Here is a 176,516-nt window from a genome sequence, read left to right as displayed (position 1 = left end):
ACGGGCTGAACTACTCAGCCCCTCCGGCGTTTGAGGAGCGGGGTCTGGGGCGGAGCCCCAGAAGGATGGGACGGGTAGGGGCGGCGGGGGCGAAATCCTCCGGGGCCGCGCCCGACCCCCTCCGAACGACACACAACGAGAGGCTGACCGACGTGCACGACGATCTCATCGCCCGGGCCCAGGCGTGGCTCGCCGAGGACCCGGACCCGGAGACCCGCGACGAGCTCGCCAAGCTCATCGACGCCGCGGACGTCGACGAGCTCGCCACCCGCTTCAGCGGCACCCTCCAGTTCGGCACGGCCGGCCTGCGCGGGGAGATCGGCGCCGGGCCGATGCGCATGAACCGCACCGTCGTGATCCGCGCCGCCGCAGGCCTCGCCGCGTACCTCAGGAAGCAGGGCCACGAACACGGCCTCGTCGTCATCGGCTACGACGCCCGCCACAAGTCGGAGGACTTCGCCCGCGACACGGCGGCCGTGATGACGGGCGCGGGCCTGCGCGCAGCCGTACTCCCCCGCCCGCTCCCCACCCCGGTCCTGGCGTACGCCATAAGGCACCTCGGCGCGGTCGCCGGCGTGGAGGTCACCGCCAGCCACAACCCGCCCCGCGACAACGGCTACAAGGTCTACCTCGGCGACGGCTCCCAGATCGTCCCGCCCGCGGACATCGACATCGCGGCGGAGATCGCCGCCGTCCCGTCCCTCACCGTCGTCCCCCGCCCCACCGAGGGCTGGGAGACCCTCGACGACAGCGTCCTCGACGCCTACCTGGCCCGCACCGACGCCGTCCTCGCCCCAGACTCCCCCCGCACCGCCCGCACCGTCTACACGGCGATGCACGGCGTCGGCAAGGACGTCCTCCTCGCCGCCTTCGACCGCGCAGGCTTCCCCGCTCCCGCGCTCGTCGCCGAGCAGGCCGACCCCGACCCGGACTTCCCCACGGTCGCCTTCCCCAACCCGGAAGAGCCCGGCGCGATGGACCTCGCCTTCGCCAAGGCCCGCGAGACCGCCCCCGACCTCGTCATCGCCAACGACCCCGACGCCGACCGCTGCGCCGTGGCCGTGAAGGACGGCGAGGAGTGGCGGATGCTGCGCGGCGACGAGGTCGGTGCGCTGCTCGCCGCCCATCTGGTCGACCGGGGAGCACAGGGCACGTTCGCGGAGTCCATCGTCTCCTCCTCCCTCCTCGGCCGGATCGCCGAGAAGGCGGGGCTGCCATACGAGGAGACCCTCACCGGCTTCAAGTGGATCGCCCGTGTCGACGGCCTGCGCTACGGCTACGAGGAGGCCCTCGGCTACTGCGTCGACCCCGAGGGCGTACGCGACAAGGACGGCATCACGGCCGCCCTGCTGATCACCGAGCTGGCCTCCGTCCTCAAGGCCGAGGGCCGCACGCTGCTCGACCGGCTCGACGACCTCGCCGTGGAGCACGGTCTGCACGCCACCGACCAGCTCTCGGTCCGCGTCCAGGACCTGTCGGTCATCGCGAGCGCCATGCGGCGGCTGCGCGAGCAGCCGCCGACCGAGCTCGCCGGTCTGGCCATCACCCGCGCCGAGGACCTCACCCAGGGCACCGAGACGCTGCCGCCCACCGACGGCCTGCGCTACACCCTCGACGGCGCCCGCGTCATCGTCCGCCCCAGCGGCACGGAGCCCAAGCTGAAGTGCTACCTGGAGGTCGTCGTCCCGGTCGGGACACACGCCGGCCTTCCGGCGGCCCGGGCCAAGGCGGCCGATCTGCTGGCGACGATCAAGCGGGACCTGTCGTCGGCGGCGGGTATCTGAGGGGTCCGGTATCTGAGCGTTCTCGACGGGGTGCCCCCATCCGGAGGCACCCCGTCGGGTGATTTCCTCACGGCGGTTGACCTGGGCTCCACGCCCGGCCCCGGCCCCCGGGCAACGGTGGACGGAAACGCGTCACCGAGCCGCCAGGAGCCGCCGCCGTGTCCACGACCGCATCCCGGCCGACACCCCGAGCGACCACCGCCCCCGGTTCCCCGCCCCCGTCACCCCCGTCGCCCCCGCGTGTGCTCCACGCTCCGCTGCGCGCCCTGCGCCGCGCGGCCCCCGCCCTCCTCGCCTACCTCGCCGTACGCGGCACGGGCCTCGCGCTCCTCACCGTCTGGGCGCACCGCCGGGGCCACGGTGTCTGGCCGATCCTGGCGACGCAGTGGGACGCCGACTGGTACCTCGGCATCGCCGACCACGGCTACGCGCGCGAACTCGGCACCGCCCCCAGCTCCAACAACCTCGCCTTCTTCCCGCTCTACCCGGTCCTGATCAAGGCGGTCGCGGCGGTCACCCCGGGCACGCGGGCCAGTACCGGCCTCGCCATCGCCGTCATCGCCTCCGTCGTCGCGGCGTGGGGCGTCTTCGCCGTCGGGGACCGGCTGTACGGCCGCCGGGTGGGCGTCCTGCTCACCGTCCTGTGGGCCGCGCTCCCGGTCGGTCTCGTGCAGTGGATGGGCTACACCGAGCCCCTGTTCACGGCGCTCGCGGCCTGGTCCCTGTACGCCGTCCTCACCGGCCGCCTCCTCACCGCGGCCTGGCTCGCGACACTCGCCGGCCTGACCCGCCCGACCGGCATCGCGGTGGCGGCGGCCATCACGGTGGCGGCCCTGCTCGCGCTGCGCCGCCGCTTCTCCGCACGGGCCCTCGCGGCCGCCGCGATCGCGCCGCTGGGCTGGTGCGGATACGTCGGCTGGGTGGGCCTGCGCGTGGGCCGCTGGGACGGCTACTTCGCCGTACAGCGGCTGTGGCACAACGAGTTGGACGGCGGTCGCGAGACCCTGCGTCTGATGCGGCAGTTGCTGGCGCGCGACTCGACTCCCGAGCTGTTCCTGGTGATGGTGACGCTCACGCTGGTCGCGTCGGTGGTGCTGTTCGGGCTGTCGGTGGGGGACCGGCAGCCGGTGCCGCTGCTGGTCTTCACGGCCGTACTGCTGGCGATCGTCCTGGGCAGCGGCGGCGTCTACTTCCCCCGCGCCCGCTTCCTCCTGCCCGCCTTCCCCCTCCTGCTCCCCGTCGCCCTGCACCTGTCCCACGCCTCCCGCCGCTACCGCACGCTGGCCCTCACGACGGCGGTCGTCGGCTCGGCGTACTTCGGTGCGTACATGGCCCTGGTGTGGCCGGCCGCGCCCTGAAGCCCAAGGCGGTTGGGTCCACCGGCACTTGGGGCCTGCGGTACTCCTGGGGCGCCCTACGGCCCAGGACTCACCCCCAGAGCACCAGCGCCGCCCACCCCAGCGCGATGAGCACCGAGAGCGGCCACAGCGGCCGTCCGCGCCGGCGCTCGTCGCTCACGTCGGCCGGCCGCGCGTCCGGGTCCCGCCACATCGCCGTGACCTCGGCGGCGAGCCGGTCGTAGGGGTGGACGAGGCCCACCTTCCGCTCCAGCCGGCGCCAACGGAGCGTGTCCACCGACCACTCCCCGAGGACGCTCCGGCCGCTGCCGATCTTCAGCTCGGGCCCCTTGCTCTCGACGATCCGCACGTCGTCCCACGCGATGTGCCGGGTCCTGCGCAGCCCGTTGAACCACAGCCCCTCGCGGTCGGCCGTGACACTCCAGGCGAGTTGGCGCGGCACCAGCAGGGCCGTGCCGAGTCCCAGCAGCGCGCCGAGGACGTACCGCCAGAACCCACCCTCGGTCACGAAGAGGACCCCCACCCATACGGCGCCCAGCGCCACCGACAGCCAGTCGGCCCACCCGGCCCGCCACCGCCGCACCTCCACGGCCCCCTGCCCGCGCAGCCGCCCGGCGACGTCCTCGATGGCGGCCTGCTGCCGCGCCTCGTCCGCCGCCGCACGCTTCTCCCCCGCGAGCCGACGCCGTACGGCACCCTCGGAGAACGGTCGGACGGGCCCGGTGGACCACTCCACGACCGCCGGCTCGTCGGGTTCCACCGCGGCGATGACGAGCAGCACCTCGGCGCCGTCGTAGGGCAGGCCGTGGAGGACGGCTTCCCGGAGGGGGCCGGGCTGATCGGCGTTGAGGCGGTCCAGGAGTTCCTGGGTCTCCTCGTCGTCGCGCTCGTCGTCGTCATCGGATTCGGCTTCGGCTTCGGCTTCGGCTTCGCCCTTGTGTGCGTCGTCGTCATCGTCGTCGTCATCGTCGTCGTCGAGCTCCGACGTCGCGACGGTGAACAGCGGCCGCACCGCCTCCAGGTCGTCGGCGGCATACACCTCGGCGTCCACCTCGGTGTTCACCCGCATCAGTACCCGCAGCACGGGCACCGGCTCCCGGCGCAGCCCGGCGGCACGCCACCGGCCGAGCGCGGCGGACGCCAGGACCGTGACGCCGAGTCCGACGACGAACCAGCCGACGGCCGGGGTGGTCCGCGGGTCGTCGGTGAGCTCCCACCCGCCGGAGGTGGCGACCAGTACGGCACCGGCCATGAGCGGTACGACCCCGACCCAGGCGAGGAACTTCCCGCGCTCCAGCGGTGCGTCGCCGACCGGCAGGGCGCTGGTCACGCCGCCGGCGGCGGCACGGGCCGCCTCCCGCTGCCGGACCCGCGCGACGAGCCGCAGCACGGCGGTCACCCACAGCAGCACGAGGACGGCGGCCAGGCTCACCGCCCAGGGCAGGGCGGTGCCCTGAAGCAGCACGACAACGACGAGGGCGGGCGCCGACACCCCTACGAACTCGGGCCGCACCACCGCCCAGACGAGTTGGAGGGCCAGGCACGCTGCGGCCCACCCCGGCAGCCCGGCAAACACCGCCAGCGCACCGGCCAGCACACCGGAGGCGGGCACGACGGCCAGGACAACGGACGCCCGCAGCCGCAGCGGCACCCTGCGCGGCGGCAGGGCACCGACCCAGCGGCGGGTCTGCTCACCCTCCCAAGGGAGGCAGCCGTCGGGTAGGGCGGAGGCGGGCAGCGGCAGGGGCTGCCGAGGATTCGTACTCATCGCTTGCCAGACGTTCGGATCGTGGAGGTGGTTGTGCTCCTGGATCCGGTATCTGGGTGGCGGGGGCCGGTCAGGGCATGATCAGCAGGATCAGCAGCAACACCGCACCCGCGAGCGCCGGCCCCACCACCTCGTACGCCCACCGCACGGTCACCTCGCCCTGCGCGGACTCCTCGTTCTCCCGTTGCTCCAGGAGTTCCCGCAGTTCGTCGATGATCTTGTCGGTCTCGGCGCGCACCGGCCCGTCGGCGCCGAGGTCCGCCCGCGACACCCCGGCCCCGAGCCCTGAGAACCCCATTCCGTCGCCCCCGCGGCGCCGCCGCTCACCCCGCGCGGCGGCGTTCCGGTCCGCGGCCGCCTGGGCCGACTGGCGCGCCGCCTTCTTGCGGGCCCGCAGCGAGACCGGGATCGCCCAGAGCTGGAACTTGGTGCCGGACTTGGCGACGACCTCGTTCGAGTAGCCGGAGCGCAGTGAGGCGATCTGTCCCCAGGGCAGCACGATGACGCGGAGCGGGTTGCGGATGCGCAGTCGCTCCTCGTTGGCGTAGACGGCGGGGCGCAGGGTGAACGCGGACACGAGCGGCACGAGGAGGATCAGTGCGGCGAGTGCGAGCCACTGTGTGCGGCCCTCGCCGCGGATCAGGGCGTCGATGCCGAGCCAGAGGACGAGGGCCAGGAGCAGGACGCCTCCGACGATGCCCATGGGTGAGCGGTAGATCCGGTCCCTTGATGTGGGGTCCGGGGTGGAGGGCTGGGGCTCGGGGGTCGTCATGGGGCCGATTGTGCCGCATGCCTGCCGGCGGCTTGGCGGGGCGCCTATTCGCCGGGGGCGGTCTGCTTTGTGCGCGGGTGCGGGTTGTGGTGGGCTGGTCGCGCAGTTCCCCGCGCCCCTGGGTGGGGCAGGTCCCCGGCGTCGTCAGGGTCCGTCCCTGAGATCCGTCCCTGAGATCCGTCCCTGAGATCCGTCCCTGAGATCCGTCCCTGAGATCCGTCCCTGAGATCCGTCCTCCCATCCACCCCACCCAGATCCGTCCACCAGATCCACCCCTCCGGGGTGTACAGCCGCTACGCGCGTAGATATGCTCGTCTGGTGACCATGCCCACCAATGCACCCACCGCAGCTCACACCCTCTCGGACGTCACCTCGTCCGACAGCACGCTGCGCCGCTTCCTTCACGGGCTGCCCGGCGTCGACGCGGTCGGCCTGGAGTCGCGCGCCGCGTCGCTCGGTACCCGTTCCATCAAGACGACCGCCAAGGCGTACGCCATCGACCTCGCGATCTCGATGGTCGACCTGACGACGCTGGAAGGCGCGGACACCCCGGGCAAGGTCCGGGCGCTCGGCGCCAAGGCGGTGCACCCCGACCCCACCGACCGTACGACTCCGGCGACCGCGGCCGTCTGCGTGTATCCCGACATGGTGGCCACCGCCAAGGAGGCCGTCGCCGGGTCCGGCGTGAAGGTCGCCTCCGTCGCCACCGCCTTCCCGGCCGGCCGCGCCGCCCTCGGCGTGAAGCTGGCCGACGTCCGGGACGCCGTCACGGCGGGGGCGGACGAGGTCGACATGGTCATCGACCGCGGGGCGTTCCTCGCGGGGAACTACATGAAGGTGTACGACGAGATCGTCGCCGTGAAGGAGGCCTGCGGGGCGTCCGCCCGGCTCAAGGTCATCTTCGAGACCGGTGAGCTGTCGACGTACGACAACATCCGGCGGGCCAGCTGGCTCGGCATGCTCGCGGGCGCCGACTTCATCAAGACGTCCACCGGCAAGGTCGCCGTCAACGCCACCCCGGCGAACACGCTCCTTATGCTGGAAGCGGTGCGGGACTTCCGCGCCCAGACCGGCATCCAGATCGGCGTGAAGCCGGCCGGCGGGATCCGGACGACCAAGGACGCCGTCAAGTTTCTCGTCCTGGTCAACGAGACCGCGGGCGAGGACTGGCTGGACAACCACTGGTTCCGCTTCGGCGCCTCCTCGCTCCTGAACGATCTGCTGATGCAGCGGCAGAAGCTGGCCACCGGCCGCTACTCCGGCCCTGACTACGTGACGGTGGACTGATCACCATGGCTTCGGTATTCGAATACGCGCCGGCCCCCGAGTCCCGCTCGATCGTCGACATCGCGCCCTCCTACGGCCTGTTCATCGACGGCGAGTTCGTGGAGGCGGCCGACGGCAAGGTCTTCAAGACCGTCTCGCCGTCCACCGAGGAGGTCCTCTCCGAGATCGCCCAGGCCGGCGAGGCGGACGTGGACCGTGCGGTGAAGGCCGCCCGCAAGGCGTTCGTGAAGTGGTCGGCGCTGCCCGGCTCCGAGCGTGCGAAGTACCTGTTCCGCATCGCCCGGATCATCCAGGAGCGGGCCCGTGAGCTCGCCGTTCTCGAAACCCTGGACAACGGCAAGCCGATCAAGGAGACCCGCGACGCCGACCTCCCCCTGGTCGCCGCGCACTTCTTCTACTACGCGGGCTGGGCCGACAAGCTCGACCACGCCGGCTTCGGTGCCGACCCGCGTCCGCTGGGCGTCGCGGGCCAGGTCATCCCGTGGAACTTCCCGCTGCTGATGCTGGCGTGGAAGATCGCCCCGGCGCTGGCCACCGGCAACACGGTGGTGCTCAAGCCCGCCGAGACGACCCCCCTCTCCGCGCTCTTCTTCGCGGACATCTGCCGCCAGGCGGGCCTGCCCAAGGGCGTCGTCAACATCCTTCCCGGGTACGGCGACGCGGGCGCCGCGGTCGTCGCGCACCCGGACGTGAACAAGGTCGCCTTCACGGGCTCCACGGCCGTCGGCAAGGAGATCGCCCGGACCGTCGCCGGCAGCCGCAAGAAGCTCACCCTGGAGCTGGGCGGTAAAGGCGCCAACATCGTCTTCGACGACGCCCCGATCGACCAGGCGGTGGAGGGGATCGTCAACGGCATCTTCTTCAACCAGGGGCAGGTCTGCTGCGCCGGCAGCCGGCTGCTGGTCCAGGAGTCGATCCAGGACGAGCTGCTGGACTCCCTCAAGCGCCGTCTGTCCACGCTCCGCCTCGGCGACCCGCTGGACAAGAACACCGACATCGGCGCGATCAACTCCGAGGAGCAGCTCTCCCGCATCACCTCGCTCGTCGAGCAGGGCGAGGCGGAGGGCGCCGAGCGCTGGTCGCCGGCCTGCGAGATCCCGACCTCCGGCTACTGGTTCGCCCCGACGCTCTTCACGAACGTCACCCAGGCGCACCGGATCGCCCGCGACGAGATCTTCGGCCCGGTGCTGTCGGTCCTGACCTTCCGTACGCCGGACGAGGCCGTCGCCAAGGCCAACAACACGCAGTACGGCCTGTCGGCGGGCATCTGGACCGAGAAGGGCTCGCGGATCCTGGCCGTTGCGGGCAAGCTCCGCGCGGGCGTCGTCTGGTCCAACACGTTCAACAAGTTCGACCCGACCTCGCCGTTCGGCGGCTACAAGGAGTCGGGCTTCGGCCGCGAGGGCGGTCGCCACGGCCTGGAGGCGTACCTCGATGTCTGAGAAGAACGACAAGACCGAGCGCGCCGAGCGGCTCTCCGTCTTCAAGACCTACAAGCTGTACGTGGGCGGGAAGTTCCCGCGTTCCGAGAGCGGCCGGGTGTACGAGGTGAGCGACTCGAAGGGCAACTGGCTGGCGAACGTACCGCTTTCGTCCCGCAAGGACGCCCGTGACGCGGTGGTCGCCGCCCGCAAGGCGTTCGGTGGCTGGTCGGGAGCCACGGCGTACAACCGCGGTCAGATCCTCTACCGCATCGCCGAGATGCTGGAGGGCCGGCGCGAGCAGTACGTCCGCGAGGTCGCCGACGCCGAGGGCCTGTCGAAGTCGAAGGCGGCGGCGCAGGTCGACGCGGCGATCGACCGCTGGGTCTGGTACGCGGGCTGGACCGACAAGATCGCCCAGGTGGTCGGCGGCGGAAACCCGGTCGCGGGCCCGTACTTCAACCTCTCCTCCCCCGAGCCGACGGGCGTGGTGGCCGTCCTGGCCCCGCAGGAGTCGTCGTTCCTGGGCCTGGTGTCGGTGGTGGCCCCGGTGATCGCCACGGGCAACACGGCGATCGTGGTGGCGTCGGAGAAGTCCCCGCTGCCCGCCCTGTCCCTCGGCGAGGTCCTGGCCACCTCGGACCTCCCCGGCGGCGTGGTCAACGTCCTGTCCGGCCGTACGGCGGAGATCGCGACGCCGCTCGCCGCGCACCAGGACGTCAACGCGATCGACCTCGCGGGCGCCGACGACGTCCTGGCGAAGGAGCTGGAGATCGCCGCGGCGGACAACCTCAAGCGCGTCCTGCGTCCACAGCCTGTGGACGAGGCCGACTGGTCGACGACGCCGGGCATCGACCGTATGACGGCGTTCCTGGAGACCAAGACGGTCTGGCACCCGACGGGTTCGCTGGGCGCGTCGGGCTCGTCGTACTGAGAACCGGCGGGCACTGAGACCGGAGAGCCGCGCTTCCCCTCCGTCCGGGGGAGGTGCGGCTCTCTGCCGTGAACCGTCTGCTGCGCAGGGTGCCCAGGTGAACGCGAGATGTAGTCGAGGTGTGACGCGCACTGCAAACTCGGTACGCGGGGTCGTCCCCTGACCGGAACATGCCGCACACTGGTGTCCCGTGAGTTCCCCATCGCCCATACCGACGCGAGTCGTGCTGCTCTGCGGCCCCTCCGGCTCCGGCAAGTCCCTGCTCGCGGCCCGCTCCGGTCTTCCGGTACTGCGGCTCGACGACTTCTACAAAGAGGGCGACGACCCGACTCTGCCGCAGGTCACCGGGAGTTCCGACATCGACTGGGACCACCCCGACTCGTGGGACGCCGACACGGCCGTGGCGGCGATCGTGGAACTGTGCCGCACGGGCCGTACGAACGTTCCGCTGTACGACATCTCGCTCAGCGCCCGCACCGGCGAGGAGAGCGTCGAGATCGGGCGGACCCCCCTGTTCATCGCGGAGGGCATCTTCGCGGCTGAGATCGTGACCCGCTGCCGGGAAATCGGCGTGCTGGCCGACGCGCTGTGCCTGAGCCGCGGCCCGGTGAAGACGTTCCGCCGCCGCTTCCTGCGCGACCTGCGGGAAGGCCGCAAGTCGGTGCCCTTCCTGGTCCGCCGCGGCTGGCGCCTGATGCGCCTGGAGCGGTCGATCATCGCCCGCCAGACGGCCCTCGGCGCCCACGCCTGCGACCGGGACGAGGCCCTGGGCCGCCTCACCGCCGCCGCGGCGGGGCGCTGCCCGGCGGCGACTGCGGCCAGCTGAACGAAGACGGTGCCCGCTCCGTCGTTGGACCGGAAAAAAACGGTCCCGCGGAAAGGAAGCCGATGACCACTGCGCAACGGGCCGGCCGACGGCTGATCGTGCCGGCCCTGCTCCTCTCGGCGGCTGTCGGCTGTACTACGACGGAGTCGGGCGGTGCGGCCGAGGCGTCCTGCGCGCACATGGTGACGTACGGGGGCCGCTCCTATGAGGGTGTCGCGAACATCGACTTCACCGTCGGGGAGAGGCTGGGCACCGCCACGATCCCGGAGTGCGACGACACCCCGAACGATCCGGGGGTCAGCGTCCCCGAGGGCAGGATCACCGCGTACGCGGTCGAGGGGACGGACCCGGCCGTCGCCATCGCCGTAGGCGACACGCCTGCCGAGGCGACGCTCATGAAGGTCCGCTGAGCACACAACAAGAACGGGACTGGATGGACCCCCCGGCCCTCCAGCCCCGCTCTCGTCGTGCTCCCCCGTTTCCCCCGTGGGAGCATCCCCCGTGTTCCCCCCCGGTTGGTCCCCCGTGGGCCCCCCCGGCCCCCGTGGGTCCCCCCACTTACTACCGCTCTCCCGTTACCGCTCCCCCCGGAGCGTCCCCCCGGACCTTCAGGCGACGAGCTCCCCGAAGGCGTCCTCCTCGTCACGGCCGAAGCTGAGGACCTCGTCCTCGCGCAGCCGGCGGAGCGACCGCCAGATGCTGGACTTCACCGTGCCGACACTGATGTCGAGGATCTCCGCGATCTCCGGGTCGGTGCGGCCCTCGTAGTAGCGAAGGACCAGCATCGTGCGCTGGAGCTCGGGGAGCCGGGCGAGCGCCTGCCACAGGACGGCGCGCAGTTCGGTGCCGCGCATCGCGTCCGTGTCGCCGGGCGTCTCCGGCAGTTCCTCGGTCGGGTACTCGTTCAGCTTGCGGCGGCGCCACGCGCTGATGTGCAGGTTCGTCATGGTGCGGCGGAGGTATCCGCCGACCGCGGCCTTGTCGCTGATCCGGTCCCAGGCCTTGTACGTCGAGAACAGCGCGCTCTGGAGCAGGTCCTCGGCCTCGAAGCGGTCACCGGTCAGGTGGTAGGCGGTTGCGTACAGGGAGGCGCGGCGCTCCTGGACGTAGGCGGTGAACTCCGCCTCCGACAGCGAGCGGCGCTGCTCCCCCGAGTCCTCCCTGTACGCGGTTCCCCCGTGCGGTTCCCCCGTGAAACCGTCAACCACCGTCATGTACGCGGTGTGCTGACGTCCGGCGCCGCGAGCGCACCCCCGCCCGCTCACGGCACCGGACTTCTCGGAACCCCGGCCCCCGTTCACGTCGTGCAGACGCGTGATCACTGCGCTGTTGCTGGTGCCGTGCAGCGTGTTCATCTCGCGCCCCCCGTCGTGGACTTCCGGTGTTCTGCCTGGTGCGGCTTGCTGTGTTGCGACTTGCTCTCTTGCCTGTGCCGAGAAGCTTGCCCGGGCACCTTCATGGCCGTGTCCGCCGACTGTCACAGACCTGTCACAGGGCCCTGTGACAGAGGTGGCTGCCAGGCGTGCGACAGCACCGGCACAGACAACAGCGCTACGTGCGCGTAGCCGTACAGCTCGTACAGGTGTCGAAACAGCGCCCCGCATGGGCCAGAATGACCCCCGTGCCTTCCCTGTTGCTGATCGAGGACGACGACGCCATCCGTACGGCCCTGGAGCTCTCACTGACGCGCCAGGGACACCGGGTGGCCACCGCTGCCACCGGCGAGGACGGTCTGAAACTGCTGCGTGAGCAGCGGCCGGACCTGATCGTGCTGGATGTGATGCTGCCCGGTATCGACGGCTTCGAGGTGTGCCGCCGTATCCGGCGCACCGACCAGCTGCCGATCATCCTGCTGACCGCGCGCAGCGACGACATCGACATCGTGGTCGGACTGGAGTCCGGCGCCGACGACTACGTCGTCAAACCCGTGCAGGGACGCGTCCTCGACGCCCGGATCCGGGCCGTCCTGCGACGCGGGGAGCGGGAGTCGAACGACGCCGCGACCTACGGCAGCGTGGTCATCGACCGCGCCGCGATGACCGTGACGAAGAACGGCGAGGACCTCCAGCTCACCCCGACGGAGCTGCGCCTGCTGCTCGAACTGTCGCGCCGCCCGGGCCAGGCCCTGTCCCGCCAGCAGCTGCTGCGTCTGGTCTGGGAGCACGACTACCTCGGCGACTCGCGCCTCGTGGACGCCTGCGTCCAGCGCCTGCGCGCGAAGGTCGAGGACGTACCGTCCTCCCCCACCCTCATCCGCACGGTCCGTGGTGTCGGGTACCGCCTGGACGCGCCTCAGTGACGGACGTGCAAGGGGATTTCCGCGGCTGGGTCGCGGCTCGCAAGGGAGTGTGGTCAAGGCTGCGTTTCACCAGCCTGCGACTACGGCTCGTCGTGGTCTTCGGACTGGTGGCGCTCACCGCCGCCGTGTCCGCGTCCGGCATCGCCTACTGGCTCAACCGCGAGGCGGTGCTCAGGCGCACGCAGGACGCGGTGCTGCGCGACTTCGAGCAGGAGATGCAGAACCGCGCGGGCCTGCTGCCGCAGGAGCCGACGCAGGACGAACTGCAGCACACCGCCGGTCAGATGGCCAACAGCAGCCAGCGCTTCTCCGTCCTGCTGGTCGCCCAGGACGCCGCCGGCAAGCCGGTCTACAGCAGCTCCGGCGGTCTGGACGGCTTCACTCTCACGGACGTGCCCAAGTCGCTGCGTACGGCGGTGAACGAGAAGCAGACCGACTCCGGCGGGAAGTCGGAGTACCACCTGTACTGGCAGCGGATCGTGGAGGACGACACGCCGTACCTGATCGCCGGTACGCGGGTGAACGGCGGCGGCCCGACCGGCTACATGCTCAAGTCCCTTGAGCAGGAGGCCAAGGACCTCAACTCCCTGGCCTGGTCGCTCGGTATCGCCACGGGCCTCGCCCTGATCGGCTCCGCGCTGCTCGCGCAGGCCGCCGCCACGACCGTACTGAAGCCCGTGCAGCGCCTCGGAGTCGCCGCCCGCCGCCTCGGCGAGGGCAAGCTGGACACCCGCCTGCGCGTCTCCGGCACGGACGAACTGGCGGACCTCTCCCGGACGTTCAACAACGCCGCCGAGGCGCTGGAGAAGCGGCTCGCCGACATGGCCTCGCGCGACGACGCCTCCCGCCGCTTCGTCGCGGACATGTCCCACGAACTCCGTACGCCCCTGACGGCGATCACCGCCGTGACCGAGGTGCTGGAGGAGGAGCTGGAGGCGGAGACCGGGTCGATGGACCCGATGATCGAACCCGCCGTGCGCCTGGTCGTCAGCGAGACCCGCCGCCTGAACGACCTGGTCGAGAACCTCATGGAGGTCACCCGCTTCGACGCGGGCACGGCCCGGCTGGTCGTGGACTACGTCGACGTCGTCGACCAGATCACCGCCTGCATCGACGCCCGCGCCTGGCTGGACGCGGTCGACCTGGACGCCGATCGCGGCATCATGGCCCGCCTGGACCCGCGCCGCCTGGACGTCATCCTGGCCAACCTCATCGGCAACGCGCTCAAGCACGGCGGCTCGCCGGTACGCGTCGCGGTCCGTGCGGCGGACGACTCCGTCGTCATCGAGGTCCGGGACCACGGCCCCGGCATCCCCGAGGACGTCCTCCCGCACGTCTTCGACCGGTTCTACAAGGCCAGCGCCTCCCGCCCCCGCTCCGAGGGCAGCGGCCTCGGTCTGTCCATCGCCCTGGAGAACGCCCACATCCACGGCGGCGAGATCACCGCCGCCAACTCCCCCGAGGGCGGTGCGGTGTTCACCCTGCGGCTGCCCCGGGACGCCTCGGAGCTGGCCGAGCAGACGAACGGCAACGGGAGTAACGGGAGCAACGGCAAGGACGCCGACGGCGCGAAGAACTCGAAGAAGGGGGACGTCTGATGAACGTGCGCGACTCTGCGGGCGTTCCAGCTCGCCGCGACGGCCGACGGGCGCGGGTCGCCCGCCTGCTGACGCTGTGCGCCCTCTCCGCAGCGGTCCTGGCCGGTTGCGGCATACGGTCCACGGAGGTACCGACCGACTTCGGCCCGGCCCCCTCGCGCGTGCACTGCTCGCTCTCCGAGCCGGACGTCTCGACGCAGGCCTCGCGCGGCCTTCCGGTCCAGGTGTTCCTGCTGTGCGGCTCGCAACTGGTGGCCGTGGAGCGGACCGTACGGGTCCCGGACGGCACGGCGGACTCCGAGCGCCGCGTACTGGTGGCCCAGGGCCTTCTCGACGAGCTGGAGGCAACTCCGTCGGCCGACGAGAAGGAGGCCGGCTACACCACGGACGTCCGCGGTGCCATGAGCGTGAGCGGCCCCCGCCGCGGCGACCCCGACGAGACACTGCGCCTGAGTACCCCGCCGGGCGACCTCACCTCGTACGCCCTCGCCCAGATCGTCTGCACCTTCTCGGACTCGACGGCGGCCGAGGGCGACGGCTCGGTGATCCTGGGCGGCCCGACCACCGCGGCTCCGCTCCGCTACGAGTGCACGGACGAGGTCCGCACGCGCCCCGGCACCAAGGAGCCTCCGGCGAGCGAGGTATCGGTCGGCTGACGCCCTGTCGGCCAGGAGTCACCCGGCGTCGGCGCGGGCCCCACTGGGGGCTGCCGCCCCCAGACCCCCGCTTCGGCCCCGAAAGGGCCTCGTCCTCAAACGCCGGACGGGCTAAAGACAGCCCCTCCGGCGTTTGAGGAGCGGGGTCTGGGGCGGAGCCCCAGAAGGACGGGACGGGTAGGGGCGGCGGGGGCGAAATCCTCCGGGTCCGCACCACCGAACGAGCACAGGCCGCCGCAGGCATCCCAGCCCAACCGCCGGAGGCACATGTGGCGGACGCCTCACCCCACCCCGGCGTGTCCCGGAACCGATCCCGCCGGGGGGCGCGTCTAGGGGGGCGTGCAGCGTCAAGGCTCCATCGGCGGCAGCGCCGCGATCCGCATCCGTGCGACGGGGGGTGTCCTCCTGGTCGCACACCTCGCGTTCGTCGCCTGGCTCACGCTGCGCCCCCTGGACGTCCCCTGGGTCATGCCGGCCAACCTGCGACCGTTCGCCGGGATAAGAGCCGACCTCGCCCTGGGCTGGCAGCAGGCCGCCCGCCACCTCATCGAGGGCCTCGCCCTGCTCGCCCCGCTGGGCGTCCTCATCCCCACCGCACACGGCAGACTCCACGTCTCCCCCCTCGGCTCCCTGGTCCGCACGGTCGCCGCCGGCGCCCTGATCTCCCTGGGCATCGAGCTCCTCCAGACCGGCGTCCCGGGCCAGGTCGTGGACATCGACTCGCTGCTGCTGAACACGGTCGGCGTGGCCCTCGCACACGCGGCGATCGTCCCCGCCGCCCGCGCCCGGCTCCGCCGCAGGTCCCGGCGCGCACAGCGGACGACGGTCCCCCAGGAGGAGCCCTCTCAGGGTCTGACCCCGACGATTCCCAGGGTCGGGATAGCCCCGTAGAGCGACGCTTTGCCCCCTTCGTCGCCCTAGCGTGGATGTCAGATGAGGCAACCACTCGGAAGGCCCACAGGGGGCCTGAGGCCCACGCTCGCGAAGGAGCCCACCATGACCGCGCTCGCCCGACCCACCCACGGCCGCATGATCGGCGGAGTGTGCGCCGCGCTGGCGCGACGCTTCGGCACCTCCGCGACGACGATGCGCGTGATCTTCCTGGTCTCCTGCCTGCTCCCGGGCCCGCAGTTCCTGCTCTACATAGCCCTCTGGCTCCTGCTCCCCTCTGAGGACAAGGCGAACAAGGCACGCGCAGCCTGGTAACCGCGCAAACAGCCTGGCCTCCGCACAATGCGTGCGCCCCGGACCGCCTCAGCGGCCGGGGCGCACACACGTCAGGTACAAGAAACCCGGTAGAGAGAACCCGGGAAACAGACTCAGGCAGCAGTCGCCAGCCGCGCCCGCTGCAGCCGTGCCGCCCGCGTCCCGAACACCGTGATCGTCACGACGCCGAGCACCGCCAGCAGACCGACCCCGACGGTCCCGCCCCAGCCGCCCGCGTGGAAGGCGAAGGCGCCCACGGTGCTGCCCGCGCTGGAGCCGATGTAGTAGGCGGACTGGTACAGCGCCGAGGCCTGGGCGCGCCCGCTCGTGGCCGTCTTGCTGACCGCCGAGGACGCCACCGCGTGGCCCGCGAAGAAGCCACCGGTGATCAGGACCAGGCCCAGCAGGACCAGCGGCAGCGAGCCCGCGAGGGACAGCAGCAGACCCACGGCCGTGGTCGCGCCCCCGGCGTACAGCGCGCCTCGGCGGCCAAGGCGGCCCACCAGCCGTCCCGCCGTCGACGCCGACACCGTGCCGACCAGGTACACCAGGAAGATCGAGCCGATGACGCCCTGGGGCAGCGAGAACGGCGCCTCCGTCAGGCGGTAGCCGATCACCGTGTACACCCCGCCGAAGACGGTCATGAACAGCGCGCCGATCGCGTACAGCCGGCAGAGCAGCGGGTTGGACAGGTGGTCACGCACCGTCCGGATCAGCACCCGAGGCCGCAGCGAGCCCGGCTTGAAGTGGCGCGGCGCCGGAAGCAGCAGCCGGAAGGCGACCGCGCACGCCACCGCGATCACGCCGATCACGCCGAGCGCGACGCGCCAGCCCCATTCCTGGGCGACCCAGCCGGTGATCACGCGCCCGCTCATGCCGCCGACGCTGTTGCCCGCGACGAACAGCCCGATCGCCGTGACCAGCGCCTTCGGCCGGACCTCCTCGGCGAGATACGCCGTGGCCGAGGCCGGCAGCCCGGCCAGCGCGGCGCCCTGCACCGCCCGCAGCAGGACCAGGGCGGTCAGGTTCGGCGCGAAGGGGACGAGGAGTCCGACCACCACCGCGACCGCCAGGGACGCCGTCATGACCGAGCGGCGTCCGTAGCGCTCCGACAGCGCGCTCATGGGCAGCACGAACAGCGCCAGACCGCCCGTCGCCGCCGCCACCGTCCAGCTCGCCTCGCTCGCCGCCACCCCGAAGTCACCGGAGATCAGCGGCAGAAGGGCCTGCGTGGAGTACAGAAGGGCGAAGGTCGCGACACCGGCGAGGAAGAGGGCGAAGCTCATCCGGCGGTAGCCGGGGCCGCCCGGGGCCATACGGGAGTCGACGACAGGGACAGCGGGTGCGGCGCCCACGATGGTGGACGCCCCGGTACTGGCGGGAGACATGCTTCGAAGCTACGTACACGCATACTCATCCGTCCAATGCATGGATTCGCCATAATCGTTCCCATGACGCATCAACCCAGCTCACAGGCTCGACTGTCACCATCCAGTGACACAGAAGACATGACGATGTTGCTGGCGCCCCGCCTCGCGTACTTCGCCGGCGTCGCCCGCACCGAGCACGTCACCCGGGCCGCCCAGGAGATGCAGGTCCCGCAGTCCACGCTGTCCCGTGCCATGGTGCGCCTGGAACAGGACCTGGGCGTCGACCTGTTCACCCGTCACAGCCGTACGGTCTCCCTGACCCCCGCCGGCCGCACCTTCCTCGCCTCGGCCGAACGCGCCCTCGCCGAGATCCGGCGCGCCGCCGACGAGGTCCGCGCCGACGCCGACCCGGCCACCGGCAAGGTCGCCTTCGGCTTCCTCCACACCATGGGCGCGGAAACCGTCCCCGGCCTCCTGCACGCGTTCCGCGCCAACCACCCGCGCATCCGCTTCAGCCTCGTCCAGAACTACGGCGAGGCGATGATCGAGCGACTGCGGGCCGGCGAACTAGACCTGTGCCTGACCTCCCCGGTGCCGGACGCCCCCGACCTGGTGGCCCGCCGCCTCGACGAACAAAAACTCCGCCTGGTCGTCCCCGCCGACCACAACCTGGCCACCCGCAAACGCATCCGCCTGGCCGAGGCGGCGGACGAGATCTTCGTGACCCTTGAGCCCGGCTACGGCCTCCGCCGCATCACCGACGACCTGTGCAAGGAGGCGGGCTTCAGGCCCCGTATCGCCTTCGAGGGCGAGGAGGCGGAAACCCTGAGGGGCCTGGTGGCGGCGGGCTTGGGGGTCGCCCTCCTCCCTCCACCGGCGGTACCCCGCCCGGGAGTGGCGGAACTGACGGTCACGGCCCCACGAGCGGCCCGCGAAATCGGCGTGGCCTGGCTGGCGGACCGCCCGGACACCCCGCCAGTGGCAGCCTTCAAGAAGTTCCTGCTCTCAAGAAGGGGCAACCTGTTGCCCACCTGAGGGCAACGCCCCAAGGGGCGCGGGGAACTGCGCGAGCAACCACACACAACCCGCACCCCGAAGACGATCTCAACCCCAACGGCGCTACCGTCTCCGCCCGAAGCCGGAGGCCAACGGCATCCGAAGCCCCAAAGGAGGCGGAGCCGCAAACGCATCGGCGACCGGCCGGGAAAACCCCTTCCCGAACAACACCCCCATGACGAAGTCCTCGGCCAGCGCGAGGACTTCATCCCGGTACTGATGCAACCCATGTCCATCGGCATGCACTTCGAACCGGCACACATCCCGATTCGCCTTCTTCGCCCGCGCCGCCAGCCGGAACGACAACTCGGGATCGGTCCGCTCGTCATTCGTGCCGTGCACGATCAGCACCCGCCGCCCGCCGAGCTGCTTCACCGGTTCGGGCGAGGCCGCCACATCCTCCTCCGGCAGCCAAGGTGCCACCGCGAGCACGGAGTTGACGGCCTCATGACCCGCCGCGTGCAGGGCCGCCCGTCCGCCCATGTCCACGCCGGCGAGACACACCGGGACGTCCCCATAGCGCCGTACGACCTCGTCCGCGGCCCACAACGCGTCGCTGGCCTGGTTCGCGGCGCTGCCGTTCCACCCGCGGAAGCGGTAGTGGACGACATGCGCGGCGAGCCCCTCCCCGCGCCCCGCCCGCGCCAGACGGCGCCCCAACGACCGTACGTACGAGGTCGCCAACAACGTCGCCGGTCTGCGATGTGAGACTTCGTCACCACCGGGAAGCAGGAGCACCACCCCGCTCACCGCTGTCGGCTCCGGCCCGATCGCCCTGCCCAGCCGGGCCCTGCGAACCGGCGTCGCTTGTTGTGCCATGACAGAACAGTGTCAGAAGTGCGGGTGTACGCGACCCGTCTGTGGGGTCACCGTTACGTATCGACGGATGCGTAAAGCGCAAAACCGGACGGGCGATGAAACGCTCCCTCTACGCGCGTAGGCGTTACAGTGCGAAAATGACGAGCGAGACTGCCCAGAAGGCGACCACCCCGAGCTCGGACCAGATCCGCCGGGCGCCGAAGGTTCTGCTGCACGACCACCTCGACGGCGGGCTCCGCCCCGGCACGATCGTCGAGCTCGCCCGCGAGTCGGGCTACACCCAGCTCCCCGAGACCGACCCGGCCAAACTCGGCGTCTGGTTCCACGCCGCCGCCGACTCCGGCTCACTGGAGCGGTATCTGGAGACCTTCTCCCACACGGTCGGCGTGATGCAGACCCGCGAATCCCTCGTCCGGGTGGCGCGGGAGTGCGCCGAGGACCTCGCCGAGGACGGCGTCGTCTACGCCGAGGTGCGGTACGCGCCCGAACAGCACCTGGAAGGCGGACTCAGCCTCGAAGAGGTCGTCGAGGCCGTCAACGAGGGCTTCCGGGAGGGCGAGCGGATCGCGCGGGAGAACGGCCACCGCATCCGCGTGGGAGCCCTGCTCACCGCCATGCGGCACGCCGCCCGCTCACTGGAGATCGCCGAACTCGCCAACCGCTACCGCGACCTGGGCGTCGTCGGCTTCGACATCGCGGGCGCCGAGGCCGGCCACCCGCCCACCCGGCATCTCGACGCCTTCGAGTACCTCAAGCGCGAGAACAACCACTTCACCATCCACGCGGGCGAGGCCTTCGGCCTGCCGTCCATCTGGCAGGCCCTGCAGTGGTGCGGCGCCGACCGGCTCGGACACGGGGTGCGCATCATCGACGACATCCAGGTGCACGCCGACGGCTCGGTGAAGCTCGGCCGGCTCGCCTCCTACGTACGGGACAAGCGCATCCCGCTGGAGCTGTGCCCGAGCTCCAACCTCCAGACGGGCGCCGCCGACTCCTACGCCGCCCACCCCATCGGCCTGCTGCGCCGCCTGCACTTCCGCGCCACCGTGAACACCGACAACCGCCTGATGTCCCACACCAGCATGAGCCGGGAATTCGAGCATCTTGTCGATGCATTCGGTTACACGCTCGATGACATGCAGTGGTTCTCCGTCAATGCGATGAAATCATCGTTCATTCCTTTCGATGAACGCCTCGCCATGATCAATGACGTGATCAAGCCCGGATATGCCGAACTGAAGTCCGAGTGGCTGTTCCGGCAGACCACGTCTACCAGCGACTCTGCCACCGAAGGCGAGTGACCGGCGACCCTTCCCGTGCACGGCATGCGAACGCCATTCACAATCCGTCCTCATTTCGATGTTTGCGGTGGCATGCGGGGCGTGTTTACGGTCGAGAACCGCTCACAACCCCGTAACGAATTTCGAGGACGCATTTCATGAAGCAGTCTGCTGCCAAGACCCTCGGTGTCGCCGCTCTCGGTGCCGCCTTCGCCGCCGCCGGTGCCGGCGCCGCGAACGCCGCGCCGGCCGCCCCGGACGCCGTGGGCACGGCGCTGGGCGTTGCCCAGACGCTGCCGGCCGAGAACCTCGCGGCCCAGGCCACCCCGGCCGCCACCTCGGGGCTGGCCCAGGGCCAGGAGGCGGCCACCACCGGCGTGGCCGCCGCGCAGCCGGCTGCCCAGGAGGCGCTGGCGGGTGCCCCGACCGGTGTCGCCGGGCTGCTCGGCGGTCTGCCGGTGCAGGGCCTGACCACGGCTCTGCCCACCCAGGGTCTGCCCCTCCAGGGCCTGCCGGTGAACGGCGTTCCGCTCGGCTGAGCCCGCCCTACCGGAGAACCACATCGCCGGGGCGCACTCCCACCAGGGGTGCGCCCCGGCGGCGTGTCGTCGGCAGGGCATTCGACCTGCGCCTTTGTCCACTCCGGGGGCCATTGTCAGTGGGCTGCGGTAGCTTCCGAAGGGTGGGCGCGACGAGGCGCACCACGGGTTACGGCCACAGGGGTGGGTGGACGATGAGCGACGGCACGGCGACGACGACAACGGACCTGGACGTCAGACTGGAGAAACACCGCGTCGAACTGACCGGGTACTGCTACCGCATGCTCGGCTCGTCCTTCGAGGCCGAGGACGCGGTGCAGGACACGATGGTCCGCGCGTGGCGGAGTTACGACAAGTTCGAGGGCCGCTCCAGCCTCCGGTCGTGGCTGTACCGCATCGCGACGAACGTGTGCCTGGACATGCTGACCGCCGGCAACAAGCGGGCCCGGCCGATGGACCTGACGGAGTCGACACCGCTCGCCCAGGCGGCGCTCTCGCCCCGGCCGGACAACACCTGGCTGGAGCCCATGCCGGACAGCCGGGTGCTGCCCACGACCGACGACCCGGCCGAGGCGGCCGTCGCCAAGGAGTCGGTGCGGCTCGCCTTCATGGCCGCCCTGCAGCAACTGCCGCCCAAGCAGCGGGCGGTGCTGATCCTGCGCGAGGTGCTGGCCTGGAAGGCGAGCGAGGTCGCCGAGCTGCTCGGCACCACGGTCGCGTCGGTCAACAGCGCGCTGCAGCGGGCCCGCGCGACGCTCGCCGAGCGGGAGCAGCCGGGAGCCGAGGCGACCGTCTCCGACCCGCTGGACGAGGAGCAGCAAAAGCTCCTGGAGCGGTATGTCGCGGCCTTCGAGGGCTACGACATGACGACGCTCACGGCCCTGCTGCACGAGGACGCCATCATGACGATGCCGCCGTTCGACCTGTGGCTGACCGGCGTCGGGGACATCACCGGCTTCATGACGACGCTCGGCGCCCCGTGCGCGGGCTCGCGTCTGGTGCCCGTCCGGGTCAACGGGCTGCCGGGGTTCGCGCAGTACAAACCGGATCCGGAGAAGGGCGGCTTCATCCCCTGGGCGGTCCAGGTCCTGGAGCTCTCAGACGGGCGGATCACCGGGTTCCACTGCTTCCTCGACACCCAGCGCTGGTTCCCGCTGTTCGGGCTGCCCCTCCGCCTCGAAGCGGAGCCCGACAAGGTCGAGGAGGGCGTGTAGCGCGGGGTCCGCGTCCCGCAGCCGGATGCGCCCTCCGGCCCGCCGCGCGGCCAGCTGCAGACGCGCCAGCAGATCCACGACGCCGAGCCCCGGCGGCCCGAGCCCACCGACATCGCACACCAGCACCCCCACCCCACTGGCCTCAAGCCGCCCTTGCACCTGGTCACACAGTCCCGCAACCTCGTCGCGGGTGACGGGGCCGGCCAGTACGAGTACAGCGGGTGTCATGGCGTCCACGATCGGTAGACCGGGCGGGGGGACAGAACTCATCGGGCCGGGCGCCGGTCGGCGATTTCCGCTGCTCACGGCCCGTGCGGTGTCCGCCGACCGAGATCACGTTGACCCGCTCCCCTCCTTCCCCGGAGGGTTAGCTGCATGTCCCACGTATCAGCGCGTCCCCGAATACCCTGCGTCTCCATCCCTGCCAAGGAGGTGCCGTGCAGGGGGTGTTGACCGGGTTCGCGGTGATCGCGGTCGTCATCGGGGTGGGCTATGTGATCGGCCGGCGCGGTTACCTCGGCGACCAGGGCCGTGAGGTCCTCACCAAGCTGGCCTTCCACGTGGCGTCCCCGGCCCTGCTGTTCACCACGCTCGCGCAGACCGACCTCTCGGTGATCTTCTCCAGCCGACTGCTGGTCACGGCGCTGAGCACGGCCGCCGTGGCCGGAGTCTTCGTCGCGGTCGGCGTCATACGGGGCTGGGGCGTGGGCCGTACGACGATCGGCGCCCTGTGCTCCAGCTACGTCAACTCCGGCAACCTCGGCATCCCCATCGCGGTGTACGTCCTGGGCGACGCCTCGCTCGTGGCGCCGGTCCTGCTCTTCCAGCTGGTCGGCGTGACCCCCATCGCCCTGACCGTCCTCGACCTGTCCGGCAAGGGCGCGAAGGGCCCGCTGTGGCGTCGGCTCCTGACACCGTTGCGCAACCCGATCGCGGTCGGCTCACTGGCGGGCGTCGCGGTGTCGGCGGCGGGGGTGAAGGTCCCGGCGCCCGTCCTGGACCCGCTGACCCTGATCGGCGGGATGTCGGTCCCGGCGGTCCTGCTGGCCTTCGGCATCTCCCTGTGCGGCAGCACGATGCCGGGCCGGGGCCCGGACCGGCATCCGGTGTTTCTCTCGGTCGCGCTGAAGTCGGTGGGCCAGCCGGCGGTGGCGTGGGCACTGGCGGTGGGGGTGTTCGGGCTGCGGGGCGCTCAACTGCTGGACGTGGTGGTGACGTCGGCCCTGCCCGCCGCGCAGAACCTGTTCACCTACGCGTCCAGTTACCGCGTCGGCGAACGGCTGGCGCGGGACTCGATCCTGCTGTCGACGGTGATTTCGGTGCCGGTTTTGGTGGTCATCGCCGCGCTCCTGGGCTGAGCCGGGCCGGAGCCGGGCAAGCACGACGGGCCGGGACCCGAAGGCCCCGGCCCGTCGCACGTTCACTCGCCTCGGGCGATACGCACCGACTCGCCTCAGGCGATGCGCTCCAGCACCACCGGCGAGGCCGTGAATTCCGTGCCCGCCGCCGCGATGTCGTAGGAACCCTCCACCGCCTGCAGCGCGTACTCGAACCGCTCCGGCGTGTCCGTGTGCAGGGTCAGCAGGGGCTGGCCCTCGGTGACCGTGTCGCCGGGCTTGGCGTGCAGTTCGATGCCCGCGCCCGCCTGCACCGGGTCCTCCTTGCGGGCGCGCCCGGCGCCCAGACGCCAGGCGCCGACGCCGATGTCGTAGGCGTCGAGGCGGGTGAGGACGCCGGAGGACGGGGCCTTGATGACGTGCTGCTCGCGGGCCACCGGCAGCTCCGCGTCCGGGTCGCCGCCCTGGGCCGCGATCATGCGCCGCCAGACGTCCATCGCCGAGCCGTCGGCCAGGGCCTTCGCGGGGTCGGCGTCCTTCACTCCGGCGGCGTCCAGCATTTCGCGGGCCAGGGCGATGGTCAGCTCCACGACGTCCGCGGGGCCGCCGCCCGCCAGGACCTCCACCGACTCGCGGACCTCCAGGGCGTTGCCCGCGGTGAGGCCGAGCGGGGTGGACATGTCCGTGAGGAGCGCGACCGTCTTCACGCCGTGGTCGGTGCCGAGGCCCACCATCGTGGACGCCAGCTCACGCGCGTCCTCGATCGTCTTCATGAAGGCGCCCGTGCCGACCTTCACGTCCAGGACCAGGGAGCCGGTGCCCTCCGCGATCTTCTTCGACATGATCGAGGAGGCGATCAGGGGGATCGCCTCGACCGTGCCGGTCACGTCCCGGAGCGCGTACAGCTTCTTGTCCGCGGGGGCCAGTCCGTCGCCCGCCGCGCAGATCACCGCGCCGGTGCCGTCCAGCACGGAGAGCATCTCCTCGTTCGACAGGAGCGCGCGCCAGCCCGGGATCGACTCCAGCTTGTCCAGCGTGCCGCCCGTGTGGCCGAGGCCCCGGCCGGACAGCTGGGGGACGGCCGCGCCGCAGGCCGCGACCAGGGGCGCCAGCGGGAGGGTGATCTTGTCGCCGACGCCGCCCGTGGAGTGCTTGTCGGCCGTCGGGCGGGACAGGGACGAGAAGTCCATGCGCTCGCCGGAGGCGATCATCGCGGCGGTCCAGCGGGCGATCTCGCGGCGGTTCATGCCGTTGAGCAGGATCGCCATGGCGAGCGCGGACATCTGCTCGTCGGCGACCTCCCCGCGGGTGTACGCGTCGATGACCCAGTCGATCTGCTCGTCGCTGAGCTCACCGCGGTCCCGCTTGGTGCGGATGACAGAGATTACGTCCATGGCCACGTCTTTCCTTCCGGCCGAACATTCTTGAAACGGCGCGGCCCCTCCGAGCGGCTCGCGGGAGCAACTCGGAAGGGCCGCACGGGAGTTACTTGCTGAGGTGGCCCGGCCCGAAGGCCTGGGGCAGCATCTGCGAGAGCGGCAGGATCCCCGCCGGGGTCTCCAGCAGCAGATCCGAGCCGCCGAACTCGTACAGCAGCTGACGGCAGCGTCCGCACGGGACAAGGACGTCGCCCTTGCCGTCGACGCAGGTGAAGTGCGTCAGCCTGCCGCCCCCCGAGTTCTGCAGCTCCGAGACCAGCCCGCACTCGGCGCACAGGGCGAGACCGTACGACGCGTTCTCGACGTTGCAGCCGGTGATCGTACGGCCGTCGTCGACCAGGGCCGCGACGCCGACCGGGTAGCCGGAGTACGGGGCGTAGGCGCGGGACATGGCGTCCCGGGCCGCCGCGCGCAGCTTGTCCCAGTCGACGTCGTGGGAGGCGGCCGGGGTCACTTGCCCTGGCCCTTCCGGTACGGCAGGCCGTCCGCCTTGGGCATCCGCAGGCGTTGCGCGGACAGGGTGAGGACGATGAGCGTGATGACGTACGGCGTGGCGGAGACGACCTGGTTCGGGACCTCGTTGGTGGTGGCGTACCAGGCGAAGACCAGGGCGCCGATGACGGCGGTGATCATCGACGAGGCGTACTTCTTGGTGATCACGAGCCAGATGGCGCCGATGATCAGCAGGAGCGCACCGAGCAGCAGCAGTGCGTGGACGTTCTGCGAGCCGCCGCGCAGGTTGAGGCTGTCGGTGTAGCCGAACAGGCCGGCGCCGAGGGCGAGACCGCCCGGCATCCAGTTACCGAAGATCATCGCGGCGAGACCGATGTAACCGCGGCCGCTGACCTGGCCCTCCAGATAGAAGGGGTTGGCCACGATGGAGAGGAACACGCCACCGAGGCCCGCCAGGCCGCCGGAGATGACCACGGCGATGTACTTGTACTTGTAGACGTTCACGCCGAGGGACTCGGCCGCGACCGGGTTCTCACCGCAGGAGCGCAGGCGCAGACCGAAGGCGGTGCGCCACAGGATCCACCAGGTGGCGGGGATCAGCGCCACGGCGATCACGGTCAGCCAGGACACGTTGGTGACCAGGCCGCCGAGGAGGCCGGCGATGTCCGAGATGAAGAACCAGCCCTGGTTGTTGAGGTCCCTGAGCCCGTCGGACAGGCCCGGCACCGTGAAGTTGCCGAGGGACTCCACCGCCGGGGACTGCTTGGCGGAGCCGCCCGCGTGGCCCTCGAAGGCGAGGGGCGCGAGGTAGCGGGTGGCGCCGAGGGCGAGGATGTTGATCGCCACACCGGAGACGATGTGGTTCACGTTGAAGGTGACGGTGACGAAGGCGTGCAGCAGACCGCCGAGCGCGCCGCCGAGGATGCCGACCAGGACACCGGTCCACGGGCCCCACTGGAAGCCGGCCCAGGCGCCGAACCAGGTGCCGAGGATCATCATGCCTTCGAGGCCGATGTTGACGACGCCCGCGCGCTCGGCCCACAGACCGCCGAGACCGGCGAGGCCGATCGGCACGGCGAGCTGGAGGGCGGTGGACATCTGGCTGACGTTGGTGATGCCGTCGGCGCCTGTGATGATGCGGACGATCGAGGTCAGCGCCAGGGCGCCGGCGATGACCAGCAGCAGGACGGGCCACGACAGGCGGCGCCCGGTCGGCGCGGCGGGCTGCAGCGTGGGCTGGTTGACGTCGGTGGCGGTGGTCATCGGCCAGCCACCTCCTTCGTGTTGTTGTCGGCGCCGAGCACGTGGCCGGCGGCGAGTTCCGCGCCGACCCGGCGCTGCTGGCGGCGCAGGCCCCACTCGCGTACGGCCTCGTAGGAGACGACGACGGAGAGCACGATCAGGCCCTGCATGATGACCGCGATCTCCTTGTCGTAGTCGTGGAAGTCCAGCTCGGGCGACGCCTTGTCGAGCCAGGCCCACAGCAGGGCGGCAAACGCGATGCCGACCGGGCTGTTACGGCCGAGCAGGGCGATGCCGATACCGAGGAAGCCGATGCCGGTGGGGAAGTTCAGGCTGTACGTGTGGGTGTCGCCGAGCAGGATCGGCAGACCGGCGAGGCCCGCGATGCCGCCGGAGAGCAGCATGGCGGTGAGCACCATGCGCTTGGGGTCGACACCGCTGGCCGCGGCGGCCGACTCCGAGGCGCCGGAGGCGCGCAGGTCGAAGCCGAAGCGGGTGCGGTTGAGGACGACCCAGTAGGCGATACCGAGCAGCACGGCGAGGAAGACCAGGCCGTAGATCTCGCCCGCGTCGCCCATGTCGATGCCGGGGACCCAGCCGGACTCGTGCATCTCGCCGGTGGTGTTGTTGTTGCCGACCTTGACGCCGAAGACGTTCGGCAGCCACAGGTAGGCGATGACCGACGTGGCGATCGCGTTCAGCATGATCGTGGCGACGACCTCGCTGACACCGCGGGTGACCTTGAGGACACCGGCGATGCCGGACCAGAAGGCGCCGGTGCAGACCGCGGTGAGGATCAGCAGCGGGATCTGCAGAGCCGCCGGCAGGTTCGCGTGGGCGCCGACGATGGCGGCCATCATGGCGGCGAGCTGGTACTGGCCGTCGACACCGATGTTGAACAGGTTCATCCGGAAGCCGATGGCCACCGCGAGGGCCGCGATGTAGTACATCGAGGCCTGGTTGATGATCAGGACCTGGATGTCGGAGAACGAGGCCTGCTCGAACATCAGGGTGTACGGCTCGATCGGGCTCTTGCCCGAGGCGATCAGCACGATCGCGCTGAGCACGAAGGCCACGGCGAGCGCGATGACCGGTCCGGCCACCGCGAGGAGCACGCGCTCCTTGTCGAACTTCTTCATCAGCGGGCCTCGTCTTCCGGAGCCTCGGGAGACTTACGGATCTCGGGGGTGTCTGCGCCGGGCTCGGCACTCTCGTCGTGTTCCAGGTGGCCGGTCGCGGCACCGGTCATGGCCGAGCCGAGCTCCTCCGGCGTGATGGTGGCCGGGTCGGCGTCGGCGACCAGCTTGCCGTTGTAGATCACGCGGAGGGTGTCGGACAGGCCGATCAGCTCGTCCAGGTCGGCGGAGATCAGCAGCACGGCCAGGCCCTCGCGGCGGGCCTCGCGGATGTGGTCCCAGATCGCGGCCTGCGCGCCGACGTCCACACCGCGGGTGGGGTGCGCGGCGATGAGGAAGCGCGGCTTGTGGCTCATCTCGCGGCCGACGATCAGCTTCTGCTGGTTGCCGCCGGACAGGGAGGCGGCGGTGACGTCGATGCCGGGGGTGCGGACGTCGTACGCCTCGACGATGCGGCGCGTGTCCGCCTGCGCGGCCTTCGGGTCGAGCCATACGCCCTTGGCGAGGGGCTTCTCGGTGACGTGGCCGAGGATGCGGTTCTCCCAGAGGGGGGCCTCCAGGAGCAGGCCGTGGCGGTGGCGGTCCTCGGGGATGTAGCCGACGCCCTGCTCGCGGCGCTTGCGGGTGGTCCAGCCGGTGATCTCCTCGTCGATCATCGTGATCGTGCCGGAGTCGGCGTGCTTGAGGCCGATGAGCGCGTCGACCAGCTCGGTCTGGCCGTTGCCCTCGACGCCGGCGATGCCCAGGACCTCGCCCGCGTGGATGGTGAAGGTGATGTCGTCCAGCAGGGCCTTGCCGCCGGCCGCCTCCAGGCGCAGCTTGTCGACGGTGATGACCGGGCGGTCGGTGACCGTGGACTCGGCCGTCTCCGGCGTGGGCAGCTCGCTGCCGACCATCATCTCGGCGAGCTGACGCGGGGTGGTCTCGGCGGGAACGGCGGTACCGACGGTCGTACCACGGCGGATGACGGTGATCTCGTCGGCGACGGACAGCACCTCGCCCAGCTTGTGGGAGATGAAGATGACCGACAGGCCCTCGGCCTTCAGCTCGCGCAGGTTGTCGAAGAGCGCGTCGACCTCCTGCGGCACCAGGACGGCCGTCGGCTCGTCGAGGATCAGCGTGGTGGCGCCGCGGTAGAGGACCTTGAGGATCTCCACGCGCTGGCGGGCGGCGACACCGAGCTCCTCGACGAGGCGGTCGGGCTGCACGCCGAGGCCGTAGCGCTCGGAGATCTCCTTGATCTTGCGGCGGGCCTTGGCGCCGATGCCGTACAGCTTCTCGCTGCCCAGGACGACGTTCTCCAGGACGGTGAGGTTGTCGGCGAGCATGAAGTGCTGGTGCACCATGCCGATGCCGCGCACGATGGCGTCGGCCGGCGAGGAGAAGCTCACCTGCTCGCCGTCGATCGCGATGGTGCCCTCGTCCGGCTTCTGCATGCCGTAGAGGATCTTCATCAACGTCGACTTGCCGGCGCCGTTCTCGCCGACGAGGGCGTGGACGGTGCCCTTGCGGACGGTGAGGTGGATGTCGTGGTTGGCCACGACGCCCGGGAACCGCTTGGTGATCCCGGCGAGCTGGACGGCGGTCACCTGACCGTTGACCGCCGCTCCGGCCGGAGGGCTGCTGGACGCGTTGATGGCGCACTCTCCTGGGGACGGGGGTCGTCTACGCGCGTAGCGCCCCTATGGCCTGAAAGGGGCCGACGCACCGCGGACAACGGGGTACGGGGAAAGCCCTTGGAAAGCCTCCCCGTACCCCGTTGAGCGGACGTAACCCCGGGGTTACCGCTGCTCAGGGTTTTGGGAGGTGTCTCATGGATCCTGTCGGCGTCGCGGGCCCTGGCACGCACATCTGCGCACCAGACCCCGCTCGGGTTGGCTACAAGCGAGCCGTCACCCGTAGCCGACCTGATCCATGAGACACCTCCCGCTGCAATCAGCTGGACTTGACCTTGATCTCGCCGCTGATGATCTTCTCCTTGGCCGTCTTGATGGCGTCCTGCAGCTCGGTGTTGTCCGCGAACTTCGGGTTGGAGTTCGACAGGCTCACCTCGCCGGTCTTCAGATCGCCACGAACGATACCGGTCTCCGGCTTACCGCCCTCGACCGACTGCGCCAGGTTGTACACCGCCTTGGCGACGTCCTTCATCGCCGAGGTCAGGATGGAGTCCTTGTACTTGGCGAGGGCTGCCTGCTTGTACTGGTCCGAGTCGACACCGATCGCCCACACCTTGTTGGCGGCGGCGGCCTCGATGACACCCTGGCCGGACAGACCGGCGGCCGCGTAGACGACGTCGGCCTTCTTCTCGATCTGGCCCTCGGCGGCCGACTTGCCCTTGTCCGGGCTGGAGAAGCCGCCCTCCTCCGCGGTCTGCGTGAGGTACTGGGAGAGGACCTTGACCTTCGAGTCGGTGTCCTTGACGCCCTGCTCGAAGCCGGCCTGGAACTTGTGGATCAGCGGGATGTCCACGCCGCCCACGAAGCCGACCGTGTTCGTCTTGGTGCTCTTGGCGGCGGCGACACCGGCGAGGTAGGACGCCTGCTCCTCGGAGAAGACCAGGTCGGCCACGTTCTTCGACTCGACCGTGGAGTCGTCCACGATGCCGAAGGTGGTGTCGGGGAACTTCTCCGCGGCACCCTTCACGGCGGCGGCGTACGCGTAGCCGACACCGATGACCGGGTTGTAGCCCTGCTTGGCCAGCGACACCAGTCGCTGCTCCTTGTCGGCGTCCGTCTCGCCCTCGGTGGGCTCGACGTCCTGGGTGTCGTACCCGAACTCCTTCTTCGCCTGCTCCAGACCCGCGTACGCGGCGTCGTTGAAGGACTGGTCGCCCTTGCCGCCGACGTCGTACGCGATGGCGAGCCCCTTGTTGGCGTCCTTCGACTCGGACGAGGCCGAGGTCGAGGTGCCGCCGCAGGCGGAGAGCGCGAGGGCCAGAGAGGCGGTCGCTGCGCCTGCGACCGTGATCCGGGAAATCCGGCGCATGTGTCGATGCTCCTGTCGTACGAGCGCCGGGACGGGTACTGCTTCACAGGTACTGCTTCACAGATACAGGTTCACAGCTACGGCGCTGGGCTTTCGCCGCAGATTAACGCGCGTAGACCTGCCTGAAAACCCCTTCTGTCCACCTTGTTATCCGCCCGTGGCCAAGTCCACGCGAGGCCTTGACCAACGTCCACGGATGTCCGGGTACGACGAAGCGGGCGGGCACCCCCCGGATGCCCGCCCGCTCTGTGTGTGTACGACCGCTACTACTCGGTCTTGACCTTGATGGAGCCGTCGATGATGCCCGCCTTGGCCTTCGCCACGGCGTCGGAGAGACCCGCGATCTTGGCGAACTCCGGGTTGGACTCGGACAGGCCGACGCCGTTGACCTTCAGGTCGAAGGTCTGGGTGCCGGTCAGCGGCTTGTCGTCCTCGACGGACTTGGCCAGCGCGTAGACCGCGCCGCCGACGTCCTTGAGGGCGGAGGTGAGGATGTAGCTCTTGTAGTTGGCGAGAGCCGCCTGCTGGTACTGGTCGGAGTCGACGCCGATCGCCCAGACCTTGGCCTTCGCGGCGGCCTCGATGACGCCCTGGCCGGACAGACCGGCCGCCTGGTAGACGACGTCGGCCTTCTTCTCGATCTGGCCCTCGGCGGCGGCCTTGCCCTTGTCGGGGCTGGAGAAGCCGCCCTCCTCGGCGGTCTGGGTCAGGTACTGCGAGACGACCTTGACCTTGCCGCCGCTGGTGTCCTGGACGCCCTGCTTGTAACCAGCCTCGAACTTGTGGATCAGCGGGATGTCCACGCCGCCCACGAAGCCGACCGTGTTCGTCTTGGTGGCCTTGGCCGCGGCGACGCCGGCCAGGTACGAGGCCTGCTCCTCGGCGAAGACGAGGGAGGCGACGTTGTCGCCCTCGACCACCGAGTCGACGATGCCGAAGGTGGTCTTCGGGTACTTCTTGGCCACGGCCTCCATCGCGGGACCGTAGGCGAAGCCGACGCCGATCACCGGGTTGTAGCCCTGCTTCGCCAGGGAGGCGAGGCGCTGCTCCTTGTCGGCGTCCGTCTCGCCCTCGGTGGGCTCGATGTCGGCGGTCTTGTAGCCGAACTCCTTCTGGGCCTTCTGGAGTCCCGCGTACGCGGCGTCGTTGAAGGACTGGTCGCCCTTGCCGCCGATGTCGTACGCGATGGCGAGACCCTTGGTGTCGCCGCTGGCGTCGCTGTCGCTGCCGCTGTCACTGCTGGTACCGCCACACGCCGTGGCAGCGAGCGCGATCGACGCGACCCCCACCGCGACACGGGTCAGTTTGGAAATCCGACGCATCGTGAAGTCCCCATTCTCCAAGCCCCGCAGTGGGTGCTGAGTTCGGCGCACATTAACGCGCGTAGACACTCCTGGGAACGGGGTTTCGCCGTGCCGTTATCCATTCGTGCCGATGGCCGGTTACGTCCTTGTGAACCATCGGATCGAAAGGCACGCATGGGACGACTGCACCGGAGGTGCCTCCGCTGCGATGGCGCTCAGGACGGCCCGCCATGGGCCAAGACTCTCCCGGCTGTGCGTTGGCCGCAAGCGGACAGGAGGGTCCGGTCGGCGATCACACTCAACGCCGCGCAGGGCAGCGTCCCTCAGGGGCGCGGGGCGGTATTGACATGCGGCTCCGCCGCGCGGGCGCGACCAGCCACGACGGCCCCGCAGCCGCCACACGACCGCACCCCCTACGGCGAAGGCGCGCCACCCCGCCTAACCCGCGGAGTCGAGAAGCGCAGCCGCCGTGAACAGCTCCACCCCCACCGTGATGGCGGACTCATCGACGTCGAAGTCACCCTGGTGCAGATCCCGGCCGACCCGATCACCCGGCAGACGCACACCCAGCCGAGCCATGGCGCCGGGGACATGCTCCAGGTACCAGGAGAAGTCCTCACCCCCGAGGCTCTGCTCGGTCCCCTCGACGGAGTCGGCCCCACGGCGAGCGGCCATGGCGGCGCGCATGAGCTCCGTCGCGTCGGGGTCGTTGACGACGGGCGGGACCCCGCGGACGTAGTTGATCTCCGACTTGGCGCGGTGCAGGTTGGCGACCTCGTCGATGGCGGCGACGACGAGGTCGGGCGCCTGCCGCCAGGTGTCGAGGTCGAGGCAGCGCACGGTCCCGGAGAGCTCGGCGTGCTGCGGGATGACGTTGGGCGCGTGGCCGGACTCGACGCGCCCCCAGGTCACGGCGAGCCCGCTGCGGGCGTCGGCGCGCCGGGCGACGATGGCGGGTACGTCGGTGACGACCCGGGCGGCCGCGGTGACGAGGTCGGTCGTCAGGTGGGGGCGAGCGGTGTGCCCGCCGGGCCCGTCGAGGGCGATTTCCAGCCGGTCGCAGGCGGACGTGATGGCGCCCTCCCGCAGCCCGATCTTCCCCGCGTCCACCTTGGGGTCGCAGTGCACGGCGAGCATCCGCCCCACACCCTCCAGCACCCCGCACTCGACGACGTCGGCGGCACCTCCGGGGAGCACCTCCTCGGCGGGCTGGAAGACCAGCCGGACGGGACGGGGCAGCTGCCCGCGCTTGAGCAGCTCGGCCAGGACCAGCCCGGCGCCCAGCACGACGGTCGTGTGGACGTCGTGGCCGCAGGCGTGTGCCCGGTCGGGAACCTTCGACCGATACGGGCACTCACTCTTCGTGTCCGGGATGGGCAGGCCGTCGATGTCGGCGCGCAGGGCGAGCATGGGCCGCCCGCCGTCCCACTCCCCGATGTCGCAGATGAGCCCGGTTCCGATGGCGAGCACGCGGGGCTTCAGGCCGGCCTTCTCCAGGCGGGCCTTGATCGCGGCGGTCGTACGGAACTCCTGGTTGCCGAGCTCAGGGTGCATGTGCAAGTCGCGCCGGAACTCGATGAGTTCGGCACGGAGCGCCTCCGGCAGGGTGCCGGGAAGGGCGGCTTCCCCTGGGTGATCGGCCTCGGACTCTGGGGACATCAGTTGGTTCACCCTCTGAAGGGTAGGACGCCGAGGTGGCCAACTGACCCTCGATCAACAAAAGTTCAACCCGTTTGGGGAAGAAAATCTGGCCGCCCGACGCGTAGGTATCGATTTGGGTGGGTAAACTCGCCCGCCTTTCCGCCGAGTCGATCATGGAACCGACGGAGACGGAGAGTGACGATGCCAGCCATCCACACCTCAACGCATACCACGATGCGGACAGAACCGTCGGTTGTGTTCGTCTGTCGGGATCGCGGACCCGGGGTGAACACCCGAACGTCCGCCCAGTCGCCGCACGGCCGGCCCCGGCGGCGCGTGGAGGCCTCTTCGACTTACCGGGCTGCGGGCATGTTGCCGTCGCGCCAGTCGTTCACGCGCTTGCGAAGGGAGGGCCCGGTTATTCCAGCTGCCCTACGTCGACGACGTCTTCAGATGATGGGGCGGTCGCCGAAACGGGCTGGCCGTAGTCGGTCAGCGTGAGATCGCCGGGCTCGTCCCCACCCTGCGTGACGATCCTGAGGATGTAGGGCTTGTTCTCCGTGGCGACGTAGGTATCCGTGGTGGCCCCGTCCTCTTCCTTGGTCAACGTGATCGCTGGTCTGCCGTCGACCTCGGTTTCCCTCCCCTTGCTCACCCCGTCCCTGACGTACGGCTCGAGCTCCTGGACCAGGGCATTGATGTCGCAGAACTCGGCCGCATCACCAGCACCCTCTGCTCCAGGAGGCACCTTGAGCCAACGGCCATCGAGCAAATTGATCAGCTCTTGCGCGTCGACCCCTTCCTCTTCCGCGATCTTGGTCCAGAAGGCGTCGTCACCGTTCACGTACGTGATATCCCCGGTGATGATGAGCCGACCAGTTCCACCGTTGATGCCCATCGTGCCTGCGCAGTCACCTTCCTTGTCCACGGCGAAATCGATGCGGATCTCCTCCTGGTGGCTGCGCCCCGAGCCCTTTATCCGGAGGGAGTCCGCGCCCTTGGTGGCGTCGATCGCTTTTTCCGCGATCTCTTCAGGGGGGAGATCCTCGACGTTGTTCGGGTCCTGCTGGGTGCTGACGGCCGTGAGTCCAGCCATCACAAGCACGGTGCTGCAGGCTGCTGCCGCGACTCTCGACAGACGCCGATGCTGGGGAGCCATGGCTGTCTCCTGTCGTCGATCTGCCCCTTACTCCACGATGTGACCGGCCTCCGTACGGGTGCAACAGGAGGTGTGGAAGGTACCGAAGGAGCGGCAGCGGCGAGCGTCGGGTGTGAGGTGTCGAGCACCGGCCGTTACAGGTGGCCGAGAGTTTGAGCTGCGCAAGTGGCGGATCCTGCCGGTCATCTCCCGCAAGGGCGCCCCGGAGATCCATCGGCCGGGAACTCCTGACACACCCCTGGTGAACTCCCGGACGCCTCTCCACTCGCCGCACTAGGGTGCGGCGGGTGACCGCCGAGAACCCCCAGACCCCCCAGATCCCCGCGACCACCGAGTACGCCGACTTCCTCGCCGCCACCCGTACCTCGTACGACGCCATCGCACCCGCCTACGCGGAGGCCTTCTCCGACTGGCCGGCCGACAGCCACCCCCTGGACCGCTCCCTGGTGACCGCCTTCGCCGACCTCGCCCGCGACCACTTCCCCGCGCCCGTCGCCGACCTCGGCAGCGGGCCCGGGTCCGTCACCGCCCACCTCCACGCCCTCGGCATACCGGTCTTCGGCGTCGACCTCTCGCCGCGGATGGTGGCTCTTGCCCGCCGTGCACACCCCGAACTCCGGTTCCACGTGGGCTCGATGACCTCCCTCGACCTCCCGGACGACACGCTCGGCGGAATCCTCGCCCTCTACTCGATCATCCACATCCCGACCGAGCACCTCGCCGCCACGTTCGCCGAGTTCCACCGCGTCCTGGTCCCCGGCGGTCATGTACTCCTCGCGTTCCAGGCCGGCCGGCCCGACGACGGCGACGAGGAACATCTCCACCTCGCCGAACGCTTCGGTCACGAGATCTCGCTCGACTACTTCTGGCGCACCCCGGACACGGTCGCCGCCCATCTGGCCAAGGCGGACCTCCAGCTCCAGGCTCGTGTCCTTCGCGAACCGGTCGACGCAGAGAAGTACGCACGGGCGTTCGTCCTGGCTCGCAAGCGGCCGTGACCTACGTGGCCAGTTCGCACCACACGTACTTGCCACAGTTGCCGTGCCGGGACAGCGGCTGCCACCCCCACAGGTCGGCGCAGGCCCGGACGAGTGCGAGGCCGCGCCCGTCCTCCAGCTCAGCCGCCTCCTGATCCAACGGCCTTGGCGCTTCCGGCGGTTCGGGATCCGCATCCCAGGCACCGATCCGCAGTACGCCCGCCGCCCAGCGCACCCTCAGGGCGGCGGGCCCCTTCGTGTGGCGTACGGCGTTGGAGACCAGCTCCGTGGCGAGCAGTTCGGCGACGTCGACGAGGTTGATCAGGCCGTGCATGGTGAGGATCAGGCGGAGGGTGCGGCGGCTTACGGTGACGGCGCGTACGTCGTTCGGGATGTACAGGGAGTACTCCCAGGGCTCGGACTCGGGCTTGGACTCGGCTTCGGGCATGGCTCAACTCCTGTTCGGTGGAGTGGGGGTGCGGTCAGCGGGCGGTGGCAGTGCCGCAGCCGTCATGGCAGGACGGAGTGGTGCGCTTCCGGGGATCCCGGCGTTCCGCAGCGTGTGCGTCGCATCACCGACGGTAGACCTTAGATTTAAGAAACGGCAAGCCGATCGCGTAACCTGGCCCCCGAACGAGTCCCGCTTGCAAGCGCGTTGAACCAAGGAGCAGTCGATGGGCACCAAGCGCGAGCCCACAGCGCGACAGATGCGGCTGGCGGTCGAATTGCGCAGACTCCGCGAAGCAGCGGGGCTCAGTGCCCGTGAGGCAGCAGCACTGCTCGGCGTGAACTCCGTCCAGATCAGCCAGATCGAGCTGGGCACGTCAGGCGTGAGCGAGCAGCGGCTGCGTCGACTCGCAGCGCACTACGCCTGCACGAACGAGGAGTTCATCGAGGCCCTGACCGCGATGGCGACCGACCGGACGCGCGGCTGGTGGGAGGAGTACCGGGGTCTGCTGCCCACGTCGTTTCTGGACCTCTCCGAGCTGGAGCACCACGCCACCTACCGCTGGGATGTCGACTTCCTGCACGTCCCCGGCCTTCTCCAGAGCGAGGACTACGCACGAGCGCTCTTCTCGCGCCGAGTTCCCGAACTCCCGCAGAGTGAACTGGAGTTGCGTGTCCGCCATCGCATGCAGCGCCGCGTCATCATCGGGGAGGCACAACCGATCCCGTACGAAGCCCTGGTCCACGAGGCCGCGTTGCGCATCAGAGTCGGCGGTCGCGCCACCTCGCGTGCTCAGCTCGCCCGCATCCTGGAGCTCTCCGAGGCAGACCACATCACTGTGCGCGTCATCCCCTTCGAGCTTGACGAATTCGCCGACGTCACCGCCGACATGGTGTACGCCGGCGGCACCGTTCCGAGGCTGGACACCGTGGTACGTGACGGCCCTCACGGCACGCTCTTCATCGACTCCGAAGCCCAGCTCGGCGTCTTCCGAACACTCTTCCGTAGAGTGGAGGCGGTGTCGCTCGAACCCGAGCGGTCGCGTGACCTCATCCACGGGCTGGCGAAAGAGCTGTGAGGCAACACATGGGCACCCCCGACGTCTGGCGGAAGTCGTCCTACTCCGGCAGTGGCGACGGCAACGCCTGCGTGGAAATCTCAAACCGCCGCACCCACATAGCCATCCGCGACTCAAAGGCCCCGGCCTACGGAACCCTCACCGTCCCGGCCGCGGCCTTCGCCCCCTTCGTCGAAGCCCTGAAGACGCTCACACGGCCGTAACGGCCGACAGCCGGGTCACATCCCGAGCCGTCCCCGTAACCCCCGACAAAAACCCCTGCGCCCGAGGCGAAGCGTTCTCCGTCAGCCACGCCGGGTCGATGTCACACACCGCGACCCGCACCTCCGTGCCGGACAGCGCCAGCGGCAACGTGTGCACGACCGTCGACGGGAAGCTCAGGATCGTCCGGCCGATGGGACCGCGCCGCGCGATCAGCTCCAGCGGCAGGTCCGGCCGTACGACCTCCAGGCCCGTCTCCACCGCCAGCCGGTGCAGCTTCTCCGCGCTCTCGCGGCGGTGGGCGAAGTAGCGGGTGGCGCCGTGGGTCTTGGCGAGGGAGCTGACGGCCTCCAGGTAGCGGTCGCCGTCCACGACGCCCGTCTCGACCAGCGACGTGCCGACCATGTCCGCGCCCTTGGTGATGCGGGGCGGGCCGAAGCGGTCGCGGGTCCAGGCGAAGGTGTTGGCGGTGACCGTGACGCCGTCCGGGGTCTGCTCCATCGGCATGGACGAGAAGATCTCGACCGTCCGCCGCTCGCTCGGCGTGAGGCGCTTGCGGGCCGCCGACGACACCGGCGCGAAGACCAGGTCGCGAGGGCCGGGGCGGCCGCCCTTGCGGTGCCAGCGGACCAGGCGTTCGCCGCGGGCGAGTTGGGCGACGAACTCCATGGTGGCCGTGCCGTCGTCGACCACGACCAGGTCGCGGGCCTTGGTGATGGTCAGGAGGAGTTGTACGTAGCGGGAGAAGGGGTCGCCCAGGACTATCCGGGCGGCACGGCGGAGCAGGCCCGCGAGGCCGCCGATCGTCTGGAACGGGGCCGCCGCGCCGCCCCGCGCCTCCTCCCAGCGGACCTCGTGGCCGTCGTCGCGCGCCAGCTCGGCCATCCGGCGCAGCTGGCCGCGGGTCATGGGGTCGATCGGGGACAGGACGACGAGGGTGAGTCCCGCACCGACGGTGTGCTGGTGGGTGTGCGCCCACTCCAGCACGTTCAGGAGCTGTACCGGGCTCTCGACGAAGGCGAGAGTGTGGGGGCCGGTGTTCCCGGCGCGGGTGCTCATCGACGTACGACCGTCCCGTCGTAAGGCGCTCATGCGGCGCTCGTATTCAGAAGTCGCTGGAACCGGCTCCGAGTCCGAGCGCCCGCACTGGGAGCACTCGGACCCGGATTCAGCAAGGTCTGTCAGGTCTGTCTCAGACCGAGACCGGCTCGCCCGCCGCCGCGGCGATCTCCGCCTCGGCGACCACACCGGCGACGCGGCGCAGCTTCTTCATCGGGCCGAGCTCCGAGTCGTAGACCTGCTTGACGCCGTCACCGAGGGAGGCCTCGATGGTGCGGATGTCGCGGACGAGGCGCGTCAGGCCCTGCGGCTCGACCGAGGCGGCCTGGTCCGAACCCCACATCGCGCGGTCCAGGGTGATGTGACGCTCGACGAAGGTCGCCCCGAGCGCGACCGCGGCGAGGGTGGTCTGCAGGCCCGTCTCGTGGCCGGAGTAGCCGATCGGGACGTTCGGGAACTCCTTCTCCAGCGTGTTGATCACGCGGAGGTTGAGCTCCTCGGCCTTCGCGGGGTACGTCGAGGTGGCGTGGCACATGAGGATGTTGTCCGAGCCGAGGACCTCGACCGCGTGGCGGATCTGCTTCGGCGTCGACATGCCGGTCGACAGGATCACGGCCCGACCCGTCGCACGCAGGGCGCGCAGCAGCTCGTCGTCGGTGAGGGAGGCGGAGGCGACCTTGTGGGCGGGGACGTCGAACTTCTCCAGGAAGGCGACGGCCTCGGTGTCCCACGGGGAGGCGAACCAGTCGATGTTCTTGCTCTTGCAGTACTCGTCGATCTGGCGGTACTCGTCCTCACCGAACTCCACACGGTGGCGGTAGTCGATGTAGGTCATCCGGCCCCAGGGGGTGTCGCGCTCGATGTCCCACTGGTCGCGCGGGGTGCAGATCTCGGGGGTGCGCTTCTGGAACTTGACGGCGTCACAGCCGGCCTCGGCGGCCGCGTCGATGAGCTTGAAGGCGTTCTCCAGCTCACCGTTGTGGTTGATGCCGATCTCGCCGCAGATGTAGACGGGCTTGCCGGGGCCGACTTCACGTGAACCGAAGTTGCGCAGGCGGGAGTAGGTGCTCATGGCAGAGATGTCCTTACTTGGTGAGGGAGTCGAGAGAGGGGCCGAGGATCCAGCTGGCGATCTCTCGGATCGCGCCGTCGCCACCGGGGGTGGCGGTGACCGCGCGTGCGGCGCCGCGCACGACGTCGTGGGCGCTCGCGACCGCCACGGGCCAGCCCACGAGGGCGAAGCACGGGAGGTCGTTGACGTCGTTGCCGACGTAGAGCACGCGCTCAGGCGCGATGCCCTGCTCCTCGCACCACTGCTTGAGTGCGAGGTCCTTGCGGTCGATGCCGTGCAGCACGGGAATCTGCAGCTTCCGCGCGCGGGCGGCGACGACCGGGTTCTGCTCCGTGGACAGGATCAGCATCTTGAGCCCGCTCTTGCGCAGGGCCGCGATGCCGAGGCCGTCTCCGCGGTGCACGGAGACGAACTCCTTTCCATCGGCATCGATCAGCACCCGGTCATCGGTCTGGGTGCCGTCGAAGTCCAGTACGACCGCGTCGATGTCGTCGACGGTCGGGAGTGCGCCGGGTCGGTCCGCGTCGAACAGCGGCGCCAGCGCGCGGGCGCGGGCCAGGTCGTGCGGATCGTCGATCTCCAGGACCCGGGCGGGGTCGGTGCGCACCAGTTCGGTGCGGCCGAAGAAGCGGTGCTTGTGCTCGCGGAAGCCGCCGGCGGCCATCGCGTAGGCGGCGCCGGTCTCCAGGAAGTCCTGGGGGCGGTCCTGGCGGCGCGGGCGGAAGGTCTTGTCGTGGTTGACGCCGTAGCCGCCGGTGGTGGCCGCGCGCTCGGACTCCGCGGCGGTCGCGTCGTCGTCGCCGTGGCGCCACACGAAGCCGTGGAAGGGCGCGACGGTCAGGGAGGTGTCGGCGCCGTTGGCGACGATGGCCTTGACGACGGCGTCGATGTCCTCGCGGACGATGAACGGGCTGGTGCACTGCACGAGCAGGACCACGTCCACCGGCGCGCCGTGCAGCGCCTCGTGGGCGTCCATGGCGTGCAGCACGGCCGCCTCGGAGGTGGCGGTGTCACCGGCGATGGCGGCGGGGCGCAGCACGACCTCGGCGCCGGCCTGCCGGGCCGCGGCGGCGATGCCCTGGTCGTCGGTGGAGACGACGACGTCCGTGACGAGTCTGGAAGCCCGGCACTCACGGACCGCCCGCGCCACCAGCGGCACGCCGCCGACGGGCATGAGGTTCTTCGCGGGCACGCCCTTGGAGCCGCCGCGCGCGGGGATCACGGCGAGCACGCGGGGCACCGAAGTGCCTTGACCTGCTTCCGGGTTGGACATGGGCATTACTCCTTGGGCTCCTTGGAAAGGCTTCGGGGCGCGTCCCGGCGCCCCGGTCGGGTCGCTCACAGCTCCCCCATCCGCCGGATGACCGGGGCCACGCGCTGCACGCCGTGGCGGTAGGCGCCGCGTGCCGCCCGGCGCACTATCTGGCGGACCGGGCCGGGCTCCTTGTCATGGGCGGGGGCGCCGGGCAGCGGGCTGCCGTCCGGGCCGAGGTGGTGGCGGGCGAGGATGCCGGGCAGATAGCCGGGCGCGGTGGCCGGCGTGTAGTACGGCGTGAGGGCGGGCCGCCCGCCGGGCCGGTCCAGCAGCTTGGCGATGCGCTGGCGTGCCGCGTCGAAGGCGGTGGCGTAGGAGCCGTCGGCGCAGACGCCCTGCCGGGACACCCACTCCTCGTCGGCCGTCGGGCTGTGCCCCTCGTCGAGCTGGTCCCAGGAGGCGAGGCAGCCGGAGCCCACGAAGTGGTGGTTGCCGAGCACCTCGCGCACGCCGAGGTCGCTGAGGACGACGGTGGGGATACGGCGGTGCAGCGACTCGAGGGCCGCCGTGGAGCTGATGGTGACCAGCAGGTCGGTGCGGTCGAGGACCTCGCCCATGTTCCCGTAGACCAGCTTGAAGTTGGCCGGCGGGTCGAGCGACTGCACCAGCTTCTGGTACGGCAGCTCCTCGATGTGCGTGGTGTGCTCGCCCGGCTTGGAGCGCAGCTTGAGCAGGACCTCGCGCTCGGGGTGCTTACGGGCGTGCTGGATCAGCCGGTTCAGCAGGTACGTACGGTCCTTGCGGCTGTCCGGCACGGAGGGCTGGGCGGCGAAGACGACCGTGTACGGGTCGTGCTCGCCGGCGTAGGGCTCCCCGCCGAGGAACGGCAGCGCCACCTCGGTCACCGAGGAGGCGTCGGCGCCGACCCCCTCGTACACCGCGCGGAATCGCTCGGCGTCCTGACGGGAGTTGGCGAGGACGAGGTCCGCGCCGTGCCGCAGCAGCAGGCCGTCCGCGAGCTTCTCGTAGACGACACCGACATAGCCGGTGACGACGACGGGCCGCTCCGGGCGCTCTTCCCAGACCCGTTTCAGGCCGTGCAGCATGGCCTGCACTCCCCCGCCGACGAGCGAGAGGACCAGGACGTCGTACGACTCCTGCGCCATGGTCCGCAGGAACTCGACGGCGGTCACCTCACGGAGGGAGTCGGCGTGGACGCCGACTTCCTGGAGCTGACGGGCTGTGGGGGTGGCCCGGCCACGCAGGAGATAGCCGTCCAGACGGATGTCCGAATTCTCCGGAGCGATACGGTTCGCGGTGAGCGCGCCCCATTTCCACCGGGTGTCGGAATCCGCGAGTACGGCCACTCGCCGGGTCTTCGTCACACTTGCTGGCACGTCGACGACGCTAGGAAGCGATTTCAAGGTTCCGCCCAACCAGAATGCAACAAACGGTTAACAGCACATCGACTAACGACGAATCGAGGCCAGAAGTCGTTGAAAAACAGCCTGGTTCACTGCATCGCCACGCGTCGTTCACCTGACATCAAGCTGCGAGTAAAGACGGATGCCGGACCGAGCCCTAACGTCCCTCACGTGGTCAAGCTCTCCGTCATCGTGCCGTTCTACAACGTGCAGCAATACGCGCCAGACACCCTGAAGAGCCTGCGTGCGAACACACGTGGGGATTTCGAGTTCATCCTCGTCGACGACTGCTCGACGGACGGGACTCCGGACATCCTCGCGCGCGCGGAGCGCGAGCTGCCGGGCGCGGTGCTCGTCAGACACGAGCAGAACGGAGGGCTGGCCACCGCGCGGAACACGGGCATCGACAAGGCGCGTGGCGAGTACCTGACGTTCCTGGACGGCGACGACTGGCTGGCGCCCGGGTACTTCCCGCAACTCCTGGCCGCCATCGAGGAGTTGGGCTGCGATTTCGTCCGTACGGACCATGTGCAGTGCACGGGTCGGGCGCGCAGCATCCACCGGGTGCCGCACGGCCGGCGCTGGACGGTGATGAACCCGCGCGAGGCGATCCTGCCCGCCGACCGGTCGACGTCCGTGGACTACGCGTACGCATGGGCCGGCATCTACCACCGCCGTCTGGTCGACCGCGGGATCCTGCACTTCACGCACGGGTTGCGCACCGCCGAGGACCGGCCGTGGATCTGGAAGCTGCACCGGGAGGCGGAATCCTTCGCCGCGGTGGGGCTGCTCGGCGTCTACTACCGGCGCGGCGTGGCGTCCTCACTCACCCAGATCGGTGACGTACGGCAGCTGGATTTCATTCGCGCGTTCGACCAGGTAATCGAGGAAACTGCGGCTGACCCCCAGGCCGATAAACTGCTTCCGAAAGCCGTGCGTACCTATTGCGCGATCATGGCTCATCATCTCGGACAAATCGAGAGGTTCGAACCCGCCGTGGCTCGAAAACTGCGCTCAATGAGCGCCGCCGCCCTGAAGAGAATGCCGCAGGACGTGCTCGCGGAGGTCATGGACTCGATGGACGCGCAGCGAGCGGGCCGGCTGCGGCGGGTGCGCCGCAGGGCGGTCGGGGCCCGGACGGTGGCCGCCTGATGCCTCGCACCACCCAGATCTTCTGCGCCTCGACGCTGTACGGCGCCGCGACCCTGGCCGCCGCGCTGGACGCCGGGCTCTTCGAACCGGCCGACCGCCGGCTGCTGCTGGTCACCAACAACGCGACCAACCCGGAGATCACCCCGTCCGTCGACGCGATGCCGGGCTTCGCCCAACTGCGCGAACGCTTCGACGAGGTGCTGTCCTGGAACGAGACCATCTCCCCGTTCCATCCCAGCGGCTGGTCCCCGCGCGAGAACGACATCCCCATGTGGGAGCGGTACGTACGGCTGCTGTGGAACCTCGGCGACGACGAGATCCAGCTGGCCGTCGAGTCCGTCCAGGTCAACCCGGCCCTCGCGCTGTGCCAGCTGTTCACCGGCGCTCCCATCGACGTCTACGCGGACGGCCTCATAAGCTATGGCCCCACGCGCGACAAGATCGACCCGCTGGTCGGCACCCGTGTCGGCCGCCTGCTGCACCTCGATCTCGTCCCGGGCCTCACCCCGCTGCTGCTCACCGAGTTCGGCGTCCCCTCCGAACTGGTGCCGTCCGAGGCGTTCCTGAAGGTGCTCGGCGAACTCTCCGAGGCGGAGACCGGGTTGCCCGCCACCACCGCGGACGCCGACGACCGGCCCGCCCTGCTGCTCGGCCAGTACCTCTCCGCGCTCGGCATCCTCACCGACGCCGAGGAGGAGGACCTGCACCTCAAGATGGTGCGCGGCGCCGTCGCGCTCGGCCATCGCCGGCTCGTGTTCAAGCCGCACCCCGTCGCGCCGGCCCGCTGGTCGAAGCTGCTGGAGGACGAGGCGAGCAAGCTGGGCGCCGAACTCACCCTCCTCGACCGGCCCGTACTCGCCGAGGTCGCCTTCCAGCGGCTGCGGCCCGCGCTGGTCGTCGGCTGCTTCTCGACCGGGCTGTTCACGGCCGCCGGTCTGTACGGCCTCCCGGTCGCGCGGGTCGGCACCGACACCGTGCTGGCCCACCTCACGCCGTACCAGAACAGCAACCGCGTGCCGCTGACCATCGTCGACGCGCTGCTGCCGGACATCGTGGACGCCGCCGCGGTGAACGCCTGGGCGATGCCCTCGCGCGCGCGGGTGGACGAACTGGCCGCGCTGCTGCGGGCGGTCGGCTTCGCGATGCAGCCCAAGATCTACCCGGGGCTGCGCGGCCCGGCCGAGGCCTACCTCACCAAGCACCTGAACCCGCACACCTGGCGCTACTTCAAGCGCAAGCGCCTGACCTCGCTGGCCCTGCCCGGCGCCGTACCCGCCCAGCTCTCCTTCATCCCGCGTAACGCGACCGTACGCCGACTGGCGCGCCGGGCGCGGGCGTTGAAGCAGGTCGCCGGCCGAAAGTAACCAGAAACAAGGGGTGGTTGTTCATCCGTGTGACACCTTTGCGCTCCCTGAGCGTCAGCCGTCACTCACCTTTCACCCGTCCGAGGGACTTAGCGTTCAGTCATCGTATGAAATGGCAACAGCCGTCACGTACGACTGAACGCACCTCGAGACCCCCAGTGGAAGGGCCCCACGATGAGCGCGGCTGACCAGGCCACGGCCGAACAAGCCATGGCCGACCAGGCCACGGCACCGCCGGTACCGGCGAAACCCCGGCTGAACCAGGTCCTTGCCGCGCGGCAGCCCGTCCGGCCGCGCAGAGAGAACCGGCTGCGCGCCCTGGACGGTCTGCGGCTCATGGCCGCGCTGATGGTGTGCATGTACCACTTCACCGGCAAGAACGGTGAGGTCGAGTCCTCCTGGCACCAGTCCCCCGGGGTCATGTTCCCGACGCTGTCGCAGTTCTCCACCTACGGCAGCCTGGGTGTGCAGTTCTTCTTCGTCATCAGCGGGTTCGTGATCTGCATGAGCAGCTGGGGCCGCAGCCTCGGCGACTTCTTCCGCTCCCGGATCTCCCGCCTGTACCCGGCGTACTGGGTGGCCATCGTCATGGTCACCGGCGCCGCTGTGCTGTTGCCGGTCGTCGTCCACCCGGTCCGGCCGGACGAGCTCCTGGTCAACCTCACGATGATGCAGCAGCCGCTGGGCGTGCCGCGGGTCCTGGGCGTGTGCTGGACGCTCTGGGTGGAGCTGAAGTTCTACGTCCTCTTCGCGCTGTTCGTCATCTGGAAGGGCGTCACCTACAAGCGGGTCGTCACCTTCTGCATCCTGTGGACGCTGGCCGGTGCCTTCGCCCGGGTCGCCGACAACCCGCTCACCGACGAGCTGGTGATGCGCGACCACGCCCCGTTCTTCATCGGCGGTCTCGCGCTGTACCTGATCCACCGCTTCGGCAGCGACCTGCTGCTGTGGGGGATCGTCGGCATGTCCTTCCTGCTGGGCCAGCGCTACTCGGTCACGGCGCTGTGGCACCCCGGCGCGCAGGGCGACTTCCACCGCTCGCCGTACGTCATCCAGGCCATCGTCTTCCTCGCCTTCGCCGCCGTCGCGGTGGTGGCGCTGGGCTGGGCAAGCTGGGCCAACTGGCGCTGGCTGACGGTGGCGGGGGCGCTGACGTACCCCTTCTACCTGATCCACGAGCACCTGGGCTGGTTCTTCATCCGGGTGCTGCACCGGGGCCTCGGGCTGGGCTCCTACACGACGCTCGCCCTGTCCGTGCTGAGCCTGCTGGGGCTGGCCTATCTGATGAACCGGTTCGTGGAGAAGCCGTTCGGGCCACGGCTGAAGAAGGCGTTGCCCGCCGTGCCGCTCCGTTAGGAGGGCCGTAGTTCGGCTGCGGGCCGGTGGGGGCTGGTCGCGCAGTTCCCCGCGCCCCTGACGCGTTCGGCGCGTCTCCCCGGTGGGGAGACGCGCCGAACGCGCTTTTCGGAACTGTCCGCTACTTCCGCGTCGTCTGCCGCAGCTGCCGCACGGCCTTCCGTACCGCCGGGTGCCTGCGCAGGGCCTCCGCGCGGACCGCGCTGCCGCCGGGGAGGCGGAGGCTGGTGAGGCGGCGGCGCTTGAAGTAGCCCTGGTACTGGGCCAGGTTGGCGCCGAGCCAGGCGGTCACCTCGTCGCGCAGGGCGTGGTGCTTGCGGGACTGCATGCAGTAGCCGACGCTGCGCACCAGCGGGGCGAGGTCCTCGGCCATCCCGGCGAGTTCGAGCGGGGAGCCGAGCTCGGCGTTCTCCGCGTCGGGCAGCGCCGCGTCGATGATGGTCAGCGGGATGCGGTTGCTGTTCTCGTACGGGGTGATGCGTTCGAGGAGCAGGTCGGTGCCGACGCGGGCGACCGGGATGCCGTAGAAGGCGGCGGCCGTCATCAGGGCCGTCGAGAAGCAGCCGATGACGAGCTTCGGCTTCAGGAAGGCGAAGACGGTCTCGGCGAGGACGGGCTCGTTGAGCACCGTGAGCCGCACGTCGAGTTCCTCGGCCACCGCCTCAAGGGACTCGTTGAAGACGGCCGGTGCGCTGGGGTGCGGCTTGAACAGGACATCCCGGTGGCCGGCCCTGGCTGCGGCCCGCAGGAAGCGGATGTGGAGCTGCTCCTCCTCGTCCTGGGTGATCAGGTCGATGGCCGAGAGGTACTGGCCGAGGAGGACGGCGGTGGGCGGGTTGTCGGCCGGGAGGCGCTCGGTGAGGATTCCGGCGCCGGACTCGCCGATCTGCGCGAGGACGTCGACGATCTCCTCGTTCGGAACGGCCTCGGGCGGGACGCCGTACTCGGCCAGGAGCATGGGCTCAAGGCCCCGCACCAGGTCGAGGTGCAGGACGCGCTTGATGCGGCTGCTCATGCCGTGCGGGATGCGGTTGCGGGTGGGGCCGTAGCTCATCAGGCCGTCCGCGTACACATGGATCGGGCTGTCCGCGAAGATGTCCGCGACCGCGCGGGAGGGGTTGGCCTGGATGGACTCGCAGGCGATCTCGACGGGCTCGTCGCCCAGGTTCCAGGCGAGGCGTACGGCCTTCTCCCACAGCAGGGTGTCCTGGCCCCGGGGGGACCAGCCGGCCGGGTGGTGCGGGGAGATGAACTCGTTCCAGGAGCGCACCTCGTCGAACTCGGGGCGCAGCTTCTCGAAGCCGGCCATCCGGTCCAGCGGGGTGCCGACCTCGGGGATGGCGGCGGTGTTGCTGACGACGAGGATGCGGCGGACGCCCTCGCGGGGGCCGAACTGGCCGGCCCGGATGGCGGCGGTGACGGTCGCGGCCGCGTACTGCGTGGCCGAGAAGAAGAGCTGGATCATGCCGCCACTCCCTTCATGCCGCCCCGTATCCGGCGCAGCATGTACACGCGCTCCTCGCCCATCCCGACGAGGGCCTCTTCCAGTTCGTCCTCCGACATCCTGCCCAGCGCCTCGGCGGCCATCTGCTTCAGCCTGGCGGCGATGCTGCGTTCGAACCGGCCCCGGCTGAGCAGCTGGTGGGCGATGACGACGCAGTAGTTGCGCAGCGCCTTCTTGCGCAGCCTGCCCACCTCGGGGTCGTCGGCGAGCTCGGCGAGGACGAGGTCGAAGGAGCGGAAGAAGTCCAGCTGGCGGACGTCACCGATCTGAGTGAGCGAGCTGGCCACGCCCCGGCGGTAGAAGACGCCGCGCAGGCTGGCGACGGCGTAGGACTCGGCCTTGCGGTGCAGGTCCCAGATCCAGGGGCGGTCCTCGGCGGTCTTCAGTCCGTCGTGGAAGCGCAGCATGCCCTTGTCGAGGAGGCGACGGTGGTAGACGCCGGCCCAGGCGTAGGGGTAGTCGACCATGGTCGTGTCGTCGACCGGGAGGATCGAGGTGCGCGGGTCGAGGGGGGTGTGGCGACGGCCCTCGGGGGCCCGGTGCACGGCACGTTCGATGCCGGTCACCTGCACGTGGTCGGTGCGTACGAAGTCGACGTCGAACCGCTCGATGGCGTCCACCAGATCCGCGAGATAGCCCGGGGCCAGCCAGTCGTCGCCGTCGAGGAAGGTGAGGTAGCGGCCCTCCGAGGCGTCGATGCCGGTGTTGCGCGCGGTGGCAAGGCCGCCGTTCTGCTCGTGCCGTATCACCCGGCTGTTCTTGAGTCTCTTCGTCAGCGTCAGCAGCGCTTCGTACGTCTTGTCCTTGGTGGACCGGTCCTCGACGAAGATGAACTCGAAGTCGTCCCGTTCGTTGTTGACCAGGCTGGTCACGGTCTCGGGCACATACGACTCGATGTTGTAGCACGGGACGATCACGGACAGTGTCGGGGGGCGGTTGGTCACGCGTACACCTGGGCTCTCTCCGGGGCGGATCCCTGCGACCGTAGGAGATGTTCGACGCCGGATCTCAACTCCCTGCCAACTACCAGGTGAACGAAAGGTAACCGGACGGCGCCCCCTTTCTCGCGGCCACCCGACCGCCATCTGAAGCGCTTATGATCCCCGATCGGGTGTTCGATACGACTCGACGAACCCGGGGGGAATGTGTGCACACGACCGTTTTCCACAGCGCGGACCTGCCGCAGAGCGAGCGACTGGCCCGCTTCGACGACTTCCTGCTCCACAGCGACCATCCGATGCGGATCACGGACCCGGACCCGGACCCCTTCCAGGCCACGGCACGGGCGCTCGACCTCGGTCCGGTGAACATCGTGGAGCTGACCTGCTCGCCGTCCCTCGTGCGGCGCACCCCGGCGATGATCCGGCAGGCGGACCCGGACCTGTGCTCGGTCGTCTTCCCACGGCAGGGGGCGCTGGTGGTGGCCCAGGCCGGGCGCGAGGCCCTGCTGGGCGAGCGGGATCTCGCGCTCTACGACAGCTCGCGGCCGTTCAGCGTACGGATGACCGGCCGGGGACCGGTCACCCTGGTGCGCGCGCACGTACCCCGCGCACTGCTGCCGCTGTCCGCCCGCCACACCGACCGGCTGCTCGGGACCCGCTTACCCGGCCAGGAGGGCGTGGGCGCGCTGCTCACCCACTTCCTCGGCGACCTGGCCGCCGACCGGATCCCCCGCACCGGCGCCGACATCGACCGCCTGAGCACGGTGACCCTGGACCTGCTGGCCGCCACGCTCGCCCACCACCTGGACACCCGCCCGCCGCTGCCGGACGAGTCCCGCCGAAGAACCCTGCTGCTGAGCATCGAGACGTTCGTCCGGGACCACCTGTCCGACCCGGACCTCTCACCCCGGGCCATCGCCGCCGCCCACCACATCTCCGTCAGCTATCTGCACCGCCTCTTCCGGAGCCGGGACACCACCGTCACGGAGCTGATCCGCCAGCGGCGCCTGGAGCGGGCCCGCAGTGCGCTCACCGACCCCGGGCTGCGGGATGTGCCACTGCACCGCATCGCGGCCGACTGCGGATTCCGGGAGCACGCGGCGTTCACCCGCGCCTTCAACGCCGCGTACGGCATGCCGCCACGGGACTGGCGCCGCCAGGCACTCCGGGCGTCTCGTGGCTGAGGTCCGGGACACCGTGGGAGGACTCACCCGGGGCTACGGCCGACCTGCCGTCTCCATCCGGCAACACGTCCGGCTCGTCGAACTCGGGCCGGCATCGGTGTGGTCCGTGACCTGCCCGCCACTGTTCTCCCGGGCCCTCGCGCCGGTCCGGCGGACCGCCACCCGCCAGTTCCACCTGGTCCTGCTCCTGGAGGGCGAGGCCGCGATCGTCCGCGACGGGCGCGAAACGCCCCTGCGCGCGGGCGACTTCCACTTCGACGACCACTTACGACCGCTGCGGCTGCGCTCCGGCCCGATCCGGGCCGTCGGCGTCGGGATCCCCGAGGCGCTGCTCCCCCTGCCCCCTGGCGAGGCGGACCGGATGCCGGGCCGCCTGATCACGGGCCGTACGGGGGCGGGCGCCCTCCTGGCCCGGCTGCTCACCCAGCTGACGGAGGACACCGGCACGTTCCGGCCCGCGGACGGACCGCGTCTGGGAACGGTCCTGGGCAACATGGTGGCGGCACTGCTGGCCCCCTCCCCCGGCGACGGCCTCTGCGCCCCGCCGCAGACCCCGAGCCGGACGCTGACCCCACGCATCCGGGCGTTCATCCAACGCCGCCTCGCCGACCCGGAGTTGACGCCGCGCGCCGTCGCCGCCGCGCACGGCATCTCGCTCAGCTATCTGCACCGCCTCTTCGAGGACGAGAGCGAGACCGTCGCCGCGTACATCCGCCGCCGACGCCTGGAACGCGCCCGCTTCGACCTCGCCGACCCGGCCCAGGCGGCCACCCCGGTCCATGCCATCGCCGCGCGCTGGGGCTTCGCCCGCGCCACCGACTTCACCCGGGCCTTCCGGGCGGCGTACGGCATCCCGCCGACGGACTTCCGGCGGCAGGCCGGTGTCCTGAGTGGACGGAATGCCACATGAGTGTGTTCTGAGCGCCAATGCCTCAACTGCCCCAGCCAGCAATGCTGTTGCTCGGTTCACTTCCCGCTCCTGAGAGAGAGGTTTGTAGTGAAGAAGCTGCGACTCGCCACCGTCACCGCGCTCAGCACGCTGGCTGTGGGCGCGGGCATGATTCTCCCGTCGTCCGCGCAGGCGGCGCCCACCTACTGGCAGTTCCAGAACGAGCGGTTCGGCACCTGCCTGACCGGCGGAGCCGGGTCCGCGTTCGCGACTACCTGCAACGGAGGCGACCGCCAGGACTGGGACTGGGTGGGCAGCGGCACCTGGAAGCAACTCAAGAACCGGGAGACCGGGCTCTGTCTGATGACCGACAACAAGACGGACGTCAACGCCGTCTGGACGAGTACCTGCAACAGCGGCGAGAACGGCCAGCTGTTCTACTACACCGCCGACATCAAGAGGCTCCAGGGCCTGCTGGGCACCGGGAGCGAGTCGATCCTGAGGACGAGCGACGTCAGGGACGCCGTCTACTCCACAGACGCCGGCCAGGTCGCCGCCTCCTACTACCGGTGGACAGGCACCCAGACCTGATCCGCGAGCCTCACCTGACCCCGTACCGCACCCCGATCCCGGCGATCACCACCGCCAGGCCCTCTTCGAAGTGCCGGTCGTAGTCAGCGAAGATCTCCGCGCCCGCCTGAGCCGACAAGGGAAAGTCGGCCATCAGGCGGGCGCGTTCGTGTACGTCGTACCCTTCCCGGCGCTCGCCCGCCACGGGCTCGACGCCCTGTTCCTCGGTGACGAAGCCGAGGGTGTAGAAGTACGTCGTCGAGGTCGCGCGGACCGCGTCCGCGAGGGTGAAGCCGGCGGCCGTGAAGAGGCGCAGGTTGGCCTCCATCTGCTCGGCGTGCTCGATGCCGGTGAAGCGTGAGCCGCTGAAGACCTTCGCGCCGTCGCGGTAGCCGAGCAGCGCCGCGCGCAGCCCGCGGTTGGACGTGAGCAGCCGCTCCTGCCAGGTGTCGCCGGGGTCGAGGGGCGTCCCGGCGACCATCCGGCGGTACATCTCGGTCGCCATCTCGTCGAGCAGCGCCTGTTTGTCCTTGAAGTGCCAGTACAAGGCCGGCGCCTTGACGTCCAGTTCCTTGGCGATGGCGCGCAGCGTCAGGCCGTCCAGGCCGACCTCGTTCAGCAGCTTGAGGGCGGTGTCGGCGACCCGGTTGCGGTCGAGGGGCGCTCGGCGTTCCGTGTTCACGCTTGACAGCTTAACGGCGTTAAGGGCACTCTCGTAGCCATCGGAACTTAACAACGTTAAGGAGTATCGCCCGATGCATCGCCTACACGCCGATCACACGGATCGCACCGATATCGACGTCCTCATCGTGGGCGCGGGCCCGACCGGCCTCGCCCTCGGTGTCGACCTGGCCCGGCGCGGAGTGGACGCGCTGGTCGTGGAGCGGGCCGAGGGGCTGTTCCCGGGCTCTCGCGGCAAGGGCATCCAGCCGCGCACGATGGAGGTATTCGACGACCTGGGCGTACTGGACGCGATCCGCGCGGCCGGGGGCAGCTACCCGGTCGGCATGATCTGGCAGGACGGCGAGCGGGCGGGCGCGCACCAGATGTTCGACCCGGCCGAGGCGACGGACGACTCGCCGTACACCGAGCCGTGGATGGTGCCGCAGTGGCGGACCCAGCAGATCCTGTTCGCGCGGCTGACCGAGCTGGGCGGCAAGGTCGCCTTCGGCCGGGAGGCGGTGGGGATCACCCAGGACGAGGCCGGAGTGACGGTGAGCTTCGCGGCCGGCGAGAGCACCCACGCTCAGTACGTGGTCGCGGCCGACGGGGGCCGTTCGGCGGTACGGCGAGGTCTCGGCATCGGCATGACCGGGGAGACGGTCGACCCGCACCCGATGCTGGTCGCGGACGTACGCCTGACCGGCCTGGACCGCGACCACTGGCACGTCTTCCCGCCGCACGGTGAGACCGACGGCTTCATGGCGATCTGCCCGCTCGCGGGCACGCGGGACTTCCAGATCGCCGCCCAGTTCCCGGAGGGCACGGCGGTGGATCTGTCCCTGGACGGCATCCGCAAGGTCGTCGCCGCCCGCTCGCACCTCGATGCCGACGCCGTGACCGAGGTCAGCTGGGCCTCGGACTTCCGCCCCCGGGCGGCCCTGGCGGACCGGTTCCGGGACGGGCGGGTCTTCCTCGCCGGGGACGCGGCGCATGTCCACTCACCGGCCGGGGGCCAGGGGCTGAACACCAGCGTCCAGGACGCGTACAACCTGGGCTGGAAGCTGGGGTCGGTGCTGACGGGCGGCGCACCGGCGGCGCTCCTCGACACCTACGAGGAGGAACGGCGCCCGATCGCCGCCGACATGCTCGGCCTGTCGACCAGCGTCCACCGCGGGGAAACCCGGCGCGGCGAGGCGACGCGCCAACTGGGCCTGGGATACCGGGAGTCGTCCCTCACGGAGGAGACGCGTTCGACGCCGGGTCCGGTACGAGCGGGCGACCGCGCACCTGACGGGACGCTGGGCGAGGTACGGCTGTTCGACGCGTTCCGGGGGCCGCACTGGACGCTGGTGGCGGTGGAGGTGGAGGCGCCCGAGGTGCCGGAGACGGTAGGGGTGGTCCGAGGGCGGGCGCAGGAGTCGTACGGCTCCGGGCTGTTCCTGGTACGACCGGACGGCTACGTGGGGTGGGCCGCGGACCGGGCAACCGGGCTCATGGACTACCTGGGCCGGTTCGGACTTCGCTAGTCGTCGCCGTCGAGGAGGGTGTCGACGGAGAGGTCGAGGGTGACGCCGACGGATTCGGGGACGGGGACGGTCTGGCCTCGCTTGAAGCGGGCGGGGTCGGGGTATTTGCCGTCGGCGGGGTCGGTGTAGAGGAGGACCTCATCGTGGCGGCGGTCGGCCACAAGGTAGACGGGGATGCCGGCCTCGGCATAGACCTCGACCTTGAGGGCCGTGTCGTCTGCCCAGTTGTAAGAAGTCACCTCCAACACCATGCGAAAGACACGCGGGGCGTAGCAGTTCTTCTGCACGAGTGCGTCGGCGATATCGGCCTCGACAACGGCCAGGTCCGGAATCGCATAGTCCGCCGAACCAGTCGTCAGCCACAGGCCGATGCCAGGACGAACCTTGAGCCCGGCCTCCCTGGCCCCGGCCCGCCGGATCTCGTAACCGACTTCGAACACCGTTCCCTGATGCTGCTCATCCAGCGGAGGCGACACGATAAGGCTCCCTCGAAGAATCTCCGCGCGGTGTCTGGGCAGCCAGCTGGAGACACGGTCGGCGGCTTCGGCGATCGTCATCTTGCGCTCTGTCACAGCCACGGCAACCTCCTTTTCGGGAGGACTCTTCAGGAGGACAACCGAGAACGGGCCGGTTCCGCCCGTGATCACTCGTACGAAGTAATCGCCCAGCTCAGAAGGCATCCGACGGCACGTAAGTCCCCCAAACCTCCCGCAACGCGCCGCACACCTCCCCCACCGTCGCCCGAGCCCGCAGCGCCTCCCTCATCGGGTACAGGACGTTGTCCTCCCCCTCGGCGGCCTTCCGCAGGGCGGCCAGGGACGCGTCCACCGCCGGTTGGTCGCGGCCGGCGCGGAGCTCGGCCAGCCGCTCCGCCTGCCGGGCCTCGATCGCCGGGTCCACCCGCAGCGGCTCGTACGGCTCCTCCTCGTCCAGCTGGAAGCGGTTGACGCCGACCACGACCCGCTCGCCGGAGTCGGTCTCCTGGGCGATCCGGTACGCGCTGCGCTCGATCTCGCCCTTCTGGAAGCCGTGCTCGATGGCCGACACCGCGCCGCCGAGGTCCTCGACCCGCCGCATCAGCGCGACAGCCGCCGCCTCGACGTCGTCGGTCATCCTCTCGATGACGTAGGAGCCCGCGAAGGGGTCGACCGTCGCGGTCACGTCCGTCTCGTACGCCAGCACCTGCTGGGTGCGCAACGCCAGCCGCGCGCTCTTGTCGGTCGGGAGCGCGATCGCCTCGTCGAAGGAGTTGGTGTGCAGGGACTGGGTGCCGCCGAGCACCGCCGCCAGGCCCTGGACGGCGACCCGGACCAGGTTCACCTCCGGCTGCTGGGCGGTCAGCTGGACGCCGGCCGTCTGGGTGTGGAAGCGGAGCATCAGGGACTTGGGGTTCTGCGCGCCGAACTCGTCCCGCATCACCCGGGCCCAGATCCTGCGCGCCGCACGGAACTTGGCGACCTCCTCCAGGAGTGTCGTACGGGCCACGAAGAAGAAGGAGAGGCGGGGCGCGAAGTCGTCGACGTCCATGCCCGCCGCCACCGCCGTACGGACGTACTCGATGCCGTCGGCGAGGGTGAAGGCGATCTCCTGCGCGGGGGACGCGCCCGCTTCGGCCATGTGGTAGCCGGAGATCGAGATCGTGTTCCACTTCGGGATCTCGGTCCGGCAGTACTTGAAGATGTCGGCGATGAGACGGAGCGAGGGCTTGGGCGGGAAGATGTACGTCCCGCGCGCGATGTACTCCTTCAGCACGTCGTTCTGGATCGTGCCGGTGAGCCGGTCGGCGCTGACGCCCTGCTCCTCCGCGACCAGCTGGTAGAGGAGCAGGAGCAGGGCCGCGGGGGCGTTGATCGTCATCGACGTCGAGACCTTGTCGAGCGGGATCCCGTCGAACAGCACCCTCATGTCGTCGATCGAGTCGATGGCCACGCCCACCTTGCCGACCTCGCCGTGCGCGATCGGTGCGTCGGAGTCGTGGCCCATCTGGGTGGGCAGGTCGAAGGCGACGGAGAGGCCCGTCGTGCCGTGGGCGATGAGCTGCCGGTAGCGGGCGTTGGACTCCGTCGCCGTGCCGAAGCCGGCGTACTGGCGCATGGTCCAGGGGCGGCCGGTGTACATCGTGGGGTAGACGCCGCGGGTGAAGGGGTACGAGCCGGGCTCGCCCAGCTGCTCGGAGGCGTCCCAGCCGGTCAGCGCGTCCGGCCCGTAGACCGGCTCGATGGGCAGTCCGGACTCCGACTCGCGCGTCATGGTGTGTGCCTCCGCATGGTGTGCCTCCGCGGTGCTGTGCTTGCCGCCCGCCTGATGTGCCCTCGCCTCCAACCATGCCCCGTGGTTCGCAACCGGTCACGCGCGGGGAAACATCTCAGGTGATGTCCGTGCGGTCGGGGGGCCGCGATGAGACGACGGGGGTCAGGATGCGTACCAAGGGCATGCGGAGATCAGCTGCGGTACTCGCCTCGGGCGCCGTGCTGGCGGTGCTGTGCGGGTGCACCGTGCAGGCCTCGGGCGAGGAGCAGCGCTCACCCGTGCGGATAGAGCTGCCGAGCGGCACGCCGTCCGCGAAGTCCGCCCCGCCCGACGACAAGCCGAGCACCGAGCCTACGCCTGCGGCGCCCGCCGTGCTGTGGCAGCGGGGCGACGAGGGCCGGGACATACGCGAGCTGCAGGCCCGCCTGCGGCAGATCGCCTGGCTCTTCGACGGGCCGACCGGGACGTACGACGATCTCACCGAGCAGGCGGTCCGGGGCTTCCAGGGCAAGCGAGGGCTGCCGAAGACCGGGAAGACCGACGAGGTCACCTGGCAGCGGCTGCTGAAGATGACGCGCGAGCCCGGCAAGTGGGACCTGTACCTGATGGGCGGGCAGCCGGCCGACCAGCCAGACGCGCGGTGCCTGACCGGCCGCGCGCTGTGCATCAGCAAGTCGAGCCGGACGCTGCGCTGGATGATCGACGGGCGGTCGGTCCTGACGGTGCCGGTGCGGTTCGGATCGCAGTACACACCGACGCGGGAAGGTGTGTTCAGCGTCTACTGGAAGTCACGGCACCATGTGTCGACCCTCTATGACTCGCCGATGCCGTACGCGATGTTCTTCAGCGGCGGCCAGGCGGTGCACTACTCGTCCGACTTCGCGGCCACGGGTTACGCGGGGGCCTCGCACGGCTGCGTCAACGTGGCGGACGAGCGGGCGATCGCGGAGATGTTCGCCCAGGTGAGGACCGGCGACAAGGTCGTCGTCCACTGGTGAGGGCCTCTGGCCCGAGGTGCGGAAGTGGGGCGCGGGCGGGACCGGGGGAACGTGTCCCGCCCGCGCCGATGCACGAGCCGCAGGTACGGGGGGAACCCCGGCTCTGTGCGACGGCCGATGACCAGTCGGCTCACTCAGTTCAGCGCCACGACGGCCGAAAACGTCACTCGTAGCGCCAAGAATTTCTGCGCGATTTTCTCCGGGGTGCAAAACCGCAGGTCAGAGGCGTGGTCGCGGCGTGTGACAGGAGTGAAGAGGCTGGGCCGCGGGTCCGCTCAGAGCGCGCTGAACGCGGGGCTCGGCAGCAGGGGCGTGGGGAGCTGGACGCGGTCCGGCAGGAGGCCGGCCACGACGGTGGACGGGGCTTGGGTGGCGCCGTTCGTGCGGTGGCCGTCGTCGCGGCTCCTGTCGCGCGAGCGGTCCTTGTCGTCCTGGCCCTTGTCTCTGCCGTTGTCTCTGTCCTGGCCGCCGTCCTGGCCGTCGTCGTCGCCCTGGCTTCGGCCCTGGCCGTCGTCCTCGTCCTGGCCGTCGTCGCCCTTGCGCTCGTCCGTCTGGGCACGGGTGCTCTCGCCGGCGCCGGTCAGCACGGTCTTGCAGTACTTCCACAGGCGTTTGGAACTGCCCGCCGCGCCCTCCAGGGCTCGGCGACGGTCGCGGGACAGCTCCTGGCCGTCGCGCAGGTCGCGGCAGGCCCTGACGACCTTCCGCAAGCGGTCGGCCGGCCTGTCCCGGTCCGCACCGGCGGTCTCGCGGTCAGCGGCGGGGCCACCGGGTGCGGTGTCCTGGGTGGTGCCGGGGGCCGTGGGGGCCTTCGAGGTGCCGTCGGGGCTGGGCCGGTCCTTCGCACCGATCTCCGGTGAGGGCGAGACGAGGGGACGCTCCGGTGGCCCCGCCTCCGAGACCGTGGCGGCGGGGCGGCCCGGCTCGTCCGAGCCGAACGGCGTCCGCAGCACTCCGGTTCCGGCCGCGACCGCGACGCCGCCGACCATGCCGACGGCCAGCGCGGCGGCGAGGCCGAGCCGCAGGGGACGGCCCCAGCGGGGGCGCCGGGCGGCGTGGCCGGGGACGCCGATCCGGACCAGCCCGGCGTCGGTGACCTGGGCGGCAGCGGCAGCGGAGCCTTCGCCGACGGTCGCGCAGGCGTCGCCCCGGTTCGCGCGCGCCGCGCGGAACGCCGCCAACGCGGCGTCTTCTCCGGGGAGTTCCGCGCTGGTCAGCGGGGGTTCGGCGGTCAGCGCCTCAAGTGTCTTGGCGAGCTGTTCGGCCTGGTCGCGATGGGCCGCGTCGACAGCTTCGAGTGACTCTCCGCGCAGCAATCGCTCCGCCGTTTCGCGGTCCAGCCACCTGTACTGCTCGTCGGCCATCACACATCCTTCTGCGTCCGCGAACGCATATGCGTCACACTCGCGGACGTCACCGCACGGTCGCGGGGGTCTCGCTGGGGAGGCAGGGCGTCGAGCACCCCGGCCGATTCCGGATCGTCGCCGAGCAGCTCGGCGAGCCGCTTCAGACCCCGGTGCGCGGCGGTCCGTACGGCACCCGGCCGCTTGCCGAGCGTCTCCGCGGCCGTCTTGGCGTCGAGCCCCACCACCACACGCAGGACGACCGCCTCGGCCTGGTCCTGCGGCAGCCGTGCGATGAGGGAGAGGGTGCCGTCCGTGGCCAGGGCCTCCATGGCCTCGCCCGCGGTGTCGGACTCGGCGGCCTTCCCGGTCAGCTCCGTCTCGTCGCCGCCGATCGCGGGGCGGCGGCCGCGCATGCGTATGTGGTCCAGGGCACGGTTGCGGGCTATCCGGGCGGCCCAGCCGCGGAAGCGGTCCGCGTCCCCGCTGAACCGCTCCAGGTCACGCGCTATCTGCAGCCACGCCTCCGAGGCGACGTCCTCGGCGTCGGGATCACCGACCAGCGTCCGTACGTACCCGAGCAGCCGCGGGTGCACGGAGCGGTACACAGTCCGGAACGCGGTCTCGTCCCCGTCCTGTGCAGCAAGCACCGCGGCGGTCAGCTCCGCGTCGTCCCCCAGCACTGGATGCCCCTTTTTGCGCCTAAACCGGCGCCGCTCTCGCGGACCGGGTGCTCGCCGTCGTGGTTCCTCAATTGATGGTTGCGGCTTCGAGGCCGCTGGTCATTGCGGTGGTCTCGTCTCCTCCGCCGTCGGCGCGAAAGGCACGTTACGGCCTGAAACCGCTGCTCGTCCATGTCCGTACAACATGCAACTACCCGGGAATCCGCCAAGTGTCCGCCCGGGTGTGACAGAAAACGCAGTCATGACGCTGTAGAAAGTACGGGCCGCCGCGCGACCCGTGCCGCGCGACGGCCGAGGCCTCTCCTGTGGGGGGTGGCGGCCTCGGCCGTCTCCGCGGTTCACCATTCCTGCCGCCTCGGCGCCCCCGCACGCAACCCGTCCATGACGATGTCCAGAAGCCGGGTGGCCCTGGCGCGCCAGTCCCCCGCGGGGTCGAGCTGGAAGAGGCCGGCGATGGCGAGGATGAAGTCGTCGGCGGTCACCCCCGGGCGGATGGCGCCGGCCTCATGGTTGGCGTCGAGCAGCAGCTCGATCGCGCCGACGACGAGCGAGTAGCCCGGTTTGGCCGGGCCGCCCGTCGCGCCGGTGGCCTGGCGCAGCGCGTCCGCCAGGCCGACGTTGGTGGCGGCGTAACGGGCCACGCTGTCCATCCACGCGCGCAGGGCGTCGTCGGGCTCCCGGGTCTTGAGCAGCTCCTCCGCACTGTCCACGAGTTGCCGCACCTCGTGGCGGTGCACCTCCAGGACCAGCGCCTCACGGTCGGGAAAGTTGCGGTAGAAGGTGCCCTGCCCGACACCCGCCTTCTTCGCGATCGCGCTGAGCGGGACGTCCGGGGAGCGCGAGAGTTCGGCCAGCGCGACCTCCAGGATGCGTTCGCGGTTGCGCTGGGCGTCCGAGCGCTGCGGCGCGCCACCGCCCGGCCCTACGCGCCCTCCTGCCCAGCCCATGCCCGCACCTCCATGGCGGATCGGACAGCCGACCGCCGCATTTCGGCAGCACCGCAGTACCGGACTACTGTCCGTTTGGCCACTCACCCTACCGGGCGCGTACGGCTGGAGTGAGAGGCCGATGGCGCCGAGCCGATGACCCGGTCGGCATCAGGGCATCGCGTCTCGGGCCGTCGCCTCGGTGCGGAGGCGGTGGCCGTTGCCTCAGTTCTTCTTCTCGGTGTTCCCGGCGTTGTCGGTGTTCCCGGCGTTCTCGGTGTTCCCGGCGTTGTCGGTGTCCTCGGTGTTCTCGGCGCCCTTGCCAGACCCGCTCTTGCCGCTCCGGTCCTGACCGTTCTCGGCCGGACCGCTCTCGGCCGGACCGTTCTCGGCCACACCCTCCTCGACCGCCCCGCTCCCGTCGGCCTTCCCGTCCGGTCCGCTCTTCGCCTCCGCCAGCCGCCCGGCGCAGTACGCGGCCACCTTGTCGGCACCGCCCGCCTCCGTGACCAGCCGCTGCCAGGCCGTCGAGTCCAGCGCCTGGCCGCTGCCTGCCACCTGGTCGTAGGCGCGGCACTTGGCCTCGGTGTCCTGGGCGGTCGCCGGGTGGCCGGGCTTCCCGGATGGGGCGCCGGACACTCCGGCGGAGGGGTCGGTGGCCGGTCGGCCGGTGGTGCCGGCCGTCGGGGTGGGCCTGTCCTTGTCGTCGCGGGAGGCGTCCGGCGTGTCCGACGAGCCGATCGCCGCGTACGCCACGCCGCCCAGCGTGAGGCTCGCAACGAACAGGGAGAGCGCCGTCTTCACGGAGTGGGACGGTCGCCGTCGCCCACGGGGTCGCCAGTCGTCCCGGCGCCGGGTGCGCGCCCGGTGCGCCCCGGCGTCCCGGGCGGCCCTGAACGCCGCCACGGCACGCTGCTCGCCCTCGGTGTCCACGGGGTGCCCGCGCAGCACGGCGGCGGATAGCAGCTCCTCCAGCCCACCACCGCTCCGCTGTTCACCCATGTCCGTTTCCCGCTCCTGTCCGACCTGATCTTTGATCTGTATGGGGGCTTTGATCTGTATGAGGCTTGCGTGATGCACATGTCGTACGTGATCTACGTAACCCGCGTGACGGCTGCGCCCGCTTCGGCTCGCCTGCTCGTAGAGCCTGTACGTCTCTCAGGCCCCGTATGACTCACCGCTCACACCGCCTCGCCTCATCGAGGCGCCGATGTGCCGCCCTCGCCGCCCTCGCCGCCGCCGTCGCCGCCCTCGCCCGCACTGTTCATTTCGATTCCCCCAGCGTCCGGGGGCCGTTATCCGTCACACCAGGGACGCCCAGCTGCTTGGCCAGCCGCTTCAGTCCCCGGTGCGCGGCCGTCCGCACCGCGCCCGGGCGCTTGCCCAGGACACGTGCCGCGGTGGGGCCGTCGAGGCCGACGACCACCCGGAGCAGCACGGCCTCGGCCTGGTCCGGCGGCAGTCCGCGGACCAGTTCCAGGGCCTGCTCGGTGGACATCGACTCCAGCGCCTGGTCGTGCGTGCTGTGCGGGCCGGGCAGCTCAAGTACGTCCTGTTCCAGCGCCGACGACCGGGGCCGTACCCGCTGCCGGCGCAGATGGTCCAGCGCCCGGTGCCGGGCGATGGTCGCGGTCCAGCCCCGGAACCCGGCGCCGTCGCCCTTGAACCGGCCGAGGTCCCGGGCGATCTCCAGCCAGGCGTCGGACGCCACGTCCTCCGCGTCGTCCCCGACCAGCCCGCGCAGGTATCCGAGCAGTCCCGGTTGCACCAGCCGGTACGCGGTCGCGAAGGCGGCCTCGTCACCTTCCTGGGCCCGCGCGACGGCCGCGCCCAGTTCCCCGTCGTACGCGTGCGCGCGACGGGGCTCCCCTCCGTGACCCAAGAACTGTCCTCGTCCGTACCGGTTCGTGACGAATCCGCACCTTGCGGCACGCCCACCCTTGCCGACATCCCTCCACGCTCAACAGCGCCCGGCCTCACAGAAGTGTCACAGCGAGGGCCGTACGACACCCGGACCCCGGCCCGCACCGGCACCGGCACCGGGGCGCACCCGCGGCGACCGCCTACAACCATTGCGCCCCATCGGGAGTCATCGAGGGTCAGAAGCGCCGCGACCTGCGCACAGCCCCGCCACAGGAATGGCATACGATGCGCGCGTTCCGCATAAAGTTTGCATAAGGGGATGTACACGTCATGTCTAATGGCAGCCCATACCGCTCTGTTCGCGGCATATCCACCGTCGTCGCCCTGCTCGCGATCGGCGCGGTCGGGTGCTCGGATGTCACTGACGCCGTCGACAGCGCCGCGGACGGTGCGAAGAAGGTGGCCCGCCAGCGTTCGGTGTTCTCGCTGGCCATCGGGGACTGCTACAACCCGAACAACAAGGGCGAGGGCACGGAGATCACCGTCGAGATCGTGCCCTGCGCCGAGGCGCACACGGGTCAGGTCGTCGGCGAGTTCAAGATCGACGAGGGGTCCAAGTACCCCGGCGACGACGCGATTTCGGCCATCGCCGACGAGCGCTGCCCGGCCGAGGCGGAGAAGCTCGCCCCGGACACCTGGGCGCTCCCCAAGGGCGTCGCCGTCTTCTACTACACCCCGACCCAGGAGAGCTGGGCGACCGGCGACCGCGCCGTGAGCTGCACCTACACCAAGGAATCGGGCACGTTCACCGGCGAGTTGAACGCGAAGTCCTTCAAGGCCGAGCAGACCGCGTACCTGGAGGGATCGAACGCCGTCTACGAGGCGCTGTGGGTGAACCAGCCCGAGAAGGACACCGTCGAGGACGACCTGCCCGGCTACAAGGCACAGGCCAAGGCCGTCGCCGCCGCCCTCGACACGCACCTCAAGGGCCTGAAGGGCATCGAGGGCGCGGAGGTCGGCAAGCTCCGCGACCAGCTGACGAAGACGGCCGGGCACTGGAAGACGGCCGCGAACGCCGCCGACGCCGACGCGTTCTACATCGCCTACGACTCTGCCTTCACCGGCATCGACCCGAACAAGACGGTCGCCGCCCGCAAGGAACTGGGCCTGGCCACCACCGTCCCGGCGGACGAGGCCGAGGTCTGGGCGGGCTGACGCCCTCCGGCCCCGCGGGGCCACGCTCCTTCCGGCAGGTGGGGCCGGGTCCGCCAAGGACCCGGCCCCACCGCCTTGTTGGGTGACAGTGCCCGGCACTTGTGCGCTGTCTGTAGGTGCCACCTGTGTGACAGGTGATGCGACCGTGACCATTTCCTAGGGGTGGGACAGTTGAGTCCTCGCAGGACCCATGCGTACAAACCGCTCGGCCTCAAGAGACGTGCGTGGCTGACCGTCGGCGCCGTCGTGCTGAGCGCCGCGGGCGTCGTGACGTACGCCATCGCGGACCCGTCCGCACCGGCCGACGCCGAGCCGGACGGCCGCAAGCCGTCGATCCACACGCTCAAACTGAAGGACCGCGGCTCCGGCCGCAGGGGCCTGACCAGGCAGGAGACAAATCGTTTCAGCGCGGTCGTGCTGACCTGGAACGATCCCGAGGCGAAGGCCAAGGGCACGCCCGAGGTGCGCACCCGGGACATCGAGACCGGCGAGTGGTCCGGCTGGCATGAGGTGACGGTCGAGCCGAGCCAGGCGGACGGCGCCGAGGGCGAACGGGCGGCCCTGCGCGGCGGTACGGAGTCGGTGTGGACCGGCGACTCCGACGGCATCGAGGTGCGCGTCGTGAACGCGGACGGCACCGAAGTGGGCGGCCAGCCGGCCGGCATGGACGTCAAGCTGCTCGACCCGGGCACGGACCCGGAGGGCGCGATACGCCCGGCCGCGTTCGTGGCGGAGGAGACCACGACGCCGGCCACGGAGCCCCCGGTACCGACGGAGACCGGCACGCCGACGGAGACGGTCACACCGACCGACACGTCCGCACCGACCGACTCCCCGACGCCCACGGACACCCCGACGGTCACCGGGACGCCCACCGCGTCCACGTCCCCGACCGCCTCGCCGACCACCTCCCCCACCCCGACCCCCACGGTCCCCGCACCCCGGCCCTCGACGGTCGTCAAGCCGCCGGTCATCACGCAGGCCGAGTGGGGCGCGTCCACTGACTACGACGGCACCCCGGAGTACGGCACCGAGATCAAGGCCGCCGTCGTCCACCACACCGGCGTCGACAGCGACAACGGCCTGTCCTGCGCCGAGTCCGCGGCCCGGCTGCGCACCATCCAGCAAGCGCACATCAGCCAGGGCTACTTCGACATCGGCTACAACTTCGTCGTAGACCGGTGCGGCCAGATCTTCGAGGGCCGCAGCGGCGGCACGGACCTGCCGGTGATCGGCGCCCATGACGCCGGGTTCAACACCAACACGGTCGGCATCTCGTACATCGGCAACTTCGAGAAGGCCACGCCCAGCCGCGCCGGCCTGGACGCCATCGCGCGGATCGTGGCCTGGAAGTTCGGGATGTACGGCGTCGACCCGACCGGCAAGGTCACGCTGACCTCCGGCGTGGACCAGGGCTACAGCGGCAACAAGATCCCCAAGGGCACGTCCGTCACGCTGCCCCGGGTCTTCGGCCACCGGGACACCAACTCCACGGCCTGCCCCGGCGCGAGCCTCTACACCAAGCTCAGCCGGATCGCCCAGGTCGCCAAGACCCCGGGCATCTCGCACGCGCTGGCCACCTCGGACGTCAACCGGGACGGCATCACCGACCTGGTCACCGGCACGCCCCGCGCGCTGAGCAACGGCGGCACCGTCACCGTCGTCCCGGGCGGTATCGACGGCCCGGTCACCGCCTCGAAGCGGACGCTCACCCAGAACAGCACCGGCGTCCCCGGCTCCCACGAGTCCGGCGACAACTTCGGCGCGGCCACGGCGTGGGGCGACGTCAACGGCGACGGCTACGCCGACCTCGCGATCGGCGCGCCCGGCGAGGACGACACCAGCGGCAACGCCGACCGCGGCTCGGTCACGGTGCTGTACGGCCCGGGGCTCGACTCCGGCTTCTCGTACACCACTTCGGGCAGCGTCACGGCGGCCGGCGCGGGGCTCGGCTCCACGGTCGCCGTCGGCGACTTCAACGGCGACGGCAAGGCGGACGTGTTCGCGGCCGGCACCGGCAAGGGCGGCAGCTGGAACGCCCGGCTGACCGGCGGCGCCACGGCCACCGGCACGCTCACCACGGCCACCGGCTCGGTCGCCTACCTGGACGCCGCGACCGGCGACTTCAACCGGGACGGCTACGCGGACGTCGCCCTCAACTACCGCGACACGGGCGGCATCGGCCGCGTGCTCCGCTTCGCGGGCTCGGCGACCGGCCTCACCAAGGCCGGGGTCATCTCCGTCAAGGGCGGCCGCTCCATCGCCGCGGGCGACGTCAACGGCAACGGCTACGACGACATCGTCATCGGCCAGCCGGTCGCGTCCGAGTCGGGCGGTCTCTCCGGCGGTCAGATCACCATGGTCCCCGGCACATCGACGGGCTTCACCACCACCGGCATGACGACGATCCACCAGGACACGGCGAATGTCGCCGGCGGCAACGAGTCCGGCGACCTGTTCGGCGCCTCCGTCTCGGTGGGTGACTACAACGCCGACGGTTTCGCCGACGCCCTGACCGGCGTCCCCGGCGAGGACTTCCCGCGCTCCGGCGTGAACCAGTCCAACGCGGGTGACGCACTCCTGGCCAGGGGCACGTCGACCGGCCTGACCGGCACCGGCTCCATCCGCCTCTCGCAGGACACGTCCGGTGTCCCCGGCGCCGCGGAGACCGGCGACCTGTTCGGCTCCGCCGTCTCGCTGACCGACCTGTCGGGCTACGGCCGCGCGGACCTGACGTTCGGCGCGGAGGGCGAGGACGGCACGGACGGCATCGTCCTGTACCTCCCGAGCAACAGCACGGGCCTCGGCTACACCCAGGCGGTCATCTACAGCAAGACCACGCTGGGCACCCCGACCGACGCCCACCTGGGCCAGACGCTGACGCCGTAATCCGGCGGAGCACACCTGACCCGGCCGGGACCCCGCCCATTCACAGGGTCCCGGCCGGATCATGTCTCCTGCGGCGCCCCACCGGCACGCCCTAGCGCCACGACTGTCCGTGCGTCGCGTCCCGGCACAGCAACCGCATCGATCCGTCGCCCGCGAAAGTCCGCCGCGCCTCGTCGATCGGGTCCCACAGCCGGCCGTCGGGCGTACGGATCCAGTGGTCGCCGCCCGACGCCCACCACTCGGCGCCGGCCTGACGGACGATCACCTCACCGGCGTACGCACCGAGACCGCGCAGGGTGGCCTCCACGGCGGCGTACGGCGTTCCCTCGCCGCGCAGACTCTCGATCATCCGGTCGACCCGCCACAGGCTCTGCGCCGAGTAGTCGAGCCGCAGCCGCGCTCCCTCGCGCATCATCGCCACCGCGTCCGCCGCCCACCTCACCGGCTTCGCCGCAGCTGAGGGCCTGGTCTCCGCTTGAGTCGTCACACCCTGGAGAGCGTGGGCGAACGGCTTTTCGTCACCCGGAATCGGCGGCTCCCCGGGACCGGTGCAGGACCACCCCACCTCGCCCCCACGACAGTCACAGGACTCCCGCAGGAACCAGGTTTACGCGGCAGCCCAGGTTGACGCGGGGGTGACACTTCGCCGCTCCCGTGCGCTCCAGTCACTGATGAGCACGTACTTCCATCTCCGCGCGGTGCCGCCCTCGGCACTGCGCAACAGCGCGACCTGGTTCCAGCGCCTGTTCGAGGACGACTGGGACACCGTGCGGGAACGGATCGGCCGGCATCGCGAGGAGGTACTGGACCAGCGGTATGGCGAGGTCGAGCTCCTCTACTGCGGCATCCCCCCGAACCAAGCACCGGACGGCCCCCGCAGCCACGTGGTCCGCGGCGGCCGCCCGGTGATCCACACCGACTCCTCCCGACCCCCGTTCCTGCTGCTCACCGCGTCCCAGGTGACCGGGGTCGCCGGGTTCCTCGGGGCGGCCGACTTCGACGACCTGTGGCGGCACGCGCGCGTGCGGCTGCTCCAGCCGTACGACGTGCCGGACGCGGAACCCGAGGTCCGCGGCCTCTTCGCGGCGACGCACCGCGACCTGACCGCCTTCTACACGCGAACGGCCGAGTACGGCGACGCGGTGGTGAAGTGGCCGGTGCCATGACAGCGAGAGAAGCGCGGGGAGGAGCCCGGGCGTCACGGATGGAGATCCGGGCGTCACGGAAGCAGATCCGCGCGTCACGGAAGCAGATCCGGCCGTCAGCCCTTCCCCCGGGCCCGCCGCGACACCACCGCCCGCAGCACCCGCCGCCCCTCCGTCGACACCTCCAGCGCCCGGCGCAGCCCGCCCACGCCATGTCCGGCGAGGATTTCCAGCACGCTGACCTGGCGGCGCAGTTCGGCGGCGACGAGCGGCGACATGCCCTCCGCACGGCCCGCGACGGGCGCCCCGGCCGCTCGCACGGAGTTGAGCGCCTGGGTCGGTGCGCCCGCCGAGGACGCGTCGCCTTCCGCGGGGTCGAGCAGCCGGTGTATCTGTAGCGAGGCGACCGAGCAGGCGTCGGCCCAGATCCGAGCCTCGGCGGCCGAACGGACGGCCGGGGCGGCGGCCAGCATCCGCCGGGCGAGCAGCGCGGCCTCGTCCTCGATGTCCTCGTCGTCCATGATCTCCGCGATGCCCAGCTTCGAGCGCGCCTGCTCCAGCAGCCCGCCCCAGGCGGCCGGGTCGCCGCCCGCCGCGAGGTTCGCCCACAGCGGCCGCAGCACCTCGTCGTCACCGCCCAGCAGGGGCACACAGCGATCCAAACAAGCCAACCCGCTGGTGGCCAGTCCGCGTTCGTCGGCCTGAGCGATCAGTTCCACCAGGCTCATCCACGCCTCCCCAATCGGGTCATTCACGAGGGTCGGGGTCCCCGCACAGGCCCCTGGCGGGCACCTTCCTAACGGAGCCCGCACTTCCCCTTACTGCGTGCGACGGCCCGTGAGTGTCACAGGGGCACGACTCCGAGCCGGTCGAGCAGCCGGAAGAAGAGGTTTTCGGCCAATGGGTCCGCATCAGCGGTGAGTACGTCGACGACCGACTCAACGTTCACCTCGTGCCCGGCCTCGGCGGCCCAGGCGACGGCCCGCGCGGCGGCGTCAGGGGGTTCGAGGAAGTAGTCCTCCAGCGTGAGCCCCTCGTCCCCGGCGCCGAGGTATCCGGCCATCGCGGCCCGCGCCAGACAGGTCGTCCACGCCCCGCTCTCCGGCGCCGCCGCCTCCACGACCACCGAGGCGCTGTCCATGACGTACCCGAAGAGCGCGGGCGCCCCGGTCTCGCGCGCCAGGTCGTTCATGTTGCCGACCTCGCCGTCCCCGCTCGGGTACTCCCACACCTGCCAGCCGCCCGGCGCGGAGTCGCGCAGGGCCATGCCCTCGGCGCCGGCCAGCGCGTCCAGCTCCGCCAGCGGCCGCTCGGCGCGGCCCACGACGAAGTACCCCCAGTAGCCCATCCCGGTTCCCCCTGGCTGTTCGGTTCGGCTCGGGCCGAATACACCACAGTCGTACGGGGGTTCGCAGCCGTATGGGCCAATCCACAGCCCGGTCCCCGGCTCAGCCCAGCTTGTCCGCGAGTGTCCTGAACTGCGCCCAGGACAGTTCCGGTGTCCCCGGATCCCACAGCTTCTGGGTCAGCGCCCGCAGCGGCATCCGGATGCCCGCCGCGACCTGCGCCTGCGTCTGCGAGTTCGCGAGATCGCACCACACCGCGAAGGACCCGCCCAGGATCTGGTCGTCGTAGGTCGCCGACACGGCCGTCGTCCCGCGGATGACCCGCGGCGTCCACTGCTCGTAGATCCGCTGACCCGTCGGGTAGACGAAGGTCTGCGGCTGCCCGAGCACGTAGTAGAGGAACTCGTCGTTGTAGTTGATCAGCTGCCGCCCCGCGCGCAGGTACTCCACCGGCACCCGGGCGCCGATCTCCTTGCCCGTCCAGTACGCCACCCGGATGTCCTTGTCCGGCTGGACGGACGTGTTCCGGAAGAACCCGTCGTTCCACGCCCGCGGCGTGCGGTCGTGGGCGCGGACGGTGGCGGCGCGGTCGTTGAGCCATCCGGTGGCGAGGTCGGCGACCGTGCCGCCGGAGCCGTAGGCCGCCCGGGCGGCGGTGGCGAGCTGCGGGTAGGAGGCCTCGGGGTTCGAGACGACCAGGGCCTGGTACTCGTCGCCGCCGAGGTGCCACTGGCTCCCCGGGAAGAGGCCGGCGTACTCGTTCAGCAGATCGTCGACGATCTCGGCGGACTCGGCCTTGGAGATGTCGATGGCACCCCGCGTCGCGGCCCCGTTCACGTTGCGCAGCTGCAGATCGGGGTGCGCGGCGATGACCGCCCCCAGATGGCCGGGCGAGTCGATCTCGGGCACGACGGTGATGTGCCGGCTCTCGGCCAGCTGGACGATCTTCCTGACCTGCGCCTTGGTCAGATGCTGCTGCGAGACGATCTCGGGATGCGAGGTGGACTCGATCCGGAACCCCTGGTCATCCGAGAAGTGCAGCCCCAGCTCGTTGAACTTCAGGTCCCCCAGCTCCCGCACCCGGTCCTCGATCCAGTCCGCGGTGAAGTGCTTGCGCGCGATGTCGAGCATGAACCCGCGCACCGGCTTGGCGGGCTCGTCCCGCACGACGCCCTCCGGCGCCGCACCCGCGCCCTGCACCTCCTGCTTCAGCGTCCGCGTCCCGTAGAAGACCCCCGCCTCACCCGGCCCACTGATGGCCACCCGCCCGTCGCGCACGGTCATGGTGTACGACTCCGGGTCCGCGCCCTTGGCGCCGCCCAGGGCCAGCCGCACGTCCCCGGCGCGCGAGTCCTTCTTCTCGCCGGCATACGTCAGCCCCAGCTCACCGGCGATGAGCCGCCCCTCGTCGGCGAGCTTCGCGTCGCTCACGACGACCCGCTCCCCGCTCGCGGGACGCCAGCCGGGCCCACGGGCGGCGGTGTGGGAGCTCACGGCCGGGATCGTCTGGGGAGCCTTTGAGAGCGGATACGACCGAGTGGGTGACGGGGTCGGTGCGACCGGCTCTTTCCGGACGGGCGACGAGGCGGCCTCGGAGGTCCCCGGGGCCGACCGCCGCTGCTCGCTTCCGCCCGCCCCACCGTTGTCGCCGGTGGCCAGGAGACCAAGGCTCACCCCGGCCCCGACAGTGACGACGACCACCGCGATGATCAGGACCCACGTCTGCGTCAGGGCCCGCTTCACCGGTGCCCGGCGCCTGTGCTTGTGCTGGATCACCTCGCCAACGTAACTCCGTTGCCACGTTCGGGCGTCCACAGCATGTTCCGAAACTCTCCCGTTCGGCTGAAATTCGGGCATCCGTCGGACACGTCACGTCCACTCTCGATAACGTGAGCACCACTCCTCTCCCAAAATCCCCTGCCGAAACCCACGTGACGCCCACACACCTTCCTGGCCGAGTCGCCATACCGTCGCTCCCGGAGCAGACGCGCACTCCACCGCCCCCGAACGCGCTGGAGTCCTTCAACACCGCCCCCACCGCCGAGGTCCACCAGACCCTCCTGACCTGCCTGCACAGCCCCCGCTGGGCCACCCGCATCGCGGACCACCGCCCATACCCGGACCTGGACGCCCTCCTGGCGGCCTCGGACGAGGCGGCGTACGACCTGGCTCCCGGGGATCTCGCGGAGGCGCTGGCAGCAGAAACGTTGCCGGTACTGCCGGAGGGGCTCTACGGGGCAGCTCACACCGCCCTGAACGCGGCGAACGCCGCATACGAGGCCAAGTTCGGCCACGCCTTCGTCATCTACGTGGCCGACCTCCCACCGGCAGAGGCCCTGGACCAGGTCCTGCACGCCATCCGATCTCGATTGGCGAACGATCCGGACGAGGAACGCGTGGTCACGGCAGAGGAACTCCGCCGCCTGGCAAAGGGACGATTGACGCACGCCGTAAGGGGCGCGGGGCTGTAGTCGATTTGCGGCTCCGCCGCGCGGGCGCGACCAGCCCAAACGGCGCCGCACCCGGCAACCAACAGGACACCTCACCCCATTAGCCGCCAATCACCCATCCGCGTGCCAGTTTGATCACACCGACCGCCCCCCGCTCAGCCCAGCGGCAGCGCATCGCTACGATGCTGGGGGCCGGTGGACCGTACCCGGCCGGGCCCGACCGACAGCACAAGCCGGCGCGGCCCCAATCCCCGCTCCCGGAGGAACTTCCGTGCCGGCTGGAACGCTGTACCGCGGCCGGGAAGGAATGTGGTCCTGGGTGGCTCACCGAGTCACCGGCGTCCTCATTTTCTTCTTTCTGTTCGTTCACGTGCTGGACACCGCACTCGTCCGCGTCTCTCCCGAGGACTACGACAAGGTCGTAGCCACCTACAAGACGCCGATCGTCGCGTTGCTGGAGTACGGCCTCGTCGCCGCCATCCTCTTCCACGCACTCAACGGGCTCCGCGTCATCGCCGTCGACTTCTGGTCGAAGGGCCCGCGCTATCAGAAGCAGATGCTCTGGTCCGTCGTCGGCCTGTGGGTCGTGCTGATGCTCGGGGCGATCTACCCCGTCCTCGGCCACGCCGCTCGTGAAGTGTTCGGGAGCTGACGCGCATGTCCACCACTGAATCCACCGCGACCGGTATCGGCCCCGTCGAGGGCGAGTCCCTCTACAACGTCGACAACCCGGCCCCCCTCATCGAGGCCCCGCGCAAGCGCACCAAGAAGACCCCCCGGTCCACCCGGGGCAACTTCGAGATGGCCGCCTGGCTGTTCATGCGCCTGTCCGGCATCGTGCTCGTCGTCCTGGTCATCGGCCACCTGCTGATCCAGCTGGTGCTGGACGGCGGCGTGTCGAAGATCGGCTTCGCCTTCGTGGCCGGCCGCTGGGCGAGCCCGTTCTGGCAGGTCTGGGACCTGCTCATGCTGTGGCTCGCGATGCTGCACGGCGCCAACGGCCTGCGCACGGTCATCAACGACTACGCGGAGCGCGCGAACACCCGGCTGTGGCTGAAGGGCCTGCTCTACACCGCCACGGTGTTCACCATCCTGCTGGGCACGCTGGTGATCTTCACCTTCGACCCGAACATCCGCTAGGCACGGGGCTGAGGTACTACTGATGAAGATCCACAAGTACGACACCGTCATCGTCGGCGCCGGTGGCGCGGGCATGCGCGCGGCCATCGAGTCGACGAAGCGCAGCCGCACCGCCGTGCTGACCAAGCTGTACCCCACCCGCTCCCACACGGGCGCCGCGCAGGGCGGCATGGCCGCAGCGCTGGCCAACGTGGAGGAGGACAACTGGGAGTGGCACACCTTCGACACGGTCAAGGGCGGTGACTACCTGGTCGACCAGGATGCCGCCGAGATCCTGGCGAAGGAGGCCATCGACTCCGTTCTCGACCTGGAGAAGATGGGCCTGCCGTTCAACCGCACCCCGAACGGCACGATCGACCAGCGCCGCTTCGGCGGTCACAGCCGTAACCACGGCGAGGCCCCGGTCCGCCGGTCCTGCTACGCCGCGGACCGCACCGGCCACATGATCCTCCAGACGCTGTACCAGAACTGCGTCAAGGAGGGCGTGGAGTTCTTCAACGAGTTCTACGTCCTCGACCAGCTGATCACCGAGGTCGACGGCGTCAAGAAGTCGGCCGGTGTCGTGGCGTACGAGCTCGCGACCGGTGAGATCCACGTCTTCCAGGCGAAGGCCGTGATCTACGCGTCCGGCGGCTGCGGCAAGTTCTTCAAGGTGACGTCGAACGCGCACACGCTGACCGGTGACGGCCAGGCGGCGGTCTACCGTCGCGGGCTGCCGCTTGAGGACATGGAGTTCTTCCAGTTCCACCCGACCGGCATCTGGCGCATGGGCATCCTGCTGACGGAGGGCGCCCGTGGTGAGGGCGGCATCCTCCGCAACAAGGACGGCGAGCGCTTCATGGAGAAGTACGCGCCGGTCATGAAGGACCTCGCGTCCCGTGACGTCGTCTCGCGCTCCATCTACACGGAGATCCGCGAGGGCCGTGGCTGCGGTCCCGAGGGCGACCACGTCTTCCTGGACCTCACGCACCTCCCGCCGGAGCAGCTGGACGCCAAGCTCCCGGACATCACCGAGTTCGCGCGCACCTACCTCGGTATCGAGCCCTACACGGACCCGATCCCGATCCAGCCCACCGCGCACTACGCGATGGGCGGCATCCCGACGAACGTCGAGGGTGAGGTCCTCAGCGACAACACCACGGTCGTCCCGGGCCTGTACGCGGCCGGCGAGGTCGCCTGTGTCTCGGTCCACGGCGCGAACCGTCTCGGCACCAACTCGCTGCTGGACATCAACGTGTTCGGCCGCCGGGCCGGCATCGCGGCGGCGGAGTACAGCCAGAAGGCCGACTACGTGGAGCTGCCGGAGAACCCGGCGGAGCTGGTGATCGACCAGGTGGAGCACCTGCGCTCCTCCACCGGCACCGAGCGCGTGGCGACGCTCCGCAAAGAGCTGCAGGAGACCATGGACGCGAACGTCATGGTGTTCCGCACGGAGCAGACGATCAAGACGGCGGTCGAGAAGATCGCGGAGCTGCGCGAGCGCTACAAGAACGTCTCGATCCAGGACAAGGGCAAGCGGTTCAACACGGACCTGCTGGAGGCCATCGAGCTGGGCAACCTGCTCGACCTGGCCGAGGTCATGGCCGTCTCCGCGCTGGCCCGCAAGGAGTCCCGCGGCGGTCACTACCGCGAGGACTACCCGAACCGCGACGACGTCAACTTCATGCGCCACACCATGGCGTACCGCGAGGTGGGCGACGACGGCACCGAGTCCGTCCGTCTCGACTACAAGCCGGTCGTCCAGACCCGCTACCAGCCGATGGAGCGTAAGTACTGATGGCAACCCCCGTTCTGGACAAGGTGGAGGCCGAGTCCGCCGCGTCTCCGTACATCACGGTCACCTTCCGGGTCCGCCGCTTCAACCCGGAGGTCTCGGCCGAGGCGACCTGGGAAGACTTCCAGCTGGAGATCGACCCGAAGGAGCGCGTCCTCGACGGCCTCCACAAGATCAAGTGGGACGTCGACGGCACGCTGACCTTCCGCCGTTCCTGCGCCCACGGCATCTGCGGCTCGGACGCGATGCGGATCAACGGCAAGAACCGCCTCGCCTGCAAGACGCTGATCAAGGACATCAACCCCGAGAAGCCGATCACGGTCGAGCCCATCAAGGGCCTCACGGTCCTGAAGGACCTCGTGGTCGACATGGAGCCGTTCTTCCAGGCGTACCGGGACGTCATGCCCTTCCTCATCACGAAGGACACGAACGAGCCGACGCGCGAGCGCTTCCAGACCGCCGAGGACCGTGAGCGCTTCGACGACACGACGAAGTGCATCCTCTGCGCCGCCTGCACCTCCTCGTGCCCGGTCTTCTGGAACGACGGCCAGTACTTCGGCCCGGCCGCCATCGTCAACGCGCACCGCTTCATCTTCGACTCGCGCGACGAGGCCGGCGAGCAGCGCCTGGAGATCCTCAACGAGAAGGACGGCGTCTGGCGCTGCCGCACGACCTTCAACTGCACGGACGCCTGCCCGCGCGGTATCGAGGTCACGAAGGCGATCGCCGAGGTCAAGAAGGCGCTGATCACGCGTCGCTTCTGAGGTCGTGTTCGGTACGGCTGTGAGGGCCCCGTTTCCGGTGGAGACGGGGCCCTTTGGCGTGCGGGCACACGTTCGAGTGAACGTGATCGTGAAGGACGGGCGGGTGTTGTCCGGCCTACGATGATGGTCTCGACACCAGCCCACGGGAGGCACGTGATGTCCGCTGCAGCCGTCGAGCGGCCTTATGGAGACCGTCCTCTGATCGCGGAAGCCAACCGGCTCATGGAGCGCAACCCGGGCTACCGCGTTGAGATCATCGGAGGCCAGATCCTCGTGTCCCCGCCGCCGGACGCCGCCCATGCCCGCGCTCTGAGCAGGCTCATGACCCCCTTCATGGCAGCCGGTCTCGCCGATGGCGAGACAGAGGTGCTCCAGGGAGTAGGCCTCTGGCTCCCCAGCGGCACCGAGGATTACGCCATCCCGGATCTGGTGGTCGTCGACGCCGACATCGAGGAACACCTCGTCGAGAACAACTGCTACGACCCCGTCTGTTTCCGCCTGGTCCTGGAAGTCACCTCCAGCAACTATCGGACCGACCTGCGAGACAAGGTGAAGGCGTACGCCGCCGCCAAGATCCCGGTCTACGTGATCATCGACCGCAAGCATCAGCGCCTCCACGTCCTGACCAACCCAGCCGGGGACGATTACGAGAGCCACCGCCCGCACTACCCAGGCGAGATGGTCACCCTGCCCCAATCCATCGGCGCCGAAGTCACCCTGGACGTCGCGGAGATCCTTAAGGCGGGCCGGCGCGCTACAACTGACTCAGGATCGTCGGGTCCGTGATCTTCAAGTCGTCGGCCAGCATCATCGCCTTGCTGAGGATCACCGCCAGCATCCGGTCACCCTCGTACGGCAGGTAACCCGCTTGTGGGGCCGCGGGGTTGGACTTGGGGACGATGCACAGGTACTGGTCGTTCGGGGTCATGAGGATGTTGCCCGAGCCGAGGTGGATCTTGTACGTGTGGCGTGTGCCCTTCACGTGCAGGAAGCGGCCCTCGATCGTGCAGCGGTCGGCGATCGCCAGCCTCGGTATGAGGCGTTCGAGGAGGGCTCGGCGCGTCTCCGCGCTCGCGCCGAGCTCACCGAAGCCGTACGACGTCCAGTACTCGCGGAAGCGGCCACCGGGGCCGCCGTCCTGCCAGGTCGGGTCGTTGCCGACGCTCGCCACGCCGACGAACAGGTCCACGTCGCGCAGGACTTCGGACAGCACCAGGGGCGGGACGTCCGTCAGGGGCAGCGGGTCGACCGGGTCGACTCCGTCGCGCAGCCACATGCGGTACTCACCGCCGCAGCAGTGTGCCGAGTTCTGCGGGGCGTCGAGCGGGTAGAAGCGGACCTGGTCGGTGCGCAGCCGCAGGAAGCTGCCGGAGTCGGTGATGTCCTCGTAGTTCTCGCCGTCGTCGCCCCCGATCCAGTACTCGGCGCGCAGGCCCCACTGGGGCAACTCCCGGACGGCGGGCGGCGCCTCGTCGTCCACGGCCAGGCGCAGCTTGTTGTGCCAGCCACGCATCGCGGCCAGGGAGTGGAACTGGTGCTGGCGCAGCACGTGCGCCGCGAAGCGGTTGGAGTACGTCGCCGTCGTGCGCTCGGCGTCCGTCAGCAGGTACACCTCGCGGTGGGCCTGCTTGAAGGGCTGGGTGATGCCGTGTCGCTCCAGCCAGTCGCGCCACGCGACGATCTGGGCGGGTTCGTGGCCGACCGGGTGCCAGAGTTCGACGTGCGTGCCCTCCGTCACCGGTGCGTCGGCCAGGGTCCGCAGCTCGCCGTCCGTGTACCCCACCGGCGTACCGTCGACCGTCCAGAGCAGGCGGCGGGCGAGGGTGCCGACCAGCGGGTGGTCGAGGTAGCGCTCGCGCCAGGCGGCGTACGGCCAGGTGCGGCGGGCCAGGAACTGGCGGTCCAGGCGCTCGCTCTGCGCCGAGAGCATCTTGTCGATGTCCTTGACCGCGCCCTTGAACTCCTTGAGCTCGTCGGCGTGATCGCGTCGTACGGCGGCGGGCACGCTCTTCACCGCCTTGCCGCTCGCGTTGCGCCAGCTCAACACGGCCTTGGGGCCGCGGACTTCGAGCAACGCCGTGACCTCGCCGAGCCGGTGCTCCACGCGGCCGGCCTCCGTCAGGCCGTACGCCGGCACGGCCAGCTCCTCGATCTCCTCGCGGCTCAGGCCCATCGCCTCCGCCCTGGCGTCCAGGCCGGTGTTCAGCAGCTTGAGCGTGCCCTTGAAGGTGACGCGGGTGGCGAGGCGGGCCAGTTCGGCGAGGGCGGCCTCACCGTCGATACGGGCCAGGGCGTTGACGGCGGCGTTGGCGACCTTGGGGTTCACCGGGCCGAGGCCCGCGACCTTGCGCAGGGCGGTCTCGACGAGGGCGCCCAGGGTGCGGGCGGTCTCGGGGTGCGGGGGAAGGAGGGAGAGCAGCCAGGTGAGGCCGCGTAGCGCGTCGGCGTTGTACGGGTCGAGGGTGGCGTTGGGGTCGGGTCCGTAGCGCGGTTCGAGCAGCGGGCGGGTGCGCGGCCTGCCCACCAGTCGCAGCCAGGGCAGCAGCCGCTCCCGTACCTCGTCGGCGCCGAGCGGCTCGATCAGCGCGCGGCCGGTCTTGTCCCACTTCGCGGATGGTCGGGCGGCGGTCGCGGTGGCCGCGTGGGCGAGCAGCCGCCGCCATTCGTCGCCGAGCTCGGCCACCTCGGCGAGGGCCTGGTCGGACCATGCCTCGCCCGGGTTCACCGCGGGGCCGTCGAGCTGGGCCACCAGTGCTCCCAGCGTCTTCTTGCCGTTCCACAGCGTCAGATACGAGCGGCGGACCACGGCGACGAACTCGCCGGGCAGCTCCCGCCCGTCGGCCTGTTCCAGTTCGGCGAGCCGGATGAGCTGACCGGTGTCGTAGTGCACGTCCTGCTCCGCGGCCAGGTCGATCAACGCGGCCCGGGTGTCGAGCGACTGACCCTCGGTGGCGGGTCGCATCGTCCGAAGGCAGGCGAACACGCTCACGATGTGGCGGCGCGGGTGGGTGCCGGGCTCCAGTGCGTGGTAGCGGGCGGCCAGCCGGTGTACGAGCTCCGTCTGGAACCGGTCGCTCGCGGCGAGGATGGCGTGGAAGACGCTCTGGCGGTCCCCGCTCCAGTGGCCGTCGGTCATCTCGGCGAGCCTGAGCAGTTCCGGGACGAGCTGTTCGATGTCTTCGGCGGCGACGAGGTCGACGACCGCACGGACCTGTTCGGCGCGCTCGGACTTCGAGTAGGGCATCAGCCACCCACCAGCGCCACGAGCTTGAGAAACGTGATCTCGGTGCCGAGCGCGAGTTCGATCTCGTCGTCGAGGTCGGTGACCTGACGGTCCCCCACGAGCACCAGGAAGCCGTTGCCCGCGAAGGCCTTGAGCGCGAGCTCGGTCTGCGCCTCGGGGTCCATCCGGCGGGCCGTGCGCATCGCGTACCCGTTGAGCACGCGCTCGGCGTCCTGCGGCTGCACGAGGCCCTGGAAGACCTCCGGCGTGCGCGCGTTGTACTCGGCGACCTCCTGGAACACCCGGCGCCGGATCAACTCGCACACGGTGAGCCGCTCCTCGGCGATCTCCAGCCCCCAGCCTTCGCTGCGACTCCCGCTTGTCGTCTCGTCGACGAACCTCACGATTCCCATGCCGACGACAGTACGAGCCACCACTGACAATCACCGGATCCGGCCGATCATCCCCTTACCCTGACGGTATGTCAGATGATGAGTCGTACGAGCTGCTCGGGTTCGACAACCTGCTGCTGCCGGTCGGCGACCTCGGCGAGGCCGTCCGGTTCTACGAGCTCGCCGGGTTCGTGGTCGGGTTCCGGCTCGACGAGGCCGGGATCGCGGGGCTGAAGGTCGGGGGCGAGACGCCCGGGATTCTGCTGCGGCACGAGGAGACGCTGGGGCACCGGCCGCCTCCCTGGCTCTGCCCACGGGTCTGGCTGGAGGTGCCGGACGCGCGAGCGGCGGCGCGGGCGTTGGCCGAGGTGGGCATCACGCCGCTCGACGAGCCCTTCTCCATGGCCACCGGATGGACCGTCGAGATCGCCGATCCCTGGGGGAACGTCATCGGACTCACGGACTACTCCAAGCGGCCGGAGCTCGGGCGCAGGCCGTGACGGGGGCCGCGGCAGAGGCGTAAGAGGGGCCGGGACAGAGGCGTGACGGAGGCCTCACCCGATTGAGTTGAACACGTTCAAAGTCAGGGTCTACAGTCATCCCTGTCAGAGTTTTGAACGTGTTCAAGAAGGGGGAGGCCATGGACCGCACGGTCATCGCCTACGTCATCTACCTGGTCGTCAGCATCGCCCTCACCGTCTGGGTGGCCCGCACACTCAGCCGCAACGGACGGATCTTCCTCGCCGACGTGCTGCGCGGGAACGAGAAGCTCGCCGACGCCGTGAACCACCTTCTGGTGGTCGGTTTCTACCTCGTCAACCTCGGCTTCGTCTCGCTGTACCTGAGCGACGACGACACCGTCCTCGACACCCGCGGGGTCTTCGAGGCCCTGTCGACCAAGCTCGGTGTGGTGCTGCTGGTGCTCGGCGTGATGCACCTGGGCAACGTCTACGTACTCAACAAGATCCGCCGGCGCGGCGTGATGGAGCGCGAGCAGGTGCCTCCGGTCGCCCCGCAGGACTGGGTCGCTCCGTCGGCCGGGGCGTGACCCGATGGCCGGCAAGACGGACGCCGCCCCGGTCCGCCGGCTGACGGTCTTCTACGACGCCGGGTGCTCCCTGTGCACCTTCGTGCGCGACTGGCTGGCGAAGCAGCCCCAGTTGGTGCCGCTGGAGCTGGTGCCGGCCGGGTCCGAGGAGGCCCGGCGGCGCCACCCCGGCCTCGACCACGGCGCCACGCTCGACGACATCACCGTCGTCGGCGACGCCGGGCAGGTCTACCGGGGCTCCGCCGCCTGGATCGTCACGCTGTGGGCCCTGCGCGAACACCGGCCGCTCGCCCACCGGCTCAGCACTCCGTCGGGGGCGCGGCTCGCCAAGGGGGCCGCGCTCGCCGCCGCCAAGTGGCGCGGGGCACAAGGGGGCGGGCCGCAGGGGGGATGGCCGCAAGGGGGCGGGCAGGTCTATCGGAGCGCGGACGGGTGGTCGTACGAGCCGAGTCGGGGCTGGACGTACAACCCGCCCGGTTGCGACGGCGGCACCTGTGCCAATCCATCCTGAACAGCCCCGTTTCGGACTCCGTTTCGGTAGGCGCCCTTCCAAAACCGGGCTCGGGTTGGCACGCTGCCTCCCGGTTCTCCACTCCGCACTCGCACCGACTGTCCGTCAGCCGGGCGGCCCATCCGGTCGCCCGGTCCCCCCATCGCAGAAGGAGTACGCGTGAGAGGCATACCCGGCGTCACCCGCATACCCCGTCCCCTCCTCGGCGCCCTCGTCGGCGTCACCGCGCTGCTCACCGCAGGCGCCCTGGCCACTCCCGCGGGCGCCGCGCCGAAGCCCGGCGGCTCGACCGGCATCAGCTCGGTCTCGGCCGGCGCGCAGCAACAGGCCCGTGACTTCTGGACGTCGGAACGGATGCGCGAGGCGACCCCCCTCGACCTCGTGAGCGTCAACGGCCACTACGACGGCGGCTCGGCGCCCCTCAAGGGCACGGCGACCACCGTCGCGCCCACCTCCCCGGCCGAGAAGGTCGGCAAGGCCGTCTCCGACATCGGCCTGCTGGCCTTCCCGAACAGCGGCGGTCAGTGGACCGGCGGCGGCTCGGTCGTGTCCACGGCGGGGCGGGTGTTCTTCAGCTACCAGGGCCGTACGGCGTCCTGTTCCGGCAACGCCGTCACCAGCGCCAACAAGAGCACCGTCATCACGGCGGGCCACTGCGTGAAGCTGGAGGGCGCCTGGCACACCAACTGGGTCTTCGTGCCCGGCTACCACGACGGGCAGGCCCCGTACGGCCGGTGGACCGCGTCGAAGACGCTCTCCACACCGCAGTGGACGGCGAGCGAGGACATCAACTACGACGTCGGCGCCGCCGTCGTCGCCCCGCTGGACGGCAAGCTGCTGACGGACGTAGTCGGCGGGCAGGGGCTGGCCTTCAACACCGGCTACAACCTGCGCATGTACGCGTTCGGCTTCCCGGCCGCCGCCCCGTACGACGGCGAGAAGTTCATCTACTGCAGCGGCACCACCGACCGCGACTTCCTGCTGTCGAACGACCACGGCATGAACTGCAACATGACGGGCGGCTCCAGCGGCGGCCCCTGGTTCACGCAGTTCGACGAGGCCAAGGGCACCGGCCTGCTGTCCTCGGTGAACAGCTTCAAGTACAACTTCCTGCCGAACCGGATGTACGGCCCGTACTTCGGTGCCGACGCCCAGAACCTGTACCAGTCGGCACAGGCCTCCTGACGTTCGGCGCAAACGCCACTCGTTAGGCTCTCTTTCCGTGCCCTCGAAGAACGACAGCCCTGAACAGGGCGATGCCCCCAGCAAGTCCGAGCAGACCCGTGCGCTGATCCTGGAGACCGCCATGCGGCTGTTCCAGGAGCGGGGCTACGACAAGACGACGATGCGGGCGATCGCCCAGGAGGCCGGGGTCTCCGTCGGCAACGCGTACTACTACTTCGAGGGCAAGGAACACCTGATCCAGGGCTTCTACGACCGGATCGCCACCGAGCACAGGGCGGCGATCCGGGACGTCCTGGCCCGGGAGACCGACCTGGAGGTACGGCTCGCGGGTGTGCTGAGGGCGTGGCTGGACATCGCCACGCCGTACCACGAGTTCGCCGTGCAGTTCTTCAAGAACGCCGCGGATCCCGCGAGCCCGCTCAGTCCCTTCTCCGCCGAGTCGGAGCACGCGCGCGTGGAGGCCATCAACATCCACCGGCAGGTCCTGGCGGGCGCGACGAAGACCAAGGTGCCCGAGGAACTCCGGGATGTGCTGCCCGAGATGATGTGGCTCGGCCAGATGGGGCTCGTCCTGTACTGGGTCTACGACCGGACCGAGGGGCGCGAGCGCAGCTACCGGCTCGCCGAGCGAAGCGCCCGGCTGACCGCGCGGGGCGTCTCGCTCGCGCGGTTCCGGGTGCTGCGGCCGCTGGTGCGCGAGGTGCACGACCTGTTCACGGACTTCCTGCCGGGGATGACGAACGCCATTCCGGATCCGGCCAAGCAGAAGGAGAAGGCCGACGGCCAGGGGGCGCCCGCCAAGGACGAGCGCCACTGAAACCGCCTTCGACGGGCGTCAGTTGACCGCGTCCACCTCACCCTCGGCCAGCTCCACGTCGTACACCAGCGGCCCCTCCGTCACGACCACCTGCCCCGCCCGGGAGCCGTACGACTCGGCGCTCGTCGCCAGCAGATACGCCCCCGGCGCCGGCACCGAGACGATGTACGAGCCGTCGGCCAGCGACGTCACCCGGTCCAGCTGGCGCCCGCCCTTCGTCAGCAGTGTCACCGCCGCGCCGTCGATCGGATCGCCGTCGGCGGTGCGGACGAAGCCGTGGACGACCGAGGACCTGCCCGCCACGGCGACCGGCTCCTCCTCGGCCACCGCCGCCACCGGCTCCTCCTTCGGCTCGACCGCCAGATGCGGCACCCGCTTCTCCAGCCAGTCCGGCAGCCACCAGTTGGAGTTGCCGAGCATGTGCATCGCGGCCGGCACCAGGGCCGTACGCAGGATGAAGGCGTCCAGGGCGACGGCCGCCGCGAGGCCGATGCCCGCCATCGCGCCCTCCATGTCACCGCTCAGCACGAACGCGCTGAACACGCAGATCATGATCAGGGCGGCGGAGTTGATGACCCGGCTGGTCTCCGCGAGGCCGACGCGCACCGCGCGCGCGTTGTCCTTCGTGTGCACCCACTCCTCGTGCATCCGGCTCACCAGGAACACCTGGTAGTCCATGGAGAGGCCGAACAGCAGGGACAGCATGATGACCGGCAGGAAGGACGTGATCGGGCCCTCCTTGCCGACACCGATCAGCTCGGTGCCCCAGCCCCACTGGAAGATCGCCACCAGGACGCCGAAGGACGCGGCCGCCGCGATGAGGTTCATCAGGGCGGCCGTCAGCGGCACCACCAGCGAGCGGAAGGCCACCAGCAGGAGCAGGAAGCCGAGCGCGATGATCGTCGCGATGAAGTACGGCAGTCGCTCGCCGGTGACGGAGGCGAAGTCCTTGAAGACCGCCGTCACGCCGCCCACATGGGCCTCGGCGCCCGACTGCGGGATCACGTCGTCGCGCAGGCGGTCGATCAGTTGGTCCGTCTGCTCGGACTGCGGTGATGTCGTCGGTACGACCTGGATGACGGTGACGTCGTTCGCGGGCGGCGCGGCGGCCACCTGGGCGACGCCTTCGGTCGAGCGGATCGTGTCGACCAGGCCGGCGGGGGCGTCGCCCTCGACGACCACCTGGAGCGGGCCGTTGAAGCCGGGGCCGAAGCCCTCGGCGAGCAGGTCGTAAGCCTGGCGGGTGGTCTGCGACTCCTGGTGGTTGCCCTGGTCGGTGGCGCCGAGGCGCAGCGACAGCACGGGGATCGCGAGGAGCGCCATGACGACGACGGCCAGCGCGGCGACCGGGCGCGGGCGCCTTTGGACGTACGACGACCAGCGCGCCGCGAGTCCGCTCTCCTCCGCCGGCTCCGGTCCCGTCGCGGCGAGCCGGCGCCGCTGCCGGCGGCTGAGCACCCGCATGCCGAGCAGACCCAGGAGGGCGGGCAGCAGGGTGATCGCGGCCAGCACGCTCAGGACGACGGTGAGCGAGGTCGCGACGACCACGCCATCCAGGAACCGCATGTTCATCACCAGCATTCCGGCGAGCGCGATGCACACCGTGCCGCCCGCGAACAGCACCGCGCGGCCTGAGGTGTTGAGGGCCGTCACCGCCGACTCCTCCGGCTTCATGCCGCGCAGGATGCCGCGCCGGTGCCGGGTGACGATGAACAGGGCGTAGTCGATGCCGACGCCGAGGCCGATCAGCGAGCCGAGCAGCGGGGCGACCTCGGGCACGTCGGTGACATGGCTGAGCAGCATCGTGCCGATCAGGCCGGTGCCGACGCCGGCGATCGCCACGATGATCGGCAGCAGCATCGCGAACAGCGAGCCGAACGCCAGGAACAGCACGACCGCGGCCGCCAGGATGCCGACCGCCTCCGCCGTGCCCTGCGGCGGCTCCTGGGTGCGGGCGATGGCCTGGCCGCCCAGCTCGACCTGGAGTCCGTCGCGTTCGGCGGCCTGGGCCGTGTCGACGACGTCCTCGATCAGCTCCTTGGGGATGCCGTTCGCCTGCTCCGTGAAGGTGATCTGGGCGTACGCGATCCGCCCGTCCCGGCTGATCTGCGCGGCCCCTTGTTCCGCGTACGGGTCGGTGACCTCGCCGACCCCCTTCATCCGCCCGATCTCCTCAAGCGCGGGTTCGATCCGGGACCGTACGGACTCGTCCCGCACGCTCCCCTCGTCGGCCTTCCACACCACCGTGTCGGTGTCGCCCGCGCGCTCCGGGAAGGCCTTCTCCATCAGGTCGTACGCGGTCGTGGAGTCCGTGTTCGGGAGGGAGAAGACGTTCGCGTAGTTCGTGCCGGCGGCCGAACTCGCCGCGCCCAGGCCGAACAGCGCCCCCACCCACAGCAACAGGACCACCAGCCGGTGCCGATAGCACCACCGTGCCAATGCCGCCACGCTCAACACTCCTTATGCGGTTCGGTTGGTCCCCCAGGTCCTGGGCAACAGGATTGGCGGCGCCGCGCGCGCGTGGCAGTCGACGGCCATGACTCTCAAGGAACTCCAATGCGGACTCTCAAGGAACTCCAAAGCTGCCGGCCCACCCGGCTGTCAGTGGCCCCGCCGATACTGGGGGCATGACGACGGCTTCTGGCACCGTGCTGGTCGTGGAGGACGAGGAGAGCATCGCGGACGTCCTCGCGATCGCCCTGCGCTACCACCGCTTCGAGGTCATGATCGCGGGCACGGTCCGCGAGGCGCTCACCCTCGCCGAGCGCACCCGACCCGACGTGGCGCTGCTCGACGTCATGCTCCCGGACGGCGACGGCCGCGCCCTCGGACGTGAACTGCGCGAGCGGCGCCCCGACCTGGCGCTCGTGTTCCTCACCGCTCGCGACGCGCCCGCCGAGATCGTCGGCGCCCTCGGCTTCGGCGACGACTACATCACCAAGCCGTTCGACGTCGACGTGGTCATCGCCCGGATCACGGCCGTACTGCGCCGCACCCTCCCGGCCGACGTCCTGCCGCAGCGCCCGCCGCTCAGATACGGCGATCTGGAGCTGGACGACACGACGTACTCGGTGCGCCGCGCGGGCCGCACCGTCGAACTCACCCCGACCGAGTACGCGTTGCTGCGCTTCCTGGTGCGCAACGGCGGCCGGATCGTGCCCAAGGAGCAACTCCTGCGCCACGTCTGGCAGTACGAGCACACCCCGCCCGAGTCGACGGTCGTCGAGACCTACATCAGCTATCTGCGGCGCAAGCTGGACGCCCTGGGCCCGCCGGTGATCACCACGCGGCGTGGCGTCGGATACGGGCTGGCATGAGGGCAGCGAGGATCTTCGACATCCGCCGTCGGCGCGGCATCCACTCGCTGCGCGGCAAGCTGACGCTGGCGAACGTGGCGCTGCTGGCGGTCGGCATCGTCGTCGCGACCGCGGTCAGTCTGATGACCGCGCGGTTCTACCTGCTCGACAAGGTCGACAGCGAACTGAAGAGCGCGCGCACCACGCTGGGGAACGCCGGGTTCACGCTGCGGCAGATCGAGTCGCTGAGCGAACTGGGCGTCGCGATGGACAAGTTCACCGGCGGCGGCGCCACGGACACGGATCCGCTGCCGAGCCCTTCCATGGTCTACGTCGCGGTCGACTCCGCCGGGCGTCCGGTGGCCCTGGGCCCGCTGGAGCCGACGGCCCGCCAGCACGCGCTCGCCGCCGCCGCGCAGGACCCACAAGCCCTCGCCTCCGCCGAGGAGCCACGGGACATACGGGTCGAGGGCGACCGCTACCGGACGGTCGGCGCCCGGCTGTCGGACGGCACCATCGTGCTGATCGCCGTCCCCACCGAGGGCCTGCACGAGGGCATGGGCAAGGCACTGAGGATGGACCTGGCCGTCGGAACCCTGCTGCTGGCGCTGCTCGGCTGTCTGACCATGCTGAGCGTGCGCCGCCGGATGCGGCCGCTGGAGGACATGGTGGAGACGTCGTCGGCGATCGCCGAGGGCGATCTGACCCGGCGCGTCCCCTCCAGCCGCGACCCCACCCTGGAGGTCGAACAGCTCCGGGTCGCCCTCAACTCCATGCTCCACCAGGTGGAGTCGGCATATCGCACGCGCGAGCGCAGCGCGGCCCAGCTGCGCCGCTTCGTCGGCGACGCCTCGCACGAGCTGCGCACCCCGCTGTCCGCGATACGCGGCTACCTCCAGCTGTACGACAAGGGGATGCTGACGGAACCGGCCGAGCGCAAGCGGGCCTGGGACCGGATGAACGGCGAGGTCGACCGCATGGGCCGCCTCGTCGACGAGCTGCTCACCCTCGCCCGTCTCGACCAGCGGCCCGAACTGCGCTTCCGCAACGTCGACTTGAGCCGTCTGGTGCGGGACGCCGCCGAGGACCTGCGGGTGCAGCAGCCGGAGCGGCCCCTAACGGTCGGCGCGGAGGGCACGCTGCTCGTGCGGGCCGACGAGTCGGGGCTGCGCCAGGTGCTGGGCAACCTGCTGAGCAACGTCCGCACCCACACACCCGCCGATGTGCCGGTGCGGCTGGGGGTGGAGCGGGCGGACGGCGTCGTACGGCTGTGTGTCGAGGACAAGGGGCCGGGTCTGTGCGAGGAGGACGCGGCACGCGTCTTCGACCGGTTCTTCCGGGCGGGCGGGGGTGCGGGCAGCGGGCTGGGGATGGCGATCGTGCAGGGGGTGGTGGAGGCGCACGGCGGGGAGGTGGCGGTGCGGACGGCGCCGGGCGAGGGCTTGCAGGTGACGGTCACACTGCCCATCTGAGGGGCGCGAGGCCGTATCGATGTGCGGCTCCGCCGCGTGGGCGCGATCAACCACACACGACTCGCAGTCGCGAACCCGGAGATCCGCCCTCCCCGGAGCGTCACGGCCCCCCTGGCGGAGCGACGAGCACCCACACCGTCTTCCCGTGCCGCCCCCGGCTCCACACCCCCCACGCCGCGGCCAGGTGCTCCACCAGGTGCAGGCCGCGGCCGGTCTCCTCCCACTCCTCCACCGCCCGTAATCGCGGCTCGAGTCGGCCCTCGTCCGACACCTCGATCAGGCAGGATCCGTCGGCGAGCGCGGTCACGGCGACCTCGAACTCGTGCTCCAGGAGGGGGCCGTGGCGTACGACGTTGGTGGCCAGCTCCGAGACGAGCAGCACGGCGTCCTCCAGCGCCGGCTCCCGTGGCCCGTGCCCCCAGTCGGCCAAGTGGTCCCGGACTCGGCGCCGGGCGAGACCGACGGACGCCGGGTGCCGGGGCAGCCGAAAAGCGTTGCGTCTCAACACGTTTGCTCCTCACCCCGCGCACACCTTCGTCACATGGTGCAGCGCCGGGCGGCACCCTGGCATCACCGCATGGAATGTCCAGGCCGCGAGATCACGTCAGATCCAGGCCAGGCGCCAGAGCCGGAAGACGCCGGTGCCGTCGGACAGATACTGGCCACCGCCGACGTCCTCACTGGCGACGACGTACTCCTTGGCCTGCCACAGCGGGATGACCGGGACATCGCCTGCGACCGTCTCCTGCACCGAGCGGAAGTCCCGCGTGGCCTCGCTGCGGTCGGCATACTGCTGGCTGGCCGTGATCAGTTGGTCCACGGTCTTGTTGCTGTAGCCGGTGTTCATGGTGCTGCCGGTGCCGACGAGCGGGCCGCCGTAGGTGTCCGGGTCCGGGAAGTCGGCGACCCAGCCGACGGCGTACGCGTCGAGCCTGCCGCCTGCCCAGCGCTGCTGGAAGTCGGTCCACTCGTAGCCCTTGACCGTCACCTTGAACAGTCCGCCCGCCTCCAACTGCCGCTTGAGCTCCGTGGCTTCCTCGGCGCTCGCGGCACCGCGACCTGTTGCGTAGCCGTAGGTGAAGCGGACGGGCAGGCTCACGCCGGCCTTGGTGAGCAGGGCGCGCGCCTTGGCGGTGCTGAGCTTGGGATAGGCGTCGAAGAACGACGTCGTGTGGCCGGTGATGCCGGTCGGGATCAGCGAGTACAACGGGTCGACCGTGCCCTTGTACACCGTGGCCGCCAGCCGCTCGCGGTCGATCAGCCAGGCCGTGGCCCGCCGGACCCGGACGTCGTGCAGGGGCGAGCCCTTACGGGTGTTGAAGTACAGGTTGCGGATCTCGGAGCTGTCGGCCTCGGAGACACGCTGGCCGGGGTCGGCGGCGTTCAGGCCGGCGAGAACCTCGGGCGGCAGCGTGCGGGTGGCGACGTCGACCCGCTTCGCCTTCCAGGCGCTGTCGAGGGCGTCGGCGTCCGAGTAGTAGCGCAGTTCGACGGGGCGGCCGGTGCCGCCGAGGGCGCCCTTGTAGTGCGCGTTGGGGGCGAGAACGGCCTTCTGGTCCTTCGTGTACGTGGTGAGGGTGTACGGGCCGGTGCCGTCGACAGCGTTGTCGGTGCGCAGCCGATTGGCCGGATACTTCTCGCGGTCGACGATGGACCCCGCCCCGGTGGCCACCTTGAGCGGGAACGTGGCGTCGGGCGACGCCAGATGGAAGGTGACCGCACGCCCGCTCACGCTCACCGACCGGAGCGTGTCCAGCAGGGAGGACGGGCCGACCTCCGACTTGATCCGCTTGACCCGGTCGAAGGAGTACTTGACGTCCTGCGCGGTCATGGCGCGCCCGCTCGGGAAGGTGAGCCCGTCGCGCAGCTCGCATCGATAGGTTCTCAGGTCGGTGCCGGAGAAGCCGCAGCTCTTGGCCGCGTCCGGCACGGGCGTGACGCCGCCCGGCTCGAAGGTCAGCAGCGACTGGAAGACGTTGTTGAACAGCGCCCAGGAGCCGGCGTCATAGGCGCCGGCCGGATCGAGCGAGGTGACGGCGTCCGTCGAACCGACCGTGATGGTCCTGTCCTGGTCGTCCCGCGACGGCAACAACTGCCAGCCGCCCACTCCCACGGCCGCCAGGACGAGCAGCGTCGCGAGAATCCGCATGCGAACCGAACGCACGGGTGCCCTCTCCCCAGGCCCTCGAAGGGCCCCCGCATGAGCAATGGATTGCGCCACTCCCCTTAGTGGCGCGCACACCTAATCACACGCGTTTCAGCAGGGGGAAGAGGATTCTGGGGACATGGGAAAGAACTTACCTACGGGCGTTTCCGGCAGGTTTCACAGGTTGTCCACAGCGAGGGCGAGACCTGTACCGGGCCCGTATCGGCGCCTGTCCCGTCAGGCCTGACGGGACGCCAGCTCGATCACCGTGATGTCCGACTCGGCGCCCACGCGCGTCGGCGGGCCCCAGGCGCCCGCGCCCCGGCTGACGTACAACTGGGTGTCGCCGTAGCGCTCCAGCCCGGCCAGGGTCGGGTTCGCCAGGTCCGCGATGAAGTTGCCCGGCCAGAGCTGGCCGCCGTGGGTGTGGCCGGAGAGCTGGAGGTCGACGCCGTGGTCGACGGCGTCATGGATCTGGACCGGCTGGTGGGCGAGGAGCACGCACGCGCGTGCCCTGTCCCGGTCGCCGAGGGCCTTGGCGAAGTCGGGGCCCTGACCCTGGCTCTCACCCGCGACGTCGTTGACACCGGCCAGGTCGAAGTGGGGCAGTTCGGTGCGGGCGTTCTCCAGCGGGCGCAGGCCCAGGCGGCGTACCTCCTCGACCCACTGCTCGGCTCCCGAGAAGTACTCGTGGTTGCCGGTGACGAAGAACGCCCCATGTCTCGCCCGGAGGCCGGCGAGCGGGGCGGCCGCCGGGCCGAGGTCCTTCACACTGCCGTCCACCAGGTCGCCGACCACCGCGATGAGGTCGGGCTGGGTGCCGTTGATCGTGTCGACGACCTTCTGGGCGAAGCCCCGGCCCAGGACCGGGCCCAGGTGGACGTCGCTGACGACCGCGATCCGGTAACCGTGCGCCGCGCGCGGGAGCTTGGCCAGCGGGACGGTGACCCGCTTCACCTTCGGACCGCGCAACACGCCGTACGTGCCGTAGCCGACCGTGCCGACGGCGGCCGCGGCTGCGGCACCGGCGACGACTCGGGAGACGAAGAGGCGGCGGGTGGGGGTGGCGAGGGGGCGGGAGGGGTCGGTGGAGTCAGGGGTGGGGGTGGTGGCGGGCGCCTCTTCGGGTGCGGACGCCGGGGGCGGGTCGGTGGTGAGCGCGGTGGATGAGCCGCCGGTGCGCACCGGGTCCGCGCCCGAGTCGGCCGTACGCGCCGGAGCCGAGCCGAAGGCGGACGGGAGCGTCTGGTGCTCGGCCGACTTGGTGACGGACGTCGTCGGGGTCGAGGCGAGGGATGCCGCAGCGGGGGACGGGCCCGCGGTCACTCCCGCCGGCACCGACTCGTTCACAGCTTCCGCCGCACGTGCCCGCCGTTCGAGCCACCGCCGCAGCAGGGGTCGTACGACCTCGCCCGCCGCCACACCCAGCAGCAGGTATATCGACAGGGCCAGCCACATGAAGCCCGGCCAGGCGAGGACCTGCTGGAGCCAGAAGGGCGCGCCCCCTCGCTCGGCGACCAAGGCCCCGATCGTCAGCGCCCAGCCGCCGGCGATCACCGCCACGCCCGCGCGGCGCCCGAACCCGGGACCACGGGTCGTGTCGCGGAACAGCCGACGCCACAGCCACCAGTTGCCCGCCACCAGCACGGACAGCACGAGCAGTGCGACAAGCACGAAGACGATGACCACGCCGACGTTCCCTTTCCTTTGCGTGCTGAGTGAACGCCCGGCGCCCTGGCCGAGTTCCTATGTCGTCCGGCGCAATGCGCGCACTCCACGCAACCCGATGACCCCGACGACCGTCCCCAATACGAAGGAGACGACAGCCAGCAGCAGGTGCACCCAGAAGTACGCCGTCGGATGCCCGTCGTCGAACGCGAGCCCGCTGCTGTCCTTGATCAGGTTTTTGACGAAAGTGACCCAGATGACCCAGCTCCACACCCCGAAGGCGAGCAGGAACCAGGAGACGGGGCGGCTGAGCTTCATAGGTTCAGTATCACCGTCGCGTCTCCGGTTCTCCGAGCGGGGTGGGGGCGGAAGCGGGACTTCCATGGGAACGGCATGTACGTTCTCGCTCGTGCTCGCACCCAAGAAGACCGCAGGGCGATCCCTGCTGGTCACTTCCGCCGTCCTGTCGTCCCTCGCGCTGACCGCGCCCGTCTCCCACGCGGCCCCCAAGCCGTCACCGAGTACGAGCCCCTCGGCCACTCCCCCGGCGAACATGTCGACCGTGGGCGGCGAGCGGCTCGGGCAGCCCGGTACGCAGGTGAATCTGGCGAGCGGCGTCCCCGTCCTGCCCAAGGACGTGACCGCCCGCTCCTGGGTCGTCGCCGACGCCGAGTCCGGCGAGGTGCTCGCCGCGCACAACGCACACTGGCGGCTGGCGCCCGCGAGCACCATGAAGATGCTGTTCGCCGACACGGTGCTGCCGAAGTTCCCGAAGACCATGGAGCACGAGGTCACCCCCTCCGACCTGGCGGACATCGGTTCCGGCTCCAGCATGGTCGGGATAAAGGAGGGCGAGACGTACTCCGTCCACGACCTGTGGCTCGGGGTCTTCCTGCGCTCCGGCAACGACGCCGTGCACGTCCTGTCGAAGATGAACAAGGGCATCGACAACACCGTCAAGGAGATGAACGAGCACGCCGAGGAGCTCCAGGCGCTCGACACGCACGCGGTGTCCCCCGACGGTTACGACGAACCGGGCCAGGTCTCGTCGGCGTACGACCTCACCCTGATCGCCCGTTCCGGGCTGCAGAAGAAGGACTTCCGCGAGTACTGCTCGACCGTCAGCGCCAAGTTCCCGGGCGAGACGAAGAAGAACAAGAAGGGCAAGTCGGTCCGCGAGACCTTCGAGATCCAGAACACCAACCGGCTACTGGCCGGCGACAGCGACATCCCCGTCTACCAGGGCATCGCGGGCGTCAAGAACGGCAACACCACGAACGCCGGCGCCACCTTCACCGGCGTGGCCGAGCGGGGCGGCAAGGTGCTGCTCGTCACGGTCATGAACCCGGAGAAGAGCGAGCACAACGAGGTCTACAAGGAGACCGCGAAGCTCTTCGACTGGGGCTTCAAGGCAGCCGGCAAGGTCAAGCCGGTGGGTGAGCTGGTCCCGCCGAAGAGCGCGGCGCAGTCCAGCGCACAGCCGGGTGCGAACGACGCCGGGGAGGCCGGTGGCACCGGGGACGGCGACGGGTCCTCGAAGTCGGCGGTGGGTGCCTCGGCCGCGGGCGGTTCGAGCGGCATCGGGGTCGCGCTCGGGATCACCGGCGGGGTGCTGGTGCTGCTCGCGGCGGGCGCGTTCCTGATCAACCGCCGCTGGCCGCTGCCCGACCTGGTGCGTCGTCGGGGCCGTTCCTGACGCCGGGTTTCCCGGAGTCGCCGGTTGACCCTCCGGAGTCGCCGGCCGATTCCCCGGATTCGTCGGCCGAGTCCTCGCCGTCGTCAGCCGATTCCCCGGATTCGTCGGCGAGTTCGGTCTCCTTGCTCTGCGTCGCCGTCCAGGCGGCGCAGAACACCACCAGCTTCGCGGTGAAGTTGATCCACAGCAGCAGGGCGACCGGCACGCCGAACGCGCCGTACATGCTCTTCGTGGCCACGCCCTGCATATAGCCGCTGAGCAGCAGCTTCAGCAGTTCGAACCCGACCGCCCCGATCAGCGCGGCGACCACCAGCCGACGGCGCGGCGGCTCGACGCCGGGCAGCAGGGTCAGGACGTACAGCAGGAGCAGGAAGTCGGCGAGTACGGCGACGAGGAACGCGGCGACGCGCAGCAGGATCCCGCCCCAGCCGCCCTCGTCGATGCCGAGCTGCCGGGTGATCCAGCCGACCATGGCGGAGGCGACCGTGGAGGCCGCGAACGTCACGAGCACGGCGCCACCGAAGCCGACCAGGATGCCCGCGTCCTTGGCCTTGCGCAGGACGGGGTTCTCCTCCTCGTCGGGCAGCTCCCACACGGCGCGCAGACACTCGCGCATGTTGCCGACCCAGCTGACGCCGGTGAACAGCAGGGTGACGCCGGCGATGAGGCCGACGGTGCCGGCGTTCTGGACCAGGGCGTCGATGTTGAGTTGGTCGGCGATGCCGGGTACCTGGTCGGTGAGCTTGTCCTCCAGCTTGTTCTGCTGCTCCTGGCTGAGCGTCGCGGCGGCGATCGAGGCGGCCAGCGTCAGCAGCGGGAAGAGCGCGATGAAGCTGATGAAGGTCATCGCGGCGGCCAGCCGTGTCCACTTCACCCGGTCCGAGCGCTCGTACGACCGCCACGCGTGCGTGGCCATCAGCCGGGTCACCATGGGCCCGACACCGGGGAGTTTTTTCAGCCAGTCCATGATCCGACTCTGCCCTCCGTCCGGAAGACCAATGTCCGAGTGCCCCAAAACCTCAGGACAGTAGCCAGCGCCATACCGATTCCGGCTCCGGAGACGGTGTCCGCGCGCTGGGAGGTGAGGCCGAGCCCGTAGTGACTCACGGTGAGACACAGCAGCTGTACGGCCGCCCCGGCGACGTTCACCGCGAGGAAGACGGCACAGGGGCGCAGGCCCCTCGGGTGCGTGTGGCGATAGGTGCCGAGGGCGTTGCCGGCGTAGGCGACCGCGCACCCGGCGACGAAGGAGAGGGCCTTCGCGGTGAGGGGGTCGAGGGCGGCGGGGCCGCGCAGACAGGTGAAGAGGGCGAGGTCCACGGCGTAGGCGAGCAGACCGACGGCGGCGAAGCCGAGGAGTTCGCGGCGGGTCGTTGTCGGGCCGGTGGATGTCGGGCCCGTGGTTGTCGGGCCCGTGGTTGTCGGGCCGGTGGATGTCGGGCAACTGCTCCCCCGGCTCCGCCACGCGCGCGTGCCGACCCCCTTCCCCCGGCTCCGCCACACGGGCGCGCCTACCAATTGGCCACCGCCAACCCGTACATCGCCAGCCACACCACCCCGATGAGGGCGAGCGCGCGGTCGCGCAGGATGACGTCCTCCGGTTCGCCCGCCGTGCCGCGGTCGGCGAAGACGGCGTAGCGCAGGATCGCGAGGATGAAGGCGACCATGGACAGCTGGCGCCAGGGCAGCACGCCGGTGTGCGGGACTCCGCCCTCCTCCATGGCCCACAGGCAGTACCCGAGGACGGCGACCCCGGCCGCCAGCTGCCAGACGAAGCGCAGGTAGCCGGTGGTGTACTCGGTGAGCAACGCGCGCGTGGCGCCCGCCTTCCCGGCCATCTGCACGGCCTCGGAGTAGCGCTTGGCCGACACCATGAACAGCGCCCCGAACCCGGTCGTGATCAGGAACCAGCGCGACAGCGGGATACCGAGGGCGAACCCGCCGACCATCGCGCGCATCATGAATCCGGTCGTGACGACGGCGAGGTCGACGACCAGGACGTGCTTGAGGCTGACGCAGTACGCCAGTTGCATGCCGATGTACGCCGCGAGCAGGGCCGCGACGGCGGGCGAGGTCAGCCAGGCCGCGGCGGCCGGCGCGAGGACGGCGAGAGCGCCTCCGACGACGTACGCGACGGACACGGGGACCTGTCCGGCGGCGACCGGGCGGCGGCGCTTGGTGGGGTGGGCGCGGTCGGCCTCGGCGTCGCGGGCGTCGTTGATCAGATAGACGGCGGCGGCACAGGCCGTGAAGAGGGCGAAGACGAGCCCGAGTTGGGTCAGGGCGTGGATCGAGAGGAGCCGGCCGGCGGCGGCGGGGGCGGCGATGACCAGGACGTTCTTGACCCACTGCTTGGGGCGCGCCGTCCTGAGGAGGCCCTTCAGAAGTGCGGGGAGGCCGCCTTTGCGGGGTGGTGGCGCGGCCTGCCGTGGAGGCGTGCGCTGCTCGCGGAGCGCAGCCGGCCCGGGGTGTCCGGCACTCGTGAGGGGCGCGATCTCAGGCATGGGCGCCCCCTCTCCTCATCCAGCCCGCCCCTGTGCACGCCGTGAGCGCCCCCAGGGCCGCGCCCGCCGCCACGTCCGAGGGGTAGTGCACGCCGACGACCAGGCGCGACACGCACATCGCGGCGGCGAGCGGCGGGATCGCGTACGCGCCGAGCGCGCCGTAGGCGACGGCCGCCGCTGCGGCGGAGGTCGCGTGGGAGCTCGGGAAGGAGTGTCGGCCGGCGGTGCGCACAAGGGGCTCGACATGCGCCGGGCGTGGGCGGCGCACCACCCTCTTCACCCCCATGCTGACGAGGTGCGCACCCGCGGTGAGCGCCGTGCCCCGCAACCAGGCGCCGCGCCGCCCACCGTCCACGGCGGCCCCCGCGAGCCCCGCCGCCAGCCACAGCGCGCCGTGCTCGCCGGCCCAGGAGAGGGCTCGCGCGGCGGAGGCGACGCGTGGGTCACGGCCGCGGGCATGGAACGCCGAGAGGATGCGGCGGTCCGCGCCCCGAAGGCTTCGGTGGTCCTTGTCGTCGAGGTGGTCCATGTGGACTCACTGTTCACGTCACCGACGCAAGAACTACGGCAATATTGAACGACATCCCATTAATCACCCATTTCGGGGAGAGCGGGGATGTTTCATAACTAACCATCCGTAAATGGGCGCTACGGTCGCCGACATGCCTGCCGACACCGCCTCCGTCACGGGATGGGGCCGCACCGCCCCGACCACCGCCCGCCTGATCCGCCCACGGACGTACGAGGAGGCCGCCGCCGCCGTCCGGGGCTGCGGGGCCCGCGGAGGCATCCCCAGGGGCCTGGGGCGGGCGTACGGGGACGCGGCGCAGAACGCCGGGGGCGCGGTGTTCGACATGACGGGCCTGGACCGCATCCACGCGATCGACGCCGACGGCGGCACCGTGCTGTGCGACGCCGGGGTCTCGCTGCACCGGCTGATGGAGGTGCTGCTCCCGCTCGGCTGGTTCGTGCCGGTGACGCCCGGCACCCGCTATGTGACGGTCGGCGGCGCGATCGGAGCCGACATCCACGGCAAGAACCACCACGTCTCGGGTTCCTTCTCCCGCCATGTCCTGTCGCTGGAACTCCTGACCGCCGACGGCGAGATCCGCAGGGTCCGGCGGGGCACGCCCCTGTTCGACGCGACGACCGGCGGCATGGGCCTGACCGGCGTGATCCTGACCGCGACGGTCCAACTCCAGCCGGTGGAGACCTCGCTGATGTCGGTCGACACGGAGCGCGCGCGGGATCTCGACGACCTGATGGCCCGTCTGGTCGCCACCGACGACCACTACCGCTACTCGGTCGCGTGGATCGACCTGCTGGCGCAGGGCGCGGCGACGGGGCGGGCGGTGCTCACCCGCGGCGACCACGCGCCCCTGGATGCGCTGCGCGAAGGCACGCTCGCGCGTAGAGACCCGCTCGCCTTCCGCCCCTCCCACCTGCCGGCCGCACCCACCTTCCTCCCGGAAGGCCTGCTGAGCCGCCGTACCGTGAGCTGGTTCAACGAGCTCTGGTATCGCAAGGCCCCACGCGCGCGTACCGGCGAACTGCAGAAGCTCGCCACCTTCTTCCACCCGCTGGACGGCGTGCCCCACTGGAACCGGATCTACGGCCGGAGCGGCTTCGTGCAGTACCAGTTCGTCGTCGGACGCGGCCAGGAGGAGACGCTGCGCCGGATCGTGCTGCGCATCTCCGAGCACCGTTGCCCGTCCTTCCTGGCCGTCCTCAAGCGCTTCGGTGACGCCGACCCCGGCTGGCTCTCCTTCCCCGTGCCCGGCTGGACGCTGGCCCTGGACATCCCGGCCGCCCTGCCCGGCCTCGCCGCCCTCCTCGACGTGCTGGACGAGGAGGTGGCCGCGGCGGGCGGACGCGTCTACCTCGCCAAGGACTCCCGGCTGCGGCCCGAGCTGCTCACCGCGATGTACCCGCGCCTGACCGACTTCCGCGCCCTGCGCGCCGAGATCGACCCGCGCGAGGTCTTCGTGTCGGACCTGGCCCGCCGCCTCGGCGTGTAGAACCCAGCCACCTGGCCCCGTAAACCCCAGCCGCCCAGCCCTTAGCCCCCGCCATCAGATTTCTCGGACTCTCAGATCTCCGGACTCTCAGATCTCTAGGAGCTGTCGTGAAGGACGCCTTCGGCATCCCCCAGTCCCTGCTCGTCCTCGGCGGTACGTCCGAGATCGCGCTGGCCACCGCGCGCCGCCTGATCGCGCGCCGTACCCGCACGGTCTGGCTGGCGGGCCGCCCGTCACCCGCCCTGGAGCGGTCCGCGGCCGATCTGCGCGCCCTGGGAGCCGATGTGCGCACCGTGGCGTTCGACGCGCTGGACCCCGAGACCCACGAGACGGTGCTCGGCAAGGTCTTCGCGGAGGGCGACATCGACATGGTGCTGCTCGCCTTCGGAGTCCTCGGCGACCAGGCACGCGACGAGCGCCAGCCGCTGAACGCCGTGCGGGTCGCGCAGACCAACTACACGGGCGCCGTGTCGGCGAGCCTGGTCAGCGCGAGCGCCCTCCAGTCCCAGGGCCACGGCTCGCTCGTCGTCCTCTCCTCCGTCGCCGGCGAGCGGGCCCGCCGCGCCAACTTCATCTACGGCTCCAGCAAGGCAGGCCTCGACGCCTTCTGCCAGGGCCTGGGCGACGCGCTGCACGGCACCGGCGTCCACGTCATGGTCGTACGCCCCGGATTCGTACGGTCGAAGATGACCGTCGGCCTGGAGGAGACCCCACTCGCGACCACCCCCGAGGCGGTCGCGACGGCGATCGAACTGGGCCTGCGACGACGCTCGGAGACGGTGTGGGTGCCGGGCGCACTCAGGCTGGTGATGTCGGCGCTACGGCACGTACCGAGGACGGCGTTCCGCCGCCTACCGATCTAGGCCTGGCGTTGCGGTAGCGCCCCAAAGGGGCGCGGGGAACTGCGCGACCAGCCACAACGGCGCAGCAGACGACGGACCACACCCAGCCGCACCCCCGTAGTCGCCCCCCTCAACAGCGGAGCTAACTCGCAGGGATCGACCCACGCTCCACACGCCCCGGCTGCGGCGGCACCACCGACCCCCCGAAAGCGAAGTCCCTCAGCTTGCGCCACACGCCGTCGGCGCCCTGTTCGTAAAGGGCGAACCCGGTGCAGGGCCAGCCGGCCTCGTAGTCGGCGAGCTCCTCGAAGGCGCGGTCCATCGACGCGTCGTCGATGCCGTGCGCGACCGTGACGTGCGGGTGGTACGGGAACTGCAGTTCGCGCGCCACGGGCCCGGACGCGTCACGGACCTGCTTCTGCAACCAGGTGCAGGCTTCGGCGCCCTCGACGACCTGGACGAAGACGACCGGCGAGAGGGGCCGGAAGGTTCCGGTGCCGGACAGCCGCATCGGGAAGGGGCGGCCGGCCGCCGCGACCTCGACGAGATGCACCTCGATCGCGGGCAGCGACGAGGAGTCGACCTCTGTCGGCGGCAGCAGCGTGACATGCGTGGGAATGCCGTGAGCAGCGGCGTCGCCGAAGCCCGCGCGCCGCTCCTGGAGCAGGCTGCCGTGAGGCTCCGGGACCGCGATCGACACACCGATCGTTACGGTCCCCACGTCGTCTCCTGTCGTCATGTCGGTGAGCTCGTTCTGTGGTGAGCTCGTGCCCGGTTGGTGAGCGTGAGTGACCGCTGATGCGGCCACTCGGCTATCGACTGTACGGCCACGGCCGTGCTGCGGGCAGGCGCAACCGTAGTGATGTGCAGCGCTATGCGGTGGTACGGCCGTTTCCAGCCGTGTGCCGTGGTGCGGGCTCAGTGCTTGGCGGGCAGGAAGCCCACCTTGCCGTACGTCTGGGAGAGCGTCTCCGCGGCGACGGCGCGCGCCTTCTCCGCGCCCTTGGCCAGGATCGAGTCCAGCGTCTCCGGGTCGTCCAGATACTGCTGGGTGCGCTCCCGGAAGGGCGTCACGAACTCGACCACGGCCTCGGCGAGGTCCGTCTTGAGCGCACCGTAGCCCTTGCCCTCGTACTTCTGCTCCAGTTCCGCGATTCCCGTCCCGGTGAGGGTCGAGTAGATGGCGAGCAGGTTGCTGACCCCGGGCTTGTTCTCGACGTCGTAGCGGATGACGGTGTCGGTGTCGGTGACCGCGCTCTTGACCTTCTTGGCGGTGGCCTTGGGCTCGTCGAGCAGGTTGATGAGGCCCTTCGGCGTGGACGCCGACTTGCTCATCTTGATCGACGGGTCCTGGAGGTCGTAGATCTTCGCCGTCTCCTTGAGGATGTACGGCTTCGGGATGGTGAAGGTCTGGCCGAAACGACCGTTGAAGCGCTCGGCGAGATCGCGGGTGAGCTCGATGTGCTGACGTTGGTCCCCGCCGACCGGGACCTCGTTGGCCTGGTACAGCAGGATGTCCGCCACCTGCAGGATCGGGTACGTGAACAGGCCGACCGACGCCCGCTCCGCGCCTTGCTTGGCGGACTTGTCCTTGAACTGGGTCATGCGGGACGCCTCGCCGAAGCCGGTGAGGCAGTTCATGATCCAGGCGAGCTGGGCGTGCTCGGGGACATGGCTCTGGACGAAGAGCGTGCAGCGCTCGGGGTCGAGTCCGGCCGCGAGGAGCTGGGCGGCGGCCAGGCGAGTGTTGGCACGCAGGTCCGCCGGGTCCTGCGGGAGCGTGATCGCGTGCAGGTCGACGACCATGTAGAACGCGTCGTGGGTCTCCTGCAGAGCCACCCACTGGCGGACGGCGCCGAGGTAGTTGCCGAGGTGGAACGAGCCTGCGGTGGGCTGGATTCCGGAGAGCACGCGGGGTCGGTCAGAGGCCATGCCCACCATTCTCTCAGGTCCCGGGGGCCGGTCCGGAACTGGTGGGAAACAGATGGGAACCGATCCGTCTCCGGCGGTGTAACAAAGGTGTGAGGACGCGGGAGGGGGGCCGCATCGTCGATGAGGCCGCGGTGATCGCACGCGTACGCGCCGGAGAGCCGGAGGCGTACGCGCAGCTGGTGCGAGCCCATACGGGCATCGCGCTCAGGGCGGCCGCGGCGCTCGGGGCGGGTGCGGACGCGGAGGACGTGGTGCAGCAGGCCTTCGTCAAGGCGTACTGCTCGCTGGGCCGGTTCAAGGACGGCGCGGCGTTCAAGCCATGGCTGCTGGCCATCGTCGCCAATGAGACGAGGAACACAGTGCGCACGGCGGCCCGCCAGCGCACGCTCGCCGGGCGCGAGGCGGCGTTGGTGGAGGCGGAGCCGCTGATACCGGAATCGGCGGACCCGGCGGTGGCCGCTCTGGAGATAGAGCGCCGCGCCGCACTCCAGGCCGCCCTGGGGAAGCTGAGCGAGGAGCACCGCCTGGTCGTCACCTACCGCTATCTCCTGGAGATGGACGAGTCCGAGACGGCCCAGGCCCTGGGCTGGCCCCGGGGCACGGTGAAGTCCCGGCTGAACCGCGCGCTGCGGAAGCTGGGGCGCTTGCTGCCGGACTTTGAGCCTCGGGAGGGAGGTGAGATGAGCGATGAGCGTGGGTGATGAAGGGATGCCGTACGAGGGCGACGGACACGCGCCGTACGAGGGCGACGGGCTCGGGGCGTACGACGGCGGTGACGGACGGCGTGCATACGAGCGGGACGCCACCGGGGGCGGAGGCGGGACCGGCGATCGCCGTCGGCGTGGAGACGCATCGCGGCTGCCCGAGGAGCTGCGGGCACTCGGCCGCTCGCTGGACACGCCGGGTGCGGTGGACGGCGCCGAGACGATGGTCGAGCGGGTGCTCGGGCAGATACTCGCCGAGCACGCGACGGTTCCGGTGGCCGAGCCGCCGGGCGCCGTGGAGCGGCTGCGGGCGGTGCGGCGCTGGACGCGCCTGCGGTGGCGGTCGCTGACCGCGGCGCTGTGCGGCCTGCTGACCGTGCTCGTGCTCACGCCCCCAGTGCGGGCGGCGGTCTTCGACTGGTTCGGCTTCGCCGGAGTCGAGGTGCGGTACGACCCGTCGGCGGTCCCCTCGCCCGGCGCCGAGGTGCCCGGCTGCGGCCACTCGGTGTCGCTCGCGCAGGCCGAGCGCCGGGCCGGGTTCGAACCGCTGGTGCCGGAGGAACTCGGCATGCCGGACACGGCTGCGGTGACGGGTGAGCCACGGGGCCGGTTCGCGGTGAGCCTGTGCTGGCGCGAGGACGGGCGGACGATACGGCTGGACGAGCGGCAGGCGAGCCTGGACATCGGCTTCGCCAAGACCGTGCGCGAACCGCCGGAATGGATCTCCCTGGGCGCGGACACGGCGGACGGCGGCTCACCCGACCCGGCCCTGTGGTTCGCCCGGCCGCACCTGCTGACGTTCTGGCTGGTTGACGCGAGCGGGGAGCGCTACACGCGTGAGGAGCGCACCGCCGGGCCGACGTTGCTGTGGACCAGCAGGGCCGGGGCCGGGGGCGGGACCGTGACGCTGAGGCTGGAAGGGGTGGCGTCGGAGGAGCGGGCGGTGGAGATCGCGCGGTCGCTTGAGAGGGCGTCCGAGGTGTCATCGGGGTAGTGGGGAGACCCGCGAGATGGTCGGGAGGGGCCTTCGGAACTGCGGGTCTGAATCCCTCGGAACAGCCGGTCCGAACGCCTCCGAAGGGCCGGCCCGGAAGGCCGTCCCAGCAGCCGGCCAGGCGCCCGCCAAGCAGCCGTTCCGGGCCCGCCGAGCAGCCGGCCCGAGGTCCCCGAACAGCCGGTCCGGAAATAGTGGCGCCGGGGTGGGAACCCAGGCGGGTCGGGCGGTGTACCAGAAGTGACACGCGGCTCGGGGACGGGCCGCACGGGGATCGCTCGGCTGGGGGGTGCGGATGGGCGGACATGGGGGTTGGCCCGGGTAGGGCGCGCCGAGTTGCTCGTGGCCGTGGCCGCCGGGACTCGGTGAGCGGGAGGTCGAGGAGGTGGATGGGGGCTGATGAGACGTGGAGGGGGACTGATGGGGACACGAGGCCGAGGGCGGAGCAGTGGCCGGAAGGCACGGCCCACACTGCTCGTGCCGATGTCGACTGCGCTGGTCCTGTGCGGGCTGTCCGGGGTGGTGACAACCGCGGAGGCGGCACCGCCCCAGGGCAGGGACGTCCCGGACGTGGCCGTGATCGTCGCGGGCGGCACGGGACGGACGACGGCGTTGCACTCCGGCGAGCCGGCGTTCGCCCGGCTGTGGCAGCTGTTGCAGCCGACGTACGTCGGGACGGAGCGGGTGTCTGAAAACTGGGTCGAGGGGCGTCATCCGCCGATGCGGATCACGGTGGTCTGGGGGCTGACAGGAGTCGGTGGCTGGCCGCAGACGGACCGGCCTCCGGGAGGGGACGTGGCCATCCAGCGGCAGGACCAGCTGTTCGTGGCCCAGGACGGCACCCCATGGGTGCGGTCGGATCTCGCGCCGGAGGTGGAGGACGACGACATCCGCTGGCACCGGGCGCCGCGCTCGGTCTTCGAGCGGCTGGACCTGGGCGGGCTGCTCGGTGAGACGGAGGACGAGGTCGTCGAGAACGCTGCCACCGGGGCCTGGCCCGGCCTGGCTCTGGATGACGCCGGGTGGGCGATGGCGGGGTTGGCCGCCGGGTTCGCGACAGGCATCGGCGGCACGCTGCTGATACGCCGCGCGGCGGCCCGGCAGGGAGCCGGACCGCCGCGGGAGGAGCCACGACAGGTGTTGATCGACCTGGACCGGTGAGGGCTGCGGGGGCGTCGGCCGGGGTCAGGACCGTCGCTGCGGGGGCGTCGGCCGAGGTCGGAGACCGTCGCTCCAGGGCCCACGGCCGAAAGCCGCGCCCGTCGGCGTCGGGCCCTGGCCTCAGCCTCGGTGTCTGGCCTGAGCCTCGGCGTCTGACCTCAGCCCCGGCGTCTGACCTCAGCCTCGGCGGGCGGGCTCTGGGACCCGGCGGACACCTAGGCGTCAGCCCCCTGACCGAAGCCTCGGCGTCTGACCTCAGCCCCGGCGGCGGGCCTTAGCCTCGGCGGCGGGCCATAGCCTCGGCGGCGGGCCCTAGGCGTCAGTCCCTTGACCGGAGCCTCGGCGTCGGCCCTGCCCCCGGCGCAGACCTGGGTGTCGGCCCTGGCGTCGGCCTCGGCCTCAGCCCAGGTTGACCTCCGGGTACAGCGGGAAGCCGGCCACGAGGTCGGTGGCGCGGTGGGAGATCTCGTCGGCGATCTTCGGGTCGAGGACGTGAGCGGCCTTGGAGGGGGCGCCCGACTTGGTCGTGCCCGCCTCGGTGGTGGTGAGGACGCGGTCGATGAGGGCGGCGACCTCGTCCATCTCGGCGGTGCCCAGGCCACGGGTGGTCAGGGCGGGGGTGCCGATGCGGATGCCGGAGGTGTACCACGCGCCGTTGGGGTCGGCGGGGATGGAGTTGCGGTTGGTGACGATGCCGGAGTCGAGGAGCGCGGCCTCTGCCTGGCGGCCGGTGAGGCCGTAGGAGGAGGCGACGTCGATGAGGTTCAGGTGGTTGTCGGTGCCGCCGGTCACGAGGGTCGCGCCCCGGCGCATCAGGCCCTCGGCCAGCGCGCGGGAGTTGTCGACGATGCGCTGGGCGTAGTCCTGGAAGGAGGGCTGACGGGCCTCGGCCAGGGCGACGGCCTTGGCGGCCATGACGTGCGGGAGCGGGCCGCCGAGGACCATCGGGCAGCCGCGGTCGACCTGATCCTTGAGGGAGTCGTCGCACAGGACCATGCCGCCGCGCGGGCCGCGCAGCGACTTGTGGGTGGTGGTGGTGACGATCTGGGCGTGCGGGACCGGGTCGAAGTCGCCGGTGAGGACCTTGCCGGCGACGAGACCCGCGAAGTGGGCCATGTCGACCATGAGCGTGGCGCCGACCTCGTCGGCGATCTCGCGCATGATCCGGAAGTTCACGAGACGGGGGTATGCGGAGTAGCCGGCGACGATGATGAGCGGCTTGAACTCGCGGGCGGAGGCACGCAGGGCGTCGTAGTCGATGAGGCCGGTGGCCGGGTCGGTGCCGTAGGAGCGCTGGTCGAACATCTTGCCGGAGATGTTCGGGCGGAAGCCGTGGGTGAGGTGGCCACCGGCGTCCAGGGACATGCCGAGCATGCGCTGGTTGCCGAAGGCGCGGCGCAGTTCCGCCCAGTCGGCCTCGGAGAGGTCGTTGACCTGGCGGACGCCCGCCTTCTCCAGGGCGGGGGTCTCGACGCGGGCGGCGAGGACGGCCCAGAAGGCGACGAGGTTGGCGTCGATGCCGGAGTGCGGCTGGACGTAGGCGTGGCGGGCGCCGAAGAGCTCCTTGGCGTGCTCGGCGGCGAGGGACTCGACGGTGTCGACGTTGCGACAGCCGGCGTAGAAGCGGCGACCGACGGTGCCCTCGGCGTACTTGTCGCTGAACCAGTTGCCCATCGCCAGGAGGGTGGCCGGGGAGGCGTAGTTCTCGGAGGCGATCAGCTTGAGCATCTCGCGCTGGTCGGCGACCTCCTGGCCGATGGCGTCGGCCACGCGCGGCTCGACGGCGCGGATCACGTCGAGGGCGGCACGGAAGGCGGTGGACTCGGTGGAGAGGGGCTCGGCAGACATGGGGACCTCCGGACGTGGTGTGCAGCGTTCACGGTACGGCCCAGGCGCACGGCACTCGGTGCTGGACAACAGGGTCCAGTGGGCCGCTCCCCGATGGTCGGTCCCATCCCAGCGCGCCAGTCACGGCCCGTCGATCAGCCTACCGGGCGCGCCGACGGAGCACGGTCCCGCGTCCACCATCCGAGCAACGATAGGAAGGGGCCGCGAAACACTCGATAAGCCAGAAAATGGACAGTGGCCACGAGCCTCGTGACCGGCGGAGCGCGAGCCCTCGTGGTGGCGGAAACGGAGAGCCCCGTGAGTACGTCGAGCACCACCGAATCCCTGATCGCCGCGGCCGACGCGCACAGCGCGCACACCTATCACCCGTTGCCGGTCGTGGTGGCGACGGCGGACGGGGCGTGGATGACGGATGTGGAAGGGCGGCGGTATCTGGATCTGCTGGCCGGGTATTCGGCGCTCAATTTCGGGCACGGCAACCGGCGGATCGTGGAGGCGGCGAAGGCGCAGTTGGAGCGGGTGACGCTGACGTCGCGGGCGTTTCATCACGACCGGTTCGCGGCGTTCTGCGAGCAGCTCGCCGAGCTGTGCGGGATGGAGATGGTGCTGCCGATGAACACGGGGACGGAGGCCGTGGAGACGGCGGTGAAGACCGCGCGGAAGTGGGGGTACCGGGTCAAGGGGGTGCCGGCGGAGATGGCGAAGGTCGTGGTCGCGGGGAACAACTTCCACGGCCGTACGACGACGGTCATCAGCTTCTCCACCGACCCGGAGGCGCGGGCGGACTTCGGGCCGTACACGCCGGGATTCGAGATCGTGCCGTACGGGGACCTGACGGCGATGCGGGAGGCGTTGACGGAGAACACGGTGGCCGTGTTGCTGGAGCCGATCCAGGGCGAGGCGGGGGTTCTCGTCCCTCCGGCGGGCTATCTGCCGGCGGTGCGGGAACTGACGCGGGAGCGGAACGTGCTGTTCGTGGCGGACGAGATCCAGTCGGGTCTTGGGCGCACGGGGCGTACCTTCGCGTGCGAGCACGAGGGTGTGGTGCCGGATGTGTATGTCCTTGGGAAGGCGCTCGGGGGCGGGATCGTGCCGGTGTCGGCGGTGGTGTCCAGCGCCTCGGTGCTCGGCGTGTTCCGGCCCGGGGAGCACGGGTCGACGTTCGGCGGGAATCCACTGGCCTGTGCGGTGGCGCTGGAGGTGATCGCGATGCTGCGGACGGGCGAGTTCCAGGCGCGGGCGGCGGAGCTGGGCGGGCATCTGCACCGGGAGCTGGGGGCGTTGACCGGGACCGGGAGGGTGACGGCGGTGCGCGGGCGTGGGCTGTGGGCGGGGATCGACATCGCCCGGGCGTACGGCACCGGACGGGAGGTGTCCGAGAAGCTGATGGAGCGGGGTGTGCTGGTGAAGGACACCCGTGGGCAAACCATCCGTATCGCGCCGCCCTTGGTGATCGGGAAGGAGGATCTGGACTGGGGGCTCGCCCAGTTGCGGGACGTACTCGGGGTGTGAGCCGGCCGGGAGTGCGTGACCCATGCCGGGGATGTCGACGACCTGGGCGCCATGGATTGCCTGGACCAGATGGTGGACGGGCGGAAGGGTGCGCCTTCCCTGTACGGCCGTTACAGGATCACGTGGGGCAGGAAGCGGGCGTACTCGTCCGTGATCAGGCCGGACGACTCTCGGATGCCGAGGCCCGCCGCCTCGTCCTCGACGACCCACGCGCCGAGGACGACGTGGTTGCCGTCGAAGGCGGGGAGGGGCGCCAACTGCTGGTAGCAGCAGGGCTCTTCGCGCACGGTCGGCTCGGCGCCGGGTTCGTGGATCGTCACGCCGGCGCCCTCCCGGCCCAGCAGGGGCTTGGCGACGTAGCCGGTCGTGCTCGCCAGCTCCCGGGGTCCGTCGAGGTAGGCGGGGAGGAGGTTCGGGTGGTCCGGGTAGAGCTCCCAGAGGATGGCGAGGAGGGCCTTGTTGCTGAGGAGCATCTTCCAGGCCGGTTCGATCCAGAGGGTCGTGCCCGTGCCGCCGCCGTTGTCGAGGGTGTCCAGGACATGGTCGGAGAAGCGGTCGGTGGTGAGCCACTCCCACGGGTAGAGCTTGAAGCAGCTGCGGATGAAGCGGAGTTGGGTGTCGACGAAGCGGCCGGAGAGGCGGTCGTAGCCGATCTCCTCCATGGAGATCCAGCCGGTGTCCAGGCCGGCCTGTTCCGCGGTCTCCTTGAGATAGGCGACCGTCATCATGTCCTCGCCGAGTTCGTCGGCGGAGGAGTACGCGAAGTAGAGGGGGCTGCCGGGCGGGAGCAGGGCGGACTGCTTCTTCCAGGCTGCGATGAGGCGTTCGTGGAGGGAGTTCCACTGGTCGGCGCCGGGGAAGAGTTCCTCCATCCAGAACCACTGAGGGGAGGCGGCCTCGACCAGTGAGGTGGGGGTGTCGGCGTTGTACTCCAGGAGCTTGGCCGGGCCGGTGCCGTCGTAGCGGAGGTCGAAGCGGCCGTAGAGGGAGGGGAGTTCGGCGCGGCGGCGCCAGGCCTCGGCGACCGCGTCCGCGACGCGCGGGTCGGTGATGCCGAGGTCGGCGAAGCGGTTCTCGGCGACGATGTGCCCGGCCGCCGTCAGGCACATGGCGTGGAGTTCCTCGACGACCTCCTCCAGCGACTCGACCTCCGCCAGGGAGAAGACGTAGTGGGCGCTCTCGTCCCAGTACGGGCGCAGGGAGTTGTCGGGGTGGCGGGTGAGGGGGTAGATGAGCCCCTGTTCCTCGACGGTCTGCTGCCAGCCGGGGCGGGGCTCGATCGTGCGGCGCTCCATATGCGGTGTCCTGCGTCCTGCTCAGCCGCCGCTGCTGCCCGAACCCGAGCAGCCGAAGCCGCCTCGGTCGACGGCCTCGCTGCGGCTGAAGGTGCCGTAGTCGGCGCGGCCGTCGTCGATGTCGGCGTCGTAGTACCAGGAGGCGTCGGAGCTGCTGCCGGAGCCGGTCTTCTTGCGGCTCTTGCCGTAGGAGGAGCTGGAGGTGCTGGAGCCGGAACTGCAGTTCTTGTCGGCGATGACCTTGTAGCCCTCGTAGGTGTAGCTGTCGCGGTCCACGCAGCGGCGGTCGGGGTCCGAGCCGCAGGAGGTGAGGGCCGCGGCGATGACTCCCATACCGCCGAGTACGACCGTGCTGGAGCGCAGCCGCCGTCGCGTTTCCGCCATGTGTGTCTCCCCCGATGAGCCGGCTGTCGCCGGTGATCCCGTTCTTGTCCGGCGGACAGCCTAGAGATCGTTGCGAGTGCGGCTGTCGGCGGGGCTGATCTTCTACCCCTCACCTACAGTCGCTTTGTGCTCATTGGGATGGTGTGTGCGCTTGGTGCGGCGGTCTGTTTCGGTACGGCCACCGTCCTGCAGGCGATGGCCGCGCGGGCGGCGAGCGCGCAGGGCGGTCGGGGCGGCGAGGCGGGGGTGTTGCTGCGGGCGCTGCGGCAGTGGCGGTATCTGGCAGGGCTCGCCCTGGACGGGCTCGGCTTTCTGCTGCAGGTCGTAGCCCTGCGGTCGCTGCCCATCTACGCCGTCGGGGCGGCGTTGGCGTCCGCTCTCGCGGTGACCGCGGTGGTCTCGGCGCGGTTGCTGCATGTGCGGTTGCGGCGGGGTGAGTGGGGCGCGGTCGGGGTGGTGTGTGCCGGGCTGGCGATGCTCGGGCTCGCCTCCGGGCCGGAGGGGGATCTGGGCGGGTCGGACGCGCTGAAGTTCTCGATGCTCGGGGTGGCTCTGGTGGTGCTGGGCGTGGGGCTGGCGGGTGGGCGGCTGCCGGAGCGGGGGCGGGGGCTGGTGCTCGGGCTGGCGGCCGGGTTCGGGTTCGGGGTGGTGGAGGTGGCGGTACGGCTGATCGACTCGCTCGCGGTGTCGGAGCTGGTGGCGAATCCGGCGACGTATGCGCTGCTGTTGGGGGGTGGGGCGGCGTTTCTGGCGCTGACGTCGGCGTTGCAGCGGGGGTCGGTGACCACGGCTACGGCGGGGCTGGTGATCGGGGAGACGGTCGGGCCGGCGGTGGTGGGGGTGGTGTGGCTGGGGGATCGCACGCGGGAGGGGTTGGGGTGGTTGGCGGTGATGGGGTTCGGGGTGGCGGTGGCGGGGGCGTTGGCGTTGGCGCGGTTCGGGGAGGCGCCGGTTGCCTCCGGCGGTGAGGGGGGTGGGCGGAGGGCTGCTGTGCGGTGACCGTTGCGTTGTGGTTGCCGGTGGGGCGGGGTTCGCCCCCGCCGGCCCTACCCGTCCCGTCCTCCAGGGGCTCCGCCCCTTCGACCCCGGAGCCTTCCGGGGGCTCCGCCCCCTCAGTGAAGCAGCGGTGCACCGACTGCCACGAGGCGGTGTACGCCTCTGGACGGAAGACCGTGGTGCCGCCGACGCACATCCGCTGCTGCTGATCATGGGCGCGCAAGCATCCGGCCTGGGCTGGCCGGACGAACTGGTGGACATGCTCGCCTCCCGCCATCGCGTGATCCGCTACGACCACCGCGACACCGGGCGCTCCACCTGGGCGTTCGACCAGCGCCCCTATCCCCTCGGTGAACTCGCGGAAGACGCCCTCGCCGTACTGGACGCCCTCGACGTCCAACGCGCCCACATTGTGGGCATGTCCATGGGCGGCATGCTCGCGCAACTCCTCATCGCCGACCATCCCGACCGGTTGCTCAGCGCGACCCTGCTCGGCACGAGCGCGCTCAGCACCATCCCGTACATCCAGCCGGACGAAACCCGGACCCCGCCCGAGGAACTCCCGGGTATCGCACCCCGCCTGCTGGAGATGTGGTCCCGCCCCGTGGTGGACCTCGGACTGGAAGCAGATCCCTACCACCTCGCCCAGGCGATCCAGGGCGCACGCATCGTCGGTATCCCCGGCATGGGGCACGCACTCCCACCTGAGGTGCACGCGCCGCTCGCCGCCGCAGTCCTGGACCACACCACCAGACGCTGATGCGCAGCAGGAACGGGGGACCGCAGGAACCATGGCTCCGTCAATCCGACTGAGACGACTTCTGAGGGGCCCTCACGGCAGCACCCTGCACAACGCCTCCAACGCCCCCGCCCACGCATGATCCGGCGGCGTCCCGTACCCGACCACCAGGGCATCCATGCGCTCCGCCGTCGCGGACTCGTGGCGGAAGGTGCTGAGGCCGTGGAGGGCCAGGCCTTGCCAGGTGGCCGCCTGGACCACGGACTGTTCCGTGCCGGGCGGGAGGCGCAGGAGGACGTGGAGGCCGGCCGCGATGCCGGTGACGTTGAGGTGGGGGGCATGGGTGGCCAGGGCGCGGACCAGGGCGTCGCGTCGGCGGCGGTAGCGCAGGCGGGCGGCGCGGACGTGGCGGTCGTAGGCGCCGGACGTGAGGAACTCCGCCAGCGTCAGCTGATCCAGCGCACCGCACGTGTCCACGTGGCCCTTCTCCGCCGTCACTTCCTCCACCAGCGTCGGCGGCAGCACCATCCAGGCCAGGCGCAGAGCGGGGGCGAGGGACTTGCTGGCCGTGCCCAGGTAGACGACGTGGTCGGGATCCAGGCCCTGGAGCGCGCCGACGGGCTGACGGTCGTAGCGGAACTCGCCGTCGTAGTCGTCCTCCAGGACCAGGCCGCCGGTGCGGCTCGCCCAGTCCACCACCGTCGCCCGGCGGTCACGGTGCAGGGGCATGCCCATGGGGAACTGGTGGGCGGGGGTGAGGAGGACCGCCGATTCGTCCGTCAACTCCCCTGGGTTCGTGCCGAGTTCGTCGAAGGGGAGGGGGGTGGTGGTCAGGTCCGCCGCCGTCAGTTGGTTCCAGTGCGGCGGGAGGCCGTACGACTCCACCGCCACCGTCTGCGCCCCGCGCGCCCGCAGCACCCTGCCGAGCAGTTGCAGACCGTGCCCGAACCCCGCGCACACCACGATCCGCTCGGGGTCGGCGCGCACGCCCCGCGCGCGGGAGAGGTAGCCGGCGAGGGCGGCGCGCAGTTCGGCACGGCCGCGCGGGTCGCCGTAGCCGAGGACCTCGTGCGGGGCGGCGAGGAGGGCGCGGCGCGCCGCCTTGAGCCACTCCGTGCGGGGGAAGGAGGCGAGGTCCGGGGTGCCGGGGAGCAGGTCGTAGGCGGGGCGGGGGCGGGGCCGGGGGTGGTGCGGGCGGGGTGGGGCGGTGACGTAGGGGGTGGCGGAGACAGTGGTGGAGGTGCGGGGTGAGCCGCCGCCTCCGCCCGTCCCCCTCTCCGCCACCCGCGTCCCCGACCCCGGGCGCGCCGTGAGCCAGCCCTCGGCGACCAGGTCGGTGTAGGCCTCGGCGACCGTGTTGCGGGCGATGCCCAGGTCGGTGGCGAGGGAGCGGGAGGACGGGAGTCGGGTGCCGGGGGCGAGGCGGCCGGTGCGGACCGCGTCGCGCAGGGCGTCGGTCAGGCCCCGGCGCAGGCCCGGACCGGCCGGTTCCAGGTGGAGGTCGATGCCCAAAGTGGCCCAAGGTTTCGGCATGAAAGTGGACCATACTCCTGGGCTGCTTCACTCCTAGGGTCGGGATCATGACGACTACAGAGACCACCACCGCAGTGGAGTACGCCCCCGAACACCCCGCCCGGCTGAACTGGGCCGCGCACGCCCCCGAGGTCTACCGGGCGATGATCCGGCTCGACGCGGCCGCCCGGAAGGGGCTGGAGCCCAAGCTGTACGAGCTGGTGAAGATCCGTGCCTCGCAGCTCAACCACTGCGCGTTCTGCCTCGACATGCACACCAAGGACGCGCTCGCGGCGGGCGAGAGCGTCGAGCGGATCGTGCAGCTCAGCGCCTGGGAGGAGTCCGCGCACTTCTACACCCCCAAGGAGCTCGCGGCGATCGAGCTGACGGAGGCCGTGACCGTGCTGACGGACGGGTTCGTGCCCGACGAGGTGTACGCGAAGGCAGCCAAGCACTTCGAGGAGGCCGAGCTGGCGCAGCTCATCGCCGCGATCACGGTGATCAACGCGTGGAACCGGTTCGGTGTGACCTGCCGTATGGCACCGGGCCACTACCAGCCGGGGCAGCACGCGTGACGGTCCGCACCCGGCGGCTCGACCCGGCGGTCGCGCGGGCCATGTCCGCGCTCAGCGCGACCGCCAAGCAGGGCCTCGGCGACCCGGCCCTCGCCGAGCTCGTGGTGATCCGGGCCTCGCAGCTCAACCACTGCGCGTTCTGCCTCGACATGCATCTCGCCCTCGCCCGCGAGCACGGCGTCAGCGAGGAGCAGCTCGACCTGGTGGCCGCCTGGGAGGAGGCCGAGGACCGCTTCGACGAGCGGGAACGGGCCGCGCTCGCGCTGACCGAAGCGGTTACCGTGCTCACGGACGGGTTCGTGCCCGACGAGGTGTACGCGCATGCCGCCGCGCACTTCGGCGCCGCCCGACTCGCCCATCTCATCGGGCTGATCGTCGCCATCAACAGCTGGAATCGGGTGATGGTCAGCCGCCGTATTCCACCAGGGGGACATACCGCGTGACCGAGAACGGGACCAAGAGCGGGGCCAGGAGCGGGGCCAAGAACGGGGACAAGGTCGAGATCCTCCGCTCACTCCACCGGCGCCGCTCCCCCGCCGACCCGCTCGTCCTCCCCGGACCCTGGGACGCCGCCAGCGCCCGCGTCTTCGTCGAGGCCGGGTTCCCGGCGCTCGCCACGCCCAGCGCGGGGGTCGCGGCCTGTCTCGGGTACGAGGACGGGCAGACCCCGGCCGACGAGATGTTCGCGGCGGTCACGCGGATCGTACGGGCCGTCGACGTGCCGGTGTCCGCGGACATCGAGGGCGGGTACGGGATCGCGCCCAAGGAGCTCGTGGAGCGGCTGCTGGAGACGGGCGCCGTGGGGTGCAATCTCGAAGACTCCGAGGGCGGGGTCCTCAAGGAGCCGCGCGGGCACGCCGAGTGGCTGGCCGAGGTGCGTCAGGCCGCCGGTGACCGGCTCGTCGTCAACGCCCGTATCGACACCTTCGTCCGGGACGGCTCCGCACCCAAGCGGGCCGCCGAACAGGCCATCGAGCGGGCCGCGTTGTACGTCGCCGCGGGCGCCGACTGCGTGTACCCGATCGGCGCCCCCGTCGACGTACTGCCGCTGCTGCGGTCCGGGATCCAGGGGCCGATCAATGTGCACGGCACGGTCGCGGGCGGCCCCTCGCCCACCGAACTCGGTGAACTCGGGGCCACCCGGGTCACGTTCGGGCCGCAGCTCCAGCGCGGCGCCGCTCAGGCGCTACGGGAGATCGCGGCCGACCTCGCGAAGTGACCGTCAGGACAGCCACGCCTTCCATGTGGACTCGTGGCTGTCCACCCACTTCTTCGCCGCCTCGTCGGGCGACAGCTTCTGCTCGGCGATCATCAAGGAGACCTCGTTCTGGTCCTCGGTCGTCCACTTGAAGTTCTTCAGCAGGGCCGCCGCCTCGCCGCCGTTCTTGGCGAAGTCCGCGTTGAGGTACTTCTGCAGCGGGGTGTGCGGGTAGGCGCAGGCGACCTTCTCGGGGTCGGCGTCGCAGCCCTCCTTGTACTCCGGCAGCTTCACCTCGGTCATCGGGACCTTCTTGAACAGCCACTGCGGCTCGTACCAGTACGTCAGGAAGGGCTTCTGCTCCTTGGCGAACTGCTTGATCTGCGTGATCTGCGCCGCCTCCGAACCGGCGAACACCACCTGGTAGTTCAGGTCCAGGTTGCTCACCAGCGCCTTGTCGTTGGTGACGTAGGAGGGCGAGCCGTCCATCAGCTGGCCCTTGCCGCCGCTCTCCGCGGTGCGCATCTGGTCGGCGTACTTGTTGAGGTTCTTCCAGTCGGTGACGTCCGGGTGCTTCTTGGCGAAGTACGTCGGGACGAACCAGCCGATGTGCCCGGTGACCCCGAGGTCACCGCCGGGCACGATCGTCTTCTTGTCCTTGACGTACCGCTGCTCCTCCTCCGGGTGGCCCCAGTCCTCCAGGAGAGCGTCGACACGGCCCTGACTGAGCGCGTCCCAGGCGGGCACCTCGTCGATCTGGACGGTGTCGACGCGGTAGCCGAGCTCCTTCTCCAGCAGGTACTGGGTGACGGCCACGTTGGCCTGCGCGCCGACCCAGGACTGCACGGACAGGGTCACGGTCTTGGCGCCCTGGGCGTTCGCGAACGGCGAGGCCTGCTTGGTCATGTCGGCGGCGCCGCAGCCGGTCAGCGCCAGCAGGGCCAGCGAGGACACGCCGGCCACTACGGCAGTCGTACGGACACGGGTACGCATGCGCATACGAACTCGCATGTCACGCTCCCTTCTTCGCGCGGCGTTCCGTCGGTTGCGTCACCCGGTCCAGCATCAGGCCCAGGCAGACGATCGCGGCGCCGGCCACCAGACCGGTAGCCAGGTCGCCCTGCGCGAGGCCGAAGACGACCTCGTAGCCGAGCGCGCCGCCGCCGACCAGGCCGCCGATGATGACGACGGCGAGGACCAGGACCACGCCCTGGTTGACCGCGAGCAGCAACGCCGGGCGGGCGAGCGGGAGTTGGACCTGGCGCAGCTGCTGGGCGGGGGTCGCGCCGAGCGAGCGGGACGACTCCAGGGCGGCCGGGTCGACCTGGCGCAGGCCCTGGGTGGTGATGCGGACGACGGCGGGCAGCGCGTAGACGACGGCCGCGGCGACCGCGGGCGCGCGGCCCACGCCGAACAGGGCCACCACCGGGATCAGGTACACGAACTGCGGCATCGTCTGGAAGACGTCCAGGACGGGGCGCAGCAGGCGTTCGCAGCGGTCGCTGCGGGCGGCGGCGATGCCGATCGCGAGGCCCAGGACCAGGGTGACGGCCACGGCCGCCAGGACCTGGGAGAGCGTGTCGAGCGACGGGTTCCACACGCCGAGTACGCCGATCGCGGCCATGGCGAGGACGGCGGTCAGGGCCGTGCGCCAGGTGCCGATCAGCCAGGCGAGCGTGGCGACGATCAGCAGCACCGACCACCAGGGAAGCCACTGCAGGCCGTCGCGCACGGGGTCGAGGACCCAGGTGGTGAAGTGGCCCGCCCAGTCGGCGGTGCCGCCGATGACGGGGACACCGGAGTAGAGGTGGGCGGTCATCCAGTCGACGGCGCTGTTCACCGGCTCGGCGATGTTCAGCGCCAAGGCGTCGGGCCAGTCGAGGCGGCCCGCGAGGCGCGCGGCGACGGCGACGGCCACGGTGGCGGCCAGGGCGTACAGCCAGCGCGCCCGGCCGTTGGGATGCGGCTCCTCGCCGAGGCCTTCGCCGGCCGCGCCGGTCACGCGGTCCAGGACGACGGCGAGCAGCACGATCGGGATGCCGGCCGCGAGCGCGGCGCCCACGTCGACCGAGGCCAGGGCCTGGTAGACGCGGTCACCGAGGCCGCCCGCGCCGATCACCGACGCGATGACCGCCATCGACAGCGCCATCATGATCGTCTGGTTGAGGCCGAGGAGGAGTTCCTTGCTGGCCAGGGGGATACGGGCGGTCAGCAGGCGCTGGCGCGCGGTGGTGCCGAGCGACTCGACGGCCTCCAGCACCTCCTTGTCGGCGCCGCGCAGGCCGAGGGCGGTGAGGCGGGCCATCGGCGGGGCGGCGTAGACGACGGTGGCCAGGACGGCGGCGGGGACGCCGATGCCGAAGACCAGGACGACCGGGAGCAGGTAGGCGAAGGCCGGGAGCACCTGCATGGTGTCCAGGACGGGGCGCAGCATCCGGTCCATACGGTCGGACAGCCCGGCGGCGAGGCCCAGCACCGCGCCCACGACGACCGAGGCGAGGACCGCCACGATCATCAGCGCGAGGGTCTGCATGGTCGGGATCCACATGCCGAGGAACCCGCAGGCCAGGAACGCGGCGGCCGTACCGGCGGCGAGCCGCCAGCCGGCGACGCGCCAGGCGATCAGGGACGCGGCCGCGGTGACGCCGGCCCATCCGGCCGCGAGCAGCACCAGGTAGACGGCGCGTACGGAGATCACGACCGCGTTGCTGATGTGGCCGAAGAAGTAGAGGAACAGCGGGTGGCTGTCCCGGTTGTCGATGATCCAGGTGCTGACGTTGGTGAGCGGCTCGGAGACGTCGACGGTCAGCGCGGCCGGCCAGGTGCCGCTCGCCCAGCGGGCGTTGGCCAGCGGGACGAGGATCGCGGCGACGAGGGCGAGCAGCAGGAGCTTGCGGGCGGCCGGGCGCTTGAGGAAGCCGGGCAGGGCGACGCGCGGGGCGGCTGCGGTGACGGTGGCCATCACGCGACCTCCTTGGGCTGCTCCGTCCCCGCTATGACTGGCTGCTCCGTCCCCGCCACGACGCCGAGCAGCCGCTCGTGGTCGACCACCCCGAGACAGCGCCCGCCCTCCATGACCCGGGCCGGGGCCCCGGTACGCGCCACGGCCTCGATCGCCTCGGACACCGTCGCGTCCGGCGCGAGCGCGGGGCCGCTGCCCGCCTCCTCCGCCGACGCGGCGCGCATCGCCGTACGCACCGTCATGACCTGCTCACGCGGCACGTCCCGGACGAACTCGCGGACGTAGTCGTCGGCCGGGGAGCCCACGATCTCCTCCGGGGTGCCCAGCTGGACCACGGCGCCGTCGCGCATCAGGGCGATGCGGTCGCCGAGCTTGAGGGCCTCGCTGAGGTCATGGGTGATGAAGACCATCGTGCGGCCCTCCTCGCGGTGCAGGCGGACGACCTCCTCCTGCATGTCGCGCCGGATCAGCGGGTCGAGCGCGCTGAACGGCTCGTCGAAGAGCAGGACCTCGGGGTCCACCGCCAGCGCCCGCGCGAGGCCGACGCGCTGGCGCTGACCGCCGGACAGCTGGCCGGGCCTGCGGTGCTCCATGCCCTCCAGGCCGACCTTGGCGACGACCTTGGCTGCCCGCTCACGGCGCTCCGCCTTGCCGACGCCCTGGATCTCCAGGCCGTACGCCACGTTGTCGAGGACCGTGCGGTGCGGGAGCAGGCCGAAGTGCTGGAAGACCATCGCGGCGCGGTGGCGGCGCAGTTCGCGCAGGCGGGTCTTGTCCATGGCGCGGACGTCCTCGCCGTCGATGGCGATGGTGCCCGCCGTCGGCTCGATCAGCCGGGTCAGACAGCGCACCAGCGTGGACTTGCCGGAGCCGGACAGGCCCATCACGACGAAGACCTCGCCCTTGCGGACGTCGAAGGACACGTCACGGACGGCCGCCGTGCAGCCGGTGCGGGTGCGCAGTTCGGCGGGGGTGAGCGCGGTCAGCTCGGGGTCGGCGGGTATGCGGTCCGCCTTGGGGCCGAAGACCTTCCACAGGCCCTCGACGGAGAAGACCGGGGCGGTCGGGGGCTTGCGGGTCTCGGGCGTAGTGCTGTCGGTCGTCGTGCTGTCGTTCTTCGTGCTGTCGGTCGTCATGGTCTTGGGGGTCGTACTCATCACGCCTCACCTCCGATCAGTTCGACGGCCTTCTCCCCGACCATGAGCACCCCGATCATCGGGTTCACTGCGGTCATCGTCGGGAAGACGGAGGCGTCGGCTATGCGTATGCCGTCCAGTCCGCGGATCCGCAACTGCGGGTCCACGACGGCCATTTGGTCGTCGGCGGCGCCCATACGACAGGTGCCCGCCGGGTGGTACACGGTGTGCGCGACCTTGCGCGCGTACTCGCTCAGCTCCTCGTCGCCGGTGACTTCCGGACCTGGGCACACCTCGCGCTTCAGCCAGCTCGCCAACGGTTCGGTCGCGGCGATCTCGCGGGCGATCCTGATCCCGTCGACGAGGGTGCGGCCGTCGTAGTCGTCCTCGTCGGTGAAGTACCGGAAGTCGAGCGCGGGCTTCACGGACGGGTCGGCGCTGGTCAGGTACAGGCGGCCGCGGCTCTTCGGCTTGGGGATGTTCGGGGTCATCGAGACGCCGAACTCCGGCCGCTGGTAGCCCAGTCGCTCCGGGTTGTCCGTGAACGGGATCTGGTAGAAGTGGAACATCAGGTCGGGGCCCTGGTGTTCGGGGTCGCGGCGGACGAACAGGCCCGCGTCGGAGTCCATCGCGGAGTTCTCGGGGATCGGGCCGTGGGTCTCCCAGACGATCACCGACTCCGGGTGGTCGAGGAGGTTCTCGCCGACGCCCGGCAGGTCGTGCACGACGGGGATGCCGAGCGCTTCGAGGTCGGCGCTGGGGCCGATGCCGGAGTGCAGCAGCAGACGGGGCGAGTCGACGGCGCCCGCGCACAGGACCACCTCGCGCCGGGCGCGGATCAGCTGTTCCTCGCCGTCCTTGGTGCGCACGTGCACGCCCTCGGCGTGCGTGCCGTTCAGCTCCAGCCGGTACGCCCAGGTCTCCAGCAGGATCGTGAGGTTCTCGCGCTCGTCCATCACGGGGTGCAGATACGCCACCGACGCCGAGGAGCGCTTGTTGTTCTCGGGGTGGTAGGCGAGGTCGAAGAAGCCGACGCCCTCGGTGAAGGGCTGCTTGTTGAAGCCCTCGACGCGCGGGACGTCGAGCGCGCTCTGTGCCGCGTCGACGAAGTCACGGGCGATGGCGTTCCGGTCCTGCTCGTCGACGGGGACGACGTTGTTCTTCAGCCGGGCGTAGTACGCCTCCATCGGCACCGCACCCCAGCCCTTGGCGCCGGCCTCCTCCCACTCGTCCCAGTCGGACGGCAGCGGCTTGAAGGCGATCAGGGTGTTGTGCGAGGAGCAGCCGCCCAGGACGCGGGCGCGGCTGTGCCGGATGTGCGAGTTGCCGCGTGGCTGCTCGGTCGTCGGGTAGTCGTAGTCCAGCTCACCGCCGAGCAGGCCCATCCAGCGGCGCAGGGTCAGCACGTCGTCGCGGCCCACATCGCTCGGGCCGCCCTCGATGACGGCGACGGTGACGTCGGGGTTCTCGGTGAGACGGGAGGCGATGACGGAGCCTGCGGTGCCGCCGCCTATGACGACGTAGTCGTACTCGTGGGTCTTCTCGGGCATGGGTGAGGTACTCCAAGGGGGGGTGATCTGGGCTGACTTGGGCGGACGGGGCCCGGTGGTCGGTGGGGTCAGCCCGCGAACCAACGCACCGGCTGCGGCGCGAGGTTCTGGTAGACGTGCTTGGTCTCGCGGTACTCGGCGAGTCCGGCGGGGCCGAGTTCGCGGCCCACTCCGCTCTTGCCGAAACCGCCCCACTCCGCCTGCGGGAGGTAGGGGTGGAAGTCGTTGATCCAGACGGTGCCGTGCCGCAGGCGGCCGGCGACCCGGCGGGCCCGGCCCGCGTCGGCGGTCCAGACGGCGCCCGCGAGGCCGTACTCGGTGTCGTTGGCGAGGGCGATCGCCTCGTCCTCGGTGCGGAAGGTCTCGACCGTGAGGACCGGGCCGAAGACCTCCTCGCGTACGACCCTCATCTCGCGGTGGCAGCGGTCGAGGAGGGTCGGCTCGTAGAAGTAGCCGCTCTCCGGTCGGTCCTCGGACGGCTCGGGGCGCTTGCCGCCGGAGCGCAGCACCGCGCCCTCCTGGAGCGCGGATTCGACGTACGCCTCGACCTTCGCGCGCTGCTGCTCGGAGACGAGGGGGCCGCACTCGACGCCGTCGGCGGTGCCGCGGCCGAGGCGGATCTTCTGGGCCCGGCGGGCGAGTTCGGAGACGAAGCGGTCCCGGACCGACTCCTCGATGATGAGGCGGGCGCCCGCCGAGCAGACCTGGCCGCTGTGGATGAAGGCGGCATTGAGGGCCTGGTCGACGGCGGTGTCGAAGGCCTCGTCGGTGGAGCAGGCGTCGGCGAAGACGACGTTGGGGTTCTTACCGCCGAGTTCGAGCGCGACCTTCTTGACGCCGGGCGCGGCCGCCTGGGCCACCTTGGTGCCGCTGACCAGGCCGCCGGTGAAGGAGACGAGGTCGACGTCGGGGTGCTCGGAGAGGCGGGCGCCGACGGAGTGGCCGGGGCCGGTGACGATGTTGGCGACGCCGGCCGGGAGGCCCGCCTCGACGAGCAGCTCGATCAGGGCGACGGTCGTCAGCGGGGTGATCTCGCTCGGCTTGACGACGAAGGTGTTCCCGGCGGCGAGGGCCGGGGCGATCTTCCAACTGGCCTGGAGGAGCGGGTAGTTCCAGGGCGTGATCAGCGCGCACACGCCGACCGGCTCATGGACGACGACGCTGTGGATGTCGGTCGAGCCCGCGTCGACGACCCGGCCCGGGCCCTCGGCGGCGACGAGGTCGGCGAAGTAGCGGAAGGCGTCCGCGACGCAGTCGATGTCGACCCGGCCCTCCTCCACGGTCTTGCCGGCGTCGCGGCTCTCCAGCAGACCGAGCGGCTCGCGGTCGCGCACGAGCAGGTCGGCGACACGGCGCAGCAGGGCGGCGCGCTCGGCGACGGGCGTCAGGGGCCACTCGCCCTGGCCGCCGTCGAAGGCGCGGCGGGCGGCCGCCACGGCCAGATCGGTGTCCTTCTCGTCACCCTCCGCGATCACGGCGAAGGGCAGGGCGTCCGCGGGATCGAGGATCTCGCGCGTGGCGCCGGAGACGGCCGTGCGCCACTCTCCGCCCGCGTGAATCGTCTGCTCTGCCTGCCTTGCCTGCTGTCCGGTCATGATCGGTGTTGCCTTCCGTTCCTGTTCAGCGCCCCTGAGTCACACAGGTGTCACTCATGAGGACCGTCACCGCCTGCCCCGGCCTCCGGATTGCATGCGCGTTCACTGCCGGAAAGTGCGGTGCGTCACTGAAAATCTGGCCAAACAGTAACAAAAGGGGCACCCAACGCCGGTCGGTGGCGGATCCGCCCCCTTGACTAAAGCGAGTGGCGAACCTTTGACTAAAGTCAAAGAAATATGGAGCCCGCATCAACGGAGCACGTGATGGAGCCAGTGTCGACGGAGCACGTGACGGCCTTGCGCCGCTTCAACCGCTACTTCACGCGCCGTATCGGCGTACTGGACGACCACTACCTCGGCCAGAACCGCCCGCTCGGAGAGGCCCGGCTGCTGTTCGAGATCGGGGACGGTGCGTCCCTGCGCGAGCTCAGGAGCCGGCTCGGCCTGGACGCCGGGTATCTGAGCCGGATGGCGAAGGCGCTCGAAGCGCAGGGCATGGTCCGGCTGACCGCGCACCCTCGGGACAGCCGACTGCGCATGATCGAGTTGACCACCGCCGGGCGGGCCGAGGTGAAGGAGCAGAACCTGCGGTCGAGCGCCGTCGCCACCGGGCTCCTCGAAGGCCTCAGCGAACCGCAGCGCGCCCGGCTGACCGAGGCCCTGGCCACCACCCAGCGCCTGCTGCGCCTCGCGGTCATCACCGTCGACCTCGTCGACGGCGCCGCACCGGACGCCCGTCACTGCCTGGACGCGTACGCGGCCGACATCGACGAGCGGTTCCCCGAGGGGTTCGACAAGAGCGACCTCGTACGGCCGCAGGAGGTGTCCGGCGACTCCGGCGCGTTCTTCGTCGCCCGTGAGGAGGGCCGCCCCGTGGGCTGCGGGGCGCTACGGCGCCTGGAACCCGGCGTCGGGGAGATCCGCCACGTCTGGGTGCACCCCGACGCCCGCCGCCTGGGCCTCGCACGGCGCCTCCTCGACGCCCTCGAAGGCGAGGCCGCCGCACGGGGACTGACCGTCGTACGCCTCGACACCCACGCCGCGCTCACCGAGGCGCAGTCGATGTACCGGGCCTGCGGATACACGGAGATCCCCCGGTACGACGACAACGTCTACGCCGCGCACTGGTTCGAGAAGCGACTGCCCCCGGCCTCCTGAAGCGCGCCCGGCCGGTGCGCCCCCGCTCTCAGCCCGTCCCCGTACCCGTCCCCATCCCCTTCCCCGTCCCCTTCCGCTTCTTGCGCCGCTCCCACTCGGCCTCCCAGAGCCGCTGCAGCTCCAGCGTCCGTTCGTCGAGCTCGATCGGCTCGTCCTCGTCCTCGTCCTCCTTCCACAGTCCCTGTTCCTTCAGTTGGCGGGTCTGGACGTCGATCGGCGGTTCGGGGTCCCAGTCGGAGGGACGGGGGCCCTCGGGGCCGTCGGGGCCGATGCGGACGAGGCGTTCGACGCGGGTGACGCGGTAACGGACACCCGCGACCGTGGTGACGTTGGAGCGGGTCTCGTCGAGGCGGTCGGCGATACGGGCGTACTCCGCGCGCTTGTCGTCGTCGAGGCGGAGGGTGAACGGGGCCATCACCCGCAGCCAGGAGGCCAGGGAGTCACGGGCCGCCTGGGGGGTGCTGTGGTTGGCGCCCGGGTCGAAGGCCCGCCATCTGCCGTCCACGCGCTCGGAGATCATGAAGACCGCCGGGAGCAGCACCCCGCCCGGATACTCCAGCCGGGCCCGCCGCGCGTCCTCGGTGACCTCCGGCGGCGAGTCGGGCGTCACTCCGACGAAGTCCACCAGCTCCAGCTTCAGGATGCCGTTGGACAGTCCGGTGCCGGTGAACGGGTCGACCACGAAGCCCTTCGCGGTCGGGCCGAGCCGGTAGGCCTCGCCCACCTCCGCCGTGTCGGGGTCGGACGGGCGGGGCGGCTCGGGGCCGTTGGGGCCCATGCGGACGAAGCGCCCGGCGCGGATGATCCGGAAGCGTTCGCCGCGCACCCGGACGTCGTCGACCACCTCCCGGTCCATCCGCCGCGCCGCCGCCATCCACTTGCGCCGGGCCGTCTCGTCACCCGCGTCCTCGGCGTTCTTCGCCGCCAGCCGGAAGTGCGATCCGAGCGAGTCCCGGGAGCCCTGCGGAGCATCGGTGCCGGTGCCCAGCAACTCCCAGCCGCCCGTCTCGCATTCGCGCGCGTGGAAGAACTCCGGGAGACCCACCCCCATCAGCTCCGGGTACCGCGTCGTCGCCTCCCACGCCTCCTGTTCGGCGAAGGCCGCGATCGGCCCCTCCTGCTGAGTGACGCGGATCGTCAGATAGGCAGGTGTCTCATCTCGGTAGTCACTCACACACCGAGAGTGCCCATCGATCACCGGTCGGCACACGGGATTTGACATATTCGATTCCGGCGGAACGGGTGTCCTGTAGGGCTGCCTCCCTGAACGCACCGGTCCCCGGCCGCTGTTGCAGCGACCGGGGACCGGGAAGTGGATGCGGGTCGGCTCAGATGAGGCCGAGGGCGCGGACCGCCTCGCGCTCCTCCTCGAGCTCCTTGACGGAGGCGTCGATACGGGCGCGGGAGAACTCGTTGATCTCCAGGCCCTGGACGATGTCGTACGTGCCGTCCTTCGTGGTGACCGGGAAGGAGGAGATGAGCCCCTCCGGGACGCCGTACGAACCGTCGGACGGGATGCCCATGGAGACCCAGTCGCCGTCGGCGGTGCCGTTGACCCAGGTGTGGACGTGGTCGATGGCGGCGTTGGCGGCCGAGGCGGCCGAGGAGGCGCCGCGGGCCTCGATGATCGCCGCACCGCGCTTGGCGACGGTCGGGATGAAGTCCTCCGCGAGCCACTTCTCGTCGTTCACGACCTCGGCGGCGTTCTTGCCGGCGACGCTGGCGTGGAAGATGTCCGGGTACTGGGTGGCGGAGTGGTTGCCCCAGATGGTGAGCCGCTTGATGTCGGCGACCGTGGAGCCTGTCTTCTTCGCGAGCTGGGTGAGCGCGCGGTTGTGGTCGAGGCGGGTCATAGCGGTGAACCGCTCGGCCGGTACGTCGGGGGCGGCGGCCTGCGCGATGAGCGCGTTGGTGTTGGCCGGGTTACCGACGACCAGGACCTTGATGTCGTCCGCGGCGTGGGCGTTGATGGCCTGGCCCTGCGGCTTGAAGATGCCGCCGTTGGCCTCCAGGAGGTCACCGCGCTCCATGCCCTTGGTGCGGGGGCGGGCGCCGACGAGGAGGGCGACGTTGGTGCCGTCGAAGGCGACGTTCGGGTCGTCGGAGATGTCGATGCCCTGGAGCAGCGGGAACGCGCAGTCGTCCAGCTCCATGGCCGTGCCCTCGGCGGCCTTCAGCGCGGGGGTGATCTCAAGGAGCCGCAGCTTGACCGGCACGTCCGCGCCGAGCAGCTGGCCGGAGGCGATGCGGAAGAGCAGGGCGTAACCGATCTGGCCGGCCGCGCCGGTGACGGTGACGTTCACGGGAGTGCGGGTCATGGCGTTCTCCGTAGGACAGCTGGCGGTGAGGCATCCCTGCCCCGGGGTGCGGGGCGAAGAGATGATCGATCTCTTGGCGTCGAGAGATCCACCGGTCAGGCTATCGCGCATCCGGGATCTCGCACGGCCGGGTCCATGTGGCCCGGCCCACAGAATGTCGATCAACGGGGGAAACGGGCGGAAAAGAGCGGCCGCCCGGTCCGGGAGAGGGGGACGCGGGCGGCCGCTTGGTGGGGGTACCGGTTGCCGGACTCCCGTGGGGGTACGGTGCGCGTGCCCACTTTGCCGACGGGCATTCCTGCCCCACCGAATTCTTTTCCTACTGCGTGCACCCCTCCTGCCCGACCGCCAGCGTCGCGCACGCCGTCGCGTCGCCCGCGTCCTTCACGGCCACCATCGGGGTGTACGCGATCGTGTCCCCGGCGACGGTGATCGTGCCGGTCTGCTTCGTCTTGCCGACCGTCACCGCCACCTCGTCTCCCTGCGCGGCCTGCGTGATGCGTCCCCACGCCGCGCCGCACGTCTCGCTGTAGCGCACCTCGACCACGGCCGCGCCGACGGTCGCGGTCTTGGCGGTGGTCACGAGGTCGCCGCTGCAGCCCATGCTCTCCGCGTCCTTGCCGGTGCAGGAGTCACCGCTGCACTTCACCCCGGCCGGCAGATCGGGATCGGTCGTCACGGACGGCGAGGGCGACTTGCCGGCCTCGTCGTTCTTGTTCTTGTCGCCGCCGTCGGTCAGGAAGAACACCGCGGCGATCACGACCAGCACACCGACGACCCCCGCGAGGAACATCGTCAGCCGCCGCTTGCCACCCCCGCCCCCGGTGGACCCGCCTCCCGGACGAGGCCCCTGCGGAGGCTCGCCGTAGGGATTGGGCGTCGCCGGGGACCACCCCGACGCCGCGCCGGACGTTCCGGAGGCCTCGGATGCGGCCGACACCGGGGAACCCGGAGATGCCGAGGATCCCCCCGACGGCGGCGGAGCAGCCGTACGGCCGCCACCCGTCGGCGCCGGACCTCGATAGCCCGCCAGGCCCCACGAGTTGGCCCCGGAGGAACCGTCCTCCCGGACGTCACCCCCGCTGCCGCCCCGTACGGGCGAGTCCTGGACCGGGGCGTCCCGAACCGCCGAGTCCCGCACCTCCGGTGCCGTGGGCTGCGCCGGCACCGTGGGCGGAACGGTCGGGGCCACCCCCGCCGGCCCCGCCACTCCGGGCGTGGGCGCGGCCGTGGCGCTCCCGCCCCTGCGTGCGGTCTTCCCGGCCTTCGCGCCCCCCTTGGCGTTCGGCGGCGGCGCCCCGAACTCGCTCAGCGCGGCGCGCGCCTGAGAGATCCGGATCGCTTCCATGGTCATGTCGTGGCGCATCTCCGAACGGCTCCACGCCCGTTCGGCCAGCTCCCACATCGTGGTCAGGTGGATCGGATTGGTGCCGGTGACTTCGGCGAGCGCCACGATCGCGCCCTTGGGCGCGAGCAGCCGCCCGTTCAGATACCGCTCCCAGGACGTCTTGCTGTATCCCGTGCGGTCGGCCAGCGCCGCGATGCTCAGACCGCTGCGGTCCACGAGCCGCCGCAACTGGCTCGCGAACTCCCTGACCTGCGGATCGAGTTCATCCGGCAAGGCCCTCCAACGAGGCATTGCTTCCCCCCTCTTCCCCCCGGTTGTGCTGGTGTTTCTCGCGTTTCCCCCGCGCGTGGTGCCCTCTGCCGAGTCCCCGTTCTGGCTACCCACAGGGATGCGCCCAGTAAGGATCTCAGTTCCCGGGGTGGGGGCGCACGGGAGCATTGCGGCCGTGGGCATGCACCGTTGCACGCCCTCCGGACGGGGTCCAGTGTTCCACCGGCTTCCCTCCCCGGCGACGCAACCCTGGTAGTAAGCCCTTGCGACATACGGGACGCCCCGGACCCGTCCCGATCGCCCACGCTAGCCCGCTTACCGAACGACTTCCTTGCAAATCCGCGAACTTGTCAACACATCGCCACACAGAAAGCACATAAACGATCACGCACGTCACATGCGATGCATTCGGACAAGTCCGGCGCAGTCGTCCCGTCCGGCTCAGCCCAGCGCAACGGCCCCGATCACCGCGGTCACCGCCAGAGCCACGACGAGCACCACCGCGATCACCAGCAACCGACGCGAGGGCGGCTCCGGTTCCTTCGGCGGTGCGTCCCACCAGGGCAGGGTGGGGTCGTCCTCGTACCCCTCGGCCCCCTCGGCCCGCTCAGAACCTTCGGACTCCCCATGCGCCTCGTCCGCGCCGCCCGGATGCCCCGGCGACTGCACCGCCACCGGCTTCGGCCACGCCTGCACGGCCAGTTCCCACCGCGCCCCGAAGCGTTCCGCCTCCTCCTTGCCGGTCTCCGCCACCCGGCACAGCGCGATGACCGCCTGTCGGGGCGGGGGCTGGGTGGCGTTGAGGTAGCGCTGCCAGGAGGACTTGCTGTACGCGGTGCGCGCGCCCAGCGCGACCAGGCTCAGGCCCGTGCGGTCCTTGAGCTGCCGCAAGTGCTCCACGAAGTGCCGCACCTCCGGCGGCAGATCGTCGGGCAGCGGCTGCCAGAAACCCATCGCTCACCTCCGAACCAGAACCCGATCGGGTGACGACACGGAACGGCGCCTTGGTTCCCCGCCGGACCCGACGTAGCGGAACGGTCACCTCCGTGCCACAGCGCGCTGACAGGCGTTGAACAGCCCCTTCGCCGTACCCGAGGGTGGACGCAGACGGCGGTCCGTCCTCGCCCGGGGGAAAGGACGGACCGCCGTCCCGCACAGGGCGTCAGCTGTCCACGGTGAAGTGCAGCGCGTCCTTCAGGAACGGCACCTTCAGCAACGGATCCGGCTGCGCCATCAGCGCCAGCAGCACGATCACGAGGCCCAGCACGCCGTACGTCGCGATGTCCGTGAAGCGGGACCGTACGGCGAGCATGCCGACACTCGGCAGGAACCACCGCAGCACCGCGCCGGCCAGCAGGGCGCCGCCGATCACCAGCGTTCCGACGCGGAACACGTCGAGCGCGGTGATCAGCAGGCCGACCCCGACCAGGCCGAGGACGAGCAGGACGGGCCACTGCCGGGCGGGTGCCGGCGCGTCACCGCCGGCGGCCCGGCCGCCGCCCTCGGGGCGGGCCGTGTCCCGGGTGAACAGCGGGAAGCGGCGGGTGGTGCGCCGGGGCACGCCCTGCGCGTCCGGGGCGCTCACCGGGTCCCGGACCTCGATCTCCTCCGCCTGGGCGGCGTCCTCGGCCTTGGCGGTGTCCTCGGCCTGGGCAGCGTCATCCGCGCCGGCTGTGGTCTCTGCCGTGGCCGTGTCCTCTGCCCTGGCGGTGGTCTCCGCCCTGGCCATGTCCTCCGCCCTTCCGGCGGCTCCCTCAACCGACACTGCGCTCCGCCGCCTCGACCACGTTGACGAGCAGCTGCGCCCGGGTCATCGGGCCCACGCCGCCGGGGTTCGGGGAGATCCAGCCGGCCACCTCGGCGACTCCAGGGTGGACGTCGCCCACGATCTTGCCCTCGGCGTTGCGCGAGACACCGACGTCGAGGACGGCCGCGCCCGGCTTCACGTCCTCGGGGCGGACCAGGTGGGCGGAGCCCGCGGCCGCGACGATGATGTCCGCGCGGCGCAGGTGGGACGCCAGGTCACGGGTGCCGGTGTGGCACTGGGTCACGGTGGCGTTCTCGCTGCGCCGGGTCAGCAGCAGCGGCATCGGGCGGCCGATGGTGACGCCACGGCCGACGACCACGACCTCGGCCCCCTTGATCTCGACGCCGTGCTGCCGGAGCAGGGTGAGAACGCCGTTGGGGGTGCAGGGCAGCGGAGCCGGCTCGTTCAGGACCAGGCGGCCCAGGTTCATCGGGTGCAGGCCGTCCGCGTCCTTGGCCGGGTCCATCAGCTCCAGGATGCGGTTCTCGTCGATGCCCTTGGGCAGCGGCAGCTGGACGATGTAGCCGGTGCAGGCCGGGTCCTCGTTCAGCTCGCGGACGACCGCCTCGATCTCCTCCTGGGTCGCCGTGGCCGGCAGCTCGCGCTGGATGGAGGAGATGCCGACCTGGGCGCAGTCGCGGTGCTTGCCGGCGACGTACTTCTGGCTGCCGGGGTCGTCCCCGACCAGGATCGTGCCGAGGCCGGGCGTGACGCCCTTCTCCTTCAGCACCGCCACGCGGGCGGTCAGATCGGACTTGATCGCGGCTGCGGTGGCCTTGCCATCGAGAATCTGGGCGGTCATGGTCCCCATCCTCCTTGATGACGCCCTCTCGGTTCCAATCCGGGTCCGCTCTGGGTCATCCGTGACCTCGGCGGCCGTATCTCCACCCGTATCCACTCATGATCAATGATGTTGCACTTGCACAACACATACGGAATGCGGCTGGACAAGTAAGAGCAGACTAAAGAACGATGTGACGGCAGTACCGCGGGCAGTACCGGGGGGACGACCGCATCCGAAGACCTTCCTCCGAACACAGTGCCGCGCGTCCCCGCACTCGGACAACGGAGGAAAGACCGCCATGAGTTTCGGCGACCCGAACAACCCTTACGGCCCGCCTCCCCAGGGCCAGCCCGGCTACCCGCCGCAGCAGCCGCAGCAGCAGCCCCAGGGCCAGCCCGGTTACGGCTACCCGCAGCAGCAGCCCCAGGCCCCCGGTTACGGCTACCCGCAGGGCGCTCCGCAGCAGCCCGCCTACCCCGGCTACCCGGGCGGCAACATGATGCCGGTGGAGATGCCCGGCCTGATGAAGACGGCCCGTGTGCTGCTCTTCATTCTCTCCGGCTTCCAGCTCCTGTTCGGCATCATCGCCGGCATCGCCATCGGCGCCGCCCAGGACGTCTCCAACGGCGTCGGCTCCGGTGACGACACCGACGCGCTGGCCGGCCTCGGCTTCCTGTTCGCCGCCCTCCTGGTGGGCCTCGGCGCTCTCTCCATCTTCCTGGGCGTCAAGTTCAAGAACGGCGGCAGCGGCATCCGCATCACGACGATCGTGTACGCGTCGCTGATGATCCTCGGCGGCATCGTCAACATCGTGAACGGAGCGAACGGCTCCGCCACCTTCGGCGGGCTCATCTCCCTCGCCATCGCGGGCGTCATCCTCGCCTCGATGGTGAACAGCGCCGCCACGGCCTGGTTCAGCCGCCCGCGCTACTGAGCGCCTACGGAAATCTCCGTAGCCAGGGCTCAGTTCACGCCAATAGCAGCCGAGGGCCGTGTCTCACCCGTATGAGGGGGGGCACGGCCCGGCTGCGTCGCCCTACTCTGACGTGGGTAGCCGTCAGGCACGGGGAGACGCACCTTGTACAGCATCATCGTGGTACCTCCGCCGACCCCGGAGGACGACAACCACCGCACCCAGATCCGTATGGCGCCCGGCGAGCGGCTGAGCTTCGGGCGTTCCGACTCCGACAACGACCTCACCATCGCGCACGACGGCGTGTCCCGCAGAGCGGGTCAGATCACCGCCCAGGGCGCCTTCTGGATACTCAGCAACCTCAGCCGGGAGCAGACGTACGTCGTCGAGAACCCGGAGGGCGCGGGCGAGCACATCAAGGTCGGGCCGGGGCGGCTTGACGCACCGGTCCCCTTCGAGTTCTCGCGGATCGTGCTGCCCGCGGCCGGCGATCTGCTGCCGATCGAGGTGTGGGCGCCGCGGCACGACTACCGCAGCGAGGACGGCCTGGACGGCGCCACCACCGCGCCCGCCTTCTCCGTCGACCGCACCAAGCGGTACTTCGCGGTCCTGGCCGCCCTGTGCGAGCCCCGTCTGCGCGGCGAACCGCACGCCGCGCTGCCCACCGTCGACCAGGTCGTCGACCGGCTGCGCCCCGCCTGGCCGGCCGCGTCGCGCACCTCGGTGCAGTGGAACATCGACTACCTCGCCGTGAAACTGCGCCTCAAGCCCGCCCCGGAGACGGCGGACACGGGCCCGCGGCTCAACGGCAAGAAGGAGTCGCTGGTGTCACTGGCGCTGCGGTTCGATCTCGTACGGGAGGACGATCTCGTCGTGCTGACGGATGCGGCGCCGGGCCGGGTGGCGCGGTGACCGAGCCCTACGCCGTGCCGGTGCCGAAGGGGTACCGGGCGGGCGTGTGGGAGGTGCGGGAGCCGATCGCCACGGGGGCGTTCGGGAGTGTGTACGAGGCACGGCGCGTCGCGGCCGGCGAGGGCCGCCCGGCGGACGAGGACCTCCCTAAGTCGGCGGCACTGAAGTTCCTGCCCACCGGCACCGGAACCCCCCGCCAACTCACCCACCTGCGCGAACTCGTCGACCGCGAGGTCGAGTTGCACCGCCGGCTGAAGCAGCCGCGGCTGATCCGGATGTACGACACCCTCGTCGTCGACGACCCGGCCCACCCCGCTCTCGACGGCGCCACCGTCCTCGTACTGGAGAAGGCCGAGGGCTCCCTGTCCGCGCTCGTCGCGGCCGAGCCGCGCCCCGCCGCCGCGCCCGCCCTGCTCGCGCAGATCTGCGAGGGGCTGGCGCAGCTGCACCACGCCGGCTGGGTGCACGGTGACCTGAAACCGGCCAACGTGCTGCTGATGGCGGACGGTTCGGCCCGGCTCGCCGACTTCAACATGGCGGCGGAGCTGGAGGGCACGCACGCGTACACGCCCGCCTTCTCCACGCCCGACTACACACCGCCGGAGCTGCTCTGGTCGGAGATCGGCGAGCGGGGCCGCCGGATCCGCCCCTCGGCGGACGTCTGGGCCTTCGGTGTCCTGGCGCATCTGCTGCTCACCGACTCCTTCCCGCTGCCCGGCGCCACCCCGACGGCCCGCCGTGACGCCGCCGCCGCGTACGCCCGCGGCACCGACGAGCTGCGTCTGTCGCCCCAACTCCCGGACGCCTGGCGGGAGATCGTGCGGGACTGCCTGACCCGCACGCACGCCGACCGGATCGGCACCCAGGACCTGCTGCGCCGGGTGGAGGCGACGGCCGGCACCGGCCGCTCCCCGCGTCTGCCACGGGCCCTCCTCCCGCGTCGCCGCTCCCGCCGTACGACGGTGCTGGCCACCGTGACCGCCGTGGTGGCGGTGGCCTCGCTCGGCTACGGCGTCAACAACTGGACGGACACCGGCAAAGACGGGGGTGGGAGCGGGGTCGGGGCCTCGGGCGCCGAGACCGCGAAGGTCAGGGCCGCCGACTACGGCGCCTCCGAACTCCGCACGGACAAGGGCGTGCCCGTGGCCTACCGCCGGCTGATCGTCGATGCGGCCCACGACTGCGTCCGGCCTGAGGTCACGCCCGCGCTGATCGCCGCCCTGCTGAAGGCGGAGAGCGACTTCGACCCGGACCTGTCCGATCCGGGCGCGGGGCGCGAGGGCGAGTACGGCATCGCCCGCTGGACGCCGAGCCTGCTGCGCTGGTGGATTCGCGCGGACGGCGTCCCCGCGACGGAAACTCCCAAGCCGCCCCTCTCCCCCGCCGATTCCATCCCGGCCGTGGGCCGCTACCTCTGCTACATGGAACCTCTCCTCGATCGGACCGGCCTGTCCGGCGACCGCCAGGTGCTGCTGGCGGCCGCGTACCGAACGTCGACCAAGGTGGTGAACAACGCGGGCGGCGTTCCCCCGAAGTACCGCGACTACGCCACCCGCGTCGGCCACTACCTCAAGGAGTACACGGCGCCGGGCGAGAAGTGACCCTGAGAGGTCTGAGGTACCGGCCGGCGGGCGCCACTGGGACGTTGGACACCGCTCCACCACAGCGAAGTGACCACCAGCGTTCACACCATTCTTGGGGGAACAAGAGTGAACATCGCCAAGCCCGCCGCGCTGCTCGTCGCGGCCACCGCTCTGATCGCCGGCCCCACGGTCACGGCATCCGCCGCCACCGCCCCGGACGGCACACGGGTGACCAGCACCCAGCAGGTCGCCGAGGAGGTTCTCGCCGGTGACCCGAAGCCGCTCCGGGTCACCGACGGCAAGGTCACGTACGACGGCCTGACCGTCACCGCCGCGCCCAAGGGCCAGATCGGCACCCGGGACCTGGCCTGTGGCTACGGCCACCTGTGCATGATCGTCAAGGGTCAGAAGTTCGACTTCTACAAGTGCCAGACCTGGACGCTCAGCAACTGGACCGGCGACGGCCCGTTCACCAACAACCAGACGCCCGGCACGGTCGCCAAGTTCTACAACAAGGACGGCAGCGTCCGCTGGACGTCCACGGCGTACCAGGCCGGCACGGCGACGTGGGACCCGATCTGGTCGCTGCGTCCCTGCTGACGGGCCTGCACACCCGCGGCCTCCGGTCCCCTCGGGGGAGGGCCGGAGGCCGCCCTTGCGTACGCACAGCCCCCGGTCGACCGGGTGTCGACCGGGGGCGCGTCACTCGACTGCGGTCGGCTAGCGGAGCCCGTTCGGTCCGGCGACACCGGCACCGGCCGCGGCGGAGAACTTCTTGAACGAGGCCCGTGTGTTCGCTCCGGCGTCACCGTCGATGTCGTCGGCGTAGCCGTAGCCCTTCTTCAGCAGGCGCTGCAGGGCCTTCACCGTGTCGGTGCCGGGGTCTCCGTCGATCGCGCCGGTGTAGCCCCAGTGCTTCTTGAGGCAATCCTGGAAGGCCTTCCAGCTGTTGGTACCGAGCAGCCCGTCGGGCGAGCCGTCGTAGCCCCAGTACTTCGCCAGCCAGCGCTGGACGTACCTGGCCTGCACCCCGCTCAGGCCGAAGTTGTTCGTCGCGAGCGTGGAGATCTCCCCGGAACCCCCGGCCGGCTTCGTGACCGTCTCGGACGCCGCGAAGCCGGTACCCGCGGTCGCCAGGCTCCCGGCGGCGATACCGACGACGGTGACGGCGCTGACCAGCGTCCTTGCCAGAATGCGCGAGCGCATGCGCTTCCCCCTTCAACTCAGTGGTCGTGACACGGATGAGTCTCGGGGGGCATGCACGGGAGCGGTACCTGGAGAGTTCCAGGCCCTCCTTGGGCCGCTTCGCACGCTATGAGTACGTGGATATTGCAGTGAACTCGGGCGCGGTCAGAGGGAAGATGCACAGGGTTCCGGAGATCCAGGATCTCCAGGCACCGAAGTGCTCAACTCCCCACCCCACAAGGAAGGTTCCTACGTGAGACCGACCCGCATGGCCCTGACCCTCGCGGCAACCGCCCTGACCCCGGCGCTCCTGCTGGCCTCCCCGGCCTTCGCCGCCGAGTCGGCCCCGTCGTCCACCACCACCGTGGCGACCGCGTCCGACACGGCCGACTCGCCCGTCGACGAGATGTCCGACGACGACGTCCGCGTCGCGATCATGCGCATCATCGCCGACCCCGCCACCGGCAAGGCCGTCTACGCCGCCGCACAGCGGGCCATGGACGGCACCATCGAGGACCAGCGGTACTTCCTGGAGACGGGCCGCTGGACAGCCCAGGCCGAGGACGACCGCGTCGCCATCGCCCGTATCCTCGCCTCCGCCGACCCGAAGACCGACAAGGCGGTCATCAGGGAGGCCAACGAGGCCCTCGACGCCAACACCCCGGAGGCCCTGCGCGCCTTCCTGGAGACCGGCTACCGCCTGGCCTGGGCCGAGGACGACCGCGTCCGCATCGCCCGCATCCTCGCCGACCCGACGATCAGCGCCGCCCTGCGCGCGGCGGCGGAAGAGGCCATCGACGGCACGCCGGAGGAACTGCGGTACTTCCTCGAGGTGGGTCAGTACGAGGTGGACGGCTAGGGTCTGCCCCTTTGGCCGGCGTCGGTCGATTCCCCTCGGACCGTGCGGCTCCTGGGATACGATCACGCCGGCTGTTGGTCGTTGACGGGTCGCCGTCATACCGAAGAGGGAACCATGTGGCGAAGACTGGCCAGCGCGGTGGCCGGTTTGCTCGTGCTGTTCGTCGGCAGTCTCGCCTTCAACGCCGCGTCGGGTCAGGGCCGTTGGCCGGGGCCTCTCGACTTTGTGCGGGTCCACCCGTGGGTGGTGCTCCTCGCCCTGATACCCCTGGCGTCGATCGGACTGTGGCAGGCGCCGCGCCGCGACCGTGCGCAGGCCCTGCCCGCGCCCACGGCGTACCGGCTGCCGCCGCGCAACACCAACTTCACCGGCCGTGACGCCGCTCTGCTGGCGGTGCGGCAGCGCCTCACCTCGATGGACGAGGTCGCGACGCTGGCCCTGCACGGGCTGGGCGGCGTCGGCAAGACCCAGCTCGCGGTCGAGTACGCGTACCGCCACCTGTCGAAGTACCGGTTCGTCGCGTTCGTGGACGCGGAGCAACCCGAGCTGGTGGCACGGCAGTTCGTCGTGCTGGCCGGCGAGCTGGGACTGACGGACGTGAACTCCCCCCAGGCCATTCCACGGGTGTACGGCAAGCTGCGGGACCGCAGGCCCTGGCTGATCATCTTCGACAACGGGGAGAAACCCGGCACACTCACGCACGCGCTGCCGTCGGGCGGCCTGGCGGGCAACGGCCATGTCATCGTCACGACCAGGGTGAGCGGCTGGTCGAGCAGGGCCGACGTCCTCGACCTGGACGTGTTCACCAGGCAGGAGTCGGTGGACTTGCTGACCCGGCGGGTGCCCGGCACGACCGCGGAGGTGGCGGACCGGATCGCCGGGCAACTGGGGGATCTGCCCCTGGCGTTGGAGCAGGCGGTCGGGTACATGGCCTACAACGACACGGCGCCCGAGGAATACCTGTCCCTGCTGACGTCGCGGCTGGAGGACATGATCGGGCAGGGCGAACTGACCGACCGGCCCGCGGTGGTCGTCGCGACCCTGTGGGAGCTCAGCGTGCTGAGGCTGGCGGCGGAGCAGCCCCACGCGGTGCGGCTGCTGCGGTTGTGCGCCCTGCTGGCGCCGGAGCCGATCCCGCTGAACCTGTTCACCGGCAGCCCCGACCTGCTGGACGTCCCCGCGGCCGACCCGCTGGCCTGGGACATGACGGTCGGCGCCCTGGCCGGTCTGGGTCTCGCCAGGCGCGGAAACGCGTCCCTGGTGCTGCACCGGCTGGTCCAGGCCGCCATCCGGGCCGGGATGTCGGACTCGGAGCACACGGAGACCCGGGTCCGGCTGTGCCGTGCGCTGCTCGCGGCCGTGCCGCAGGACATCCACGCCGACCCGGACGCCCGGCCGCGATGGCAGGAGCTGCTCCCGCACGTCATCACCGTGACCAAGGACGATCCGCCGGCCGAGTGCGCCGCGGAGACCGCGGTGCTGCTGAGGCGGGCGTCGGAGTTCCTCATCCAGCTCGGGGACTGCTCGGTCGCGCTGCCCCTGTGCGAACGCGCCCTCGCGATCGACGAGTCGCTCGACGGACGGGACGCGGAGGCGGGCTTCGACCTGATCACCCTGGCGCAGATCCACCGGGACCTCGGCGCGCCGGAGAGGGCACTCCCGCTGGCGGAACGCGCCCTGCGCCTGCATGATGCCTCCCTGCCGCCGGACAGTCCCGCCATCGCGACGGACCTGGCCACGCTGGCGCGGATCCTGTGCATTCTCGGCGAGCACGAGGCGGCGCGGCCACTGGCCGAGCGGGCGCTGCGGATCGACGAGGCGGCATACGGACCGGACGACCCGTACGTGAGCTTCGACCTGGTGGCGCTGGCGAACGTCCACGTCGACCTCGGCGACCACGCCACGGCCCTGCCGCTGATCTCGCGGGCGCTGCGGATCCGCGAGGCCAAGTACGCGCCGGACCACCTGTACATCGGGTACGTCCTGCTGTTCAAAGCCCAAGTCCTGGACACGTTGAACGACCCGGCCGCGGTGGACTTCGCGCGCCGGGGTGCCCAGATCCTGCACACCCGGCTGGGCCAGACCCACCCCAAGACCGAGGATGCGTTCGCGCTGGTCGACCGGCTGGGGTGACGACGCCGTCCTGAGGCAGGCCGGCGCGACGCCGTTGCGTGCCGCCGCTCCATGGCCCGCCCACCGACCGACGGGCCGTCGGCTCATCGCACGGTGCTCGTGACGCCCCCGTCGCCCGTGCGCGTGGATGCTCGTAGGACGGACGCCCCCGCGGGCGTGAGGGTGTGCAGGACGCTCTGGCCGTTGCGGATGCTGGTGATGAGTCCGGCGTCCCGCAGCGCGGTGGCGTGTCTGCTGGCGGCGGAGGCCGACACACCGGCGGCGCGGGCGATCTCGCCGGTCGTGGCACCGGCGGACGCGGCGCACAGGGCGACCGCTCGGGCGCGCCCGAGCAGGGCCGTCAAGGGCTTCCCGGGATCGTCGGCGACGCCCGCGGAGCCATGCGCGGCGTCCCGGGCGTCCGGCTCATGGAGCAGCGAGTACCAGAGCACGGGCGGCAGTTCCGGGTCTGCGAAGGCGACCGGCTCGCCCCAGTTGAAGTACGACGGAACGAGCGTGAGCCCGCGACCGTTGAGAAACAGGTCCCGGTCACGGGCCTGCTTGGGATACGTGACCTCCAGGACGGGAGGGCGCCAGCGCAGCAGCGGTCCGAGCCCCGAGAGCATGCCCTCCACGCCACCGCTGAGGAGCCCACGGTAGCGTGCCGCCCGCTCGGACTCGATACGCGCCTGCACCTGGTCCTCGTGCGGGACGACCACGGCCTCGTAGTACGCGCGCAGCATCCCCACGAACTCCTTGCGGGCTTCCAGCCCGGCCAGCTGCCCGGCCCACGAGGGAGCGGCGACGGTCCGGTCAAGGATGGCCAGTTCCTTCAGAACCCGTTGCGGAGGCGTGGCCAGCATCGACTCCACACCCGCGTCCCAGACTCCCACCTCATGGGCGGGCGTCAGAAAGTCCGGAAAGTAAGCGGCCCTTGGATACAAAGGCAGGAGAACGCCGCGTACGAGTCGTTCCAGCCCTTTCTCCCGCAGCTGCTGCCGTGCCATGCGATACCAGCCGGCGTGGGCCCACCGGCCCTTGCGGGACTGGAATCGGTGCAGACTCGCGGCGATCTCCATGAACGGATCCGGAGCGGCGGCGAGCTTGGTTCTGGCCAGGTCCACGTCACTGAAATGAATGCGGAGCATCTCGTTCTCCCCCGTCGAACTGAGCTTTTGCCCTGCGGAGCAACAGTGTTGGTTGGGCACCGTCCAATGGGCGATCGTAAGGCGCACGCATCAAGACGCGATAAACGTGGGCTCAACGGGCCCGAGGCGCACGTTTAGGCTGTCCGTGCAGAGAAGACCTGGGACAAGGCGGACGGCCGCCTGTACTGGGACGGCATCAAATGGCAGGAAGCAGCCTTCTGGTCTGGCGTCCTGGCGCAGGTCAGGAGTCTGTCACCAGGAGTCGATAGCCGACGTCGATGGTGTCGCGTGCGATCAGGTCGGCGTGACGGTGACGCCAACGGCCGGTCGCGAGGTCATCGGTGAGCGTTGCCAGGCCGGGAGCGAGGACGTCTTCTCCGGTCTGGGCGAGCATGGAGATTCCGGCGCGCACCTGTGGGTCGAGGTAGGCGTGGGGGCGGCGCCAGTATGCGGCGCCGAACCCGTCCGTGCAGTCGTGCGGGACAGGGACGGGCTCCTGATGTGCCCCGCCGAGCAGAGTGGCCAGCCGGTCCGTGGGGATGGCGCGGGTGTCGTCGAAGGCGGCTGCCTGTGGGAGGTACTCGCGCACGAGCCAGAACTGCTCGCGGAAGATCTGCTGGTCCCAGGTCAGGATGACGATGCGGCGGCGCGCTACCCGGCGGAGTTCGGCGATGCCGGCCGCAAGGTCACTCCAGTGATGGACGGTCAGCAGTGCCATGACGGCGTCGGCAGCGTTGTCGCGCAGCGGAAGGTGCTCGGCGACGGCGCGCACGGCGGATGCGGACCCGGGTGGACGCTGGGCGAGCATGACTTGGCTGGGCTCAACGGCGAGAACCGTCTGCGGTGGCTCGTAGGAGCCGGTGCCCGCTCCTACGTTGATCACGTCCGCGGCGTTGCCGAGCGCGGCGTGAATCTGCGCGGCGATCCGCGGATCGGGTTGCCGGGTCCGGCCGTACGTCGCGCCGAGCGTGTCATAGATGGCCATGCCTCTCAGTATGCGAAGAGGCATGGCGCGTGGCGGTCACAGGGAGGCGACGAAGGTTGCCCAGGCGGGGGCGGGGAACACGAGGGCGGGGCCGTCGGGGTTCTTGGAGTCGCGGACGGGGATGATGCCGGGGAGGTGGTCGGCGACCTCGACGCACTCACCGCCGGTTCCGCTGCTGTAGCTGCTCTTGCGCCACTGCACGGACCTAAGGTCGGTGTTGCTGTTGGGCTTCATTCCGGTAGTCCTCCGCTGCTGCCTCGATCACGGCAAGGGACGCCTCTGGCGGCAGAGCGGCGGCCCTGAGCAGATCGTACGACTCGCGGTACTCCATCACGAGGGCCGGATAGTCGATGACTTGGCCGCTGTGCAGACCTTCGGTGTACACGAGCGGTGGAGCGTCGAAGAAGGTCATGATGCGTGTCAGTCCCATCATGAACGGGTGGGCAGCGGCGGTTTCCGGGACGATCTGCACAATGGACCGCGTGGCCCTGACCACCTCGGCGATGTGGTCCAGCAGTTCGGCCATCCCTGCAGGCGGCAGCACCCGTCGCCGGATGACCGACTCGTCGAGAACCGCCCAGAGCTTCGGCGGCGACTCCCCTGCGAAGAGCCTCGCTCGGTCCAGACGAGCACTCACGACGGCCTCGACGTCGGCGTCCGACGCTCGCGGCATCGCCGATCGAGCAATCGCCGCGGCGTACGCCCTGGTCTGCAACAGCCCGGGCACCAGGATGGGAGCCCAGTCCTCGATGGTCCGCGCCAGCGTCTCCAGTTCGGCTACATCCGCGAAGTGCTCGGCGATTCCAGCCTTCCGCGCCTTGGCCGCATCTGCACACCGCCGCTGGAAAAACCCGTCCGTCCCCAGCCGCTCATCGACATGCTTGGCGAGATCCTCCGGCATCCGCCGCTCACCCCGCTCGATCTGGCTGAGGAACGAGATCCCCCGAAAGCTCCCCTCCGCCAGCTGCTCCAGCGTCAGTCCCGCCTGCTCCCTCTTGTAGCGCAACTCGGCGCCGTAGAAACAGGGAACGCTCACCGAAGCGTCGGGATCCTTACGTGCGGGCACCACTCACCACCACCGTTTGCCAGTTACCGTGCGCAACTCAAACGCCTTTCACCGTACGCCCGTTCACGCCACTCTGTGACCGATTCACCACACAGCGCGCACAGAAAGGCGTACGGCGATGACTGTCCCCCACCCCCACGAGGCAGACGCCCACCTCGCACAACTCCGCGCAGCCCTCGCGGCGAACGGCATCGCGCTCCCCTCCCTGCGCGTCGACCCGCCCTCGTCACCGCCGCTCCGTACGCCCGCCCGCTCATCACACTCGGCAACTGCAACCTCCTCACGGCCCAGGCCCTGACCGCCGCCCTGCGCAAGGCGGCCGAACGGTGAGCGGACCACTCGTCCTCGAACTGCTCGCGCTCCCGAAGGCCGTACCGGAGGTACGTCGCGCTGTCCGTGAGCACCTAGGCGCACCCTGCTCCGAAGTCCAGGTCTGCGTAAGTGAGTTACTGACGAACGTGATCGCCCACGTCGGCGAGGCGACACCGGTGACCGTCCGTCTGTTCCGCGCCCCGGACGGCTGTACGCGGCTGGAGGTCACCGACCCCGACGCGCATGCGTGGCTCATCGCACGTCGCCCGGGCGAGGACGACGAGACCGGCCGTGGGCTTCTGCTGCTGGACGCGATCACACGGCGGTGGGGGGTGTGGCTGACCCCGGCGGGCAAGACGGTGTGGTGCGAACTGCCTCCGTGACTCGGCTGCGGGCAGCTCGCAGCATGGCCGCCCCCACGGGTGTGAGGGTGTGCAGCACGGTCTGACCGTTACGGATGCTGGTGAGGAGCCCCGCGTCACGCAGCGCCGTGGCGTCTCTGCTGGCGGCGGAAGCCGACACACCCGCGGCGCGGGCAATCTCGCCGGTCGTGGCGCCGGTGGACGCGGCGTACAGGGCAACCGCTCGGGCCCGCCCGAGCAGGGCCGTCAAGGGCTTGCTCGGATCGCCCGCACCGTCAGCAAAGGCATGCACCGCATCCCTTGCGTCCGGCTCGTGGAGCAGCGAGTACCAGAGCACGGGCGGCAGTTCGGGGTCGGCGAAGGCGACCGGCTCGGCCCAGTTGAAGTAGGAGGGGACGAGGTTGAGCCCACGACCGTTCAGGAACAGGTCCCGGTCAGAGATCTGTTTGGGGTAGGTGACCTCCAGGACCGGATGACGCCAGCGCATCATCGGGCCGAGTCCCGCGAGCATGCCTTCGACTGCGCCGTCCAGGACCCCGCGGACACGCACCGCGCGCTCGGCCTCGATCCGCGCCCCCACCTGTTCCTTGTAGGGGTCGACAACGGCCTCGTGGTACGCGCGCAGGATGCGGACGAGTTCCTTGCGCGCGTCCGGCCGGGCCAGTTGTCCGGCCCATGGCGGGGCGCCGACGGTCCGGTCGAGGATGGCCATTTCCCCCAGGACCCGCTGCGGAGAGGTGGCCAGAATCGACTCGACGCCCGCGTCCCATCCGTCGGCGGCATGGCCCGGCGTCAGAAAGTCGGGAAAGTACGCGGCTCTTGGATACAGGGGCAGAAGAACAGTGCGCACAGCACGCTCCAGCCCCTTTTCCCGTAGCCGCTGCCGCGCCATGCGATACCAACCGGCGTACGCCCACCGCCCTATACGCGACTGGAGCCGGTGCAGGCTTGCGGCGACCTCCCAGAGTGGATCAGGCGTGGCGGAAACCCTGGTCCTGGCCAGATCTGCATCGCTGAAATGAATGCGGAGCATCCCGTTCACCCCCGTTGCGCTGAGCTTTTGCTCTGCAGCGCAACAGCATGGCCGGGCTCGTCACCGCTGGGCAAAGCTTGTCGCGGCCGGGCGTGAGGCGGCACGGACCCGTCGTGGGCCCGGCCGACACCGTGCGCCCGTACCCCGACGACCTGGAAGGATTCACATGAAGCACAAGCTCGCGTTACTGGGAGCCGCCGCCGTCCTGCTCGGCAGCCTGGGTGCCGCGGCCCCCGCCACGGCGACGCCGGAGCACACCGGCGCGGTCGCGGCGGCGGCGAGCTGCCCCGAGCCCACCGCCGGCCACCCGGAGATCAGCAGGGGCGACACCGGCACGCCGGTGAAGCACGCGCAGTGCATTCTGCGCAACGGCATGGGCTATACGGCCGTGGTCGTCGACGGGATCTTCGGCGAGATCACCGAAAAGGCCGTGGTAAGCGCGCAGAAGAGGTGTGAGATCGCCACGGACGGCATCGTGGGGCCGAACACCTGGGCGTGCCTGCACAAGTTCAACTGAGCATCCGCACAGCAAACAACGGGGAAGGAACACCATGAACTTCCGTAGCACTCAGGCCCGTCTGGCCGCCGCCACCGTCGGTGCCGTCGTGGCGGGCACGCTGGCGTTCGGCGCCGCACCGGCCTCGGCCGCCGCCTCCAACGGATACGTCAGCGGCTCCGGCTACACCTACGACGACTGGAACGACGAGGGCACCGTCTCCACCGCCTCGCACACCAAGTCCAACGTGAGCTGCCTGTGGCAGAAGATCCTGTGGGCGGAGGGGGCCACCGAGTCGAACGGATCCACGTACGACGAGGCGGACGTCGACGGCGTCTTCGGCGCGAACACGAAGTACGCCACCAAGAAGCTTCAGTCCCGCTGGGGTCTGACCGCTGACGGCATCGCGGGCAAGAAGTCCTTCACGAAGGCCGGCTCCAAGCTGACGAACTCCCGGTACGTGAACTACGACTCCAACCGGGTGTACATCCTGACGTACAAGGGCAGCAAGCACAGCTTCCCTGTCTACCGCGGCAGTTCCGGCAAGTGGAGCTTCTACGAGAACAACAAGCTCCGGCTCGCGGGGTACGACTACCGGTCCTGTGTCTGACACACGCCCGCAACGGCGTCGGGGAGTACGCGATTCGCGGGCGAGGCCGATGTCTCGGCGGACGCAGGCGAGGATCTCCTCGGTGCCGTCGGCCAGCACCTAGGGCAGGGCGGGCGGCGCGGTCCACCCCCGCGTCGCCCGCCCTGCCCACGTATTCCTGCGACGCCACCGGGCCCCCTGGCGCCCCGGCAGGGGCCGACCCGTTCCCGGCGTCTTCCGGAGCCTCGGAGCGTCTTTGGGCGACTCCCCCGCCCAGGCACGATAGCCTCGCGTCAACCGGCGTGACACAAAGGCGCGTTGGTGAAGAGAAGGTACTCGGGGGAGTCATGAGCGACCAGCGGCAGCCCGGGCCGCCGTACGGACCGGCGTCCGGTGACACAGGCCTGGAGCAGCTGAAGGACGCGGGCGCGCAGCCGCTGCGCCCCGCCGATCCGCAGCAGATCGGCCCGTACCTGCCGCTGGGCCTCCTAGGCAGCGGTGGCATGGGCCACGTCTACCTGGCCCGCCCCACCGACAGCACCCCCGGCCTCGCCGCCGTCAAGGTGATCCGCCCCGAGTACGCCGAGGACGTCCGGTTCCGGCGGCGCTTCGAGCGCGAGGCCGCCGTGCACGGGCAGGTGCACACGCCCCGCACACCGGACCTGCTCGGCACCGGGTTCGACGACTCGCTGCTGTGGATGGCGACGCAGTACCTGCCCGGTCTCAACCTCGCCGAAGCCGTCCGCGAGTGCGGCAAGCTGGAGCGCGCCGGGGTGTGGCGGCTGATCGGGGAGCTCGGGCAGGCCCTGTCGGCGCTGGCCGCGGCCGACGTCGTCCACCGGGATCTCAAGCCGTCCAACGTGATCCTGTCCCTGCGGGGCGCGCACGTCATCGACTTCGGCATCGCGCAGGCCGCCGACAGCAGCGCCATCACCACGACGGGCAACCGGGTCGGCACGCCCGCCTTCATGGCGCCCGAGTATCTGCGCGAGGCACGCTGCGACACCGCCTCCGACGTCTTCTCGCTCGCCGGAAGCCTGATCTACGCCGCCACCGGGCACGCCCCGTTCGGCGACGGCACGGGCGTCGACGTGATGCACCGGGTCGCGTTCGAGGAGCCCAAGCCGGAGATCATGGCAGAACTCGCGGACGTGGACCCGGAGTTGGCCGCCCTCCTGGCCGCCTGCCTCTCCAAGGACCCCGCCGGCCGCCCCACCCCGCGGCAACTCCTCGACGCCGGCACGGCCGCCGGTCACGGCCGCCCCGTCTCCTGGCACGAGCCGCTGAACGCCCGGCTGCTCGCCCGGAAGGAGGCCTGCGAACTGCTGGAACGGGTCGCCGTACAGGAGACCGTCCAGCTGCGCCCGCCGACGCAGTCGCCTACGCCGGCCCCGTCACCTACGCAGCCCCCGTCGCACACGCCGACCCAGACCCCGGCGTTCCCCGCCCCCGGCCCGGCGTTCCCCGCCTCCGGCCCGGCCTTCGCCCCCACGGTCGGCCCGCCCACGCCGCCCGGGCAGTACGCCACCTCCACGCAGACCCCCGCCCCGCAGGACGGCGGCAGTCGGCGTAAGCGCAAGGTCTACCTCGCCGTCGCCGCAAGCCTCGCCGTGTGCGCCGTAGCCGCGAGCGCCTTCTTCCTCACCCGCCCGTCCCTCGACGAAACGGCCTCGACCGCGCCGACGGCGACCGCCAGCGTCGGCCCCGGCGAAGGGCAGGCCTCCCCCCTCCCCAGCTCCTCCGCCTCGCCCTCCGGCGACAAGGACACGGACAAGGAGAAGGGCGAGGGGAAGGCGACAGCCTCGCCGACCGACACGGCGGAGGCATCGGAGAGCCCGAACTCCTCCGGAGGCGGCGCGGGCGGGACTCAGGCCACGCCCACCGACGAGCCCTCCGACCCGTCCGGCGGCAACGCGGGCGACGCTGGCGGAGGCGGCGGCGCCCCGACCGTCACCCCCACCAAGACCGCCACAGCGCCTGCCACCCCACCCTGGATCTCCGACTGCACCGCCTACTCCGGCACCGAACTCACCCAGCGCGGCGACAAGGGCCAACGCGTCGTCCAGGTGCAGTGCATGCTCACCAAGCGCGGCTACAGCGTCGGCGGCGCGGGCGTCGACGGCGAGTTCGGCGCGGACACCGAGTCCGCGGTCAGGCTGTTCCAGAGCGACAAGGGCCTGGCCGTCGACGGCCAGGTCGGGCCCAACACATGGGCGGCGCTGCGCAGTTCGACGTAGCGGCGACGGCACTGTCTCCGAGTGTTTGCGTTCTGCCGCAAAGGTGTACGCCTCTCCCCCCACCCCGCTCTAACCTTCGGCTAGTTCATCCACGGGGGAGGAATCGCACATGCACAGCATCATCGTCGTGCCCGACGCGGGCGCACGCACCGGCGACCAGTTCCGGCTGGCGCCCGGTGAGATCCTGTCGTTCGGGCGCAGTGGCCGTACCGGTCTCACCATCGAGCATGAGGGCGTCTCCCGCGAGGCCGGGCAGATCACGGCCGTCGACGCCCACTGGACGATCAGCAACCTCAGCGGCGCGCAGACGTACGTCGTCGAGAACCCGGAAGGCGCCGGCGAGCACATCAAGGTCGCGCCGGGACGGCTCGAAGCGCCGATCCCCTTCGAGTTCTCGCGGGTGGTCCTGCCCGCCGGCAGCGAGCTGCTGAGCTTCGACGTCTGGGCCCCGCGCCACGACTACCTCGACAACCCGGGCCCGCGGGTCGGGGCTCCCACCGCGTCGGCGTTCCCGCTCGACCGCGGCAAGCGCTACTTCCAGGTCCTGGTCGCGTTGTGCGCCGCCCGCCTGCGCGGCGAACCGCACGCCCCGCTGCCCACCGCCGAGGAACTGACCGACCTGCTGCGGCCCAGCTGGCCCGCGGTGTCCCGCACATCGGTGCAGTGGAACCTCGACTACCTGTCCGTGAAGCTGCGCCTGAAGCCGGCCCCGGAATCCTCGGAAAGCGGGCCCCGGCTCAACGGCCGCAAGGAACGGCTGGTCTCCCTCGCCCTGCGCTTCGACCTCGTACGAGAGGACGACCTGTCCCTGCTGAGCGGCGAGGCGGCGTGATGAGCGTGGACACACCGCCGTACACCGTTTCGGTGCCGAACGGGTATCGCGTCGGCGGGTGGGAGGTGCGCGAGCACATCGCCTGCGGGTCCTTCTCCAGTGTGTACGCCGCCCGGCGCGTGGATCCCGATGCCGACGGCCCCTCCGAGGCCGCCCTGAAGTTCCTGGCCACCGGCACCCGCACGCCACGCCAGCTGAGCCATCTTCAGGAACTCGCCGAGCGCGAGACCGAGTTGCTGCGCCGGCTCCAGCGCCCGCGCCTCATCCGCATGTACGACGCCCTGACCGTGGACGACGCGGACCTGCCCCATCTCGACGGCGCCACCGTCCTCGCCCTGGAGAGGGCGGAGGGCTCCCTTGACCAACTCCTGCAGCGGCCCGGTGAGCGGCGGTCGCCGGGCGGCCGTGCCGTCGCCGTCCCCGGAGGGCCCTCGCTGCTCGCCCAGATCTGCGAGGGCATCGCCCACCTCCACCACGCGGGCTGGGTGCACGGCGACCTCAAGCCCGCCAACGTCCTGCTGATGGCCGACGGCTCGGTCCGGCTCGCGGACTTCAACGTCGCCTCCGAACTGGAGGGCACCCACGCCTACGCACCCGCGTTCGCGAGCACCGACTACTCCCCACCGGAACTGCTGTGGGCCGAGGTCGAGGAGCACGGCCACCGCATCCGGCCGACCGTCGACATCTGGGCGTTCGGCGTCCTGGCCCACGTCGTTCTCACCGGCGGCCCGCCGCTGCCCGGAGCGACACCGGGTGCCCGCCGGGACGCGGCCGTGCGCTACGCCGACGGCCGTGCGGAGCTGCGTCTGTCGCCCGAACTCCCGGACGCCTGGCGGCAGATCGTCACCGACTGCCTCGCCCCCACCCATCTCGCCCGCGCCCCGCACACCGCCCAGGCCCTGCTCCGCCGGGTGGAGGCCGCGGCAGGAGCCGCCCGCTCCCCGCGCCTGCCCCGGCTGCGGCCACGCCGCGGCCCGCATCCGGCCGTCCTCGGCTCGCTCGCCGCCCTCGCGGTCGGGGCGCTGGCGACGGCAGGCGTCCTCGCCCTGCGGGAGCCGGCGCCCCAGGGGTACGCCCGCTGTGACCGCGGCGACGTCTGCTTCTTCACGGAGCCGGACGGGCGGGGCGAGATGTGCGCCTGGTACGACAACGAAGACGACTGGACGGGCGGGATCATCATCTGCGACTGGGCCGAGAAAACCCTGCCGAGGTCGGTCTTCAACAACGGCTACAGCGGCGACTCGTACAACGACGTCGAGCTTTTCGCCAGGACCGGTCAGCAGGAGACGATCGGCTGCGTCCAGGCGGACGCCAAGGTCAATTTCAAGGGCCGCGGCCTACCCGTCCGTTCGCACGAGTGGGTTCGCAGTTGTTGATGCCCTACACCTTTCCAGGTTCCGGGGCGGCGCGGTTCCCCGCATGATCGATACGTCCGGTCATGGCAGGCCCATGACAGCAATCACCAACGGGGGAAAGACTCATGGAGACCCGCACACTCGGCCGCCGTAGCACGGCCAAGGCCCTCGCGGCGACCGTACTGACGCTCGCAGTCGGCGCCGGGCTCGGCACAGGGACGTCGTACGCCGGAGGGGAGTACGAGGCCGCCGCCGCCAAGCCCAAGTTCCAGATGCCGTTCAAGTGCAACACGCACTGGCGGATCGACACCTGGGGCCACAGCCCGGCCGTGGACATCGTGGTGAAGGACAACACCGGCTCCAGCGGCAAGCCGGTCTACCCGGGCTACAAGGGCAAGGTCGCCAAGACCTTCTGGGACCGGGGCGCCGGCAACGTGATCATCATCAACCACGGCGGCGGCTGGTACACGGCGTACTACCACCTGAAGGAAAAGCACGACGAGTACGTCCAGAAGGGCGACAGCGTCAAGGCGAAGACGCTGATCGGCCACATCGGCAAGACCGGCAGCAACAGCGGCGACTGGGCGCACCTGCACTACGAGCAGCGCTACAAGACGAACGGCATCCCCAACGAGAGCGACCGCGAGGCCGTGCACTTCAACGGCAAGAAGTACACGGGCAACGGCAACACCTGGAAGGACGTCGTCAGCAAGAACTGCTGAGCCGGGGACCCCGGGGGGGAACCGCAGAAGGAGGGGCGCGCCGTTTCGTACGGCGCGCCCCTCAGGCTTCTCGGCTCACAGCCCTGTGCTCAGTGCTCAGTGGAAGAAGTGCCGCGTCCCCGTGAAGTACATCGTGATGCCGGCCTTCTTCGCCGCTTCGACCACCAGCTCGTCGCGGACCGAACCGCCGGGCTGGACGATCGCCTTGACCCCGGCCTCGCCCAGGACGTCGATGTTGTCCGGGAACGGGAAGAACGCGTCCGAGGCGACGTACGAGCCACGCGCGCGCTCCTGACCAGCCCGCTCCACGGCGAGCTTGCAGGAGTCGACGCGGTTGACCTGCCCCATGCCGACGCCGACCGAGGCGCCATCCTTGGCGAGCAGGATGGCGTTGGACTTGACGGCCCGGCAGGCCTTCCAGGCGAAGGCCAGCTCGGCGAGTTCGGCGGCGGACAGGGCCTCGCCGGTGGCCAGCGTCCAGTTGGCCGGGTCGTCACCCTCGGCCTGGAACACGTCGGTGATCTGGGCGAGCCCGCCGCCGTCGATCGGCTTGAACTCCGCGATCAGCTCGGGCGCCTCGGGGCAGCGCAGTACGCGGATGTTCTTCTTCTTCGCGAGGGCGTCGACGGCACCCGGCTCGTAGTCGGGGGCGACGATGACCTCGGTGAAGATCTCGGCGACCTGCTCGGCCATCTCCTTGCTGACCGGCCGGTTGACCGCGATCACGCCACCGAACGCGGACAGCGGGTCGCAGGCGTGGGCCTTGCGGTGCGCCTCGGCGACATCGGCGCCGATCGCGATGCCGCACGGATTGGCGTGCTTGATGATCGCGACGCAGGGCTCGTCATGGTCGTACGCGGCACGGCGGGCGGCGTCCGTGTCCGTGTAGTTGTTGTACGACATCTCCTTGCCGTGCAGCTGCTCGGCCTGGGCCAGACCACCGCAGCCGCCGGTGTAGAGGGCGGCGGGCTGATGCGGGTTCTCGCCGTAGCGAAGGACCTGCTTGCGCTCGTACGTCACGCCGAGGAAGTCGGGGAACTCCGCGCCGTCGCCCGCGTAGTCAGCGGCGAACCAGCCGGCGACCGCCACGTCGTACTCGGCGGTGTGCCGGAACGCCTCTGCGGCGAGCTTCTTGCGGGCGCCCAGGTCGAACCCGCCGGAGGCGACCGCGGTGAGGACGTCGGCGTACCGGGCGGGGCTGGTGACGACCGCCACGGACGGGTGATTCTTGGCGGCGGCGCGGACCATCGAGGGGCCGCCGATGTCGATCTGCTCGACGCACTCGTCGGGCGAGGCACCGGAGGCGACGGTCTCCGCGAACGGATAGAGGTTGACCACGACCAGGTCGAAGGGCTCGACCCCGAGCTCGGCGAGCTGCCGCTGGTGGTCCTCGAGGCGCAGGTCGGCGAGGATGCCGGCGTGGACCTTCGGGTGCAGCGTCTTGACGCGGCCGTCCAGGCACTCGGGGAAACCGGTGAGCTCCTCGACCTTGGTGACGGGGACACCGGCCGCGGCGATACGGCCGGCCGTGGAGCCGGTCGACACCAGCTCGACGCCGGCCTCGTGCAGCCCGCGCGCGAGGTCCTCCAGGCCCGTCTTGTCGTAGACGCTGACGAGCGCCCGTCGAATGGCCCGCTTGTTGCTCTCGGCGGTCACTGGATAACTACCTTTCGTCCCTCAATGCGATAGCCGTTGCGGGCGAGCCGCCCCACGACCTCGACGAGCAGCCTTCGCTCGACTTCCTTGATGCGCTCGTGCAGAGCGCTCTCGTCGTCCTCGTCCCGGATCTCCACCACGCCCTGAGCGATGATCGGTCCGGTGTCGACGCCGTCGTCGACGAAGTGGACGGTGCAGCCCGTGACCCTGGCTCCGTACGCGAGGGCGTCGCGGACGCCGTGGGCGCCGGGAAAACTGGGGAGCAGCGCCGGGTGGGTGTTCACGAACCGCCCGCCGTAGCGCGCCAGGAACTCCTTGCCGACGATCTTCATGAAGCCGGCGGAGACGACGAGGTCCGGCTCGTGGGCGGCGACGGCCTCCGCGAGCGCCGCGTCCCACTCCTCACGGCTGTCGTGGTCCCTGACCTTGCACACGAAGGTCGGCAGCCCGGCACGCTCGGCCCGCGCCAGCCCCTCGATGTTGTCCCGGTCGGCGCCTACGGCCACGATCTCGGCGCCGTACGCGTCGGGTCCGACGGCGACGATCTCGTCGAGGAGCGCCTGCAGATTGGTGCCGGATCCGGAGACCAGCACGACGAGGCGCTTGGCACGCTCGGCCACGGGCTTGGCGGCCACGGTGGGGCCCTTTCTCGGGGGTGCGTTCTTCGTGCGGCCGGCACCGCACGTTTGTATATTCGTACGAATGCATCGCGCCCCGGGATACGGGGAAGTCTACGAAGCAGCCGACCGTCAGCAACGATACCGGCACTCCGGACAGCCCCCACGGGACGGGGGCGTGGCCGGAAGGTAGCGTCTGGGGGGAGCTGGCCCGGGAACGCGATGGTGGTGCGGTGCGTTCACCAAGCGACAGCTCATGTCGGATCAGTCGTTCACCAAGGGGAAGACGCTCACTTGATGTCGGACCGCAGCCTGCGACTCCTCACACTCCCTCCGCAGTCCGCGCAGGGAGGGAAGCGTGGCGCCGTCCTGCTGCGAGAGCGGCCCGCCTCGCCTCCCGACGCGCCCTCGGACAAGAAGTCCGGCGACGAACAGAGCAGTGGCGAACACAGCGGTGGCGCCCAGGACGACAACCCCTTCGCGCCGCCGGCCGAGGGCGCGCCGGACCGCCCGTGGCAGCCGCGGCGCCCCTCGGGCGAGGATGGCTCGCAGGGGTCGGGCGAGGGCAACTCGCCGTGGGGCAACCAGTGGAGCGACCGCCAGCCGGGCCGCTCCCCCGACGGCTTCGGCGACCGGCCCCGCGGCGGCCAGGACGGCCCTGGAAGCGGTGGCCCCGGCACGGGCCTGCGCTGGGATCCCACCGACCCCACCCAGCGCCGCGCGCGGTTCGCCCTGCTCTCCGGCATGTGGGCCTTCTTCTTCGCCCTGTTCAGCTGGCCGTACGTGGCCCTGCTGCTGGGCGCGCTGGCCCTGCACTGGGGCATCAGCAGCCTCCGCGCCAAGCCCCGCACCCCCGACCCGAACACCCCGGCCCCCCAGCAGACGGGCCGCCCCCAGACGACGGCGGCGGTGAGCGGGCTGGTCACGGCGTCCCTCGCGATCGCGGTGGTGGCCGCCGGGTTCACGGCGCAGATGGTCTACAGCGACTACTACACGTGCACGAATGACGCGCTGACCAACGAGGCCAAGCAGTCGTGCAACCAGCTGCTGCCCGAGGAGTTGCGAGGGGTGCTGGGCAGCACGGAGTGAGGCCGCTCGGCCAGGGTGGCGTTCACTGTGCGGCCGTGTCCTCAGGGGCAGGGGCGTCAGGTGGCTCCGGGGCCGGGGCGGTGTCCGGTGCGGTCGCGTCCTCGGCGATGTCGTTGCGCCAGGGCCCGGGTGAGGGTGGCGGCTCCGGGGGTGGGGCGTCGGACGGGAAGCCGTCCGGCTCGAAGGTGGTGTCGTGGTCGTACTCCACGTACGGGATGTCCTGGTCGTGAGCCTCGCTCGATGAGCCCTGGCCGGCCTCCGCGGACCGGGCGTCCTGGTCCTCGCCCTGCTGCGGAACTGCTTGTTCCGGCTCGAACGCCGTGAACAGCGCGTCCTGGTCGTACACCGAGCGCCCCGTCCTCGATGCCGTGGCCGCGCCATCGCCTTCTCCCGACGCCGCCCTCCGCGAGAGCCACCTTCCGACCAACGGCAGTCGCTCCCGGAATCGGCGCTCGCCGGCATCGGGACCCCTCACAGCCGGGCCGCTCTCCCCTACCGCCTCCAACGTCTCCACCCGAGGCGTCCCGATCCGCGCCCCCGGCGTCCCACTCGCCTGATCTGCCGCCAGGCCCCGCCCTGACAGGCACCGCCACGCCCGCACCAGCACGGCCACGGGAACCGCCACCACCACGACCCACCCCAGCGTCGCAGCCCCCACCTGCCACCACACGGGCCCGAACCGCGCGAGCGCGCCCACCCCCAGGGGCCCGCCCGACAGCGCGGCCAGCACCGCGAACACGACCCCGCAGAGCACGGAAGCCTGTGCGGCAACCGCCCCGGTCCGCCCGCTCGACCAGACCACGGCAGGCACCTGTCCGGCCTGATACCCGTCCGTCGACGGCGCCGCCCCGCCCTTGGCCCGCCCCTCCTTGGACGCCCGCCCGCCCCCTTCGGTCGCTCCCCCGCCCCGACTGCGACCCTCAGTGGAAGCCTCCCGTCCCCCGGACCGACCCCCCGCCGGCACCGCCACCCGCCCCACAAAGCACCCCACCACCACCCCTGCCACAACCGGTAGCGCCGCCATCCCCCACTGCACCGGTCCCCCGACCCCCGCACCGGGCACCGCCTCCAGCAACGGAAACGGCGGCAGCAACGGCGCCGGTGCCGAGGACATCGGCCCCACCACATGCCCCACCCCGAGCACGAACCCCGGCCCGAGGGCATACGAGGCCGCCCACACCGCCGCGTTCGGCACGAGTGCCGCGCACAGCAGCAGCACCGCGAACCGCCCCGACCACCCCTCCGTCAGCTGCAGAAAGGACGTCCGCGCCGCCGCGCCGTGCCACACCAGCGAGCAGCCCACCAGCACCGCCCCACCCCCGACGAGCACCGCCGCCCCGGCCCCCGCGGCCCGCCCGGCGGCGCCGAGCCGGGCGCGTGCCGCCACCCCGGGCACCAGCCGCCGTACCCGTCTCGGCAGGGCGAGCATCGCGTTCTCCACCACCTCTGGCGGCCGTCCGCACGCCGTCCACACCCCCACCCCCGCCGCCACCGTCACGACCAGCGGCACCCACATCCCGGTCCAGATCCACTCCGGCCGCAGTTCGCCCCCCGCCGCGTACATCGCGGCCGCCGCCCCGACCCCGAGGTACCCGAGCACAACACCGGCCCACGCCGTGCGCCCCGGCACCAGCGGCGTCCCGTCGCCCTCGTCCGCCGCCGCGTCGCGTCCCGCCCGGTGCACCAGCCACACCGGCAGCAGGAACAGCAGCAGCGGTGTCACCCCGACCGGCGCGGGGACGCCGGTGAGGGTGTCGGCGCGGACCAGTTCGGCGCCGTGCGCCAGCAGCCACAGCACGGCGGCGATCCGCAGCGCACCCCCCGGGCCGCTGTCCGGATACGGCGAACTGACCCACAGCACCATCACCAGCACCGCGAGCCCGCCCAGCCCCAGCGCCGCCGCCACCGCACCGCTCAGCAGGCTGGCGGCCAGCCCGGGCGTTCGGTCGTGCATGCGCGTGCGCGAGGACGACGAGGTCGTTCGACGAGCGGTCATTTCGATCACGCTCGCCATGCTCCCAACGACACGCGCTTTCCCGTCGTAACAGGCAAAGCCCGGAAGTGTCGCTCAATATATGTTTATGTACTTTTTCGTACGAAAGGGTGCCCCGTGACCCAGCGACCCGCAGCCCCACTGCCCCCGCCCAACGAACGCCGACGCCTGCGCGAGGCCGCTTCATTGACGCAGGCTCAGGTCGCGGATCTGGTGGGCGTCACCCGCGAGACGGTACGCGCGTGGGAGAACGGCCGTACGTCACCGCGTGGCCAGAGAAGAGAGGCGTACGCACAACTGCTCGACACTCTCGTGGAAGAGACGGTGGCTCAGGAATGGCCGGGCGAGCCCGAGGTGACGGAGCATCACCATCCGCCGCCCGAACGCCCCCTCACCCCCGCCCAGGCCTTCGACGCGCTCTACGCCTTCTGCGCCCCCGCCCTCGCACGGCAGACCTACCTGCTCACCGGGCGCCGCGAACTCGCGCGGGAATCGGTGGAGCGGTCCTTCCAACTCGCCTGGGAACGTTGGCCGGAGGTGGCCCGCGACCGGGACCCGGCGGGCTGGGTGCGGGCGACGGCGTACGACTTCGCCCTCTCCCCCTGGCACCGGTTCCGCCCCCGCTACCGGCACCCCGAACCCCCGCCCGCCGACGCGTGCGACCGCGCCCTGCTCGACGTACTCCTCACACTCCCGCCGCCACAGCGCCGCACACTGCTCCTGTACGACGGTGTGGGCCTCGACCTGCCCGAAACGGCGGCCGAGTCGGAGGCCAGCACTCCGGCGGCCGCGCGGCGCCTCCTGCACGCCCGCGCCACGATCGCCGACCGCCTCCCGGCCCTGTCCGACCCCGCCGAACTCCACCGCCGCCTGATCGAAGTGGCCTCCGCGGAACGCCTCCGCGCCGCCAAGCCCCCCATGGTCCGCAGCGGCAGCGAACGCCGGGCCCGCTTCTGGACCCGAGCCGCGATCGCGTTCACGGTGACCCTCATCGGCACGACGGCCCTGACCGTACGAACGGCCCCGACCCACTACGAGCCACCGGTACCGCCGGGGGCGACGGTGCGCGGGGTTCCCCCGAGGGTGGCACCGGGGCCGTTGTCGGCGGCGGAGCTGAAGCTGCGGGCCAAACTGCGCGCGGAGATGCAGCACGGCCCGCAGCGACTGGCGCCGCAGCCGCAGTGACCCTTGCGCTCGCCCTGCCAGCCCGCACGGCGGCCTTCACGGCGAGCGGAAACGCCGGTGGGCCCGCCCCCACGCAGGGAACGGGCCCACCGGCGTTCAGCCAAGTGCCGTAGCTACGGCGTTCAGCCGCCCAGGATCTCCCGGGCCAGCTTGGCGGTCTCGGTCGGCGTCTTGCCGACCTTCACGCCCGCGGCCTCCAGGGCCTCCTTCTTCGCCTGGGCCGTGCCCGACGAACCGGAGACGATGGCGCCCGCGTGACCCATGGTCTTGCCCTCGGGCGCGGTGAAGCCCGCGACGTAGCCGACGACCGGCTTGGTCACGTTCTCCTGGATGTACGCCGCGGCCCGCTCCTCGGCGTCGCCGCCGATCTCACCGATCATGACGATCAGGTCGGTGTCGGGGTCGGCCTCGAAGGCGGCCAGGGCGTCGATGTGGGTGGTGCCGATGACCGGGTCACCGCCGATGCCCACGGCCGAGGAGAAGCCGATGTCACGCAGCTCGTACATCATCTGGTACGTCAGCGTGCCGGACTTCGAGACCAGACCGATGCGGCCCGGCTTGGTGATGTCGCCCGGGATGATGCCGGCGTTCGACTGGCCCGGGGTGATGAGACCGGGGCAGTTCGGGCCGATGATCCGGGTCTTGTTGCCCTGCGACACGGCGTACGCGTAGAACGCGGCCGAGTCGTGGACGGCGATGCCCTCGGTGATGACGACCGCGAGCGGGATCTCGGCGTCGATGGCCTCGACGACGGCGGCCTTGGCGAACGCCGGCGGCACGAAGAGGACGGACACGTTCGCGCCCGTCTTCTCCATGGCCTCGGCCACGGTGCCGAAGACCGGGATCTCGTTGCCGTCGATGTCGACCGACGTGCCCGCCTTGCGGGGGTTCACGCCACCGACGATGTTCGTGCCGTCGGCCAGCATGAGCTTGGTGTGCTTCATGCCCGTGGCACCGGTCATGCCCTGGACGATGACCTTGGAGTCCTTGTTGAGGAAGATAGCCATGGCTGTCTGAGTCCCTCTTCCTTACTTCGCAGCCGCGAGCTCGGCGGCCTTGTCGGCCGCGCCGTCCATGGTGTCCACGCGCTGGACCAGCGGGTGGTTGGCGTCGGAGAGGATCTGACGACCCAGCTCGGCGTTGTTGCCGTCCAGCCGGACGACGAGCGGCTTGGTGACGTCCTCGCCGCGGTCCTCCAGGAGCTTCAGCGCCTGGACGATGCCGTTGGCGACCTCGTCGCACGCGGTGATGCCGCCGAAGACGTTGACGAACACGGACTTGACGTCCGGGTCGCCGAGGATGATCTCCAGGCCGTTCGCCATGACGGAGGCGGAAGCGCCACCGCCGATGTCGAGGAAGTTGGCGGGCTTGACGCCACCGTGGTTCTCACCGGCGTACGCGACGACGTCCAGGGTGCTCATGACGAGACCCGCGCCGTTGCCGATGATGCCGACCTCGCCGTCGAGCTTGACGTAGTTGAGGTTCTTCTCCTTGGCGGCGGCCTCGAGCGGGTTGGCCGCGTCCTTGTCCTGGAGGGCCTCGTGCTCGGGCTGACGGAACTCGGCGTTCTCGTCCAGGGAGACCTTGCCGTCCAGGGCGATGACGTCACCGGAGGCGACCTTGGCCAGCGGGTTGACCTCGACGAGGAGAGCGTCCTCCTCGATGAAGGTCTTCCACAGGGTGACAAGGACGTTCTCGACCTTGTCGGCGACCTCGGCCGGGAAGTTCGCGGCCTCGACGATCTGGCGGGCGACCTCGGGGGTCACGCCCACGTTGGCGTCGATGGGCGTCTTGGCGACGGCCTCGGGGCGGGTCTCCGCCACCTCCTCGATCTCCATGCCGCCCTCGACCGAGGCGATGGAGAGGAAGGTGCGGTTGGCACGGTCGAGGAGGAAGGAGACGTAGTACTCCTCCAGGATCTCCGGGGCCGTCTCGGCGATCATCACCTTGTGGACCGTGTGGCCCTTGATGTCCATGCCGAGGATGTCCGTCGCGCGGGCGACGGCCTCGTCCGGGGTGGCGGCGAGCTTCACGCCACCGGCCTTGCCACGGCCGCCGACCTTCACCTGGGCCTTGACGACAGACTTGCCACCGAGGCGCTCGGTGGCTGCGCGGGCCGCCTCAGGCGTGTCGATGACTTCACCGGCCAGCACCGGTACATCGTGCTTGGCGAAGAGGTCCCTCGCCTGGTACTCGAACAGGTCCACGCGCTTCCGTCCCTATCAGTGATCTCGCGGTTCGTTGGATGCGTGGGCGTGCCGCGAAGGGCAACGTGACGTCCGCTGTCACAAGGGAGGCGCACACGGTGTCCGAGCGCGCGGCATGTCCGTCTCGCAGGTTATCGCTGGTTGCGGAGGGCCCCTAAATCGAGGGTCACACCTGAGCGGTGATACCTGTCACATGATGCCGCGATCAGCGCGGATCACTGGCACGGCGTGCCGACTGTGAGGAAACGGGAACATGCCCGGGGCAGGACCTCACCGGGTTGGGGTTGACCCGGTGAGGTCCCTTGAACAGCCCGAAGGGGCACGAATGGGCCGCCCCTGTGGGCTCTGGGCCGGAGATCCCCACCCCAAATGGGGGTCACCCGGCCCTTCCGCGGGGTTCCGGAGGGAACAGCCGACGGATTTCGGCCGTCCGGGGCCGTCTGCCCCGCGGAGTCGGTTGGTCGCCACGGCCATGTGCCACCTGGGTGGTCGCACTCGCCGTGGCGGCGGATGCGTCGTACATGGCCCCGCCGGGCGTCGTACGACATCTGGGGGCGGTGCGTCAGATGCGGTACACGCCGCCGTCGTGGAGGTCCTGCACGTAGCCCGGCGTGATCGAGTCGGCGACACCCTGCACGCCGCCGACGGCGTTGCCGGCCAGCGGGCCGGCCGAGTCCAGGGCGGTGCCGGTCAGGTCCCCGGCGAAGGGTGCGACCTGGCCCGCGACCCCGTGGGCGAAGGGGTCGACCTGTCCGACCACCCCGCCCGCGAAGGGCTGCACATCGCCGACGACGCCGTACGCCAGAGTCGTGGCACTGCCGCCGACGCCCCCCACGACCGGACTGACGGTGTCCACGACCTGGTCCACGACGGGCTGCACGGCGCCGGTGACGCCGTACGCGAACGGCTGCACCTCCCCGGTGACGCCCTCGGCGAAGGGGACGGCCTGTCCGGCCACCCCGTACACGAAGGGGTCGACCTCGCCGACGACACCGCCCGCGAACGGCTGGACGTCGCCGACCACGCCGTACGCCAGCGCACCCGCGTCCCCGACGGCCTGCCCGGCGACCGGCACGACGCCGTGCACGGCGGTGTCGGCGACGGGCGGCAGGACCGTGCCCGTGCCGTCCGTGGTGACCTGGCCGACCAGACCGGTGGCGTACGGGGGTACGTCGTGGGCGACGCCCTGCACGACCGGCTGGACGTCGGAGACGGCGCCGGAGGCGATGGGCCGGACGTCGGAGACGGTGCCGTACGCGAGGTGCTGTACGTCACCGACCGCGCCGTGGGCCACCGGCGGCACGCCCTGGACGACCCCGCCGACGACCGGCTGGACCCCCTGGACGGCACCGGCGACGACCGGCTGCACGCCGTTCACGGCCTGGCCGGCGACCGGCTGGACCTCGGCGACCACGCCGTACGCCAGCGCGGTCGCGGCGTCGACCGTGTGCCCGGCGGTCCGGGCGACCCCGGCCACCGCGCCGTGGGCGATCGGCACGACGCCGTCCACGGCCTGGCCGACGACCGGCCGCACCCCGGTCACCGCACCGCCGGCCACGGACTGGACGCTGTCCACCGCGCTGGTGGCGACCGGGGTCACTCCGCCCATGGTGTGGGTGGCGGCGGGGACGACGCCGTCGACGGCGTGGTGGGCGGCCGGGACGACTCCGCCGACGGCGCGCCCGGCTACGGGCAGCACGCCGTTCACGGCCTGGCCCGCGACCGGCGGGACGACCGCGTCGGCGGTCTGCTCGACGACCGGGGTGACCGTGCCGGGGACGGCACTGACCGTGCCGACGACCCGGTGCTCGACGCCGCCGACCGTGCCGGTGACATGGCCCGGGACGGCGGAGACGGAGGCCTCGGCGGCCGCCTTGACGGCGGTGGCCCTGCCGGTGGCGGTGCCCGTCGCGTCCGCTGCCGTGCCCGTGACCTGGCCCTTGGCGTGGGTGACGGCGGCCTGGGCGACGTCCTGCGCACCCGCTCCGGTGCGGCCCGCGCCCGCGACGGCGTACTGCGCCTTCGTCCGTACGACGCCCTCGACACCCTGCGCCTGCGCACGGGCCGCCGCCTGGGTGCCCTGGAGCTTCGTCTGCGTGGCGGCGAGCGCCTGCTCCAGCTCGGGGGCGAAGGCGGCGAGGGGGCCGAAGAGGTAGTCGATGGTGCCGGGAGTGCCGGGGATGTTGGGCGAGTCGGGGAGCTGCGGGGCGTCGGCGTTGCCGAGGCCGGCGACACCTGCGGAGACGGAGGCCTCGGCGTGGGCTGTGGCGTGCGCCGCCTGGTCCGCGCGGGCGGCCTTGGCGCCCTTGATGGCCTGGGCGGCGGCCTTTGCCTTGGTGGGGGTGGCGGCGGACGGGACCGTGACCTTGGCGTCGACGTAACGGCGGGCCTGATCGGCGGCGCTCGCGGGCGTCGTCCTAGCGGCGTCCGTAGCCGTGTCGGCCGCGTCGGAGACCGTGCTGCCGGCGCCGTCGGTGACGCCGGAGACGGTGTCCGTCACGCTGGAGACGACGCCGTTGACGGTGTCGGTGACCCCGCCGAGCAGGCCGGGGACGTCGGCGCTGTCGGCAGCGCCGGTCACGTCGGCTGCGTCGGTCGCGTCGGTGGTCGTGTCCGGTACGGAGAGTGTGGAGGCGGGCAGCTCGTCCGCGCTGGCGACGGTCGAGCCCAGCGCCCAGGCACCGGTGACGCCGGCGGCTATGACGATCGAACGGCGGATGTTCTTGTTCATGCTTGCGTCGGATCCCTAGATCTTGGGGCTCCGAAGGCCCTCGGGTAACGGAGATCGGAAAGAACTCCGAACTCTGAACTCCGGGGCTTCGGACGGTTTTGGGGACATTCCGGCGCCGGTTCGGGTCGCGGTCCGGGGAGTTGGGGACCGGCGGGACCGGGTACGGCTCCGGTGGCTTTCGTCCGGGGGATGCCGGGATGTCAGGTGGACATCCGGGAACTGGGGTCCGGACGGTCGGGCAGACCTGTTTCCGCCCCCGCACGGCAGGTCTACGGCGGGGAGGGGCGGCCTACTGGCCTACCTGGCCTACGCGGGGGAAACCGGTATGTCCCCGTGCCTGTCCTGGATCTCGTCCACGTCGGCACGGGCGGCGGCGCCGGGCACCAGCCGCAACGGCGCCCGCTGGCTCAGCGAGACGGCGTGCGCGTCCCCGTGCCGGGGCGTGTTGTTGTCGCCCGCCGAACGGCTGCCGCCGACACCACCGGGGTGTTCGGCAGGCGCCTGCTGGACGGGCGCGAATCCGGAGGGCGCGATGCGGTGCGCGTCGCCGCGTACCGAGGCGTTGGGCACTGCGGCATCGGCGACGAACCACGGACCGTAGGTGACGGGGACAGGTGCGGCGGTGCCGGCACGGCCCGCGTCGTCGCGTCCGTCATCCGAGCTGGGCGCTTCCGATCCCGGCTGCGGCGTCGTGGTGACGGGCGCGGGCAGGATCTGGCCGGGAACAGCGGGGAGGGTCGGCAGGCCTGGGACGCCGGGGAAGCCAGGGAAACTGGGCATGCTGGGCACTTCGAACCCCGGCAGGCCCGGCCAACTCGGCGACTCCGGCAGCACCGGCAACGAAGGCAACGAGGCCAGCGGCGGCACCTCGGCCAACCCCTCGGTCACCGAGTCGACGACGTCCCCCACCGGCTGGACGACGCGATCGGCGACGCCCTGGATCGGGTGGTCGGTCACGGGGTGGAGGGGGTGGCGGTCGGTGCGGTCCTTGATGTCGGTGCCGCTGGCGCCGTCGGTGTCGTGGGTGTTGTCGGTGGGGTGCGGGGCCCGCGCGATGGGGGCTGCAGGCTGGGGAGTTGCCGGGTTGGCCGGGTTGGCCGGGGCCTGCGGACGGGACTTGGCCGGGGCATGCGCACCCTTCCTGGCCGGCTCGCCCACCAACCGCTCGACCGCACTCCCCGCCGAAACCGCGGAGGGCGCCGAAACCGAGGACGTCGGGGTGCCCGTGCCCACCGACACCCCGTCCGCCGCATACGCCCGCTCCCCGCAGAGGAACCCGAGCGCGAACAGACCGCCCACCAGCAATGCCACCTGCAGCGCACGCCACCCGGCCGCCATGCGCAGGACGCGCAGAGCGGTGACAGGCAGAGCGGCTGGCCAGGTCAAGACGAGGTGGGTCCTCCCGTGCGGCGGAACGGAGTACACGTGACGAGCGTCGCGTCAGCGCGACACGGTGCGGGCAAGCGGGGCGCGGCGCACCGCCTGAAGAGGCGCTTCGATCCTCGCACGCCCCTCCCGAGGTCGCGCAAGCCCCCCGCTACCGATGGGCACACATGTCCGTTTTACTGGCCCAAGTCGGTCGTCACCAGGTCGACAAATCGCCGGTAAATCACCGGCAAATCCTCGCCATTGCCCTCCGTGTTCCTCTCCTCGTTCCGCTCCTCGCTCCTCTCCTCATGCTGCGTCCGGCACCGGAATCGGTCGCTTCTCGATGGCCGCCGCCATCACCTCAGGAAACAGGTCTGGCGTGCACGCGAAGGCCGGTGCGCCCAGCGCCGCGAGAGAGGCCGCGTGTTCCCGGTCGTACGCGGGCGCCCCCTCGTCCGAGAGCGCCAGCAACGCCACGAACTGCACGCCCGACGCCTTCATCGCGGCGACCCGCTTGAGCATCTCGTTCCGTATGCCTCCCTCGTACAGGTCGCTGATCAGCACGACCACCGTCTCCGCGGGCCGGGTGATCTGCGACTGGCAGTACGCGAGCGCCCGGTTGATGTCCGTGCCGCCACCGAGCTGCGTACCGAAGAGGACGTCGACCGGATCGTCGAGCTGGTCGGTGAGGTCGACGACGGAGGTGTCGAAGACGACGAGCCGAGTACTGATGGACCGCATCGACGCCAACACGGCCCCGAACACCGACGCGTACACCACCGACGCCGCCATCGACCCCGACTGGTCGATGCAGAGGATGACCTCCTTCTTCACGGACTGCGACGCCCGCCCGTAACCGATGAGCCGCTCCGGCACGACGGTCCCGTACTCCGGGAGGTAGTGCTTGAGGTTGGCCGCGATCGTGCGGTTCCAGTCGATGTCGTGGTGGCGTGGCCGGCTGATACGGGCGCTGCGATCCAGGGCGCCGGTGAGCGTGGCCCGGGTGCGGGTGGCGAGCCGCTTCTCCAGGTCCTCGACGACCTTGCGCACAACGGCCCGCGCCGTCTCCTTCGTGGTCTCCGGCATCGCCCTGTTCAGCGAGAGCAGCGTGCCCACGAGGTGCACGTCCGCCTCCACCGCCTCCAGCATCTCGGGCTCCAGCAGCAACGTGGAGAGCCCGAGCCGGTCGATGGCGTCCCGCTGCATGACCTGGACGACGGACGACGGGAAGTACGTCCGGATGTCCCCGAGCCAGCGCGCCACCGAGGGCGCCGACGCCCCGAGCCCCGCCGAACGGTCCTTCCCCGACTGCGCCTTGTCCCCCCTGCCGTAGAGCGCCCCCAGCGCCCCGTCCATCGCGGCGTCCCGCCCGGAGAGCGCGCACCCGGTGCCGTCGGCGTCGTCCCCGCCCAGCACCATCCGCCACCGTCGCAGTCGCTCCCGCGCCGGATCCATCGCCTCGCTCGTCGAACTCGTCATCGGCGCGCTCCCTCACAAGGCCGTTCCCACCGTTCCCACAACGGGATCACCGGCACGGTCGTCGTCGCAGGCCGACCCAGCGACGACGCCCACGCCCCATGCGGTTGCCTGACGGCGCCCATCGCCACGCCCCGCGCCCTCGGCTCCAACACTCCGCCATTCGTCATCCCGTCGCCCCCACAAGGTTGTTCTCACCTGAGTTGTTGCCGCCAAGGCGGTCCCCGACGTCCTCTGCCGCCCGCTCCAGCCCCAGCCCCAGCCCCAGCCCCAGCCCCAGCCCCAGCAGCAACCGCACCACCGGCACCACGGCATCCGCCCGCTCGACGTCGAGTTCGGCGGCGAAGCCGGGTATGCCGGGACCACCGACTCCCGCACGCCCCCGCTCCCCGGGCCCACGCCGGACCAGCTCACCCAGGGTCCGCCGCACCCCCGGCTCATACGCCGAGAAGGTGCGCCTCAGCAGCGGCAGCACGTCCGTGAACGCGTCCGCCGGGACCCCCGTCAGCCACGCGTCGACCAACCCGAGCAGCCGCTCGTCGTGCACGAGCAGCATCCCGCCGCCGGCTCCCCCGCCGACGAACCCCTCGATCCACGAGGCCGCGTCCGCCGGCGGCGTCCCCGGCGACAACGCGAGCCCCATCAGCCGCGCCGCCTCCTCCTGCACCAACTCCCCGTCGTCCAGCAGCAACCGCACACCCCGCCCCCGGATGACGCCGGGCACGGTGTCCCGCAGGGACAGCACCCGCAGCACCCCATGCCAACGGTTGCGCAGGTCCCCGTGGCCGAGGGCGCGCGATGGGTTGCCCGGCACGGAGCCCTCGCGCCCCGCGGCACCGCCCCCGCCCGATCCGGATGCCGAGCGCGGTGTGCCGTCGTCAGCCCCGACCGATCCGGGTGCCGAGGCCAGCGTGTCTTCGTCACCCCCAACCGATCCGGATGCCGAGCCCGGTGCGCCCCTGTCGCCCCCAACCGATCCGGATGCCGAGCCCGGTGCGCCCCTGTCGCCCCCAACCGATCCGGATGCCGAAGCCCGAGGGCGGCCCCCTCTCGAACCCACCGCGTCGCCCAGCAACCCCACCGCTCCATGCACCGCGTCCACATGGCGCCGCATCTCCTCGGCCGCGTCCGCGTCCAGGGCGGCGCAGGCCGGGGGCAGGCCGACGAAGACGCGCTCGGCGAGACCCGCGGCGACCTCCGCCAACGCGCCGATGTCGGTGCCCCGAACATCGCCGTACCGCAGGGAGCGCACCAGCGCGGGCAGGGCCTGGGCGAGATGGCCGACGTCGGCGTCCAGGGCGGCCCGGTCCGCGAGGATCCGCATCACCACGGGCAACGCGTCCGGCAGCTCGGCCAGCAGGCAGCGCTCGGCGAGTGCGGTGACATCGGCGAGGCCCTGCGCGGCAACGGCATCCGTCTCCGCCTTGGCGGTCGCCGCGGCGAACACGGTGGTCCCCCACACCCCGGCCTCCGCGACCCGCACGGACAGCTCGGGCTCCCACCGCAGCCGCCACGTCTCCCGGAACGTCCCCGTACTGCCCCGCGACGCGACCGGCTCCCCCCACTCCACGCCCAGCAGCCGCAGCCGGTGCAGCAGCCTGCTGCGCTCGGCATCGTTCTCCTTGCGCAGGTCGAGCTCCAACTCCCGCTCCAGCGCCTCCGGTTTGAGCCGCAGCCGACGCTGGATCCGGTCGAGGTCCCGCTGCAACGGCACCGCCGGCGCCGACGACGGCACCTCCCCCAGCACGTCCCCCACGACCAGCCGGTCAAGCACCAGCGCCAACGGCACGTCCGAGCCGTCGCACATCACCGCGCGCACCGCGTCGGTCGTCTCGCTCAGGCCCGGCAACGGGCGCCCACGCATCACCGCCAGCGTCTCGGCCAGCCGTACCGCCTCGATGACATGCGCCGAGGACACGATCCGGTCCTCGGCCCGCAGCAGCCCGGCCACCTTGGTCATCCACCGCTCGACCGGCCGGTCCGGCGCGCCGAAGAGATGCCCGTACCACCCCGGCGAGTCGATCCCCGCCCCGTACCCGCTGACCCGGGCCAACCGGCGATACGTCCACGGCACCCAGGTCATGTCCGCCTTGACCTTGGGCAGCCCCTTCAGCAACGCCTTGTCCGCTGCCACGGTGCTCTTCTGCCGCAGCGCGGGCACATGCCACGCCCCGCACACGACGGCCACGTCGTCCGCGAACTCCCGCTGAGCGGCCCGCACTTGGAGCCGCATATACGCCTCCCGCACGAGATCCCGCTCATGCCCACCGCTCCCGTACGCCTCCCGCAACGCCCCCATGGCCTCCTCAAGCCCCAGAAACGGCGCGAACGCGTCCCCCTCCCCCGGGCCCCGGTGCTCTACGACGTCCTCCCACCACCGCTCGGGATCGTCGTAACCAGCGGCATCGGCAAGCACGGCGAGTGGGTCGACCCGGACATCGGCACCGGAGCCATCCCCTTCGCCCCGCTCCCCGACAGGCTCCCCGAGCGACTCCCCTGCCTGCCCTCCGGCAGCCTCACCAACCTGCTCCCCACCGGTCTCCCCGTCCCGTCCTCCGCCGGGCCCACCAACCCGCTCGTCGACGTGCTCCCCGGCCCGCTCTCCCGCACTCCTTCCGGCGCGCTCACCGGCGCGCTCAGCAGCAGGTTCCCCGACCCGCTCTCCCACGCTCGCTCCGCCAGGCTCACCGGCACCCTCTGCGGCAGGTTCGCCGACCCGCTCTTCGGCAGGCTCACCAGCCCGGTCTCCCGCACTCCTTCCAGCAGGCTCACCGGCACCCTCTGCGGCAGGCTCACCGACCCGCTCGTCGGAAGACTCACTTGCCTGGACTCCGGCAGGCTCTCCGGCCCGCCCTCCCACATTCGCTCCGCCAGGCTCACCGCCCTGCTTGTCGGCGGCAGGCACCGGCTCCCCGTCCTTGCCCCACGCCAGGGTGTGCGTGGCCGGCAGGTCGATGAAGCGGGCCGGGACCCCGTGTTCCAGGGCCCAGCGGATCGCCACCCACTCCGGGGAGAACTCGGCCAGCGGCCAGAAGGCCGAGCGCCCGGGCTCGTCCACGGCGTGGGCGAGGAGGGCGACCGGCGGCCGCATGGCCTCGTCGGCTGCGAGCGGGATCAGGGCATCCGCCTCGGGCGGTCCCTCGATCAGCACGACCCGCGGCCGGGCCGCCTCCAACGCCGCCCGCACGGCCCGCGCCGACCCGGGCCCGTGGTGCCGTACACCCAGGAGCAGCGGCCCCGGCGGCTTCGATGCCGGAGCAGGTGCGCCCAAGGCGTCCGAGCATCCCGCCGGCACGTCACTCGCCCGGTGGGCACCCTCCTCCAGGCCCTCGCTCCCAGCCCTGTAGATGCCCGTCACTCCGTCCCCCTCGATCCCAATCCCAACTGTCCGACGACGCAGCCGATCACTCCGTCACCCTCGCCCCGCAGTCGACGCATCCCGTCACCCCTCACAGCCCACTCCCCCGCCCCTCCGCATCCTCCGCATGCACCCGACGGCGTCATCGGCCACGCCCTCCTGATCTCGCCCATGACCAGCAGGGCATCGCCACCACTCACCGTCCCGACCTCATCCGTCCGTCACGGTCGTCTCACCGCCAGGACTCACCCATCCCCGGCGGGCCGCCCACCGCCGGGCTCGTCCATCCCCGGCCGACCACTGACCACCGGCCTCACCCATCCCCCGCCGACCACTGACCACCGGCCTCACCCATCCCCCGCCGACCACTGACCACCGGCCTCACCCATCCCCCGCCGACCGCCAACCACCGACCTCACCCATCCCTCAAGGGCCCCCACCGGGCCCCTGCCGCCCGCCCTCGTCGCCCAACCTCACGACCACCCCGGACCCGGCCCCGGCCCTGGCCTCGTCCCCCGCCTTACCCCATGACCACCCCGCCCGCCACAGCCCCACCCGCCTTCGATCCCCCACTCGGCCGCCCCCACCCCAGGTCATCGCTCTCGCCGTTCACGCGCTCACCTCCCGGCACGCCCGGTAGAAGTCCGTCCAGCCGTCCCGCTCGCGCACGACCGCCTCCAGGTACTCCTGCCAGATGACCCGGTCGGCCGCCGGGTCGCGGACGACGGCGCCGAGGATGCCCGCGGCGATGTCGCCGGGCCGCAGCACCCCGTCGCCGAAGTGGGCGGCGAGGGCAAGGCCGTTGGTGACGACGGAGATCGCTTCGGCCGTCGACAGCGTGCCGCTCGGCGACTTCAGCTTCGTGCGGCCGTCGGACGTCACCCCGTCGCGCAGCTCGCGGAAGACCGTGACGACGCGGCGGATCTCGTCGATGCCGTCGGGCGCGGCCGGCAGGTCGAGGGAGCGGCCCATCTGATCGACCCGGCGGGAGACGATGTCCACCTCGATCTCGACGCTCTCCGGCAGCGGCAGCACGACCGTGTTGAAGCGGCGGCGCAGGGCGCTGGAGAGGTCGTTGACCCCACGGTCCCGGTCGTTGGCCGTGGCGATGAGGTTGAAGCCGCGGACCGCCTGCACCTCCTGCCCCAACTCCGGTATCGGCAGCGTCTTCTCCGACAGGATCGTGATCAGCGTGTCCTGCACGTCGGCCGGAATACGGGTCAGCTCCTCGACGCGGGCCGTCATCCCCTCCGCCATGGCCCGCATGACCGGGCTGGGCACGAGGGCGTCCCGGCTCGGCCCGTGCGCGAGCAGCTGCGCGTAGTTCCAGCCGTACCGGATCGCTTCCTCCGGCGTGCCCGCCGTGCCCTGCACGAGCAGAGTCGAGTCGCCGCTGACCGCCGCGGCCAGGTGCTCGGAGACCCACGTCTTCGCGGTGCCGGGCACGCCCAGCAGGAGCAGGGCGCGGTCGGTGGCGAGCGTGGTGACGGCGACCTCGACGATGCGGCGCGGGCCGACGTACTTCGGTGTGATCACCGTGCCGTCCGACAGCGTGCCGCCGAGCAGATACGTGGCCACGGCCCACGGCGACAGTTTCCAGCGGGCCGGACGCGGACGGTCGTCCTGCGCGGCCAGCTCGGCGAGTTCATGGGCGAAGGCGTCCTCGGCATGCGGACGCAACGCCTCGGTCGGTTCCGTCTCCCCCGCTTCGACGGATGTCGGGCTTACGGACACAGGCATGGCGAAGTCCCCCTCAAGCTCGGCTGGTTCAGCCGGTTTCGGATCTGGTGTCCACCGTGCACCACGCCACTGACAACGCGTTCCGACCTGCGAAAACGTGCTCACGAGACCGTCGGCGTGGCCTTCGCCCCGACCGATTGTCAGTGGTGGGACCTACCTTCGATGACATGACTCAGCAGGGGGTGCGCTGGACCGCGGACCAGGTGCTGGCACTGGCACCTGACGCGGCATCACGCAAAGCGGGAAGCAAACTCGGCGCGGCCGGACCGTGGTCCGAGGCGGGGAGTTCCGACGAGGGGACGGTGTGGGGACTGTGCAAGGGCAGCGGCAGCAAGCCGTATCAGACGGTCATCGACATCGCGGACGCATCCGGGCCCGCGTACAAGTGCAGTTGCCCGAGCCGGAAGTTCCCGTGCAAACACGCGCTCGGGCTGCTGCTGCTCTGGGCGGAAGGCGACGGCGCGGTGCCGTCCGAGCCGCCGCCGGACTGGGCGGAGCAGTGGATAAAGGGGAGAAGGCAGCGCACGGAGGAAAAGGGGACAGCGGGCACGTCCGGTTCCGGTGACCCGGACGCGGCGCGGCGCAGGGCGGAGCGCCGGGCCGTGCGGGTCACCGCGGGGGCGACGGAGCTGGAGCAGCGCCTGGCGGACCTGCTGCGCGGCGGCCTGGCCGGCGCGGAACAGGCGGGGTACGGCCTGTGGGAGGAGACGGCGGCCCGCATGGTGGACGCCCAGGCCCCCGGACTGGCCGCGCGGGTGCGGGAACTGGGGGCGATCCCGGCGTCCGGCCCCGGCTGGCCGGTGCGCCTGCTGGAGGAGTGCGCCCTCCTTCACCTCCTCGACCAGGGCTGGCTGGGCCGCGAGCGGCTGCCCGGCGGTCTGGCCGACACGGTCCGCTCCCGCATCGGCCTGCCCGCGTCGGCTGACGGCCCACCGGTCCGGGACCGCTGGCTGGTCCTCGCCCAGTACGACACGGCGGACGTGAAGCTGACGACCCGCCGGATATGGCTGTACGGCGCCGACTCGGGCCGTACGGCGCTGCTCCTCTCCTACGGCGCCGCCGGCCGCGCCCCGGAGCTGGCGCTGCCGGTGGGGCTGACCCTGGAGGCGGAGGTGTCGGCGTATCCGGGCGCCGGGCAACTGCGGGCGGCCCTGGGCGAGCAGTTCGCACCACCCGCACCTGCGGCGATACGGCCACCGGGTGTGACCACGACCGAGGCGACCGCCCGCTACGGCGAGGCGCTGCGCGACGACCCGTGGCTGGACTCCGTCCCGGTGACCCTGGACCGGGTCGTGCCGACCCCGGACGGCGGCTCGTGGCAGCTGGCGGACGCCGCCGGAGACTCGGCCCTGCCGCTCACCCCGGCCGCCCGTGCCCGCCCGGGCCTGTGGCGCCTCGTCGCGCTGTCGGGTGGCGCCCCGGTCACGGTGTTCGGCGAGTGCGGCCACCGCGGCTTCACTCCGCTGACGGCCTGGCCGGAGGACGCGGGCGAGCCGGTGCAGCTGTGCTGAGCGGGGCTCCTCGCAACGCCCGTGCGAAGGACCCGCTGCAAGGCACCCAGCACGAAGACAGAAAGGAAGGAACCCCATGAACAGCCCCTCCGTTCCTGTGGACTCGCCTCCTGTGGAACCGCCTCCCGTGCATTCGCCCGCGCCGGGCGCCTGGGAGGAACTCGTCACCGCGGCACTGCTCGGGACGGACCGCCGCACGCCCCCGGGCTGCGAGCCGGGCCGCGAGGCGCCGGTGGCGCTGCTGGACGCGGCGGCCATGGAGACCGTACGACGGAGGGCCGGGCTGCGCCCGACGCGAGCGGCGCAGCGCCCGCAATCGGCCCCCGAGGACCCGCGCCCAGCCCTGCCCTCGGCGGCGGCCCGCAGGCTCGCGATGCTGCTGGCCGACCGCCCCGGCGTGGCCGGCGGCGGCCGGAGAGGCACGGCACCGGACCTCATGGAGCTGCTGCCCCAGTGGCTGGCGACGGCGAACGACCATGGTTACGCGCCGCCCCCGCAGTCCCTGCCCGCCCTGCTGGACGCGGCGCGGGGACGTACGGATCTGCGGCCGTCGGCGCTGGCCTTCGCCGGCCCGCGGGCGGTGTGGCTCGCCCGGCTGAACCCGGACTGGCGCTTCGCCCTGCGCGCGACACCCGGCGGCGGCGCGTCGCTCCCGCACCTCGATGACACGGCTGCGGTCCAACAGCTGTGGCAGGAGGGGTTGTTCGCCGAACGGGTCGCCCTGCTCTCCGCGATTCGGGCGCACGAGCCCGTCGCCGCGCGCGAGCTGCTGACCACGACATGGGCGACGGAACGGGCCGAGGACCGGCTGATGTTCCTCGACTCGCTACGGGCCGGGCTGGGCGCGCGGGACGAGCCGTTCCTGGAACAGGCGCTGGCCGACCGGAGCCGCAATGTCCGGGCGACGGCGGCGGAGTTGCTCTCCGCGCTGCCGGGTTCGGCGCTCGCCGCACGCATGGCGGCACGTGCCGGGGCGTGCGTGGCGCTGGACCACACGCGGACGACGCCGACGATCGGTGTCGAGGCACCGCACCTGTGCGATGCGGGCATGGAGCGCGACGGGGTCGTATCCAAGGCACCGGCGGGGCGGGGTGAACGGTCCTGGTGGTTCGGCCAGTTGGTGGAGGCGGCCCCGCTCAGCACATGGCCGGGGCGGCTCGGGGGACGCCCGCCCGGAGAGATCGTGGCACTGCCGGTGGCGGACGACTGGCAGTGCGAGCTGCACGCGGCGTGGTGCCGGGCGGCGGTGCGGCAGCGGGACGCCGAGTGGGCGCGGGCACTCCTCGGGTCGCCCTCGGCTGCGGAGGCTGGCGGCCCGGGTGCGGTGTCCCTGGCCGAGCGGGCGAAGCTGCTCGCCACCTTGGGCGCCGCCGAACGGGCCGAGTGGGTCGCCGGGTTCATCGCGACGCACGGTCTGTCCGAGGCGTTTCAGCTGCTCGGGGTGTGCGCGGTGCCGTGGGCTCCGCCGCTCGGGCGGGCGGTGGTCGACGCGCTCAACATCGCTCGGGACGCGGGGAGTTATCCATGGAGTTTCAGTGGAGTGATGGGCCTGGCCGAGCGCTGCCTCGACCCGTCCGAGGCAAGCCGCCTCGACGGCCTGCTGGCAGTACCGGACGAGCCGGAGGACGCGTCGCCGGGGGCCGGAGGGTACTGGGCGGAGGCGTTCCAGCGACTGGTCACGACGCTGCGATTGCGGGCAGCCATGATCGAGGAGCTGGACACCACCAGCCCAGCTCCCCCGCACCGCACAACGACCTACGCCCCCGCCGGCTGACGCACGTTCGTACGGACCCAGTCCACGATCGACTGCGTCGTCGCCCCGGGCGTGAAGATCTCCGCGACGCCCTTCTCCTTCAGCGGGGGAATGTCCGCCTCGGGGATGATCCCGCCCCCGAAGACGAGGATGTCCTCCGCGTCGCGCTCCTTGAGGAGGTCGATCACCGCGGCGAAGAGCGTGTTGTGGGCGCCGGAGAGGATGGAGAGGCCGATCGCGTCGGCGTCCTCCTGGATCGCGGTGCCGACGATCTGCTCGGGTGTCTGGTGGAGGCCGGTGTAGATGACCTCCATGCCGGCGTCGCGCAGCGCCCGCGCGATCACCTTGGCTCCCCGATCGTGGCCGTCGAGCCCCGGCTTGGCCACCACCACGCGGATCGGACCGGCTGCCACACCCATCACTGCCTCCATGAAGCGACTACATCCATCCGTACCGACGACTACCACTCACATATGAGTTATGCCGTACACAGCACACATGTCATACATGGTGCGCGTATCGCACATTTCCGCCGCTCACCGCACCGGACGCGCCACCACGGCACGGACGCCCGGGCCACACCGCCCGGGGAAGTGAACGAACGTTATCTCCAGCATCCCGCAACCGGCAGTTTCGCGGCATAGACCGAGGGGGAAATCACACGATGGGACACGTTCGCCGCGCACCGTTCCACATCACTGCGGCACACGGGCCGCAGTGGATTGCGGCACACGTCGCAGCGGGACCACGCGCAACGGGAGCCGCAACGAGGTAGCCGCACCACCGCGCCGCAGGGCCGCGCGACGTGGCGGTGCGGCGCATCGACGGTGGTACGAAGGGCACGTAGGGCAGGTAAGGCACGACAGCGGGGAGCCTCGTCGCCACACCGGCAGGGAGCCTCGTCGGGTCACCGGTGCACCAGGACCGACCGGACCGACTCACGTCACGCGCCTCGCTTGCCCCATGCGTCCTCCGCTCGCCCCGCCGGCCACCTCCGCCGCGACTTCCCACGAGGGCACACGGGGGCCGGAGCCGTCCTCCCGCGTGCCGCAAGGAGGTCGGCCATGAAGGTCACCGGGGCAGCACTCCCCCTTCTTCCGCTCTGTCGGCGCCTGCTCCCGAGCAGACTCGCCGGCCTCTCCCTGGCCCTGCTGAAGGCGACCGCCCTGGAGCTCGCGATCCTCGCCGGACACCTACTGCTCTATCCCTCCGGCATCACCCAGGAGCGCCGGACCACCCCCGCGCTCCCCGCACCGGACTCCCCTGACTCCCGGGGGACCACCCACCTGCCGACGGAGACGAACCCCCCGGTCGTCCTGCTGCACGGCTTCATAGACAACCGCTCGGTCTTCGTCCTGCTGCGCCGCAACCTCGCCCAGCACGGCAGGCACCAGGTCGAATCGCTCAACTACTCCCCGCTGACCTGCGACATCCGCACCGCCGCGGAGCTGCTCGGCCGGCACATAGAGGAGATCTGCGAGCGCACCGGCAGCCGGCAGGTCGACATCGTCGGGCACAGCCTCGGCGGGCTCATAGCGCGTTACTACGTGCAGTGCCTCGGCGGCGACCTCAGGGTCCGTACGCTCGTCACGCTGGGCACACCGCACTCCGGCACCAGCGTCGCCCCGCTGGCGAACGCGCACCCCATCGTGCGTCAGATGCGCCCCGGTTCACCGGTCCTCGAGGAACTCGCCCGTCCGGCACCCGGCTGCCGTACGCACTTCGTGAGCTTCTGGAGCGACCTCGACCACCTGATGGTCCCGCTGGAGACGGCCTGCATCGACCACCCGGACCTGACGGCGCAGAACGTCCGCGTGAGCGGCATCGGCCACCTCGCCCTGCCGGTGCACCCCGCCGTGGCGACCGGAATACGGCAGGCCCTCGACTCGGCGGGGACAGGAGCCGAAACCGCCACCCGCTCCGGCGGCCTGACCGTGGCATAACCGTCGTCCTTCAAACGCTCCGCACAGCCTCGGGACAGCCGAGCGACATCGAACAATCCTCGAACACAAGGCCAAACTCGCGCCCGCAGTCCGCCAAAACACGGCCGAATGCCCGTTTCCTGCGGCCACGAAACCTGCCGAAGATTGTCGTGCCCGCATACCGCCGGGTACAGTCGCCGCACTGCTCTGGCAGCCCCTGTTGTCGAGGCGAGAGAGAAGTTGGTGAACGATCGTCACCCGTCGGGGACCATGACCTCCCCGGCTTCGGCTTCCGATGCCGCCTCGGCGCACTACGCGTCGTACGGCGCCCAGGAAGCCCCCTACGGTGACTCCACCACGTACGGCTCGTACGACGCCACCGGATTTGACGCCACCGGCCACACCACCGCGACCTTCGACGCGGACCCGCTGTTCGGCAGCCTCCCCGGTGAGAACACAGGCGCGTACGACAACACGCAGTGGTCCACGGGCAGCCAACACACCCTGAACTACGACGCGTACGCGGCACAGCACCACGCCGCCTACGACTCCGGCGCGTACGACACCACCGCCTGGACGACCGGCCACCAGCAGCTCCCCTTCGTCCCGCAGCAGGCCACCGGTCACGACACCTCCGGGCACTGGGACGCGAGCGCTTGGCTCCAGCCGGACCAGTCCGGCGCCCCGGCCGACCATACCCAGCAGTGGGAATGGGGCACGCAGACCTTCGAGACCGGCACCTACGACGCCACGCAGTGGAACTCCGACGGCGGGACCACGCAGGCGGCCGACGGGTACGAGCAGTCAGCAGAATCCTTCGACCACCAGGCGACCGCGCACTTCGAGCAGATCGAGCACGGCGCCCCCACGGCGTACGACGACCCCTCGACGTACACCGACCCGACCGGCTACGACAGCCCCGGCCGGCACGACGCCGAGCTGACCGCCCCCGGCGAACTCCCCGACGCGGCCCCGCTCCTCGACGACCAGGAGGAGGCCGCCCCGGCCCCCTCCCCGCGGGCCGCCTCCCGCAGCGGAGCCCGCTCCCGCCGCCGTACGCCCCCCAAGCGCTCGGCGCTGCTGACGGTCGCCGTGCCCTCGGCGTGTGTGATGGGTGTCGCGGGCATCGCCGCCGCCTCGGTCGGCAGCCTGACCGACGACAAGGACACGACGACGACCGCGTCCGACGCGACGACCTCCGTCAAGCCGTCCACCGCGAACAACAAGCTGGACTCCCAGCTCGAGAGCCTCTCCGCCGGCGCCGACGACTTCGCCGACCGGGCCAGCCGCACGCAGGAGCGCATCGACCTCAAGGCCCAGCAGGCGGCCGAGAAGAAGAAGGCGGCGGAGGAAGCGGCCCGCAAGGAGCGGCTGCGCCCGAAGTTCGCGATCCCGGTCGCCAACCACGGCCTCAGCGCCTACTTCGGCCAGTCCGGCATCAACTGGATGTCCGTGCACACCGGCATCGACTTCCCCGTGTCGTACGGCACGACGGTGATGGCCGCGACCGACGGCACCGTCCGCACGCAGTGGAACAGCGCCTACGGCAACATGATGATCGTGACCGCGAAGGACGGCACAGAGACGTGGTACTGCCACCTCTCCAGCTACCGCGTCGCCTCGGGCACGACGGTCAAGGCCGGCGACCCCATCGCGTACTCGGGCAACTCCGGCAACTCCACCGGCCCGCACCTGCACTTCGAGGTCCGGCCGGGCGGCGGCGACGCGATAGACCCGCTCGCCTGGCTGCGCAGCCACGGCCTCGACCCGACGTAAGCCGGGCAAGCAACTTCCTTGTGCGCCCCCGCTCTTCAGCGGGGGCGCACATGTGCAAGCGCTACAGCTTCTCCACCGGCGCATACCGCAGCAGCAGCCGCTTCGGCTTGGCCTCCCCGAAGTCGACCGTCGCCTCGGCGTTCGCGCCCGTGCCCTTGACCGCCATCACGGTGCCGAGCCCGAACTGGTCATGCGTGACCCGGTCCCCGACGGCCAGCGCGACGACCGGCTTCTCGGAACCCCGTCGGGTCGCGAACCCGGACGCGCCCGACGCCGACGACCGCGAGCGCGACGACGACAGCGAGGCCGCCACACCGGCCGCGGGACCGGAGGACACGGGCGCGGTCGCCCCCGTCCGCTTCCAGTCCACGTGCGCCGCCGGGATCTCCTCCAGGAAGCGGGAGGGCGGGTTGTACGACGGCTGCCCCCACGCGCTCCGCATCGACGAGCGCGTCAGATACAGCCGTTCACGCGCGCGCGTGATGCCGACGTAGGCCAGCCGCCGCTCCTCCTCCAGCTCCTTGGTCTGGCCGAGGGAGCGCATGTGCGGGAAGACGCCGTCCTCCATGCCGGTGAGGAAGACGACCGGGAACTCCAGGCCCTTGGCGGTGTGCAGGGTCATCAGGGTGATGACACCGGAGCCGTCCTCGTCCTCGTCGGGGATCTGGTCGGAGTCGGCGACCAGGGCGACCCGCTCCAGGAAGTCGGCGAGTCCTCCGGAGGCCTCGCCCTCGCCGGACTCCTGCTCGAACTCCAGGGCCACGGCCGCGAGCTCCTGGAGGTTCTCGATACGGGTCTCGTCCTGCGGGTCGGTGGAGGCCTGCAACTCGGCGAGGTAGCCGGTGCGTTCGAGCACCGCCTCCAGGACCGTCGCCGGTCCCACTCCGGACTCGACGATCGTACGGAGCTCCTCCATCAGCGTGTTGAACCGCTTGACGGCGTTGGTCGACCGCGCGGCCATGCCGTACGCCTCGTCGACCCGCTTCAGCGCCTGCGGGAAGCTGATCTTCTCCCGCTGGGACAGGGCGTCGATCATCGCCTCGGCGCGGTCGCCGATGCCCCGCTTGGGGACGTTGAGGATCCGGCGCAGCGGCACCGAGTCCTCCGGGTTGGCCAGCACCCGCAGGTAGGCCAGGACGTCCCGGACCTCCTTGCGCTCGTAGAACCGGACCCCGCCGACGACCTTGTAGGGCAGGCCGACGCGGATGAAGATCTCTTCGAAGACACGGGACTGGGCGTTCGTCCGGTAGAAGACGGCGACATCGCCGACCTTCGCGTCGCCCGCGTCCGTCAGTCGGTCTATCTCCTCGGCGACGAACTGCGCCTCGTCGTGCTCGGTGTCCGCGACATAACCGGTGATGCGCGCGCCCGCGCCCGCGTTGGTCCACAGGTTCTTGGGGCGGCGGGACTCGTTGCGCTCGATGACCGCGTTGGCAGCCGAGAGGATCGTCTGGGTGGACCGGTAGTTCTGCTCCAGCAGAATCGTGGTCGCATCCGGGTAGTCCTCCTCGAACTGGAGGATGTTGCGGATGGTGGCGCCCCGGAAGGCGTAGATCGACTGGTCGGCGTCACCCACCACGCACAGCTCGGCGGGCGGGATGTCGTACTCGCTCGGCGGCACGTCGACGGGGTGCTCACTGGTACCCACGAGCTCGCGCACGAGGGCGTACTGCGCGTGGTTGGTGTCCTGGTACTCGTCCACCAGCACATGGCGGAAACGGCGGCGGTAGTGCTCGGCGACGTCCGGGAAGGCGCGCAGCAGATTGACCGTCGTCATGATCAGGTCGTCGAAGTCGAGGGCGTTGGCCTCCCGCAACCGCGACTGGTACAGGACATACGCCTGAGCGAGGGTCTTCTCGAAGCCGTCCGTGGCCTGGGCGGCGAAGTCCTCCTCGTCGATCAGCTCGTTCTTCAGATTGCTGATCTTGGCGCTGAAGGACTTGGGCGGGAACCGCTTGGGATCGAGATCCAGATCACGGCACACGAGTGCCATCAGCCGCTTACTGTCGGCGGCGTCGTAGATCGAGAACGACGACGTGAACCCGAGCTTCTTGCTCTCCCTCCGCAGGATGCGCACGCACGCGCTGTGGAAGGTCATCACCCACATCGCGTTCGCGCGCGGGCCGACGAGCTGCTCGACCCGCTCCTTCATCTCGCCCGCGGCCTTGTTGGTGAAGGTGATCGCGAGGATCTGCCCCGGATGCACATTCCGCTCGGCCAGCAGGTGGGCGATGCGATGGGTGAGCACACGCGTCTTGCCGGACCCGGCACCGGCCACGATGAGCAGCGGAGTGTCCGAGTGGACGACGGCCGCCCGCTGGTTCTCGTTCAGCCCCTCCAGCAGCGCGGCCGCGTCGAGGGCCGGGCGCGGGGCGCCGTCGCGGTAATACGCGTCCCGGTCCGGAGGCACGTCGAACTTCCCGCCGAACAGATCGTCCGGAACCGGCTCCGGAGCGTGATCGTCGTCGGGCGGCGGCGGGGGTTCTTCCTCATGGGCCCGTGGGGCCTGGAGGTCCGCCAGGAAGCTGTCATCAAAGAGGCTGCTCATCGCTCTCCGAGTCTAGGGCGCCCCACTGACAGCCCGCCGCCGCCCCGAGAACATCTCCCGCTCCAAAACTCGATGATCTTCCACCACCACCCACCCGACCAGCCCCTCACCCTCCACGACCACCTCGTCACGGTCCGCATTCGAACACGGACAGGCGACGCGCACACCCCAAACAAGACCAATCCACCCCAGACACTCCCCAACCAACCGCCGTTCGCGGCAAACCGCGCCAAGGTCACGAAAATGTATCGGGCATATCGAACATCAACCTTCACAGGGGCCACACCAGTTGGCTACCGTGCCGGACAGGCCGCACGACCCCCACCGGCGAACGTCGCCGGGCCGCGCGGCCTCCGCCGAGTCCGGAACGCCGCCGCGCAGCCGGAGCCGGGGACCCACCGAACTTGGGGTGAATCGGCCCGACTTCCCTCCTGGGGACGGCCGTAGGGCAACCCTTCCGAACCACCCGCCCGAACCCGACAGCTAACTCGGTAGGCGGAGCATGGAAGGAGTCGCCTCCCTTGGCGTCGCACCGCAAGTCGCGTCCCGCTGGTACGCGCGTAGCAGGCATACGGACCCCCGCCCTCGCCACGGCGGCCCTCACCTCCGTGGCCCTGCTGTCCCAGACGGCCACCGCGAGCCCCTCGACCGACGACAAGCCGAGCCTCGAAGAGGTCGAGAAGAAGGTCGACGACCTCTACCGCCAGGCGGAGTCGGCGACCGAGAAGTACAACGCGGCCAAGGAGAAGACCGCGAAGCAGCGCAAGCGCGTCGACACCCTCCTCGACGACGTCGCCGAGCGCACCCAGAAGCTCAACGAAGCCCGCGAGGAACTAGGCCGCAACGCCGCAGCCCAGTACCGCACCGGAGCGGCCGCCCCCGACACGGCGACCTTCCTCCTCGCGGACACCCCGCAGGACTACTTCGACCAGACCCAGCTGATGGACCGCATGACGGGCCGTCAGAAAGAGTCGGTCGACGAGTACTTCACACAACAGTCCGCGACGATGAAGAAGCGCGAGGAGGCCACCCAGAGCCTCGAAACGCTCACCGAGTCGCAGAACGACCTCCAGACCGCCAAGACCACCGTCCAGACGAAGCTCTCCGACGCACGCGAACTCCTCTCCAAGCTGACGGCGGAGGAGAAGGCGCGCCTCGCCGCGATCGAGAAGCGCAAGCAGGAGGAAGCCGCCCGCAAGGCCGCCGAGCTGGCCCGGCAGCAAGCGGAGGCAGAGGCCGAGCGCCAGCGCCAAGAGGCGGCACAACAGCAGGAGAGCAACGAGTCCTCGTCCGACTCATCCTCCTCGGACTCCTCCGCGTCGGACTCCTCGTACGCCACCAAGGCCGAGAAGGCCCTGGCCTTCGCCCGCTCCCAGATAGGCAAGCCGTACGTCTGGGGCGCCACCGGCCCCGACTCCTACGACTGCTCCGGCCTCACCCAGGGCGCATGGAAGGCCGCCGGCGTGGACATCCCCCGCGTCACCTACGACCAGGTCAACGCCGGCACCACGGTCTCCCTCGCCAACGCCCAGCCCGGCGACCTGGTCTTCTTCTACGACGACGTCACCCACGTGGGCATCTACATCGGCAACGGCATGATGATCCACGCCCCGAAGCCCGGCGCGTACGTCCGCGAGGAGTCGATCTACTACGACGGAGAGTCCTCGATCCACAGCGTGGTCCGCCCGGCCTGACGCACACACGCGCGCGTGGGGAACTTTCTCCGCACGCGCGCGTGACGCAATTTCCGGCACACGCACACAGGCGGTCCCTGGATGTACCCCACGGAGCCGCAGTCGCGTACGGCGACAAGGCGATCCAGTGATGGCGCAGCGCGTACCCCCGCGGCGCCGCAGTCGCCCACGGCGGCAAGGGGACGCGTCGGGGGGTGTCCGCCCGCAGTGGCCGGCGTCAACACGCAGCACCACTTGGCATAAGTCCAGCCGCCGGTCCGAGG

Annotated in this window: 157 protein-coding genes and 2 riboswitches; of the genes, 77 read left to right on the top strand and 80 right to left on the bottom strand. The window is 70.9% G+C overall.

The annotated features are described in order from the left end of the window. Positions 1-152 precede the first annotated feature (152 nt). Positions 153-1,784, top strand: coding sequence for a phospho-sugar mutase (locus ACIA8X_RS25055; RefSeq protein WP_393453897.1), 1,632 nt, complete (start codon positions 153-155; stop codon positions 1,782-1,784). A gap of 158 nt (positions 1,785-1,942) precedes the next feature. Then, a complete protein-coding gene (locus tag ACIA8X_RS25050) occupies positions 1,943-3,142 on the top strand; it encodes a hypothetical protein (RefSeq protein ID WP_399459145.1) in 1,200 nt (399 codons plus the stop codon). A 70-nt stretch (positions 3,143-3,212) separates the two neighbouring features. Here ACIA8X_RS25050 and ACIA8X_RS25045 read toward each other — a convergent pair whose 3' ends face one another. Further along, the gene (locus ACIA8X_RS25045) at positions 3,213-4,910 is read right to left on the bottom strand and encodes a hypothetical protein (protein WP_399459144.1); all 1,698 of its coding nucleotides are present in this window, start codon (positions 4,908-4,910) and stop codon (positions 3,213-3,215) included. Positions 4,911-4,980: 70 nt separating this feature from the next. Further along, positions 4,981-5,682, bottom strand: coding sequence for a PH domain-containing protein (locus ACIA8X_RS25040; protein WP_399459143.1), 702 nt, complete (start codon positions 5,680-5,682; stop codon positions 4,981-4,983). A gap of 324 nt (positions 5,683-6,006) precedes the next feature. Between ACIA8X_RS25040 and deoC the strand changes: the two genes are divergently transcribed. The 5 genes from deoC to ACIA8X_RS25015 all read left to right on the top strand — a co-directional run bounded on the left by deoC (position 6,007) and on the right by ACIA8X_RS25015 (position 10,560). Continuing rightward, the gene (gene deoC / locus ACIA8X_RS25035; protein WP_399459151.1) at positions 6,007-6,969 is read left to right on the top strand and encodes a deoxyribose-phosphate aldolase; all 963 of its coding nucleotides are present in this window, start codon (positions 6,007-6,009) and stop codon (positions 6,967-6,969) included. A gap of 5 nt (positions 6,970-6,974) precedes the next feature. Then, positions 6,975-8,411 carry an aldehyde dehydrogenase family protein gene (locus ACIA8X_RS25030; protein WP_393453885.1) on the top strand — a complete coding sequence of 479 codons (1,437 nt, stop codon included), beginning with the start codon at positions 6,975-6,977 and terminating at the stop codon, positions 8,409-8,411. Next, positions 8,404-9,324, top strand: a complete 921-nt coding sequence (locus ACIA8X_RS25025) for an aldehyde dehydrogenase family protein (protein WP_399459142.1) — start codon at positions 8,404-8,406, stop codon at positions 9,322-9,324. Before ACIA8X_RS25030 ends, ACIA8X_RS25025 begins: the two co-directional genes overlap by 8 nt. A 190-nt stretch (positions 9,325-9,514) precedes the next feature. Further along, positions 9,515-10,150: a uridine kinase gene (locus ACIA8X_RS25020; protein WP_399459140.1), complete on the top strand. Its 636-nt coding sequence runs from the start codon at positions 9,515-9,517 to the stop codon at positions 10,148-10,150. 62 nt (positions 10,151-10,212) lie between these two features. After that, positions 10,213-10,560, top strand: a complete 348-nt coding sequence (locus ACIA8X_RS25015; protein ID WP_399459139.1) for a DUF6281 family protein — start codon at positions 10,213-10,215, stop codon at positions 10,558-10,560. A gap of 198 nt (positions 10,561-10,758) precedes the next feature. On the opposite strand, the gene ACIA8X_RS25010 is transcribed toward ACIA8X_RS25015, so the two are convergent. Continuing rightward, positions 10,759-11,505: a SigE family RNA polymerase sigma factor gene (locus tag ACIA8X_RS25010; RefSeq protein WP_393453873.1), complete on the bottom strand. Its 747-nt coding sequence runs from the start codon at positions 11,503-11,505 to the stop codon at positions 10,759-10,761. Positions 11,506-11,771: 266 nt separating this feature from the next. Between ACIA8X_RS25010 and afsQ1 the strand changes: the two genes are divergently transcribed. From afsQ1 to ACIA8X_RS24985, 5 genes are all read left to right on the top strand, one after another. Continuing rightward, on the top strand, positions 11,772-12,449 hold the full coding sequence (gene afsQ1, locus ACIA8X_RS25005) for a two-component system response regulator AfsQ1 (RefSeq protein WP_093905482.1): 678 nt from the start codon (positions 11,772-11,774) through the stop codon (positions 12,447-12,449). Further along, positions 12,446-14,047 (top strand): ATP-binding protein, encoded by a 1,602-nt coding sequence (locus ACIA8X_RS25000; RefSeq protein ID WP_399459138.1) that lies wholly within the window; start codon positions 12,446-12,448, stop codon positions 14,045-14,047. The genes afsQ1 and ACIA8X_RS25000 overlap by 4 nt, the downstream gene beginning before the upstream one ends. Further along, complete coding sequence (locus ACIA8X_RS24995; protein ID WP_399459137.1) at positions 14,047-14,703, top strand: hypothetical protein; 657 nt, start codon at positions 14,047-14,049, stop codon at positions 14,701-14,703. Before ACIA8X_RS25000 ends, ACIA8X_RS24995 begins: the two co-directional genes overlap by 1 nt. A gap of 339 nt (positions 14,704-15,042) precedes the next feature. After that, the gene (locus tag ACIA8X_RS24990; RefSeq protein WP_393453863.1) at positions 15,043-15,594 is read left to right on the top strand and encodes a VanZ family protein; all 552 of its coding nucleotides are present in this window, start codon (positions 15,043-15,045) and stop codon (positions 15,592-15,594) included. A gap of 105 nt (positions 15,595-15,699) precedes the next feature. Continuing rightward, positions 15,700-15,909: a PspC domain-containing protein gene (locus tag ACIA8X_RS24985; RefSeq protein WP_393453860.1), complete on the top strand. Its 210-nt coding sequence runs from the start codon at positions 15,700-15,702 to the stop codon at positions 15,907-15,909. 113 nt (positions 15,910-16,022) lie between these two features. On the opposite strand, the gene ACIA8X_RS24980 is transcribed toward ACIA8X_RS24985, so the two are convergent. After that, on the bottom strand, positions 16,023-17,297 hold the full coding sequence (locus ACIA8X_RS24980; RefSeq protein WP_393453857.1) for an MFS transporter: 1,275 nt from the start codon (positions 17,295-17,297) through the stop codon (positions 16,023-16,025). A gap of 63 nt (positions 17,298-17,360) precedes the next feature. Here ACIA8X_RS24980 and ACIA8X_RS24975 point away from each other — a divergent pair, with 63 nt between their 5' ends. Continuing rightward, positions 17,361-18,314, top strand: a complete 954-nt coding sequence (locus ACIA8X_RS24975; protein WP_393453854.1) for a LysR substrate-binding domain-containing protein — start codon at positions 17,361-17,363, stop codon at positions 18,312-18,314. Positions 18,315-18,398: 84 nt separating this feature from the next. Here the strand turns inward: ACIA8X_RS24975 and ACIA8X_RS24970 are convergent, their stop codons facing one another. Then, positions 18,399-19,154, bottom strand: a complete 756-nt coding sequence (locus tag ACIA8X_RS24970) for an alpha/beta hydrolase (RefSeq protein WP_399459136.1) — start codon at positions 19,152-19,154, stop codon at positions 18,399-18,401. Between the two features lie 137 nt (positions 19,155-19,291). On the opposite strand from ACIA8X_RS24970, the gene ACIA8X_RS24965 reads away from it, so the two are divergent. From ACIA8X_RS24965 to ACIA8X_RS24955, 3 genes are all read left to right on the top strand, one after another. Further along, a complete protein-coding gene (locus ACIA8X_RS24965; RefSeq protein ID WP_399459135.1) occupies positions 19,292-20,455 on the top strand; it encodes an adenosine deaminase in 1,164 nt (387 codons plus the stop codon). 137 nt (positions 20,456-20,592) lie between these two features. Continuing rightward, entirely contained in the window at positions 20,593-20,973 is a 381-nt protein-coding gene (locus ACIA8X_RS24960; RefSeq protein ID WP_393453846.1) for an ATP-binding protein, read from the top strand. A 194-nt stretch (positions 20,974-21,167) separates the two neighbouring features. Next, positions 21,168-22,187, top strand: a complete 1,020-nt coding sequence (locus ACIA8X_RS24955) for a sigma-70 family RNA polymerase sigma factor (RefSeq protein ID WP_399459134.1) — start codon at positions 21,168-21,170, stop codon at positions 22,185-22,187. Here ACIA8X_RS24955 and ACIA8X_RS24950 read toward each other — a convergent pair. Further along, positions 22,071-22,457: an STAS domain-containing protein gene (locus tag ACIA8X_RS24950; RefSeq protein WP_399459133.1), complete on the bottom strand. Its 387-nt coding sequence runs from the start codon at positions 22,455-22,457 to the stop codon at positions 22,071-22,073. The two genes, ACIA8X_RS24955 and ACIA8X_RS24950, sit on opposite strands and share 117 nt — an antisense overlap. A 167-nt stretch (positions 22,458-22,624) precedes the next feature. Here ACIA8X_RS24950 and ACIA8X_RS24945 point away from each other — a divergent pair, with 167 nt between their 5' ends. Then, positions 22,625-23,545 carry an AEC family transporter gene (locus ACIA8X_RS24945; protein ID WP_399459132.1) on the top strand — a complete coding sequence of 307 codons (921 nt, stop codon included), beginning with the start codon at positions 22,625-22,627 and terminating at the stop codon, positions 23,543-23,545. Between the two features lie 95 nt (positions 23,546-23,640). Here ACIA8X_RS24945 and ACIA8X_RS24940 read toward each other — a convergent pair whose 3' ends face one another. From ACIA8X_RS24940 to ACIA8X_RS24900, 9 genes are all read right to left on the bottom strand, one after another. Continuing rightward, positions 23,641-24,918: a thymidine phosphorylase gene (locus ACIA8X_RS24940; protein ID WP_393453834.1), complete on the bottom strand. Its 1,278-nt coding sequence runs from the start codon at positions 24,916-24,918 to the stop codon at positions 23,641-23,643. Between the two features lie 91 nt (positions 24,919-25,009). Beyond that, positions 25,010-25,417: a cytidine deaminase gene (locus tag ACIA8X_RS24935; protein WP_393453831.1), complete on the bottom strand. Its 408-nt coding sequence runs from the start codon at positions 25,415-25,417 to the stop codon at positions 25,010-25,012. Beyond that, positions 25,414-26,679 carry an ABC transporter permease gene (locus tag ACIA8X_RS24930; protein ID WP_393453828.1) on the bottom strand — a complete coding sequence of 422 codons (1,266 nt, stop codon included), beginning with the start codon at positions 26,677-26,679 and terminating at the stop codon, positions 25,414-25,416. Before ACIA8X_RS24930 ends, ACIA8X_RS24935 begins: the two co-directional genes overlap by 4 nt. Beyond that, complete coding sequence (locus ACIA8X_RS24925) at positions 26,676-27,797, bottom strand: ABC transporter permease (protein ID WP_393453825.1); 1,122 nt, start codon at positions 27,795-27,797, stop codon at positions 26,676-26,678. Before ACIA8X_RS24925 ends, ACIA8X_RS24930 begins: the two co-directional genes overlap by 4 nt. Beyond that, complete coding sequence (locus ACIA8X_RS24920) at positions 27,797-29,383, bottom strand: ABC transporter ATP-binding protein (RefSeq protein ID WP_393453822.1); 1,587 nt, start codon at positions 29,381-29,383, stop codon at positions 27,797-27,799. Before ACIA8X_RS24920 ends, ACIA8X_RS24925 begins: the two co-directional genes overlap by 1 nt. A gap of 346 nt (positions 29,384-29,729) precedes the next feature. Next, a complete protein-coding gene (locus tag ACIA8X_RS24915) occupies positions 29,730-30,779 on the bottom strand; it encodes a BMP family protein (RefSeq protein ID WP_393453819.1) in 1,050 nt (349 codons plus the stop codon). Between the two features lie 266 nt (positions 30,780-31,045). After that, positions 31,046-32,101: a BMP family protein gene (locus ACIA8X_RS24910; protein WP_393453816.1), complete on the bottom strand. Its 1,056-nt coding sequence runs from the start codon at positions 32,099-32,101 to the stop codon at positions 31,046-31,048. Positions 32,102-32,521: 420 nt separating this feature from the next. Next, a complete protein-coding gene (locus tag ACIA8X_RS24905; RefSeq protein WP_393453813.1) occupies positions 32,522-33,742 on the bottom strand; it encodes an amidohydrolase in 1,221 nt (406 codons plus the stop codon). A gap of 400 nt (positions 33,743-34,142) precedes the next feature. Continuing rightward, complete coding sequence (locus ACIA8X_RS24900; RefSeq protein WP_399459131.1) at positions 34,143-34,883, bottom strand: hypothetical protein; 741 nt, start codon at positions 34,881-34,883, stop codon at positions 34,143-34,145. 287 nt (positions 34,884-35,170) lie between these two features. Between ACIA8X_RS24900 and ACIA8X_RS24895 the strand changes: the two genes are divergently transcribed. Continuing rightward, the gene (locus ACIA8X_RS24895) at positions 35,171-35,881 is read left to right on the top strand and encodes a class I SAM-dependent methyltransferase (RefSeq protein ID WP_399459130.1); all 711 of its coding nucleotides are present in this window, start codon (positions 35,171-35,173) and stop codon (positions 35,879-35,881) included. A gap of 1 nt (position 35,882) precedes the next feature. Here ACIA8X_RS24895 and ACIA8X_RS24890 read toward each other — a convergent pair whose 3' ends face one another. Next, positions 35,883-36,308 (bottom strand): ATP-binding protein, encoded by a 426-nt coding sequence (locus ACIA8X_RS24890; RefSeq protein WP_399459129.1) that lies wholly within the window; start codon positions 36,306-36,308, stop codon positions 35,883-35,885. 226 nt (positions 36,309-36,534) lie between these two features. Between ACIA8X_RS24890 and ACIA8X_RS24885 the strand changes: the two genes are divergently transcribed. Beyond that, positions 36,535-37,386 carry a helix-turn-helix domain-containing protein gene (locus ACIA8X_RS24885; protein ID WP_393453801.1) on the top strand — a complete coding sequence of 284 codons (852 nt, stop codon included), beginning with the start codon at positions 36,535-36,537 and terminating at the stop codon, positions 37,384-37,386. An 8-nt stretch (positions 37,387-37,394) separates the two neighbouring features. Then, a complete protein-coding gene (locus tag ACIA8X_RS24880; protein WP_399459128.1) occupies positions 37,395-37,589 on the top strand; it encodes a DUF397 domain-containing protein in 195 nt (64 codons plus the stop codon). Here the strand turns inward: ACIA8X_RS24880 and ACIA8X_RS24875 are convergent. The 4 genes from ACIA8X_RS24875 to ACIA8X_RS24860 form a co-directional block, all read right to left on the bottom strand. Next, positions 37,576-38,646, bottom strand: coding sequence for a hypothetical protein (locus ACIA8X_RS24875; RefSeq protein WP_393453938.1), 1,071 nt, complete (start codon positions 38,644-38,646; stop codon positions 37,576-37,578). The genes ACIA8X_RS24880 and ACIA8X_RS24875 overlap by 14 nt on opposite strands. A gap of 133 nt (positions 38,647-38,779) precedes the next feature. Then, positions 38,780-39,718 (bottom strand): N-acetylneuraminate synthase family protein, encoded by a 939-nt coding sequence (locus ACIA8X_RS24870; RefSeq protein WP_399459127.1) that lies wholly within the window; start codon positions 39,716-39,718, stop codon positions 38,780-38,782. 13 nt (positions 39,719-39,731) lie between these two features. Beyond that, entirely contained in the window at positions 39,732-40,991 is a 1,260-nt protein-coding gene (locus tag ACIA8X_RS24865; RefSeq protein ID WP_393453792.1) for a cytidylyltransferase domain-containing protein, read from the bottom strand. 65 nt (positions 40,992-41,056) lie between these two features. Then, on the bottom strand, positions 41,057-42,370 hold the full coding sequence (locus ACIA8X_RS24860; protein ID WP_393453789.1) for a DUF6716 putative glycosyltransferase: 1,314 nt from the start codon (positions 42,368-42,370) through the stop codon (positions 41,057-41,059). Positions 42,371-42,568: 198 nt separating this feature from the next. On the opposite strand from ACIA8X_RS24860, the gene ACIA8X_RS24855 reads away from it, so the two are divergent. The 3 genes from ACIA8X_RS24855 to ACIA8X_RS24845 all read left to right on the top strand — a co-directional run bounded on the left by ACIA8X_RS24855 (position 42,569) and on the right by ACIA8X_RS24845 (position 46,269). Next, positions 42,569-43,549: a glycosyltransferase family 2 protein gene (locus tag ACIA8X_RS24855; protein ID WP_393453935.1), complete on the top strand. Its 981-nt coding sequence runs from the start codon at positions 42,569-42,571 to the stop codon at positions 43,547-43,549. Continuing rightward, positions 43,549-44,913: an alpha-2,8-polysialyltransferase family protein gene (locus tag ACIA8X_RS24850; RefSeq protein ID WP_399459126.1), complete on the top strand. Its 1,365-nt coding sequence runs from the start codon at positions 43,549-43,551 to the stop codon at positions 44,911-44,913. The genes ACIA8X_RS24855 and ACIA8X_RS24850 overlap by 1 nt, the downstream gene beginning before the upstream one ends. A 174-nt stretch (positions 44,914-45,087) precedes the next feature. Then, positions 45,088-46,269 (top strand): acyltransferase family protein, encoded by a 1,182-nt coding sequence (locus ACIA8X_RS24845; RefSeq protein ID WP_393453783.1) that lies wholly within the window; start codon positions 45,088-45,090, stop codon positions 46,267-46,269. Between the two features lie 121 nt (positions 46,270-46,390). Here ACIA8X_RS24845 and ACIA8X_RS24840 read toward each other — a convergent pair whose 3' ends face one another. Together ACIA8X_RS24840 and ACIA8X_RS24835 are read right to left on the bottom strand one after the other, a co-directional pair. Next, positions 46,391-47,734 carry a polysialyltransferase family glycosyltransferase gene (locus ACIA8X_RS24840; RefSeq protein ID WP_393453780.1) on the bottom strand — a complete coding sequence of 448 codons (1,344 nt, stop codon included), beginning with the start codon at positions 47,732-47,734 and terminating at the stop codon, positions 46,391-46,393. Then, the gene (locus tag ACIA8X_RS24835) at positions 47,731-48,717 is read right to left on the bottom strand and encodes a glycosyltransferase family 2 protein (protein ID WP_393453777.1); all 987 of its coding nucleotides are present in this window, start codon (positions 48,715-48,717) and stop codon (positions 47,731-47,733) included. The genes ACIA8X_RS24840 and ACIA8X_RS24835 overlap by 4 nt, the downstream gene beginning before the upstream one ends. Before the next feature lie 203 nt (positions 48,718-48,920). Between ACIA8X_RS24835 and ACIA8X_RS24830 the strand changes: the two genes are divergently transcribed. From ACIA8X_RS24830 to ACIA8X_RS24820, 3 genes are all read left to right on the top strand, one after another. Then, entirely contained in the window at positions 48,921-49,898 is a 978-nt protein-coding gene (locus ACIA8X_RS24830) for a helix-turn-helix domain-containing protein (RefSeq protein ID WP_399459125.1), read from the top strand. 13 nt (positions 49,899-49,911) lie between these two features. Further along, complete coding sequence (locus ACIA8X_RS24825; protein WP_399459124.1) at positions 49,912-50,808, top strand: helix-turn-helix domain-containing protein; 897 nt, start codon at positions 49,912-49,914, stop codon at positions 50,806-50,808. Positions 50,809-50,895: 87 nt separating this feature from the next. After that, entirely contained in the window at positions 50,896-51,378 is a 483-nt protein-coding gene (locus ACIA8X_RS24820; RefSeq protein WP_393453769.1) for a hypothetical protein, read from the top strand. A gap of 10 nt (positions 51,379-51,388) precedes the next feature. On the opposite strand, the gene ACIA8X_RS24815 is transcribed toward ACIA8X_RS24820, so the two are convergent. Beyond that, positions 51,389-52,039, bottom strand: coding sequence for a TetR/AcrR family transcriptional regulator C-terminal domain-containing protein (locus ACIA8X_RS24815; RefSeq protein WP_393453766.1), 651 nt, complete (start codon positions 52,037-52,039; stop codon positions 51,389-51,391). A gap of 73 nt (positions 52,040-52,112) precedes the next feature. Between ACIA8X_RS24815 and ACIA8X_RS24810 the strand changes: the two genes are divergently transcribed. Further along, complete coding sequence (locus tag ACIA8X_RS24810; RefSeq protein WP_399459123.1) at positions 52,113-53,546, top strand: FAD-dependent oxidoreductase; 1,434 nt, start codon at positions 52,113-52,115, stop codon at positions 53,544-53,546. Here ACIA8X_RS24810 and ACIA8X_RS24805 read toward each other — a convergent pair. Together ACIA8X_RS24805 and ACIA8X_RS24800 are read right to left on the bottom strand one after the other, a co-directional pair. Continuing rightward, the gene (locus ACIA8X_RS24805; RefSeq protein ID WP_399459122.1) at positions 53,543-54,226 is read right to left on the bottom strand and encodes a Uma2 family endonuclease; all 684 of its coding nucleotides are present in this window, start codon (positions 54,224-54,226) and stop codon (positions 53,543-53,545) included. The two genes, ACIA8X_RS24810 and ACIA8X_RS24805, sit on opposite strands and share 4 nt — an antisense overlap. Further along, a complete protein-coding gene (locus ACIA8X_RS24800) occupies positions 54,216-55,796 on the bottom strand; it encodes a methylmalonyl-CoA mutase (RefSeq protein WP_393453757.1) in 1,581 nt (526 codons plus the stop codon). Before ACIA8X_RS24800 ends, ACIA8X_RS24805 begins: the two co-directional genes overlap by 11 nt. A gap of 182 nt (positions 55,797-55,978) precedes the next feature. Between ACIA8X_RS24800 and ACIA8X_RS24795 the strand changes: the two genes are divergently transcribed. Further along, positions 55,979-56,794, top strand: coding sequence for a L,D-transpeptidase family protein (locus ACIA8X_RS24795; RefSeq protein WP_399459121.1), 816 nt, complete (start codon positions 55,979-55,981; stop codon positions 56,792-56,794). A gap of 275 nt (positions 56,795-57,069) precedes the next feature. On the opposite strand, the gene ACIA8X_RS24790 is transcribed toward ACIA8X_RS24795, so the two are convergent. From ACIA8X_RS24790 to ACIA8X_RS24770, 5 genes are all read right to left on the bottom strand, one after another. Beyond that, on the bottom strand, positions 57,070-58,158 hold the full coding sequence (locus ACIA8X_RS24790) for a hypothetical protein (RefSeq protein ID WP_393453751.1): 1,089 nt from the start codon (positions 58,156-58,158) through the stop codon (positions 57,070-57,072). Beyond that, positions 58,158-58,820: an RNA polymerase sigma factor gene (locus ACIA8X_RS24785; RefSeq protein WP_093905095.1), complete on the bottom strand. Its 663-nt coding sequence runs from the start codon at positions 58,818-58,820 to the stop codon at positions 58,158-58,160. Before ACIA8X_RS24785 ends, ACIA8X_RS24790 begins: the two co-directional genes overlap by 1 nt. Positions 58,821-59,158: 338 nt before the next feature. Next, on the bottom strand, positions 59,159-59,767 hold the full coding sequence (locus ACIA8X_RS24780; protein WP_399459120.1) for a TetR/AcrR family transcriptional regulator: 609 nt from the start codon (positions 59,765-59,767) through the stop codon (positions 59,159-59,161). Between the two features lie 204 nt (positions 59,768-59,971). Next, positions 59,972-60,748 (bottom strand): hypothetical protein, encoded by a 777-nt coding sequence (locus ACIA8X_RS24775; RefSeq protein WP_399459119.1) that lies wholly within the window; start codon positions 60,746-60,748, stop codon positions 59,972-59,974. A 262-nt stretch (positions 60,749-61,010) separates the two neighbouring features. Further along, positions 61,011-61,628, bottom strand: coding sequence for an RNA polymerase sigma factor (locus ACIA8X_RS24770; RefSeq protein ID WP_393453741.1), 618 nt, complete (start codon positions 61,626-61,628; stop codon positions 61,011-61,013). Positions 61,629-61,939: 311 nt separating this feature from the next. On the opposite strand from ACIA8X_RS24770, the gene ACIA8X_RS24765 reads away from it, so the two are divergent. Next, entirely contained in the window at positions 61,940-62,824 is an 885-nt protein-coding gene (locus ACIA8X_RS24765; RefSeq protein WP_393453738.1) for a septum formation family protein, read from the top strand. Between the two features lie 171 nt (positions 62,825-62,995). Next, complete coding sequence (locus ACIA8X_RS24760; RefSeq protein ID WP_399459118.1) at positions 62,996-65,713, top strand: FG-GAP-like repeat-containing protein; 2,718 nt, start codon at positions 62,996-62,998, stop codon at positions 65,711-65,713. Between the two features lie 91 nt (positions 65,714-65,804). Here the strand turns inward: ACIA8X_RS24760 and ACIA8X_RS24755 are convergent, their stop codons facing one another. Continuing rightward, positions 65,805-66,200, bottom strand: a complete 396-nt coding sequence (locus tag ACIA8X_RS24755) for a hypothetical protein (protein ID WP_399459117.1) — start codon at positions 66,198-66,200, stop codon at positions 65,805-65,807. 184 nt (positions 66,201-66,384) lie between these two features. Between ACIA8X_RS24755 and ACIA8X_RS24750 the strand changes: the two genes are divergently transcribed. Beyond that, complete coding sequence (locus ACIA8X_RS24750; RefSeq protein ID WP_393453729.1) at positions 66,385-66,879, top strand: DUF1877 family protein; 495 nt, start codon at positions 66,385-66,387, stop codon at positions 66,877-66,879. Positions 66,880-66,974: 95 nt separating this feature from the next. On the opposite strand, the gene ACIA8X_RS24745 is transcribed toward ACIA8X_RS24750, so the two are convergent. From ACIA8X_RS24745 to ACIA8X_RS24735, 3 genes are all read right to left on the bottom strand, one after another. Continuing rightward, positions 66,975-67,586, bottom strand: a complete 612-nt coding sequence (locus ACIA8X_RS24745) for a hypothetical protein (RefSeq protein WP_393453726.1) — start codon at positions 67,584-67,586, stop codon at positions 66,975-66,977. Positions 67,587-67,702: 116 nt separating this feature from the next. Continuing rightward, complete coding sequence (locus ACIA8X_RS24740; RefSeq protein WP_399459116.1) at positions 67,703-68,206, bottom strand: hypothetical protein; 504 nt, start codon at positions 68,204-68,206, stop codon at positions 67,703-67,705. A 100-nt stretch (positions 68,207-68,306) separates the two neighbouring features. Next, complete coding sequence (locus tag ACIA8X_RS24735; RefSeq protein ID WP_393453932.1) at positions 68,307-69,947, bottom strand: glycoside hydrolase family 20 protein; 1,641 nt, start codon at positions 69,945-69,947, stop codon at positions 68,307-68,309. A 188-nt stretch (positions 69,948-70,135) separates the two neighbouring features. Between ACIA8X_RS24735 and ACIA8X_RS24730 the strand changes: the two genes are divergently transcribed. The 6 genes from ACIA8X_RS24730 to ACIA8X_RS24705 all read left to right on the top strand — a co-directional run bounded on the left by ACIA8X_RS24730 (position 70,136) and on the right by ACIA8X_RS24705 (position 75,118). Next, positions 70,136-70,675, top strand: coding sequence for a 2-oxo-4-hydroxy-4-carboxy-5-ureidoimidazoline decarboxylase (locus tag ACIA8X_RS24730; RefSeq protein WP_393453720.1), 540 nt, complete (start codon positions 70,136-70,138; stop codon positions 70,673-70,675). A gap of 250 nt (positions 70,676-70,925) precedes the next feature. Then, positions 70,926-71,306, top strand: a complete 381-nt coding sequence (sdhC, locus tag ACIA8X_RS24725) for a succinate dehydrogenase, cytochrome b556 subunit (RefSeq protein WP_093905106.1) — start codon at positions 70,926-70,928, stop codon at positions 71,304-71,306. Positions 71,307-71,311: 5 nt separating this feature from the next. Beyond that, positions 71,312-71,794, top strand: a complete 483-nt coding sequence (locus tag ACIA8X_RS24720; RefSeq protein ID WP_093905107.1) for a succinate dehydrogenase hydrophobic membrane anchor subunit — start codon at positions 71,312-71,314, stop codon at positions 71,792-71,794. Positions 71,795-71,816: 22 nt separating this feature from the next. After that, positions 71,817-73,571: a succinate dehydrogenase flavoprotein subunit gene (gene sdhA / locus ACIA8X_RS24715; RefSeq protein ID WP_393453717.1), complete on the top strand. Its 1,755-nt coding sequence runs from the start codon at positions 71,817-71,819 to the stop codon at positions 73,569-73,571. Continuing rightward, the gene (locus ACIA8X_RS24710; RefSeq protein WP_393453715.1) at positions 73,571-74,332 is read left to right on the top strand and encodes a succinate dehydrogenase iron-sulfur subunit; all 762 of its coding nucleotides are present in this window, start codon (positions 73,571-73,573) and stop codon (positions 74,330-74,332) included. The genes sdhA and ACIA8X_RS24710 overlap by 1 nt, the downstream gene beginning before the upstream one ends. 156 nt (positions 74,333-74,488) lie before the next feature. Continuing rightward, complete coding sequence (locus ACIA8X_RS24705) at positions 74,489-75,118, top strand: Uma2 family endonuclease (protein ID WP_393453712.1); 630 nt, start codon at positions 74,489-74,491, stop codon at positions 75,116-75,118. Here the strand turns inward: ACIA8X_RS24705 and ACIA8X_RS24700 are convergent. Then, positions 75,087-77,576 carry a DUF4132 domain-containing protein gene (locus tag ACIA8X_RS24700; RefSeq protein WP_399459114.1) on the bottom strand — a complete coding sequence of 830 codons (2,490 nt, stop codon included), beginning with the start codon at positions 77,574-77,576 and terminating at the stop codon, positions 75,087-75,089. The two genes, ACIA8X_RS24705 and ACIA8X_RS24700, sit on opposite strands and share 32 nt — an antisense overlap. Then, positions 77,576-77,968 (bottom strand): hypothetical protein, encoded by a 393-nt coding sequence (locus tag ACIA8X_RS24695; RefSeq protein WP_393453706.1) that lies wholly within the window; start codon positions 77,966-77,968, stop codon positions 77,576-77,578. Before ACIA8X_RS24695 ends, ACIA8X_RS24700 begins: the two co-directional genes overlap by 1 nt. 68 nt (positions 77,969-78,036) lie before the next feature. On the opposite strand from ACIA8X_RS24695, the gene ACIA8X_RS24690 reads away from it, so the two are divergent. The 5 genes from ACIA8X_RS24690 to ACIA8X_RS24670 all read left to right on the top strand — a co-directional run bounded on the left by ACIA8X_RS24690 (position 78,037) and on the right by ACIA8X_RS24670 (position 81,508). Beyond that, positions 78,037-78,447, top strand: a complete 411-nt coding sequence (locus ACIA8X_RS24690; protein ID WP_399459113.1) for a VOC family protein — start codon at positions 78,037-78,039, stop codon at positions 78,445-78,447. A 140-nt stretch (positions 78,448-78,587) separates the two neighbouring features. Further along, a complete protein-coding gene (locus ACIA8X_RS24685) occupies positions 78,588-78,995 on the top strand; it encodes a hypothetical protein (protein ID WP_093905490.1) in 408 nt (135 codons plus the stop codon). A gap of 4 nt (positions 78,996-78,999) precedes the next feature. Then, positions 79,000-79,506, top strand: a complete 507-nt coding sequence (locus ACIA8X_RS24680) for a thiol-disulfide oxidoreductase DCC family protein (protein ID WP_393453701.1) — start codon at positions 79,000-79,002, stop codon at positions 79,504-79,506. A gap of 159 nt (positions 79,507-79,665) precedes the next feature. Beyond that, positions 79,666-80,691: a trypsin-like serine peptidase gene (locus tag ACIA8X_RS24675; protein WP_399459112.1), complete on the top strand. Its 1,026-nt coding sequence runs from the start codon at positions 79,666-79,668 to the stop codon at positions 80,689-80,691. A 37-nt stretch (positions 80,692-80,728) separates the two neighbouring features. Continuing rightward, complete coding sequence (locus tag ACIA8X_RS24670; RefSeq protein WP_399459111.1) at positions 80,729-81,508, top strand: TetR/AcrR family transcriptional regulator; 780 nt, start codon at positions 80,729-80,731, stop codon at positions 81,506-81,508. Positions 81,509-81,526: 18 nt separating this feature from the next. On the opposite strand, the gene ACIA8X_RS24665 is transcribed toward ACIA8X_RS24670, so the two are convergent. Then, positions 81,527-83,947 carry an MMPL family transporter gene (locus ACIA8X_RS24665; protein ID WP_399459150.1) on the bottom strand — a complete coding sequence of 807 codons (2,421 nt, stop codon included), beginning with the start codon at positions 83,945-83,947 and terminating at the stop codon, positions 81,527-81,529. Positions 83,948-84,135: 188 nt separating this feature from the next. On the opposite strand from ACIA8X_RS24665, the gene ACIA8X_RS24660 reads away from it, so the two are divergent. Together ACIA8X_RS24660 and ACIA8X_RS24655 are read left to right on the top strand one after the other, a co-directional pair. Beyond that, on the top strand, positions 84,136-84,825 hold the full coding sequence (locus ACIA8X_RS24660; RefSeq protein ID WP_393453692.1) for a response regulator transcription factor: 690 nt from the start codon (positions 84,136-84,138) through the stop codon (positions 84,823-84,825). Next, positions 84,822-86,276, top strand: coding sequence for an ATP-binding protein (locus ACIA8X_RS24655; protein WP_399459110.1), 1,455 nt, complete (start codon positions 84,822-84,824; stop codon positions 86,274-86,276). Before ACIA8X_RS24660 ends, ACIA8X_RS24655 begins: the two co-directional genes overlap by 4 nt. Positions 86,277-86,376: 100 nt before the next feature. On the opposite strand, the gene ACIA8X_RS24650 is transcribed toward ACIA8X_RS24655, so the two are convergent. The 4 genes from ACIA8X_RS24650 to ACIA8X_RS24635 all read right to left on the bottom strand — a co-directional run bounded on the left by ACIA8X_RS24650 (position 86,377) and on the right by ACIA8X_RS24635 (position 90,408). After that, positions 86,377-86,784: an ATP-binding protein gene (locus ACIA8X_RS24650; protein ID WP_393453686.1), complete on the bottom strand. Its 408-nt coding sequence runs from the start codon at positions 86,782-86,784 to the stop codon at positions 86,377-86,379. 96 nt (positions 86,785-86,880) lie between these two features. Then, positions 86,881-88,425, bottom strand: coding sequence for an ABC transporter substrate-binding protein (locus tag ACIA8X_RS24645; protein WP_393453926.1), 1,545 nt, complete (start codon positions 88,423-88,425; stop codon positions 86,881-86,883). Between the two features lie 234 nt (positions 88,426-88,659). Continuing rightward, positions 88,660-90,111 carry a metallophosphoesterase gene (locus ACIA8X_RS24640; RefSeq protein ID WP_393453683.1) on the bottom strand — a complete coding sequence of 484 codons (1,452 nt, stop codon included), beginning with the start codon at positions 90,109-90,111 and terminating at the stop codon, positions 88,660-88,662. Positions 90,112-90,168: 57 nt separating this feature from the next. Continuing rightward, positions 90,169-90,408, bottom strand: a complete 240-nt coding sequence (locus ACIA8X_RS24635) for an SCO4848 family membrane protein (protein ID WP_093905493.1) — start codon at positions 90,406-90,408, stop codon at positions 90,169-90,171. A 91-nt stretch (positions 90,409-90,499) separates the two neighbouring features. Here ACIA8X_RS24635 and ACIA8X_RS24630 point away from each other — a divergent pair, with 91 nt between their 5' ends. Further along, positions 90,500-91,786 (top strand): D-alanyl-D-alanine carboxypeptidase family protein, encoded by a 1,287-nt coding sequence (locus tag ACIA8X_RS24630; protein ID WP_393453680.1) that lies wholly within the window; start codon positions 90,500-90,502, stop codon positions 91,784-91,786. On the opposite strand, the gene ACIA8X_RS24625 is transcribed toward ACIA8X_RS24630, so the two are convergent. The 4 genes from ACIA8X_RS24625 to ACIA8X_RS24610 all read right to left on the bottom strand — a co-directional run bounded on the left by ACIA8X_RS24625 (position 91,734) and on the right by ACIA8X_RS24610 (position 94,819). Next, positions 91,734-92,753: a YihY/virulence factor BrkB family protein gene (locus ACIA8X_RS24625; protein WP_399459109.1), complete on the bottom strand. Its 1,020-nt coding sequence runs from the start codon at positions 92,751-92,753 to the stop codon at positions 91,734-91,736. The genes ACIA8X_RS24630 and ACIA8X_RS24625 overlap by 53 nt on opposite strands. Beyond that, positions 92,741-93,121 carry a GtrA family protein gene (locus ACIA8X_RS24620; protein ID WP_399459149.1) on the bottom strand — a complete coding sequence of 127 codons (381 nt, stop codon included), beginning with the start codon at positions 93,119-93,121 and terminating at the stop codon, positions 92,741-92,743. Before ACIA8X_RS24620 ends, ACIA8X_RS24625 begins: the two co-directional genes overlap by 13 nt. Positions 93,122-93,297: 176 nt before the next feature. Next, positions 93,298-94,290 (bottom strand): decaprenyl-phosphate phosphoribosyltransferase, encoded by a 993-nt coding sequence (locus ACIA8X_RS24615; RefSeq protein WP_399459108.1) that lies wholly within the window; start codon positions 94,288-94,290, stop codon positions 93,298-93,300. Further along, entirely contained in the window at positions 94,283-94,819 is a 537-nt protein-coding gene (locus tag ACIA8X_RS24610) for a phosphatase PAP2 family protein (protein ID WP_399459107.1), read from the bottom strand. Before ACIA8X_RS24610 ends, ACIA8X_RS24615 begins: the two co-directional genes overlap by 8 nt. A gap of 133 nt (positions 94,820-94,952) precedes the next feature. On the opposite strand from ACIA8X_RS24610, the gene ACIA8X_RS24605 reads away from it, so the two are divergent. Beyond that, complete coding sequence (locus ACIA8X_RS24605; protein ID WP_399459106.1) at positions 94,953-96,308, top strand: FAD-binding protein; 1,356 nt, start codon at positions 94,953-94,955, stop codon at positions 96,306-96,308. Between the two features lie 107 nt (positions 96,309-96,415). Further along, a complete protein-coding gene (locus ACIA8X_RS24600; RefSeq protein WP_393453665.1) occupies positions 96,416-97,171 on the top strand; it encodes a decaprenylphospho-beta-D-erythro-pentofuranosid-2-ulose 2-reductase in 756 nt (251 codons plus the stop codon). Positions 97,172-97,292: 121 nt separating this feature from the next. Here ACIA8X_RS24600 and ACIA8X_RS24595 read toward each other — a convergent pair whose 3' ends face one another. Further along, positions 97,293-97,871 (bottom strand): 2'-5' RNA ligase family protein, encoded by a 579-nt coding sequence (locus ACIA8X_RS24595; protein WP_399459105.1) that lies wholly within the window; start codon positions 97,869-97,871, stop codon positions 97,293-97,295. Positions 97,872-98,068: 197 nt separating this feature from the next. Then, positions 98,069-99,082 (bottom strand): tryptophan--tRNA ligase, encoded by a 1,014-nt coding sequence (trpS, locus tag ACIA8X_RS24590; protein ID WP_393453659.1) that lies wholly within the window; start codon positions 99,080-99,082, stop codon positions 98,069-98,071. Positions 99,083-99,213: 131 nt separating this feature from the next. Here trpS and ACIA8X_RS24585 point away from each other — a divergent pair, with 131 nt between their 5' ends. The 3 genes from ACIA8X_RS24585 (at position 99,214) to ACIA8X_RS24575 (ending at position 101,941) form a co-directional block, all read left to right on the top strand. Next, positions 99,214-99,783, top strand: a complete 570-nt coding sequence (locus tag ACIA8X_RS24585) for an RNA polymerase sigma factor (RefSeq protein ID WP_393453656.1) — start codon at positions 99,214-99,216, stop codon at positions 99,781-99,783. Continuing rightward, a complete protein-coding gene (locus tag ACIA8X_RS24580; RefSeq protein ID WP_399459104.1) occupies positions 99,770-100,780 on the top strand; it encodes a hypothetical protein in 1,011 nt (336 codons plus the stop codon). Before ACIA8X_RS24585 ends, ACIA8X_RS24580 begins: the two co-directional genes overlap by 14 nt. Positions 100,781-101,263: 483 nt before the next feature. Next, positions 101,264-101,941: a hypothetical protein gene (locus ACIA8X_RS24575; RefSeq protein WP_393453651.1), complete on the top strand. Its 678-nt coding sequence runs from the start codon at positions 101,264-101,266 to the stop codon at positions 101,939-101,941. A 399-nt stretch (positions 101,942-102,340) separates the two neighbouring features. Here ACIA8X_RS24575 and ACIA8X_RS24570 read toward each other — a convergent pair whose 3' ends face one another. Beyond that, a complete protein-coding gene (locus ACIA8X_RS24570; RefSeq protein WP_399459103.1) occupies positions 102,341-103,789 on the bottom strand; it encodes a glycine hydroxymethyltransferase in 1,449 nt (482 codons plus the stop codon). A 31-nt stretch (positions 103,790-103,820) separates the two neighbouring features. Further along, positions 103,821-103,923, bottom strand: a riboswitch (ZMP/ZTP riboswitch). 163 nt (positions 103,924-104,086) lie between these two features. Between ACIA8X_RS24570 and rocD the strand changes: the two genes are divergently transcribed. Continuing rightward, positions 104,087-105,301, top strand: coding sequence for an ornithine--oxo-acid transaminase (gene rocD / locus ACIA8X_RS24565; protein ID WP_393453645.1), 1,215 nt, complete (start codon positions 104,087-104,089; stop codon positions 105,299-105,301). Positions 105,302-105,411: 110 nt separating this feature from the next. Here the strand turns inward: rocD and ACIA8X_RS24560 are convergent, their stop codons facing one another. Together ACIA8X_RS24560 and ACIA8X_RS24555 are read right to left on the bottom strand one after the other, a co-directional pair. After that, positions 105,412-106,596 (bottom strand): glutathionylspermidine synthase family protein, encoded by a 1,185-nt coding sequence (locus ACIA8X_RS24560; protein WP_393453642.1) that lies wholly within the window; start codon positions 106,594-106,596, stop codon positions 105,412-105,414. A gap of 21 nt (positions 106,597-106,617) precedes the next feature. Beyond that, positions 106,618-106,980: a hypothetical protein gene (locus ACIA8X_RS24555; RefSeq protein ID WP_393453639.1), complete on the bottom strand. Its 363-nt coding sequence runs from the start codon at positions 106,978-106,980 to the stop codon at positions 106,618-106,620. Between the two features lie 138 nt (positions 106,981-107,118). Here ACIA8X_RS24555 and ACIA8X_RS24550 point away from each other — a divergent pair, with 138 nt between their 5' ends. Both ACIA8X_RS24550 and ACIA8X_RS24545 read left to right on the top strand, forming a co-directional pair. After that, positions 107,119-107,979 (top strand): hypothetical protein, encoded by an 861-nt coding sequence (locus tag ACIA8X_RS24550; protein WP_393453921.1) that lies wholly within the window; start codon positions 107,119-107,121, stop codon positions 107,977-107,979. 127 nt (positions 107,980-108,106) lie between these two features. Further along, complete coding sequence (locus ACIA8X_RS24545; RefSeq protein ID WP_393453636.1) at positions 108,107-108,736, top strand: alpha/beta fold hydrolase; 630 nt, start codon at positions 108,107-108,109, stop codon at positions 108,734-108,736. Between the two features lie 72 nt (positions 108,737-108,808). On the opposite strand, the gene ACIA8X_RS24540 is transcribed toward ACIA8X_RS24545, so the two are convergent. Further along, positions 108,809-110,248, bottom strand: a complete 1,440-nt coding sequence (locus tag ACIA8X_RS24540) for a PLP-dependent aminotransferase family protein (protein WP_399459102.1) — start codon at positions 110,246-110,248, stop codon at positions 108,809-108,811. Between the two features lie 47 nt (positions 110,249-110,295). Here ACIA8X_RS24540 and ACIA8X_RS24535 point away from each other — a divergent pair, with 47 nt between their 5' ends. The 3 genes from ACIA8X_RS24535 to ACIA8X_RS24525 are packed head-to-tail and all read left to right on the top strand — an operon-like array spanning position 110,296 to position 112,021. Then, positions 110,296-110,802 carry a carboxymuconolactone decarboxylase family protein gene (locus ACIA8X_RS24535; RefSeq protein WP_393453631.1) on the top strand — a complete coding sequence of 169 codons (507 nt, stop codon included), beginning with the start codon at positions 110,296-110,298 and terminating at the stop codon, positions 110,800-110,802. Continuing rightward, a complete protein-coding gene (locus ACIA8X_RS24530; protein WP_399459101.1) occupies positions 110,799-111,245 on the top strand; it encodes a carboxymuconolactone decarboxylase family protein in 447 nt (148 codons plus the stop codon). The genes ACIA8X_RS24535 and ACIA8X_RS24530 overlap by 4 nt, the downstream gene beginning before the upstream one ends. 59 nt (positions 111,246-111,304) lie before the next feature. Continuing rightward, positions 111,305-112,021 carry an isocitrate lyase/phosphoenolpyruvate mutase family protein gene (locus ACIA8X_RS24525; protein WP_393453918.1) on the top strand — a complete coding sequence of 239 codons (717 nt, stop codon included), beginning with the start codon at positions 111,305-111,307 and terminating at the stop codon, positions 112,019-112,021. 3 nt (positions 112,022-112,024) lie between these two features. On the opposite strand, the gene ACIA8X_RS24520 is transcribed toward ACIA8X_RS24525, so the two are convergent. The 5 genes from ACIA8X_RS24520 to ACIA8X_RS24500 all read right to left on the bottom strand — a co-directional run bounded on the left by ACIA8X_RS24520 (position 112,025) and on the right by ACIA8X_RS24500 (position 119,243). Further along, complete coding sequence (locus tag ACIA8X_RS24520; RefSeq protein ID WP_393453625.1) at positions 112,025-113,011, bottom strand: ABC transporter substrate-binding protein; 987 nt, start codon at positions 113,009-113,011, stop codon at positions 112,025-112,027. A gap of 1 nt (position 113,012) precedes the next feature. Then, positions 113,013-114,962 carry an ABC transporter permease gene (locus tag ACIA8X_RS24515; RefSeq protein ID WP_393453622.1) on the bottom strand — a complete coding sequence of 650 codons (1,950 nt, stop codon included), beginning with the start codon at positions 114,960-114,962 and terminating at the stop codon, positions 113,013-113,015. Then, positions 114,962-116,119, bottom strand: a complete 1,158-nt coding sequence (locus ACIA8X_RS24510; protein WP_393453619.1) for a glycine betaine/L-proline ABC transporter ATP-binding protein — start codon at positions 116,117-116,119, stop codon at positions 114,962-114,964. The genes ACIA8X_RS24515 and ACIA8X_RS24510 overlap by 1 nt, the downstream gene beginning before the upstream one ends. After that, positions 116,119-117,648: a GMC family oxidoreductase gene (locus tag ACIA8X_RS24505; RefSeq protein ID WP_399459100.1), complete on the bottom strand. Its 1,530-nt coding sequence runs from the start codon at positions 117,646-117,648 to the stop codon at positions 116,119-116,121. Before ACIA8X_RS24505 ends, ACIA8X_RS24510 begins: the two co-directional genes overlap by 1 nt. A gap of 68 nt (positions 117,649-117,716) precedes the next feature. Beyond that, on the bottom strand, positions 117,717-119,243 hold the full coding sequence (locus ACIA8X_RS24500; protein ID WP_399459099.1) for an aldehyde dehydrogenase family protein: 1,527 nt from the start codon (positions 119,241-119,243) through the stop codon (positions 117,717-117,719). 264 nt (positions 119,244-119,507) lie between these two features. Here ACIA8X_RS24500 and ACIA8X_RS24495 point away from each other — a divergent pair, with 264 nt between their 5' ends. Next, positions 119,508-120,401 (top strand): GNAT family N-acetyltransferase, encoded by an 894-nt coding sequence (locus tag ACIA8X_RS24495; protein WP_399459098.1) that lies wholly within the window; start codon positions 119,508-119,510, stop codon positions 120,399-120,401. A gap of 28 nt (positions 120,402-120,429) precedes the next feature. On the opposite strand, the gene ACIA8X_RS24490 is transcribed toward ACIA8X_RS24495, so the two are convergent. From ACIA8X_RS24490 to ACIA8X_RS24465, 6 genes are all read right to left on the bottom strand, one after another. After that, complete coding sequence (locus ACIA8X_RS24490; RefSeq protein ID WP_399459097.1) at positions 120,430-121,575, bottom strand: DUF5954 family protein; 1,146 nt, start codon at positions 121,573-121,575, stop codon at positions 120,430-120,432. 154 nt (positions 121,576-121,729) lie between these two features. After that, positions 121,730-122,719: a malate dehydrogenase gene (locus tag ACIA8X_RS24485; RefSeq protein WP_399459095.1), complete on the bottom strand. Its 990-nt coding sequence runs from the start codon at positions 122,717-122,719 to the stop codon at positions 121,730-121,732. Between the two features lie 319 nt (positions 122,720-123,038). Next, the gene (locus ACIA8X_RS24480; RefSeq protein WP_393453601.1) at positions 123,039-124,340 is read right to left on the bottom strand and encodes a DUF2690 domain-containing protein; all 1,302 of its coding nucleotides are present in this window, start codon (positions 124,338-124,340) and stop codon (positions 123,039-123,041) included. Positions 124,341-124,778: 438 nt separating this feature from the next. After that, positions 124,779-125,291 carry a helix-turn-helix domain-containing protein gene (locus ACIA8X_RS24475; RefSeq protein WP_399459094.1) on the bottom strand — a complete coding sequence of 171 codons (513 nt, stop codon included), beginning with the start codon at positions 125,289-125,291 and terminating at the stop codon, positions 124,779-124,781. 208 nt (positions 125,292-125,499) lie between these two features. Next, complete coding sequence (locus ACIA8X_RS24470) at positions 125,500-126,066, bottom strand: DUF3017 domain-containing protein (protein WP_393453595.1); 567 nt, start codon at positions 126,064-126,066, stop codon at positions 125,500-125,502. Between the two features lie 25 nt (positions 126,067-126,091). Then, the gene (locus ACIA8X_RS24465; RefSeq protein ID WP_393453592.1) at positions 126,092-126,946 is read right to left on the bottom strand and encodes a bifunctional methylenetetrahydrofolate dehydrogenase/methenyltetrahydrofolate cyclohydrolase; all 855 of its coding nucleotides are present in this window, start codon (positions 126,944-126,946) and stop codon (positions 126,092-126,094) included. Between the two features lie 280 nt (positions 126,947-127,226). On the opposite strand from ACIA8X_RS24465, the gene ACIA8X_RS24460 reads away from it, so the two are divergent. The 4 genes from ACIA8X_RS24460 to ACIA8X_RS24445 all read left to right on the top strand — a co-directional run bounded on the left by ACIA8X_RS24460 (position 127,227) and on the right by ACIA8X_RS24445 (position 130,936). Further along, entirely contained in the window at positions 127,227-127,862 is a 636-nt protein-coding gene (locus ACIA8X_RS24460; RefSeq protein WP_399459093.1) for a hypothetical protein, read from the top strand. 144 nt (positions 127,863-128,006) lie between these two features. Further along, a complete protein-coding gene (locus tag ACIA8X_RS24455) occupies positions 128,007-128,753 on the top strand; it encodes an FHA domain-containing protein (protein WP_393453587.1) in 747 nt (248 codons plus the stop codon). After that, the gene (locus tag ACIA8X_RS24450) at positions 128,750-130,354 is read left to right on the top strand and encodes a protein kinase (RefSeq protein ID WP_399459092.1); all 1,605 of its coding nucleotides are present in this window, start codon (positions 128,750-128,752) and stop codon (positions 130,352-130,354) included. Before ACIA8X_RS24455 ends, ACIA8X_RS24450 begins: the two co-directional genes overlap by 4 nt. Before the next feature lie 108 nt (positions 130,355-130,462). Next, positions 130,463-130,936 carry a hypothetical protein gene (locus ACIA8X_RS24445; protein ID WP_393453581.1) on the top strand — a complete coding sequence of 158 codons (474 nt, stop codon included), beginning with the start codon at positions 130,463-130,465 and terminating at the stop codon, positions 130,934-130,936. A 120-nt stretch (positions 130,937-131,056) separates the two neighbouring features. On the opposite strand, the gene ACIA8X_RS24440 is transcribed toward ACIA8X_RS24445, so the two are convergent. Then, entirely contained in the window at positions 131,057-131,542 is a 486-nt protein-coding gene (locus ACIA8X_RS24440; RefSeq protein WP_393453578.1) for a peptidoglycan-binding protein, read from the bottom strand. A gap of 232 nt (positions 131,543-131,774) precedes the next feature. Between ACIA8X_RS24440 and ACIA8X_RS24435 the strand changes: the two genes are divergently transcribed. Both ACIA8X_RS24435 and fxsT read left to right on the top strand, forming a co-directional pair. Then, a complete protein-coding gene (locus tag ACIA8X_RS24435) occupies positions 131,775-132,380 on the top strand; it encodes an ALF repeat-containing protein (RefSeq protein WP_399459091.1) in 606 nt (201 codons plus the stop codon). Between the two features lie 114 nt (positions 132,381-132,494). After that, complete coding sequence (gene fxsT / locus ACIA8X_RS24430) at positions 132,495-134,513, top strand: FxSxx-COOH system tetratricopeptide repeat protein (RefSeq protein ID WP_393453572.1); 2,019 nt, start codon at positions 132,495-132,497, stop codon at positions 134,511-134,513. 83 nt (positions 134,514-134,596) lie between these two features. On the opposite strand, the gene ACIA8X_RS24425 is transcribed toward fxsT, so the two are convergent. The 4 genes from ACIA8X_RS24425 to ACIA8X_RS24410 form a co-directional block, all read right to left on the bottom strand. Next, positions 134,597-135,640, bottom strand: a complete 1,044-nt coding sequence (locus tag ACIA8X_RS24425) for an ArsR family transcriptional regulator (protein WP_393453569.1) — start codon at positions 135,638-135,640, stop codon at positions 134,597-134,599. 241 nt (positions 135,641-135,881) lie between these two features. After that, positions 135,882-136,625 (bottom strand): class I SAM-dependent methyltransferase, encoded by a 744-nt coding sequence (locus tag ACIA8X_RS24420; protein WP_393453566.1) that lies wholly within the window; start codon positions 136,623-136,625, stop codon positions 135,882-135,884. Positions 136,626-136,661: 36 nt separating this feature from the next. Beyond that, a complete protein-coding gene (locus tag ACIA8X_RS24415; protein WP_393453564.1) occupies positions 136,662-136,859 on the bottom strand; it encodes a DUF397 domain-containing protein in 198 nt (65 codons plus the stop codon). Next, the gene (locus ACIA8X_RS24410) at positions 136,831-137,691 is read right to left on the bottom strand and encodes a helix-turn-helix domain-containing protein (protein WP_393453561.1); all 861 of its coding nucleotides are present in this window, start codon (positions 137,689-137,691) and stop codon (positions 136,831-136,833) included. The genes ACIA8X_RS24415 and ACIA8X_RS24410 overlap by 29 nt, the downstream gene beginning before the upstream one ends. A gap of 326 nt (positions 137,692-138,017) precedes the next feature. Between ACIA8X_RS24410 and ACIA8X_RS24405 the strand changes: the two genes are divergently transcribed. Next, positions 138,018-138,386 carry an ATP-binding protein gene (locus ACIA8X_RS24405; protein ID WP_399459090.1) on the top strand — a complete coding sequence of 123 codons (369 nt, stop codon included), beginning with the start codon at positions 138,018-138,020 and terminating at the stop codon, positions 138,384-138,386. Here ACIA8X_RS24405 and ACIA8X_RS24400 read toward each other — a convergent pair. Then, positions 138,319-139,398 carry an ArsR family transcriptional regulator gene (locus ACIA8X_RS24400; protein WP_399459089.1) on the bottom strand — a complete coding sequence of 360 codons (1,080 nt, stop codon included), beginning with the start codon at positions 139,396-139,398 and terminating at the stop codon, positions 138,319-138,321. The genes ACIA8X_RS24405 and ACIA8X_RS24400 overlap by 68 nt on opposite strands. A 166-nt stretch (positions 139,399-139,564) precedes the next feature. Here ACIA8X_RS24400 and ACIA8X_RS24395 point away from each other — a divergent pair, with 166 nt between their 5' ends. From ACIA8X_RS24395 to ACIA8X_RS24370, 6 genes are all read left to right on the top strand, one after another. Then, positions 139,565-139,915: a peptidoglycan-binding protein gene (locus ACIA8X_RS24395; protein WP_393453552.1), complete on the top strand. Its 351-nt coding sequence runs from the start codon at positions 139,565-139,567 to the stop codon at positions 139,913-139,915. Between the two features lie 34 nt (positions 139,916-139,949). Then, positions 139,950-140,504 (top strand): peptidoglycan-binding protein, encoded by a 555-nt coding sequence (locus ACIA8X_RS24390; protein WP_393453549.1) that lies wholly within the window; start codon positions 139,950-139,952, stop codon positions 140,502-140,504. Between the two features lie 326 nt (positions 140,505-140,830). Further along, complete coding sequence (locus ACIA8X_RS24385) at positions 140,831-142,720, top strand: protein kinase (protein ID WP_399459088.1); 1,890 nt, start codon at positions 140,831-140,833, stop codon at positions 142,718-142,720. A 109-nt stretch (positions 142,721-142,829) separates the two neighbouring features. Beyond that, positions 142,830-143,552, top strand: coding sequence for an FHA domain-containing protein (locus tag ACIA8X_RS24380; protein WP_393453543.1), 723 nt, complete (start codon positions 142,830-142,832; stop codon positions 143,550-143,552). Further along, on the top strand, positions 143,552-144,928 hold the full coding sequence (locus ACIA8X_RS24375) for a protein kinase (RefSeq protein ID WP_393453540.1): 1,377 nt from the start codon (positions 143,552-143,554) through the stop codon (positions 144,926-144,928). The genes ACIA8X_RS24380 and ACIA8X_RS24375 overlap by 1 nt, the downstream gene beginning before the upstream one ends. Before the next feature lie 104 nt (positions 144,929-145,032). Next, positions 145,033-145,629 carry a M23 family metallopeptidase gene (locus ACIA8X_RS24370; protein WP_399459087.1) on the top strand — a complete coding sequence of 199 codons (597 nt, stop codon included), beginning with the start codon at positions 145,033-145,035 and terminating at the stop codon, positions 145,627-145,629. Between the two features lie 96 nt (positions 145,630-145,725). Here ACIA8X_RS24370 and purH read toward each other — a convergent pair whose 3' ends face one another. Both purH and purN read right to left on the bottom strand, forming a co-directional pair. After that, positions 145,726-147,285: a bifunctional phosphoribosylaminoimidazolecarboxamide formyltransferase/IMP cyclohydrolase gene (gene purH / locus ACIA8X_RS24365; RefSeq protein ID WP_393453534.1), complete on the bottom strand. Its 1,560-nt coding sequence runs from the start codon at positions 147,283-147,285 to the stop codon at positions 145,726-145,728. Continuing rightward, entirely contained in the window at positions 147,282-147,920 is a 639-nt protein-coding gene (purN, locus tag ACIA8X_RS24360; RefSeq protein ID WP_393453531.1) for a phosphoribosylglycinamide formyltransferase, read from the bottom strand. Before purN ends, purH begins: the two co-directional genes overlap by 4 nt. Before the next feature lie 279 nt (positions 147,921-148,199). Between purN and ACIA8X_RS24355 the strand changes: the two genes are divergently transcribed. Continuing rightward, positions 148,200-148,991 carry a hypothetical protein gene (locus ACIA8X_RS24355; RefSeq protein WP_399459086.1) on the top strand — a complete coding sequence of 264 codons (792 nt, stop codon included), beginning with the start codon at positions 148,200-148,202 and terminating at the stop codon, positions 148,989-148,991. 22 nt (positions 148,992-149,013) lie between these two features. Here ACIA8X_RS24355 and ACIA8X_RS24350 read toward each other — a convergent pair whose 3' ends face one another. Next, complete coding sequence (locus ACIA8X_RS24350; protein WP_399459085.1) at positions 149,014-151,005, bottom strand: DUF6350 family protein; 1,992 nt, start codon at positions 151,003-151,005, stop codon at positions 149,014-149,016. Positions 151,006-151,101: 96 nt separating this feature from the next. On the opposite strand from ACIA8X_RS24350, the gene ACIA8X_RS24345 reads away from it, so the two are divergent. After that, on the top strand, positions 151,102-152,169 hold the full coding sequence (locus ACIA8X_RS24345) for a helix-turn-helix domain-containing protein (protein WP_399459084.1): 1,068 nt from the start codon (positions 151,102-151,104) through the stop codon (positions 152,167-152,169). A 122-nt stretch (positions 152,170-152,291) separates the two neighbouring features. Here ACIA8X_RS24345 and sucD read toward each other — a convergent pair whose 3' ends face one another. From sucD to ACIA8X_RS24310, 7 genes are all read right to left on the bottom strand, one after another. Continuing rightward, positions 152,292-153,176, bottom strand: a complete 885-nt coding sequence (sucD, locus tag ACIA8X_RS24340; RefSeq protein WP_093905172.1) for a succinate--CoA ligase subunit alpha — start codon at positions 153,174-153,176, stop codon at positions 152,292-152,294. Positions 153,177-153,197: 21 nt separating this feature from the next. Further along, on the bottom strand, positions 153,198-154,376 hold the full coding sequence (sucC, locus tag ACIA8X_RS24335; RefSeq protein ID WP_393453519.1) for an ADP-forming succinate--CoA ligase subunit beta: 1,179 nt from the start codon (positions 154,374-154,376) through the stop codon (positions 153,198-153,200). Between the two features lie 562 nt (positions 154,377-154,938). Further along, positions 154,939-157,107 carry a hypothetical protein gene (locus ACIA8X_RS24330; RefSeq protein WP_399459083.1) on the bottom strand — a complete coding sequence of 723 codons (2,169 nt, stop codon included), beginning with the start codon at positions 157,105-157,107 and terminating at the stop codon, positions 154,939-154,941. 306 nt (positions 157,108-157,413) lie between these two features. Continuing rightward, a complete protein-coding gene (locus ACIA8X_RS24325) occupies positions 157,414-158,493 on the bottom strand; it encodes a hypothetical protein (RefSeq protein WP_399459082.1) in 1,080 nt (359 codons plus the stop codon). Positions 158,494-158,781: 288 nt separating this feature from the next. Next, positions 158,782-159,954 carry a vWA domain-containing protein gene (locus tag ACIA8X_RS24320; protein ID WP_393453510.1) on the bottom strand — a complete coding sequence of 391 codons (1,173 nt, stop codon included), beginning with the start codon at positions 159,952-159,954 and terminating at the stop codon, positions 158,782-158,784. Between the two features lie 163 nt (positions 159,955-160,117). Continuing rightward, positions 160,118-163,183, bottom strand: coding sequence for a DUF5682 family protein (locus ACIA8X_RS24315; RefSeq protein WP_399459148.1), 3,066 nt, complete (start codon positions 163,181-163,183; stop codon positions 160,118-160,120). Positions 163,184-163,918: 735 nt separating this feature from the next. Beyond that, the gene (locus ACIA8X_RS24310; RefSeq protein ID WP_393453507.1) at positions 163,919-165,049 is read right to left on the bottom strand and encodes an AAA family ATPase; all 1,131 of its coding nucleotides are present in this window, start codon (positions 165,047-165,049) and stop codon (positions 163,919-163,921) included. 167 nt (positions 165,050-165,216) lie between these two features. On the opposite strand from ACIA8X_RS24310, the gene ACIA8X_RS24305 reads away from it, so the two are divergent. Together ACIA8X_RS24305 and ACIA8X_RS24300 are read left to right on the top strand one after the other, a co-directional pair. Next, positions 165,217-166,560, top strand: coding sequence for an SWIM zinc finger domain-containing protein (locus ACIA8X_RS24305; RefSeq protein WP_393453504.1), 1,344 nt, complete (start codon positions 165,217-165,219; stop codon positions 166,558-166,560). 76 nt (positions 166,561-166,636) lie between these two features. Continuing rightward, positions 166,637-168,334 carry a DUF5691 domain-containing protein gene (locus ACIA8X_RS24300; RefSeq protein WP_399459081.1) on the top strand — a complete coding sequence of 566 codons (1,698 nt, stop codon included), beginning with the start codon at positions 166,637-166,639 and terminating at the stop codon, positions 168,332-168,334. Here the strand turns inward: ACIA8X_RS24300 and ACIA8X_RS24295 are convergent. Continuing rightward, a complete protein-coding gene (locus tag ACIA8X_RS24295) occupies positions 168,316-168,732 on the bottom strand; it encodes a cobalamin B12-binding domain-containing protein (protein ID WP_376334600.1) in 417 nt (138 codons plus the stop codon). The genes ACIA8X_RS24300 and ACIA8X_RS24295 overlap by 19 nt on opposite strands. 645 nt (positions 168,733-169,377) lie before the next feature. Here ACIA8X_RS24295 and ACIA8X_RS24290 point away from each other — a divergent pair. Both ACIA8X_RS24290 and ACIA8X_RS24285 read left to right on the top strand, forming a co-directional pair. Then, on the top strand, positions 169,378-170,256 hold the full coding sequence (locus tag ACIA8X_RS24290) for a lipase family alpha/beta hydrolase (RefSeq protein ID WP_399459080.1): 879 nt from the start codon (positions 169,378-169,380) through the stop codon (positions 170,254-170,256). 249 nt (positions 170,257-170,505) lie between these two features. After that, positions 170,506-172,011, top strand: coding sequence for a M23 family metallopeptidase (locus ACIA8X_RS24285; protein WP_393453912.1), 1,506 nt, complete (start codon positions 170,506-170,508; stop codon positions 172,009-172,011). A 61-nt stretch (positions 172,012-172,072) separates the two neighbouring features. Here ACIA8X_RS24285 and pcrA read toward each other — a convergent pair whose 3' ends face one another. Then, positions 172,073-174,559 carry a DNA helicase PcrA gene (pcrA, locus tag ACIA8X_RS24280; protein WP_399459079.1) on the bottom strand — a complete coding sequence of 829 codons (2,487 nt, stop codon included), beginning with the start codon at positions 174,557-174,559 and terminating at the stop codon, positions 172,073-172,075. Between the two features lie 344 nt (positions 174,560-174,903). Then, positions 174,904-175,072: riboswitch (cyclic di-AMP (ydaO/yuaA leader) on the top strand. Between the two features lie 8 nt (positions 175,073-175,080). Here pcrA and ACIA8X_RS24275 point away from each other — a divergent pair. After that, positions 175,081-176,253: an NlpC/P60 family protein gene (locus tag ACIA8X_RS24275; protein ID WP_393453493.1), complete on the top strand. Its 1,173-nt coding sequence runs from the start codon at positions 175,081-175,083 to the stop codon at positions 176,251-176,253. Positions 176,254-176,516: the final 263 nt, after the last annotated feature.

The organism is Streptomyces sp. NPDC051738 (assembly GCF_044453205.1).
Classification (GTDB): domain Bacteria; phylum Actinomycetota; class Actinomycetes; order Streptomycetales; family Streptomycetaceae; genus Streptomyces.
The sequence above is the reverse complement of the archived record's forward strand: the minus strand, read 5'-3'. Positions and strand labels throughout refer to the sequence as shown.

Excerpts from the sequence above, each read along its gene's own strand:
- ACIA8X_RS25045 (WP_399459144.1), bottom strand. The coding sequence starts at position 4,910 with ATGAGTACGAATCCTCGGCAGCCCCTGCCGCTGCCCGCCTCCGCCCTA.
- ACIA8X_RS25040 (WP_399459143.1), bottom strand. The coding sequence starts at position 5,682 with ATGACGACCCCCGAGCCCCAGCCCTCCACCCCGGACCCCACATCAAGG.
- deoC (WP_399459151.1), top strand. The coding sequence starts at position 6,007 with ATGCCCACCAATGCACCCACCGCAGCTCACACCCTCTCGGACGTCACC.
- ACIA8X_RS25030 (WP_393453885.1), top strand. The coding sequence starts at position 6,975 with ATGGCTTCGGTATTCGAATACGCGCCGGCCCCCGAGTCCCGCTCGATC.
- ACIA8X_RS25025 (WP_399459142.1), top strand. The coding sequence starts at position 8,404 with ATGTCTGAGAAGAACGACAAGACCGAGCGCGCCGAGCGGCTCTCCGTC.
- ACIA8X_RS25015 (WP_399459139.1), top strand. The coding sequence starts at position 10,213 with ATGACCACTGCGCAACGGGCCGGCCGACGGCTGATCGTGCCGGCCCTG.
- ACIA8X_RS25010 (WP_393453873.1), bottom strand. The coding sequence starts at position 11,505 with ATGAACACGCTGCACGGCACCAGCAACAGCGCAGTGATCACGCGTCTG.
- ACIA8X_RS24995 (WP_399459137.1), top strand. The coding sequence starts at position 14,047 with ATGAACGTGCGCGACTCTGCGGGCGTTCCAGCTCGCCGCGACGGCCGA.
- ACIA8X_RS24985 (WP_393453860.1), top strand. The coding sequence starts at position 15,700 with ATGACCGCGCTCGCCCGACCCACCCACGGCCGCATGATCGGCGGAGTG.
- ACIA8X_RS24980 (WP_393453857.1), bottom strand. The coding sequence starts at position 17,297 with ATGTCTCCCGCCAGTACCGGGGCGTCCACCATCGTGGGCGCCGCACCC.
- ACIA8X_RS24975 (WP_393453854.1), top strand. The coding sequence starts at position 17,361 with ATGACGCATCAACCCAGCTCACAGGCTCGACTGTCACCATCCAGTGAC.
- ACIA8X_RS24970 (WP_399459136.1), bottom strand. The coding sequence starts at position 19,154 with ATGGCACAACAAGCGACGCCGGTTCGCAGGGCCCGGCTGGGCAGGGCG.
- ACIA8X_RS24965 (WP_399459135.1), top strand. The coding sequence starts at position 19,292 with ATGACGAGCGAGACTGCCCAGAAGGCGACCACCCCGAGCTCGGACCAG.
- ACIA8X_RS24960 (WP_393453846.1), top strand. The coding sequence starts at position 20,593 with ATGAAGCAGTCTGCTGCCAAGACCCTCGGTGTCGCCGCTCTCGGTGCC.
- ACIA8X_RS24955 (WP_399459134.1), top strand. The coding sequence starts at position 21,168 with ATGAGCGACGGCACGGCGACGACGACAACGGACCTGGACGTCAGACTG.
- ACIA8X_RS24950 (WP_399459133.1), bottom strand. The coding sequence starts at position 22,457 with ATGAGTTCTGTCCCCCCGCCCGGTCTACCGATCGTGGACGCCATGACA.
- ACIA8X_RS24940 (WP_393453834.1), bottom strand. The coding sequence starts at position 24,918 with ATGGACGTAATCTCTGTCATCCGCACCAAGCGGGACCGCGGTGAGCTC.
- ACIA8X_RS24930 (WP_393453828.1), bottom strand. The coding sequence starts at position 26,679 with ATGACCACCGCCACCGACGTCAACCAGCCCACGCTGCAGCCCGCCGCG.
- ACIA8X_RS24925 (WP_393453825.1), bottom strand. The coding sequence starts at position 27,797 with ATGAAGAAGTTCGACAAGGAGCGCGTGCTCCTCGCGGTGGCCGGACCG.
- ACIA8X_RS24915 (WP_393453819.1), bottom strand. The coding sequence starts at position 30,779 with ATGCGCCGGATTTCCCGGATCACGGTCGCAGGCGCAGCGACCGCCTCT.
- ACIA8X_RS24910 (WP_393453816.1), bottom strand. The coding sequence starts at position 32,101 with ATGCGTCGGATTTCCAAACTGACCCGTGTCGCGGTGGGGGTCGCGTCG.
- ACIA8X_RS24905 (WP_393453813.1), bottom strand. The coding sequence starts at position 33,742 with ATGTCCCCAGAGTCCGAGGCCGATCACCCAGGGGAAGCCGCCCTTCCC.
- ACIA8X_RS24900 (WP_399459131.1), bottom strand. The coding sequence starts at position 34,883 with ATGGCTCCCCAGCATCGGCGTCTGTCGAGAGTCGCGGCAGCAGCCTGC.
- ACIA8X_RS24890 (WP_399459129.1), bottom strand. The coding sequence starts at position 36,308 with ATGCCCGAAGCCGAGTCCAAGCCCGAGTCCGAGCCCTGGGAGTACTCC.
- ACIA8X_RS24885 (WP_393453801.1), top strand. The coding sequence starts at position 36,535 with ATGGGCACCAAGCGCGAGCCCACAGCGCGACAGATGCGGCTGGCGGTC.
- ACIA8X_RS24880 (WP_399459128.1), top strand. The coding sequence starts at position 37,395 with ATGGGCACCCCCGACGTCTGGCGGAAGTCGTCCTACTCCGGCAGTGGC.
- ACIA8X_RS24875 (WP_393453938.1), bottom strand. The coding sequence starts at position 38,646 with ATGAGCACCCGCGCCGGGAACACCGGCCCCCACACTCTCGCCTTCGTC.
- ACIA8X_RS24870 (WP_399459127.1), bottom strand. The coding sequence starts at position 39,718 with ATGAGCACCTACTCCCGCCTGCGCAACTTCGGTTCACGTGAAGTCGGC.
- ACIA8X_RS24865 (WP_393453792.1), bottom strand. The coding sequence starts at position 40,991 with ATGTCCAACCCGGAAGCAGGTCAAGGCACTTCGGTGCCCCGCGTGCTC.
- ACIA8X_RS24850 (WP_399459126.1), top strand. The coding sequence starts at position 43,549 with ATGCCTCGCACCACCCAGATCTTCTGCGCCTCGACGCTGTACGGCGCC.
- ACIA8X_RS24845 (WP_393453783.1), top strand. The coding sequence starts at position 45,088 with ATGAGCGCGGCTGACCAGGCCACGGCCGAACAAGCCATGGCCGACCAG.
- ACIA8X_RS24840 (WP_393453780.1), bottom strand. The coding sequence starts at position 47,734 with ATGATCCAGCTCTTCTTCTCGGCCACGCAGTACGCGGCCGCGACCGTC.
- ACIA8X_RS24810 (WP_399459123.1), top strand. The coding sequence starts at position 52,113 with ATGCATCGCCTACACGCCGATCACACGGATCGCACCGATATCGACGTC.
- ACIA8X_RS24805 (WP_399459122.1), bottom strand. The coding sequence starts at position 54,226 with ATGCCTTCTGAGCTGGGCGATTACTTCGTACGAGTGATCACGGGCGGA.
- ACIA8X_RS24800 (WP_393453757.1), bottom strand. The coding sequence starts at position 55,796 with ATGACGCGCGAGTCGGAGTCCGGACTGCCCATCGAGCCGGTCTACGGG.
- ACIA8X_RS24795 (WP_399459121.1), top strand. The coding sequence starts at position 55,979 with ATGCGGAGATCAGCTGCGGTACTCGCCTCGGGCGCCGTGCTGGCGGTG.
- ACIA8X_RS24790 (WP_393453751.1), bottom strand. The coding sequence starts at position 58,158 with ATGGCCGACGAGCAGTACAGGTGGCTGGACCGCGAAACGGCGGAGCGA.
- ACIA8X_RS24780 (WP_399459120.1), bottom strand. The coding sequence starts at position 59,767 with ATGGGCTGGGCAGGAGGGCGCGTAGGGCCGGGCGGTGGCGCGCCGCAG.
- ACIA8X_RS24775 (WP_399459119.1), bottom strand. The coding sequence starts at position 60,748 with ATGGGTGAACAGCGGAGCGGTGGTGGGCTGGAGGAGCTGCTATCCGCC.
- ACIA8X_RS24765 (WP_393453738.1), top strand. The coding sequence starts at position 61,940 with ATGTCTAATGGCAGCCCATACCGCTCTGTTCGCGGCATATCCACCGTC.
- ACIA8X_RS24750 (WP_393453729.1), top strand. The coding sequence starts at position 66,385 with ATGAGCACGTACTTCCATCTCCGCGCGGTGCCGCCCTCGGCACTGCGC.
- ACIA8X_RS24745 (WP_393453726.1), bottom strand. The coding sequence starts at position 67,586 with ATGAGCCTGGTGGAACTGATCGCTCAGGCCGACGAACGCGGACTGGCC.
- ACIA8X_RS24740 (WP_399459116.1), bottom strand. The coding sequence starts at position 68,206 with ATGGGCTACTGGGGGTACTTCGTCGTGGGCCGCGCCGAGCGGCCGCTG.
- ACIA8X_RS24720 (WP_093905107.1), top strand. The coding sequence starts at position 71,312 with ATGTCCACCACTGAATCCACCGCGACCGGTATCGGCCCCGTCGAGGGC.
- sdhA (WP_393453717.1), top strand. The coding sequence starts at position 71,817 with ATGAAGATCCACAAGTACGACACCGTCATCGTCGGCGCCGGTGGCGCG.
- ACIA8X_RS24710 (WP_393453715.1), top strand. The coding sequence starts at position 73,571 with ATGGCAACCCCCGTTCTGGACAAGGTGGAGGCCGAGTCCGCCGCGTCT.
- ACIA8X_RS24705 (WP_393453712.1), top strand. The coding sequence starts at position 74,489 with ATGTCCGCTGCAGCCGTCGAGCGGCCTTATGGAGACCGTCCTCTGATC.
- ACIA8X_RS24700 (WP_399459114.1), bottom strand. The coding sequence starts at position 77,576 with ATGCCCTACTCGAAGTCCGAGCGCGCCGAACAGGTCCGTGCGGTCGTC.
- ACIA8X_RS24695 (WP_393453706.1), bottom strand. The coding sequence starts at position 77,968 with ATGGGAATCGTGAGGTTCGTCGACGAGACGACAAGCGGGAGTCGCAGC.
- ACIA8X_RS24690 (WP_399459113.1), top strand. The coding sequence starts at position 78,037 with ATGTCAGATGATGAGTCGTACGAGCTGCTCGGGTTCGACAACCTGCTG.
- ACIA8X_RS24685 (WP_093905490.1), top strand. The coding sequence starts at position 78,588 with ATGGACCGCACGGTCATCGCCTACGTCATCTACCTGGTCGTCAGCATC.
- ACIA8X_RS24680 (WP_393453701.1), top strand. The coding sequence starts at position 79,000 with ATGGCCGGCAAGACGGACGCCGCCCCGGTCCGCCGGCTGACGGTCTTC.
- ACIA8X_RS24660 (WP_393453692.1), top strand. The coding sequence starts at position 84,136 with ATGACGACGGCTTCTGGCACCGTGCTGGTCGTGGAGGACGAGGAGAGC.
- ACIA8X_RS24655 (WP_399459110.1), top strand. The coding sequence starts at position 84,822 with ATGAGGGCAGCGAGGATCTTCGACATCCGCCGTCGGCGCGGCATCCAC.
- ACIA8X_RS24645 (WP_393453926.1), bottom strand. The coding sequence starts at position 88,425 with ATGCGGATTCTCGCGACGCTGCTCGTCCTGGCGGCCGTGGGAGTGGGC.
- ACIA8X_RS24635 (WP_093905493.1), bottom strand. The coding sequence starts at position 90,408 with ATGAAGCTCAGCCGCCCCGTCTCCTGGTTCCTGCTCGCCTTCGGGGTG.
- ACIA8X_RS24625 (WP_399459109.1), bottom strand. The coding sequence starts at position 92,753 with ATGGACTGGCTGAAAAAACTCCCCGGTGTCGGGCCCATGGTGACCCGG.
- ACIA8X_RS24615 (WP_399459108.1), bottom strand. The coding sequence starts at position 94,290 with ATGCCTGAGATCGCGCCCCTCACGAGTGCCGGACACCCCGGGCCGGCT.
- ACIA8X_RS24610 (WP_399459107.1), bottom strand. The coding sequence starts at position 94,819 with ATGGACCACCTCGACGACAAGGACCACCGAAGCCTTCGGGGCGCGGAC.
- ACIA8X_RS24605 (WP_399459106.1), top strand. The coding sequence starts at position 94,953 with ATGCCTGCCGACACCGCCTCCGTCACGGGATGGGGCCGCACCGCCCCG.
- trpS (WP_393453659.1), bottom strand. The coding sequence starts at position 99,082 with ATGGCCTCTGACCGACCCCGCGTGCTCTCCGGAATCCAGCCCACCGCA.
- ACIA8X_RS24580 (WP_399459104.1), top strand. The coding sequence starts at position 99,770 with ATGAGCGTGGGTGATGAAGGGATGCCGTACGAGGGCGACGGACACGCG.
- ACIA8X_RS24575 (WP_393453651.1), top strand. The coding sequence starts at position 101,264 with ATGTCGACTGCGCTGGTCCTGTGCGGGCTGTCCGGGGTGGTGACAACC.
- ACIA8X_RS24570 (WP_399459103.1), bottom strand. The coding sequence starts at position 103,789 with ATGTCTGCCGAGCCCCTCTCCACCGAGTCCACCGCCTTCCGTGCCGCC.
- ACIA8X_RS24560 (WP_393453642.1), bottom strand. The coding sequence starts at position 106,596 with ATGGAGCGCCGCACGATCGAGCCCCGCCCCGGCTGGCAGCAGACCGTC.
- ACIA8X_RS24555 (WP_393453639.1), bottom strand. The coding sequence starts at position 106,980 with ATGGCGGAAACGCGACGGCGGCTGCGCTCCAGCACGGTCGTACTCGGC.
- ACIA8X_RS24550 (WP_393453921.1), top strand. The coding sequence starts at position 107,119 with ATGGTGTGTGCGCTTGGTGCGGCGGTCTGTTTCGGTACGGCCACCGTC.
- ACIA8X_RS24540 (WP_399459102.1), bottom strand. The coding sequence starts at position 110,248 with ATGCCGAAACCTTGGGCCACTTTGGGCATCGACCTCCACCTGGAACCG.
- ACIA8X_RS24535 (WP_393453631.1), top strand. The coding sequence starts at position 110,296 with ATGACGACTACAGAGACCACCACCGCAGTGGAGTACGCCCCCGAACAC.
- ACIA8X_RS24520 (WP_393453625.1), bottom strand. The coding sequence starts at position 113,011 with ATGCGAGTTCGTATGCGCATGCGTACCCGTGTCCGTACGACTGCCGTA.
- ACIA8X_RS24515 (WP_393453622.1), bottom strand. The coding sequence starts at position 114,962 with ATGGCCACCGTCACCGCAGCCGCCCCGCGCGTCGCCCTGCCCGGCTTC.
- ACIA8X_RS24510 (WP_393453619.1), bottom strand. The coding sequence starts at position 116,119 with ATGAGTACGACCCCCAAGACCATGACGACCGACAGCACGAAGAACGAC.
- ACIA8X_RS24505 (WP_399459100.1), bottom strand. The coding sequence starts at position 117,648 with ATGCCCGAGAAGACCCACGAGTACGACTACGTCGTCATAGGCGGCGGC.
- ACIA8X_RS24500 (WP_399459099.1), bottom strand. The coding sequence starts at position 119,243 with ATGACCGGACAGCAGGCAAGGCAGGCAGAGCAGACGATTCACGCGGGC.
- ACIA8X_RS24495 (WP_399459098.1), top strand. The coding sequence starts at position 119,508 with ATGGAGCCAGTGTCGACGGAGCACGTGACGGCCTTGCGCCGCTTCAAC.
- ACIA8X_RS24485 (WP_399459095.1), bottom strand. The coding sequence starts at position 122,719 with ATGACCCGCACTCCCGTGAACGTCACCGTCACCGGCGCGGCCGGCCAG.
- ACIA8X_RS24475 (WP_399459094.1), bottom strand. The coding sequence starts at position 125,291 with ATGGGTTTCTGGCAGCCGCTGCCCGACGATCTGCCGCCGGAGGTGCGG.
- ACIA8X_RS24470 (WP_393453595.1), bottom strand. The coding sequence starts at position 126,066 with ATGGCCAGGGCGGAGACCACCGCCAGGGCAGAGGACACGGCCACGGCA.
- ACIA8X_RS24465 (WP_393453592.1), bottom strand. The coding sequence starts at position 126,946 with ATGACCGCCCAGATTCTCGATGGCAAGGCCACCGCAGCCGCGATCAAG.
- ACIA8X_RS24460 (WP_399459093.1), top strand. The coding sequence starts at position 127,227 with ATGAGTTTCGGCGACCCGAACAACCCTTACGGCCCGCCTCCCCAGGGC.
- ACIA8X_RS24440 (WP_393453578.1), bottom strand. The coding sequence starts at position 131,542 with ATGCGCTCGCGCATTCTGGCAAGGACGCTGGTCAGCGCCGTCACCGTC.
- fxsT (WP_393453572.1), top strand. The coding sequence starts at position 132,495 with ATGTGGCGAAGACTGGCCAGCGCGGTGGCCGGTTTGCTCGTGCTGTTC.
- ACIA8X_RS24425 (WP_393453569.1), bottom strand. The coding sequence starts at position 135,640 with ATGCTCCGCATTCATTTCAGTGACGTGGACCTGGCCAGAACCAAGCTC.
- ACIA8X_RS24420 (WP_393453566.1), bottom strand. The coding sequence starts at position 136,625 with ATGGCCATCTATGACACGCTCGGCGCGACGTACGGCCGGACCCGGCAA.
- ACIA8X_RS24415 (WP_393453564.1), bottom strand. The coding sequence starts at position 136,859 with ATGAAGCCCAACAGCAACACCGACCTTAGGTCCGTGCAGTGGCGCAAG.
- ACIA8X_RS24400 (WP_399459089.1), bottom strand. The coding sequence starts at position 139,398 with ATGCTCCGCATTCATTTCAGCGATGCAGATCTGGCCAGGACCAGGGTT.
- ACIA8X_RS24395 (WP_393453552.1), top strand. The coding sequence starts at position 139,565 with ATGAAGCACAAGCTCGCGTTACTGGGAGCCGCCGCCGTCCTGCTCGGC.
- ACIA8X_RS24390 (WP_393453549.1), top strand. The coding sequence starts at position 139,950 with ATGAACTTCCGTAGCACTCAGGCCCGTCTGGCCGCCGCCACCGTCGGT.
- ACIA8X_RS24385 (WP_399459088.1), top strand. The coding sequence starts at position 140,831 with ATGAGCGACCAGCGGCAGCCCGGGCCGCCGTACGGACCGGCGTCCGGT.
- ACIA8X_RS24380 (WP_393453543.1), top strand. The coding sequence starts at position 142,830 with ATGCACAGCATCATCGTCGTGCCCGACGCGGGCGCACGCACCGGCGAC.
- ACIA8X_RS24375 (WP_393453540.1), top strand. The coding sequence starts at position 143,552 with ATGAGCGTGGACACACCGCCGTACACCGTTTCGGTGCCGAACGGGTAT.
- ACIA8X_RS24370 (WP_399459087.1), top strand. The coding sequence starts at position 145,033 with ATGGAGACCCGCACACTCGGCCGCCGTAGCACGGCCAAGGCCCTCGCG.
- ACIA8X_RS24355 (WP_399459086.1), top strand. The coding sequence starts at position 148,200 with ATGTCGGACCGCAGCCTGCGACTCCTCACACTCCCTCCGCAGTCCGCG.
- ACIA8X_RS24350 (WP_399459085.1), bottom strand. The coding sequence starts at position 151,005 with ATGGCGAGCGTGATCGAAATGACCGCTCGTCGAACGACCTCGTCGTCC.
- sucD (WP_093905172.1), bottom strand. The coding sequence starts at position 153,176 with ATGGCTATCTTCCTCAACAAGGACTCCAAGGTCATCGTCCAGGGCATG.
- ACIA8X_RS24330 (WP_399459083.1), bottom strand. The coding sequence starts at position 157,107 with ATGAACAAGAACATCCGCCGTTCGATCGTCATAGCCGCCGGCGTCACC.
- ACIA8X_RS24320 (WP_393453510.1), bottom strand. The coding sequence starts at position 159,954 with ATGACGAGTTCGACGAGCGAGGCGATGGATCCGGCGCGGGAGCGACTG.
- ACIA8X_RS24310 (WP_393453507.1), bottom strand. The coding sequence starts at position 165,049 with ATGCCTGTGTCCGTAAGCCCGACATCCGTCGAAGCGGGGGAGACGGAA.
- ACIA8X_RS24305 (WP_393453504.1), top strand. The coding sequence starts at position 165,217 with ATGACTCAGCAGGGGGTGCGCTGGACCGCGGACCAGGTGCTGGCACTG.
- ACIA8X_RS24300 (WP_399459081.1), top strand. The coding sequence starts at position 166,637 with ATGAACAGCCCCTCCGTTCCTGTGGACTCGCCTCCTGTGGAACCGCCT.
- ACIA8X_RS24295 (WP_376334600.1), bottom strand. The coding sequence starts at position 168,732 with ATGGGTGTGGCAGCCGGTCCGATCCGCGTGGTGGTGGCCAAGCCGGGG.
- ACIA8X_RS24290 (WP_399459080.1), top strand. The coding sequence starts at position 169,378 with ATGAAGGTCACCGGGGCAGCACTCCCCCTTCTTCCGCTCTGTCGGCGC.
- ACIA8X_RS24285 (WP_393453912.1), top strand. The coding sequence starts at position 170,506 with ATGACCTCCCCGGCTTCGGCTTCCGATGCCGCCTCGGCGCACTACGCG.
- pcrA (WP_399459079.1), bottom strand. The coding sequence starts at position 174,559 with ATGAGCAGCCTCTTTGATGACAGCTTCCTGGCGGACCTCCAGGCCCCA.